At 67.0% G+C, this 230686-nt stretch carries 215 protein-coding genes, 3 tRNA genes and 1 pseudogene (2 of these 219 only partly in view); 79 read left to right on the top strand and 140 right to left on the bottom strand.

The genetic code is table 11. The features are described 5' to 3' along the window. The 5 genes from ppk2 to ACOGI4_RS05115 form a co-directional block, all read right to left on the bottom strand. On the bottom strand, positions 1–318 hold the start of the coding sequence (ppk2, locus tag ACOGI4_RS05135) for a polyphosphate kinase 2 (protein ID WP_419843092.1). Its footprint begins 453 nt before the window's first position; 318 of the gene's 771 nt are visible here — the first part of the coding sequence; its start codon is at positions 316–318; the stop codon falls past the left edge of the window. A 286-nt stretch (positions 319–604) separates the two neighbouring features. Then, a complete protein-coding gene (locus ACOGI4_RS05130; protein WP_419842852.1) occupies positions 605–811 on the bottom strand; it encodes a hypothetical protein in 207 nt (68 codons plus the stop codon). 91 nt (positions 812–902) lie between these two features. Further along, on the bottom strand, positions 903–1391 hold the full coding sequence (locus ACOGI4_RS05125; RefSeq protein WP_419842851.1) for a SixA phosphatase family protein: 489 nt from the start codon (positions 1389–1391) through the stop codon (positions 903–905). A 65-nt stretch (positions 1392–1456) separates the two neighbouring features. Next, the gene (locus ACOGI4_RS05120; RefSeq protein ID WP_419842850.1) at positions 1457–2758 is read right to left on the bottom strand and encodes an inositol-3-phosphate synthase; all 1302 of its coding nucleotides are present in this window, start codon (positions 2756–2758) and stop codon (positions 1457–1459) included. A 71-nt stretch (positions 2759–2829) separates the two neighbouring features. Then, positions 2830–4098 (bottom strand): cytochrome P450, encoded by a 1269-nt coding sequence (locus tag ACOGI4_RS05115; protein ID WP_419842849.1) that lies wholly within the window; start codon positions 4096–4098, stop codon positions 2830–2832. An 86-nt stretch (positions 4099–4184) separates the two neighbouring features. Here ACOGI4_RS05115 and ACOGI4_RS05110 point away from each other — a divergent pair, with 86 nt between their 5' ends. Then, on the top strand, positions 4185–4937 hold the full coding sequence (locus tag ACOGI4_RS05110; protein ID WP_419842848.1) for a recombinase family protein: 753 nt from the start codon (positions 4185–4187) through the stop codon (positions 4935–4937). 569 nt (positions 4938–5506) lie between these two features. Here ACOGI4_RS05110 and ACOGI4_RS05105 read toward each other — a convergent pair. From ACOGI4_RS05105 to ACOGI4_RS05090, 4 genes are read right to left on the bottom strand one after another with little or no spacing between them, the layout of a single operon-like run. Then, positions 5507–5821: a hypothetical protein gene (locus tag ACOGI4_RS05105; RefSeq protein WP_419842847.1), complete on the bottom strand. Its 315-nt coding sequence runs from the start codon at positions 5819–5821 to the stop codon at positions 5507–5509. 57 nt (positions 5822–5878) lie between these two features. Further along, positions 5879–6136 (bottom strand): hypothetical protein, encoded by a 258-nt coding sequence (locus ACOGI4_RS05100; RefSeq protein ID WP_419842846.1) that lies wholly within the window; start codon positions 6134–6136, stop codon positions 5879–5881. Next, positions 6133–6375, bottom strand: a complete 243-nt coding sequence (locus ACOGI4_RS05095) for a hypothetical protein (RefSeq protein ID WP_419842845.1) — start codon at positions 6373–6375, stop codon at positions 6133–6135. Before ACOGI4_RS05095 ends, ACOGI4_RS05100 begins: the two co-directional genes overlap by 4 nt. 10 nt (positions 6376–6385) lie before the next feature. Then, on the bottom strand, positions 6386–6787 hold the full coding sequence (locus ACOGI4_RS05090) for a hypothetical protein (protein WP_419842844.1): 402 nt from the start codon (positions 6785–6787) through the stop codon (positions 6386–6388). Between the two features lie 635 nt (positions 6788–7422). Here ACOGI4_RS05090 and ACOGI4_RS05085 point away from each other — a divergent pair. Next, the gene (locus ACOGI4_RS05085) at positions 7423–8685 is read left to right on the top strand and encodes an ATP-binding protein (RefSeq protein ID WP_419842843.1); all 1263 of its coding nucleotides are present in this window, start codon (positions 7423–7425) and stop codon (positions 8683–8685) included. A gap of 461 nt (positions 8686–9146) precedes the next feature. On the opposite strand, the gene ACOGI4_RS05080 is transcribed toward ACOGI4_RS05085, so the two are convergent. Together ACOGI4_RS05080 and ACOGI4_RS05075 are read right to left on the bottom strand one after the other, a co-directional pair. Beyond that, positions 9147–9350: a hypothetical protein gene (locus ACOGI4_RS05080; RefSeq protein WP_419842842.1), complete on the bottom strand. Its 204-nt coding sequence runs from the start codon at positions 9348–9350 to the stop codon at positions 9147–9149. 500 nt (positions 9351–9850) lie between these two features. Then, entirely contained in the window at positions 9851–10246 is a 396-nt protein-coding gene (locus ACOGI4_RS05075; protein WP_419842841.1) for a hypothetical protein, read from the bottom strand. A gap of 141 nt (positions 10247–10387) precedes the next feature. Here ACOGI4_RS05075 and ACOGI4_RS05070 point away from each other — a divergent pair, with 141 nt between their 5' ends. Next, entirely contained in the window at positions 10388–10513 is a 126-nt protein-coding gene (locus ACOGI4_RS05070) for a hypothetical protein (RefSeq protein WP_419842840.1), read from the top strand. Positions 10514–11112: 599 nt separating this feature from the next. After that, positions 11113–11688 carry a hypothetical protein gene (locus tag ACOGI4_RS05065; RefSeq protein WP_419842839.1) on the top strand — a complete coding sequence of 192 codons (576 nt, stop codon included), beginning with the start codon at positions 11113–11115 and terminating at the stop codon, positions 11686–11688. Between the two features lie 282 nt (positions 11689–11970). Here the strand turns inward: ACOGI4_RS05065 and ACOGI4_RS05060 are convergent. Beyond that, positions 11971–12056 (bottom strand) — tRNA-Leu (locus tag ACOGI4_RS05060). 101 nt (positions 12057–12157) lie between these two features. Continuing rightward, complete coding sequence (locus ACOGI4_RS05055; protein WP_419842838.1) at positions 12158–12322, bottom strand: hypothetical protein; 165 nt, start codon at positions 12320–12322, stop codon at positions 12158–12160. Positions 12323–12773: 451 nt separating this feature from the next. Here ACOGI4_RS05055 and ACOGI4_RS05050 point away from each other — a divergent pair, with 451 nt between their 5' ends. After that, a complete protein-coding gene (locus ACOGI4_RS05050; RefSeq protein ID WP_419842837.1) occupies positions 12774–13811 on the top strand; it encodes a hypothetical protein in 1038 nt (345 codons plus the stop codon). Here ACOGI4_RS05050 and ACOGI4_RS05045 read toward each other — a convergent pair. The 11 genes from ACOGI4_RS05045 to ACOGI4_RS04995 form a co-directional block, all read right to left on the bottom strand. Further along, positions 13781–14431, bottom strand: coding sequence for a GNAT family N-acetyltransferase (locus ACOGI4_RS05045; RefSeq protein ID WP_419842836.1), 651 nt, complete (start codon positions 14429–14431; stop codon positions 13781–13783). The genes ACOGI4_RS05050 and ACOGI4_RS05045 overlap by 31 nt on opposite strands. A 31-nt stretch (positions 14432–14462) precedes the next feature. After that, positions 14463–15992 carry a DUF501 domain-containing protein gene (locus ACOGI4_RS05040; protein WP_419842835.1) on the bottom strand — a complete coding sequence of 510 codons (1530 nt, stop codon included), beginning with the start codon at positions 15990–15992 and terminating at the stop codon, positions 14463–14465. 30 nt (positions 15993–16022) lie between these two features. Then, a complete protein-coding gene (locus ACOGI4_RS05035) occupies positions 16023–16772 on the bottom strand; it encodes an SRPBCC family protein (RefSeq protein WP_419842834.1) in 750 nt (249 codons plus the stop codon). Next, entirely contained in the window at positions 16763–17329 is a 567-nt protein-coding gene (locus tag ACOGI4_RS05030) for a nucleotidyltransferase family protein (RefSeq protein ID WP_419842833.1), read from the bottom strand. The genes ACOGI4_RS05035 and ACOGI4_RS05030 overlap by 10 nt, the downstream gene beginning before the upstream one ends. Positions 17330–17343: 14 nt before the next feature. After that, entirely contained in the window at positions 17344–18510 is a 1167-nt protein-coding gene (locus tag ACOGI4_RS05025; RefSeq protein ID WP_419842832.1) for an acyl-CoA dehydrogenase family protein, read from the bottom strand. Positions 18511–18548: 38 nt separating this feature from the next. Beyond that, positions 18549–19430 (bottom strand): XdhC family protein, encoded by an 882-nt coding sequence (locus ACOGI4_RS05020; RefSeq protein WP_419842831.1) that lies wholly within the window; start codon positions 19428–19430, stop codon positions 18549–18551. Continuing rightward, positions 19427–19744: an XdhC family protein gene (locus tag ACOGI4_RS05015; protein ID WP_419842830.1), complete on the bottom strand. Its 318-nt coding sequence runs from the start codon at positions 19742–19744 to the stop codon at positions 19427–19429. The genes ACOGI4_RS05020 and ACOGI4_RS05015 overlap by 4 nt, the downstream gene beginning before the upstream one ends. Positions 19745–19805: 61 nt before the next feature. Beyond that, entirely contained in the window at positions 19806–21026 is a 1221-nt protein-coding gene (locus ACOGI4_RS05010; RefSeq protein ID WP_419842829.1) for a vWA domain-containing protein, read from the bottom strand. After that, positions 21013–21918, bottom strand: a complete 906-nt coding sequence (locus tag ACOGI4_RS05005) for an AAA family ATPase (protein ID WP_419842828.1) — start codon at positions 21916–21918, stop codon at positions 21013–21015. Before ACOGI4_RS05005 ends, ACOGI4_RS05010 begins: the two co-directional genes overlap by 14 nt. A gap of 73 nt (positions 21919–21991) precedes the next feature. Continuing rightward, a complete protein-coding gene (locus tag ACOGI4_RS05000) occupies positions 21992–23026 on the bottom strand; it encodes an aldo/keto reductase (protein ID WP_419842827.1) in 1035 nt (344 codons plus the stop codon). Between the two features lie 48 nt (positions 23027–23074). After that, entirely contained in the window at positions 23075–24097 is a 1023-nt protein-coding gene (locus ACOGI4_RS04995) for a fatty acid desaturase (RefSeq protein ID WP_419842826.1), read from the bottom strand. A gap of 91 nt (positions 24098–24188) precedes the next feature. Between ACOGI4_RS04995 and ACOGI4_RS04990 the strand changes: the two genes are divergently transcribed. The 4 genes from ACOGI4_RS04990 (at position 24189) to ACOGI4_RS04975 (ending at position 27932) form a co-directional block, all read left to right on the top strand. After that, a complete protein-coding gene (locus ACOGI4_RS04990) occupies positions 24189–24932 on the top strand; it encodes an SDR family oxidoreductase (RefSeq protein ID WP_419842825.1) in 744 nt (247 codons plus the stop codon). Between the two features lie 221 nt (positions 24933–25153). Next, the gene (locus ACOGI4_RS04985) at positions 25154–25948 is read left to right on the top strand and encodes a fibronectin type III domain-containing protein (protein WP_419842824.1); all 795 of its coding nucleotides are present in this window, start codon (positions 25154–25156) and stop codon (positions 25946–25948) included. 200 nt (positions 25949–26148) lie between these two features. Then, complete coding sequence (locus ACOGI4_RS04980) at positions 26149–26424, top strand: helix-turn-helix domain-containing protein (protein ID WP_419842823.1); 276 nt, start codon at positions 26149–26151, stop codon at positions 26422–26424. 5 nt (positions 26425–26429) lie between these two features. Beyond that, positions 26430–27932 carry a HipA domain-containing protein gene (locus ACOGI4_RS04975; protein ID WP_419842822.1) on the top strand — a complete coding sequence of 501 codons (1503 nt, stop codon included), beginning with the start codon at positions 26430–26432 and terminating at the stop codon, positions 27930–27932. Here ACOGI4_RS04975 and ACOGI4_RS04970 read toward each other — a convergent pair. The 6 genes from ACOGI4_RS04970 to ACOGI4_RS04945 form a co-directional block, all read right to left on the bottom strand. Then, the gene (locus ACOGI4_RS04970) at positions 27909–28736 is read right to left on the bottom strand and encodes an FAD binding domain-containing protein (RefSeq protein WP_419842821.1); all 828 of its coding nucleotides are present in this window, start codon (positions 28734–28736) and stop codon (positions 27909–27911) included. The two genes, ACOGI4_RS04975 and ACOGI4_RS04970, sit on opposite strands and share 24 nt — an antisense overlap. A gap of 13 nt (positions 28737–28749) precedes the next feature. Continuing rightward, complete coding sequence (locus ACOGI4_RS04965) at positions 28750–29220, bottom strand: (2Fe-2S)-binding protein (protein ID WP_419842820.1); 471 nt, start codon at positions 29218–29220, stop codon at positions 28750–28752. A gap of 256 nt (positions 29221–29476) precedes the next feature. Continuing rightward, the gene (locus ACOGI4_RS04960) at positions 29477–29881 is read right to left on the bottom strand and encodes a septum formation initiator family protein (RefSeq protein ID WP_419842819.1); all 405 of its coding nucleotides are present in this window, start codon (positions 29879–29881) and stop codon (positions 29477–29479) included. A gap of 60 nt (positions 29882–29941) precedes the next feature. Beyond that, the gene (gene eno / locus ACOGI4_RS04955) at positions 29942–31240 is read right to left on the bottom strand and encodes a phosphopyruvate hydratase (RefSeq protein WP_419842818.1); all 1299 of its coding nucleotides are present in this window, start codon (positions 31238–31240) and stop codon (positions 29942–29944) included. 168 nt (positions 31241–31408) lie between these two features. Beyond that, positions 31409–31993: a MazG nucleotide pyrophosphohydrolase domain-containing protein gene (locus ACOGI4_RS04950; RefSeq protein ID WP_419842817.1), complete on the bottom strand. Its 585-nt coding sequence runs from the start codon at positions 31991–31993 to the stop codon at positions 31409–31411. Between the two features lie 128 nt (positions 31994–32121). Beyond that, positions 32122–33171, bottom strand: a complete 1050-nt coding sequence (locus ACOGI4_RS04945) for a hypothetical protein (protein ID WP_419842816.1) — start codon at positions 33169–33171, stop codon at positions 32122–32124. Positions 33172–33509: 338 nt separating this feature from the next. Here ACOGI4_RS04945 and ACOGI4_RS04940 point away from each other — a divergent pair, with 338 nt between their 5' ends. Continuing rightward, a complete protein-coding gene (locus tag ACOGI4_RS04940) occupies positions 33510–34682 on the top strand; it encodes a hypothetical protein (RefSeq protein ID WP_419842815.1) in 1173 nt (390 codons plus the stop codon). A 1333-nt stretch (positions 34683–36015) separates the two neighbouring features. Here the strand turns inward: ACOGI4_RS04940 and ACOGI4_RS04935 are convergent. The 9 genes from ACOGI4_RS04935 to ACOGI4_RS04895 all read right to left on the bottom strand — a co-directional run bounded on the left by ACOGI4_RS04935 (position 36016) and on the right by ACOGI4_RS04895 (position 45770). Then, positions 36016–37314 (bottom strand): ATP-binding protein, encoded by a 1299-nt coding sequence (locus ACOGI4_RS04935; protein WP_419842814.1) that lies wholly within the window; start codon positions 37312–37314, stop codon positions 36016–36018. 684 nt (positions 37315–37998) lie between these two features. Further along, positions 37999–38412, bottom strand: coding sequence for a hypothetical protein (locus ACOGI4_RS04930; RefSeq protein WP_419842813.1), 414 nt, complete (start codon positions 38410–38412; stop codon positions 37999–38001). Beyond that, positions 38345–38809: a nucleotidyltransferase family protein gene (locus ACOGI4_RS04925; RefSeq protein ID WP_419842812.1), complete on the bottom strand. Its 465-nt coding sequence runs from the start codon at positions 38807–38809 to the stop codon at positions 38345–38347. Before ACOGI4_RS04925 ends, ACOGI4_RS04930 begins: the two co-directional genes overlap by 68 nt. 37 nt (positions 38810–38846) lie before the next feature. Then, on the bottom strand, positions 38847–42467 hold the full coding sequence (mfd, locus tag ACOGI4_RS04920; protein WP_419842811.1) for a transcription-repair coupling factor: 3621 nt from the start codon (positions 42465–42467) through the stop codon (positions 38847–38849). Continuing rightward, on the bottom strand, positions 42451–43083 hold the full coding sequence (gene pth, locus ACOGI4_RS04915; RefSeq protein WP_419842810.1) for an aminoacyl-tRNA hydrolase: 633 nt from the start codon (positions 43081–43083) through the stop codon (positions 42451–42453). The genes mfd and pth overlap by 17 nt, the downstream gene beginning before the upstream one ends. Continuing rightward, a complete protein-coding gene (locus tag ACOGI4_RS04910; protein ID WP_419842809.1) occupies positions 43080–43712 on the bottom strand; it encodes a 50S ribosomal protein L25 in 633 nt (210 codons plus the stop codon). The genes pth and ACOGI4_RS04910 overlap by 4 nt, the downstream gene beginning before the upstream one ends. A gap of 94 nt (positions 43713–43806) precedes the next feature. Beyond that, positions 43807–44790, bottom strand: coding sequence for a ribose-phosphate diphosphokinase (locus ACOGI4_RS04905; protein WP_419842808.1), 984 nt, complete (start codon positions 44788–44790; stop codon positions 43807–43809). A 51-nt stretch (positions 44791–44841) separates the two neighbouring features. After that, entirely contained in the window at positions 44842–45654 is an 813-nt protein-coding gene (locus ACOGI4_RS04900) for an NTP transferase domain-containing protein (RefSeq protein ID WP_419842807.1), read from the bottom strand. 44 nt (positions 45655–45698) lie between these two features. Beyond that, positions 45699–45770: transfer RNA gene (locus ACOGI4_RS04895), tRNA-Gln, on the bottom strand. A 131-nt stretch (positions 45771–45901) separates the two neighbouring features. Here ACOGI4_RS04895 and ACOGI4_RS04890 point away from each other — a divergent pair. Next, a complete protein-coding gene (locus tag ACOGI4_RS04890) occupies positions 45902–45997 on the top strand; it encodes a 30S ribosomal protein bS22 (protein ID WP_323671112.1) in 96 nt (31 codons plus the stop codon). An 85-nt stretch (positions 45998–46082) separates the two neighbouring features. On the opposite strand, the gene ACOGI4_RS04885 is transcribed toward ACOGI4_RS04890, so the two are convergent. The 7 genes from ACOGI4_RS04885 to ychF form a co-directional block, all read right to left on the bottom strand. Next, positions 46083–47021 (bottom strand): 4-(cytidine 5'-diphospho)-2-C-methyl-D-erythritol kinase, encoded by a 939-nt coding sequence (locus ACOGI4_RS04885; protein ID WP_419842806.1) that lies wholly within the window; start codon positions 47019–47021, stop codon positions 46083–46085. Continuing rightward, positions 47018–47932, bottom strand: a complete 915-nt coding sequence (rsmA, locus tag ACOGI4_RS04880; RefSeq protein WP_419842805.1) for a 16S rRNA (adenine(1518)-N(6)/adenine(1519)-N(6))-dimethyltransferase RsmA — start codon at positions 47930–47932, stop codon at positions 47018–47020. Before rsmA ends, ACOGI4_RS04885 begins: the two co-directional genes overlap by 4 nt. Further along, complete coding sequence (locus tag ACOGI4_RS04875) at positions 47929–48708, bottom strand: TatD family hydrolase (protein WP_419842804.1); 780 nt, start codon at positions 48706–48708, stop codon at positions 47929–47931. Before ACOGI4_RS04875 ends, rsmA begins: the two co-directional genes overlap by 4 nt. A 10-nt stretch (positions 48709–48718) precedes the next feature. After that, entirely contained in the window at positions 48719–50218 is a 1500-nt protein-coding gene (locus ACOGI4_RS04870) for a class I tRNA ligase family protein (RefSeq protein ID WP_419842803.1), read from the bottom strand. Positions 50219–50279: 61 nt separating this feature from the next. Further along, positions 50280–51152, bottom strand: coding sequence for a 16S rRNA (cytidine(1402)-2'-O)-methyltransferase (rsmI, locus tag ACOGI4_RS04865; RefSeq protein ID WP_419842802.1), 873 nt, complete (start codon positions 51150–51152; stop codon positions 50280–50282). A gap of 42 nt (positions 51153–51194) precedes the next feature. Continuing rightward, positions 51195–51530, bottom strand: coding sequence for a DUF192 domain-containing protein (locus tag ACOGI4_RS04860; RefSeq protein WP_419842801.1), 336 nt, complete (start codon positions 51528–51530; stop codon positions 51195–51197). A gap of 2 nt (positions 51531–51532) precedes the next feature. Beyond that, positions 51533–52642, bottom strand: a complete 1110-nt coding sequence (gene ychF / locus ACOGI4_RS04855) for a redox-regulated ATPase YchF (RefSeq protein ID WP_419842800.1) — start codon at positions 52640–52642, stop codon at positions 51533–51535. A 113-nt stretch (positions 52643–52755) separates the two neighbouring features. Between ychF and ACOGI4_RS04850 the strand changes: the two genes are divergently transcribed. Both ACOGI4_RS04850 and ACOGI4_RS04845 read left to right on the top strand, forming a co-directional pair. Then, positions 52756–53895, top strand: coding sequence for a CaiB/BaiF CoA transferase family protein (locus tag ACOGI4_RS04850; RefSeq protein ID WP_419842799.1), 1140 nt, complete (start codon positions 52756–52758; stop codon positions 53893–53895). Positions 53896–54023: 128 nt separating this feature from the next. Beyond that, positions 54024–54110: a 50S ribosomal protein bL37 gene (locus ACOGI4_RS04845; protein WP_416246623.1), complete on the top strand. Its 87-nt coding sequence runs from the start codon at positions 54024–54026 to the stop codon at positions 54108–54110. A gap of 66 nt (positions 54111–54176) precedes the next feature. Here the strand turns inward: ACOGI4_RS04845 and ACOGI4_RS04840 are convergent, their stop codons facing one another. From ACOGI4_RS04840 to ACOGI4_RS04830, 3 genes are read right to left on the bottom strand one after another with little or no spacing between them, the layout of a single operon-like run. Continuing rightward, positions 54177–55040, bottom strand: coding sequence for a DUF459 domain-containing protein (locus ACOGI4_RS04840; RefSeq protein WP_419842798.1), 864 nt, complete (start codon positions 55038–55040; stop codon positions 54177–54179). Between the two features lie 38 nt (positions 55041–55078). Beyond that, positions 55079–56344 (bottom strand): DUF459 domain-containing protein, encoded by a 1266-nt coding sequence (locus ACOGI4_RS04835; protein WP_419842797.1) that lies wholly within the window; start codon positions 56342–56344, stop codon positions 55079–55081. A gap of 3 nt (positions 56345–56347) precedes the next feature. Next, complete coding sequence (locus ACOGI4_RS04830; RefSeq protein WP_419842796.1) at positions 56348–57799, bottom strand: MBOAT family O-acyltransferase; 1452 nt, start codon at positions 57797–57799, stop codon at positions 56348–56350. 84 nt (positions 57800–57883) lie between these two features. Here ACOGI4_RS04830 and ACOGI4_RS04825 point away from each other — a divergent pair, with 84 nt between their 5' ends. Next, a complete protein-coding gene (locus ACOGI4_RS04825) occupies positions 57884–59638 on the top strand; it encodes a phospho-sugar mutase (RefSeq protein ID WP_419842795.1) in 1755 nt (584 codons plus the stop codon). A 141-nt stretch (positions 59639–59779) separates the two neighbouring features. On the opposite strand, the gene ACOGI4_RS04820 is transcribed toward ACOGI4_RS04825, so the two are convergent. From ACOGI4_RS04820 to guaB, 5 genes are all read right to left on the bottom strand, one after another. Next, on the bottom strand, positions 59780–60385 hold the full coding sequence (locus tag ACOGI4_RS04820; protein ID WP_419842794.1) for a hypothetical protein: 606 nt from the start codon (positions 60383–60385) through the stop codon (positions 59780–59782). 742 nt (positions 60386–61127) lie between these two features. Continuing rightward, entirely contained in the window at positions 61128–62468 is a 1341-nt protein-coding gene (locus tag ACOGI4_RS04815; protein WP_419842793.1) for a hypothetical protein, read from the bottom strand. A gap of 280 nt (positions 62469–62748) precedes the next feature. Beyond that, the gene (locus tag ACOGI4_RS04810; RefSeq protein WP_419842792.1) at positions 62749–64821 is read right to left on the bottom strand and encodes a putative glycoside hydrolase; all 2073 of its coding nucleotides are present in this window, start codon (positions 64819–64821) and stop codon (positions 62749–62751) included. 72 nt (positions 64822–64893) lie between these two features. After that, complete coding sequence (queF, locus tag ACOGI4_RS04805; RefSeq protein ID WP_419842791.1) at positions 64894–65262, bottom strand: preQ(1) synthase; 369 nt, start codon at positions 65260–65262, stop codon at positions 64894–64896. Between the two features lie 115 nt (positions 65263–65377). Beyond that, positions 65378–66466: an IMP dehydrogenase gene (guaB, locus tag ACOGI4_RS04800; RefSeq protein WP_419842790.1), complete on the bottom strand. Its 1089-nt coding sequence runs from the start codon at positions 66464–66466 to the stop codon at positions 65378–65380. A gap of 28 nt (positions 66467–66494) precedes the next feature. Between guaB and ACOGI4_RS04795 the strand changes: the two genes are divergently transcribed. Together ACOGI4_RS04795 and ACOGI4_RS04790 are read left to right on the top strand one after the other, a co-directional pair. Next, positions 66495–67352, top strand: a complete 858-nt coding sequence (locus ACOGI4_RS04795) for a YceI family protein (RefSeq protein WP_419842789.1) — start codon at positions 66495–66497, stop codon at positions 67350–67352. Between the two features lie 75 nt (positions 67353–67427). Continuing rightward, a complete protein-coding gene (locus ACOGI4_RS04790) occupies positions 67428–68306 on the top strand; it encodes a haloalkane dehalogenase (protein ID WP_419842788.1) in 879 nt (292 codons plus the stop codon). 24 nt (positions 68307–68330) lie between these two features. On the opposite strand, the gene ACOGI4_RS04785 is transcribed toward ACOGI4_RS04790, so the two are convergent. Beyond that, a complete protein-coding gene (locus ACOGI4_RS04785; protein WP_419842787.1) occupies positions 68331–69563 on the bottom strand; it encodes an LLM class flavin-dependent oxidoreductase in 1233 nt (410 codons plus the stop codon). A 322-nt stretch (positions 69564–69885) separates the two neighbouring features. On the opposite strand from ACOGI4_RS04785, the gene ACOGI4_RS04780 reads away from it, so the two are divergent. Both ACOGI4_RS04780 and ACOGI4_RS04775 read left to right on the top strand, forming a co-directional pair. Continuing rightward, positions 69886–70599, top strand: coding sequence for a pyridoxamine 5'-phosphate oxidase family protein (locus tag ACOGI4_RS04780; protein ID WP_419842786.1), 714 nt, complete (start codon positions 69886–69888; stop codon positions 70597–70599). A 240-nt stretch (positions 70600–70839) separates the two neighbouring features. Next, the gene (locus ACOGI4_RS04775; RefSeq protein ID WP_419842785.1) at positions 70840–71430 is read left to right on the top strand and encodes a hypothetical protein; all 591 of its coding nucleotides are present in this window, start codon (positions 70840–70842) and stop codon (positions 71428–71430) included. Between the two features lie 55 nt (positions 71431–71485). Here the strand turns inward: ACOGI4_RS04775 and ACOGI4_RS04770 are convergent, their stop codons facing one another. The 7 genes from ACOGI4_RS04770 to ACOGI4_RS04740 form a co-directional block, all read right to left on the bottom strand. Then, a complete protein-coding gene (locus ACOGI4_RS04770) occupies positions 71486–71674 on the bottom strand; it encodes a hypothetical protein (protein WP_419842784.1) in 189 nt (62 codons plus the stop codon). Between the two features lie 233 nt (positions 71675–71907). After that, complete coding sequence (locus tag ACOGI4_RS04765; RefSeq protein ID WP_419842783.1) at positions 71908–72729, bottom strand: hypothetical protein; 822 nt, start codon at positions 72727–72729, stop codon at positions 71908–71910. Beyond that, on the bottom strand, positions 72698–73114 hold the full coding sequence (locus ACOGI4_RS04760) for a PIN domain-containing protein (protein ID WP_419842782.1): 417 nt from the start codon (positions 73112–73114) through the stop codon (positions 72698–72700). The genes ACOGI4_RS04765 and ACOGI4_RS04760 overlap by 32 nt, the downstream gene beginning before the upstream one ends. A 6-nt stretch (positions 73115–73120) precedes the next feature. Beyond that, positions 73121–73924 (bottom strand): hypothetical protein, encoded by an 804-nt coding sequence (locus ACOGI4_RS04755; RefSeq protein ID WP_419842781.1) that lies wholly within the window; start codon positions 73922–73924, stop codon positions 73121–73123. 610 nt (positions 73925–74534) lie between these two features. Then, positions 74535–75347 (bottom strand): hypothetical protein, encoded by an 813-nt coding sequence (locus ACOGI4_RS04750; RefSeq protein WP_419842780.1) that lies wholly within the window; start codon positions 75345–75347, stop codon positions 74535–74537. A 166-nt stretch (positions 75348–75513) separates the two neighbouring features. After that, on the bottom strand, positions 75514–75714 hold the full coding sequence (locus ACOGI4_RS04745) for a hypothetical protein (protein WP_419842779.1): 201 nt from the start codon (positions 75712–75714) through the stop codon (positions 75514–75516). 210 nt (positions 75715–75924) lie between these two features. Beyond that, the gene (locus ACOGI4_RS04740; RefSeq protein WP_419842778.1) at positions 75925–76545 is read right to left on the bottom strand and encodes a type ISP restriction/modification enzyme; all 621 of its coding nucleotides are present in this window, start codon (positions 76543–76545) and stop codon (positions 75925–75927) included. Position 76546: 1 nt separating this feature from the next. On the opposite strand from ACOGI4_RS04740, the gene ACOGI4_RS04735 reads away from it, so the two are divergent. Then, positions 76547–77440 carry a restriction endonuclease gene (locus ACOGI4_RS04735; RefSeq protein WP_419842777.1) on the top strand — a complete coding sequence of 298 codons (894 nt, stop codon included), beginning with the start codon at positions 76547–76549 and terminating at the stop codon, positions 77438–77440. A 218-nt stretch (positions 77441–77658) separates the two neighbouring features. On the opposite strand, the gene ACOGI4_RS04730 is transcribed toward ACOGI4_RS04735, so the two are convergent. Next, positions 77659–77925: a hypothetical protein gene (locus ACOGI4_RS04730; RefSeq protein WP_419842776.1), complete on the bottom strand. Its 267-nt coding sequence runs from the start codon at positions 77923–77925 to the stop codon at positions 77659–77661. Positions 77926–77956: 31 nt separating this feature from the next. Beyond that, a complete protein-coding gene (locus tag ACOGI4_RS04725) occupies positions 77957–79324 on the bottom strand; it encodes a TolB family protein (protein ID WP_419842775.1) in 1368 nt (455 codons plus the stop codon). Positions 79325–79418: 94 nt separating this feature from the next. Here ACOGI4_RS04725 and ACOGI4_RS04720 point away from each other — a divergent pair, with 94 nt between their 5' ends. Beyond that, positions 79419–80237, top strand: coding sequence for a gamma-glutamyl-gamma-aminobutyrate hydrolase family protein (locus tag ACOGI4_RS04720; RefSeq protein ID WP_419843091.1), 819 nt, complete (start codon positions 79419–79421; stop codon positions 80235–80237). A 13-nt stretch (positions 80238–80250) separates the two neighbouring features. Here the strand turns inward: ACOGI4_RS04720 and ACOGI4_RS04715 are convergent, their stop codons facing one another. Continuing rightward, complete coding sequence (locus ACOGI4_RS04715; protein ID WP_419843090.1) at positions 80251–80973, bottom strand: response regulator; 723 nt, start codon at positions 80971–80973, stop codon at positions 80251–80253. Between the two features lie 8 nt (positions 80974–80981). Beyond that, the gene (locus ACOGI4_RS04710) at positions 80982–82157 is read right to left on the bottom strand and encodes a PspC domain-containing protein (protein WP_419842774.1); all 1176 of its coding nucleotides are present in this window, start codon (positions 82155–82157) and stop codon (positions 80982–80984) included. 139 nt (positions 82158–82296) lie between these two features. On the opposite strand from ACOGI4_RS04710, the gene ACOGI4_RS04705 reads away from it, so the two are divergent. The 3 genes from ACOGI4_RS04705 to ACOGI4_RS04695 all read left to right on the top strand — a co-directional run bounded on the left by ACOGI4_RS04705 (position 82297) and on the right by ACOGI4_RS04695 (position 86045). Next, entirely contained in the window at positions 82297–83904 is a 1608-nt protein-coding gene (locus ACOGI4_RS04705; protein WP_419842773.1) for a PspC domain-containing protein, read from the top strand. After that, entirely contained in the window at positions 83901–84161 is a 261-nt protein-coding gene (locus ACOGI4_RS04700) for a hypothetical protein (protein WP_419842772.1), read from the top strand. Before ACOGI4_RS04705 ends, ACOGI4_RS04700 begins: the two co-directional genes overlap by 4 nt. An 84-nt stretch (positions 84162–84245) precedes the next feature. Next, entirely contained in the window at positions 84246–86045 is a 1800-nt protein-coding gene (locus tag ACOGI4_RS04695) for a flavin-containing monooxygenase (protein WP_419842771.1), read from the top strand. On the opposite strand, the gene ACOGI4_RS04690 is transcribed toward ACOGI4_RS04695, so the two are convergent. Then, positions 85943–87169: an MFS transporter gene (locus ACOGI4_RS04690; protein WP_419842770.1), complete on the bottom strand. Its 1227-nt coding sequence runs from the start codon at positions 87167–87169 to the stop codon at positions 85943–85945. The genes ACOGI4_RS04695 and ACOGI4_RS04690 overlap by 103 nt on opposite strands. 412 nt (positions 87170–87581) lie before the next feature. On the opposite strand from ACOGI4_RS04690, the gene ACOGI4_RS04685 reads away from it, so the two are divergent. The 3 genes from ACOGI4_RS04685 (at position 87582) to ACOGI4_RS04675 (ending at position 92592) form a co-directional block, all read left to right on the top strand. Next, positions 87582–88274, top strand: a complete 693-nt coding sequence (locus ACOGI4_RS04685; protein ID WP_419842769.1) for an ABC transporter ATP-binding protein — start codon at positions 87582–87584, stop codon at positions 88272–88274. A gap of 13 nt (positions 88275–88287) precedes the next feature. Beyond that, the gene (locus ACOGI4_RS04680) at positions 88288–89649 is read left to right on the top strand and encodes an ABC transporter substrate-binding protein (RefSeq protein WP_419842768.1); all 1362 of its coding nucleotides are present in this window, start codon (positions 88288–88290) and stop codon (positions 89647–89649) included. A 72-nt stretch (positions 89650–89721) separates the two neighbouring features. Next, positions 89722–92592 (top strand): ABC transporter permease subunit, encoded by a 2871-nt coding sequence (locus ACOGI4_RS04675; protein ID WP_419842767.1) that lies wholly within the window; start codon positions 89722–89724, stop codon positions 92590–92592. Positions 92593–92605: 13 nt separating this feature from the next. Here the strand turns inward: ACOGI4_RS04675 and ACOGI4_RS04670 are convergent, their stop codons facing one another. Further along, positions 92606–95053, bottom strand: a complete 2448-nt coding sequence (locus tag ACOGI4_RS04670; protein ID WP_419842766.1) for a xanthine dehydrogenase family protein molybdopterin-binding subunit — start codon at positions 95051–95053, stop codon at positions 92606–92608. Between the two features lie 99 nt (positions 95054–95152). Between ACOGI4_RS04670 and ACOGI4_RS04665 the strand changes: the two genes are divergently transcribed. The 3 genes from ACOGI4_RS04665 (at position 95153) to bfr (ending at position 96811) form a co-directional block, all read left to right on the top strand. Next, positions 95153–95845 (top strand): metal-dependent transcriptional regulator, encoded by a 693-nt coding sequence (locus tag ACOGI4_RS04665; RefSeq protein ID WP_419842765.1) that lies wholly within the window; start codon positions 95153–95155, stop codon positions 95843–95845. A 185-nt stretch (positions 95846–96030) separates the two neighbouring features. Further along, entirely contained in the window at positions 96031–96306 is a 276-nt protein-coding gene (locus ACOGI4_RS04660; RefSeq protein WP_419842764.1) for a (2Fe-2S)-binding protein, read from the top strand. Positions 96307–96334: 28 nt separating this feature from the next. Beyond that, positions 96335–96811 carry a bacterioferritin gene (gene bfr / locus ACOGI4_RS04655; RefSeq protein WP_419842763.1) on the top strand — a complete coding sequence of 159 codons (477 nt, stop codon included), beginning with the start codon at positions 96335–96337 and terminating at the stop codon, positions 96809–96811. 66 nt (positions 96812–96877) lie between these two features. Here bfr and ACOGI4_RS04650 read toward each other — a convergent pair whose 3' ends face one another. Further along, positions 96878–98224: a DUF3179 domain-containing protein gene (locus tag ACOGI4_RS04650; RefSeq protein ID WP_419842762.1), complete on the bottom strand. Its 1347-nt coding sequence runs from the start codon at positions 98222–98224 to the stop codon at positions 96878–96880. A 47-nt stretch (positions 98225–98271) separates the two neighbouring features. Then, on the bottom strand, positions 98272–100212 hold the full coding sequence (locus ACOGI4_RS04645; RefSeq protein ID WP_419842761.1) for a hypothetical protein: 1941 nt from the start codon (positions 100210–100212) through the stop codon (positions 98272–98274). A gap of 29 nt (positions 100213–100241) precedes the next feature. Here ACOGI4_RS04645 and ACOGI4_RS04640 point away from each other — a divergent pair, with 29 nt between their 5' ends. After that, on the top strand, positions 100242–102161 hold the full coding sequence (locus tag ACOGI4_RS04640) for a flavin-containing monooxygenase (protein ID WP_419842760.1): 1920 nt from the start codon (positions 100242–100244) through the stop codon (positions 102159–102161). A 20-nt stretch (positions 102162–102181) separates the two neighbouring features. Here ACOGI4_RS04640 and ACOGI4_RS04635 read toward each other — a convergent pair whose 3' ends face one another. The 3 genes from ACOGI4_RS04635 to ACOGI4_RS04625 all read right to left on the bottom strand — a co-directional run bounded on the left by ACOGI4_RS04635 (position 102182) and on the right by ACOGI4_RS04625 (position 104568). Beyond that, the gene (locus ACOGI4_RS04635) at positions 102182–102982 is read right to left on the bottom strand and encodes an SRPBCC family protein (RefSeq protein ID WP_419842759.1); all 801 of its coding nucleotides are present in this window, start codon (positions 102980–102982) and stop codon (positions 102182–102184) included. 100 nt (positions 102983–103082) lie between these two features. Next, the gene (locus ACOGI4_RS04630) at positions 103083–103415 is read right to left on the bottom strand and encodes a hypothetical protein (RefSeq protein ID WP_419842758.1); all 333 of its coding nucleotides are present in this window, start codon (positions 103413–103415) and stop codon (positions 103083–103085) included. 91 nt (positions 103416–103506) lie between these two features. After that, complete coding sequence (locus tag ACOGI4_RS04625) at positions 103507–104568, bottom strand: hypothetical protein (protein WP_419842757.1); 1062 nt, start codon at positions 104566–104568, stop codon at positions 103507–103509. A 241-nt stretch (positions 104569–104809) separates the two neighbouring features. On the opposite strand from ACOGI4_RS04625, the gene ACOGI4_RS04620 reads away from it, so the two are divergent. From ACOGI4_RS04620 to ACOGI4_RS04610, 3 genes are all read left to right on the top strand, one after another. After that, positions 104810–106039: a serpin family protein gene (locus ACOGI4_RS04620; RefSeq protein ID WP_419842756.1), complete on the top strand. Its 1230-nt coding sequence runs from the start codon at positions 104810–104812 to the stop codon at positions 106037–106039. A gap of 113 nt (positions 106040–106152) precedes the next feature. Continuing rightward, positions 106153–106485, top strand: a complete 333-nt coding sequence (locus ACOGI4_RS04615; protein WP_419842755.1) for a putative quinol monooxygenase — start codon at positions 106153–106155, stop codon at positions 106483–106485. Then, positions 106482–107384, top strand: a complete 903-nt coding sequence (locus ACOGI4_RS04610) for an SH3 domain-containing protein (protein WP_419842754.1) — start codon at positions 106482–106484, stop codon at positions 107382–107384. The genes ACOGI4_RS04615 and ACOGI4_RS04610 overlap by 4 nt, the downstream gene beginning before the upstream one ends. A gap of 3 nt (positions 107385–107387) precedes the next feature. On the opposite strand, the gene ACOGI4_RS04605 is transcribed toward ACOGI4_RS04610, so the two are convergent. Further along, positions 107388–108152, bottom strand: coding sequence for a nucleotidyl transferase AbiEii/AbiGii toxin family protein (locus ACOGI4_RS04605; protein WP_419842753.1), 765 nt, complete (start codon positions 108150–108152; stop codon positions 107388–107390). Further along, the gene (locus tag ACOGI4_RS04600) at positions 108142–109185 is read right to left on the bottom strand and encodes a hypothetical protein (RefSeq protein WP_419842752.1); all 1044 of its coding nucleotides are present in this window, start codon (positions 109183–109185) and stop codon (positions 108142–108144) included. Before ACOGI4_RS04600 ends, ACOGI4_RS04605 begins: the two co-directional genes overlap by 11 nt. 331 nt (positions 109186–109516) lie before the next feature. Here ACOGI4_RS04600 and ACOGI4_RS04595 point away from each other — a divergent pair, with 331 nt between their 5' ends. After that, complete coding sequence (locus ACOGI4_RS04595) at positions 109517–110113, top strand: NADPH-dependent FMN reductase (protein ID WP_419843089.1); 597 nt, start codon at positions 109517–109519, stop codon at positions 110111–110113. Between the two features lie 34 nt (positions 110114–110147). Here ACOGI4_RS04595 and ACOGI4_RS04590 read toward each other — a convergent pair whose 3' ends face one another. The 4 genes from ACOGI4_RS04590 to ACOGI4_RS04575 form a co-directional block, all read right to left on the bottom strand. After that, positions 110148–110825 carry a helix-turn-helix domain-containing protein gene (locus tag ACOGI4_RS04590; RefSeq protein WP_419842751.1) on the bottom strand — a complete coding sequence of 226 codons (678 nt, stop codon included), beginning with the start codon at positions 110823–110825 and terminating at the stop codon, positions 110148–110150. 51 nt (positions 110826–110876) lie between these two features. Beyond that, positions 110877–112424 carry a GmrSD restriction endonuclease domain-containing protein gene (locus ACOGI4_RS04585; protein ID WP_419842750.1) on the bottom strand — a complete coding sequence of 516 codons (1548 nt, stop codon included), beginning with the start codon at positions 112422–112424 and terminating at the stop codon, positions 110877–110879. Positions 112425–112443: 19 nt separating this feature from the next. Continuing rightward, positions 112444–112520 (bottom strand) — tRNA-Met (locus ACOGI4_RS04580). A gap of 82 nt (positions 112521–112602) precedes the next feature. After that, positions 112603–115668 (bottom strand): UPF0182 family protein, encoded by a 3066-nt coding sequence (locus ACOGI4_RS04575; RefSeq protein WP_419842749.1) that lies wholly within the window; start codon positions 115666–115668, stop codon positions 112603–112605. Positions 115669–115767: 99 nt separating this feature from the next. Here ACOGI4_RS04575 and purN point away from each other — a divergent pair, with 99 nt between their 5' ends. The 3 genes from purN to ACOGI4_RS04560 all read left to right on the top strand — a co-directional run bounded on the left by purN (position 115768) and on the right by ACOGI4_RS04560 (position 119900). Beyond that, on the top strand, positions 115768–116373 hold the full coding sequence (gene purN, locus ACOGI4_RS04570) for a phosphoribosylglycinamide formyltransferase (protein ID WP_419842748.1): 606 nt from the start codon (positions 115768–115770) through the stop codon (positions 116371–116373). Positions 116374–116444: 71 nt separating this feature from the next. Further along, entirely contained in the window at positions 116445–118025 is a 1581-nt protein-coding gene (gene purH / locus ACOGI4_RS04565; protein WP_419843088.1) for a bifunctional phosphoribosylaminoimidazolecarboxamide formyltransferase/IMP cyclohydrolase, read from the top strand. Between the two features lie 57 nt (positions 118026–118082). Beyond that, positions 118083–119900, top strand: coding sequence for a D-alanyl-D-alanine carboxypeptidase (locus tag ACOGI4_RS04560; protein WP_419842747.1), 1818 nt, complete (start codon positions 118083–118085; stop codon positions 119898–119900). Between the two features lie 13 nt (positions 119901–119913). On the opposite strand, the gene ACOGI4_RS04555 is transcribed toward ACOGI4_RS04560, so the two are convergent. The 3 genes from ACOGI4_RS04555 to ACOGI4_RS04545 all read right to left on the bottom strand — a co-directional run bounded on the left by ACOGI4_RS04555 (position 119914) and on the right by ACOGI4_RS04545 (position 123167). Then, positions 119914–120918 carry a malate dehydrogenase gene (locus tag ACOGI4_RS04555; RefSeq protein ID WP_419842746.1) on the bottom strand — a complete coding sequence of 335 codons (1005 nt, stop codon included), beginning with the start codon at positions 120916–120918 and terminating at the stop codon, positions 119914–119916. A gap of 150 nt (positions 120919–121068) precedes the next feature. Beyond that, positions 121069–121914: a bifunctional 5,10-methylenetetrahydrofolate dehydrogenase/5,10-methenyltetrahydrofolate cyclohydrolase gene (locus ACOGI4_RS04550; protein WP_419842745.1), complete on the bottom strand. Its 846-nt coding sequence runs from the start codon at positions 121912–121914 to the stop codon at positions 121069–121071. Continuing rightward, positions 121911–123167, bottom strand: coding sequence for a geranylgeranyl reductase family protein (locus ACOGI4_RS04545; protein WP_419842744.1), 1257 nt, complete (start codon positions 123165–123167; stop codon positions 121911–121913). The genes ACOGI4_RS04550 and ACOGI4_RS04545 overlap by 4 nt, the downstream gene beginning before the upstream one ends. 77 nt (positions 123168–123244) lie before the next feature. On the opposite strand from ACOGI4_RS04545, the gene ACOGI4_RS04540 reads away from it, so the two are divergent. Continuing rightward, on the top strand, positions 123245–124912 hold the full coding sequence (locus tag ACOGI4_RS04540) for an aromatic ring-hydroxylating oxygenase subunit alpha (RefSeq protein WP_419842743.1): 1668 nt from the start codon (positions 123245–123247) through the stop codon (positions 124910–124912). Here ACOGI4_RS04540 and ACOGI4_RS04535 read toward each other — a convergent pair. Continuing rightward, entirely contained in the window at positions 124804–125358 is a 555-nt protein-coding gene (locus ACOGI4_RS04535) for a VOC family protein (protein WP_419843087.1), read from the bottom strand. The genes ACOGI4_RS04540 and ACOGI4_RS04535 overlap by 109 nt on opposite strands. A 46-nt stretch (positions 125359–125404) precedes the next feature. On the opposite strand from ACOGI4_RS04535, the gene ACOGI4_RS04530 reads away from it, so the two are divergent. The 6 genes from ACOGI4_RS04530 to ACOGI4_RS04505 all read left to right on the top strand — a co-directional run bounded on the left by ACOGI4_RS04530 (position 125405) and on the right by ACOGI4_RS04505 (position 130569). Beyond that, a complete protein-coding gene (locus tag ACOGI4_RS04530; RefSeq protein ID WP_419842742.1) occupies positions 125405–126232 on the top strand; it encodes a glucose 1-dehydrogenase in 828 nt (275 codons plus the stop codon). 37 nt (positions 126233–126269) lie between these two features. Beyond that, entirely contained in the window at positions 126270–126617 is a 348-nt protein-coding gene (locus ACOGI4_RS04525) for a putative quinol monooxygenase (RefSeq protein ID WP_419842741.1), read from the top strand. Positions 126618–126635: 18 nt separating this feature from the next. After that, positions 126636–127487, top strand: a complete 852-nt coding sequence (locus tag ACOGI4_RS04520) for an SDR family NAD(P)-dependent oxidoreductase (RefSeq protein WP_419842740.1) — start codon at positions 126636–126638, stop codon at positions 127485–127487. A 152-nt stretch (positions 127488–127639) separates the two neighbouring features. After that, a complete protein-coding gene (locus tag ACOGI4_RS04515) occupies positions 127640–129076 on the top strand; it encodes an aromatic ring-hydroxylating oxygenase subunit alpha (protein WP_419842739.1) in 1437 nt (478 codons plus the stop codon). A gap of 1 nt (position 129077) precedes the next feature. Further along, positions 129078–129314, top strand: a complete 237-nt coding sequence (locus ACOGI4_RS04510) for a hypothetical protein (protein ID WP_419842738.1) — start codon at positions 129078–129080, stop codon at positions 129312–129314. Between the two features lie 34 nt (positions 129315–129348). Continuing rightward, positions 129349–130569 (top strand): aromatic ring-hydroxylating oxygenase subunit alpha, encoded by a 1221-nt coding sequence (locus tag ACOGI4_RS04505; protein WP_419842737.1) that lies wholly within the window; start codon positions 129349–129351, stop codon positions 130567–130569. Between the two features lie 86 nt (positions 130570–130655). On the opposite strand, the gene ACOGI4_RS04500 is transcribed toward ACOGI4_RS04505, so the two are convergent. After that, the gene (locus tag ACOGI4_RS04500) at positions 130656–131741 is read right to left on the bottom strand and encodes an LLM class flavin-dependent oxidoreductase (protein WP_419842736.1); all 1086 of its coding nucleotides are present in this window, start codon (positions 131739–131741) and stop codon (positions 130656–130658) included. Positions 131742–131753: 12 nt separating this feature from the next. Continuing rightward, positions 131754–132284: a pyridoxamine 5'-phosphate oxidase family protein gene (locus ACOGI4_RS04495; protein WP_419842735.1), complete on the bottom strand. Its 531-nt coding sequence runs from the start codon at positions 132282–132284 to the stop codon at positions 131754–131756. Positions 132285–132345: 61 nt separating this feature from the next. On the opposite strand from ACOGI4_RS04495, the gene ACOGI4_RS04490 reads away from it, so the two are divergent. The 6 genes from ACOGI4_RS04490 to ACOGI4_RS04465 all read left to right on the top strand — a co-directional run bounded on the left by ACOGI4_RS04490 (position 132346) and on the right by ACOGI4_RS04465 (position 140306). Beyond that, positions 132346–133017 (top strand): nitroreductase family protein, encoded by a 672-nt coding sequence (locus tag ACOGI4_RS04490; RefSeq protein ID WP_419842734.1) that lies wholly within the window; start codon positions 132346–132348, stop codon positions 133015–133017. Between the two features lie 114 nt (positions 133018–133131). Then, the gene (locus ACOGI4_RS04485) at positions 133132–134742 is read left to right on the top strand and encodes a hypothetical protein (RefSeq protein ID WP_419842733.1); all 1611 of its coding nucleotides are present in this window, start codon (positions 133132–133134) and stop codon (positions 134740–134742) included. Positions 134743–134909: 167 nt separating this feature from the next. Then, positions 134910–137330 (top strand): ABC transporter permease, encoded by a 2421-nt coding sequence (locus ACOGI4_RS04480; RefSeq protein ID WP_419842732.1) that lies wholly within the window; start codon positions 134910–134912, stop codon positions 137328–137330. Then, the gene (locus tag ACOGI4_RS04475; RefSeq protein ID WP_419842731.1) at positions 137327–138121 is read left to right on the top strand and encodes an ABC transporter ATP-binding protein; all 795 of its coding nucleotides are present in this window, start codon (positions 137327–137329) and stop codon (positions 138119–138121) included. Before ACOGI4_RS04480 ends, ACOGI4_RS04475 begins: the two co-directional genes overlap by 4 nt. Next, positions 138118–138951 carry an ABC transporter ATP-binding protein gene (locus tag ACOGI4_RS04470; protein WP_419842730.1) on the top strand — a complete coding sequence of 278 codons (834 nt, stop codon included), beginning with the start codon at positions 138118–138120 and terminating at the stop codon, positions 138949–138951. The genes ACOGI4_RS04475 and ACOGI4_RS04470 overlap by 4 nt, the downstream gene beginning before the upstream one ends. A gap of 89 nt (positions 138952–139040) precedes the next feature. Continuing rightward, on the top strand, positions 139041–140306 hold the full coding sequence (locus ACOGI4_RS04465; RefSeq protein WP_419842729.1) for an aromatic ring-hydroxylating oxygenase subunit alpha: 1266 nt from the start codon (positions 139041–139043) through the stop codon (positions 140304–140306). Here the strand turns inward: ACOGI4_RS04465 and ACOGI4_RS04460 are convergent. Both ACOGI4_RS04460 and ACOGI4_RS04455 read right to left on the bottom strand, forming a co-directional pair. Continuing rightward, the gene (locus ACOGI4_RS04460; RefSeq protein ID WP_419842728.1) at positions 140303–141319 is read right to left on the bottom strand and encodes a hypothetical protein; all 1017 of its coding nucleotides are present in this window, start codon (positions 141317–141319) and stop codon (positions 140303–140305) included. The two genes, ACOGI4_RS04465 and ACOGI4_RS04460, sit on opposite strands and share 4 nt — an antisense overlap. A 342-nt stretch (positions 141320–141661) precedes the next feature. Beyond that, entirely contained in the window at positions 141662–143461 is a 1800-nt protein-coding gene (locus ACOGI4_RS04455; RefSeq protein ID WP_419842727.1) for an FAD-dependent oxidoreductase, read from the bottom strand. Positions 143462–143608: 147 nt separating this feature from the next. On the opposite strand from ACOGI4_RS04455, the gene ACOGI4_RS04450 reads away from it, so the two are divergent. Further along, the gene (locus ACOGI4_RS04450) at positions 143609–144394 is read left to right on the top strand and encodes an SDR family NAD(P)-dependent oxidoreductase (protein WP_419842726.1); all 786 of its coding nucleotides are present in this window, start codon (positions 143609–143611) and stop codon (positions 144392–144394) included. After that, the gene (locus tag ACOGI4_RS04445) at positions 144391–144900 is read left to right on the top strand and encodes a nuclear transport factor 2 family protein (RefSeq protein ID WP_419842725.1); all 510 of its coding nucleotides are present in this window, start codon (positions 144391–144393) and stop codon (positions 144898–144900) included. The genes ACOGI4_RS04450 and ACOGI4_RS04445 overlap by 4 nt, the downstream gene beginning before the upstream one ends. A 64-nt stretch (positions 144901–144964) precedes the next feature. Here ACOGI4_RS04445 and ACOGI4_RS04440 read toward each other — a convergent pair whose 3' ends face one another. Then, the gene (locus tag ACOGI4_RS04440) at positions 144965–146389 is read right to left on the bottom strand and encodes an aromatic ring-hydroxylating oxygenase subunit alpha (protein ID WP_419842724.1); all 1425 of its coding nucleotides are present in this window, start codon (positions 146387–146389) and stop codon (positions 144965–144967) included. Positions 146390–146428: 39 nt separating this feature from the next. Between ACOGI4_RS04440 and ACOGI4_RS04435 the strand changes: the two genes are divergently transcribed. Together ACOGI4_RS04435 and ACOGI4_RS04430 are read left to right on the top strand one after the other, a co-directional pair. After that, positions 146429–147280: a sugar phosphate isomerase/epimerase family protein gene (locus ACOGI4_RS04435; protein ID WP_419842723.1), complete on the top strand. Its 852-nt coding sequence runs from the start codon at positions 146429–146431 to the stop codon at positions 147278–147280. 151 nt (positions 147281–147431) lie between these two features. Continuing rightward, positions 147432–148511 (top strand): phosphotransferase, encoded by a 1080-nt coding sequence (locus tag ACOGI4_RS04430; protein ID WP_419842722.1) that lies wholly within the window; start codon positions 147432–147434, stop codon positions 148509–148511. Positions 148512–149039: 528 nt separating this feature from the next. Here ACOGI4_RS04430 and ACOGI4_RS04425 read toward each other — a convergent pair. After that, on the bottom strand, positions 149040–151778 hold the full coding sequence (locus ACOGI4_RS04425; RefSeq protein ID WP_419842721.1) for a fibronectin type III domain-containing protein: 2739 nt from the start codon (positions 151776–151778) through the stop codon (positions 149040–149042). A 1-nt stretch (position 151779) separates the two neighbouring features. On the opposite strand from ACOGI4_RS04425, the gene ACOGI4_RS04420 reads away from it, so the two are divergent. Next, positions 151780–151983, top strand: a complete 204-nt coding sequence (locus ACOGI4_RS04420; protein WP_419842720.1) for a hypothetical protein — start codon at positions 151780–151782, stop codon at positions 151981–151983. Between the two features lie 528 nt (positions 151984–152511). Here ACOGI4_RS04420 and ACOGI4_RS04415 read toward each other — a convergent pair. After that, positions 152512–154620, bottom strand: coding sequence for a hypothetical protein (locus ACOGI4_RS04415; protein WP_419842719.1), 2109 nt, complete (start codon positions 154618–154620; stop codon positions 152512–152514). Here ACOGI4_RS04415 and ACOGI4_RS04410 point away from each other — a divergent pair. Further along, entirely contained in the window at positions 154607–155071 is a 465-nt protein-coding gene (locus tag ACOGI4_RS04410; protein ID WP_419841905.1) for a hypothetical protein, read from the top strand. The two genes, ACOGI4_RS04415 and ACOGI4_RS04410, sit on opposite strands and share 14 nt — an antisense overlap. Before the next feature lie 386 nt (positions 155072–155457). On the opposite strand, the gene ACOGI4_RS04405 is transcribed toward ACOGI4_RS04410, so the two are convergent. Beyond that, on the bottom strand, positions 155458–156327 hold the full coding sequence (locus tag ACOGI4_RS04405; protein ID WP_419842718.1) for an SDR family NAD(P)-dependent oxidoreductase: 870 nt from the start codon (positions 156325–156327) through the stop codon (positions 155458–155460). 36 nt (positions 156328–156363) lie between these two features. After that, on the bottom strand, positions 156364–157143 hold the full coding sequence (locus ACOGI4_RS04400) for an SDR family NAD(P)-dependent oxidoreductase (RefSeq protein ID WP_419842717.1): 780 nt from the start codon (positions 157141–157143) through the stop codon (positions 156364–156366). A 152-nt stretch (positions 157144–157295) separates the two neighbouring features. On the opposite strand from ACOGI4_RS04400, the gene ACOGI4_RS04395 reads away from it, so the two are divergent. Together ACOGI4_RS04395 and ACOGI4_RS04390 are read left to right on the top strand one after the other, a co-directional pair. Beyond that, positions 157296–158093 carry an SDR family NAD(P)-dependent oxidoreductase gene (locus ACOGI4_RS04395; protein ID WP_419842716.1) on the top strand — a complete coding sequence of 266 codons (798 nt, stop codon included), beginning with the start codon at positions 157296–157298 and terminating at the stop codon, positions 158091–158093. After that, positions 158090–158635, top strand: coding sequence for a nuclear transport factor 2 family protein (locus ACOGI4_RS04390; RefSeq protein ID WP_419842715.1), 546 nt, complete (start codon positions 158090–158092; stop codon positions 158633–158635). The genes ACOGI4_RS04395 and ACOGI4_RS04390 overlap by 4 nt, the downstream gene beginning before the upstream one ends. Positions 158636–158685: 50 nt before the next feature. Here ACOGI4_RS04390 and ACOGI4_RS04385 read toward each other — a convergent pair whose 3' ends face one another. Next, positions 158686–159609: an enoyl-CoA hydratase gene (locus tag ACOGI4_RS04385; protein ID WP_419842714.1), complete on the bottom strand. Its 924-nt coding sequence runs from the start codon at positions 159607–159609 to the stop codon at positions 158686–158688. Positions 159610–159664: 55 nt separating this feature from the next. Here ACOGI4_RS04385 and ACOGI4_RS04380 point away from each other — a divergent pair, with 55 nt between their 5' ends. From ACOGI4_RS04380 to ACOGI4_RS04365, 4 genes are all read left to right on the top strand, one after another. After that, positions 159665–159952, top strand: coding sequence for a DUF1330 domain-containing protein (locus ACOGI4_RS04380; RefSeq protein ID WP_419842713.1), 288 nt, complete (start codon positions 159665–159667; stop codon positions 159950–159952). Positions 159953–159979: 27 nt separating this feature from the next. Then, positions 159980–161257, top strand: coding sequence for an acyl-CoA dehydrogenase family protein (locus tag ACOGI4_RS04375; protein ID WP_419842712.1), 1278 nt, complete (start codon positions 159980–159982; stop codon positions 161255–161257). Between the two features lie 98 nt (positions 161258–161355). Further along, a complete protein-coding gene (locus tag ACOGI4_RS04370; RefSeq protein WP_419842711.1) occupies positions 161356–162111 on the top strand; it encodes an SDR family NAD(P)-dependent oxidoreductase in 756 nt (251 codons plus the stop codon). Continuing rightward, on the top strand, positions 162108–162914 hold the full coding sequence (locus ACOGI4_RS04365; RefSeq protein WP_419842710.1) for a ThuA domain-containing protein: 807 nt from the start codon (positions 162108–162110) through the stop codon (positions 162912–162914). The genes ACOGI4_RS04370 and ACOGI4_RS04365 overlap by 4 nt, the downstream gene beginning before the upstream one ends. Positions 162915–162991: 77 nt before the next feature. On the opposite strand, the gene ACOGI4_RS04360 is transcribed toward ACOGI4_RS04365, so the two are convergent. From ACOGI4_RS04360 to ACOGI4_RS04335, 6 genes are all read right to left on the bottom strand, one after another. Next, complete coding sequence (locus ACOGI4_RS04360) at positions 162992–164317, bottom strand: cytochrome P450 (protein ID WP_419842709.1); 1326 nt, start codon at positions 164315–164317, stop codon at positions 162992–162994. Between the two features lie 36 nt (positions 164318–164353). Continuing rightward, positions 164354–165325, bottom strand: a complete 972-nt coding sequence (locus ACOGI4_RS04355; RefSeq protein ID WP_419842708.1) for a TIGR03621 family F420-dependent LLM class oxidoreductase — start codon at positions 165323–165325, stop codon at positions 164354–164356. Then, a complete protein-coding gene (locus tag ACOGI4_RS04350; RefSeq protein ID WP_419842707.1) occupies positions 165322–167067 on the bottom strand; it encodes a PEP-utilizing enzyme in 1746 nt (581 codons plus the stop codon). The genes ACOGI4_RS04355 and ACOGI4_RS04350 overlap by 4 nt, the downstream gene beginning before the upstream one ends. Before the next feature lie 150 nt (positions 167068–167217). Next, on the bottom strand, positions 167218–167640 hold the full coding sequence (locus tag ACOGI4_RS04345; RefSeq protein WP_419842706.1) for a Rieske (2Fe-2S) protein: 423 nt from the start codon (positions 167638–167640) through the stop codon (positions 167218–167220). Further along, positions 167637–168974: an aromatic ring-hydroxylating oxygenase subunit alpha gene (locus tag ACOGI4_RS04340; protein ID WP_419842705.1), complete on the bottom strand. Its 1338-nt coding sequence runs from the start codon at positions 168972–168974 to the stop codon at positions 167637–167639. The genes ACOGI4_RS04345 and ACOGI4_RS04340 overlap by 4 nt, the downstream gene beginning before the upstream one ends. 138 nt (positions 168975–169112) lie before the next feature. Next, positions 169113–170675, bottom strand: coding sequence for an AMP-binding protein (locus ACOGI4_RS04335; RefSeq protein WP_419842704.1), 1563 nt, complete (start codon positions 170673–170675; stop codon positions 169113–169115). Positions 170676–170739: 64 nt separating this feature from the next. On the opposite strand from ACOGI4_RS04335, the gene ACOGI4_RS04330 reads away from it, so the two are divergent. The 3 genes from ACOGI4_RS04330 to ACOGI4_RS04320 are packed head-to-tail and all read left to right on the top strand — an operon-like array spanning position 170740 to position 171839. After that, positions 170740–170925, top strand: a complete 186-nt coding sequence (locus ACOGI4_RS04330) for a hypothetical protein (protein WP_419842703.1) — start codon at positions 170740–170742, stop codon at positions 170923–170925. A 36-nt stretch (positions 170926–170961) separates the two neighbouring features. Beyond that, positions 170962–171246, top strand: a complete 285-nt coding sequence (locus ACOGI4_RS04325) for a carboxymuconolactone decarboxylase family protein (RefSeq protein ID WP_419842702.1) — start codon at positions 170962–170964, stop codon at positions 171244–171246. Next, the gene (locus tag ACOGI4_RS04320; protein WP_419842701.1) at positions 171243–171839 is read left to right on the top strand and encodes a hypothetical protein; all 597 of its coding nucleotides are present in this window, start codon (positions 171243–171245) and stop codon (positions 171837–171839) included. Before ACOGI4_RS04325 ends, ACOGI4_RS04320 begins: the two co-directional genes overlap by 4 nt. Positions 171840–171871: 32 nt before the next feature. Here ACOGI4_RS04320 and ACOGI4_RS04315 read toward each other — a convergent pair whose 3' ends face one another. Beyond that, positions 171872–172360, bottom strand: a complete 489-nt coding sequence (locus tag ACOGI4_RS04315) for a nuclear transport factor 2 family protein (RefSeq protein ID WP_419842700.1) — start codon at positions 172358–172360, stop codon at positions 171872–171874. Between the two features lie 74 nt (positions 172361–172434). Here ACOGI4_RS04315 and ACOGI4_RS04310 point away from each other — a divergent pair, with 74 nt between their 5' ends. From ACOGI4_RS04310 to ACOGI4_RS04300, 3 genes are all read left to right on the top strand, one after another. After that, positions 172435–173583, top strand: a complete 1149-nt coding sequence (locus ACOGI4_RS04310; RefSeq protein ID WP_419842699.1) for an oxidoreductase family protein — start codon at positions 172435–172437, stop codon at positions 173581–173583. Next, positions 173580–174668 carry a phosphotransferase gene (locus ACOGI4_RS04305; protein ID WP_419842698.1) on the top strand — a complete coding sequence of 363 codons (1089 nt, stop codon included), beginning with the start codon at positions 173580–173582 and terminating at the stop codon, positions 174666–174668. Before ACOGI4_RS04310 ends, ACOGI4_RS04305 begins: the two co-directional genes overlap by 4 nt. A gap of 83 nt (positions 174669–174751) precedes the next feature. Continuing rightward, positions 174752–176071, top strand: a complete 1320-nt coding sequence (locus tag ACOGI4_RS04300; RefSeq protein WP_419842697.1) for a cytochrome P450 — start codon at positions 174752–174754, stop codon at positions 176069–176071. On the opposite strand, the gene ACOGI4_RS04295 is transcribed toward ACOGI4_RS04300, so the two are convergent. Continuing rightward, positions 176031–177074, bottom strand: a complete 1044-nt coding sequence (locus tag ACOGI4_RS04295) for a lysylphosphatidylglycerol synthase domain-containing protein (RefSeq protein WP_419842696.1) — start codon at positions 177072–177074, stop codon at positions 176031–176033. The two genes, ACOGI4_RS04300 and ACOGI4_RS04295, sit on opposite strands and share 41 nt — an antisense overlap. Before the next feature lie 14 nt (positions 177075–177088). On the opposite strand from ACOGI4_RS04295, the gene ACOGI4_RS04290 reads away from it, so the two are divergent. Next, positions 177089–178615: a glycosyltransferase gene (locus ACOGI4_RS04290; protein ID WP_419842695.1), complete on the top strand. Its 1527-nt coding sequence runs from the start codon at positions 177089–177091 to the stop codon at positions 178613–178615. Between the two features lie 30 nt (positions 178616–178645). On the opposite strand, the gene sucD is transcribed toward ACOGI4_RS04290, so the two are convergent. From sucD to ACOGI4_RS04265, 5 genes are all read right to left on the bottom strand, one after another. Next, on the bottom strand, positions 178646–179530 hold the full coding sequence (sucD, locus tag ACOGI4_RS04285; protein WP_419842694.1) for a succinate--CoA ligase subunit alpha: 885 nt from the start codon (positions 179528–179530) through the stop codon (positions 178646–178648). 1 nt (position 179531) lies between these two features. After that, the gene (gene sucC, locus ACOGI4_RS04280) at positions 179532–180689 is read right to left on the bottom strand and encodes an ADP-forming succinate--CoA ligase subunit beta (RefSeq protein ID WP_419842693.1); all 1158 of its coding nucleotides are present in this window, start codon (positions 180687–180689) and stop codon (positions 179532–179534) included. Between the two features lie 10 nt (positions 180690–180699). After that, positions 180700–183060 (bottom strand): ATP-dependent helicase, encoded by a 2361-nt coding sequence (locus tag ACOGI4_RS04275; RefSeq protein ID WP_419842692.1) that lies wholly within the window; start codon positions 183058–183060, stop codon positions 180700–180702. Positions 183061–183172: 112 nt separating this feature from the next. Next, the gene (locus tag ACOGI4_RS04270) at positions 183173–184594 is read right to left on the bottom strand and encodes a bifunctional ornithine acetyltransferase/N-acetylglutamate synthase (RefSeq protein ID WP_419842691.1); all 1422 of its coding nucleotides are present in this window, start codon (positions 184592–184594) and stop codon (positions 183173–183175) included. Positions 184595–184836: 242 nt separating this feature from the next. Continuing rightward, the gene (locus ACOGI4_RS04265; RefSeq protein WP_419842690.1) at positions 184837–185511 is read right to left on the bottom strand and encodes a DUF433 domain-containing protein; all 675 of its coding nucleotides are present in this window, start codon (positions 185509–185511) and stop codon (positions 184837–184839) included. Between the two features lie 404 nt (positions 185512–185915). Between ACOGI4_RS04265 and ACOGI4_RS04260 the strand changes: the two genes are divergently transcribed. Further along, entirely contained in the window at positions 185916–187901 is a 1986-nt protein-coding gene (locus tag ACOGI4_RS04260; RefSeq protein ID WP_419842689.1) for a hypothetical protein, read from the top strand. Between the two features lie 120 nt (positions 187902–188021). Here ACOGI4_RS04260 and ACOGI4_RS04255 read toward each other — a convergent pair whose 3' ends face one another. From ACOGI4_RS04255 to ACOGI4_RS04245, 3 genes are all read right to left on the bottom strand, one after another. Further along, positions 188022–188699 carry a hypothetical protein gene (locus tag ACOGI4_RS04255; protein ID WP_419842688.1) on the bottom strand — a complete coding sequence of 226 codons (678 nt, stop codon included), beginning with the start codon at positions 188697–188699 and terminating at the stop codon, positions 188022–188024. A 205-nt stretch (positions 188700–188904) separates the two neighbouring features. Then, positions 188905–189363 (bottom strand): hypothetical protein, encoded by a 459-nt coding sequence (locus ACOGI4_RS04250; protein WP_419842687.1) that lies wholly within the window; start codon positions 189361–189363, stop codon positions 188905–188907. A 127-nt stretch (positions 189364–189490) separates the two neighbouring features. Continuing rightward, a complete protein-coding gene (locus tag ACOGI4_RS04245; protein ID WP_419842686.1) occupies positions 189491–190780 on the bottom strand; it encodes an ATP-binding protein in 1290 nt (429 codons plus the stop codon). A 224-nt stretch (positions 190781–191004) separates the two neighbouring features. On the opposite strand from ACOGI4_RS04245, the gene ACOGI4_RS04240 reads away from it, so the two are divergent. Then, positions 191005–191241: a hypothetical protein gene (locus ACOGI4_RS04240; RefSeq protein ID WP_419842685.1), complete on the top strand. Its 237-nt coding sequence runs from the start codon at positions 191005–191007 to the stop codon at positions 191239–191241. Between the two features lie 190 nt (positions 191242–191431). After that, the gene (locus ACOGI4_RS04235; protein ID WP_419842684.1) at positions 191432–191623 is read left to right on the top strand and encodes a hypothetical protein; all 192 of its coding nucleotides are present in this window, start codon (positions 191432–191434) and stop codon (positions 191621–191623) included. Between the two features lie 15 nt (positions 191624–191638). Here ACOGI4_RS04235 and ACOGI4_RS04230 read toward each other — a convergent pair whose 3' ends face one another. Together ACOGI4_RS04230 and ACOGI4_RS04225 are read right to left on the bottom strand one after the other, a co-directional pair. Beyond that, positions 191639–192211: a nucleotidyl transferase gene (locus tag ACOGI4_RS04230; RefSeq protein WP_419842683.1), complete on the bottom strand. Its 573-nt coding sequence runs from the start codon at positions 192209–192211 to the stop codon at positions 191639–191641. Between the two features lie 116 nt (positions 192212–192327). Continuing rightward, positions 192328–192828, bottom strand: a complete 501-nt coding sequence (locus ACOGI4_RS04225; protein WP_419842682.1) for a hypothetical protein — start codon at positions 192826–192828, stop codon at positions 192328–192330. A gap of 189 nt (positions 192829–193017) precedes the next feature. Here ACOGI4_RS04225 and ACOGI4_RS04220 point away from each other — a divergent pair, with 189 nt between their 5' ends. Then, the gene (locus ACOGI4_RS04220) at positions 193018–193260 is read left to right on the top strand and encodes an AbrB/MazE/SpoVT family DNA-binding domain-containing protein (protein ID WP_419842681.1); all 243 of its coding nucleotides are present in this window, start codon (positions 193018–193020) and stop codon (positions 193258–193260) included. Beyond that, entirely contained in the window at positions 193257–193652 is a 396-nt protein-coding gene (locus ACOGI4_RS04215) for a PIN domain-containing protein (RefSeq protein WP_419842680.1), read from the top strand. The genes ACOGI4_RS04220 and ACOGI4_RS04215 overlap by 4 nt, the downstream gene beginning before the upstream one ends. Before the next feature lie 44 nt (positions 193653–193696). On the opposite strand, the gene guaA is transcribed toward ACOGI4_RS04215, so the two are convergent. The 11 genes from guaA to ACOGI4_RS04160 form a co-directional block, all read right to left on the bottom strand. After that, positions 193697–195268, bottom strand: coding sequence for a glutamine-hydrolyzing GMP synthase (gene guaA / locus ACOGI4_RS04210; RefSeq protein ID WP_419842679.1), 1572 nt, complete (start codon positions 195266–195268; stop codon positions 193697–193699). A 199-nt stretch (positions 195269–195467) separates the two neighbouring features. Beyond that, on the bottom strand, positions 195468–197120 hold the full coding sequence (gene groL, locus ACOGI4_RS04205) for a chaperonin GroEL (protein ID WP_419842678.1): 1653 nt from the start codon (positions 197118–197120) through the stop codon (positions 195468–195470). A gap of 54 nt (positions 197121–197174) precedes the next feature. After that, positions 197175–197465, bottom strand: a complete 291-nt coding sequence (gene groES, locus ACOGI4_RS04200; RefSeq protein WP_419842677.1) for a co-chaperone GroES — start codon at positions 197463–197465, stop codon at positions 197175–197177. A 222-nt stretch (positions 197466–197687) separates the two neighbouring features. Beyond that, complete coding sequence (gene tsaD / locus ACOGI4_RS04195) at positions 197688–198695, bottom strand: tRNA (adenosine(37)-N6)-threonylcarbamoyltransferase complex transferase subunit TsaD (protein WP_419842676.1); 1008 nt, start codon at positions 198693–198695, stop codon at positions 197688–197690. After that, positions 198692–199303 carry a ribosomal protein S18-alanine N-acetyltransferase gene (gene rimI / locus ACOGI4_RS04190; protein ID WP_419842675.1) on the bottom strand — a complete coding sequence of 204 codons (612 nt, stop codon included), beginning with the start codon at positions 199301–199303 and terminating at the stop codon, positions 198692–198694. The genes tsaD and rimI overlap by 4 nt, the downstream gene beginning before the upstream one ends. Next, entirely contained in the window at positions 199300–200031 is a 732-nt protein-coding gene (gene tsaB / locus ACOGI4_RS04185; protein WP_419842674.1) for a tRNA (adenosine(37)-N6)-threonylcarbamoyltransferase complex dimerization subunit type 1 TsaB, read from the bottom strand. The genes rimI and tsaB overlap by 4 nt, the downstream gene beginning before the upstream one ends. Further along, positions 199992–200495, bottom strand: coding sequence for a tRNA (adenosine(37)-N6)-threonylcarbamoyltransferase complex ATPase subunit type 1 TsaE (tsaE, locus tag ACOGI4_RS04180; RefSeq protein WP_419842673.1), 504 nt, complete (start codon positions 200493–200495; stop codon positions 199992–199994). Before tsaE ends, tsaB begins: the two co-directional genes overlap by 40 nt. A gap of 12 nt (positions 200496–200507) precedes the next feature. Beyond that, the gene (alr, locus tag ACOGI4_RS04175; protein WP_419842672.1) at positions 200508–201809 is read right to left on the bottom strand and encodes an alanine racemase; all 1302 of its coding nucleotides are present in this window, start codon (positions 201807–201809) and stop codon (positions 200508–200510) included. After that, positions 201806–203269: an NAD(P)H-hydrate dehydratase gene (locus tag ACOGI4_RS04170; protein WP_419842671.1), complete on the bottom strand. Its 1464-nt coding sequence runs from the start codon at positions 203267–203269 to the stop codon at positions 201806–201808. The genes alr and ACOGI4_RS04170 overlap by 4 nt, the downstream gene beginning before the upstream one ends. Continuing rightward, positions 203266–203634, bottom strand: coding sequence for a holo-ACP synthase (locus tag ACOGI4_RS04165; protein WP_419842670.1), 369 nt, complete (start codon positions 203632–203634; stop codon positions 203266–203268). The genes ACOGI4_RS04170 and ACOGI4_RS04165 overlap by 4 nt, the downstream gene beginning before the upstream one ends. Continuing rightward, on the bottom strand, positions 203631–207437 hold the full coding sequence (locus tag ACOGI4_RS04160; RefSeq protein WP_419842669.1) for an SIS domain-containing protein: 3807 nt from the start codon (positions 207435–207437) through the stop codon (positions 203631–203633). Before ACOGI4_RS04160 ends, ACOGI4_RS04165 begins: the two co-directional genes overlap by 4 nt. A 220-nt stretch (positions 207438–207657) precedes the next feature. Between ACOGI4_RS04160 and ACOGI4_RS04155 the strand changes: the two genes are divergently transcribed. After that, positions 207658–208581 (top strand): catechol 2,3-dioxygenase, encoded by a 924-nt coding sequence (locus ACOGI4_RS04155; protein ID WP_419842668.1) that lies wholly within the window; start codon positions 207658–207660, stop codon positions 208579–208581. On the opposite strand, the gene ACOGI4_RS04150 is transcribed toward ACOGI4_RS04155, so the two are convergent. The 4 genes from ACOGI4_RS04150 to ACOGI4_RS04135 form a co-directional block, all read right to left on the bottom strand. After that, the gene (locus ACOGI4_RS04150) at positions 208578–210032 is read right to left on the bottom strand and encodes a phosphoglucosamine mutase (protein WP_419842667.1); all 1455 of its coding nucleotides are present in this window, start codon (positions 210030–210032) and stop codon (positions 208578–208580) included. The two genes, ACOGI4_RS04155 and ACOGI4_RS04150, sit on opposite strands and share 4 nt — an antisense overlap. Positions 210033–210088: 56 nt before the next feature. After that, on the bottom strand, positions 210089–210481 hold the full coding sequence (gene rpsI / locus ACOGI4_RS04145) for a 30S ribosomal protein S9 (RefSeq protein WP_419842666.1): 393 nt from the start codon (positions 210479–210481) through the stop codon (positions 210089–210091). A gap of 92 nt (positions 210482–210573) precedes the next feature. Continuing rightward, entirely contained in the window at positions 210574–211020 is a 447-nt protein-coding gene (rplM, locus tag ACOGI4_RS04140; RefSeq protein ID WP_419843086.1) for a 50S ribosomal protein L13, read from the bottom strand. A gap of 121 nt (positions 211021–211141) precedes the next feature. Then, positions 211142–212863, bottom strand: a complete 1722-nt coding sequence (locus ACOGI4_RS04135) for an N-acyl-D-amino-acid deacylase family protein (RefSeq protein WP_419842665.1) — start codon at positions 212861–212863, stop codon at positions 211142–211144. A gap of 105 nt (positions 212864–212968) precedes the next feature. Between ACOGI4_RS04135 and truA the strand changes: the two genes are divergently transcribed. After that, positions 212969–213904 (top strand): tRNA pseudouridine(38-40) synthase TruA, encoded by a 936-nt coding sequence (gene truA, locus ACOGI4_RS04130; RefSeq protein WP_419842664.1) that lies wholly within the window; start codon positions 212969–212971, stop codon positions 213902–213904. A gap of 248 nt (positions 213905–214152) precedes the next feature. Beyond that, on the top strand, positions 214153–214611 hold the full coding sequence (locus ACOGI4_RS04125; protein WP_419842663.1) for a mobile mystery protein A: 459 nt from the start codon (positions 214153–214155) through the stop codon (positions 214609–214611). Between the two features lie 268 nt (positions 214612–214879). On the opposite strand, the gene ACOGI4_RS04120 is transcribed toward ACOGI4_RS04125, so the two are convergent. The 5 genes from ACOGI4_RS04120 to ACOGI4_RS04100 all read right to left on the bottom strand — a co-directional run bounded on the left by ACOGI4_RS04120 (position 214880) and on the right by ACOGI4_RS04100 (position 223661). Beyond that, on the bottom strand, positions 214880–217711 hold the full coding sequence (locus tag ACOGI4_RS04120) for a cell wall-binding repeat-containing protein (protein WP_419842662.1): 2832 nt from the start codon (positions 217709–217711) through the stop codon (positions 214880–214882). Positions 217712–217816: 105 nt separating this feature from the next. Next, a complete protein-coding gene (locus ACOGI4_RS04115; RefSeq protein WP_419842661.1) occupies positions 217817–219325 on the bottom strand; it encodes a fibronectin type III domain-containing protein in 1509 nt (502 codons plus the stop codon). A gap of 491 nt (positions 219326–219816) precedes the next feature. After that, complete coding sequence (locus ACOGI4_RS04110; protein ID WP_419842660.1) at positions 219817–220218, bottom strand: type II toxin-antitoxin system VapC family toxin; 402 nt, start codon at positions 220216–220218, stop codon at positions 219817–219819. Then, positions 220215–220448 carry a FitA-like ribbon-helix-helix domain-containing protein gene (locus ACOGI4_RS04105; protein WP_419842659.1) on the bottom strand — a complete coding sequence of 78 codons (234 nt, stop codon included), beginning with the start codon at positions 220446–220448 and terminating at the stop codon, positions 220215–220217. The genes ACOGI4_RS04110 and ACOGI4_RS04105 overlap by 4 nt, the downstream gene beginning before the upstream one ends. 123 nt (positions 220449–220571) lie before the next feature. Beyond that, on the bottom strand, positions 220572–223661 hold the full coding sequence (locus tag ACOGI4_RS04100) for an insulinase family protein (protein WP_419842658.1): 3090 nt from the start codon (positions 223659–223661) through the stop codon (positions 220572–220574). Between the two features lie 172 nt (positions 223662–223833). Here ACOGI4_RS04100 and ACOGI4_RS04095 point away from each other — a divergent pair, with 172 nt between their 5' ends. Together ACOGI4_RS04095 and ACOGI4_RS04090 are read left to right on the top strand one after the other, a co-directional pair. Next, positions 223834–224532: a superoxide dismutase gene (locus tag ACOGI4_RS04095; RefSeq protein WP_419842657.1), complete on the top strand. Its 699-nt coding sequence runs from the start codon at positions 223834–223836 to the stop codon at positions 224530–224532. Continuing rightward, positions 224525–225466 carry an acyl-ACP desaturase gene (locus ACOGI4_RS04090; protein ID WP_419842656.1) on the top strand — a complete coding sequence of 314 codons (942 nt, stop codon included), beginning with the start codon at positions 224525–224527 and terminating at the stop codon, positions 225464–225466. Before ACOGI4_RS04095 ends, ACOGI4_RS04090 begins: the two co-directional genes overlap by 8 nt. Before the next feature lie 84 nt (positions 225467–225550). Here ACOGI4_RS04090 and rplQ read toward each other — a convergent pair. The 9 genes and pseudogenes from rplQ to rplO form a co-directional block, all read right to left on the bottom strand. Further along, positions 225551–225901: pseudogene (rplQ, locus tag ACOGI4_RS04085) on the bottom strand (50S ribosomal protein L17); the annotation flags it as partial. Between the two features lie 2 nt (positions 225902–225903). Beyond that, positions 225904–226929: a DNA-directed RNA polymerase subunit alpha gene (locus ACOGI4_RS04080; protein ID WP_419842655.1), complete on the bottom strand. Its 1026-nt coding sequence runs from the start codon at positions 226927–226929 to the stop codon at positions 225904–225906. 68 nt (positions 226930–226997) lie between these two features. Next, positions 226998–227615 (bottom strand): 30S ribosomal protein S4, encoded by a 618-nt coding sequence (gene rpsD, locus ACOGI4_RS04075; RefSeq protein ID WP_419842654.1) that lies wholly within the window; start codon positions 227613–227615, stop codon positions 226998–227000. A gap of 1 nt (position 227616) precedes the next feature. Further along, entirely contained in the window at positions 227617–228006 is a 390-nt protein-coding gene (rpsK, locus tag ACOGI4_RS04070) for a 30S ribosomal protein S11 (RefSeq protein WP_419842653.1), read from the bottom strand. Next, a complete protein-coding gene (gene rpsM, locus ACOGI4_RS04065) occupies positions 228003–228380 on the bottom strand; it encodes a 30S ribosomal protein S13 (RefSeq protein ID WP_419842652.1) in 378 nt (125 codons plus the stop codon). Before rpsM ends, rpsK begins: the two co-directional genes overlap by 4 nt. An 18-nt stretch (positions 228381–228398) precedes the next feature. Beyond that, the gene (gene rpmJ / locus ACOGI4_RS04060) at positions 228399–228512 is read right to left on the bottom strand and encodes a 50S ribosomal protein L36 (RefSeq protein ID WP_419842651.1); all 114 of its coding nucleotides are present in this window, start codon (positions 228510–228512) and stop codon (positions 228399–228401) included. 52 nt (positions 228513–228564) lie between these two features. Beyond that, positions 228565–229134, bottom strand: a complete 570-nt coding sequence (locus tag ACOGI4_RS04055) for an adenylate kinase (RefSeq protein ID WP_419842650.1) — start codon at positions 229132–229134, stop codon at positions 228565–228567. Further along, positions 229134–230462 carry a preprotein translocase subunit SecY gene (gene secY / locus ACOGI4_RS04050; protein WP_419842649.1) on the bottom strand — a complete coding sequence of 443 codons (1329 nt, stop codon included), beginning with the start codon at positions 230460–230462 and terminating at the stop codon, positions 229134–229136. Before secY ends, ACOGI4_RS04055 begins: the two co-directional genes overlap by 1 nt. Positions 230463–230472: 10 nt before the next feature. Continuing rightward, positions 230473–230686, bottom strand: partial view of a 50S ribosomal protein L15 gene (rplO, locus tag ACOGI4_RS04045; RefSeq protein WP_419842648.1) — the final stretch only. The gene runs 278 nt beyond the window's last position; the window shows 214 of its 492 coding nt (coding positions 279–492); its start codon lies off the right edge, out of view — the gene reads right to left on this strand; its stop codon occupies positions 230473–230475.

Here is a 230686-nt window from a genome sequence, read left to right as displayed (position 1 = left end):
CACCGGCTCAACCAGGCCGCGGTTGTACCAGCTGCGATCGAAGAGCACCATCTCGCCCGCCGCGGGCAGCTCTTCGACGTAGCGCTGAAACCACCACTGCGTCTTCTCCCGGTCGCTCGGCTTGTTCAGAGCCACGACGCGCACGACGCGCGGGTTCAGACGTTCGGTGATGCGCTTGATCGTGCTGCCTTTGCCGGCCGCATCTCGCCCCTCGAAGATGACGACGACTTTGAGGCCCTTGTGCCGAATCCAGCGCTGGAGGCGAGCCAGTTCTTGCTGCAAGAGCTTGAGCTCTCGCTCATACTCGCTGCGTTTGATGCGGCTGTGACGCTTGAGGCCGAGTTTCGGCGCTTCGCCGGACGCGCTGTGAGCGTTGCGCGCGCCGGTGCCCGCACCATTGCGCGGATAGGGCTCGAACCTCGAGACGTCAACTCCGCGTGATACCGGCAAATCCACGCTCGCTCACATTACCCGAAACAGCACCCGAAGAGTCCTGTCGGCAGAGCCGACCGCTTCCGGGTGGCGCCGGCTGATCGATGTCCGGTGCGGGCAGTGGGGCCGGTGCGGGCAGTGACCACGCTTCTGCGCGGCGCAGTGCGATCCATCAGCGTGGCGTACACCATCCCGAAGACCACCGTGAGGGCGCCCGCCCCACCGTGATGAGCGCCGGGTACTCCCTCAAGAACGCAGCGGCCCACACGATGCCCGCAACAGTCTCGACGGGAGCGAACAGCGCCACCTCTCCGGGGGGCGCGTACTTGGGAGCGTTGGAGTAGGCCAGCCGGCCGAGCGGATTGCAGACCAGCCCCATCGGCGACTCGGGCCTAGGGCGCGGGCAATCCTCACACGCAACCGTGGCTGCCGATGTTCACGGTTGGCTGGTGTTCACGGTTGGCTGATCGTCACACCGGATCCGGCGGACGGAATCCGAGGCTGCGGGGGGATCGGTACACGCCGTGGCTGATGGCGCCGGCGGCGATGTGGAGTTCCCATATCGATGCCTTCTTGCAGCGCGCCGGGTTCACGTCGATCCCGCGGCCGGCGAGCTGTCTCAGCACTCCAGGGATCACGTCTCCGTGACTGCACAACACGCTGTCGCCCGCTTCGGCGCACATGCGCTGCACCAAGGCGTCTGCTCGTCGTGCGGCGGCGCCTTCTGCCAGCTCCGCGCACACCTCGACATCGAGCGCGAGCCGCGCTGCGAGCGGTTGGACCGTCTGGACGCAGCGAGTGCTGGGGCTGGAGAGCACACGCCGGATCGGTGCCGCGGCGAGCGCCTCCGCGATGGCGTCTGCTTGGGCGCGGCCCGTTGCGTCGAGCGTTCGGAGGGTGTCGTCGCCCTGCCACCGGCGGCGGTCGCCGGCAGAAGCGTGACGTATGAGGTACAGCACGCCGGCAACGCTAGGCGAGCCCAGACAGGACAGATTGGCGGACGCGGCCTGTTCGACGGCGGCGGTCAGCCTGCTTCGGAGTGAGTGACCGGCGCCTCGCCCATCCACTCCCGCAAGGTGTTCTTCAGCTTCGTCTGCTGGATGAACAGGTCGTGTTCGGGACCGGCCGGGTCCGCGGACTGAGGCGCCTTCAGGTAGAACGACAGCCACTCCTGCACGCCGCCTTGGCCGGCGCGCTGGGCCAAGTCCAAGAACAGCGCCAAATCCAGCACGACGGGCGCCGCCAGTATGGAATCGCGGCACAGGAAGTCGATCTTGATCTGCATCGGGTAGCCCAGCCAGCCGAAGATGTCGATGTTGTCCCAGCCCTCCTTGTTGTCGCCGCGTGGCGGGTAGTAGTTGATGCGCACGACGTGGTCGATCTCGCTGTAGAGGTCTGGGTAGGTCTCGGGCTGCAAGATGGTGTCGAGCACGCCCAGCTTGGAGGTCTCCTTGGTCTTGAAGTTCTCGGGATCGTCGAGGACTTCGCCGTCGCGGTTGCCCAGGATGTTCGTGGAGTACCAGCCGCGCAGACCCAGCATCCGCGCCTTGAGGCCGGGTGCCACCAGCGTCTTCATCAGCGTCTGGCCCGTCTTGAAGTCCTTGCCGGCGATGGGCACGCAGCGACGCTGCGCCAGTTCGGTCAGGGCAGGGGTGTCGACGGTCAGGTTCGGAGCGCCGTTGGCGAACGGCACGTCGCTCATCAGCGCTGCGTAGGCGTACAGCTGGCTCGGGGAGATGTGCTCGTCGTCCGCAGCGAGCCCCGCTTCGAACGCCTCGATGCTGGCATGCACTGCGGCGGGCTCTTGGTAGGCCTCGGTCGAGCCGCACCACACCATCACCAGCCGGTCGCACTCGTTCTCGGCGCGGAACCGTTCGATGTCGTCCATCAGGGCTTGGGCCGCGTCCAGCTTGCCCATCGGCGGCTTGATGCGAGTGCCTTCGAGCCGACTGACCCAGCGAGGGTCGAACACGGCGTCCATGGCCACGATGCCCTCCAGCTCACGCGAGATCGCGCCGAGGTCTCCGGCTTCGAGCACCCCGGCGGTGCGGGCGCCTTCGAGCGCGTTGGGGGTGATCGGGTCCCACCCGCCGAAAGCGAGGTCGTCGAGCGAGGCGAGCGGGACGAAGTCGCGGATGAGGGGATTGCGGCCGTCAGTGCGCCCGCCCAACCGGACATGAGCCATCTGGCTCACCGAGCCGATCGGCACTGCCAAGCCTGTTCGTGCGGCGATCACACCGGCGATGAACGTGGTTGCCACCGCACCCATGCCGGGCGTCAGCACGCCGAGCCGGCCTGTTGCGGGCGCGATCTTGGGCCGTGTCATGGCGGCAACCCTATGGCGCCGTCAGCCGGTGACCGCCGCCGGGCGGTGCCAATCCGACGGCTTGGCGCCGGTCAAGCGGCCAGCGGCATCGTCGGCGTGAACTCGGCGTCGAGGTGCTTCACGCCGTGGATGAATGCCGCCTGCAGCGTGTCGGGCTCGGAGACGGCGACGATGTCGGGCAGACGATGGAACAGCTCGCGGTACATCACGGTCATCTCGCGACGCGCCAAGTGCGCCCCCAGGCAGTAGTGCGGGCCGGGGCTGCCGAAGCCGTACTGCGGGTTCGGGTTTCGCAGCACGTCGAACGCGAACGGATCGTCGAATACTGCCGGGTCGCGGTTGGCGGCCACGTAGAACATCGCAACCTTGTCCCCTTCGGCCATCTCGCGGCCCTCGAAGACGAAATCGCGGGTCAAGGTGCGGCGCATGTAGCCAACCGGGCTGGACAGCCGCACGATCTCCTCGACAGCAGTTGGCGCGACGCCTTCGAAGTCGGCGGCCCAGATGGCCCGCTGATCCGGGTGGTCGGTGAGGTACTTGAGGCCCCAGGAGATGGCGTTGCGGGTGGTCTCGTTTCCGGCCACCACCAGCAGCACGAAGAAGCTGGCCAAGTCGGACTCGCTGAGCTGATCGTCGGGCAGCGCGGCGTTGACGAGCACGCTGGTGAGATCGGTGCCGTCGCCGCCGCGCTTGGCTTGGGCAACTTCCTTCATCAGCGCAGCGAGCTGGGCGCCGGCGGCGAGCAGCGCTGACAACAGATTCTCTCCTTCGGGCTGATACTCCGGATCGGAGATGCCCAAGATGACGTTCGTGGCATCGAACACGCCTTGGTACTCCGAACGCGGAATACCCATCAGGTCGCAGACGATCCGCAGCGGCAGCGCCGCGGCAACCTCGGTCACGAAGTCGCAGCTGCCCTGCTCGCACACCGAATCCACGATCTCCGCTGCCGCCGCCTGCACGCTGCCGTCGAGGTCGGCAAGCATCTTGGGTGTGAAGCCCTTGGCGACGATGCGGCGCAGCCGAGCGTGGCGCGGGTCGTCCATGGCAATCATCGAACTGAAGAACTCTGTGAACTCGGGCGGCGCATCCAGCACGGTGATGCCCGCTGCGGAACTGAACACTTCGGTATTGCGGGAGATACCGGCAACGTCAGCGTGCCGTGTGACGCACCAGTAGCCGGGCGCTACGGGGACGAGGTCGTCGTAGTGGGGTTCTTCGAACCAGTCCAGCGGGGCTTCTGCGTGGTAGCGGGCGATGACGGCATCGATGTCAGCGGCGGGCTGCTTCCAGAACCACGCCTCCATCATGTTGGGCAGGTCGGTGTTCCATTCGCGCATGGCAGCACGCTAGCGCAGGGGCAAGTGTCGCTCGTCACCGCCGATGCGCGTCTGGCGCACGTTCTGCGGGCGCTCATGCTCGGAGCATGCGATACCAAACGAACAACGTCACGACTACGACCTCTGCGGCCTCAGTCCCGCGAGTGATCTCCTACGCCCGCGTCTCCACCAGCACCCAAGCGGAGACCGGTCTGGGCGTCGAGGCACAGCATCAAGCAGTGCAAGCTGAGGCGGAACGGCGCGGTTGGAGCATCGTGGAGCGCTACTCCGACAACGCCGTGTCGGGCTCGTTGGCGCCGCATCGCCGCCCGCGCCTGTCTGCGGCGCTGGAACAGCTGCGCAAGGGAGGGGCCGACAAGCTCGCGTCAGCGCGACTCGACCGGCTCATCCGCTCCAGCCGCGACCTGCAAGACCTGTTGGACATCGCAGACCGCGACGACTGGGAACTCATCTCACTCGACGTGCCTTCGGGCGCACCGGGACCCGTTGGCGTGCTCACACGCTCGGTGCTCGGCGCGGTCAGCGAGTTCGAGCGCGCGCTGGTCAGCGAACGCACTGCAGCGGCGCTGGCGGTGGCCAAGAGCCGCGGACAACGACTCGGACGGCCCAGCCGCCATTCCCCAGATGCCAAGCGTCTCGCCACAGCCATGCACGCTGCCGGCGCGAGCTTCACCGAGATTGCCAACGCACTCGCTGAAGCAGGGCTGCCCACGGCCACCGGCAAGCGAGTCTGGCAGGTCTCCAGCGTCAAGTCACTGTTGTGTACAGTCGAACTCGACGAAGAGGCCAAAGCCAACGCCGAACGCTACGCCGCAGACCATCAAAGCTGCCGCGGCTGAGACCTGCGCGGCCTCAGCCGCAGAGGCGCCGCGTCTCCGCTTCGGCGAGAATCATCGCCACCCGCGCGTCGAAGACGTCCCCGTCGGTGTGATCCTCGCCCGCAGCATGCGCCGCCTCGTGAGCCTCCACACTCGTGCCGTACGCCCGCTCAGCAGCCGCCTGCTGCACCGCCGCGTTCGCACAAGCAGCCGACGGACCAGACGCAGAACACGCTACGAGCATCGCCGACGAAGACAGCATCACTAACGCCACAAGTTGCGCTCCGAAATGTGTCGATCCGCCTTTCACTTACGTGACGATCTGACGACAAGCCTAACCCTCGGTGCCTTCTTGAGCGGATACCTCTCGCGCCCGCGGAACTGCCACCACCATCCAATACCGCCGGCAACAGCAATCAACGCAACGCTCAAGATAACTGCAACAGTAAATCCGAACCACGAGAATAAAGCAGAAGACAATCCCCCACCAATACCGCCAGCCGCAATGACCGTCAAGGCTTCGCGACCGCTTCGCGCTCCGAACCTAGGATTATTGTCGAAACCTAGATCCTGATTCACGCCCATTTCAACTAACGACTCCGCGGCAGATTGCCCAACGTGCTTCCGGCAGCACCACACGCCATGCCAACAGCCATCGCGGTTGCTGGACCTCCAGCCGCGAACCCTAAGGCAGCACAACCCGCGCCGAGAGCGATTCCCATGTGCAGCGAACGGTACCAGTGTGAGTGTTCGATGTTGACGCAGGTGGTGTGGGTGTAGGTGGCGGTCTTGCCGCCGAAGGTGACGTATCTGGTCTCGTCGTAGCAGTGCTGCTGCGTGTGAGCGTCGGCAGCAGCGACGCCGAGTGCGTCGAGCACGCCGGGCAGCGTAGCTCGTGCGGGCATCGCGACGGCCAGCGCTGTGGCACGCGGCAGTGCTACTGAGTCTGGAACCAACCAGGCTCAGCCGCAGTGCCGCCGCGTCTCGGCCTCCGCGAGGATCATCGTCACACGAGCGTCGAAAATGTCTTCGTCGGTGTGATCCTCGCCCGCAGCATGCGCGGCCTCATGAGCCTCCACACTGGTGCCGTACGCCCGCTCAGCAGCAGCCTGCCGCACGGCAGCGTTCGCGCACGCCGCCGACGGCTCAACAGCAGAACACCCCGCTATAGCCAACGCCGAAGTGAGCAGCGCAGCGACAGCGGAAACGACGTGATTCACTCTTCGCGGTCAGCAGACGGGCGCAGCGGGAACCGATTACGCCCCCGACGCTTCCACCACGACCACACAGCGAGGCCGAGCACAAATTGTGCCGCCAAGAGGACGAGGTAAAGCGAACGCGAATAGCCCAGCAGTCCGTAGGACAACATGGTAGCCATCATCGTTACTGCCACGCTCAAGTTCCACGTCAGCACTTCCCGTTTGCTCCGGTACGACTTAGTGTTATAGACGTACTGCATGACCAACACTCTACGGCCCGGGCAGGATTGCAAATGTCGCACCGCATGCTAAGGCAGCAGCAGCGGCACCCGCACCTGCTGTAGCGCCGCCGACTGCGACGCTGAAGGTGCCGCACAAGGTTGTTGTAGCGCCCCAGTGCACTGCTCGCGCCCACCATGAGGAGTGGTTGTGGGCGATGTTGACGCAGGTGGTGTGGGTGTAGGTGGCGGTCTTGCCGCCGAAGGTGACGTATCTGGTTTCGTCGTAGCAGTGCTGCTGTGTGTGCGCGTCGGCAGCAGTGACGCCGAGGGCGTCGAGCACGCCGGGCAGCGTAGCTCGTGCAGGCATCGCGACAGCCAGCGCTGTGGCGAGCAGCAGCGCCGCGAGCGCGGCGGCCGCGGCTCGCAGCGGCAAGGGTGCGGTGAGGGTCATCGGTGGCTCCTTCCAAACAGGTGCGGAAAACGTTCCTTTTCCGACCTGCCCGAACTCGCCGCGTCGAACGCGCGGCCCGCGACCGCCGCGCGTGACGCGGCACGCGCGGCTCGTGAGCCGCGAAACCCCAGCAGCCATGCGGGTCCGCGGCCCGAGGACGGGTAGCCGCCTGTGCGGCGCGGCGTGCTCGGCCGGCGCGGGTTGCAATGCCCTCGCAGAGCTGGTAGGAATACCAAGGTTTTCCGACCTGCCCGCGCGGCCCTCGTCCTCACCGAGACGAATGCGCGTGGCTGAGCAGCCCAGCTTCTGAGTTCGCCGCCGCGGTCGAACGAGAATCGCTGACGGTCGCGCGGCCCAAGCGCTGCTGTCTCAGTCGGTGCCCGGGGTGGGACTCAAACCCGCACGCTCCCACAGGAGCCGACTGGGTTCAGGCCCTCTGCGCCTGCCGCTTCCGCCACCCGGCACAGCCGGCACAGCCGTCTCGCGCCAGCGGTGCCGTTGCGCCTGGTTGCAGCTTCGCCACGCTCCGCATGGGGTGGGCTCCAGCCGAGTTCCCAGCACTGTTGTCGATGACCGGCACTCGATAGTGTCAAATTTGTGTAGTAGGCGGTGTTGATCGTCGGTAGTCTGCCGGCGTGGCCGAGTACTTGGCGCGTCTCGTGGACCCGCTCATTGCTGAGCTTCTCGAGGAGCTTCCGGCCTTGGCGCTGGTCGGCCCGCGGGCTTCGGGGAAGACCACCACCGCCGCGCGATATGCCCGCACCACCTTGCGGCTGGATCGTCGGGCGGAGGCACTTGCAGTCGAGGCTGACCCCGACGCTGCACTCGAAGGCCTGGCCGAGCCCATCCTGCTCGACGAGTGGCAAGAAGTGCCCCATGTGCTGGGTGCCGTCAAGCGGGCTTGCGATGCCGAACCTAGGCCGGGACGGTTCATCCTGACAGGATCGATCCGAGCAGAGACCGAAACGCAGACATGGCCAGGCACCGGCCGCATCACTCGGGTCCTGGTCGGCCCGATGACTATCGGCGAACAGTTCGGCGTTCGCGAAGTGCCGCTCGTTGACCGCATCGCCCGCGGGGAATTGGGCGAGGGCGTGACTCGGGCCGCGATACAAGCCGAAGTTCCTAACTTGCGCGACTACCTCACGATGGCCCTGCGGGGCGGGTTCCCTCAAGCAGCGCTGACACTGCAGGAACATGCCCGACGACGCTGGCTCGACACCTATGTCGAAGAGATCGTGACCCGCGACTCACAGACTGCCGGCGGAAGTCACGACAAGGCGAGGTTGGCTCGCTTCTTCGAGGCCTACTCTCTGAACTCGGCCGGTGTCGTCGACGACACCACCCTCTGCGACGCTGCGGGCATCAACCGGCGCACCGCACTGCGCTACATCGACCTGCTCAGCCGACTCCACATCGTCGACGAGCTGCCTGCGTGGACGTCGAACCGTCTCAAACGACTGTCGCTCGCCCGCAAGCGGTTCCTGGCCGACCCGGCCCTGCTGGCATCGGTGACCGGCACCACCGACCGCACAGCCATGCGCGACGGCGACCTGCTGGGCCGCCTGCTCGAAACGCTGGCAGTAGCGCAGCTGCGGGCCCAAGCAGCGGTCAGCGAGCATCGCTGCCGTCTCTACCACCTCCGACAGCACCACGGCCGCCATGAGATAGATGTCGTCGCGGAACTCGACTCACGACACGTGATCGCCATCGAAATCAAGGCCACCGCGGCACCGTCCGCTCACGATGCACGCCACCTCGCCTGGCTGCGCGACCACATCGGCGACCGACTTCTCGCGGGCATCGTGCTCCACGCCGGACCCTCAGCATTCCCGCTCAGCGACCGCCTCTGGGCACTCCCACTCTACTCCCTCTGGACCGACACTACAGCAGACTGACCTATCACCGCAGCAAAGAAGCCCAGCGCTCGGCACAGTACACCTCCGCGCCGACAGCGGCGAAAGCGCGGCTGAACTTCCTTTACCGATGCTACCCCGCTTCAAGCCGCAGACGCCGCCAACTGCGTCCTAGAAGAGTGACGCGCCGGATGAAGCGCCGACCACAAACGCGAGCAGACGCCCCGCTTAGTCGAGCCCAGGAGGTGCGCCTCCAAGTCTTGCTGCGAACGCTCCAACACTAGGGCGCAGACCAAACAATCTCGTCAAGGCCCACTTCGCAGGCCACCGCCCGATCTACCCAACAGTCGCTCGAAAGAGCGGCCCGAGAGCCTCGGCAGCGGCGCTGTCAATCGTCAGCGTGACGACAAGGGCAACAGCGATTGTTCGTCCCATGCACGCGCCAAGCACGGGGCCTAGGTCCGGGTTATTTCTCTACGAGCGCGCCTCCGCTTGCCCCACGCCTAGGCGATGATCAAGACTGAGACAATCGCTGCCGGTGTGCTGAACGTCCACCACGGCCAACCGGTGAATCGCTCCGTGAGGTTCGTCGCGACGACCGCCAACACAAAAGCTGGTGTGAAAAGCCGAATATTGACTTTCGGCTGCCGCGTCGCCTGCGTCTTGTCGCCGGTGCACACAGTATGAGAATGGTTCGCCGCACTCATTGATACAGTCTCCTCAGCCGTCGTCTGCCGGCGAGCAGCCGCAGCACGCCGATGCACCGGTCCCCCGCCGTGCTGCGCCCGAGAGCCTACCTCGTGACACCGGAAATGCGAACGAATGGGCAATCGTGTCTGCTAGCAGCATGCGGGTTCTCCCCGAGGCGGAGGTTGCGGGACTCTTGGCACCGTCGTCGTGGGAACTGTGGCCGTTTCAGGCAGCGTCGTAGCCGTGCCTGCTGTCAGTTGGCTTGGATTCGGCGGGACGCTAGTGGTCGTCGTTGTGCCGCTGACCTTCTCAAGCCAGAGCATCGGCTTCACGACATGCTCTTGGTACTGATCCCACAGCCAATCGCAAGGGTGTCTAATGGAGACCTCAGCGACGAATGCACTCAGCCAATTCTAAGCTTTGCCCTATGTCTTGCCGAATATTGCCGTTCACTAGCCGCGCATGTCGTTCGCCGATAGACGAACGCAGCGCGCCAAATAGCATCCACTCATATCCTTTATGCTGCCTCATTTTTTTCGCAATCTTTGTGGCGATATCGATGTATCCGATGCACATAGATAGAACCGAAAACAAGTAGCAATGTGCAGGCAAATGCTATAGAGCCTGCAGTCTCGCCGAGAATCCGTCCCATCAGCCAAGTCGGTCCACCGAGGATCAACAGCACACCGCCAACAACGATAACTGTTTCACGCAACGCCGCGGCCCGATCCCGCTGGAGGGCAACATAAATGCCAAAGACCAAGAACAACAGCACCAGGTGCGCTGTCCCTCCGATCAGGCGTTGCGGCACACGGAAGGCGATCAACAAGAAGCCTGCAACGATCCCGATACGACGGAGCGACTTGCGGGTGACGCGGTTACGCATGGCATCAGCGTAGCTGGCTGCGCTCATTGATGTTTCCTTCTCAACTGTCTTCTGCCGGTGAGCAACCGCAGCGCGTCGGTGCTCTGGTTAATCCGCCATGCTTCGCCTGAGAGCCGACATCGTGGCATCCAGCTTTTCGATTGACGAGCAGTCGCTTCCGCTAGCAGCATGAGGGTTTTCCCGGAGGTGGAGGTTGCGTGCCGCGAGGTGCTGTCGCAGGCGGCACTGCGGGCGTTGCAGGCAGAGTCGTGGCTGTGCCTGCTGTCGGTCGGCCAGGCTGCGGCGGGGCGCTAGTGGTCGTCGTTGTGCCGCTGACCTTCTCAGGCAGGAGCGCCTGGCTCAAGGTGAATTCTTGGAGCTTGTCCCAAAGTGCATCGCAGGGACGATGGAAGGCATAGGCCGAGCTGAGCGCACTTAACCAGTTGCTAGCCCTATTCCCTGCTCTACTAGCGAACTTCAGTATACGGTTCGCTATCGCTATTCCAGCACCACCGGCACCAATCGTGCAGAGGATGTCCCCTATTCCCGACCACACAAGCTCGGTGCCGCGGTTGAGAATCTTATGGCTGGTTTCGAACTCGCAGTTCGGCGGTGTCCCAGTGTAGCCATTCGGGCATCTCGGGGGGTCTGCTTGGTGGCAGACACCGGTGTGGTCGTGGGAGTGCTGTCCCGCGGGGCAGTGGTCAGTCCAGCCGTAATGGGACATCTCTGCGTTCGGGACCATCTTGTTGAGCCTATGGCACTGCTGCGAGCCGTGCACGTGTTCGTGCTGCCCCTGGCGGCAGTGCGACGTGGCCGCATGGTGGCAGCTTGAGACGCGGTGACTGCGCACCACCAAGGCGTGGCGGTGCTGTCCTGCTAGGCACCGCGGCACGCAGTCGCCGCCGACGAACGTGCCGCTGGCACAGTGGCTCGCGTTCGCAGCCGTCGTCACCGGCGCAGCCGTGGTCGTGGTGCTCGTGACTGCTGGGCGTGTGGTGGTTGGCCTTGGCCTGGCCGTGGTGGGTGCTGTTGTGGTGGTTGTGGCTCGTCTGGGCTTGGCGGTGGTGGTCGGCCTAGGCCTGGCCGTGGTGGGTGCTGTTGTGGTGGTTGTGGCTCGTCTGGGCTTGGCGGTGGTGGTGGGCGCGGCGGTCGTGGTGGTCGAATGGCTCGGCAGCAACGACAGATACGACCGCCGGTCGGTACGCGGCTTGTGGGTGTGGGGCACGCGGTGGTCCCAGCACTGGTTGCCTGCGAAGGGGTCGAACATGCAGCGACGCTCGGTCTTGGTGTGGGCTGCGGACGCGGGCGGGTCCACGAACACCAGCAGCGGCAACATCAGCACCGCCGCGGCGATCGCGGCGACGAGTTTCTTGGGCACGGGGACGGTTGCGCTCACGGCGGTTCCTTCGGCTGGTCGGAATACGTTCCTTTTCCGACCAGCCGAAACCCGCCGCGCCGAACGCGCGGCCCGCGACCGCCGCGCGTGACGCGGCACGCGCGGCTCGTGAGCCGCGAAACCCCAGCAGCCATGCGGGTTCACGGTCCGAGGACGGGTAGCCGCCTGTGCGGCGCGGCGTGCTCGGCCGGCGCGGGTTGCAATGCCCTCGCAGAGCTGGTAGGAATACCAAGGTTTTCCGACCTGCCCGCGCGGCCCTCGTCCTCACCGAGACGAATGCGCGTGGCTGAGCAGCCCAGCTTCTGTGCGCACCGCCGCGATCGAACGAGAATCGCTGACGGTCGCGCTGCCCAAGCACTGCTGTGTCGGTCGGTGCCCGGGGCGGGACTCGAACCCGCACGCTCCCACAAGAGCCGAGGGGTTTAAGCCCTCTGCGTCTGCCACTTCCGCCACCCGGGCCAGCCGGCACAGCCATCTCGCGCCAGCGGCACCATCATGGCCGCTGGCTCGCAGTCCGCACCACACCTCCCGCAAGCGATGGACGGTCAAGCGCTGAGCGCTCAGGCAGCCGCATCCATCCCGAACGGCACGTCAGCGCCGGTTGCGGCGCGCCACAGCGCGTCTCGCGCTGTGCTCGCAGCGCACGCGTCGAGATCGTTGCAGGCGAGGACTCCTTCGATGGCATCCGCCACCACCGCCCCGAAGGGTCTGTCGTGAACCCGCACGGCAACCACACAGTCACCGCGCGGCGAGCGCTGAATCGATCGATTCAGCCGGCTCGAGCGCGGCGGACTCTGAAAGCTCGGCACGCTCAGGCCCAGCTCGTGAGCAGCCACTGCGAGCGCCCGCGCGGTCTGCACAAACCGGCCCGACGCGTCCGCACCGCGACCGTCAATGCCGAAACGGCCAGCAGCGGTGCTGAGCCCACTCGGTCTCACGCCGGCTGGTGTAGTGCCGTACGGGCTCCCGGCGGCGGTGCCGGCGCGAGCCGAGCCAGGGGACGGTCGAGCGGAGCGGGCGTGCGAGCGGCTGCGGGTTGGCGAAGCGTCGACCAGCCGAAGCGACGCGGGCGGATGGGTGCGAGGTGTGGATGACATGGGCCCAGCATCGCGAGGGGGTGTGACACGCAGCGGCGGCTTGCGACGACCCCGCGCACAGCAGCCACAATGGACGTCCATGACGAACGCGGCATCGGAATTGCTTCCTGCGCAGCTGGCCACGCTCGACGTCATACGCGTGCCAGTCGAACTCCGTCCGGCCTACGCGCACAGCTTCGCGACAGACTTGCGCATCGAGATCGAAGCTGCACTTGCTGAGCACGCTGAGGCAGCCCGCGAGATCGACAGCCGCGGGATGTGGGTGTCCAAACGCACGCTGGCAGGCGTCTTCGGGTGCGAAGCTCGATTTCTCGCCGACGAGCGCACACCGTTCGAGTGGTCCGTGCCCACCGCCCGCGGCACCGTGCTGCACAAGGCAGTCGAACTCTGCGCCTACGCGCCCTCCAGGCGAGAAGGTCGTCCGATGGCCCCCGATGAAGCGGTAGACGCAGCACGCCGTAATCTTGCTTGCGAAGACGGCCTCGGCGACTTCCTCGCTGCCGCATCGGACAGCGAGTGCGCCGAGCTGAAGTCCAACTGCGTTGCGTTGCTCACGCGCTTCAGCGAGACGTTCCCGCCGATGCTGCGAGCTTGGCGCCCGGCCGTCGAAGTCCGAGCCCGCCAACGGCTGTGCGGCGGTGCCATCGTGCTGTCCGGCAAGTACGACCTCACGCTCGGATCGCCCACGCCGCTGGCCGGACACAACATGGCCGGCGGCGGCTCGGCAGGCGGCGCAGTGCCCACGGCTGCAGAGATCGAGCCAGAGGGCCGCGTTCGTGCCGGCAAGGTCATCATCGACCTGAAGACCGGTGCGCGAGCGGGCACAGACCCCGAGGACCTGCGCTTCTATGCGCTGATCGAAACGCTGACGGTCGGCGTGCCGCCGCTGGGCATTGGGTCGTTCTACGTGGCCGAAGGACGCATCGAGCACGAGGCCGTCACCGTCGACGTGCTGCACGGCGCGGTGCGCCGCACAGTGGACGGCATCGGCCGACTCATCGCCCTGCGGGCCGGCAAGCACGAGCCGCAGCGGCACCCAGGGCCGCCGTGTCGCTGGTGCCCGATCTCCGCCGACTGCGAGCCGGGTCAGCGGTGGCTGTCAGAACTCGACCGCTGAGCCGTGCGCCTGCCACCTTCTCTGCTGCCGACCGGCTGGACGCGTGCAGCCATCTCGTCTCGGCGGGCGTGCCACTCCTCGACGGTCAGCCCGAAGCGGATGTGGTCCTCCCAGTCACCGTCGATCTGGATGTAACCCTGCGCAATGCCCTCCGAGCGCAAGCCCAGCTTCTCCGCCACCCGCAGGCTCGCCGCGTTGCGAGGCATGATCGACACCTGCACCCGGTGCAAGCCCGCTCGCTCGAACGCGAAGCCGAACACCGCCAGCAGCCCTTCGGCGATGAGGCCGCGTCCGGCCAAGCGCTCGTCGATCCAGTAGCCCACATGGGCGCTTTGGAAGGCGCCGCGCGCGACATGGGAAATGTTGATCTCGCCGCAGAATCGACCCTCGTGCCACAGCCCGAAGTCGAACGCGGTGCCCAGCGAGCGCTCGCGTTCACGAACGCGACAGCGAGTAGCGAACGCCTGGAGCTCACTGGAGGGGTCAGGCACGTTCTCCAGCGGGCGGGGCTCCCACTTGGCCAGCCAGTCACGACACCGCTGCCGCACCTCGGCCCATTCGGCGAAGTCCGACGTCGTGAGCGGACGCAGCTCGAGCCGCTTCGTGCGCAGCCGACTCATGCCACGCACCGTAGTGGTACGTCGGCGTCGCTCACCGAACGGCATGAGGATCAGCGTCGATGTGCGAGCCCGCAGCGCCAGGCTCAACGACGGCCGCCCCGACCGGCTCGACGACGGCCGCTCCGGCTGGTTCAACGACCGAAGCCGGCTGCGCTCGGCGCAGTTCGGCAGCGATGCCGTCGAGGAGGTCTCGCTCGCGCACCAAGCACTCGTCGATGTCCCAGTGACGCATGACCGCCACCAGAATGCAGCAGCCTCCGACGATCACGGGGGCACGGTCCGGATGCAGGCCCGGATTGTGGACACGGTCAGCGAGGCGCTCGGTTGCCAACGTTCGGAAGACGTCCTCAGCGGCGGCTCTGGTGAGCACGAAGCCGTCGATGACCGCCGGATCGTACGGTTCGAGACCGATCTCCACCGCGGCCACCGTCGTCGCCGTGCCGGCCACGCCCACGAGACGCGCCGTCGAAACCCCCCGAACGATCAGCGGGTGCTCACGTTCGAGGTCGTCAAGGTGCAGCCGCGCAACCGAGATCGCGGAGCTCAGCTCCTCGGGCCGAGGGGGATCAGAGGCCAAGAAGCGCTCGGTCCAGCGCACCGAGCCCATGTCCAGCGAGGCAACCGCCTCCGGCACCGCGCCGGCACGCGGCGAGCCGTAGGCGAACTCGGTGGAGCCCCCGCCGATGTCGAGCACCATCGCGCCGCCGGGCGCCGAGTCCGCCAAGCCGGCGGTAGCACCGGCGAAGCCGTAGGCGGCCTCGCTCTCGCCGTCGAGCAGTTCGACCTCGACGCCGAGCGCGTCGCTTGCCTTGCGCAGGAAGTCGGCGCCGTTCGGCGCATCACGCGCAGCGCTGGTGGCCACAGCTCGTATCGCCGTCGGGTGATGGTCGTCGATGACCTCTCGGTACTCGGCAAGCGCCCCGACGACGCGGCCGATGGCGTCGTCGTGCAGGCGACCGCCGGAATCGACGCCCCGTCCGAGACCGGTCACGCGCTGGCGCCGAAGTTCCAGCCCGTCGCCGTCGTCGATGAGCAGCCGGGTCGTGTTGGTGCCGCAGTCCACGACGGCAACCGTGCGACGGCGCTCGGGATGATCGACGCCGAGACGCGACATCACCCAGTCGCCGACAGGGTCGTCACCGCCGGCCAACCGATACGCCAGGTGAGCATGCAGGCATTTCACACCACGCGCAGTCCCCCCGACACCGCCCGACGGGCGCGGGCCACGGTGATCTGCGGGCACCAGCGAGTCCCGTTCGGCGGCGTATCGGCCGTGCGCCGCAGCCAGCGCCTCCGCATCGACAGCCGCCTCCGCGGCCCGCACACCCCCACGGCCTTCCAGCTGGGACACCCGCCGGCCCAAGTCGGCGTCGACCAGCCAGTAGCGGGTCGGCATAGGCCGTCCGTCGTCCAGCAGCGGGCTGTTCGCGATGACCACCGGTCGTCCGTCGTCGTGTGCCACCACCACGTCGAACGCGCACTGAGGCGGCCGGCCCAGCAAGTCCGCCACCGCCGCGCACTGAGCGGACGTCACGGTTGCGGCGGCGGCGCGAACCAGCAACTCGCGCTGCGGGACTGCGGCGGGCAGGCGTCAGCCTTGGCGGCGCTTGCGCCGACGGCGGCGGCGGCGGTTGAGCAGGAAGAGCGCCACCACTGCCAGCGGTGCCAAGACACGTTTCAGCACCGGCCGGCCTGCCGCGCCGAGCAAGTCGACCGGCTCTGGCTCGGCCATCTCGATCTGGCGCGGACCCGACGCGGCGGGCGCTTTCGCAGTGCTCTGCGAAGCCGCACCATCGGGCGAAGCGTCGGCGTCTGCAGTGCCGTCGCCGGCAGCATCCGATGACGCGGCATCAGCAGCTGCTTGGTCGTCTTGGCCCGCTTCCTCGGTTTGATCGCCGACCTCGGCCAGCTTGCGCTCCAGCGATTCCACGAACTGGCCGATCAGCTTCTCGGTGACGTCGCCCATCACACCGCGGCCGAACTGTGCCACCTTGCCGGTGACCTTCAGGTCGGTCGTGATCTTCACGACGGTGCCGTCGCCGTCGGGCGTCATCTCCGCAGTCACCGCAGCCGACGCATTGCCCGCGCCGCGCGAATCGCGGCCGGTGGCTTCGAGCACAATGCGGCGAGCCGCTTCGTCGAGCTCGACGAACTTCGCTGAACCCTTGTACTGGGCAGTGATCGGCCCGACCTTGACCTTGACACCGCCGGTGAACTCGTCGCCGTCGATCTCGGTGAGCTGCGCGCCCGGCATGCAGGGCGCGATGAACTCGATATCGGTGAGCGTGCGCCATGCTCGCTCCACCGGCAGTCCGACCCGGAATTCGCTCTTCAACTCCATCGGCGCAGATCCTCCATGGTGTCGATGTCATCGGGCAGTCCTTGGCAGGCTAGCGGCAGCACGATTTCTGGCAGCCGGCGAATGAGCGCTCGTGCGCCCTCGTCGCCGCGCCACGGCAGCAACGGCCAGACCTCCTTGGCCAAGCGAACGGGGTTGCCTCGCCGTCCGTGGTAGGCCGCGACCGTGATGGGTCCCGCACCGGCGGCCACGGCCCGCCAAGCCGATGAGGCCACGAACGGCTGGTCGGCGAGCCCTACAACGATGGCATCATGGCCCTGGCGCGCCGCCCAGAAAGCAGCACATCGCACCGACGACGCGATGCCGCAGCGCCAGCGCTCGTTGACGAGCTCGACTATGTCGACCCGCCGCGCCGCAAGCGTCCCGGAGACGTCCGCCGCGCCTCTGACCACCGCCGTCTCGTCCAGCGCCGCCTCGACCAGCGAACTCAGCGCACGGTCGAACACGGTACGACCGTCGAGCTCGGCGAGCAGCTTGTGCGAGGGACCGCTGAACCGGGTGCCCGCTCCCGCTGCCAGCAGCACGCCTGCGGTGGACACCGGCCGCCGACCCGCTAGTAGGAGCGCGGCAGGCCGAGCACCTTGGAGGACACGAAGTTCAGCACCATCTCCTGGCTGACGGGAGCAATCTTCATCAGCCGCGCTTCGCGCCAGTAGCGCTCCACGTGGTACTCCTTGGCGTAGCCGAAGCCGCCGTGAGTCTGCATGGCGCGGTCGGCGCATTCGAACGCCGCCTCCGACGCCAGGTACTTGGCCAGATTGGCCTGCTCGCCGCAGCTGAGGCCGTGGTCGTAGCGCCACGACGCGTCGCGAACCACCAGCTCGGCGGCATGCAAGCGAGCGTGACTGTCCGCCAACGGGAATGCGATGCCTTGGTTCTGGCCGATCGGGCGACCGAAGATCACCCGGTCCTTGGCGTACTGCGCGGCGCGGCGCAGCGCGACCCGCCCGATGCCCAGCGCCTCGGCGGCGATCAGGATCCGCTCGGGGTTGAGGCCGTCGAGGATGTAGCGGAAGCCTTCGCCCTCCTCGCCCACCCGTCGGTCCACCGGCACGCGCAGTCCGTCGTAGCGAACCTCGCAGGAGACCACGGCGTTGCGGCCCACCTTCGGGATCGGGGTGATGTCGACGGCCGGGTCCTGCAGGTCGACCAGCAGCAGGGTCATGCCCTGGGTGGGGCCGTCGCACAGTTCCTTGGGGGTGGTGCGCACCAGCAACAGGCACACGTCGCAGTAGGGCGCCTTGGTGGTCCACACCTTGGCGCCGGTGATCACGTACTCGTCGCCGTCTCGCTCGGCTCGGGTGCGGATCGACGTGGTGTCGGTGCCGGCATCGGGCTCGGTCACGCCGAAGGCAGCGTGTATGGCGCCGTCAGCCACACCCGGCAGGATCTCTTTGGCGAGCGCCTCAGAGCCGTACTTGCGCACCGGTTCCATGCCGAAGATCGACAGGTGCAGGGCCGAGCAGCCGTTCATGGCCGCGCCGCTGGCAGCGACCTCCTCCAGCACGATGGATGCCTCGGTGATGCCTTGGCCGCCGCCGCCGTACTCCTCCGGGATGGCGATGCCGACCCAGCCTCCTTCGGCCATGGCGTGGTAGAAGTCCCAAGGAAACTCGTGCTTGTCGTCACGGTCGCGCCAGTAGTCGTCAGGGAAGTCTGCGCAGACCCGACGCACGCCTTCGCGGATCGCCTCGTGGTCCTCGTTGGGCGTGAAGTTCATCACGGCCAAGCTACCTGAGCAGGCCGACGAGCCAGTCGCTAGTGGATGCGACCCTGGCCGTCCTTCAGGCGGGGCGCTTGGCGGCCGGTGCGGGAGGCGATGATCTCCGCGACGATGGAAACTGCTGTCTCCTCCGGTGTGCGGCCGCCGATGTCGAGGCCGATGGGCGCCATGACGCGTTCGAGCTGCTCATCGGAGACTCCCGCTTCGCGAAGCCGTTCGGTGCGGCGTTGGTGGGTGGTGCGCGAACCCATCGCGCCCAGGTAGCCCACCCGAGTCGGCAGGGCGCCGACGATGGCGGGCACATCGAACTTGTGGTCGTGGGTCAGCACGCACACGGCATCGCGAGGCCCAAGCTCCTCACCGATGCGGTCGAGCAGGCGGTTCGGCCAGTCCACCACCACGTCGTCGGCCATCGGGAAGCGGCGTCTGGTAGCGAACACCTCCCGAGCGTCGCAGACCGTCACTCGATAGCCGAGCAGTTTGGCTTGGGAGGCGAGCGCACGGGTGAAGTCCACGGCCCCGAAGATGACCATGTGCGGACGGCGGGCATGGCACTCCACGAACACGCTGAGATCGGTCTGGCGCGCTTCGCCGTGCGGGCCGTAGTGACGCACCTCGCTGATGCCTGCGTCGAGCATCCCGAGCGCGTCGCGCGCCACGACTCGGTCGAGGTCTGCATCGCCTAGGCTGCCGAGCGGCGGAGCGTCGAGCCGCACGAGCAGCTTGGCGCCCAGTGCAGCGGCGCCCTCGATGATCGTTGCCAGTGCCACAGGTTCCTCAGCCCTGATGGCATCCCGAAACGCCTCGTAGATGTCGGTGCCGCCGCCTGAGCCCGGCCGGCCGCGCACAGCGTTCGTGGAGTCAGCACCCGTCGGTTCCGGCTGCAGGGGCGCCGGCTGCGTCGACTCGGGACTCACCAGTCGAGCTCCTCCACGAACAGGTGGATGGTGCCCCCGCAGGTGAGCCCGACGGCGAAGGCCTCGTCGTCGCTGTAGCCAAAGGTGGTGATGCCCGCTGCGCGCCTGCCGCCCAGCAGCTCCAGCGCTTCGCCCACGACGGCCCCCTCCACGCAGCCGCCCGACACCGACCCGGCCACCTCTCCTGCTTCGTTCACCGCCATTGCGGCGCCAGGGTCACGCGGCCCGGAGCCCTCGATGTCCACCACTCGGGCAAGGGCCACTCGCTGGCCGGCGGTCCTCCAGCGGTCGATGTCGTCCAGGATCTCGTCCATTCGGCCAGTCTCGCCTCCTCAGTGGGCGGCGCGTCGGCTGCGGCGCTGCGGCGGCACCGGGTCAGGCCGCAATCGCCGCGGCAAGGTGCTCCAGGGAGTCGAACGAGTGACCCTCGACGAATTCGTCGACATGGGGCAACGCCGCCGCCATGCCGCGCGCCAACGGCGCATAGCCGGGCGTGTGCTTCAGCGGATTGACCCAGACCAGCCGATGCGTCACCAAGTGCAGCCTCGCCATCTGTTCGGACAGCTCGTCCGGGGCACCGCGGTCCCAGCCGTCGGAGCAGATCACCACGATGGCGCCACGCGCGTAGCCCCGTACGCCCCAGCGGTCGTTGAACTCGTGCAGCGTGGCGCCCAGACGGGTGCCGCCCGACCAGTCGGCAACCGCATCGCCGGCGGCGCTCAGGCCGGCGTCGGGATCGCGCGACGACAGCTCGCGCGTGACCCGGGTGAGTCGCGTCCCGATAGCGAACGCCTCCACCCGGGTGCGACCCACCACGGCTGCGTGAGCGAAGCGCACCAGCGCCCGCGCGTAGGGCGCCATGGAACCGGAGACGTCCAGCAGCAGCACCAGCCGGCGCGGCTTGCGGTCGTCGGTCAAGAACTCCCGGCGGACTGCTTCGCCGCCGGTGCGCAGCGCGCGGCGAATGGTGCGGCGCAGGTCCGGCCGGCGCGAGGCGTGCTTCGCCCGCACGGCTCGGCGCGAGCGGCGGGTCACGGCCCCGAAGCGCATCTCGCCCATCAAGGCATGCAGCTCGGACAGCTCGCCGTCGGTGCAGTCAGCAAAGTCCTTGTGGCGCAGCGTCTCGACGTCGCTGTAGCGGACACGCAGCGTCTGGCCGGCGTCAGGTTCCTCGCTGTGACTCGGCAGCGGCACACCGCCGTCGTCGGTGTCGGTCGCCAGCGTCACCGAGATCGGCGGCAGCTCCACGACGATGCCGCTGCGCGCCTGTCCCTCCCAGAAGACGGCGAACGCACGGTCGTAGACGTCGATGTCGGCAGGGCTGCCGACCAGCGTCGTGCGGCCCGCCCAGTAGACGCTGTCGCGCTCGCCGGCGCCGAGCACGCGCAGCGCTTCGGTGAATGCCATCACCCGGCGAATGGTGACCACCACGCCGGCACCCCTCAGTACGTGCGAGAAGGCCGAGGCCAAGCGCTCGGGCTCGTTGATGCGCCCATCGAAGCGCGAGACATCTGCTGCGGCGCGAGCCTGGCCGTTCAGGTCCGCGCCGGCGGCGCCCACGGCGTGCTCGGGTCCCTGGCGCTCAGGCGTCGGCAACGGCGGCCATGATCATCTCCATGCCCACGGAGGTGACGCGCTGGTGATCCTCGCGGTACTTCAGCACCGTGCCCAGCGTGGCCTCGAGCATGGGCGCGTCGAGCTCAGCAGCACCCAGACGCCCCAGCGCGGTGGCCCAGTCGATGGTCTCGGCCACACCTGGCGGCTTGTAGAGCCGCATCTCGCGCATGACCGACACCGCCGATGCCACTTGGCGTGCGAGCGCGCCGTCCACGTCGGGCAGCTTGAGCTTGACGATCTCGACCTCTCGATCCACCGACGGGTGAGCGACCCAGTGGTACAGGCAGCGGCGCTTCAGCGCGTCGTGTACGTCGCGGGTCCGATTGGACGTGATTACCACCAGCGGCGGCTGCGCAGCCGTGATGGTTCCCAGCTCGGGCACGGTGACGGTGAAGTCGGAGAGCACTTCGAGCAAGAAAGCCTCGAACTCGTCGTCTGCGCGATCCACCTCGTCGATCAACAGCACCGCCGGCGTGGCGTCGTCGTGGTCGATGGCCGCCAGCAGGGGGCGGCGGATCAAGAAGCGCTCCGAGTACAGCTCGTCTTCGATGGCCTCAGGCGCCGCGGCGGCACGTCCCGCAACCTCTGCGGTGCGCAGATGCAGGAGCTGGCGCGTGTAGTCCCACTCGTAGAGCGCTTGGGCGGCGTCGATGCCCTCGTAGCACTGCAAACGGATGAACTCCCCACCGGTCCAGGCCGCCAGCACCTTGGCCAGCTCGGTCTTGCCGACGCCCGCGTCGCCCTCCAGAAAGAGCGGTCTTCCCATCGTGACCGAGAGGAACACGACCACCGAGAGCCCCTCGTCGGGCAGGTAGCCATGCTCGGTCAACGCCGCCGCGACATCAGCGGGGGCATGCGGCTGGGTGAACACCGGGTCGAAGGCTACGGCGTGAGCTGTGCCGCCGAACCGCTGTGGCGCCGCAGCAGCTCAGCGGCGTCTCAGCTCAGCTGGCGCCGAGCGAGAGCAGGTTCTCCACGGGCCGGTAGAGCGCTTCGAGGTAGGCGTTGTCGTCCGCGCTGAGCTCGATGGTGGTGGCCTCGACGAGCTGATCGAGCTGGCTGATCTTCGAGACGCCGACGACGGGCGCGGTGATCTCGGGCTTGTTGATCAGCCACGCCAGCGCCACCTGTGCCGGGCGCACCCCCAGCCGATCGGCGACTTCGGCCACCCGTTCTGCGATGTCGAAGTCCCGTTCGCCTCGATAGAGGCTCTCGGTGCGGGCACGGTCCTGTCCTGTGGAGCGGCTGGTGGTGCCGGCGTCGAGGCTGCCTCGGTAGGCGCCTGTCAGAATGCCCCGCGCCAGCGGCGACCACGGCGTGAGTGCAACACCGGTGGCGACGCAGTACGGATTCATCTCCCGCTCTTCTTCGCGGTAGATCAGGTTGTAGTGGTTCTGCATCGAGACAAACTTCGTCCAGCCGCGCATCTCCGAAGTGAGCTGCAGCTCGGCGAACTGCCAGGCGAACATCGACGAGCCGCCCAGGTACAGCGCCTTGCCGGCCTTGACGACGTCGTGAAGTGCCTCCAGCGACTCCTCGATGGGCGCCGGATTACTGGCGGGGATGCCGTGCGGATGGCGGTGGATGATCAGCTGGTCCACGTAGTCGACGCCGAGCCGACGCAGCGAGTTGTCGACGCCTTCAATGATGTGCTTGCGGCTCAGGCCGCATTCGTTGGGGCCGCGGCCCATCGGCATGGAGACCTTCGTGGTCAGCACGTACTGCTCGCGGGGCAGCAGTTCGCGCAGCAGCCGGCCGACCACCTCTTCGGATGCGCCAAGTCCGTAGATGTCGGCACAGTCGAAGTAGTACAGACCACGCTCGATGGCCGCCTCGAAGATGGGTCGAGCCTGGTCGATGTCCAGCGTCCAGTCGCCCTGGTGACCTCGGCCCGGGATGCCGAAGTTCATCGTGCCCAAGCACAGCTCAGAGACCTGCAGGCCGCAGTTCGACCCCAGCGGCGTCGATTTCAGGCGCACGGTTGCCTCCTCAGGCTCGCAACAGCGGCAGTTCGCGGCGGCGACAGGTCACGCCGTCGCGGGCTGTGCGGCGGCCTCCGGCGCTGGCGATGCCAGGGCGCGCCACAGCGAGCGGTAGTTCGGCCAGCGTGCATCGACGTCTGCGTAACCGTCCTCTTCCAACGCACGCTGCAAGCGCGGCAGGTTGCGCGCCGGTATGCCCGAATCGACATGGTGGGCCAAGTGGTAGCCCACGTGGTACGGCGCGAAGAGCACCCGCGCCGGCCAGCTCTGGCGGATGTGGTGCGTGGTGTTGCGGCGGTCCGCGGTGCGGGTCATCCCGCCGTGCTCGGCGATGGCTCGCAGGCGGTTGATGACCTGGTACCACGTACACCAGGGAAGCAGCCACGTCAGCAGGTACAGCCAAGGGTGGCCAGCCAACCAGTACAGCCCGAACACCAGCGCTTGGCCGGCGAAGAACCGCAGGCTGAGCGCCAGGTAGCTGGGCTTCACGAGCCCGGTGAAGCGGGGCTTGACGATGCGCCAAGCCGATACGCCCACGAGGTCACGCGCCAGCTTGCGACGCAGCGACCTCGGAGTGATCGGGTAGAGCGCATACAGCAGGAGGTCGGGCTCCTTGGGGCCGAACTCGTCCCGATGGTGATGCGCGTGTCCTCTGCGGTAGTGGTGCGAGCCGGTCCCCAGCGGCAGCCAGCCCAGCAGGTTGATGCCGACGAGGTCGTTCAGCCGGCGGTTCGAGAACAGCAGCCGGTGCGCTGCTTCGTGATGCAGGACGAACATCCGCAGCTGCAATGTGCCGATGATCGGCACGGCGACGACAACGGCCAGCGGATGGCCAGCGACGATGACGGCGCCGACGACTGCCACGGCGGCCGCCAGCGTCGCCAGCACCTCGACGGCGTTGACGGCGTTGGGGACGCGACGCAGTTGCGCCCGGAACTCCGGCTTGGGCCGACCGTCGGGGCGCAGGCGCTCCGATCCCTCGAACGGCGCCAAGTCCGGTCGCGTCATGCCGCCGGTCAGCTGAGCCACGAACTCATCGTGCGTCGGTCGGGCAGCCGTCACGCTCACGCTTCGATCATACTTGTGCGCGTAGTAGGCAGTCTTGGGATTGACCGCCCATCGATTGCTCAACCATGTTCACCGAACTGGGAGAACCACCATGGACCTCGGCATTGCAGGACGCACAGCAGCAGTAGCTGCCGGCTCAGCGGGCCTAGGGCTCGGATCGGCCAAGGCGCTCGCTGCCGAGGGCGCCCGGGTGGCCATCTGCGGCCGCGACCCCGAGCGTCTGGCAGCCGCCGCCGGGCAGATCGACGGTGAAGTGCTGCTGATCGACGTGGATCTCGGCCACCCCGAAAGCGGACGCAGCTTCGCGGAACAGGCAATCGCGGGGCTGGGCTCGGTGGACATCTTGGTCACCAATGCCGGCGGTCCGCCCCCGGGCACGTTCGAGAACACCGAGATCGACGCCTACCAATCGGCGTTCGACATGAACTGCAAGACCATGATCGAGATGTGCCGGGTTGCCGTTCCCCCTATGCGGGAACGGGGCTGGGGCCGGGTGTGCGCCATTACCAGCGTCGGCGTGAAGCAGCCCATCGGGTTTCTGCTCGCGAGCTCGGTGGCGCGGGCCGGGCTGACCAGCTTCCTCAAGATCACCGCGCGCGAGGTAGCGGCCGACGGAGTGACGGTGAACTCCGCTCAGCCCGGCACCCACTGGACCGACCGGGTGGCCAAGATGATGGACCGGCCCGATGCCGGCAAGAGCAATCCGATGGGCGTGTGCGGCGACGCAGACGACTTCGGCGCCGCGGTCGCGTTCTTGTGCAGCGAGCAGGCCAAGTTCATCACCGGCACCGGATTGCTCATCGACGGAGGTCAAGCCGCCGGCCTGCTCGACTGAGCGAAATCGTAACTTGAAACGCGTGCAACAGCGCGCTAGAAGTGGCTCAGGAGGTAGCCGCCGCGCCTCTCAGCGCGCTGAGCGACAGGACCATGACACCAACAACACGCCCGCCGGGGCTTAGCACACCCCCCCCCCCCGATTCTGACGGAACGCTGATGACTCGGCGGCGCGACACCAGCCGAGCGCAGCGCCGTCGCTGGAGATTTGCTCTGGCAACGATGGCATTGCTGGCACCGCTTGCTGCGCTGGTAGCTCAGCCCGCGCAGGCCGAGACCGGCACCAATGCGCTGTCTGTGCCTGACCGGCCCCAGAACCTCCGGAGCGAGCCGGCAGTGAACTCGGTGATCCTGTCCTGGGATGACCCAGGCGACGAGTCCATCACGAAGTATCAGCTGCTGCAGCGGCGGCACGGGAAGCGCTGGGGCACCTGGACGGACATTCCGGGCTCCGATGCCGGCACGACGACCTACACGGTCGTGCTTCCCCCCACCAAGACGCCGCGCGGGAAGGCAGACCACCGCGGCTACGACTTCCGCATTCGTGCCGTGAACGCAGCGGGAACGAGCCGCAGATCGAAGGCTGTGGCCGATCTGCCTCTCAGGGGACCTTCGGTGGTCGCGCAGCCCCAACCGAGGCAACAGCTGACGACCTCGACCACGACGACGACCACCTCGACCACGGTGGCGCCCTCGCGGCCTCGTCCGCCGAAGAACGTCCGTGTCGAGACCGCCGGAGACACCGTGGTGTTGTACTGGGACAACCCTCGCGACAGCTCCATCACCGAGTACAAGATGCGGCAACGACGCACGGGCCGTCGCTGGGGACCGTGGACCACGATCAGCGTCGTCGATCACGACATCTCCACCGTCAAGCACACGGTCACCGGGTACACCATCAGATACACGCCGCGAGGTGAGATCGACCGCAGGTGGCATCAGATCGAGCTGCGAGCGGTCAACAGCGCCGGCTTGGGCCCGGTCGCGTTCACGTTCGCCCCGCCGCGAGTGAACTAGTCAGCACCGAACTAGTCAGCACCGAACTCGTCAACACCGAAGGAGTCAGCACCGAATCGCCCGGCCCTTCGGCTGGGCGGGGACAGCAGGTGCTCGCATGTCGGCGCGGCCCAGTCAATGTTGCGCAGATAGTACATTTGCACTGATGTACTGCATTCGATACATCCAAGCCGATGTATCGAATGCAGTACATTGACGTCGTGAGTCGTCACGACACGGACGATCGGCCTCCGGCGAGGATGTCCTACCACCGGCTTCGAACCCCGCATCTGATCGGCGCGGCGATTCGGAACGCGCGACGCGATGCCGGCATGACGCAAGCGGAGCTGGCCCAACTGTCACGCGTGAACAGGACGTCCATTGCTCTGATCGAGAACGGCCAGCGAAACGTGAGCTGCACGACGCTGCAGCGACTCCTGGACCCGCTCGGCTACGACATCTCCATCCACCACCGCGAGCGCGACGCTGCAAGATGAGCGGCGTGCCGCTCCATGCCGATCTCGACGTCTACCTGCACGGGCAGCATGCGGGAACGATCGTCACCGGCGACAACGCGCCGACACTGCGCTACGCATACAGCTATCTGTCAAGCCGCACCAACGCAGGCCCACTGTCGCTGTCGATGCCTCTGAGCGTCGATTCGATGCCGGCCGAGGCGTGGCTTGACGGCCTGCTACCCGACAATGTGTCTGTGCGGCGCCGGTGGGCGCACAGACAGCGGGTGCGCAGCAGCTCCCCTTCGTCGTTGCTGTCCACGCCCATCGGCCTCGACTGCGCCGGCGCAGTGCAGTTCACCCCAGCGGGCACGCCATTGCCGGCGGACAGGCACAGCGGGGTCGATTGGGTATCGGAGACCGAGATGGCCGAATGGGTGGCGCGGGTGCGGGCGGACTGGAATGACTGGGACGGGCCTCGCGGTATCGGACAGTTCAGCTTGGCCGGCGCGCAGGCAAAATGCGCTGTGCGTCTCGACGACGGACGGTGCGGCGTACCGTTCGGCGCAGCGCCCACCTCGCACATTCTCAAGCCTGGCATCGACAGATTCCCCGGCGCAGACTTGGCGGAGCATCTGAGTCTTGAGGCGGCGCGGTTTCTCGGGTTGGACGCAAGCAGCAGCCAGGTGATCCTCTTCGGCGGCCTGCGAGTGCTGGCGGTGCGGCGCTGGGATCGCGTCGCTGCAGGAGATGGCTTGCGCAGGCTGCACCAAGAGGACTTGTGCCAGTCGCTCGGCATCGTACCCGAACTGAAATATCAGGTCCTCGGCGGCCCGTCACCGGCCGCAATCGCTCAGCACCTACGCGCACATGCGCTAGATCCCCTCGGCGACGTGCAGCACTTCGCAGACGCGGTCGTGTACAACTGGATCATCGGCGCGCCCGACGCGCACGCCAAGAACTTCGCCATGATCCTCGACGGGCATCATGCAAGGCTCGCTCCGCTGTACGACGTGATCTCGTTCATTCCGTTCTCTCCGCACCCCATCGAAGACACGCGCATGGCCATGAGCGTCGACGGTGAATCCACGTTCGGCGATGCTGACTGCCCCGACTACTGGGATGGGTTCGCTCAGTCCGTAGGGCTGCCGTCCGGTCGCCTGCTGGAACGAATCGGCGACATGACCCACCGCGTGCCTGCCGCCATGCAAGCAGCCGCCAAAGGACTATCTGCTGAGGACGCGGGCCGTCGCATCGTCGCGAGCCTGGTCCGTGGCGTCTCCGACCGCTGCGAGAACCTCGCTGGTCGGTTCCCGGACACGACAGCCACACGGAGCGCGTCGCTCGCGTCGGGAACCTGGGCGGCCGTCAGCGCCGGCCGTGCCGTCCTCTGCGAGCAGCCCACAAAAGGCGGAACATGCCGCCGCAGACTTCTCAGCGGCCCATGCCCGCTGCATCCTGACAGTCCCGGCAGCCAAGCCGTCCTCGCGCGGCGAATAGCGCCGGGCGGTGCGGTGGCGGTGTGCTCAGTCGATGCCGGCGGCTGCTAGTGCTCGGCGGGTGAGGACGCGAGCGAGGTGGTTGCGGTAGTCCGGGCCGGCGTTCAGATCGGTGGGTGCGTCCGTGCCTTCGGCCGCCTGCTCGGCGGCTTCAGCAGCCGAGGCCCCGCCTGCCAGTGCCGCTTCTACCGCCCCGGCACGCAGCGGCACCGAGCCCATGTTCACCAGCGATACGTTCGTTGCGCCGTTGACCGTCACCGCAGCGACGCCGACGATCGCCCAGTCCTGGGCTCGCCGGTTGAACTTCTGGTAGTTCCAGCCGGCACCTGGCGCCTTGGGCACCCGGATCTCGGTGAGCATCTCGTCGTCCGCCAGAGCGGACTCGAAGTAGCCGGTGAAGAACTCGCCCGCAGGTATCTCACGGCTGCCGCCCGGACCTTGCGCAACGAGCGTGCCGCCCAGCGCCAGCACCGCCGCAGGCAGATCGGACGCTGGGTCGGAGTGCGCCAGCGAGCCGCCGATGGTGCCGCGGTGGCGCACTTGAGGGTCGCCCACCTCGCCGGCCACATGCGCCAGCAGCGGGCACTGCGCCGCCAGCAGGTCGCTGGTCTCCAGCGCACGGTGGCGAGTGAGCGCGCCCACGGCGATGTGGTCGCCGCCGTCTTGGATGTAGCTGAGGTCGTTGACGCGGCCGATGTCGATGAGCACGCTCGGCACCGCCAAGCGGAGCTTCATCATCGGCAGCAAGGAGTGTCCGCCCGCCAACAGCTTGGCGTCGTCGCCGTGCTCGCCGAGCAGCGCAATGGCCTCATCGGCCGAGCCGGCCCGTACGTAGTCGAATGCTGCAGGAATCACCGCTGCGCTCCTTTCAGGCCGTGGTCTCGCCGGCGGCGCAGGCCAGCACCGACTTGACGATGTTGTGGTAACCCGTGCAGCGGCACAGGTTCCCTTCCAGTCCGAGGCGGACTTCCCGCTCGGTGGGGTCGGGGTTCTCCTCCAGCAGCGATACCGCCGCCATGACCATGCCCGGAGTGCAGTAGCCGCATTGCAGGCCATGGTTCTGTCGGAAGGCCTCCTGCATCGGATGCAGTTCTTCCTCTGACGGAGCGAGGCCTTCGATGGTCAGAATCTCCTCGCCGTCGGCTTGGACCGCCAGCATCGTGCACGACTTCACGGACTCGCCGTTGACATGCACGGTGCATGCCCCGCACGACGAGGTATCGCAGCCGATGTTCGTGCCGGTCAGCCGCAGGTCGTCCCGCAGCCAGTACACGAGCAGCGTACGCGGCTCGACATCGCCGCGGCGAGTCTCGCCGTTCACTGTGACACTGATCTCCACGTTGACCTCTCCCGTCTCGTCGGATCTCGTCGGCGTTGCCGGCCGAGCGATCTGTCAGCCGGCCCGAATGCCGAGCATATTGTTTCTGGCCGTCAGACCGCAGGGTCGTCTGCCAAGGTCGTCCGCTCTGCCCCGAGCCTGAGCGGCCACCATCATGCACCATCTGAGCAGCGCTCGCGGTCACATGAGCACCCGGGCGGCAGCGACACGTGGGCTGCGGCCGTGCGTGCGTCGCTGCTGCAACGGTTCAGCCGCATCAGTCGAGGAGCAGATGCGCCAAGCCCGGCAGCGGCCAAGCTGCCGGCAACGTGACGACATCAGCGGGATCCACGTTCAGGCGAAACAGCATGTCGCCCTCACGCACCAGCGAGAGCTGCTCGCGCGCAATGCGCTCGACCACCACCGGATCCTTGGCCTCGGCTACTTGTGCGGCCAGATCGGACGTCTCGGCTTGCAATCGTGCGAGCGTCTCAGTTGCATGGTCAATGTTGTGCCGCTGCGCGGCCAGCGACTGCCAGGGGATCAACAACGCCGACAGCACGCCGACCGAGCCCACCACGACCACCGTGCCCACCAGCACCGTTACACGCCGAGAACGGCGTTGGCGAGGCGCCTGCGGTGTCGGCTTCGTGGGCTGGGCGGCAGCAGGCTGAGCAGTCACGAGCGACGACGCTGTGCGGAGCAGACGCAGTTTCCGCTCATGTGCTGACGCGACACGTTCTCATGCACCGCGGCCGGCGAGGGAACTGCCGCCCCGGTATGCGGCCTGCTCGCCCAGCGCTTCCTCGATGCGCAACAGCCGGTTGTACTTGGCCACCCGATCCGATCGCGCCGGCGCGCCGGTCTTGATCTGTCCGCAGTTGGTGGCCACCGCCACGTCGGCGATGGTGGCGTCTTCGGTCTCGCCGGATCGGTGCGACAGCACCGCCGTGTAGCCGGATCGCGTCGCCAGCTCGACAGCCTCGAAGGTCTCGGTCAGCGTGCCGATCTGATTGGCCTTCACCAGGACGCTGTTGGCGACTCCGGCTGCGATGCCACGCTCGAGCCGCTCGACGTTCGTGACGAACAGGTCGTCGCCCACCAGCTGTACATCGGCGCCCACGCGTTCGCCCAGCACCGACCAGCCGCTCCAGTCATCTTCGGCCATGCCGTCCTCGACCGAGCAGATCGGGTAACGCGCACAGAGGTCGGCAAGGTACGCCGCAAACTCGGCAGCATCGAGGCTGCGGCCTTCGCCCGCCAACGTGTACACGCCGTCGGCGTAGAACTCGGTGGAGGCCACGTCGAGCGCCATAGCGATGTCGGTGCCCGGTTCGAATCCGGCTTGGCTGATCGCTTCGGTCAGCAGCACGAGCGCCGCCTCGTTGGAGTCGAGATCGGGAGCGAACCCGCCTTCGTCGCCGACGGCGGTCGACAGCCCACGGGAGCGCAGCACGCCGCGCAATACGTGGTAGGTCTCGACGCCCCAGCGCAGGGCCTCGGAGTAGGAGGCTGCGCCGACCGGGACGATCATGAATTCCTGCAGGTCGATGTTGTTGTCGGCGTGCTCGCCGCCGTTGATGACGTTCATCATCGGGGTCGGCAGCACATGCGCGTTGGCACCGCCGAGCTGGCGATACAGCGGCTGCCCCAACGTGGCTGCGGCCGCGTGCGCAGTTGCCAGCGAAGCAGCCAGCACCGCGTTGGCGCCCAGACGGGACTTGTTCATGGTCGCGTCCAGATCGATGAGCGTTCGGTCGACCAGCCGCTGATCCACCGCGTCGAGGCCGAGGATCGCATCGGCGATCTCGCCGTTCACGTGCCCCACCGCGACAGCAACGCCCTTGCCCCCGTAGCGGACGCCGCCGTCTCGCAGTTCGACCGCCTCGAACTGTCCCGTCGAGGCACCGGAGGGCACCATGGCACGGCCCACTGCGCCAGCAGTGGTGTGTACTTCGGCCTCAGTGGTGGGGTTGCCGCGCGAGTCCAGGACTTCCCGACCGATGACTCGCGCGATCCGAGTACCGGCACATGCTGTCACGCAACACGAGAGTACAGAACCAACACGATCGCCCAGCGAGCGGGTCGGATCAGGGTCGCTCGCGCCTTCGGCCGTCAGCACTCCTTCAGTTCTGGGACGCATCAGCCGGTTCGGGACTGCAACGGCTCGTGCTGGGGGCTCGCTTGTGAGCGCGGCCTGTCTGCTAGCTCACCCGGAGGGCGACGCGGTTTGGCTGTCGCGCGCTTCGCGAGCTGCGATGCGGTGTGAGCGGGCTTCGCGCTCTGCGGCCTTGATCTCCTCCCATTGCACCGAGAGTTCCGCATCGGTCGGCACCGGAGCGCTCGGATCGCGACGGAACACATGCGGGTGGCGGCGCACCATCTTGGCCTCGACGGTCTCGAGCACCTCGACCAGCGTGAACGTGCCCGCTTGCTCGCCGATGGCGGCATTCATCAACACCTGCAGCAGCACGTCGCCGAGCTCCTCCACGAGATCCTCGGTGGCGGTGGCTGCGACGGTCTGGTTCGGCTCGCTGGACAGCGCGTCGTGGGCTGCCTGCAGTGCTTCGGCCAGTTCGGCAGCCTCGTCGAGCGCGTAAGGCGCCAGAGAGGCGTGCGTCTGGACACGGTCCCACGGGCATTCCCGTCGCAGCGTCGCGATCACCCGGTGCAGCGAGACCAATCTGCGGCCCAGTTCGTGCTGTCCTAGCTCAGACTGGCCTAGCTCAGACTGCCCTAGCTCGGCCGGCTCGGTGGCTGGCCCGGCTACATCGACTGCCTGCTCAGCAGCCACTACGAGCCCGTTCCGACAACTGCCGCACTAGCTGAGTGGGCTTTGGCGAACCTGAGCGCAGCGGTGCATGCCACGACGACCCGTGCTCTCACATCCGTTGCACCGCCGTCGATGGCCCAGCAAGCCGGTCACGGCATCGGCGGCAAGGTCACCGACTGGTTGTCAACGCTCCATGCGCCCAGCGCCGGCGCAATGTCCACGGTGTAGGCGGTGACCTCTTCGCCCAGCAGACGGTTGGCAAACGGTCCGATGCTGGCTAGGTCGGTCGCATCGGTGTCCAGCGAGTCCACGCGCCCCACGACCCACTGCGGGCCCACTGTCGTTTCCAGCAACAGCGGCTTGGACAGCTCACCGGGCGCCACATCCAGCAACGTCACGGCCAGCTCGCTCGGGCCGAGCAGTTCGAAGAGCAGTCCGCAGCCGACAGTGCCTCCTGCCTCGGCGAAGTCGGGCACGTTGACCTCATCGGCTACTTCTGCAAAGGACTCGCCAGCCCGGATGCGTTCGACTGCTGCCACGGCGTCGGCCTCGGAATCCACCACCAGCACGCTCACGCAATGCGGCGTGGCCAGCCGTTCGAGCTGCGGTTCTTGTTCGAGGGCACGCTGCTGCGCGAACGCTTCGAAGTCGCCGGTGAGGTGCGCCCTCACCTGCGCATCGATCTCGGCCTCGGTGCCGCTGAAGTCGACGGGAAAGCCGAATGCGTCGATGACGAGACCAGCGAGGCGCAGCCGAATCATCGAGGTCAACCGCGACACGAACTCTTCGATCGTGGGTGCCAGCGGGTCTTCCATCTGGGTGATGGGCCACTCCGCGATATTGTCGCGCACCTCACCGACGAGCACCTGCTCGCGGCCGATGCTTGCCGCCATAGCGCTGCGGTCGTCGAACAGCTCCTTGTACGCGTTCTGCCGCGCAGCACGCTGCGCCTCGATCGCCTCGCGTTCTGCTTCGAGCTGGGCCTGCTGCGCCGCGGCCTCGGCCTCCGCTGCGGCTTGGTCGATCGCCGCCTCAACTGCGCTTCGAGACACAACGCCGTCGCCGTCTGCGTCGAGCGCATCGACCACGGCGGGGTCCAAGCTCGTGTCGACCGTGACGCTGCTGCCGGCTGCGGTGCATGCAGCGGCCGACAGCGCCACCGATGCCAGCACCGACAGCCACGCTGCTCGGCGCGTCACGTAAGTTCTCCAAGCTCGCATCTGGGCACGCATCTGGCAGGTTAGCTGTAGTGTCGGCTGCATCCCGGGAAATGAGGCGTTCCGCGGTTCCCGTGGTCGTGCTGGCGGCGGTGCTGCTGTTCGCAGCAGGGTGCAGCAGCCCGAGCGGCGGCGGCGGGTCGGTTGTGTCCGGCGACAGTGCTGATGGCGACAGTGCTGTTGTTGTTGACGTGTCTATGCCCGCGGAGACACAGCCGGCGGCTGTGACCACGACGAGCGGGGCGCCGGTGACAACCACGACCGCGGCTGTGCCAGTGCCGGCAGTTACAGCCACGACCGCGGCCGTGTCGGAGACGACTGTGCCTGCCGCGGGCCCGCAGCCGGTCGCTGCCGATGCCTCAAGCGACGCTGGCGGTCCGTTCGTCGGTGAGATGTGGGTTGACGGCGACGGGAACTACTGCTTGCTTGTGCTGATGCATCCCGACGGGGTCACCAAGAGCTGTGACCGTTGGCACCATGAAGCCGAGGGCTGGGAGCTGGCGATCGAGGGCGACGACCCGCCTTGGTGGGAATACACCAATCCGCAGGCGTACGTTCTCGCCGCGCGGCCTGCGCTCAACGCCCGCTGCACACGTCAGCTGGCCACTGACACGGGGGTCAGCGTGTGCCTGAGGGGGGGTCTCGCAGGGGCCAAGCCTGTGCCGCTGCCTGCGGATCTGGAAGCTCCTTGGCTGGTGCTCATGCCGCGGCCCAGCCCTACAGCCGAGTGCATCTTATGGCATGTAACTGCAGACGAGGAGCCTGTCGACCGTGACGACGTCTGCGAAGCGTGGATCGAGCCCACGCCCCGTCCGGTGCCGCGTCCCAGCGAGAACGCGGAGTGCCTTGCGTGGGAAGCCACGGATGGCAAGAATACTCCGGCAAATGATGACATCTGTGTCGACTGGTATGATCCGCCGCCTACTACAACGCCGCCGCGGCGTCGGACACTGCCCGCGGACCCGGTCAGCGACCCGTCCACACTCGTGGACACGGCCACCATCGAAGCCTGCCAAGCGGTGTCCGTCGTGTTCTACGCCGACCCCGACAACAACAACCGGCTCGCATGCATCCCCGCCGGAGCATGCCTCACCGAATACCAGACCATGACCAAATGGTGGGAACGGCTCCAGAGTCACCGGGTGATCGACGTGGTGTTCCCTTCAGGATTCTATCCATCCAAGAACACCCCCTATAATGGTCCGGACTCGATTCGCTCTGTCGGCAGGGACGCGTGGCGTGAGTTCTCTCATTTCGTGCGGCAGGCGCATTTTGCAGGTGAGCTTGCTGTCGCGGCAGGCTGCGACAACGTGCTGGCGCCGTGGATGAATGAGCAGGTCAGGATTCACGTCGACCACCTAGAAAAGGAGGTGTACAGCAGTCTGGACAGTTGGGCGGAGAGGCACGGCTTCTACTGTGCGGGCTTATGGCTTGCGATCGCTCAACGCGAACCGGAGAAGGCGGACATAGCCTGCGAGGGTGCTCCGGCATAGCAGTGGGATTACGTGCTGCCTGAATGGAACCTGCCGTACATCCTCGGCTAGCCGTCCGCTACACAGCCGTCACATTGCGGGACACGGGAGCGTGCCGATTGTCCCGGGCGTGCTGACGCGACTACACCGACAGGCGTAGCGACAGGACGCACCTGCCCGGCCCTCTCGCGGCCGATTGGCACTTGAGGGCACCCGTTGCGGCAGATTTTGGGTCGCCTGCGCCGGCCGGTCGCCATGCTTCTCCGCCATGACCCCTCCCCCCGCTGTTCTGGGACGTTCCGGTGAGCGGCGACGATCCCCGCCGCCGCCGCTACGGTGGCTGTGTCGCGTTGTGCGTGCTCGCGTTGCTTGGCGGACTGCTGCCGCTGGTGGCTGTGACACGGTCCGCCGAAGCGCATCAGGGGAAAAGAGTGTGGGTGGACACATCGTATACGAGGACGTACTACGAATGCGTAGAGGTGCCTGGGCGGACGGTGACGGTGCCGCTGTCGCCGCCGGTCCGTTACTGCAAGCAATTGGTAGGCGAACCCGGGATGCAGGTGTGCGTGGGGGGGGGTGGGGCTGGAAGACGACGAGAAAGTGGATTCCGGCGTCTAGGGACAAGGTCGAGAGGACCGAAACGGTGAAAGACGGCCGTTGGGATTACGTGCCCCACACTCATGCGACTACGACTACGGCCCCGCCGACGACACAGTCCTATCCGCCGCCGGATTATTCGTCACGCAGAACTACGCCCAGCACCACGCCGACGGAGCGGCGGCGGACGTCTACTAGGAGCGCGACTACGACGACGCAGTACTATTCGCCGCCGGTGCCAGGGCGGTATTGCTGGGACGGCTCGTACACGACCAGCGGATGTCCACCGAAACGCTCGACAACAACAACAACAACAACGACGACTACAACGCCTCCCCGAAGCAACAGCCATTACGATGACGACGGCACCTACCAGGGTGTGAAACACAAGGTGCTCGGTTATACGCCGTGTGGTTCTACGACGGCGACGACAGGTTCGTCGAGGGACACGTGTGCGCGGTTGTCGTCGACTGCGCCTAAAGATTGTCCTGCGGGTACGAGTCGGGTACAGCTGACGACCGGCAACTGGGGGTGCGGCAACCGGGGGGACAAGTTGTGCAAGACCGGCGGACGGGACCCCGTGACGAAGAAATGCAAGGGACATGAGATCACTATCCCGACGGCGTGTCAGGGCGGCAGCAGCAGCGGACAGGGCAGCTACAGTGCGCCGTGGCATCCGGTCATGGCAGGCCGCTGACGATCCAAAGGCTGCACCACTGCGCGCCGGAGGCATCCCCGCCCGACGCATCCTTAGCTGTCAGCGTGAGCGGTGCCGACCTGCATGCCCTCGCGGAAGCAGGCAATAGGCGCGTGCTCGAGGCATCCATTCGTTGCATGCAGCCGGTCGGTTTGGTGTTCTGCCACTGTGTGTTGTGCCGGTGACATCATATCGTCCGCGCTGTCTGTTCAGAAGACGCATGCTCTCTTCGTTGATGATGTCACCGAAGTGGATGGTGTCGTCATCGCCTACCTCGATACAGCCGAAGTTGGCGAGATGCGTTTCTATGCGTGCAAGCGTTCGAGGGTCTTCCGCCATGACCCGCGCAATATTGTTCGCGTGAGTGCCGTTGCCCGCTGCTGCGAGTGCCTCCATGTAGCGTTGTTCTGAATCGCTGAGCTCGTGCCACGCGGAGACTGCCACTTTGCGGTGTACGGTAAGCTGTGCCTCTTCAATTGCGATCGCGGCTGCCCGTGCGTCGATAGTGTGCACCGGCGCGTTCGACACGCGCCACGCGTAGTCGCCTATCACTTGCATACGGTAGGGTAATCTGCCTACCGCATCTTTCATCATGCGCAGCGCCTCGCTCTCAATCGTACCGCCGGCGTCCGTGATCGCGCTAGCAAAGAAGCGGGCTGCATCGATGGCTGTGATGGGCGGCATTTCTTCAGTGTTGCATCGTTGAAAGAAGGTGATTCTCGTGTCTTCCATCAAGGTGTGCTTCATTCGTGCTAAGCCTGCACCGACGAATGCCAAGTGCCGGTGCTCGTCTTTGATGATGTGCTGGAAATCGGCGGCAAGTCGTCTTGCTTCTTCGCGTTCGCAATTGTGCAGCTCGTCGATCGCAAGCAACACTGACGAATCGTGCGCCTCTGCTTCTATCGCTAGAGCAGTCAGTTGTCGCCGCAGACTCCACTCGGGATCCAGGTTCTGCACCAGTGTGCGCTGCCATTCCAAGCCAGGAATGTTGATCCTCGCTTTCGTCTGCTTCTGTGCTTTGGTCGAGACTTCCATCTGCTCGTGCGTGTCACGTGCCCATTCTATGGCCTCGCTGATGCGTCTGCGGATTCCTGCCGTGGTCGCATCAAGAGAAATGACTATCCAACCCTCCGCTGCAAGAGTGTTCTTGATCTCATTGAGCAGCACTGTCTTCCCCGAGCCACGTGGCCCTAGTAGCAAAGTAGTGCAGTGCCTGTCGGCAGGTCCGAGACGAAGCCCGCCAAGTAATCGCTGACAGAGTTCGTCCCTGCCCACAAGCGTGTGCGGAGCTTGCCCGAAATCAGGAGTGAACAGGTTGGGCGGCGGCACGCGACGTGAGGGCACGACTTCGCCGAGCATCCCCGCAGCCTACCGCGTCGCGCACAATCTGCGGCACTAGCGCACAACTTGCAGCACTAGCGCACAATCTGCAACACAACCAGGCTGCCGTCGTCGCTGCACTGTCCGCGACCGTGAGTGCGCGAGCCCGCCGTCGCCGCGTGTCCACGGACATCCGGTCGGGGCGGGGGGAGCCGGCGGGGGTTGGGTGCTTCGGCGGTGTTGCGGGTGCTGTTGTGCCCCGACCGGTCGGGTGGGTGCGCGGTTCGCGGGCCGGACGGCGGGTCGTGCACGGTGTTTCGTTGCCTGGTCTGTTCTGCGGCTGGCGTGCGGCGGCGTGTTGCGCTGCGCGATATGCGAGGGGGGCCGATGATGACTGTGCGGTTGTCTGATTCGGATGCGCGGTCTGTGAAGCTGACATGTGCTGCGACCCCCCCCCCCCGTCGGCGGCGGTGTCTGAGGTGTCTGAGCAGGCTTGGAGCCGCGTTGGGGGCAGCGGCGCTGGCGGCTGCGGTCTCGCCAGGGTTCGTGCCGGGTCCCGCAGCAGCGCAGTCCGGTGACGCGTACACCGCCGGCGCGCAGGCGTGGGCGGCCTCAAGCGCACACTGATTGCATCGACCCGCCGTTCACGTTTTCGGCGAAGACAGTCTGAAGTTCGGTGCGGACACTACGGCTACCGTAGGCGTGTGGCGAGCGACTGGCAGATCAGCCGGTTGAGGCCGCTGTGCCGTCCCAGAGGTCTCGCAGGCTTCTGTTCTCTTGAACGCGCTGAACTCTGCGAGCTAGGCGGGCCACAACACGGTCCGGGTCTCCGTACTCGGGGTAGGTGCGCTCAAACTCCCTGATGACCAGGGCAGCGAAATCCACGGCGGCATCAACATAACGCTCTGCGAGTTCGCAAAGCTCAGTGTTCGTGAGATTCAGCTCATCTAGGACGTCCTCATAGTGGGCGGCCTCGCGCCATCCTTTCACACCCCGCAGCAAGTCCCTAGGTATCGACTGCGCCAATTCCCAGCGTTCCGGGGTCATGGACGTTCGGAGTTCAGCCGGATCATGGGATTTGCGGGGCCGCACGCCGCCCATCAGCACCAGCGCCTTGAGCCCCAACTCGATGCTCATGGCCGCGTGGCCGCACAGCGCCTGATGCCGCCCGCGCCTTGTCCCAGTCCACGTCTCCCGCCGGCAGATCGACCAGAGCAACCACATCCGAAGAAACGTGACGCTCAAAAGAGTTCGAGACCCGCTCACAGCGAAGCCGCCACTCCGCGCGATCCGTGACCCGCAAGTCCACAGCACAGCCCGCCACCGCCTCCGCGACGTCCAGCAGCTCCAGCCGCAAGTCCCGCCGCGTCCGGTAATCGCCCAGATCGTCGAAGACCGCCACCAAGTCGATGTCACTGCCCTCGCACGCCTCGCCGCGAGCAAGCGAACCGAACAACAGCACCTGCCCAACCCCATGCCCCTCGGCAAGTCGCTCAGCAGCACGGCGAGCGTCAGCAAGCGTCGGAACAGTCACACCGTCACCCTAGAACCAACACCGCTGCCTGGCCCAATCACACCTCGGAGCTGGCTATGTCGGTCGTGGTGGGGTTGTCGGCGGCCGGCGGGCGCAGCTGCTGGCAGAAGGCGAACAGGTGCCCGACTGTTTCGGGCCTCAGCACTCGCACCGACAGCTGCACCTCTTCGGCGTCCGGCTTGTAGCGCGCCGCAGTGAACGGCGTGCCGGCGCAGATTCGGCGCATGCGAAGCTCCTCGCTCGCGGTCAGCAACAGCGGGCCCAAGCGCACCCGGCCGCCGTCGCGGCCTGAGGCGAAGCCCACACTGCGCATCCCGAGCCTGTGGCACTCGACGCGCAGCAGCGCGATGTGCAGCAGCGTCCGGGCTGCGTCCGGAATCGGGCCGTACCGGTCGGCCCACTCGGCCTCGATGTCGGCCACCTCGACCAGCGTGGTCACCGCGCCCAGCCGGCGATATGCCTCAAGTCGCCCCGCAGCATCGGCCACATAGTCGTCTGGCAAGTGCGCGACGAGCGGCAGATCGACCACGATCTCCGGCGGCTGCTCGGGCGTCTCGCCGCTGAGAGCAGCCACGGCCTCGCTCACCAGCTCGCAGTACAAGTCGTAGCCGACGGCCGCGATGTGGCCGGACTGCACGCCGCTCAGCAGGTTGCCGGCACCGCGCAGCTGCAGGTCGCGCATCGCGATCCGATACCCCGAGCCCAGCTCGGTGGACTCGCCGATGGTGCGCAGACGCTCGTAGGCCTCCTCGGACAGCGAACGCGTCTCGGGGTGGAACAAGTACGCATACGCACGCTGCCCAGACCGCCCCACACGCCCGCGGATCTGGTGCAGCTGCCCGAGCCCGAGCAGATCGGCGCGGTCCACGACCAGCGTGTTGACGCTGGGCATGTCGATGCCCGACTCGATGATGGTGGTACACACCAACACGTCGTAGGCACCGTCCCAGAAGTCGATCACCACCTGCTCGAGGGTGCCCTCGTCCATCTGACCGTGCGCCACCGCAATGCGCGCCTCGGGCACCAGTGCTGCCAGCTCGCCCGCCACGACGTCGATGTCGGCCACGCGGTTGTGGACGAAGAACACCTGGCCTTCGCGCAACAGTTCCCGCCGGATGGCCTCGCTGACAGCGCGCTCGTCATAGGGTCCGACATGGGTGAGGATGGGCTGGCGCTCGGCTGGAGGCGTCTGCAGCAGCGACAGGTTCCGGATGCCGGTGAGGGCCATCTCCAGCGTGCGAGGAATCGGCGTCGCCGTCAGCGTCAGCACGTCCACCTCGGCGCGCAGGTGCTTGATCGCCTCCTTGTGGCTCACGCCGAAGCGCTGCTCCTCGTCGATCACGAGCAGTCCCAGGCTCTTGAACTCCACATCGCCCGAAAGCAGCCGGTGCGTGCCGATGACCACGTCGACCGTGCCGTCGGCGATGCCGGCCAGCACTGCTCGCTGCTCGCCAGGTGTGAGGAACCGGCTGAGCATCTCGACGCGCACCGGATGGTCCGCGTAGCGCTCGGCGAACGTCTGGTGATGCTGGCGAGCCAGCAGCGTGGTCGGCACCAGCACCGCAGCCTGCTTGCCGGCGCTCACCGCGCAGAACGCAGCCCGCACCGCCACCTCGGTCTTGCCGAAGCCGACATCGCCGCACACCAGCCGATCCATCGGCACCGAGTCGGCCATGTCGGCCAGCACCTCGTCGATGGTGCGGCGCTGGTCGGGAGTCGGGACGTAGTCGAAGCTCTCGGCCAGCTCAGCCATGCCCATGCCGTCGGGGTCGAACGCGTTGCCCGTCGTGGTGATGCGCCGCTGGTACAGCACCACCAGCTCCTGGGCGATCTCTGCGACCGCTGCGCGCACCTTGGCCTTCTGACGCTGGAAGTCGCTGCCGCCCATGCGGCTGAGTCGGGGCGTCTCACCGCCGATGTAGGGACGGATGAGCTCGATCTGCTCAGTGGGCAAATAGAGCCGGTCCGTCCCGCGGAACTCCAGCTCGAGGTAGTCGCGCTCGTCGCCGCCGAACGCCCGCCGGGTCAAGCCCGCGAAGCGAGCGATGCCGTGGTGGTGATGGACCACGAAGTCCCCGACGCTCAGATCCTCGAACGACGGTGCCACCCCGGCCCTGCGGCGGGCGGCTCGATGCGTCCGACGACGACCGGTGAGCTCCGCCTCAGGCAACACTGCGACGCCCGCGGCCGGGGCGATGAAGCCGCCGTCGAGCGGCGCCACGACGACGTGGCCGCCCGGTGTCGGGTCCCAGGCCGTGCCTGCTCGATGCAGCCGCAGTGGAACCTCCTCCGCGCCCAGCGTCTCGCGGAGCCGGGCAGCCGAACCGTCCCCTTCTGCTGCCACCACCACGATGGGCCGCTCCGCTGTGCCCTTCGGTCCCGCCGATCCGACGATCAGACGTCGCAGGTGCCCGACCAGACGCCCGGGATCGCCCGCAGCGGACACCCATGACTCGGTCTCGATCTGAGGTCCAGGTGTGCCGTCTGCGGCCGGTGCCGAGGTGGAATCGACGGACCACACCGCCGCGGGGCAGCGCGACAGCAGTCGGTCGAATGACACATGCAGCCGCGGGAACGCAGCCTCGGCACCAGGTTCGCCGGCGCTGGCCGAGGATGCGCCGGCCGGGGCGCCTGCGCTGCGCACGCCCCACGTCTGGGCGAGCGAGCGGGTGAGGTCGTCGGTCTCCGCGGTGATGTCGGCGGCTCGGTCCGCCAGCCTCCCGGGTTCGCACAGCAGCACCAGTGCGTCTGGGCCGAGCAGGTCCGGCAGCACGATCTCCTCGCAGGCCAGCCACGGCAACCAGGACTCCATCCCGTCGAACAGCTCCCCCCGGCTGAGACGCTCCATGTGCTCGGCGCACCACGGCTCGCGCGTCGCCAGCGCCGCCGCCCGCTCGCGCATCGCAGCGTCGGGGCGCATCTCGCGAGCCGGGTAGAGCTGCGTCTGGTCGAGTTCGCCCACCGAACGCTGATCGGCCACCGAGAACTGGGTCAGCCGATCCACCGCATCGCCCCACAAGTCGATGCGCACCGGCGCGTCGGCCGTCGGGCAGAACGCGTCCACGATCCCGCCGCGCACTGCGAACTCGCCGCGGTGCTCCACCTGATGCTCCCGCCGGTAGCCCCACGCCACCAGTTGCGACGCCAGTTCGCTCAGATCGCAGCGCTCCCCTCGCGACACGCGGATCACCGAGGCCTCTTGGGCGCAGGCATCGGGGCTGATTCGCTGCATCAACGCCCTGATCGGCGCAACGATCACCTCAGGCAGGTCGGCGGCGAGTGCATCGTCGTCGGTCGGTGACTTCAGCGCCTCCAGCACTGCCAGCCGGCGCCCCATCGTCTCTGTCGCCGGACTGACACGCTCGAACGGCAGCGTCTCCCAGGCCGCGAACAACGCCACACGCTGCGCGCCCAGCCAGACGGCCACGTCCTGCGCGTAGCGCTCCGCCTCCTGAGCCGTCGCGGTAACCACCACCACCGGAGTTCTCGAACCCAGCGTCGCCAAGCCGGCGATGACGAACGGACGGGCGCTTTGCGCGACGGCGACGGTGCTGGATGCCCGGCCCAGCATCGACACGAAGCCGCGGTCCCTGCCGAGACGCTCGGCGAGGACCCGCAGCGGTGTCGCGCTGACGTCCGCCTCAGCGCCGACGGGCATTGGTGACGTTCATGGCCGCCTCGATGCCGTTGCTCACCAGCACCTCCAGCCCCGCCATTGCGGCCTGCATCGCCTGGTCGATCGATGGCGACTCGGTGCGCGACGGCTGTTGCAGCACCCACTTCTTGCCTGCTTCGGGCTGCGGCGGCTTGCCGATGCCGATGCGCACACGCAGGAAGTCACGGGTGCCGAGCTGTCCGGCAATCGATGCCAGTCCGTTGTGACCGGCAATCCCCCCGCCGGCCTTGATGCGCGCCTGACCGGGCGCCAAGTCCAGCTCGTCGTGGACGACCACCAGCCGAGACGGCTCTGCGATGCCATGGCGCTTGACCAGCACACCCACGGCACGCCCGCTCTCGTTCATGTACGTGGTCGGGCATGCGAGTGCAATGCGCCGCTCGCCGACTGCGGCTCGGGCGACACGGGCATGCTCACGGCGCTGCACGGACCATTCGCAATCCAGTGCTGCTGCCCAGCGTTCCACCGTTTGCGCGCCCACGTTGTGACGGGTGCCGCCATAGCGCTCAGCGGGATTGCCCAAGCCCACCACCAGCCAGTCAGCGCTGGTTCCTCGCCGAGCTGCGGCCCGGCGGAACACCGACACCGGGTCGGTCAATCCTCGTCGGCGGCACCGGCCTCGTCGGCGCTGACCGGCTGACCTGCGGCGTCGAGCTGTTCTGCTGCGACTGCGGCGCGTGTTCGCTGCGCGATGGCTACCAGCGTGTCGCCGTCGAGCAAGCTCTCCATGCCGTCGGGCAGCGCGAGATCGCTCACGCGGATCGGGTTCTCCAGCGAGAGCGACTCCACGTTCACGTCGAGTGCCGGTGGGATCACGCCGGCCGGCGACTCGACATGCAGCGACATCAGCTGCTGTTGCACCACGGCGCCTTCGCGGCCGGCCAGTGCAGCGTCGCCGACGAGTCGGATCGGCACGTCCACCTCGAGGGTCTCGTCGAGCGAGATGAGCAGGAAGTCCACGTGGGTGACTCGGTTGGCAATCGAGTCGCGCTGCATGTCCTTCACGATGGTGAGATGGTCGTGTCCGTCGAGCTCGAGCGTGATGATCGCGTTCGGCCCCGCTGCGTTCAACGCAGCTCTGAACCTCAAGCGGTCCAGCGTGATCGACACTGGATCACTGCGGTGGCCGTACATGACCGCTGGGATCTTGTCTTGGGCTCGCAGTCGTCGCGACGCACCCGTGCCGGTGGCATGACGGGTCTCGGCGATGAGCTTCAGCTGTTCCATGCTGACCCTTTCGAGCCGGCCTCGTGTCGACGAAGACAGGCGCTGGTCTGGCGGCGCCGACGCAGGGGGGTCGTCAGCGACGCCGAAGCCTACGTCAGAACAAGTTCTGCCCGTCGAAGATCTCCGACACCGACGCATCCTCGAACACCGATTCGAGCGCATCGGCGAACACACCTGCAACGCTCAGCACCACCAGCTTGTCGAACTGCTGGTGATGGGGGATGGGCACCGTGTTGGTGACGATGACCTGGCTCAGCGAGGAGTTCTTCAGGCGGTCCACAGCGGGTTCGGAGAACACGCCGTGCGTGCTCGCACACATCACGTCGGCAGCGCCGTTGGCCGCCAGTATCTCGGTGGCCGAGCAGATGGTCCCGGCAGTGTCGATCATGTCGTCGATGATCACGCATGTGCGGCCCGCGACATCGCCCATGATGCCGAGCGCCTCCGATTCGTTGGTGCTGGCGGTCGCGCGGCGCTTGTAGATCGACGCGACGTCGCAGCCCAGCCGCGTCGCGTAGCGCTCAGCCACCTTCACCCGACCGGTGTCGGGCGACACGATCACCGAGTCCTGGCCGATGACGCCGGACAAGTAGTCGATGAGCACCGGTGCGGCGGTCAGATGATCCACCGGACCGTTGAAGAACCCTTGGATCTGACCGCTGTGGAGGTCGAGCGACACGAGGCGCTCGGCCCCCGCCACCTTCAGCAGATCCGCCAGCAAGCGAGCCGTGATCGGCTCCCGACCCGCCGCTTTGCGATCCTGGCGGGCGTACCCGTACAGCGGTGCCACTGCGGTGATGCGCTTGGCCGAAGCGCGGCGGGCGGCGTCCACCATGATGAGCTGCTCCATGATCGCATCGTTGGTGCTCATGGTCTCGCACGCGGCATGGCTCTGGATGATGAACACGTCACCGCCGCGGATCGACTCGGCGAACTTGCACTTGATCTCGCCGTTGGCGAAGTCGATGAGGCCAGGGTCGCCGAGCTCCACGCCCAGCTGCTCGGCAATCTCGGTGGCCAGCTCAAGGTTGGCGCGGCCGCTGAACAGGTGCATGCGCTTCTTGGTGACCAGCTCCATGGCGTGCTCCCTTCGCCGCAGTGGCCTTGTCGCCGCGCCCCGCAGCCGCGCTCACACGAGGCGCAGTTCGCTCGGCGACTGCCTGTGGCGGCAGGTTAGGACTGTGCGTGCGGCCAGTGCTGCCTCACATGCTGCAAGCTGGTCGGCGTCGTTCGCTCCCAGGGCCTCGGCCGGGTCGGCTGCAGCCACCGCCGCAATCTTCTCGCCGCGGTGCGCCAACATGCCGATCGCCTCGGTGAGGTAGTGCTCCGCTTGCGCATTCGCCGGGCTGAGCGCCCGCAGCGCTCGACGCAGCGGCTCAAGACCGAAGCAGTACACGCCGGCGTTCACTTCCCGGATGCGCCGCTGGCTCGGCGAAGCGTCGCGTTGCTCGACGATCCTGATCGGCCCGTCGGTACGCACGATGCGGCCGTAGCCGGCCGGGTCGGCCAGCTGTGCGGTGAGCACGCTGGCTGCCGCGTCGCAGCGGCGGCGTTGCGTGACGACCTGACGGAGCGTCTCGGGTCGCAGCAGCGGCGCATCGCCGGGCAACACCAGCACGTCGTCGATCTGCGAATGCTGCCGCTGCTGCGTCAGCGCCGCCAGTCCGACCCGTGCGGCGTCGCCGGTGCCGCGTTGCGCGTGCTGCGTGGCGAACACCAGCCGCTCGGGCCGGGGCGCGCCGGCTCGCACCGCGTCGCTGACCTGCGCGGCACCGTGCCCGACCACAATCACGACCGGATCGGCCTCCACACCGGCCAGTGCGTCGAGCACCCGCAGGACCATGGCGCGGCCGGCAACCGGGTGAAGCGGCTTGGGCAGGTCGCCGCCCATGCGTGTGCCAGCGCCGGCCGCCAGCACGACCGCGGCACAGTCGGCGGTCATCGAGCGTGCAGGGCCGGTGGCGGCTCGGCGCACCCAGGCATGCGTTCGGGGAGGAGGGTTCGAACCTCCATTGTCGGGACCAAAACCCGATGTCCTGCCAATTGAACGATCCCCGATCGCGCGCGGTGCCCAGATGGCCTGCTGTGCGGTCGAGGGTAGCGACCGACCTCAGCGCGAGCGTGTCGCGTGCTCGTGGCGCCGCTTGGTCGTGGCACTGGGCCCGCCACTCGCTAGCGTGCGGTGCTTCATGGGATCGCTGGTGAAGAAGCGCCGCAAGCGGATGCGCAAGAAGAAGCACCGCAAGATGCTGCGCCGCACCCGCTACCAGCGTCGCAACCGCTGACGCCTGCGCTGGTCTGGTTCCGCCGGCGCCAATCCCGCTGCGCTGTGCCAGTTCTGCATCAGGCGGGTCCTGCATCGGGCGAGTCCTACATCGGGCGGAGGGCCTGCGCCGCCACGACGCGGACGCCGTCGGGCGCGCGCACCCGCTCGCTGCCTCCGAACGGCGCTGCGCCGGACGGTGCGGTGACGAACCAAGTGCTGCCGCTGCCTGCTAGCTGCGCCGGCTGCCCCGTTGCGCGAGCCAGCTCGTCCCGCCACTGAGCAAGCTCCGGGTAGAGCGAAGTCGCCGCTGACTCGAGGTCGTTGTTGGCGCCTGCGGGTCCGCCGAGCGCGTCCCAGCGGCTGTAGACCGCCGCAGTGTCGCAGGCAATCGGCGGCATCCACAGCACGAAACGCTGCGCCCGGAACGGGAGCGGGTCGACGACCTCGCCGATGCCGCTGACGCGGGCGCGCCCGCCGACGAGGCAGAACGCCACGTCCGCGCCGAGTGTCGCTGCCATCTGCGGCGTGACAAGCGTGCGCGGCTCTCGTTGGCCCCGCCGTCGGCGCGTCGTGCCAGCTGCCGCAGTGCTGGCCATCTCGCCCGCAGTGAGCCGATTCGCCCAGCGCAGCACCGCAGCGGCATCGGCCGACCCGCCGCCGAGACCGGCACCCGGAGGGATGCGCTTGCGCACCACCACATGGGCGGTCCGGCCGGCCAGCTCGAGCGCGCGCATCACCAGATTCGAGTGATCGCTGGGGATGTCCCATGAGGCGGCACCGGTGTCGGCACCGTCGACAGCCGTCGCTTCGGGAATCACTTCGACGGACGCGACCGCGCTGGGATGCACGACGAGTTCGTCGCACAGGTCGAGCGTCACCATCTCGGCGTCGACGAAGTGGTAGCCGTCTGATCGAACGCCGGTGATCCGCAGCGTCAGCGTGAGCTTCGCCGGCGCCAGCAGGCGCACTGCGCCCGCTGGTGCCGCTGCACTTGATGCCGGCCGACTCGATGCGCCCGCTGACACGCCCTCGCAGCGCGTCATGTCCGGTGCTGCGACCCAGACGCCGACACCGCTGCACCCAGCGAGACACTGGCCAGACGCACCCAGTCCGCGAGGCCGAGACGCTCGGGGCGTTCGGTCGGATCCACTCCCGCACTCACCAGCGCGGCGTCGGCGTTGTCGAACACGGTGCGCAAGGTGCGGCGCAGCATCTGGCGACGACGCGCGAACGCCACAGTCACCAGCCGGCCGACCTCGGCACGCAGCGCGCAGTCCATCGCCGGTGTGCGCCGCGTGATCCGCACCAGCGCTGATTCCACCTCGGGTCGAGGGAAGAAGACTGTGGACGGCACCGCTCCGGCCAGCTCGGCGTCGGCGTGTGCGGCCACCCGCACCGAGACGGCGCCGAATGCGCCGCTGCCGGGCGCTGCCGCCAGTCGCTCGGCCGCCTCCCGCTGGCACATCACCAGCAGGGCCGCAACTGCCGGCACCTCGTCGAGCACGGCGAGCACCAGCGACGTGGCGATGTTGTAGGGCAGATTGGCGACGAGGTGCCAGCCCGTGCCCGGCAGCAGGGCGTTCCAGTCCAGATGCCGAGCGTCGGCATGGACGATGCGCACGCGACCGTTCGTGTCGTTGCCCCGCTCGCTGCGCGTCCCACTCTCAGGCGGCGCGCAAGCGTCCACCGTCTCGCGCAGCAGCGGCACCAGGCGGCCGTCGGTCTCCACAGCGACGACCTGCGCGCCGCTGCAGGCCAGCGCGATGGTCAACGAACCCAGGCCGGCGCCGATCTCCACCACTCGGTCGCCCGGACCGATGCCCGAGAGTCGCGCGATGCGACGCACGGTGTTGGGATCCACCACGAAGTGCTGGCCCAAGCTGCGACGCGGCGCTGTGCCTGCTCGATCCAACAGCTCCTTGACCGCAGGCAGGGTCAGCAGCCCGCCGGTCATGGCCCGCCAGGCTCACCCAGCCCGAAGACCCGCACAGCGTTGGCCGTGGTCTCGGCAGCGACTTGGGCTGCGGGGACTCCACGCGCCGCCGCTACTGCCTCGCCCACGTAACGCACCCAGCTCGGCCGGTTCTGCTTGCCCCGCATCGGCACCGGCGCCAAGTACGGCGCATCGGTTTCGACGAGGTAGCTGTCGGCGGGAACGAACGCTGCGGCTTCACGGACCTCGGCCGCGTTGCGGAACGACACGATGCCGCTGAACGACAGCAAGGCACCCCGTTCGAGTGCGGCGCGCGCCTCGCCGGTTCCGCCGGTGAAGCAGTGAAACACCGTGCGCTCGGGCACACCCTCGGCGTCGAGCACGTCGAACGTGTCCTCCCAAGCGTCCCGACTGTGGATCACCAACGCCAGCTCGTGACGGTGGGCCATCGCGATCTGGGCAGCGAACGCCTCGCGCTGGCTCGTCCGGTCAGCGTGCTCGTAGAAGTAGTCCAGCCCGCACTCGCCGATCGCCGCAGGCCGCTGGTCGGCCGCGATCAGCTGCTCCAGCGCTGGAAGCGCCTCCGGCCCGTCAGCTGCCTCATGGGGGTGCAGCCCGACAGTGGCGACCACGCCGTGCAGCGTTCGAGCCCGTTCCAGCGCAGCCATGCTGCGTTCGAGGTCGGTGCCGATGTCCACCATCCACGCCACGCCGTCTCGGCTTGCCTCGGCCACAAGCTCATCGCCGCGGTCCCACAGATGACAGTGGCTGTCTACCCAGACCTCCGGCGCACTCACGGCAGCAAGCTCATCGTACGCGGGGGTACAGCGGCTCGCCGGTCGTCACCGGCAGACCGCCCGGATAGCCCCCCCAAGCCGCCGCAGCGGGCAGGCGCTGATCGGCCGGCGAGCCCTCCAGGCCGATGCGCCGCCATACCTCCTCGCAGCCCCGAGGCGTCGCCACTGATGCCAGCACCGCCACGATGCGCAGCGCCTCCAGCGCGTCGCCCAGCACTGCATCCACCTGCGGACCCGGCTCGGCCTTCCACGGCTCGGCGGCTTCGAGCATGGCATTGGTCTCGCGGATGATGCGCCACGTGGCGTCGAGCGCCTCCGACGGCGCCAGCCGCTCCCAGGCGTCGGCGGTCTCGGCGAAGCACGCGGCCACCGCTTCGGCCAGTGGGCTGTCAGAGCACGGTGCCGGCCCGATGCCGTCGCACTTGCGGCCCACCACGGTAGCCACCCTGCTCATCAGGTTGCCCAGGTTGTTCGCCAAGTCGGCGTTGTAGCGGGCGACCATGCCCTCATAGGAGAAGTCCCCGTCCGGGCCGAAGGGCTGGTCGTGCAGGAAATGGTGCCGCACCCCGTCGCTGCCGAACTCGTCCACGAGGTCGCCCGGAGCGATCTGGTTGAGCGACGACTTCGCCATCTTCTCCCCGCCGACGAGCAGGAAGCCGTGTACGTGTACTCGGCGGGGCGGCAACACGCCGCCGCTCATCAGCATCGCCGGCCAGTACACGCAGTGGAACCGCAGGATGTCCTTGCCGATCAGATGCACGCCCGGCCAGCGGTGGGCGAAGCGCGCGTCGTCGCTGGCGTACCCGGCGGCGGTGATGTAGTTGGTGAGCGCATCGAACCAGACGTAGGTGACGTGGCGCGGATCCCAGGGGATCGGGATGCCCCAGTCCAGCGACGTCCGGCTGATGGAGAAGTCCTGCAGACCGCTGCGGATGAACCCCAGCGCCTCATTGCGCTTGGTGGCGGGGACGACGAAGTCGGGGTGGGCTTCGTACCAGTCCAGCAGCGGCTGCTCGTAGCGGCTGAGCGAGAAGAAGTAGTTCTCCTCGGTGACGTGCTCCACGGGCCGCCGGTGGATGCGGCAGTTGCCTTCGTCGAGGTCGTCTTCGGTGAAGTACGCCTCGCAGCTCACGCAGTACAGGCCCTTGTAGGTCTGCAGGGTGATGTCGCCGTTGTCGTAGCAGGCCTGCAGCAGCTCGCTGACCGCATGGTGATGGCGCGCTTCGCTGGTGCGGATGAAGTCGTCATGGGAGATGTCGAGCTGCCGCCAAGCCTGCTCGAAGCGCACCACGGTCCGGTCGGCCCACTCGATGGGAGCGCAGCCGTGCTCCTCGGCGGCGCGCTGCACTTTCAGGCCGTGCTCGTCGGTGCCGGTCAGGAACATCACGTCGTCGCCGCACAGACGCTTCCAACGAGCGATCGCGTCTGCGGTGATCGTGGTGTAGGCGTGCCCGATGTGCGGCGCGTCGTTGACGTAGTAGATCGGCGTCGTGACGTAGAAGGAGGCCACACCCGCAGGCTATTGAGCGCCGGCGAAAGCCTCAGTGCAGCGTTCGGCTGCGGAGATGCGCTCAACTGCGGGTGCGGGAGGGCTTGAGTTTGGTGGCTTGCGGGTAGACGCGGTTGCGGCTGACGTCTAGGCGCTGGGCAACTGCAGCCGCAGCGTCGCGAGCGCTCGCGCCTGCGGCGAACTCTGCGTGCAGCTCGGCGTCGATCTGCGCGTCGGTCGGCGGGGCGGGCGGTGCCGGGCCCACGACCAGCACGATCTCGCCCCGCGTCGGCACTGCGTACCGTTCGGCCAGACTGCCGAGCGTGCCGCGTACGACTTCCTCGTGCAGCTTGGTGAGTTCGCGCACCACCACAGCCGGCCGGCCGTCACCGCAGGCATCGCACAACTCGGCCAAGGTCGCGCCGAGCCGATGCGGCGACTCCAGCAGCACCGTGGTGTGCGACGCAGCGGCAATGGCCGCCACTCGTGCGGTTCGAGCCTCGCCGCTGCGTGGCATGAAGCCCTCCATGAGCCAGCGATCGGTCGGAAGACCCGACACGGCCAGCGCCGCGACAGGTGCCGACGGACCAGGCACCACGCTGACACCGATGCCTGCTGCTGCTGCGGCAGCGACGAGTCGCCGCCCCGGATCAGACACGGCGGGCATGCCCGCGTCGGTGACGTAGGCAGCGGACTCCCCGGCCTGCAGACGATCCACGACAGCTTGGCAGGCGGCGGCCTCGTTGTGCCCATGCACAGCCAGCAGCTGCCCGGCGTCGATGCCTAGGCGTTGCAGCAGCAGGCCAGTGCGCCGGGTGTCCTCGCAGGCCACAAACGAGACCTCGGCCAGCACTCGCAGAGCACGGGGAGCGATGTCGGCCAGATTGCCGATAGGGGTAGCGATCAGCCACAGCCCCGGCTTGCGCGGTGCCGCTCCAGAGTCGGTCACGGCCACCGGCGGTCACAGAGTGCGGCGAGGGCCGCAGTCATGGACCATTCATGCGTCGAGCCGAACGTCCAGCACGTTGCCCACTGCCACTCCCCATCGCTCGAACGCGCCCGACCGCGCCTCGATGACCGAGCGGGCACTCCAGCGGGGCAGCCCGACTCGTCCGCGCGGCATCGTGACGATGTCGATGACGCAGCGGTGCGCATCCAGGTACGCCACATCGATCTCGAAGCGCATGCCGACGGTATGCACCCATCGGCACTGCTCGATCAGCAGCGCGCCCTCCACATCGCTGCGGCCCAGCAGGCCGCGACGACGTTCGGGTCGGGCACGAGCAATCTCCAGACTGGCTACCACTCGGTCGCCGCGTGCCAGCCAAGCCATGGCTACACGTTGAAGCGGAATTCCACGACGTCGCCGTCGCGCATCGGATAGTCCTTGCCCTCGACGCGCAGGCGCCCGGCCTCACGCGCTGCCGGCCACGAACCCAGCTCCACCAGCGCAGCCCAGTCGATGACCTCGGCCCTGATGAAGCCGCGCTCGAAATCGGTGTGGACGCGGCCCGCGCACTGTGGTGCCCGCCAGCCTGCACGGAAGGTCCAGGCACGCGACTCCTTCTCCCCAGTGGTGAGAAAGGTGCGCAGGCCCAGCAAGCCGTGCGCAGCGGTGACGAAGCGCTCCAGAGCGCCGGCGCCCAAGCCGAGCCCCTCCAAGAGCTCGGCGCGCTCCGCCGCGTCCAGCTGCGCTGCTTCGGCTTCTAGCTGAACGCACACCGGCAGCACCGTCGCACCGGGCAGCTCGGCGGCGATGGGAGCAGCCAGCTCCTCAGCCGCCTCCATCTGATCCTCGCCCAGATTCAGCACCGCCATGACCGGCTTGTCGGTCAGCAAGAAGTGGCCCCGCAGCGCAGTGCGGTGCGGATGTACCTCGGCGCCCTCGGGCGTGACGGCCCGCGGCCAAGCCCGAAACAGCGGCGTGCCGGCTTCGAGATGCGCCAACGCCTCCTCCAGCGCGGCTGTTTCGGCAGCCAGTTCCGCGTTGGACGGCTGGCTGCGCGACGCCTTGCGCCGGCGGGCGATGCGGGACTCCACCGAATCCAGGTCCGCCAACGTCAGCTCGGTCTCGACGATGCGCAGATGCTCGAGCGGGTCAGCGGGACCGGGCACGTCCGGATCCGCGAAGGCACGCAGGACGAACACGATCGCATCCACCTCACGAATCCCCGCCAGGAACCGGTTGCCGAGGCCCTCCCCTTTGCTGGCACCCTCGACCAGCCCGCCGATGTCGATGAACTCGGTGATCGTCGGCACCACCTTGCGGCTCTCGCTCATCGCTGCGAGCGCATCGAGCCGAGCGTCGGGCACCCGCGCCACGCCGACATTGGGATCCGTGGTCGCGAATGCGTAGGGAGCAGCCAGCGCTCCGCCGCCCGCGAGCGCGTTGAACAGCGACGACTTCCCCGCATTGGGCAACCCCACGAACCCAAAGCGCTCCATCGCGGGGCGAGGCTAATGAGCGGCGCCGCTGTGCCCCTGCTCACTGGGCCCGCTTGGGCGCTGCGGCGCTGCGCGTGCAAGACTGCCGGGGCACGACCGTCCAGGAGGAAGCTATGGGACCGCTGCAAGGAATCAAGGTGATCGAGCTGGCCGGCATCGGCCCAGGGCCCTTTTGCGCCATGCTGCTCGCCGACCTCGGCGCGGACGTTATCCGCATCGACCGGATCACGCCCGAAGACCTCGGCATCGACCGTGGCCGCCGGTTCAACGTGCTCAACCGTGGACGGCGCTCGGTGGCAGTGGACTTGAAGTCGCCGGACGGCGTCGAAGCCGTCCTGAAGCTGGTGGAACAGGCCGACGCGCTGATCGAAGGGTTCCGCCCGGGCGTGACCGAGCGGCTGGGCCTGGGACCCGAGGAGTGCTTCGCCCGCAACCCCCGGCTGGTCTACGGGCGCATGACCGGCTGGGGCCAGCACGGCCCCTTGGCCTACGCAGCCGGCCACGACATCAACTACATCGCGCTCACCGGTGCGCTGCATGCCATCGGGCCTGCGCAGGCCCCGAGCCCTCCCCTCAACCTGGTGGGCGACTTCGGCGGCGGCGGCGCGTACCTGGCCTTTGGCCTGTGCGCCGCGCTGCTCGAAGCGCGCGGCTCTGGGCAGGGGCAAGTGGTGGATGCCGCCATGACTGAGGGCGCCGCGTCGCTGATGGCTGCCATCTACGGCATCCACGGCTCGGGCGGCTGGGCAGACGAACGGGAGTCCAACTTCCTCGACGGCGGCGCCTACTACTACGGCGTGTACGAGACCGCCGACGGCAAGTTCGTCTCGGTCGGCGCCATCGAAGGCAAGTTCCATGAGGAGCTGCTGGAGCTCACCGGCTTGACCGACGCCCCCACCGTCGAGCGCAACGACCGAAGTGCCTGGTCTGACAAGCGGTCTCGCCTCGCTGAAGTCATCAAGACCAAGACCCGCGACGAGTGGGACGACATCATGGCCGGCTCCGATGTCTGCTATGCGCCGGTGCTGGACCTGTCCGAGGCGCCGCACCACCCGCACAACACCGCCCGCGAGAGCTTCGTGGAGGTGGACGGCGTGATGCAGCCGGCGCCGGCGCCTCGCTTCAGCCGCACGCCGGGCGCTGTCGCGCGACCGCCTGCATCACCGGGCGAGCACACCGATCAAGTGCTGGCCGACTGGGGTTTCGACACCGAAGACATCGACAAGCTCCGTGCGGTGGGCGCCGTGGGCTGAGTCGGCCCCCGAGTGCGGGCGTCAAGCGCTGCCCGGTCGCCGCTGCCGGGGCCTGTGCCGCAGCGGTCGGGGTCGCGCCACCATGTGGGTAGGGCGATGGGGCGGCACGGCGATAGCGTTGGGTGCCTATGTCGAAGCGGACCAACAAGCGCAAGCTCCGTGCGCGCCGCAGCAAGGCCAACCACGGCAAGCGCCCCAACTGCGGCCGCGGCTGACGCGCTGAGTTCCCTTGAGCTGGCCGTTGGGGGGCGGCCGTTCGGAGCGTGCCGCTCGGGGCAAGCTCAGCCGCTTCGGCGGTAGATCTCGGCCAGGATCGGCTCGGTCAGCAGGCGTCCTCCGTACAGCGTGTAGTGAACACCGTCGGATGTGCGGATCGCACGGTCGCCGTGTTCAGGCCCGAGGTGTTGTGCGTAGTTCCCGTCGACGGCCATCGTCGCGAACGTGTCCCAGAAGACCGTCCCGGCAATGTCGGCTGTCGCGGCGACAGCGAGAGGATTGACGATGCCCGGCAGGTCGGCGAGATAGTCAGTTCCGAGCGGCGGCAGGCCGACCCACACCACCAGCCGACCGGGTCTCGCTGCAGCAGCGACGATCTCTCGCACACGCCGTTGGTACCGATGCGACCATGCCTCGCTGCCCACCGGGTCGGGATGCTCTCGGAACCGCTGCTTGTCGTTCGCCCCCATCGCCAACACGATCACGTCGTACGGTCCTTCGGCCACCTCGTCGGCCATGTGACCGATCCAGTCGAAGTACCACTCCGTCACGACACCGCTGGAGACGACGATCTCCTCGGTGAATCGGAATCGCTCGTCGTCTCCGACGAGCTGCCGGAAGCCGTACACCGGACCGCCCGACATCGAATCGCCTCCGGCCCAGATCCTCAGCGGTCGCTGCGCTGTCGGCTCTGGCAGCAGTGATCGCCGGTCGGCTCGGGAGAACCAGTAGTAGACGGCATCGGTGCCCAGCTGAGAGGCGGCCAACGGGTCCGGCCAGCGCAGCACCGAATCTGCCCACGGGTCGTGCGCGGTGCTGTCCTGGCCGGCGGTCTCGGAGGCATCGCTGGGCTCGGCGTCGGTCTGCGCGCCGACAGTGCCACCAATGAGCATCGGTGCCAGTGCGCAGGCGAGTGCTGTCGAAATCAACCGGAGCGCACGGCGCAGGCCACGCACGACGCTCCGGATCACGAGGACGCGCCCGACTCCAGATCGACGAGGCGGCCGAGCTCGTCCAGCAGCACCTCCGACAGCCAATGCCCGCCGACCGTGCTGAGATGGACGCCGTCGGAGAGCCGCACGTCCGCGAGCTGCCCGTCCGCGTCGGCCACGTAGCGGCTGAACCCGCCGTCCGGCCCTCGAAACAGATCACGCGTGTCCACGTACAGCACACGGTCGCGCTTGGCGGCTTCGGATGCGAAGACCTCGTTGACCCGCTGCATGCGCGAGTCGTACTCGGCGTCTTCCATGATCGGCTGGCCCACCCAGATCAAGATGCGCTCCGGGTCGGTGGTCACCAAGTCCATCACGTGGCCCACCCGCGCCGAATACTCCTGCACCCACGCGTCGGAGAATCGGCGGGCGATCTGACCGTCCACCACGACGGCCTGGGCGTCGTTGCCGCCGAACATCAGCACCACCGCATCAGGATCTTCGACCGCCATGGCCTCAGTGATGCGGGTCGGCCAGTCGTAGAAGTCCGGCCGGCTCAGGCCGCTGGAGAGCTGATGCTCCGATGCGGCCTCGATGACGCCGGTGTCGTCGGCGAGACCCACCAGGACATGGCCGAAGAACTGCACCATGGAGTCCCCCATGATGAGCAGCGTGAGCGGATCGGCGGGCGTGGGGAACCACGGCACCGTCGTGGTGGGCGGTGCCGGTTCGTCAACAGCGTCGGAACTGACCGGCGCGTCCCCGCCCGAGCCCATCGTTGCGGACGGCTCGCTCCGTCCAGTCGATCCGGTCGCATCCGTTCCGGCACCCGGCGGGGCATCCGCAGACCCATCGGCGCCCGTTCCAGCGGCCCCGTCAGCGGCCGAGTCCGCTTCGGGCACGACTGTCCTGCCGGGACCTGCCGTGCCGTCCGCTCCCTGAGCACTGCGAGACGCGTCAATCACCGCAGTGCCGCCGGACGGGTCACCCGGGTCGGGCTTGTCGCGGCCCAGCGCTTCGTCGCCCCACAGCCGCGGCAAGTGGACGCCGACCGCGCTGGCGGCGCCCTCGACCGGCGACCAGACCGCCACCGAGACATCGCGTTCCCAGCCGAACGGCTTCTGCTGGGCCTCGCGCAGCAGCTGCTGCGAATTGAGCACGATCGCCACAGCCAGCCCGAGCAGTCCTGCCAGCAAGGCCTTGCCAGCAGGCATGCCGTTGCGGCGGTCGGCCGCGGCCAAAGCCGGCGGGGCGCTGCCCTCTGGGGCCGAAGGACCTGACACGACGCGCGACGCCGACATCGATCAGAACTGGAAGTAGATGAACGGGGCGACGCCAGTCGGCCCGAGCAGGTCGATCGCCACCAAGCAGACACCCACGACGGCGCCCTGCGCCGCCCAGCCGAGGCCGGCGAAGGCTTCCCGCAACTGGTCGAACCAGTCATCGGGCGCGAACTGGAAGGCCAGCGCGCCGAACGTCACCGCGATCACCAACGGCGATGCCACACCGGCGTAGCCGTCGAAGCTCACCATCGCGCCCAACATCTCAACCGCAGCAGACAGCGATGCAGAACGGAAGAACACCCACGCCAGGCACACCACGTGGAAGGTGACGAGCCAGCGCACCATGTCGCCGAGGTGCGCCGGCAACACCCGGCCGGCGCCGCTGCGCCGACGCTGCTCGCGCACGAGCCGCTCCACCGCCAGCACCACGCCGTGGATTCCGCCCCAGATCACGAAGTTCCAGGTGCTGCCGTGCCACAGCCCGCCAAGCAGCATCACGATCATCAGGTTGCGATAGGTCGCGACTCGGCCCGATCTGTTGCCCCCCAGCGGCACGTACAGGTAGTCGCGCAGCCAGCGTGACAGGGTCATGTGCCAACGCCGCCAGAAATCCTGCAGCGTGAGCGCCCGATAGGGATTGTTGAAGTTCTGCGGGAAGCGGAATCCGAGCAGCAGCGCGACGCCGATGGCGATGTCGGTGTAGCCGGAGAAGTCCGCATAGATCTGGACGGCATAGGCGTACACCCCCAGCACCACCTCAGGGCCGCTGTGAGCGCTGGGGTCGGCGAACACGCCGTCCACGATCTCGCCCGCCAAGAAGCTGGAGACCACGACCTTCTTGAACAGCCCGCTCAGGATCAGCCCGAACGCCTCCGCCGCGGGCACGTAGCGGGGGTCTGGCTGCGCTGCGAGCTGTGGCGCCATCTCCGACGCCCGCACGATCGGACCCGCCACGAGCTGCGGGAAGAACGACAGGTACACAGCGAAGTCCAGCGGCGCCATTTCGCGGACGTTGCCCCGGCCGATGTCGATGATGTAGCTCATCGCCTGGAACGTGTAGAAGGAGATGCCGACGGGGAGCGTGTACTCCAGCACCGGCAAGGCGTTCGAGATGCCGAAGCGCTCAAGCAGGTTGGACATCTCGACGGCGAAGAAGTCCCAGTACTTGAACACGCCCAGAATGCACAGATTGGCCGTCACGCCGACACTCACCCAGCGGCGCGCTGCAACCCAACGCCCAGCCGGTGCCGTCTCCGACACCCGCAGCGCGGCTGCGGCGAAGTGGCCGACGATCCAGTTGACGGCGACGGTGGTGAGCAGCAGGAAGACGAAACGCCAGCTCCACCAGCCGTAGAACACGATGCTGGCGGCCAGCATCAGCGGCTTCCACAGCGCCGGATGCGGCCGCGTGAGCCAGTTCACCACGAAGACGACGACGAAGAACGCTCCGAAGACGAACGTCGGGAACAACATGGCGCGCCGAACATACTTGCGCGCTACGCATTTCGACGGACACCGATGCACTCTTCCCGCGGCCGTGAGCACAGGCAGCCCGACATGACCACATCGCACGCAACCATCGATGCTTGGCTGGCCGCCGACCCCGACCCGCAGACGCGAACCCAGATCGAGGCCAACCGTCGCAGCGCCGATTGGGTGGACGCGCATTTCGGCAGCGTCATGCGATTCGGCACGGCCGGCATGCGGGCGGCCAGCGGGCCAGGACCGGCGCGCATGAATCGCGTGATGGCCCGAGTGGCCGCCCGCGCTGTCGGCGCAGAGCTGATTGCCGGCCGACTGGGCGACCGTGGTGCCGTCGTCGGGTTCGACGCACGGCCCGGTGCTGTCGAGATGGCGTTCGACGCCGCTTGCCTGCTGGCCGCGATGGGCATCCCCACAGCGGTCATCGACGGGCCTGCTCCCACACCGCTGCTGGCCCGTCAGCTGGTGGCCCGCCAAGCTGGCGCAGGCCTCATGTTCACCGCCAGCCACAACCCCCGAGGCGACACCGGCCTCAAGGTGTACTGGGCCGACGGCACCCAGATCCGCCCGCCGCTGGATCGGCGCATCGAGGAACGCATGGACCTCGCCGCGCTCCCCAGCCACGGCAGCCTCGCAGCCCGACACGAGCTGGAACTGCTCGAGCTGCGGTCGGTGATCGCGGAGTATGTCGCAGCGGTGGTGCGCCGCCCCGAATTCGATGCCGACGGCCGGCTGGCCGATCCGGTCGGCGCGCCTGCGGTCGTCTACTCCGCCCTGTGCGGCGTCGGTTCGCAGACGCTGGGCCATGCGTTCGCCGCTGCCGGTCTGCCGCCTCCTGCGTATGTCGAACACCAGCGCCATCCCGACGGCTCGTTTCCGGGCCTGCCGTTCCCGAATCCCGAGGAGCCGGGCACGCTCGACGACGCCATTGCGCTGGCATCGCAATCCGGAACCGATGTGATCTTGGCCAACGATCCCGACGCGGACCGTCTGGCAGCAGCAGTTCGGGATCGCGACGGAGCGTGGCGCCAGCTCAGCGGCGACGAGCTGGGCACGCTGCTGTGCGACTGGATGATTTCGCTGACGGCCGATCGGCGCCCCGAGCGGCCGCTGATCTCCGCCTCGTCGGTGGTCTCGGGCCGGATGGTGCAGGCCCTGTGTGCCGCCCGCGGCGTCGCCCACCACCGGACGCTCACCGGCTTCAAGTGGATCATGGAACCTCTGCTGACGCACCCGGAGGCGCAATGGGTGTTCGGCTACGAGGAAGCGCTCGGCTATTCGGTCACCGATGCCGTGCGAGACAAGGACGGCATCGCCGCAGCTGTGGAGTTCACGCGCATGATCGGCGCGTTGGCATCCCGCGGCGTTTCACCGCTCGAACGGCTCGACGAACTGGCGGCCGAGGTCGGCGTCTGGGTCACCTCAGCCGCCTCCGTGCGCGCCGACGCTCAAGCGATGCACGCGGCGCTGTCGCGGCTGCGGTCGCGCCCGCCCGCCGTCCTGGCGGGCCGGCCCGTTGTGACGTGGGTGGACTGGCTTCACGCCGACGCTGCGGCCCGGACGGATCTGATCGAATACGAACTCGCTGCCGGCACCGAGAGCGAGCCTTCCGAGACGCGTGGCGCGTCGGTGCGAGTCTGCGTCCGGCCGAGCGGCACCGAGCCGAAGGCGAAGATCTACCTTGAGGCCTCCATGCCCTCACCCAGCGACATTCGCACCCAACGCGGTCACCTTCGGGGCCTACTCGATGCGGTCTCGGCCGATCTTCTTGCGCTGCTCGACTTGAGCAAGACAGACGAGGCGTCGGCCGATCTCGCACACGGGTTGTAGCTGGCTTGTCGTGTCCGGGCACCCCAATGTGGTGCCACACAGCGGCTGTGTCTGCCGATGGCCGCGCCGCGGCGGTCAGCCTGTCCGAGCAGAACAATCTGATCAAAGCCGTAAACGGTGGCCGTGGCGCTTGGGCGGCGGTCAGTTGTGGCCGCTCTTCCATCCCGCGACGACCGCGAACGGCACGTCGATGAGGTCCTGCAGCTCCTCTGCGATCCTGGCCAACAGCTCGTCTTCTGCGGGCCGTCCGTCGCTGAACGGATCGCGGCCCAGCAGCGCCCACGCATCGTCACGGGCAACCCAGCGCTCGTCCACCTCGACCGCAAGCAGATTCAAACGGTGATCGACCCGCACCCCCGCCACGGCATCCGACAACGCAAACCGATGCTCGTCACCCTCGACAGCATCACGCGGCAAGAACACCCCAAAGCCGTCCGCGAACCGAGCCCGCGCCGCTGCCAGCGCCGCGTAACTCGCCGACGCACCGAACCGAATCTCCACATCGTCATGCCCGGCAGCAACCGCCTCAGCGCCGGCACTCGGCGGACCATCACCCGTCAACCACAACCACGCAACAAACGAATCACCCTGTATTGCCTCCGTGTCTCTGCCCCACCACTGCCCCGGAACGGCGTGGTCAATACCCCATCCGGCAGTCCGGTGCAGTTCAGCTGCATGCAGTTCCGCCAGCAACGCCTCCATCTCCGGCAGACGTGCCAGCCGCCGCCGTGCTTCGGGCCGGGACACTTCATGAGTCCGCGCGTAGTACGCAACACTGCAAGAGACATAATGACGTTCAGTGCATAGTTCAGGCGCGCTCACATACAGTATGGTGTGATTACCGCAAGCCGCGCTGCGGGGGTTGTACCCGGGTGTATCCGCATCGCCGACGATGATTTCGTCGCCTGACGCAAATGCTCTGCCGGTACCGCTTCGATCTTGGAGCCAGAACTCGTTCTCGGTCGAATCGTACTGCACCATGCCGCGCGGCAGTGACAGCACCCACCGCCGGTAAACGTTGGGATAGTAGGGACTGTTGCGTCCGCGATCCAAGTACACGCATCTTCCCACAATTTGCAGAGTGCCAAACGTTTCGCCTCGGTAGATTTCGCCGAACTCATCTTGAGTGTCCCAGTCTACATTGTACATCTCATGGAATTCCGCAAGCGGAAATTGCCGACTCTCGGGGAATACAATTTGTCGGGACCGTTCAGGCGGGGAGACGGTAGAGGCCAGAGAAGTACTTGACGCAGAGACTGCTGGAATCAGGGTGCCGCTTGCGATGTCCGTCGCATCCGGGCTCTCGGCTGGCGCGGAGGCGGCGTCATCGATGGCAGCCTGATCGTCGGAACACGCAACTGTTGCCAGCAGTAGTACCGACGCAGCGACATATGCAAGTGCAACAAGCCGTGTCCTATGCCTACCTTTGGATGCCAGCCGCCTTCTTGAAGTCAACGCAACAGCCTCTCGACCAGCTGTCGGTTTGCGGCTATCTAGTCAACACCGAAACATTGAGCTGATATTCGACTTGTCTGATCGGGCTGAAGAAGACCCAAGTACTGAGGACGCTGCACCCGTTCTTCGCACGATTACCCATATAGATACCGTAGGCTGCGCTGTAACTGTATACTGGTCCGCCGCTATCGCCTTTGCATCCTTTCATAAGGCGTCCAGAGGCGCGCACGAATACGGGCTGACACGCTCGATTATTGCCATCGCACCCGCCTTCTGGAATGTGTGGACGGAACTTGACATTGTCGATCTGTCCGCAGCTGATACCTGACATATTGCCGGAATGACATACGTAATCGTCAATCATCCCAAGACGCAGTGGTCCGATACTGCGAACGCTACAGGTATCTTGTGTAGCAAAATTGTTTGTGCATACGAATCTATTGGTGGCCGTATGGCCCCCACTACGAGGAAGAGAATAGAATGCGGCGTCCATTCCGGCATTTCGCTGATACACTCGACGTGTCAGCGTGACACCTTGGCTGGTCATCGTAGTACCGAGACAATGCCCGGCGGTGATGATGCCGTAAGTCCTGCTGCGGCCATGGTATGCGCCAAAACCGGAAGTGCAACTTCTAGTACGTCTCTCGCCGTCGATAGTCACAGGATGGCTGGTCAACCGTCCACCTTCGAGCGCCGCTTGCGGTGCAGGCAGCTCAGCCAATGTGACCTTGTACGGTACGGAGATGTGGGGTGCTAGGAGTCTGTCGATTGCGGACAATGCCACTTGGTTCTGGTCGTTCTCGCCGGTGTTGCCGGTCGGCCCGACCGGCCCGGACGCTTCCAGGCCGCCGGGAACATCTTGAGGCCGCACCCTCGAGCGGTCGATGCCGATCTCGAGTGCGTTGGCCCGCAAGTCCACCCCCGTATGAGCAACCAGATCGGGCAGACTCACCGACGAGCCCCCCGCAGCGCCGGTGCCGGCGACCGCGCCCACGCTCTCGCCGAAGCCGAACCTGTCCTGCGCAGCAGCGAGCGCCGCGAACGTCACCGCGGCACCGAAACGGATCTCCACATCGTCGTGCTCAGCGGCCGCGGCGACCGCAGCCGCGCCAGCCGGCTCGCCGCCGGTGAGCCACACCCACGCACCAAACGGCCCCCGATGATCGATGCCCCACCCCGCAAGACGAGCGCTCTCAGCGGCTCGCAGCCCTTCGGTGACCCGCTGCAGCTCAGGTATGCGCTCAAGACGCCGCTGCGCTTCGGCATGGGTGACCGAATAATCCGACGCGTACGCAGCCACCACCGGATGGACCGCCGCGTCCGCGGCGGTGCCGCCGGCTTGCGCGCTGGCAGGCACAACCGCGCCGAGCGACACGACAAGCGCAAGCACCGCGGCCCCGAGCCTTGGGCCGGCCCGAGGCTTCCCCCGCACCTCGCCAGCACGGCCACCAGTGCGCCGCTGCCGATGACATCCCATGACCCATCTCCCTCCGAGCCGACACCAGACTCAGGCGAGACGACCCGCCACGAGCCTTCGCTGCCACCATCACTACCACACCATCCGCCACCAGAAACGTCACCCCAGAAAGGAACACCGACCGGCGCGAGCGGACAAGCACAGGCACTTGACCGCGCAGCCGGAGGCGAACCGGCCGTCAGCGGTAGGAGACGGGGATGCCGTCGGTGGTGTAGGTGACTTGGGGGTCCCACAGCAGCCAGTCGGTGATGCCGAGGTCGGCGGCAGCGTCGATCTGGGCGCGCACCTCGGCGGGGCCGTAGGACACTCGCATCGTGAAGTCCTGCAGCCACGGCACCACCGCGGTGTTGGTGCCGGCGAGCACACGCTGGAACTCGGCCAGCGAGGCCTTGGTGATGTCGTAGGGCTGGGCCTCCGGGTGGACTACGCCGTACTCGCCGCGTCCCCAGTGCGACGGATACACCATCGGCGCCACGTAGTCCACGTGATCGGACATGGCACCGATGTCCTGGGCCACCCACTCGCCGCGGTCTGCCGCGATGCCGAATACCGAGACGCCGTGGAACACCTGCGCCTCGCGCAGCAGAGAACCGGCTTCGGCAAGAAAGCTCACGATGACCGGCGACGGGTCGCCCCCGTCCCAGCCGGGAATCCGCAAGTCGCCGAGGTTGCCTTCGGGGCGACGCATGTAGTCCCACAAGATGTCGTCGATGCCGGCGGCGGCCGCCTCCGCCGCGAGGTCGAGGTTGTACTGCCGCACGACGGGATGGTTGAAGTTGGCGAAGCCGCCGTACTTGGACAGCGGCCGTCCGTTCGGGTCCTGGAGCACCCAGTCCATCTCGCCGTTCGCGGCGGCGTAGCGGGCCAGCGTCGGGTCGCGGAACGCGACGATCCGCCCGATGACCCGCACGCCCAGCTCGTGCAGCTCGTCGATGGCGTCCCGCAGCTCGTACAGCTCCCGCGACGCGCCGATCCGGCGAGCCAACGGGACGTCGCTGCGGTGGCCGATGCGGCCGTCCTCGTCCTTGAGATCGAGTTGGACGGCATTGATGCGACCCTGCTCGATGAGCTCCAGCACCGACGAGCGCAGCCCGTCGTGGTCCCATGCTGCAGCAGTGACGTGGACGCCTGTGGTGTGCGGGTAGCCGATGGGCACGATGACGTCGAACGTGGTGCTGTTGCCGGCGGCGTCGGTCGCGACGACTGGCACCGGACCGCTGGGCGGTACCGGCAGCGTCAGGCTGAACGAACCCGTCGTGGTGTCGAGCCGCTGGTCGGCAATCTGCAGCGAAACGCCGGGCTCCACGGCGCCAGCCAGCACCACCGGCGCCCCCAGCGTCACCGGGTCGAAGACCCGGGGCAGCTCCACGGTCGGCGGCGTCCCGTCGACGGTGAAGGTCACTGCGGCGGTCGCCGTGCCGAAGAAGCGTCGCTCGACGTCCAGCGTGACGGTGTGGGTGCCTTCGGTGAGCTCAGGCACCGGCCACACGATCTGGTTGTCGTAGCGCTGCACGCCGCTCACCGGACTGCCGTCGAGCAGCATCTGCGCGGACGCGGCGTCGCCGCCGTCCACGGTGAACTCCAAGACGGCTTCGGACAGTTGAGCGGGCTGCAGCATTGCGCCGTCACCGATGCCCGAGACCGTGATGTTCGTGACCCGCAGCGCACTCAGCGCCACAACGCCCACACCGATGGTGGCTGCTGCGAGCAGGGTCGCCAACACGGCTCGGCCGCGGCGATGCTGTTTCGGCGGCGGCCCCGCAATGCCCAACACGGCGCGTTCGGCCACCCGCCGAGCCCGTCGGCTCAGGCCGTCGGCATAGAGCGGCGTCTCGGTTTTCGGCGACCTCCACGGGAAGCCCCAGCCCTGCGCCGGATCTGCCGGCGAAGCTGTCGAGCGTGAGGCCGCGTGAGCTTCCGGCGGACCTGTCGAGTTCCACGCCACGGGGTCTTCAGTCAGACCGGTTGAGCTTGACGCCACGGAGGCTTCGGCGGCGGCGTCGAGGTCGTTGCCGATCAGCGACGGCCCGACTTCGTGGCCGTGCGGCGTGAGCGACCAGCGGCTGCCGCGCAGCCCCGGCACCGGAGCTGCTTGGGTCACGATGCCGGATCGCTGCAGCGTGCCCAGCGACATCTGCACCGCTTGGCTGTCCAGCGCGACGGCAGCGCCGAGGTCGCCGGTCTCGGCCATGCCGCCTCGGATGAGCAGCTCACGCAGAACACGCCTGTCGGCGGTCGCCAACCATGGCATTCGCTCAAGTGTATTGAACCGGTCGCCGGGGTCTCCTGCGGCTCAGCCGCTTCCGGCCACAGCCGACCCTGGTCAGTCGAGCGATGCCTGCGCGGGGTGGCGGGCCGTCACCGTCGTGGTGATGCCGCCCCGGACCAGCCAGCGTGTTTGCACCATGGCCTGCTTCGGTGCGATAGCGGCGACCAGATCGTCGAGAATGCGATTGGTGACGGCCTCGTGATGCACCGGCTCGTCTCGGAAGTTCCACAGGTAGAGCTTGAGCGACTTCAGTTCCACGATGTGGCGGTTCGGCAGGTAGGCGATCTCGACCGTGGCGAAGTCCGGCTGTCGCGTCACGGGGCAGACGCAGGTCAGCTCGGGCGTCGTACAGCGAACCTCGTAGTCCCGCTCCGGGTAGGGGTCGTCGAGCGCGATCAGCTCGGACGAAGGTTCGCTTGCCATGTCGCTCCTCCTCGACTCGATGGTCCTTGACGGGTTGTCCTCGACGGGCGCTTGCAGCAAGCAGCAGTCATTGCACGCGGCTGTTGACGCGAGCGGTAGCTGATGCGGGCGGCAGTCAATGCGACAGGGTGGCGTGCGGCGTGTTCTCCGCCAACCCCAGCGGCGTCACGGCGACGAACTCGGCGTGCTCAGCGAATTCGGCGAGATTGCGTGCATTTGTGTAACTCATGGCGCTGCGCAAGCCGGCCATGAGCTCGCCAATCAGCTTGCCTGCCTCTCCCCGATAGGGCACGGTGCCCTCCACGCCCTCGGGGGCCCGCTGCTCGAGGTACTCGTCGTCGACCACGGCGCCGTGACGCTGCGCCCGCGCCTCGATGGCTTCGAAGCTGGCCATGCCCCGGATGCGCTTGCGCAGGCCGTGCGGACCTTGCTCCACCTCACCGGGACTCTCCTTGGTGCCGGCCAGCATGCTGCCGATCATCACCGACGCTGCGCCCAACGCCAGAGCCTTGGCGATGTCGCCCGACGTCCTGATGCCCCCGTCAGCGATGACCGGCACGTCGTGTCCGGCCTCGGCCAGTCCGCTGACCACGTTGTCGATGGCTGCCAGCTGCGGCACGCCGACTCCGGCCACGAGTCGGGTGGTACACGCGCCGCCCGGCCCGACACCCACCTTGATCGCGTCGGCACCCGCTTCGGCCAGGTCGACTGCTCCGTGGGCGGTAGCCACGTTGCCCGCGATCACATCGATGTCCGCAAAGCGATCCTTCAGACGGCGCAGCCCGTCGATGGCATGATCGGCGTGGCCGTGAGCGATGTCGAGCACCAGCACTCGGGCGCCGGCACGCCACAGCGCTTCGGCCCGGTCCTCCATGTCGTGGTCGGTTCCCACTGCCGCACCCGCAATCACCGAGCCGTCGTCGGCGAAGTCGACGTGGGCAATGTGTGAGATCTGATCTGCCTGCGCTTCGATCGGCATGAAGCGGTGGACGATGCCTGCGCCGCCGAGGCGCCCCATGGCGATCGCCATCTCCTGCTCGCAGACCGTGTCCATGTTGGCGGCGACGACCGGCAGCTCCAGCGTGATGTTGCGCGACAGACGGGTGCGCACCGAGACGTCGCCGCGGCTGCGGATCGTGGAGCGCTGCGGCACGATCAGCACGTCGTCGAAGGTCAGCCCGGTGCTCAGGTCGCGCAGCTTCATCAGCGCCTCCAAGATACCTTCGAACATTGTGAGCCCACGGCGGCGAAAGCTCTTGACGGTTGCCGTGCTGCTGGCGATTATTGCGGCCGCGACGGCGGTGGGCATCTGGAGAATGCTCGGCTCGGCGCCCGAAGAGGTCAGCCTGCAAGATGCGGTCGCCGACGCACGGCAGGCGCAAGACCAGCAGACGCAAGACGAAGCCGGCGCCGCGGTTTCGATCTCGGCTGACCAGGCCGATCACACTTCGGCCGACCAGACCTCGGCTGACCAGGCTGGCCAACTGACGGACTCCGACGATGATGGCCCCACCGCCGTCGACGACCTCGACAACCTCGACGGCGTCTGGAGCGTCGATGCGCAGACCGGATCGTTCACGCTCGAAGACGCCAGCGGCTCGTTCGCCGGCTTCCGTGTCCGGGAGGAGTTGGCCGGCATCGGCGCATTCACCGCTGTGGGGCGCACGGGCGACGTGGGCGGCTCGATGGAGATCGTGGACGAGACCGTGACCCCGGTGGAGGTCGAGGTGGATCTCACCACGCTGCGAACCGACGACACCCGTCGCGACGGCGCTGTGCAACGAGCACTGGGCACCTCGCGGCATCCGACAGCCACGTTCACCCTCACAGAGGCGCTGGACATCGACGGTGCCGCTGGCGGGGGCGCGCTGATCACGCTCTCAGCGCCGGGCGACCTGACGGTGAACGGCATCACTCAGCCCGTGGCGGCGGACATCGAGGCGCAGCTGGTGGGCGAGGTGATTGCGGTGGTCGGCTCGGTGGAGGTTCGGTTCGCAGACTTCGACGTGACCGTTCCGCAGGTGCCGATTGTTCTGTCCGCCGAAGATCACGGCATCATGGAGTTCCAGTTGCTGTTCGTGCGCCGCTAGGCGCGCGAACCGACAAGCACAGCGCGCGCCGTTAGGCGTGCTCGGGGCATGATTCAGCGAACGAAAGGGCACCCCATGACGACCTATTCGGCCGAACCCCTGTCGAAGTCCTACGCCACCGTCAACGGCAAGCAGATGGCGTACCACGATTCCGGCTCAGGCGATCCCGTCGTGTTCCTGCACGGCAACCCGACCTCGTCGTACCTGTGGCGCAACATCGTGCCTCACGTGCGGCCCCATGCCCGGGTCGTCGTGCCGGACCTGATCGGCCAGGGCGACTCCGACAAGCTGGACGACACCGGGCCGGGGTCGTACCGGTTCGTGGAGCACCGCGAGTACCTCGACGGCCTGCTGAACCAGCTCGACTTGGGCGACAGCGTCACGTTCGTGATTCACGACTGGGGTTCGGCGCTCGGCTTCGACTGGGCCAACCGGCACCGCGGCCGGGTGGCTGGCTTGGCCTACATGGAGGCCATCGTGAGGCCGATGACGTGGGAGGAGTGGCCCGAGGCAGCTGCCGGCATCTTCAAGGGCTTCCGCTCGCCTGCCGGTGAGGAGATGGTGATCACCAAGAACCTGTTCGTGGAGGCAGTGCTGCCGGGCTCGATTCTGCGCAAGCTGAGCGATGAGGAGATGAACGAGTACCGGCGGCCGTTCGTCGAGCCGGAGCACCGGCGGCCCACGCTGAGCTGGCCACGCGAGATCCCCATCGAGGGCGAGCCGGCCGACGTCACCCAGATCGTGACCGACTACGGCGCATGGCTGTCCGGCTCGGAGGTGCCCAAGCTGCTGATCAACGCCGAGCCGGGGGCGATCTTGAACGGCCCGCAGCTGGAGTTCTGCCGCACGTGGCCGAATCAGACCGAAGTCACGGTCCAGGGCAACCACTTCTGCCAGGAGGACAGCCCCGACGAGATCGGCCAGGCCATCGCCGACTGGCTGGCGAACCGCTGACGCGGCAGCCCCCTTTTGGCCCCTTCAGCTGAGTCCGACGGCTTGGCGGGCTCGGGCCTCGCGCTGCTTGCGCTCGATCGTCTCGCGCTTGGCAACCGGCGTTTGGTTCGTGATGACTTGGTAGAGGTCGGTGTCGATGTCGTCGAGCGCGATGTCGCCGGCGAGCACTGCTGACTTCCAGTCCTGGTGCTGTGCGTCGCGCTCGTGGAACTCGCCCATGACCTCGACGGCGAACAGCTCAAGGCTGGAGCAGATGTCGGCATGGGTGTTCTTGCCGGCTTGGTTCAGCAGGATGATCTGGTCGACGTGGGCGTCCTCGTACATCGCCAGCTTGCGGCGGATGGTGTCAGGCGAGCCGACGAGGCCGACGTTGTTGCTGGCCTTGCGGCCTTTCGGAGACTTCCGCCACTCTTGGTACTCGTCCCACAGGTTGACCGAGCCCGGCTCTACCGGTCCGTGTGAGTTGTAGAAGACCAGCGAGAACTGGAAGAACGTCCAGCCTTCGGCTTTGGCCTGGGCCTGCTCGTCGGTCTCGGCGCACATGAACGGGCTGACCACCGCCACGGCCGGATTGGTCTGGTAGTCGCAGAGCAGGTCGAGGTGGTGGAGGTAGTTGTTGTAGTAGGCGTTGACCCACGCTCGGGCGGCGTCGGCGGACACGAACGAGAAGCCGAGGGCACCCATGCCGCGCTGGGCTGCCATGACGATGGTGTCGAGCTGGCTGCACGCTACCCACAGCGGCGGGTGCGGTTTCTGGTACGGCTTGGGCACGACGTTGCGGGCCGGGAACGTGAAGACGTCGCCGTCGTAGCTGTGGTTCACCTGCTGGAACATCGGCATGAGGCAGCGCACGGCGTCCTCCCAGACCACGCGCTTGTCGCGGAAGCGGCGATCGAACGGGTGCAGTTCGGTGACCGAGGAGCCTTCGCCGATGCCCAGCTCCACCCGGCCCCCGCTCACGAGGTCGAGCGTGGAGACTCGCTCGGCGACGCGGGCCGGGTGGTTGGTGGGCAGCTGCACGATGCCGTGACCGAGCCGGATGTTGCTGGTGCGCTGGCTGGCGGCGGCCAGGAAGACCTCGGGTGCCGAGCTGTGGCTGTACTCCTCCAGGAAGTGGTGCTCGACTTCCCACGCGTAGTCGTAGCCGAGCTTGTCTGCCAGTTCGATCTGGTCGAGCGCCTGCTGGAACAAGACGTACTCGGAGTCGTGGTTCCACGGTCTGGGCAGTTGGAGCTCGTAGAAGATTCCGAATTTCATGGCATGTCCCTTGACTGCCCGGCGGCTTGCTCAGGCGGCGGCCATCCTAGGTTGGCGGGTGTTGGCGGGCATGGGCCGGCCGAAACGAGAGGTGTGCGGACTCTGCGGCTCGCAGCCATGTGATGGACAGCGAGGCTCACGTCCGTCGAAGACATCGGCGATGGCCGGACGCACAGCCGTGTGCGAAGCAGCCGGGCGACTACTCCGCCTTACACCGTCGTTGTACTGTTGCTGGTCCGTTGCACTGTTGCTGGTCGGCGCGCAGTCGCATTCGGGACGGGTGGCCTGCTGGACTGGCCGGGCCAGGCAATACGGTGCGTGTGTGAGCGAATCGCATGATGCAGACAGTTCTGCGGGCCGGCCCAGCGCGCAGGCGGGGCAGGCGCCGTCGCCGCGCACCCGGTTGCGGCGCATGGCCGAGCAGGGGCGCTACGACCGCGCTGAAGTGGCGGCAATCCTGGATGCCGGGCTGATCGCACATGTCGGCGTCGAGACGCCGGAGGGGCCGTTGGTGCTGCCGATGGCCTACGGCCGTGACGGCGAGAGCTTGTACCTGCACGGTGCGCTCGCGAATCACCTGCTGAACTCCGGCGAGGGTGCCGAGGTCTGCGTGACGGTGACACACCTCGACGGCCTGGTGATGGCGCGCACGCCGTTCCACAACTCGATGAACTATCGCTGCGTGGTGGTGCGGGGGCGTGCCCGGCGGGTGACCGACGCTGCGGCCAAGCTGCGCGCGCTGCGGCTGGTGACCGACCACATCGTCGCGAACTGGGACACTGCTCGACCGCCGACCGAGGCCGACATCCGAGCGACGCTGGTGCTGGAGCTGCCGCTGGCCGAGGCATCGGCGAAGGTGCGCGGCGGCGACCCGGTCGACGAGGCCGAGGACATGGCGGGCGACTGGTGGGCCGGCGTTGTGCCGCTGACGACTCGCTTCGAGGTGCCGAAGCCGTCCGCCGACCTGCGCGAGGGCATCCCGACACCCGCCGCCGTCGCCAGCCTCGCGCACCGCACCCCCGACACCCGCCGCTGACACCTGGGCAAGCGTGCCGCGCCGGACGCTTTGCGCTCGTAAATTGTCGCCCGCACCGAGGCTATGTTCGCTGCTCGCCAGTCTCAGACCAGCTGTTGCTCGGAACCAGACCGCGCGGCACATGCGGCGTTGGTTGCGCCGGATATTGACGGAGCTATGTGCGGTGCGTTCGGCAGTTTCGTCTTATGTCGAACCGAGCAGCATCGATTGCTCGGTGAACCGTAGCGGTAAAGTAGATGGGTGATTGAGACGCTCTGGGGATCGATCACGTCGGTGGGCTTCGATTCGGGCCATCGGTTCGTGATCGGTGACTGGCAACGCAGCCCTGTCGGGCCGTTCGCCGACATCATGTGGGCGCTGCCGGACGGCCGTCGCGTGCTGCTCGCAGAGACCAACGCAGCGGAGTATGTCGTCTCGGTGTACCCGTTCGAGGAGGTCCGGCACCAGTCAGTGGCCGCCGAACGGCATAGCCGACGCTATGTGGTGCGCTCGGGAGGCCTCATCTTGGACATGAACCTCGGGGTTGGGGCGCTGCGGCTGCCACCGCGTCCTCGCCAGATCACGGCCACCGTCGAGAACTGGTGTGCCCACAAGCTGCTCAACGTGCATACCCATGGCACAAGCCCCACCGGAGTGACTGAGTGGTATCGAACCAGCAGCGCCCGTAGAGTTGTCGCGGCCTCGGCGAGCCTCGAAGGCAACGATCTCGGCACACTCGCCCCGCTCCGCCGGCCGCTCGATTTCGGCTTCACCGACCCACCCCGCACGCCATCACACGTTCGCCTCCGAGTAGACCTCCGGCGGCCAACCCACGAGGCTCGCAACGGTTAGCGCAAGACGTCCTTTACATGTGAGCGCCAGCTTACCTCGTTGGGAGGAGTGCGAATCATGCAGCGATGACCGCGAAGCCCTCGCTGGCCGCAGCCTCAGCGAGACGTTGATCCAAGCAGACGAAAGGTATGCGGACGCCGAGCCGATGCTGAAGATGCAACACGGCACCCAGCTGGCCTGCGTCCGCCGCCCGAATCACATGCCTCCGCAGCAGCGCTATTGCGTACGTCCGAACCTCACTCACCGCAAGAATATCATACCACTTTGCATCCATTTCGCATAGCTGCCGTCTCATCACAAGTCGTTGATCCTGTGACAGGTTCCGCTCACGAGCACGCCGCTCAACCGCACTCATGATCTCGACACGCGACCATGCCCAAGCAGCGGTCACGTCGTCTTCACGTAGCCACGTCCGTGCATCTTGAGTAGCTGATTCGGCAACGAAGAGAGGAACGAGAGCAGAAGTGTCCCAATACCTCACACACGTTCCTCTCGTTCCGCATCAAGCGCATCCATGAGGCTGAAGGGGAGTTGCAGGGGAGGTGTATCGAGTAGCGCACGAGAATCGCCCGTCCCGCCTCGAAGCTCGCCAGACTCGATGAGGCGGCGAAAGCTCTCGTCATCAGGGTTGACTGCCTCATCCCGTAAGTTTAGCGCCACCGTCAACGGGGTCTCCGCCTCTTGCTCCGCGAGTTCGCGGACAGACTGCATTCCCCAACGATCCAACGCTGGTAAATCGAGTGTCGGTTGATCTGATTGTGAGACCTCGATGTAGTCGACATCGACAATCGCTGAAGTGCGTTCGTTGTAGGTGATGCGCCCCCGCAGGTGCGTCTCCTCGCGCAGTGCTTGCTTGATCGACCCGGCGTATGCTTCGCCGAACCTCACTTCAATGGCAGCACCGTCGGAAGCTCGCAGACGTGCTGTTTGCTTCTCGAAGTCTGCTGCGTACAGTACACCAAACCGTTCCGCAATCTCCCCAGAGCTTGCGAGTCTTTGCATCATCTGCTCTATCCGGGTGCGGGCCGTATCGTCGAGTACCGCAGGCGATTTGGCCAAAGCTGGCGCGCTTACAGTCAATGCTCGATTGCGGCCGCCGATGTCCAGACACTTTGCAAGTCGATGCCAGGCTGTGGCGGTATCTGCATAACCTGTTTCGGTGCCGTCCAGCACCTCAAGAGCTGTCCGAGCCGCAGTGTCGACCAGCGACTCATCTTCGAGTTCAAGCGCATCTGCTTCCCCGATCGCGTCGTTCTGCCCAAGCTCGTTAGCCCCCGCTATCAAGGTTAGGATGCTCAATACCGAACTGGAAGCGTTCACTCATCGGCTGGAAGTGACGCAAGTTGTTTGTCGCGACCGACAGTCTGTGTACCGAGGCCGTTGCAGCTATCCATATGTCGCCCTCATCGACTTGATCACGATGTCTGGCCTTGATATCACCGAATTGGCGTGCAATCTCAAAAGTACCGGGCAGAATCACATACCTGTTGAGTGTATCTGTCAGGCGTTGAAGTCTCGATTCGCCCCAGTTCGCTTGTGCTGCGCCGGAGTACGCTTCTCCCACTGTCGCAAAGGAAATGGCCAGCAGGCGATCCTCTACAATCTTCTTGAATCGCTCTGCCTCCTGAGTTCCTCGCATCAGATACGAAAAGACATCGGTGTCGACGCGCAGTGTTTGAACCACCGAGCGCTACAGACCGAGAGCGTCCATGAATGCCGTTGCTTCCTCATCAGAGATAGTGTCGTCCCGCAGCTCGTCGATATTCTTCACGGGTGAAACATGCTGTTCCTCCGCGAGTTCATGCACGGATTTTGTTGTCCAGAAGTCTGGTACCTGCAATTTGGGTGCCAACTGTTCCACATCCAGTATCTCAACGAGTTCGACAGATGCTATCGCTGATGTGTGCTCGTTGTAGGTGATGTGACCACGCAGACGGGCCTTTTTGCGTAGCGCTGCCTTGATCGATCCGGCGTGTTCTTCACCGAATTTCACGTTGATGTCATCGCCGTCGGCAGTTCGCAGATGTGCCGAGTGCTTCTCGAAATTGGCTGCGCACAGAACACCGACCCGTTCACCTGTCTCTTCATGCACTGTGAATTGTCGAATCGACTCAGCCATTCGGGTTCGGGCCGCCTCGTCGAGCACCGCGGCCGGTGTTGCCAGCGAGGGCACACTCACCGTCAGCGTGTCATTGCGCCCGCCGATGTCGAGCCTCTTCGCGAGCTGGTGCCACGCCGCGGCGGTATCGCCATAGCCAGTCTCGGTGCCGTCCAGCACTTCAAGGGCAGTCCGTGCCGCGGCATCAGCAAGCGATGCATCCTCAAGCTCCAGGGCATCCGATGCTCCCACGAGAGCAGGCGTCCGCAATTCGACGGTGATGCTGCCCGCAGAGACGCCGCACAGCTGCAGTCGCATGGCCGCAGCGATGCCTTCAGGGAGCCTGCCCGCCGATCTGGTCGGCCGTCCAGCCAGTGCCGCAGCGGTGCGGCGCATGACGTCGTCGGCTCCGAGGATGAGACGCGCAAGGTCAACGGCATCCGCCTTCCCGAGGTGCGCGTGCTCCCCCGACAACCGCAGGACCAGTCGCGTCCCGGCCTTCTCGTCGCCGTGCCCACGAGCCATGGCTCAACGTTACGACATGCCACCACAGCGCGCCAGCAGATAAACGGCGTGCGGTGCATGCCCACCCGCACGGCCTGCGGAGACAGCGTGCGTGCGGTCCGGTCGGCACCCACCGTTGGGCGCTGCCATGCGCTAGCGCCAGAACGACAAATTGCGGTTCAGCCGCTGCGGGCGATGGACACAGTGTGGGTGGTGCCTACACGCGCATATCGCAAGTGCCGCGCAGGGCTTCTATGATGTACACCAGCACGTCCTCAACTAGCGGGCCTCGGGGGGCAGGCCCGCTTGAATGGCAGGCCCGGCCGTGTGAAGGGGATGCCTTGAGGCTCCAAGGCGAACTCGCCGCCGTTTCGGCCAGCTTCGACGGCGACAACTTGTGCGCACATGGCTCAGTCCCTTGACCGCTGGGGTTCGGCTTAACCGATCCATTCCGCACGCGAACATACGCTCGCTCACGAATCCATCTCCACCGGTCCTTCTGCTAGGCCACTAAGTCTCTTATACGGGGAACCGGATACCATCCATCACGATTCAATCGCAATACGATGGGGCTCGCAAAATTCACAGCAAGCCATACTACGTCGATCTCGTCAGGCAGTGCCGGAAGAGCATTCGGTAGCTCACCGCGCTTATGGCAAACTTCGATGTCAACTCTGGGCCGTGTCGCAGAGTCGATCCAAATGAACAGATGACGTTCGTTTGCTGATGAAGCGTGTCCGAGCTTTCTCCGGTTGTCTGAACGTACCCATGCGTGCCGCCGAACGGCCTCAGCGGCCGTGGTTACACCGAACGAAGTGAGCTCGTTCCAAGTGTCAAGCACAATGTACCCGCGCTCTGCCTCTGCCGGATAAGGTCTACAGTTGAGTACACCGAGTCGTGCCAAAGTTCTGTCAATTTCATTGGTCGCTATCTCCGGTTGACGTAGCGCGGTAAAGCCAAGACCTGCGTCCGAAATACCTTGGGTCTCAAGCTGCCGGAGTAGGTTGGGCAGCTGCTTGTACATCTCACCAACTCGCGCTGACTCTACTATGTCAGCGAACCAATCTTGTCGCAGCATCGGAAAATCCCAATCCCGCTTGTCGATTTCACCTCGTTGCTGCTCCCGCTCGGAATCGACATGCTGAGTCACTTCAAGTGCGATCGCCCTGTTGTTGGACACGCTGATGTCAAAGTCATGTTTGGACGTGCCATCGTTGTGATCGTGCCTATAGGCGGTACCGCCTTCCAACTGAGATACCAGTCGGGCACCAGCCACCTCCGGATCCCAGGCGTTCAAGTAGTCTAGATCTTGCATCGACCATAGATTAGCGAACGCCGTACACCAAGCTGGGAATGCTCAGGAAGGCTCTGCGTTGGCCGTAGGCCTAGACGCAGCGAAAAGGGAACTGTGCGTGGAATTGCGAAACACCACCCGTTCGTCACGTCGCGCGCGCCGTCGCGACGCTGTTGTTGTGCGCGTCCTAGCGAACCATTAGCCGCTCCGAAGCTAGGTCAAGTTCTTCGCGCACTCGCCAGCGGCGCTCGTCTGGCTTGATGTTCGCGTAGCGACGCGCCACCCGTTCTGCGGCCCTTTCGCGTGCGCGTCGTGCCCGGGCCACACGTTCGGCGAGGGTCGGCTCGTCGCTGCGTTCCACGGGCGTGATCGGCAAGGTCGTAGACATGCAAGCTCCTCCTCAAGCTGGCGCGCATGCAAGAACGATGCGGCGGCTCCTGAAATCAACGCTAGGCGATCGATGTGACAGGCCAGAGCCGCGTCTCGTGGCACACCTTGGGCACGACCACGGCAACTGCTCAGAACCGCCGGGCGGCGTGCGCGTCCCCGGGCGCTAGGGCTGTGGGCTGCCACAGCAACTCGGGTTCGCCGAGGGCGGTCAGGGCTTGGGGGGCTTGCGTTGGGCTTCGGTGGGCTTGGGGAGATCGGCGGCCGGGATGAGCGGGCCGTTGACGATGCGGTCGAGGAGGTCGGCAGCACGCGGCGTGACCTCGACAGTGTGCTCGAGGATGGACAGCACGAGCAGCAGCTCGGCGGATTGGGTCCAGCGGTGGGGGCGGATGTTGTCGAGCTCGCTGCACTTGCGGCCCTTCCGGTTCTTCATTCGGTAGCCCAACCACGAGCGCAGGACGCGCAGGCCGGACACCTCGAAATCCCAGACCGCGGGGCTGACCAGCGCAAAGATGCCGGTGGCGACGGTCAACTGCTCGGCGTCGGGGTCGTAGCGGCAGTCCTTCAACGACTCGGGCATGGCGGTGACGGGTGCCACCTCTTTGGCGCTGCCCGCCGGCAGCCGCGCCCCTGGTGTCGGAGCGAAGCGCTCGCCCGACGTATGCCACCACAGCAGATCACGCCCGAGGTCAACCGCTTCGGAGAACAGCGCTACGTCGGCAGTGATGGGGATGCGCACCGGTCCAGCGGCCTCCGCGAGCTGCGCGCCATAACGCTCGCTGAACGCCGCTGTACCTAAGCGTCCGGTGCGCGGCTGATACGCTAGCACTATGAGCAAATCACAACTGCCAACGTACGTTGACTTCATGCTGCCAGTGCTGACAGCGCTCAAGCAATCGGGCGGCTCGGGTAGGCGGGGAGAGATCATCGACACTGTGACCGAGAGCGAAGGTCTGAGTAGCGAACAGCGCGAACTCGAATACGATCAGACAAGGGCACCGATTGTTGCCGATCGGATAGGCTGGGCATTGAGCTACCTGAAAAAGATCGGCGCCGTCGAGAATTCGAGACGTGGTGTCTGGTCCATGACCAATTTGGGCCGAGATATCGATTCTCGAATGGAGATTGACGAAAAACTCAAGCAATTGAGTGCAAATCGACCAAACAATCACGCGCCGGACTTCGTACAAAATAGTCCTCAACCAGAACTAGAATCGACCGACAATAGCGGGCTTGATTCTGCTGATGACGAAACGGACAATAGCTCATGGCAGGAGACCCTGCTAGGACATTTGCGTCAAATGCGGCCAGCAGCATTCGAGCGACTGACCCAACGACTGCTTCGCGAGGCTGGGTTCAACGACGTCGAAGTCTTGGGTCGAAGTGGTGATGGCGGATTAGACGGCGTAGGAATTTACCGCGTATCGCTCGTATCCTTCACCGTTTTTTTTCAATGCAAGCGATACAGCGGTTCTGTCGGTGCCAGCGCCATCCGCGACTTCAGAGGAGCCATGGCCGGTCGTGGGGAACAGGGCCTCTTGGTGACCACCGGTAACTTTACGACTGACGCGAGAAAAGAAGCGGGCCGGGACGGCGCTCAACCGATCCAACTGATTGACGGCGAAGATTTCTGCGATTTGCTCAAAGAGCATAGTCTCGGCGTCATAACTCACACGCGGGAGATTGAAGAAATCGAATTCGAATTCTTCAGTCAGTTTGATTGAGCATCAATCACGATCTCTGATTCCACGTCAATTGCCAGCAGCAAGGGTAACGTATCGGTTGCTAGAGTGTGTGGATTCTACGTGCGGTTCGAAGTCATCTACCATAGCGGTCAAGGGCCACGAGCGGCCGATATTTCTATAAGCCACTAACGACGGAACCGTCCGGCGAGGATCGACAGCGCGAGATGATCGTCGACGACCGGCACGACTGTCGGGGCTTAGCGCGCCGCGTCTGCGAGGTATGCATTCACTGGGTCGATGCTGAGCAGCGGATCTTTGTCGAACAAGCGGCTGGCTGCCTCGGCGTAGCCGTCGGCCAGTGCTGCGAAGGCAGCGCGAATCTCGGCGTCGATCCCGACAGGTCGCGCCGCTGCTTCGTCGATGATGCTCTGCAGGGCCGCGCTGCGAGTCGTTCCGGCCATCTCAGCGCGAGCATCGAGAAACGCAGTCTGCTCGGCGGTCAGATACACATTGGTTCGGTGCATACACCGGATTGTACATCGTGCCGTTCGCCACTTAGGGCGGCTGGGGGGTGGGGATGCGGTATGCCCAATGGCTGCCGCTGGAATCGGTGTGGTGGAACAGCAAGTATTCGCCGGATTCGCTCCAGCGGAGCGTCGGCGGATTGGACGGCTTGGTGGTCTCGGGCTGACCGGAGACAGCGACCGTCTGCTCGGCTGCGCTCAGATCATGCGGCCAGCTCACGACGATCGTTGTCCCGTCTGCCGACCATTCGCTGAACGCCGCCACTGCGGTGCCGTCAGGCGACCACACAGCTGCGCCATTGGTCACGTTGTCGACCAGCGTGGTCTGCGAGACATCATCGAGGCGTAACAGTGCCAGAGCGCCGCCTGCCCGATGCGCAATCGACTCGCCGTCGGGTGACCACGACGGCCACGACTCATGCTCGCCGCCGACGGCGAAGGTCTGCTCGGCACCGGTCGCCACGGTGATCACCACCAAGTACTGGTCGAACAGGTAGCCGCCAGATCGAACTGACTCTTGAACTTTTTCGGAGGTGCGATCAGCCCCGAAGCCGCCTTCATCGCCGAGATTCGGATCCTCAACTTGTTCTGCCGCGACAGCGACCCGCGTTCGGCGCGAGAAGGCGATGCGGGTGCCGTCGGGCGACCACGACGGCGCTTGATCCAACACGGCACCGGAGGTGATCCGATCCAATCCGAGCGCATTCGGTCGCACGATGTAGATGTGGCTCGCTCGCTCGCCGTCGACGATGGCTGCCTGCACGAAGGCGATCCACTCACCGTCGGGCGACCACGCGGGCGCGCTCAAGCCGCGCTGAGCCGAGAAGAACGGGGCGTCACCGGTACCGTCGCCGTCGGCAACCCACAGCGTGCGCCCCACTCGGAACACCATGCGGCGGCAGTCCGGCGACCACGCCAGATGGTCGATGCCGTCGGGCTTCGTGCTCGCGAAACGCAGCGGGAGCTGAACCCTGCGAGCCGGAAGCACGCCCCGGCAGACGTCAGCAGGCCGGCCGAGCTGGGCCGCCAGCGCGGACGCGTCAGACGGCGCCGGCGACGAGAGACGCGGCTCCACCCCCGAGACGGGATGGTCCGGTTCGCCGAACGCCTGTGACCGTTGCGAGCCCGCCGAACCGTCACGCTGCGCCTGCTCGCCGACCGCAGCAGGTGCCGGCGGAAGCGAAGCGGCGTCGCCCGCTGTATCCCCGACCGATGCGGATTCGACTGCGCTCGGCGCTGCTGGGCTTGGCGGAACCGGCGGTCGCGCAAGGTCGGCATCGTCGGTGGTTCGGAGCTGAACGAGCCACAGACCGACCGCCGCCGCAACGACCAGGACGGCGACAGCGGCAGCCGCGGCCAGGCGCCGCAGTCGAGACCGGCCACTCGGGTTACGCCGCATACGCCGCACGGAAGCCTCAGACGGCTTCGGCGCAACCCCCGACGGAGACTCGCTCTCGATCACGCGACAGTACATCTAGGGTGGCGCAGTGCCCATGCCGCTCATCGGACTGTCGGGGCGGCGACGATCCGGCGACCGCATCGCAGGCTTCCCGCCGGTGTTCGTCAATGTCCAAGTGGACGTGTACATCGCTCACTATGCCCAAGCGGTTCACGCAGCAGGCGCCGTGGCCGTACACCTGCCGCTCGACGCCGACCCTGCCGACATCGTGCCGCGCCTCGACGGCGTCCTGCTGAGCGGCGGCGAGGACGTCGCGGCCAGTCTCTACGCGGACCGCCTGCAGAGCGCTGCCTACAGCGGCGACGACGTGTTCGCCGAAACTGCCGACAGGGCGCCCGCCGGCCGCGCCGCCATCAACGGCAACCCCGTCAACAGCAACACCGGCAGCAGCAACGCCGGCACCGACAGTGGCGGCAGCGCCATTCCGCTGCGCGACGCCTTCGAAATCGCGCTGCTCGACGCCGCTATCTCCAACGACTTGCCGGTGCTGGGCATCTGCCGCGGCCCACAGCTCATCAACATCGCTGCCGGCGGCACTCTGCACCAGCACTTGCCCGAGCACGCGTTCACCGACGGCCCGCCTGATGCGACCCCGCACACCGTCACCACCACGCCGGGCAGCCGGCTGCGCCAGCTGTACGGCCCCGAACTGGCGGTGAACTCGCTGCACCACCAAGCGGTCGATCAGCTCGGGGACGGCTATCTCGCCACGGCCCATTCGCCTGACGGGATCATCGAGGGCATCGAACACGAGGCGCTGCCGATTCTGGCGGTGCAGTGGCACCCCGAACTCATGGCCGATGCGCGCGCCGACCCCTGCTTTCGCTGGCTGGCCGACCACGCCCGACGCTGACCGGCGCAAGCGCCTACCAGATGCGTCGGGCAGCGGCCCAGCGGCTGAGCTGGTGGCGGTTGGTCAACTGCAGCTTGCGAAGCACCGCCGAGGCATGCGACTCAACAGTCTTGACCGAGATGCCGAGCTGATAGGCGATCTCCTTGTACAGGTAGCCGCGCGCCAGGTGACGCATCACCTCTCGCTCGCGGGCCGTCAGCCGATGCAGGTCCTCAGCGCCGTCAGCATCGACGGGGTCGCGTGCGTCGCTCGCCGAACCGGCGGAGCCGTCAGCGGCATCGGCGGCGAACGCATCGAGCACGAAGCCGGCCAAGCGCGGCGAGAACACGGCGTCGCCGGCGCGGACGCGAGCGATGGCGGCGGCTAGGTCTGCTCCCGAGATCGACTTGGTGACGTAGCCGCGCGCACCGGCGCGCACAGCGCCGATCACATCCTGCGCAGCGTCGGACACCGACAACGCCAAGAATCGGGTGCTCACCCCCGCGTCGGCGACGGCTTCGATGACCTCGCAGCCCGAACCCGACGGCAGGTGAACGTCCAACAGCACCACATCGGGCCGGTAGCGCTCGATTGCCGCGACAGCGTCCGCGACATCTCCGGCGTCGGCAACCACCTCGACTGCCTCGCCGAGCTCAGCCCGCACACCGCTGCGAAACAGATGATGGTCATCGACGATGACCACGCGACAGCGTCCGTCGGTCACACCGGCGACCGTACTTGCCGAGCGCGAGCGCAACGCCACGCTCACGACCTGCCCACGGCCAGATGCACCTCGGTACCGACACCCGCAGCAGTGGAGATGTCGCAGGTGCCGCCGACCCGTGCAAGGCGTCCTTCGATCGAGTCCTTGATGCCGCGGCAGTCGCCGTTGACAGCATCCCGGTCGAAGCCGACGCCGCGGTCGCGCACGTAGGCCTCCACCCGACTGTGGGCTGCCTCCACGTACACGTCCACACGGGAGCATTCCGACCAGCGGGCCGCGTTGGTCATCGCCTCGCCGGCAGCAGCCACGAGCGCCTCGCACGCAGCATCCATCGGCGCATTGCCCACCGTCACCACCTCGATCACCACGCCGTAGCGGTCTTCGGCGCTGACCGCCAGGCGCTCGACGGCTTCACGCACCGTGTCGTGGGGCGACGGCACCCGCTCGCCGTAGAGCCAGCGGCGCAGCTCGCGCTCTTGTCGGCGAGCCAACGCCGACATCGCTGCCGCGTCGTCGGAACGCTGCATGAGCGCCAGCGTCTGCAACACCGAGTCGTGGAGATGCGCTGCGGTCTCAGCACGCTCGTCGGCCAGCAGCCGGCGCAGGCGCTCCTCCCTGCGCTCGCGCACCAGCACCGACACCCACGGCCCGACGATGAGCGCCACGCCTCCGACAGCCAAGCCGGCCGACAGCACGCCGTCGCGCACCGCAGACAGCGACAGACGTGTCGCTGCGAGCAGCCCGATGCCCAGCGTCAGCATCACCATGCCCGCGGCGATCCTCAGCACCGAAAACCGCGGCCGCGACGACCTGGCAGAGCCGGAGTCGGGGGCGGTGCGCCACACCACCACACCCACGCCCACGCCCACCAGCAGCAGCGGCCACAGCACATCTTCGGTGAAGGCGAGATTCCCGGAGCGCGCCAGCACGACGGCACCCGCAAGCATCAGCACGAGTCCTGCGGCTTGGCGCAGCGCCGGCGGTCGGCCACGTCGGTGGGGCAGTCGGCGGCGCGGAGCGTCTGTGCGCGCCGCAGGCAGGATCAGCCACGCCAGCAGGTACAGCGGCGGGCCGATCCATACCACGGTCAGCACCGCGAACGCGGCCCTGACGACGGCGACATCGATTCCCATCTTCGCGGCGAGACCGCCGCAGACACCGGCGATGACGCGTGCGTCTCGGGGCCGATGCGGCAAGCGGTCGAGGCGCCAGCCCATACGGCGATGATGTCACAGCGCTTCGCACACACCACTGCGGCAGAGCCCTGAGTGCGCGGACATCACTGAGGGACGCATCAGGGACATCACCCACGGCAACCGGTGGAAGCCGCGCCGACTCGTCTTGCATCATGGCGTTGTGGCCGACGACGAGCACGCTGACGTTCCCACCAGCGAGAACGCAGGTCCGAGTCTGAGCAACGACGCCGACCGGCCTCACGATGCGTCAGACGATGCACCTGACAGCGCGCAACGTGCTGAGGGCTCGCATGACGAATCGAGCGATGTCGCGGGCGCAGACACTGAGCCCGCAGACGATGCGCCAGCCGACAACGAACCGGCAGACAAGACAGCAGCGCAGGGCGACAGCCGGCCAGAGGCCGACGGCTCGGTCGATGCAGGTGCGGGGGTCTCCGAGCGCAGCGAACCTCGACTCAGGCGCAGTGACGACAACCGGGTGCTTGGCGGCGTGGCCGGCGGACTGGCAGAACGGCTCGGTCTCGCGCCGGCAGCAGTGCGCATCGGCTGGGTCGCGGCGGCCGCAGCACTGCTGCTGTTCGTCGGCTTCGGCGCCGGGCTCGGCGGCGGCGAGGTTGTCGCCTACGTCTTCGGCTGGCTCGTGCTCTATGCGATTGCTTGGCTGGCGCTGCCCAGCCCCGACGGGCCGAGCATCCTCGCAGCCAGGCTGTCCGGGCTGTCCACAAGGAGACCGTCCGGCGAGGCCCCAAAGCACCCGAGCGGCCGCACAAGTAGCGATCGCGGTCGTCCACGCTGGCGCGTCGCGGTCGCAGTGGTTCTCATCGGTCTGGGCATCGTCGTCGTTGTCCAACGCGGCGAAGACCTGTTCGACGGGCTGGCAGACGGACTGGACCGCGGGCCTCTGGGGTTCCCGGTCGTGGGGCTCCTGTTGCTGGCGCTGGGCGCGGCGCTGGTGCTGTGGCCGTACCGGCGCACGCGATCGGCGACCGCTCCCACGACATCGCCAGACCCCGCCGATGCCGGTCGCACACCGGCGGCCGCAGCCCGGCCTCTGCGCGCCGACCGCGTCCGCAGGCGGCGCGGTGCCTCGGCAGTGGGTGCTGTCAGCCTGGCATTGCTGGTGGTCTACGCCGGAGTCATCGCCGTCCTGCACAGCACCGGTGCGCTGGACGCGCATATCGCGCCGACGTTGGCGGGCGCCTTGGGCATCGTGGGCATCGGCCTCGTCGCGTCTGCGTTTACAGTGCCGGCACGAACGCTGTTGGCCGTCGGCGCGCTGCTGGCCTCAGGTCTGTTGCTGACCGCCGGCAGCCGGGCCTCGTGGGGCTCCGGCTTCGGCGAGGATCACGTGTTCGTGAGCGGCTTCGGCGCCGACGAGACGGAGATACGCCACGGCATCGGCAATCTCACCGTCGACTTCACCGCCTTCATGCAACGCAGCGGCGTCCACGATTACGAGATCGACCTCGCGGTCGGCGAACTCATCGTGCTGGTTCCCGATCGGCTCCACTCGATGCTGGACATCAACGTCGGCACCGGCTGGGTGATGCTGTCGCACCTTCGCGACGGCCGGCTGCGACTGACGAGGAACATCGGAGACACGGGAGGTATCGGGGTGAGCCGGGAACTGGGATTCCCTGCCCATCCGGACGCGGAGGCGAGGGTGCAGCTGGACATCGATGTCGGCGTCGGCACCGTGGAGATCATCAGCATCCCTGACAACCAAGCGCAGTGGCGCCACGAGAGGATTGGAGCGCTTGACCGATGACCCGCACGACTCCCCGCCGTTTCGATCTGCTGTCTCTGGCCGCTGGTCTCGTCTTCGTGGCCGCCTCGCTGGCCGTCGCGGCGGAACGTCTCCAGACCGGCGTCGGCATCGGTACCACCGTGGGCAGCGCGCTGGTGGTCGTCGGCATCGCGTGGTCGGTTGCGGCAATCTTGCGCGCACGCCGAGATCGGTCCCGAGATCGGACCCTGGGCGCGGCCGCGTCGCCATCGACCTCGGACACGTCGTCGGAGAGCTGACGCACGTCGCGCGTCACCGCCTCGGGACGCCATGAAGTCGCTGCACTACTGTTGGCTGACGACAAGTCGACAAAGCAGGAGCCCATGGCAGGTACTTCAGCCGCTGCGTCCACTGGCACGACGAACGGCATGCCCGTGCCCGACGCGCCAGACCGTCTCGCATGTGACCGAGCCGACGCGGACCAGCCCGACTACGAGGTCATCATCATCGGGGCCGGTGTGGGGGGCATCTACCAGATGTACCGACTGGCCGAGCGCGGCGTCCGTGCCACGGTGCTCGAGATGGGCAGCGATCTCGGCGGCACGTGGTTCTGGAACCGCTACCCGGGCTGCCGGTTCGATTCGGAGAGCTACACCTACGGGTACTCGTTCTCCGAGGAGCTGCTCGGCGAGTGGCACTGGAAGGAGCGGTTCTCGCCGCAGCCGGAGAATCTTCGCTACCTGAACCACGTCGCGGACAAGTTCGACTTGCGCAAGCACATGCAGTTCGACTGCACGGTGGAGTCGGCGCACTTCGACGACACTGCCGGCATCTGGCGGCTGCACCTCGGCGACGGCCGCGACCTGAGCTGCCGCTTCTTGCTCACTGCCCTCGGCCTGCTGTCCGCGCCGACCTATCCCCGCATCGACGGGGTCAACGCCGACGGCACCGACGTGTTCGAAGGGCCGTCGTTCCACACCTACCACTGGCCTGCCGAGCCGGTCGAGCTGGCCGGCAAGCGGGTGGCGGTCATCGGCACCGGCGCGACCGGCGTGCAGGCCATCGCCGCCATCGGCGAGCAGGCCCAGCATCTGACCGTCTTCCAGCGACGCCCCAACTGGTGCGCGCCGCTGCACAACAGCGAGATCTCCGACGAGGAGATGGCCGGCATCCGCGCCCGCTACGACCAAATCTTCGACAAGTGCGCGCGTACCCCGGGCGGCTTCGAGCACGAGCCGGACCGCCGCGGCTTCTGGAACGTGCCAGCCGACGAACGTCGCGCCATGTGGGAGAAGCTGTACGGAGAGCCGGGATTCGGCATCTGGATGGCCAACTTCCGCGAGATCTTCTTCGACGAGGAAGCCAATGCCGAGCTGTCAGCGTTCATCGCCGACAAGATCAGGGAGCGGGTACACGACCCGATCGTGGCCGAGAAGCTGATACCCACCGACCACGGCTTCGGCGTGCAGCGCGTCCCACTCGAAACGAACTACTACGAAACCTACAACCGGCCGAACGTGGACTTGGTGGACTTGACCCAGACGCCCATCACCCGGATCACCCCGACTGGCATCCAGACCAGCGAGCGGCACTACGAGTTCGACCTCATCGTGTACGCCACCGGCTTCGATGCCATCACCGGCGCCTTCGACCGCATCGACATTCGCGGCTCGGGCGGCTTGGCGCTGCGCGACAAATGGCGCGACGGGCCGGTCACCTATATCGGGCTGATGGTCAACGGCTTCCCGAACCTGCTGACCATCGCCGGTCCGCAGAGCGGCTCAGCTTCCAGCAACTACCCGCGGGGCATCGAGATGGCCGTCGACTGGGCAACGGGCCTGCTCGACTTCGTCGCCGAGCGCGGCTACACCCGCTTCGAGGCCGACGCGGATGCCGAGCGGGAATGGACCGACCACGTCATCGAGATGTACGCAATGGTGCTGATGCGCAAGGCGCAGGGATGGTTCACCGGCTACAACTCCAACGTCGACGGACACGAGAAGGGCACCATCCGCTACCTCGTGTACAACGGCGGCGCACCCAAGTACCGGCGCCGAATCGACGAGATCGCCGACCGCGACTACGAGGGCGTGTCGTTCGCGACCGAGCGCACGACCGTGTCGAGGCCGCTGGCTGCCACGGTGCCGAGGGCCAGCACGCCCACCGCGGCCGAAGCCAAGTAGGCGGCGGTGGGGCTGAAGGCGAACACCGGCAGCCACACCACCGAGCCCACGGCGTGACCCGCGAAGCGATGCGACAAAGTGAACGACAGGGCGCCCGCTCGATTCTGCGGCGCGGCGACCGAGGCGAGCGACTGCAGGCTGACCACGACCATCTGAGCGGCGGCACCCGCCAAGCACCACACGACAGCCAGCATCCAAGCCGAACGGGCGGCCGGCAGCATCACCACCAGTGCTGAGCTGGCTGCGACTGCTGCAGCGGCGGCGTTGCGTCCGCCCCAGCGGTCCAGCACGACGCCCCACATCGGCGCAGCTGCCATGCCTGCGGCTGCACCGCCGAGCAGCAGCAAGCCGGCGCCGAGGCCGCTCAGCCCGATGACGTCGCGGCTGCTCAAGCCCACCAGCACCACGACGCCTACCGGCCCGAACGCGCTCAGCAGCGTCGTGGCCGCCAACAACAGCATCGGGCGGCGGAGCAAGGACCGCAGCTGTCGCACGGCGCCCTGCGTGCGATCCGGTGCCGAAGCGCCGACCGAGGTGCCGCCAGGTGCTCCGCCTGAAGCGCCGGAACGGGCGTCAGCGATGCTGGGCAGCAGCGCAGCGATGACGGCGCCGATCACTGCCGTCGCCACGAATCCGAGCCGCCAGTTCACATCCGCGCTGAGGCCTCCCAGCAGCGGGGCGCCAAGCTGCCCGAGCGCTTGCCCGGCTGAGTAGCGGCCCACGATCCGGCCGATGCCAGAGGCAGGCGCCGCGTCGGTCAGCGTCGCCAGCAGCAGCGGCGTGATGAAGGCGTTCAGTGCCCCTTGGGCGACACGTGCCGACAGAAACACCGCGTACGAGGGCGCGAGGGCGCAACCCGCAGTCGCCGCCGCATAGAGCGCGATGGCCAAGCGGAGGACTCGCGAGCGGCCCCAGCGATCGCCCAGCGTGCCGGAGACCAGCAGGAATCCCGAGAACGGCAAGAGGTAGCACCACAGGGCCCACCCGAGCTGCGCTGTGGTCACCCCGTAGGTGCTGCGCAGCTCCGGGAACATCGGCAGGAGCACGAAGGTGCCGAGCGGCCCCATCAGACCGCCGAGGTAGAGCAGCGCTCGGCGCCACTCCCGCTGCACCTTCGCCGTCACCGCACTAGAAGATGCTGAATCGCACGGGCGATCCTTCCGGTCGGGCGGACCAGTCGGGGTGAAGCGGACGGAGTCAAGGGGTGAGCCGGTGAGGAGAGCCGGCGCGGTGGAATCAGGCGGCGTGCAGCTCGCATGCCGAGAACGTCCTCAAGGCGGCGGCCGCTCATTGTGGCAGACGGTGCGATGCGCGGCTGCGCTGTGACAGCGGTGCAGCGACTCAGGGTCGGTGAGTCAGCGAGCCAGTGAGTCAGTGAGTCAGATAGTGCGAACGAAACTGTTGCCGACGCCTACCGTGGTGCAGACTCCGAGGTCTGCACATGAGCGCGTTCAGGTGAACAGGGCACGGGCTGCCGCTAACGCTGCTGCCGCTGGCCCGGCTGGCACAGGCCCGGCGCTGGAGTTGCGGAATCTGATGGCCGGCTGGAGCGGCGTTCCCGCCGTACGCGACCTCTCCCTGCACGTCGACCACGGCGAAGTGGTGGCGCTGCTGGGTCCCAACGGCGCCGGCAAGACGACGACGCTGATGACGATTGCCGGAGTCCTGCGGCCCATCGACGGCGAGATCGACGTGCTCGGCCGCCCGTTGGCCGGCGCGAGCCCGCACGACGTGGCACGCCGAGGCGTGGCACTGCTGCCGGAAGACCGTGGGATCTTCCACCAGCTCAGCGTTGCGGAGAACCTGCGCCTGCACCGCCACAGAGCCAGCACGGTGACCGAGTCCGACATCGTCGGCTGGTTCCCGACCCTCGGACCGCTCCTGCGCCGCCGCACCGGCCTGCTCTCCGGCGGCGAACAGCAGATGCTGGCTCTGGGCTGCCGGCTCATTGCCGATCCGCAGCTCCTCATGGTGGACGAGCTGAGCTTGGGACTGGCGCCGATCGTGGTGGAGCGCCTGTTGCCGGTGGTTCGCCACATTGCAGACGAGTCGGGCGCGGCGGTGCTGCTAGTGGAACAGCATGTGCCTGCCGCACTCGCCATCGCCGACCGTGTCTACGTGCTCAACGGCGGCACGCTGTTGCTGGCGGGCACGGTACAGGAATTGGCGCGCCGGCCCGAGACGCTCGCGGCCAGCTATCTGCGTGAGCGCGTCGGCGACCACGGCTAGCGTCGGGCATTCGATGAGACTCACGACGTGGGGCGCAGCGAGATTCGGCGCTGGACGGCGACGGGCGCTGCTCGTGGCATTCGCCGCATGCTGCCTGGCCGCGGCGGCGTGCGGCAGCGGCGACGAGCCGGCGGCCGGCGGCCGCAGCAGCGACGACCCGGTCGCTGCCTCACCTGTCACCTCCGGCGACGGCGACGGAACTGCCCCGGATCCAGCGACCGGCAACGGAGCCAGCCAGGCAGCAATCGACCGGACCGGCGAGGTCATCAAGATCGGCTACGTCAACAACGAGGGGGGCAACATCTCGCTGCCAGAGCTGCGCATCGGCGGCGAAGTGGCCATCAATGCCATCAATGCGGCCGGCGGCATCCACGGCGCAAAGATCGAGCCGGTGTTCTGCTTCTCCGACAGCACGCCTGACGGCGCCGTCAACTGCGCCATCAAGCTCATCGAAGAAGATGTCGTCTTGGCCTACATGGGCATCGAGATGGCCTCGGAGGCTGCGCTCGGATTGTGGCTCGACGCCGGCATTCCCTATGTCTCGTCTCACTCGTGGGGGCCCACCGAGCGCAACAGCCCCGGCGCATTCCTGCTCCACGCAGCGAGCGGCGCCTTCGCGGTCGGGCCGGCCAAGACGTTCTCAGAACTCGGTATCGATCACGTCGCAGTGATCGTGCAAGACACCCCCACGGGACTGGACTTCATGGACCAAGTGATCGCACGGGTCCTCCAGCACTACGGCATCGAGATGACACGCGTCGTGGTGGACGCCGCCGCGCCCGACTGGACTGCTGCGGTCGCAGCAGCGCAGTCCGCCGGCGTCGGAGGCATGATGAGCCATCTCGACGAGTTCGGCTGCATCGGCATGGTCGGCGCGGCTGCCGCGAGCGGCTTCGACAAGCCGATCTTCGCCGGATCGTGCACCCTGTACATCGATCTGCTGGGGTCTGCCGCGGTCGGCACCTACACCCAAGGCGATCAGTGGACACCCTTCCTGGCCGACTTCGCGCCGCCGGAGATACAACAGCGGCTCGCGGCGTACGCGCAGGAGATGACCGCAGCCCGTCACGAGCGGCACGTGAACGGCTTCGCGGTGGCGCCCTACGGAGCGTGGCGCGAAATCGCGTTCATCCTGGAGACGATCACTGGGCCCATCACTGCTGCTTCGGTGAGCGAAGCCTTCGCTACCGCCGGCGAGACCCCTGGCTGGTTCGGCCCCAGCCTGCGCTGCGGTCAAGCGCCATGGCCCCCGGAGTCCTCGCACTGCATGTCGCACATCATGGTCTGGCAGGTCGTCGAGCACGAAGACGGCACGCTGGGCCGCATCGTGATCGGCGACGGACTCTTCGACGCGTACCAGCTCAGCGGCCTGTAACCGCATGGCTGTTCACCCAACTGCGAGCGTTCGCAGATGAGTGAACGGGCGATCTGAGCCGTACCCGCCCCAGTGGACCACTACCTCCTGTTCGCCATCGTCGGCTTGGGCTTCGGCTGCGTCTACGCAGCGCTGTCGCTCGGCGTCGTCATCACCTACCGGGGCACCGGCATCATCAACTTCGCCACCGGAGCGATGGCGATGTGGGGTGCCTACGTCTACGACGAACTCAGGCGCACGGGAGACTTGGTGCTGCCCATCGTCCTCGTTCGCCACCGGGTGGGGCTCGGAGGCGCAGCGGGCAGCGTGCCGTTCGCGTTGGCGATGGTGCTGGCGGTGCTGTCGTGCAGCCTCGTCGGACTCATCGTGCACTTCGGGGTGTTCCGTCCGCTTCGACGAGCCCCGATCCTGGCCCGCGTGGTGGCGTCGGTGGGCGTGCTGCTGGCGATCCAAGCCCTGATCGTGATGCACTTCACGAACGCTGCTCGTGTCGTCGCGCCGATACTGCCGAACGAGTCGGTCAGCTTCGGGGGCACCAGCTTCTCACGTGATCGGCTGTGGCTCACCGCCGTCGTGCTCGCGACCACGGTGGCTGCGGGCGCCTGGTTCCGCTACACCCGCCTCGGGCTGGCGACGCGGGCGTCCACCGAGAACGAGCAGGCGATCAGCTTGGCTCGCTACTCGCCGCAGCAGCTGGCCGGCGCCACCTGGGTGCTGTCGAGCACCGTGGCCGGGTTCCTCGTCATCTTGACTTCGCCCATCGTCACGCTGAATCCGCTGACCTACGTGCTCGCGATCGTGCCGGCGCTGGCCGCGGCGGTCATCGGACGACTGCGGTCCATCGCAGTCACCGTCGCGGCAGCCTTCGGATTGGGCATCTTCCAGTCGATCGTCGTCTACCAGACCAGCAGCCCATGGTGGCCGGACTGGGCCATCACCGGCATCTCCCATGCGCTGCCGTTCGGCGTCATCGTGATCGCGCTGTACGGCTTGGGCAACACGCTGCCCGCGCGCGGCGCGGTGGAGACCGACCCCTTGCCCGAGGTCACTCGGCCGCCGATGCGCCCGAGCGTGGTCGCCGCGTTCGTCGCGGCGGCCGGCGTGCTGATGGTCGTAGCCCAAGGCAGCTACCGCATCGGCATCATCACCAGCATGACCATGACCGTGGTCATGCTGTCGCTGGTGGTGCTCACCGGCCTGGTCGGCCAGATCTCACTGGCGCAGGCCGCCATTGCCGGTGCCGCGGGCTTCGCGCTCAGCAAGCTGGGCGACGCGCTCGACGTGCCGTTTCCCTTCTCGCTGCTGGCGGCGACGCTGGCCGCCACCGGCTTCGGCGTGGTGGTGGGCATACCGGCGCTGCGGATCCGCGGGGCGCAACTGGCGGTGGTCACGCTGTCGGGCGCTGTCGCGCTGGAGGAGTTCGTGTTCCGCAACCCGTCCATCTCCGGCCTGTTCGGCAGCCCCATCTCCGATCCGACGCTGCTCGGCTGGAATCTCGGCATCCGCGACGGCCGCAATCTCGCCCGGCTGGAGTTCGGATTTCTCGTGCTTGCGGTCGTGGCCGCCTGCACGGTGGCGGTCGGAAACCTGGCTCGCAGCGCCACCGGTCGGCGGTTCTTGGCGATTCGCTCGAATGAGCGAGCCAGCGCGTCAATCGGCATCTCGGTCACGGGAACCAAACTGCTGGCATTCGCTGTCGCGTCGTTCTTGGCCGGTCTCGGCGGCTCGCTGATCGGCTACAGCCGAGGTCAGCTCTCGGCGGACAGCTTTGCCGTGCTGATAGGCCTGAGCTACTTGGCCTTGGCCTACCTGTGCGGCATCACCAGCGTTGCCGGCGCCATCGTCGCCGGACTGTTCGCGCCGCTGGGCATCGTCTACATCGCCGTCGACCGCATCGCCCCGCTCGGGCGGTGGTATCAGTTCGTGGCAGGAGTTGCACTGGTGCTCACGGCGATCTTCTTCTCCGAAGGCATCGCCGGCGCGTACCGACAGAACCTGCACCGGCTCAAAGCCTGGCGGGCTGCTCGACAAGCGGTGGCATCGGCTCGCGGACACAGCGATGCTCAAGCAGCGTCGTCGCAGGACTCCAGAGCATCTGACGACACAATGCCGGGCAGCACCATTCCGGGCAGCACCATTCGAGCCGGCTCGGGCTACGTGCGCAAAGCACGACCCGCCAGCTTCGAAAACGCTCCCGTCGTGCTCGACGTGGCTGATCTCACCGTGCGATTCGGCGCGCTGAAGGCCCTCGACGGCGCGTCGCTGCAGATCCGAGAAGGTCAGATCGTCGGCTTGATCGGACCGAACGGCGGCGGCAAGACGACGTTGGTCGATGCGCTGACGGGCTTCGTTCCCTCACGAGGGCACGTCACGCTCTGCGGCATGCCGCTCGCCCGCGAATCGCCTCACGAGCGCGCCCGGCTCGGCTTGACGCGCACCTGGCAGTCGCTCGAACTGTTCAACGACCTGACCGTCAGCGAGAACGTGCGGGTTGCGGCGGAACACTCGTCGTTCGCCTCGGTGCTCGCCGATTTCGTGGCCCCGACACGGTCGGCGCCGCTCCCGCAGGTGGATGCGGCGATGGAACTCGTCGGCTTGTCTGCCGACACGGACGCCAAGCCTTCGAGCCTGCCGCTCGGAAGCCAGAAGCTGGTCGGATTCGCTCGTGCACTGGCGCCCGGGCCGCGGGTGCTGCTCGCCGACGAGCCTGCTGCGGGGCTGACCACTGCGGAGAGCGTCGGTTTGGGGGTGCGATTGCTGGATGTGGCATCGGAAGGCGTGGCGATCCTGCTCATCGATCACGACATGGGTCTCGTGCTCGAGGTGTGCGACTACATCTATGTGCTGAATTTCGGGCAGGTCATCGCGCAGGGCACGCCGGCGCAGATCCGTGTCGACGACGCCGTGGTACATGCTTACCTCGGCGCAGGTGCCCACACCTGAGCCCGGCCGCGTTTCATCGCCGCTGTCGGCGCGCGGCTGCGAGCGCCGCATGTACGCGAGCAGGGCTGAGCGGCAATTCGTCGATGGTGATGCCCAGCGGTGCGAGCGCATCGCAGACGGCATTGGCGATGGCGGCATAGGGTCCGAGCGTGCCGCCCTCGCCGGCGCCGCGCACCTGGTTCAGATTGTGAGCCGGATCGGTGATGTGGCCGAGCTCGATGGACGGCATCCGGTCCGCCGTGATGGCCAAGTAGTCCACGAAGCTGCCGGCCAACAGCTGCCCGTCGGCGTCGTAGACGAAGTGCTCGTGCAGCGCACCGCCCACGCCCTGCGCGATGGCGCCGTGCATCTGGCCCTCCACGACCATCGGATTGATCATGCGACCGGTGTCCTCCACGCACACGATCCGCTGCAGCTCCACATCGCCGGTCTCGAGGTCCACGGCCACCACCGCCGCCTGCGCGCCTGCTGCGAACGTGCCGGTCATCGGGTCGTAGAAACGCATCGCCTCCAAGCCAGGCTCGAGGCCGGGCGGGAGGCGGTGAGGCTCGAAGTAGGCCACGTGCGCGACATCGGCGAGCGTGACGCCGACGGACGGCGCGTCCTGAGTGTGGACCAGTCCGCAGTCGATGCTCAGCCACTCGGGTTCGGCTTCGAGCAGATGTGCAGCGACGACGAGCACCTTGGTCCGCACCGCGCGAGCCGCCAGCGTCGCCGCGCCCGAGCCGATGACGCCTTGGCGGCTCGCGAACGCTCCCATCCCGAACGACAGACGATCGGTGTCACCCAGCTCGACGGTCACCTGCTCGACACCGACGCCAAGCTCGGCTGCCACGACCTGCGCCATGGTGGTTTCCAAGCCCTGGCCCTGTGATGTCACGCCCAGTGCCGCGGTGATCGCGCCCGATGGATCGATGCGTACCTGCGCCGATTCGTGACCGGTGCGAAACGGCAGCCTCGGACCTGCCGAGGCCTTCTGGCCGAGACCGGTCAGCTCGTTGTAGCACGCGAAGCCGATCCCGCAGGCTCGCTGGGCCTTCGCGGTGCCCCGGTCTTTGTGCTCGGCGGCTTTGTGCTGTGCGGCCCTGTGCTCTGCGGCCTGGTGCTGTGCGGCCCGGAAGCCGGCGTAGTCGATGAGCTCGACGGCACCCTCAAGGCAGTCGAGATAGGTGCGCGAGTCGTGTACCAGGCGCGTGGCAGCCGTGTAGGGCACGTCGGCAGGCGCCACCAGGTTGTGACGACGCAGGTCGACGGGATCGATGCCGAGCTCGTTGGCTGCATCGTCGAGCAGGCGTTCCATCACGAACACGGTCGCCGGCCGGGCGACGCCGCGGTACGGGCCGGTCGGCGTGGTGTTGGTGGCCACCCCCAGCACCTTGCAGCGATAGTGGGAGAGCTTGTAGGGGCCGGTCAGCAGGCCGCCGGCCATCAGCGTCTCGATGCCCGCCGTCCACGGAGGCGCGCTGTACGCGCCGACGTTGGCGTGAAGGACCGCGTCGAGCGCTGTCATCGTGCCGTCGGCGGCGAAGCCTGCGCGCACGGTGTAGTGATGATCGCGGGCGTGCAGTGCCGTGGTCATGTGCTCCGAGCGGCTCTCGACCCAGCCCACCGGCAGCCCCAGCCGTTGCGCCAGCCGGCTGACCGCAGCATCTTCGGGGTACAGCGCCGCCTTGATGCCGAAGCCGCCGCCGACGTCGCCGACGACCATGCGCACTGCGCTGTCCGGCACGCCCAGCGCCTGCGCCAGCGCATTGCGGTGCAGGTACGGCACCTGCGAAGTGGCGTGCAGCGTCAGCCGGGATCGGTGGTGCTCCCAGACTGCGACGACGCCTCGGCCCTCGATGGGAGTCGCGCCGTGCCGATTGGTGCGATAGCAGCGTTCCACCACCACATCCGACGCAGCCAGTGCCGCATCCACGTCACCGGCGTCGAACGTGCGCGTGACGATGAGATTGTCGGGAGCGACGTCGTGTACCGGCGGTGTGGGGTCCGCGGCAGCTGCGACTGCGTCGACATGCGGCGGCAGGTCGCGGTAGGTCACCTCCACCAGCTCGGCAGCGTCGGCGGCCTGCGCGGCGGTGGAAGCAACGACGGCAGCGACTGCCTCGCCTTGGTAGCGAACCTTGTCGGCTGCGAGCACTGGCTGAGGAGTGCTCACGTGATTCGGCAGCGCCGATGAGGCCACCAGCGCCAATCCGACGAAGTCCGGGTCCGCACCGGTAGCGACATCGACGACGCCGGGGGCCGCTCGAGCGCCGGAGACGTCGACCGAGACGATCTGCGCATGAGCGACGGGACTGCGCACGAAGGCGACGGCGAGCTGCCCGTCGTAGCGGATGTTCGCGATGTAGCGACCGCGGCCGCGCAGCAGCCGGTCGTCTTCGCTTCGCAGAATCGGCTCGCCGAACGGGCTGCCCGTCGTGGGCAAGTGGTCGTCGGGGCGAAGTGGCTCGTTCGTCATGTTCCGGCTCCCGCCGCTGCCCATTCTTGCCACGCAACGTGCTCGGCCCGACACGGCGACGGCTCAGCCAGGTGACACGCCGCGGGTAGTGTGACAGCTATGTCCTACAAGCCGGTGGAGTACCACCCAGCGTTCGAGGAGTACTCCGAGACGGTGTACGAACTGGCCGAGGACGGCGTGGAGGTCATCCAAGCTCGCATCGCCGAGCGTCTCGACGTCTCGCGCCCCGCCGTGTCGGAGATGATCCGGCGCATGCGGCGCGAGGGCTTGGTCAAGGTCGACGACGACGCGCACATCAGCCTGACGCACGAGGGTGAGCAGATCGCGACGACCGTCGTGCGCCGCCACCGGCTGGCGGAGCGGTTCCTGACCGACATCCTCAAGCTGAGCTGGGCCGACGCCCACCATGAAGCGGGCCGCTGGGAGCATGTGATATCGCCCGTGGTGGAACAAGCGATGATGAAGGTTCTGCACGATCCGAATACCTGTCCCCACGGCAATCCCATCCCCGGCACGGATTACGAGGCCCCCCGAGACGTGACGCCGCTGGCTCAGATCGATGCCGGCTGCGCATTCACGGTGCAGCGCATTCCCGAGGAGCTCGAGTTTGAGCCGGGCCAGCTGGAGTTCTTGGAGAAGTCCGGTCTGATGCCTGGACGTGTCGGCACGATGATGTCCGTGTCGCCCGACGGCACGGCCACGGTGGGGATGAGCGAAGGCGCCATAGGCGTCAGCGCCTACACCGCGGAGCGGATCCTCGTCACCTCAGCCGGCGGGACCCCGGCGACATGAGGCCGCGAAGCAGCGCCTGCCTCGACTGAGCGCGCCGGCACTCGCCCGAAGCAGAGGCGCACCGAGGCCGTCTCGTTCCGCCACAACCGAGCGGTGTCTCATGCGAACCCGGCGCGACAGATCGCTGCGACCAGATGACGATGCGTGCAGCGGGACGTGTGCCATTGCTGTTAGCAGTGCCTAACATGGGCCATCAAGAGTTCGTGTGCCATTTGGGCACGTGGGCCGATGCAGCGTCGGGGGTCGTGTCGTCCATGATCGTCTGCCAGTGTCTTGCGACGAACGAGGCCGCCATCAGGGAAATCCACGCGCTCGGCGGCACGACAGTCAGCGACGTGTACCAGCACTGCGGCGCCGGCTCGGACTGCGCCGGCTGCGTCGCGACCATCCAAGCAGTGCTCGACCAGTGCGCGCTCGCGACCCTCGAAGACGAGCACCCGCGCGCCCGCGTTCGCGTGTAGCCCCGCATTCGCGTCTAGCGTGGAGTTCATGCAGGGATCGCCCGAGGTCATCGAATTTCTGAACGAGGCACTGACGGCCGAGCTGACGGCCATCAATCAGTACTTCGCTGCGTCGAAGATCGCGGACAACTGGGGATACGGGCGCTTGGCCTCCCAGTATCGCGAGGAGTCGATGGAGGAGATGCGCGACGCCGAGCGTCTGATCGAACGCATCTTGCTGCTGGATGCGTTGCCCAATATGCAGCGGCTGGGCAGGGTGATGATCGGCGAGACGGTGCCCGAACAGCTCGCTCTCGACCGTCAGCTCGAAGAGCAGGCCATCGAGCGGTACCGAACGGGCGTGCGGCTGTGCCTGGACCATGGCGATGGCGGTACACGCGACTTGCTGGAGCAACTGCTGGTCGGCGAGGAAGAGCATCTCGACTGGATCGAGACCCAGCAGAGCCTCATCGAGGACATCGGCGTCGAGCGCTACCTGCAGTCTCAGATCGGCGACGGCGACTGAACCGCGCGCCGGCGGTCGGACTCAGCTCCTCGGACTCACATCCAGCGCCGGCGACGCCGCCGAGACTCACGGCGCGCCGACGATCTCGATGTCGCCGTCGAATGCGGCCGCTGCGAACCAGAACGTGTCCAGATGCTCGATGGGCGTCAGCTGTGTCCCCGCGAGCGGCCCGCTGAGGGAGCGTCCGAGCAGCGACCAGCCGGACCCAGTCTGATCGTCGACGAATGCTCCGAGCCCCGCCGAGCTCGAGGCATCTGCCGCTCGCGTGAACGTGAGCCGTCGGCCGCCCACTGTCGGGTCATACACCCCGGTGGCGCCGATATCGCGGCCCAGCGCCACCTGTGGACTGTCGATGGGCGAGGCTGTGCCCGGCTGGTGAAAGGCAACAACCTCGATGTCGCCCAGCTCGACCGTCACTACGGCTCGGGCCGCCAACGTCTCGTGGACGACGGCAGCAGCTTGGCCGCCGTGACGGATGACCAGGACCCGAGCCTGCGGCGCCAAACGCGGATCGGGAGTGCCGCTGAACAAGAACGGACTGCCGTCTGGCCGGTCGTACCCGGGATAGGGGTTGGTTCCGTATGACCGCTGAACGCCGGCAGGACGCGTCATCACCAAGCCGTCGGGATAGTCGGCGAGGAACGTCTCGAACGCCACAGTGGCCACTGGGATCAGCTCAAGCTGGGCACCGGTCAACACACCAGCGATCGCCTGCCCGGTGTAGTGCGACCACAGGCTCTCGGTTTGGCGGTCGTACATCACGAGAGCGGAGTTGTAGAGCCGGCCTGAGGTGCCGAAGTCGAAGATGCGATTCCCGAGTTGCCGGTAGTAGCCGATGGCCGTGTTGCACAGCGGGCAGTAGGTGACGGTCACCGGCTCGCCACCGACCGTGTCGTTGACAATCTCGTGCCACAGCAATATCTGTACCGGGTAGGCACGGGCGTCGTCGGCGAGGGTCATCGTGACGACTGCCTCTTGGGGCTCGAGGAATTCGACATCGCCCGCTCGCTCGAACTGCGGTGCGTCGATGGAAGGAATGCCGTCGGGCGGCGGTCCGCCGGACCGGACCTCACGTGGGGACACCAGCGGCTCGGGTAACAGCGGCGCGGTCATGCCGTCGCGCAGGGCCGAGACCGTGTCCTCTCGCGGGCCACCGAGAATGTGGACGACCCTCGACGGTGCCGGCGCATCGTTCTGCGTGGCAGGTGCGGTCGCTTCCTCCGTGGCAGCCGGCTCGCCTGCCGCGGCCGTGGTCGCCGCAGCGTCCGCGTTGGCCAACGCGGCACCCGTGGTCGCCGACACGAGGTCAACGGCCCTTTCCTCGGTGGAGTCCGAGCGAGACCGATCGTCGGCCGAGGAGGCATCAGCACATGCCGACGCGAAGTGTGCCACTGCTGCAACCAGCAATGCCAACGATGTGAGCTTGCCGCCAGCCACTCGCCGCGATGTCCGCAATGTGCTCAGCTCAATCCAGCACTTGCTGTATCGAGCACCGCCGATGCCGGCTCAGTGCTCGCAGCGCCATCGCCCAACGCTAGTTGGACGCTGGTGGGCTCATGCAGCGCGGCGCTCCTCGCGTTCGACGCGCCGAGGCAGGTGCGCTCGGGCAGCTGCCACAGCGACCACGACGCGGCCGGTTCGTCGATGAGGCGCCGGGCATTCGTGCAGCGCCCGGCGAGACTGTCGTGGGCGATCACCAGCTCCGAGCAGGCGCGAGCACCGGCGCGCAGTCGCACCCGCTCGTGGCGGATCTGCGGCACCTCCAGCCGATAGAGCCACAGTGCGTAGTCGGGCACCGAGGTTTCATCGTGGGCGAGACATGACAGACCGTCGGCAGCCACTGCTTCAGACACGATCGCCGCAGCAGTGACCTGGCCGCGCGCCACCGCGCCGATGTCAGCGAGACCGCGATGGTTCGAGACCGTGGCGACTGCGCTCACAGCCAACACGGCCGCCACCAACGTGCCGAGCACCAGCCCGCCCCCAGCCGACTGGCCACGGCTGCGCGACACTGTTGCAGCAAGAACGATGCCGCCCACCGCAACGCACAGGGCCGCGATCGCCACAGCCCCCAATCGCCCGCCCAGCCACGACCACCACGGACTGAACGACAGCGTCATGATGCGACGCGCCGGGGCGTCATAGCCAGCCGAAACACCGACGATCACGACGCACGCGAGCACCGCCGTCGCGGTGCTGGCGCTCAGCACGGATGCCGGGCGGCAGCTTCGGCGCCAAGTTCCCAACCACGCCAGCGCCGTGGCAGAAAGCGGGACCGCCCACGGATCGACGTAGCGACCGTAGAGCAGTGCGTCAGCCCGATTGCTTCCGGTCAGCGTCCAGCCGCCGAGCAGCACAACGGCGAGCGCGCCCAGCGACAAGCACAGCAGCACAGCGGTGAGCGGATCATCGCTGCGTGGGGCGCGGCCGCCGCACGCCTCGGGGCACCCGTGTGCGGGCAGCTGCAGCTTGGCCCCGTCGCGTCCGCGCCGGCGGCGGGCCAAGCGCACCGCCACGCTCGTGCCCGCTGCCAAGCCGATCAACCCGAGCCCGACGGTGCCTCCGGCCAGCGCCAGGAGCTGGCCGGCAATGGTCGCAATCGGCTCGAGTCCCCGGTCCAACTGCGCCGCTTCGCCCACGCGCTGCGTCGGCCACGTGCCGGTGAACGTCAGGGCCACGGCCGCTGCTCCGCCGCCGACGAGCAGGCCCGCTCCAAGGGCCGTGCGTTCCCGTCGGCCGATCCGACACAGCAGCGCGGTCAGCACGATGGCGACCAACAGGGCCACCATGCGGGCGTGCAGCGCCACCGACAAGGCCGCGATCAGACCGGCTCGTGCCCAAGCGCGTACGCCTGCATCGGTGTCCGCAGCCTTCGCGGCGGTGGCTGCAGCGAGCGCGGTCGCCACCACTGCCAGCGCGAGCAAGGTCTCGGGCCACGCAATGCGTGACGCGCTCGACAGCGATGGATGGATTGCTGCCAGGAGTCCTGCGACCGCGGCCACCCATCGGCGCGATGACACCACCAGCGCCAGCCGGCCCGCTGTCACCGCCGCGGCGGCAGCAGCGAACCCGTTGACGGCCAAGGCGAGGTGATGCACCGATTCGCCGCTGAGGCCTCCCGGCAGGATCGACGCACCCGCCACCAAGGGCGCTATCAGCAGCCCGTAGCCCGGCTGGAACGGAACGTCTCGCAACGCGAGCCCGTCGCCGCCCACCCATTGGGCGATGCCGAGGTAGGCAGGAATGTCGGGCACTGCCACCGGTCCTCCCGCCGCCATCGCGGTGTGCAGGTGAGCGACGAGCACGACGACCGTCCCGGCCGAGGCCCACAGCGCGGTCCGTCGCGTGCCTGCACGCGAGCCATCGTGGCCGGACGCGTCCCGGTACCGCCCGCCTAGCATCGAACGCGGCGTCCACGGAGGTCACAGGCATGACACAGAACCGGCCGGCAGCGGATTCGAGCATTCGCCCGGCGATCAGCGTAGACCCGGCAACAGGCCGCAAGGTGTTCAACACGCGAGCAGCCAAGGCCTCCGCAAAGATCACCGGCAAGGGCTACTCGGTCAACGCCGACGGTCATCTCAAGGAGCTGCCCCCTCCGCCGCCAGGCGCCGTGTTCAACGCGCAGGAGCAGGCCAGGTACCGGGAGTTCTCCGAAGCCCGCCGAGGCGCAGCGGACTATATGGCCATGGACGGCGAGTTCGAGCACTACCTCCAAGACGTGTACTCGGCGCCGCCGATCGAGCGGGCGGCGCTGGACGACGAGTGCGAAGTGCTGGTCATCGGCGCAGGGTTCGCCGGGCTGCTGCTGTGGCACAAGTTGCAGGCAGCGGGCTTCGCCGACGTGCGATTCTGCGAGAAGGGCGGCGACGTCGGCGGAACCTGGTACTGGAACCGCTATCCCGGCATCGCGTGCGACGTGGAGTCCTACAGCTATCTGCCGCTGCTTGAGGAGATGGAGTACATCCCGTCGATGAAGTTCGCCTCGGGCTTCGAGATTCTCGAGTACTGCCAGGCAATGGCCGCCAAGTTCGGCTTCTATGACCGCTGTCTGTTCCACACCACCGTGGAAGCCACGGTCTGGGATGAGCAGACCGGCCGCTGGACCGTCCGCACCGACCGCGGCGACGCCATGAGGGCCCGCTACGTCATCTTGGCCAACGGCATTCTCACCAGCCCCAAGCTGGCCCGCATCCACGGCATGGCCGCCTTCGAAGGCGAGTCGTTCCACACGTCGCGCTGGGACTACAACGTGGACCTCGAAGGCAAGCGGGTGGGCATCATCGGCACCGGTGCCACAGCGGTGCAGGTCATCCCCGAGATCGCCAAGGTGGTGGGCGAGCTGTATGTGTTCCAGCGCACGCCGTCGTCGATCGACGTGCGCGACCAGCGGGCGACCGATCCCGCAGAGGTCGCCGAATGGGCGAAGGCGCCTGGCTGGGCGCGGGCGCGGCGCAAGCGCTTCGCCCGCATCTCCTCGGGCCGCACGGCGATCAAGGCCAACGACGACTACCTCGCAGGCCGCGTCGACGACTTCAAGGAGCGCAAGGAGCACACTCGCAAGCTCCCGCCCGAGGAGCTGGTGCAACGCCAGCTCAACACGAACTTCCGCATCATGGAGCAGATCCGCGCACGCGTGGACGCGATCGTGGAGGACGGCGCGACGGCTCAGGCGCTGAAGCCGTACTACCCGTACGGCTGCAAGCGGCCCACGTTCCATGACGAGTACCTGCCGACGTTCAACCTGGACCACGTACACCTCGTGGACACCGCGCCGATGGGCGTGCAGGAGATCAACGAGCGCGGGGTGGTACACGACGGCGTCGAGTACCCGCTCGACGTGCTGATCTACGCCACCGGCTTCCAGTGGATGGCGACCTCGACGTTCAACATGGTCACGGGCAGAGCGGGAGTGACGCTGAGCGAGAAGTGGCAGCGCCACGGCACGCGGACGTTTCTGGGCTTGCACAGTCGGGGGTTCCCGAACCTGTTCATCGTGTCCGGTCCACAAGGAGGCGGTGGCAGCTTCAATTTCACCGACGCCATCGACACGCACGGCGACTACATCGTCTGGATGCTGACCGAGATGCGCGACAAGGCGTGGAACGTCGTGGACGTCACCGAAGAGGCAGAAGCCGGCTACGCAGAGCACTGCCGGCTGGCAGACATCGCCACCGCCCCGCTGCGCGACTGCCTGTCGTACTACAACGGCCACGGCGAGGCCGAACCCGGCAGCTTGGCGTACTACGGCGGCGGCAACTGGCACAAATGGCGGCTCGCCGCGCAGGAATCGCTCGACCCGTACCTGTTCGAGTTCACCCCAGAACGAACCGCCCAGCTCGCCGGCTGACCAACACGCTGTCGGTTGGGTCAGCCAGGAGCGGCTGCGGCCTGCGGGGCGCGGCTGTCGAGCCACGCCCGCCAACGGGGGTCGTCACGCTCAGCGGCTGCCGCACCCTCGGGTCCGTAGAGGTAGAGCCAGACCGAGACCATGGCCGTGTCGCCGTTCAGCTCCGAAGTCAGGAACCCGGTGCCGGCTGCGGGGGTGTCCAACAGCAAGGCGATGCGACGAGGGCCGGTGTCGACGACCGAGCCGCCCAGCTTCGTTTCGTCGTCTGCGACGGCGTCGAACCGCTCGCCGACGCTTGGCATCTGCTCGATCCCCAGCCCTTCGGCCAGCACTTTCCAGCCCTGCTCAGCCGTGACCGGCCACATGACCATGGCGAGGACCGACGTGGCCGTCTGACCCGCAAAGTGCTCAAGGTGGAGCTGCAGATTGGACATGAACAGCTTCCAGCCGTCCACCATGGCGTCGTACTGCGGGTCTGCGTCTCCGAAACCGCTGTTGCGCAGCCGCACGGCACAGGTGTGGTCATTGCGGGGTTCGACGGTCCACTCGAAGGTCAACCCTTCGACGGCCTCGCCGCCGTCGAAGACGACCCGACGCGGCGGTTCCCACACGGCGACACGGCCTTCGATCTGCATCTCCGGCTCAGGTCCGAACGACGCCGTCGCAGCGCCCCCGGTGCGCTCCTCCACAGTGTGGGGCACGTACCAAGCAGAAATCCCCGGGCCTGTGGCGACCGCGCGCCAGACCGTGTCCACATCGCCGGTCACCTCGACCGACAGATCGATCACCGGTCCTGAAGCTGTCAAGCCTTCATCTGCCATGGGTTCAGTCTGCCTCATGCGCGTGAAGCGCCGCGGCGGCCTACGAACACCGACCGCGTCATGGGCAACCGCATCGTCCGCGTCTACGCCTCGCCGTGATTCAGTCGCCGCCGACCGAAATGCGAATGCTGCCGGCGGGGTGCAATGAGCAGTAGCCGGCGAACGCCGCCGCCTCGCCGAACGTGCGCTCGAACGTCTCGCCCGGTTCCACCTCGAAAGGGCCGATGGTGTGCTTCACCGAGTCACGATTCACGATGACCAATGCGTCGCGCATCCGGAACTCCAGCTCCTCGGGAATGATCTCGACATCCTCCCCGGACGCCAGACGTTCGGCGGTGCCGTGGGGGATGTCGATGACGTGGGTCTGCGCGCTCGGCTGCTCCACGAGGCGCGACACCGCTACGGGGACGGCCGCGATCAGCAATCCTCCCACGAGGTACAGCAACAGGGTCCGCTGATTCGGCCAGCCCCGGTCGCGTCGGCTACCCTCCGTCCCCGCGACTGGCATGGCAACAAGCTCTTCGCTACGAACGTCCCTGCGTCGAACCCTCGCCGGAGTCCTCGCCGCCAACAGCGCCCATCACATCGCCGATGTCGCCGACGATGGCGTCCTGCGGGGGTGCTTCGATGACCATGCCGGTGTCGTAGTCGTGGAAGTCCACCGTGACCGCAGCGCCGAGCAAGCCCGCCAACTCTTCCGGTTCAGCCCCTGGCTCATCAGCGCTGAGGCTCTCGAGGAAGTCTCCCAGCAGGGCACCCATGTCGAAGCTGACACGCCGCAGCAGATGGTCAGCGTCAACCCACAGGTCGTACACGAGTTCCTCGGGGAAGATGTCCTCGTCGAAGACGTCCACGCCGTCGCCGGAATCGTTCCCGTCGAACAAGCCCTCCGACGCCGCGGCCAGGTCCAGCGTGCCGCGCAGGTGGGTCGTCGCTTCGCCGTCGATGTCGGCTTGGCCGACCAACTCAGCGCTGACCATGTGCTGGATGAGCCACGAATGGTCAGTGGGCGACAGGCACGTCCCGTCATCGGGTGCCGCGCCGGGACGTGTCGACGGACATACAGCGCCCAGCTCTGCGGCACTGTTCGCGTCGGCCGTGAACCAGCCCGCCGGCATGGTCTCGCGGACGAAGCTAGGCGCTCCTTCGGGCACCACGAACTGCGCGTAGACGTTGCCGTCGACGAACCGGGTCTCGACGCCCAGCCCGCTGACGCCAGCGCTCATCGCCTCGTTGAAGCTCCACGCCAACGACAGGTTGCCGTCGGCATCAGCCTCGAACTGCACGACGATGTCCCCCATCGCGCCGACACTCGTCTGCATGCTGCCGCGCACGGCGCGGCTGCTGCTCTTCTCCAGAGCAGCGACCAGGAATGTGAGCGGTGCCTCGGCCGGACCGGCCCCAGTGCTCGTCACTGCAGTTGTGGGGGCCGTCGTGACCGACGTCTGGGCCGCTGCGGCCGGAGTCGTGTCCCCGGCATCGACGGTGGTGCCCGCCGTCGTCCCGCCGCCGCAAGCAGCAGCGGCGAGGGCAATGGCTGCCAACCCGGCTGCCGCTCTCAACCAGCCAGTCTTTCGGGTCGACATGTCGTCATCTCCTCGTCTTCAGGTCGGGACCGCAACCCGCCGCGGGCTTGGCGCCCGACGCTCTTGAGCTCGCGATCGGTTCCATTGCTCAGTGTCTCACACGTCTCGGGCGTCCAAGGGTCAGGAGCGTGAGAAATCTGGAAGGCGCGATGGCCGCGGTCACGCCTGCCATCGCAGCAACGTTCAATGCGGCCACGTACCCGCGTCAGCACCACACCGTCGATGTAGCACAATGTCTGGAGTGAGTCTCGGGTCGACCCTGCGAATCGCGGCCATCGGTGGCTTGGCTGTTGCTGCGGCGGCCTGCGGCGATTCGTCCAGGGTTCTCGCTGCCATCGAGCCTGTCGCTGATCGACTGCCTGCGGCGACCGACGCTCCGACGGCGGCGTGGGTCGCGGGGGTCAACGCCGCCGGCTGGAACTTCCATCGTCACCTGCAGGGCAACGCCGTGTCCAGCCCGCTGAGCATCGGCATGGCCTTCAGCCTCGCCAGAGCCGGCGCTTCGGCCGACACCGCCGAGACGCTGGACCAGATCTTCGGATTCCCCGAGCACGCCAGCCACAGCGCCGCCAACGCCGTCGACCTTGCTCTGGGCGAAGCTTCGGCTGCGTCCAACACGGTGGAGGTTGCCAGCCGCCTCTTCCCGGATCACGAGTTCGCCCCGCTGCCTGAGTTCCTGAACACGGCCGCCCTGCACTACGGCGCAACGCTGCAGCCCGTCGACACCGCAGACGGCGAGACGGCCGCCGCTGCCGTGAACGACTGGGTGTCCGAACGCACTCGTGATCTCATTCCGGCGATGGTGGACGCAGCGACGATCCAAGGCCAGCAGCTGACCTTGGTGAACACGGTGTATCTCCAAGCCGACTGGCAGGAACCGTTCTTGGCCGATCTCACCAACGACGGCGAGTTCACCACGGATGCCGGGCAGACGGTGACCGTGCCGTTCATGCGCGATCACGAGCCCCTCGATCGCCGCTACGTCGTGACGGACAACGCCGATGCCGTCGAATTGCCCTACGCAGGCGGCGAGCTGGCGATGTGGCTCGTCGTCCCTCACGAGCGGGACGGCTTGGAGGCCGTCGAGGAGGCGTTGGACGCTGCCGCCGTGGCCGGATTGTCCGACGTCGCACAACACGGCAGCGTGCAGCTCACCATGCCCAAGTGGACCCAAGAACTGCCTGCTGCGGACATCTTCTCGTGGCTGTGTCCCTTGGGGCTGTGCCCTGGCGCGGGTTTCGACGGTATCGCCCCGGGCATCTTCATCACCTCTGCGGTACACGGGGCGAAGGTGGTCGTCGACGAGGCGGGCACCGAAGCGGCTGCGGCCACAGGGATGACATTCGACGAATCTGCACCTCCACCGCCTTCGTTGACGGTCGTTGCCGATCGGCCGTTCCTGTGGGCAATCGTTCACCGCGAGATGCGCGCCGTCATCTTCGTCGGCCGTCTCGTCAACCCTGCTGCGTGACTCCTCGTCCGCAGCGGGACGACTTCGGGGTCACGGCATATCGCGACGACACGTGGTAGGCATGGCACAGCGGCGAGGCCGCAACATCACCAGCACCAACGGGAGCGGCGGCCATGGGCAAGGCAGCGATGATCGGCAGCTTCGACTGCCAAGACGGCAAGGCCGAGGAGATGGAGGCCGTCTTGGCCTCGATGGTGGAGGCTGCCAAGCAGGAACCGGGTGTCGAGATCTACTCGTACCACCGTGGTGACGGAAACACGTTCTGGTTCTTCGCCCTCATGGCCGATGCCGAGTCGATGCAGGGCCACGGTCAAACAGCGGCCATGCAGCAGGCGATGGATGCGTTCAGGCCGCTCATGGCTTCGCCGCCGCAGATGCAGATGACCACGCCGATCGCTGCGATCGGACTCGATCTCAAAGACAGCCGAACTCAAGGACAGCAATGACCGGTTCGACCGATTTTCCCGAAGCCCACGAGACGGAGCGCCCGCCTTCGCAGGGCATGATCGCCATGAAGGATCGGCTGCCGCTGGGCGTGGCATTGCTGGCGCTGGTTGTCGCAATTGCGGCGCTGGTCGTCGCGGTCGGGGACACCGACGACAGCGGCGCCCAGGCCGCTGCCAGTTCGACGACCTCGGTGCCGGCAGTGACGATGCCGGACGCGCTGCCCACCACCACGATTGGCACCGTGCAGACGCTGCCGCCGGCCACGACGGTCGTGCTGCCGGTGGTGACGGCCACCACAGCGGCAGCGGCGGGCGAAGGCGCCGACAACGACGGCGCAGATGCGCCGGCACCGGAGCCGCAGTTGGTGCTGGCAGTCGTCGGCATCGGCTACGACAGCACGCTCAACGTACGCGAGGAGCCGGGCGGCCAGATCGTGGCCAAGCTCAACTCGGAAGCGACAGGCATTGTCCCAACTGGCACGGTGCAGGAGCTGTCGGACGTGGCGTGGCACGAGGTGCATGCCGCCGGAGTGCTGGGCTGGGTCAGCGGCGAGTACGTGACACCGTTGGGCGCCACGGTGGACACGACGACCGAGGTTGTGGCGCGGCTCGGCTCGACACCTACTGCAGCGAACCTGGCGGCGCTCGGGCGGACCGTGGCGGGCGCGATGGCATCTGCGGAACCCGAGTCGCGTGTGCGGATCTCCGGCGAGCCCACGGTCGACGACGTCAGCGAGGTCACCGTGGACGTCGTGGGTCAGCCTGACGACTCGATTCGCGGTTACCGCCTGCACGTGTTCGCCACCCGCAGCGCTGGAGGGTTCACGCTCCGCAACGTCGAGGCCACGCTGATGTGCTACACCGAGCGCGGCGTCAGCGCCCAAGGCCTCTGCAACTAGCAGTTACCTGAGAAGGCGTCCGAGATCGGCGGCCAGCGCGAGATCGTCTTCTGTGAGTGCGTCAGCGTCGGGCGAGCGCGCTAACCGACGGAGCCGTGCGAAGGTGTAGCGCAAGTCCAGGTCCGGCGAGAACCAACTGACGAGTGTGGCACCGACATACTGGCGCAAGTCGTCACCGCCGCTCGACATCGCGCGGCACACGGCATCGAAGTCGCATACCTGAACGAGCCGAACAAGATCGTGGATGTCGGAACCGACCTTCGCTGGGCTGTTGCTTCGCGCTCGTCGCGGGATAGCCACCGTCTTCAGCGCAATGAGCGCGGCGGCGGTCGCTATCGGCACAGTCGCCCTAGCGGCTGTCTCTCCTCCTTCGACGACTTGCAGCACCATTGACTCGGCGGTCGCCGACGCCATGCGCCGAGCGAGCGCGAACGCCCGGCTGCTCGAATCTGTCGGCAGCGGCATATCCGCAGTATCAGCCATCACGTCGACCGAAATTGTCGTGCCATCTTGGTCAAGCCGCAGCTTGGCAGCATCCACACGGTCAGCACCGGACTGAAGGACGAGGACTTCGACGAGCGACATCTGCTCCCGACTCACCATGTCGATGTCGTTGGTCATGCGATGCACATGGTTGATCCGAACGTTCACGGCGAAACCTCCGACAACAGCCCATTTGGGTTCTGCCGGGAAGCGCGCCAGCGCAGCAACAAATGATCGGATGCGGTTGCGACGGTCGCCTACGAGAACGACAGGATCACCAGACACGCGCGACCTGCTCGGGCAGCCACTGCTCCAGCACTTCACGGCCGCGGGCACGATCTTGGGCAATGTCGAGGGCGACCACGATGTGGTTGGCGACTGGCCAACATTCCCCTGTGGTCAACGAATGGTCATCACGCCGAAGACAGGCGAGCCGAATCGGTGTCACAGCGACGGAACATGCGCGGTAGCTCGGATCGCTGACCTCGCCAAGCACCGAGCGTGCTGCGCGGAACTCTGACTCCGTGGGTACGTAGAAGTCTGGAGGATGGTCGCCTCGTGCGACGATTGGCATACCCCACGAAACTGCAGCGAGCGTATTCGTGAGAGCCCAACCCGTCGTCTCGTCCGGCTGGTCCAAGCCAAGCTGGAGCCTCTCCGCGCCGTGAGCGCTTGGGTCCGGCAGCGCAGCCAGTGAGATGGGTTTGCTCCTCCACTCTCCCACCAGCTCCCAAAATAGCTCTGGGACTAACGCCTCACCCTTGGCGGTCAGTAGACCATCGTCTCGCAAGTCCGCCATGGCACCGGATACTGCGCTCGGGGCTCGGTGGATGTAGCGGGCGATCTCGCGTACGCCGTGACGCTGATGCGGTGTCAGCAAGCAAGCGACAGCCACTTCCTTGGAGACCTGGCTCCTGAGCGAGGCACCTGCACTCAATGCTCCCGGCAGCGCCGGTGCCACCTTCGCATCAATCACGATGGGCGGGTCAACAATTCGCAGGTGCCCGCGACGGTCGAAGAAGTTGACCCGAGCATCGCTCAAAGATCGCTTAGCTTCGGCCGCGATCCGGTCCGCGACGCAGATCAGCGGCACCCGCCGCGTTTCGGCCTGTCGACGCAGCCCGTCCTGCGCAGCTGTGATCACCGGCTTTACCTCGACATCGAATCGGCGACCCGCAATGTCGAGCACAGCATCACCGTCTCCGCAAACGGGAGTTGTCCGCGGGGCGAGCGCGGCGGGAATTGCCAGATCTGACAGCGCGGCGATCAGATCATCGATGGCATCCCGCTCGATCTCACCGCTGGTCCGTCTGGGCACGACACAAGACTAGCAGTGTTCTGTATTCTTGTATACATGAACACAGAACAGCATAGGCCACAAGCCTCACACGGTCGTGGACGCCAGCATCAGCAACGCGCCCATGCGGGCGCCCCAGTCCAGCGGCCATCGGATCGGTGTCCCCGATGCCAAGCACCGCCCTGTGAGACCGGACATGTCGGCGCAGCGGTTGCTCGCAAGTTCGCACCTACGATGCACCACGCACCTGCGGGTTTGCCATGCTGAACGATGCGGCCGGCCCGACTCGCGTGCTCTCGGTTGCGTCCGAATTGACTTCTCACTGGTGCTGCTGCGAAACGAGGCTCGCGAGATGAAGCTCTTGGCGTTTGCTGCTTCCAACAGCAGCGAGTCCATCAACCGACAGCTCGTCGGCTACGCCGTCCGCCTGATCGCCGGGGGGCACATCGAGGGCCTGTCGAGTGGTGCAGTAGAGACCAGCACGCTCGACCTGAACGACTTCGAGATGCCGATCTACAGCATCGACCGGCAGAACGCCGATGGGATTCCGCAGCAAGCCCACGACTTCTACCGCCTGATCGGCTCGGCGGACGCGTTGTTGATCTCGTTCGCCGAGCACAACGGCTCGTACACCGCCGCCTACAAGAACGTCTTCGACTGGGCGTCGAGAATCGACATGCGCGTGTACCAAGGCCGCCCGATCGTGATGCTGTCGACGTCGCCGGGCAGCGGCGGAGGCGGCTTCGTGCTGCGGGCCGCCGGTGAGCTCGCGAGGTATTTCGGCAGCCAGGTGCTGGCCAGCCTGGCCATCCCCAAGTTCGGCGAGAATTTCGACACCAGCAGCGGGTTCGTGCGCAACTCCGACCTCGACGCGCAGCTGCGAACGGCCCTCGCATCGTTGTCCGAAGTCGCGACCGACGACCGCCGCGAGGCCACTGCCAGAACGTAGCTCACGCTGTTGCCGAGGCGGAACTCGGCGGACCTCAGCCCCAGTGGTCCGACTGGTAGTCGAGCAGGTCGTCGCCGTGCAACTGCTTCGTCGCATTGCCGATTCGGACCCAGAACTCAGTGTGCAGCTGCCCGCCCTCGTGCGGCTTCGAGAATACGGGCTTGCCTGATGCTGCGACCGATACCAAGCAGACATCGACATCTGCGAACTGATCGAAGCTGATGCGAACGACACCGACCGTCTGGATCGACAGTCTGTCGTCGAGCAGTTGGCGCAGGACGAGTTCGTAGCCGTCGCAGTTCGCTCTGCCGCCCAGCGTCTGCATGTAATCATCGAGACCGAGCACATTGGCTTCGTCGTCCACGCCGATGAGCAGCGTCCCGCCCTCGGCGTTGAGAAATCCGCACACGCTCTTGGCGATGACGTGCTCCATCTTCTTGTCGGCCTTGCCGGCGTGCTTGTTCCAACGGGCAGTCGACTTGTACTCGACGGTCTGCGACTCACCGACGGCAAGCAAGTCTGCGAGCGTCGATGATGGTTCCGGAACGGCCTTGTCGTCCCAAAGGCGCTCGAACCCGTCGCGCACGACCTGAGCGATGAGGTCCCGGCGGCGCTCGAGGAAGGTGGCGTAGTCAAGCTGCTCCCACTCCACCGGAAGCGCGTGCCAGCGCACTTGGCGTGCAAGCCGCTCGGGATCCAGCTGATGCGACATGACTCCCCAGTACTCACGCGGGCCGTCATCGCGAATAGCGGCATTCTCGGATCAGTCGAGGAATGCCATATTCGCAATCGCGTTGACTTGCCGTGTTCCCGCGATCCCCTCGGACTTGAGGTGTGCCTTGGGAAAGAGGTGATGGCGCTCGATCGAACGAGGCGCCGTACTCTGAGCATCCAGAAAATCACGTATCCTCAGGTCGCTGAACAGCAGCTCGGCATCGAGCAAGTTGAGAGCTGCCCAATATGCAAACAGGGCCGGTGAGCGCGATGACGACGTGTCGAGGCGGTTCGGAAGCGATATATCCCAATAATCACGCGTGAAGTTGGAGCGCACGATACGGTCAAGCTCGGCACAGAACCCTTCAGCATCGCCCACAGTCAAGGCGGCGATTCGGCTCAAATCCGCCTCGATCTGAGTTTCATTCGAACCCGTGTAACGGCCCGTGGTGTGAGCCATGAAGAACCAGCGGGCAATCACGCTGCGCAGCGTCCTGTGGTCGAGTCCGAAATCGCGCTTCCCGATCAGCCAGATGATGTAGGTGTAGATGAGCGCATTCTTCGAGGCAATCAGCCGTCGGCTGCGGAACCCTGCGTGTGTCAGACACTTGAGGTACTCGTGCCAGTTCGTCAGATCAATGACTTCATCCTGGGCACGGCGCAGTTTTTCGAACTGCGCTGTCCGCCGCTCGGCTGAGACATCGCCTGTTTCCAGTTCTTTGCCCCGCAGGATGCTGTAGACGTGCTGCAGACGCCCACGGCGGAACGCCAGACCGACCGCAGCACGGAGGAGTTGATCTGGGCTCGGATCGATGAATGCGTTTCTCGGTGAGGGTCCCTTCACCTTCGGATCGACGGCATCACGACAGAACTGCTCTAGCTGGCGACGGCCTTTCTCCCAGTGGACCGACAGCAGCGTGAGGATGAAGTCAGCTTGGTTGAGTTTTACTCCCTCGGAGTTGATGCGGACGAAGATGTCGGCAACCTGCTCCTCGTCCGCGGCAGCGTTGAGCTCAATCACCTGAAACCGGAAGTTCTGGAGGTCGTAGACGCGGTCGATGCGGTCTTCGAGTTCGTCTTCCTCCTCCTCGGTCAGTTCGACGCTGCGTCCTTCGGCCAGTCGCGCAAAGAACTTGCGTACCGTCGGACGGTAGCCATGGTCCCAGAGCGCAGTGATATCCGGAATGAACTCAGGATCTCGTTCGATTGCGGCATCGGTCACCTCAAAGGTCTCATCGACAGGACGGAACGAGATCCGGATCCTCATCTCGTCGAAGGACTTGGTGAGGACAGACCTGCCGGTCAGCACCGCGTAGAGCGACGTGAGGCGCTGCTGGCCGTCCACGATGAGCAGCTTCGCCACCTTGTCGTTGTCGCCACCGCCGACCTGACGTGTACCGACATCGGTGCCGGTCTCCCAGAACATCAGCGTGCCGACCGGGTACCCGCGGTAGAGCGAGTCGAAGAGATCACGCGTCTGCGCCGCCGACCAGACGAACGGTCGCTGAATGTCGGGCAGTGCGATGTTGCCGTGCTTGATGTCCTCCACCAAGTGGGTCAGGGAGTACCCAGTGTCGCGGTAGAGCGTCGGAGTCATGTTGCGGCCCAAGCTCTGGTGGTGGCGGGGGCAGGATTTGAACCTGCGACCTTCGGGTTATGAGCCCGACGAGCTACCAGACTGCTCCACCCCGCGGCGTATGACACCACTCTAGCAGCAGCGCGCCCGCTTCCGCAAGCGCCGGCGAGGTCGGCTCAGCCGGTGTTGCGTAGCCGGCTCAGCCGGTGGCGGCCTGCTCGAGGATGCGAGCGGCTCTGGCGATCAGACGCTCCGCCTCCTCGACGGCCTGCTGGTAGGCAGCCAAATCCTTGTTGCTCAAGGCGGCATCGGCCCGGCCGAACGCGGCGACGGCCTGTTCGAGCAGGTCGCTGGCCGAGCCGGTCTCCGGCGTGGGTGCCGGTTCGTCGCCTGGCCCGTCGTCCGGCTCGTCTTGCGGAGCGCCAGTACTCGGCGTGGCGCCGGCGTCAGTGTCGGCGGTGTCAGGCGCCGCGCCGCTCGGACGTATCGTGCCGTTGCCGAGGTCGATGTCTGCCGCGCCGATGGCCTTCTCCAGCGCCCCCTCGAACGTCTCAGAGATCACCACCTGCGACCCGATGCCGGCGATCACCAGCTGCAGCTCAGGCACCGCAGTGGCCCCCGTCGCCGCAATGAACAGCGGCCGCACGTACAGCAGCGAGTTCTCCACGGGGATGAGCAGCAGGTTGCCGGGCCGCACCACCGAGCCGTTCTGGTTCAGCAGCGTGAGACGTTCGGAGATCTCCTCCTCGGTCTGAATGTTCGAATTGAACAGCGCCGGGCCGTCGATCGGCTGGTCGGACCGGATCTCGAAGACCTCGATCTGCCCGTAGCGGTCCGGATCATTGTGGACCACCATGAAGCCCTCGAGGTTCTTGCGCGAATCGTCCTCGGAGAAGGGCACGAACGGTCGGAAGCTCACGAACGACGGCGAGTCGTCGCCAGGCAGTCGGAACAGCAGGTACTGCGGCGCAATGCGGGCCTCGGCGGTGGAGATCACCTGACCAGTGGTTTCGTCACGCACCACATCGACAGTCGTCTGGCCGATGGAGTCGCCCGGGTCCTGCGCCACCGCCCAGGCACCCGCGGCGTCGTAGAACTCCGACGGGTCGCTCAGGCGGTACCGGCCCCAAGCTTCGGTCTGCACCCGGAACAGGTCTTCGGGATAGCGGAAGTGCTCCCGCAGCTCATCCGGGGGCGGGCTAGAGGCGAACAGCGCCGGGAACTGCTTGGCATACGACTGCACGATCGGATCGTCGTCGTCCACGACGTAGAAGGTGACCGTGCCGTCGTGCGCGTCCACCACGGCCTTCACCGAGTTGCGGACGTAGTTGTGCGGCTGGCGCAGATCGCTGTCCACTGTTGCAGCGCGGGAACTGGTCCGCTGCGCGTACGGGAACTGCGTGGTGGTCGTGTAGGCGTCGAGCACCCACTTGACCTTGCCGTCGATCACCACCGGGTACGGATCGTTGTCGTACGACAGGAACGGGGCCAGCAGCTCGACCCGCTTGGTGATGTCGCGGTTGAACAGAATCCGGCTCTCGCCTTGGATCTCTCCCGATACCAGCAGGTTTGGCTCGGCGAAGCGCACCGCGAACGCCAAACGCCGGAACAACCCTCCGATGCCCACGCCGTCAGCGCCGTCGTAGCGGGTCGTCTCGGTGCGGTCGTCGTCGTCTTGGAAATCCACCTCGTCGCGCCTGGCGCCGACGATGGCGTAACCGCCCAAGTCCTCGCCGACGTACAGCCCCGGCTCCTCGAGCTCAAGTTCCTCCGCGCCCGGCGCCGCCACCCCCGGAATGTCCCCCAGCACGTAGGCGGGTCGGCCATTGGCGTCGACCCCGTTCGCCGGCGCCGCGGCTACGCCATAGCCGTGGGTGTACGCGACATGCTCGGTCTCCCACGTGTCGGTCGGCAACTCGGTTGGGCGCAGCTCGCGGGCGGCCAGCACGATCTGGGTGACCTTGCCGTCGATCTCGTAGCGATCCACGTCGATGTCGCGGAAGTCGTAGAAGCTCTTGATCCCTTGGGTCTGCTGGAACGTGTCCTGCATGATTGCTGGGTCCAGCAGCCGCACGTTGCGCACCGTGTCGAAGTTGTTCTCGATGTCCGCGGCGGTCAGCTCCGGCTCGTAGTTGAACTCACGCGGCGACACGTCGTCGAGGCCGAGCGCGATCCGGGTCATCTCGATGTTGCGCTCGATGTAGGGCGCTTCCCGGGTGGACTCCGCTGGCTCCACCTGAAAGCGCTGGACGATGGCGGGGTACGCCGCTCCGGCCAGCCCGGCGATCACCATCCACAGCGCCACTGCGATCACCGGGTAGGTGAAGCCGCGCCGCCAGATGTTCACGATCAGCAGCAGGAAGCTGAACAAGCTGATGACGATGAGCAGCCGCAGCACCGGCAGCTGGGCGTTCACGTCGGTGAAGGTGGCGCCGTCCACGAAGCCGCGCGTGGACAGCGTCAGCTCGAACTGGTCGTAGTAGTAGCCGACGGCCTTGATGAGCGCCAGCAGCCCCAACAGCAAGGACAGGTGAGCCTTCACGTACGGCAGCACGCGGGGGCCCGTACGTGGCTGCGCCCGAATCGCGCCGTTCAGGTAGTGCCAGATCGCGGTGAAGATGAACGTGACCAGCACGGCGGCGAAAGCCCAGCCAACCAAGAAGTTGATGAAGGGCAGGCGGAAGACGTAGAAGCCGACATCGCGGCCGAACTGCGGGTCAGCGAGACCGAAGTCGGTGGCGTTGATGAAGAACAGCCACGACTCCCACTGGCCCGAGACGCCCGACCCGACCATGAAGGCCAAGATCAACGCCACGCCGAGACGGATGAGCGCGCGGCTGCGGCGGGACAGCTGGCGCCAACGCGAAGCGACGTCCTCAAGCGGCTCCGCGGAAGCCGCTCGTGCGGCCAGACGCTCGGCAATGAACAGGTTCACCCACGCCAGGACGAAGAAAATCGCGGTGAACAGCAAGCCGAGGCCGATCTTGGCCCACAGCACCTTCCACCAGACCGAGGCGTAGCCCAGACTGTCGAACCAGAGAAAATCGGTCCAGAAGCCGGCGAGCCCGCGGAACGACAGCAGCAGGACGATGCCGGCCGCAATGACGATGCCGACGATGAGGCGGAATCGGGTCAGCCCGCGCGGACGACGCGGCGTGCGGCGGGCGCCGCCGGCATTCTGCGGTCCGCCCGAGGGCGGTCCAGTCGGGGGGCGACCGCCTGGCCGGCCAGACGACGGAGGCGGCATGTCCTCGGGCGGGCGCATACGGCGGCAAGGCTACCGTGGAGCGGGAGCACCTCGGGCCATGGGTTGCTCAGACAGCACGCCGCGGCACCGACGCACCAGCCGCGTAGCTTCGGAGCGGTGCGCTTGGCGGTGCTGGTCTCCGGAACCGGCTCGATCCTCGAAGCAATGCTGGATGCGGGGCTGCCGGTGCAGGTAGTCGGCGCGGACCGACCGTGTCGGGGCCTGCGCATTGCCGAAGCTGCGGGGCTCGACACGGTGCTGCTGGCGAGAAGCCAGTGGACGGGCGCCCCAGATGCCGACGGGCGGACGTCCAATCAGGGGTTCGAGCGAGAGGGTTACAGCCGCGAGCTTGCGGCGGCGCTGCACGGGCGCGGCGCGGACGTGGTGGCGATGGCCGGATTCGGCACGGTGCTGGACAGCTCGTTCTTCGCTTGGGACGGCGGCCGATACCGGGAACGGGTGCTGAACACCCACCCGTCGCTGTTGCCCGCGTTCCCTGGCTGGCACGCCGTGCGCGATGCACTCGCCGCCGGCGCGGACGAGTCCGGCTGCACGGTACACCTCGCCATTCCGGAGGTGGACGCCGGGCCGATTCTGGCCCAGCGAGCGGTGCCGGTGCGCCACGGCGACGACGTGACGACGCTGCACGAGCGCATCAAGGCCGCGGAACGCGAGCTCTACCCGGCGACGATCGCTGCATTTGTGAACGACCTGAATTTCTGAACGATCCGAACGACTTGGGAGCTGTTCGAGCACAATGCAGCCGATGAACGGTGCCACATGAGGGCGTGGATATGCGAGCGTTGATCTCCGTGTGGGACAAGACCGGAGTAGTGGACTTGGCCGAGCGGCTGTCCGGCCTCGGCTGGGAGATCGTGTCCAGCGGGGGCACAGCCGCGGCACTGGCCGATGCGGGAGTGCCGGTGCTGGCGGTGGAACACGTCACCGGCAGTCCGGAGATGCTGGACGGCCGAGTGAAGACGCTGCACCCCCGCATCCACGGCGGCATCCTGGCGGACCGCTCCAAGCCCGGCCACGCTGCAGCGCTGACCGAGCACGGCATCACGGCCATCGATCTGGTGGTGTGCAACCTGTACCCGTTCCGGTCCGATCCGAGTGTCGAGCTGATCGACATCGGCGGCCCGGCGATGGTGCGCGCCGCGGCGAAGAACCACGGCGACAGCGACGGCGGTGTCGGCGTGGTGGTGGACCCGTCCGACTACACGCTGGTGCTCGACGAGCTGACCTCGAACGGCGCGTTGAGCTGTGCGACGCGACGAACGCTGGCACGGACCGCGTTCGCCCATACCGCTGCATACGACGCCGCTATCGTGCAGTGGCTGGACGAACCGCAGGACGCGCCGCAGACCGACACCAGTGCGATCAGCTCCAGCGCAAACAGCGCTGGTTCGCCGACGCCCCTGCCGCCGACGGTTCATCTGGCGCTCGAGCGCGTCGATGCGTGCCGCTACGGGGAGAACCCTCACCAGCAGGGCGCCCGCTATCGGCCCGTGGGGGCGCCGGTCTGGTGGGATCACGCCTACCAGCACAGCGGGCTGGCGCTCAGCTACCTCAACTTCTTCGATGCCGACGCCGCGTGGCGGATCGCACACGACCTCGGCGATGCCGAAGGCGCAGCGGCGGTGGTGATCGTGAAGCACGCCAACCCCTGCGGTGCTGCCGCCGGGGGCGACTTGGCCGACGTGTACCAGCGGGCCTACGACTGCGACACCCGCTCGGCATTCGGCGGGATCGTTGCCTTCAACAGGATCGTCGATCTGGAAACGGTCGAGTGCATCGAAGCTGCCGCGCAGGCCGACGTGATCCTGGCGCCGGGTTACGAGGACGGCGTGGCGGAGCGCATCGCGGCGCGGCGGCGAAACACTCGGGTGCTGGAAGCGCCGCGGCCTGATGCAGCCGGTCTCTCGCTGCGGCAGATGAACGGCGGCTGGCTGGTGCAGTCGCCGCACACGTTCGCTTCGCCCCCCGAGGGTTGGCGTGTGGTGACCCGCCGGACGCCGACCGAGAGCGAGCTGGCCGACGCTCGCTTCGCATGGCGGGTCTGCGGGCACGTCACGTCCAATGCGATCGTGCTGGCGCGCGACCGCACGGCGTGGGGCATCGGCGCCGGTCAGCAGAACCGTGTCGAATCGGGCCGGCTCGCGATGGCGAAGGCTGACGGCAGGGCTGCGGGCGGCGCGTGTGCGAGCGACGCGTTCTACCCGTTCCCTGACGGCGTCGAGGCCGCTGCCGAAGCGGGGGTCGCGGTGGTGGTGCAGCCCGGCGGCGCCCAGCGAGACGACGACGTGATCGACCGTGCCGACGAGCTGGGCCTGGCCATGCTGTTCACCGGCGAGCGGCAGTTCAGGCACTAGCGCCCCGTGGAGCCGGCAGCCCGAGTGCACACGAGACGACCGCGCGGGAGGCTGGTGGTGACACGACGGCTGGGCGCGGCGGCGGCCGCGGTGCTGGCCTTCGCGGGTCTGGCGGCATCGTGGGTGCCGAGCGCCGGCGCGCAGGCGTCGGCCTCGGCCACCTTGCCACCGCCCGAAGTGCTGGGCGACTGCACCGACGCATTGCCGGTGATCGTCGCCTCGGACGCGGACGCACAGTCCGACATCTACTCGGCGGTCACGCTGGCAGGCGTGCTCGACGACGACAGCTGCATCGTGCTGGCCGGGGGCCGCGACGAACCGTTCCCGAAGGACCAGCTCAGCAGGCTCGCTGCGGCGGCGGCCGGCGGCTACGTGGTCGGCGGCACGGCAGCCGTGCCGGAGGCCAAGCTGGCGGGCCGCGAGGTGACCCGCGTCTTCGGCGCAGACCGCTGGGAAACGGCGACCGCAGTGGGCGCGGTGGCGACGGCGCTCGCAACCGGCACCGAGCCCGCGAAGCCCGACGCCGGCAGCGGCGGCGAAGAGTCCAAGGACCCGGCGCCCAAGGACCCTGTGCCCGAGTGGCAGCGGCGGCTGGCCGACGAGTTCTCCGCAGCCCTGCGGTCCCGCTCGGCGCCCGAGGACATGTGCATGTCGCTGCATCGCAACGGCACGCCCGTCTTCGAGCATGAACCGGACACGCGGCTGCTGCCGGCATCGCTCGTCAAGCTCGCCACCGCCACAGCGGCGCTGAGCGAGCTGGGCGCCGACACCACGTTCACCACGCGAGTGGTGGCCGATGCCGACGCGCTCGCTGCAGTCAGCAACGGCGTGCTGCGCGGCGACCTCTACCTGATCGGCGCCGGCGACCCGGTGCTGGCCACTCCCGGCTACATGAAGCGCCTCTCCGATGCACGCCCCTACACCGACGTGACCGAGCTGGCCGACAGCGTCATGGCCGCACTGCGCGCTCGCGGCATCACGGTCATCGACGGCGCAATCGTCGGGGACGGGTCCTGGTTTGGCGACGGCGAGCAGGACTACGCCTCGCAGCGCCCGCGCGGCGCGACGCGGGACACACCGGCAGTGTGGAAGCAGTCCTACCTGTCAGAGAATCTGGTGGGCATCTTGTCGGGCTTGATCATCAACGACGGCTACTCGGCCTACAGCAGCGACCGGCGGCGCCACACCCGCAGCAGCGATGCCGCCCAGGCAGCCGCTTCGGACTTCGACGACCTGCTCGAAGCTCGCGGCATGGTCATCCGGCGCCGGCCACGTTCGGGCAGCGCTCCGGCGACAGACGAGTCGACGGCGATGGGCAGCATCACCTCGCCGACCGTGTCGAAGATGCTCGTGCGAATCCTGCGCTTCTCGGAGAACACCACCGCGGAGATGCTGCTGAAGCAGATCGGGCGGCGCCACGGCGATGCTTCGCGGGCAGCGTCGGCCGCTGCCGTGACCGCCGCGATCAGCGAGCTGCTGGGGCCGACGGCCGATGACGTCACGATCGTGGACGGCTCGGGGCTGTCGGTCCACAATCGAATGAGCTGCGCAGCCGCCGTGCGGCTGCTGGCCGCGGCGGGCAGCGGCTCTCGCTTCGTCACCTCGATGTCGATCGCTGGTCAAACCCTGACACTGCGGACCTGCGGGCCGCGGCCCACGCGCGGGCGCAGTGCCGCCAACACCGTGTACGCCAAGAGCGGTCAACTGAACGACAGCACGGCGCTGGCCGGCGTCAGCACGGCGACCAACGGCGACGTGCTGACCTTCGCCATGATCGCCAATGCTCCGCAGATCATCCGCCTCGGCAGCTGCAACACGCTGCGTCAGCGCACGCTGGACGCCGTCGGCAGGTTCGATTACGGGCCGTCCGGCTGACGCGCCGGCGCGCTCAGCCCAGCAGTCCCATGGCGGCAACCGTGTCGCGCTCCTCGACCAGCTCCGCCCACGAGGCCTCGATGCGGGAGCGGCTGAACTGGTCGAGTTCCAAGCCGGTCACGACGTGGTACTGGCCGTGGGAGACCGTGACCGGGTACGAGGTGACGATGCCGTCGGGCGCGCCGTAGTCGCCCGTGGACGGTATGCCCATCGAGACCCAGTCGCCCCCCGGCGTGTCGCAAGCCCAGTCCCGCAGGTGATCCACCGCCGCCGAGGCAGCCGACGCGGCCGAGGAGGCGCCTCGTGCCTCGATGATGGCGGCGCCGCGCCGCTGCACCGTCGGGATGAAGTCGTCTTCCAGCCACGCTTGGTCGTCCACCAACGCGGCCGCGTGGTGGCCGCCCACCTCGGCACGGAAGATGTCCGGATACTGCGTCGCGGAGTGGTTCCCCCAGATCGTCATGCGGGTGATGTCGTTCACCGACACGCCGGCTTTGCGAGCCAGCTGCGCAATGGCCCGATTGTGGTCGAGGCGCGTCATGGCCGTGAATTGCCCGTCAGCGATGTTGGGCGCGTTGCGCATGGCGATCAAGCAGTTGGTGTTGGCCGGGTTGCCGACCACCAGCACCCGCACCGAGGGCTTGGCACCGCGGCTGATCGCCTGGCCTTGAGCGGTGAAGATGCCGCCGTTGATCTCGAGCAGGTCGCTGCGCTCCATGCCCGCCTTGCGCGGCATCGAGCCCACGAGCAGCGCATAGTCGGCGCCTTCGAAGGCTTCGTCGGGGTCTGAGGTTCCCAAGCGCGAAGCCAACAGCGGGAAGGCACAGTCGTCGAGCTCCATCATCACGCCGTCCAGTGCGCTCAGCGCCGGCGGAATCTCCAGCAAGCGCAGCTCGACCGGCTGGTCCGGGCCGAGCATGTCGCCCGAGGCGATGCGGAACAGCAGGCTGTAGCCGATCTGGCCTGCGGCGCCGGTGACCGCCACACGGACTGGCGGCTCGTGGGTTGAATCGTTCACAGCGTCCTCCCTGTTGCTTTGGCGTCTCTCGGACTCAAGGTTCAGTTTTCTCGTTGGGTCAAGGACTCTTTGGCTCAAGACTTGTCGGTCAAGGCTTCGGGCTGCTCGTGGGTTCGGTGTCGTGTGCGTGCAGGCAGCCGTGCAACCGTCTCAGTCGACGCCGGCGGCGGCGTCGACGGTGTTGGCCAGCAGCATGGCGCGCGTCATTGGGCCGACCCCGCCGAGTCGGGGTGTCACCCAGCCGGCCACGTCGCCCACCGATGGGTCCACGTCGGACAGAATTCTGCGGCCGTCACGCGTGATGCCTGCACCGACGACTGCTGCGCCCGGCTTGACCATGTCCGCGGTGATGAGGCCCGGCATGCCGGCTGCCGCGATGAGGATGTCGGCCTGGCGGGTGTAGGTGGCAAGATCGCCGACGCCGGTATGCACGACGGTGACCGCTGCATTGGCGCCCGGCCGCTTCAGCGCCATCAGCAGCGCCATCGGCCTGCCGATGGTGAGTCCTCGGCCCACCACCACCACGTGACGTCCCTCGGTCGGCACCCCGTAGTGCTCCAGCATCGCCTGGATGCCGCGGGGCGTGCATGGCAGCGGGCCGTCGGCGCCCATCACGAGCCTGCCGAGGTTCACCGGGTGCAGCCCGTCCGCGTCCTTCGCGGGAGCGACAGCCACCAGCGCCGCTGCCTCGTCGAGCCGGCGCGGCAGCGGCAGCTGCACGATGTAGGCGTGAACGGCCGGATCGTGGTTGAAGCGCTCGATGACCGTTTCGAGTTCGGCTTGGGTGGTGCCCGCCGGCAGCGCCTGGTGGACCGAGGCAATGCCCACCTCGGCGCAGTCGCGGATCTTGGCCCCCACATAGCTGTGCGACGCAGGGTCGTCGCCTACCAGGATCGTGCCCAGCCCGGGTGTCAGCCCGTCTCGGACGATCCGGTCGCGCAGTTCGTCCTTGATCCGCTCGGCCAGCGCGCTCCCGTCCAGCTGCACTGCGGTCACGGGCGGTCACCGTAGCGGGCACGGCCCAGACGGGCTGTGCGCCGCTCGTGCAGGCGTCTCAACGCGGGCGACGCAGCGGCCAGCACACGGTCGGCAACGGCGAGCACGCGGCCCGCGGCGCCGGGTGTGCGGTTGTCGATGAGATTGCCCATCACCTGCAGCGTGAGGCGCGCAATGGCATCGGTGCCGACTGCCACGCGCAGGCCGGCTCGCAGGATGCGCGGGTGGCCGATGAGGTAGGAGAACCTGCGGCCGGTGCGCAGGAAGGCATCGAATCGCTCGCCCACGATGCGGTCGTAGGCGGCCGCAGCCGTGGACGGGTCTGCCGCGAACAGGTCCGCAGTCAAGATGCCGGACTCGAGGCCGTAGTCGATGCCCTCGCCGTTCATCGGATTGATCAGCCCTGCAGCATCGCCGATGGCCACCCAGCCCGGACCGTGCCGCTTCGTGACGCTCATCGGCAGACGCCAAGCGCGAGGGCGCTCCAAGTAGGGGCCGAGTTGCCAAGGATCCGCCACCAGATCCCGATAGCTGTCGCAGAGCCGGTTCAAGTTGAGCTTGGCGAAGCCCTTCATGGTGCTGAGCGCGCCCACGCCGATGTTGACGGTGCCGTCGCCGGCGGGGAACAGCCAGCCGTAACCGGGAACAGCCGTGCCCTCGGCATCGCTCAAGGTGAGACAGGCCTCCAGGTACTCCTCGCTGTGGCGGGGCGTTTCGGCGTAGGCGCGGATGGCCAGGCCGAACGGCTCGTCGGGGTCGCGCAGCGCGCCGAGCATGCGTGCTGCTCGGCCTTGGGCACCGGCTGCGAGGACGATGAGATCGGCCGTCCAGCGCTCGCCTGCTGCGGTGACCCCGACCGCTGCGCCGCCTTCGAGGATCGGCAACGCCTCGGTGCAATAGCGCAGCTCTGCCCCCGCAGCAGCTGCCCCGTCGCACAGCGCGCTGTCGAGCCGGCGTCGCGGCCACACCGCCCCGTAGGGTCCGAATTGCCCGTTCGCCGGCCAGTCCAGTTGGCGTGTGCGCTTCCCGGCGACCATCCGCAGCCCTGCGATGCGGTGAGCGTCGCCGAGCGAGACGCCCAGCTCGTCGAGCGCGGCGATCGCACGCGGGGTCAAGCCGTCGCCGCACACTTTGTCGCGGCCCGGCGGCGCCTTCTCGAACACCGTCACTGCGATGCCGGCGCGGGCAGCCCGCAGGGCAGCCGCTGCACCCGCAGGTCCGGCCCCGATCACGATCATGTCCCGATGCGGCACCCGAGCAGCCTGCCGATTCAGGCACCGTTTGGCTCACCAGCCGTTCGCTACTCTGCGTCCATGACCGAGACCGTGACATGACCGAGACGCTCACGGGCAGCGACCGCTCCGCAGGCATCAGCTATGAGCAGCTCTTCGACGAGGACACTCATCCTGTGTCCGATGCGTTGCGACGAGAGGGCGAGCGGCAACCGGGCAACACGCGGGTGCCTGCTCGGCTGTACTACGCGCAAGACGTACACGACCTCGAAGTCGAGCGGCTGTGGAGCCGCGTGTGGCAGCTCGCCTGCGGTGAGGAGGAGATTCCTGAGGTCGGCGACTACCACGTCTACGACATCGCGCACCTGTCGTTCCTGATCGTGCGCGTAGCGCCCGACGAGATCAAGGCGTACCGCAATGCCTGCCTGCACCGCGGCCGCAAGCTGCGGGAGACCGGCGGGCGGGGCGCGGCCAGCCTGCGCTGCGCATTCCACGGCTGGTGCTGGAACCTGAGCGGCACGCTGCGTGAGATTCCGTGCCAGTGGGACTTCCCCGACGTGAACCCGGCCGACTACGGATTGCCCGAAGCCCAGGTCGACACCTGGCACGGCTTCGTGTTCGTCAACCCGGACCGCGACGCTCCGCCGCTGGCCGAGTTCTTGGGCGACCTCGCCGAGCACTTCGAGTTCGTGCCCTTCGAGCGCCGATACAAGGCCGTCCACGTCAGCAAGCTCATGCCGATGAACTGGAAGACCTGCCAAGAGGCGTTCATGGAGAGCTACCACGTGGTGGCGACGCACCCGACGCTCATGGAGACGCTCGGCGACGCCAACAGCCGATACGACGCGTTCGGCAACTACAGCCGGGCGATGTCGGCCCACGGGGTTGCGAGCCCGCACCTCAGCGGCATGCCGACCTACGAGCGACTCGAAGACGGCAGGCAGTTCGCGCGGTGGCGACATCCGATGAGCGGGCACGTCTACGAGCGCATCGGCGATGCCCAGGTGGCGGTCACGGATCTCGACGGCAACCTCAGCACCTTCGACGACGATGGCAACCATCTCGACGGCCCGCAGACCCAAGCAGACCCGCATCTGTGCAAGTGGGTAGGCGGCCCCCTGCTGCCGGGCATGGAGGAGGTGCCGCTGATGCTGCCGGATGCACCCCCGGGGGTGACCAATCTGCGTGGATGGATTGCGGACCAGAAGCGGGAGCAGGTGCGCGCCGAGATGGGCGACACGCTCGACGTAGACGCCATCAGCGACGCGGAGATGATCGACGCCATCTTCTATTCGGTGTTCCCGAACTGGTCGCCGTGGGGTTGCTTCAATCCGATCATGTACAGGTTCAGGCCGAACGGCGACAACCCCCAAGAGTGCATCTTCGAGGTCATGCTCTTCCCGCTGGCGCCACCCGACGACGCCGACCGGCCTCCGCCGGCAAAGGTCCACCACCTCGGGCTCGACGACGACTGGACGCTGGCGCCCCAGCTCGGCCCGCTCGCCAAGATCTTCCAGCAGGACTCGCTGAACCTGCCGTTGGTGCAAGCGGGTCTACGAGCCCAAGAGCAGCAGGAGGTGATCTTCGCCTCGTACCAGGAGACCAAGATCCGGCACTTCTACCGACGCTACTTCGAGTGGATGGGCCCGGGGCTCGATCAGTCGCGTTCGCTGCCGAGCCGTCCGCCTGACCACCACGACGCGAAGCGAGACTCGATCGCCGACCAGACCAGCTCGATCACCGGACCGCTCGGGGGCACCACGTAGGTGAATGCCCCGTAGCCGTCATCTGGCGGCGCCGCTGCCGCCGCGACCTGCCAGCCGGCCCGCAGACAACGCTCGGTTTCGGTTCGCACGTCGTCGACCCACACGCCCACGTGATGGACACCCGGATCCTCAGCGCCGTCCCAGATCGTGCCCGACTCGCCCTGCAGCAATTCGAGATGCTGCGGCCCGTCGCACGAGTAGGTGAAGACCAGTTCGACGGCGTGCAGCCCTCGCTGGGGAGTCCACACCTGCTGCGCCGGGTTGCGCTGCACCGAAGCCCAGCTCACGCCCAGCGTGTCGCCCATCTGCGCCATCGCAGCGTCCACGTCGGCCACTCGCATGCCGGTGTGGAAGAGCCGCTGGTAGTCGATCATCGCACGCACCTCCCTGCTGCGGCCATACTCGCGCAGGCAGTGCTCGCGCGAGCGACGCTCACGCCAGCCCATGCTCACGCAACCCCACGCTCACGCCAGCACAGAAAGGACTTCCCGCATGGGACGACTCGACGGCAAGGTGGCGGTGATCACCGGCGGCGCCAGCGGCCTCGGCGAAGGCACGGTGCGGCGCTTCGTGGAAGAAGGCGCCCGCGTCGTGGTGGCAGACATCCAAGAGGCAGCCGCACGCGAGCTGGTCTCCTCGCTGGGAGACGCAACGAGATTTCAACGCACCGATGTCACCCAAGAAGCCGACGTCGAAGCGGCGGTGGGGGCCGCAGTCAGGGAATTCGGGCGGTTGGACTGCATGTTCAACAACGCCGGCATCGTGGGTGCGGTCGGCTCGATCACTCAGACCTCGGCCGAGGCGTGGGATGAGTCGCTGTCCATCTTGCTGCGGGGCGTGTTCTTGGGGTGCAAGCATGCGGCTCGGGTGATGATCGACCAAGGCTCGGGCGCCATCATCTCCACCTCGTCGGTCGCCGGCGTCGTGGGGGGTCTCGGCCCCCACGCCTACACCGCAGCCAAGCACGGCGTCATCGGGCTCACCAAGTCCGTCGCCAACGAGCTTGCACAGCACGGTGTGCGAGCCAACGCCATCGCCCCTGGCAGCATCGTCACCGCCATGACCGCTTCGGTCATCAGCGGAGATCACACCGACACCGACACCGCGCAGCAGCACATCTCCGGAGGCTCGCCGCTGGGCTTCGGCGGCATGCCGATCGACATCGCCAACGCTGCGCTGTACCTCGCGAGCGACGAGGCTCGCTACCTCAGCGGGCACTGCTTGGTGGTCGACGCGGGGTTCACCGCAGCCGGTGCGGTGCCCAATCGCTTTCACCGCGGCGACGGCTCGGTCATCGGCGAGGCTGGACGGCGCGGGTGAAGCGGGCGCCATCGGGAACGACCAGCCAGGAGCACGAATGATCATCATCGCCGGAGAGATCGACTTCGACACCGCCGCCAATCGCGACCGCGCCGTCGCGCTCAGCGGGCCGCTGCAGCACGCGACACGCCGCGAGGAGGCCGGCTGTTGGGCCTACTGCTTCTCGGCCGACCCGTGCATCGACACCCGCATGCTGGTCTATGAGCTGTGGGCCGACGAGGCGTCGCTGGCCGACCACTTCGAGCACCAGAACTACTTCAACATGCGAGCCGCGTTGGGCGACTGCGGCATCGTCGCGGCCAACAACAAGAAGTACCGTTGCGATCTGTCCGAGCCGGTCTACGACGACACCCGCACACCCAGGGCGGACTTCTTCACCGCGTGAGCTCGCCATGAGCGCAGCATGAGCGGCGAACCCGCAGCGGCACGCGGCGGCACCGACGCGGGGGCGCAGGCAGCGGGCATTGCGCGGCGATTCCGCATGGACGGCCGTGTCGCGGTCGTCACCGGCGCGGGCCAAGGCATCGGACGCTCGATTGCCGTCGCGCTGGCGGAGCACGGCTGCGACGTGGTCGTCAATGCGCGCCGGATCGGTGACCTCGAGGCCACCGCCGCCGCGATCGGGGCGCACGGTCGGCGGGCGCACATCGTGCAAGGCGACATTCGCGACTTCTCCGCGACGCTGGCCGATCGCTCCGTCGCGGCATTCGACAAGATCGACGTGTGGGTCAACAACGTGGGCGGCTCCGACGAGAAGACGGTGCGCGCGCTGGCGGACACCCCCGACGACGTGTTCCGCTCGCAGCTGGAGCTGAATCTGACCACCGCCTTTCAGGGCTGCAAAGCGGCAGCCGCCGCGATGGGGAGAGCCGGCGGCGCGATAGTCAACATCTCGTCGGGCGCGGGCACTCGGGGCTCGCCGATGACCGGCCCCTACGCCGCCGCCAAGGCAGCGATGAACAACCTCACCCAGACGCTGGCGCTCGAGCTGGCACCGCGCATCCGCGTGAACGCAGTCGCGCCCGGACCGATCGCCACAGAGGCATTCCACCAGGTGCTCGGGGTGTCGGATCGACTGGACGAGCTGACCGCGAGCATCCCGCTCGGCCGCATGGGCGAGCCTGAGGACGTCGCGGCAGCAGTGGTGTACCTCGCATCGGACGCGGCCGCGTGGGTCACCGGCCAGCTGCTGGCGGTGAGCGGCGGACGCACACAGCGCACCACGGCGTACCGGCCGGCGCCGCCCGCAACCTGAACGCGCTGCAGACCGTCGGCTCACGATGGGCAACATCACAGCGCGATTGCGGCAAGACTGGGCTGCACCGACCACCTGAGACCCGCCTGACACAGACCACCTGAGACCCGCCTGACACCGACCACGCCAGCCAACCGAGGAGCCACACTGACATGTCCGTCGCACCCAGCCGGCCAAGCGCCTGGGGCGAGGCGAGATCGCCTGGCCTCAGCTACCAGCAGCTGCTCGACGCCGACACGCACGACGTGCCCGACGTCCTGCGCCTCGATCATCCTCGCTATCTCGGCAGCGAGGACATCGATGCCAGCCGCTACACCAGCCGAGCCTGGCACGAGGCCGAAGTGGAGCACGTCTGGCAGAAAGTCTGGCAGTACGCCTGCCGCACCGACGAGATCCCCGAAGTAGGGGACTACTACATCTACGAGATCGTGCGCGACTCCTACATCGTCATGCGCACAGAGGACGGCATCAGGGCGTACGTCAACGCCTGCCTGCACCGAGGGCGACGGCTCAAGGACTTCAACGGCCGCTGCAGCGAGATCCGGTGCGCCTTCCACGGATTTGCGTGGACGCTGAACGGCGACCTGCAGGACATCCCCGGCGAGTGGGACTTTCCCCATGTGGACCGCGACAGCTTCACACTGCCCGAAGCCCACGTCGGCGTCTGGGCGGGGTTCGTTTTCATCAACCCAGACCCCGACAACACCGAGTCGCTGGAGGAATTCCTCGGCGACATCGTCGAGCAGTTCGAGGTCTGGGACTTGGAGCGGCGCTACAAGCAGGCTCACGTGGCCAAGGTGATCCACGCGAACTGGAAGATCGCGCAAGAGGCGTTCTGCGAGGCGTACCACGTGAACGCCACGCACCCGCAGATCATGCCCTACCTCGGCGACACCAACTCTCAAGTGGACATCTGGGACAACTTCGCCCGGGTGATCACGCCGGGCGGGACGCCGAGCCCGCTGCTGGACACCGAGCCGACAGCCGAGCAGATGATGCGGTCCATGCTCGACGTGCGCCACGACCAAGAGCTGCCGATTCCGCTCGACGAGACCGCCACGATGCGCTCGGTGGCGGCGGAGGCCAGCCGCGCCCGCTGGCGGCCCATCGCCGGCGCGGACTGGGTCGATGCCATGTCGGACGCAGAGATGATGGACAGCATCGACTACACGGTGTTCCCCAACTTCCACCCGTGGGGAGCCTTCAACCGCATCGTGTACCGCTTCAGGCCCAACGGCGACGACCATCGCTCCTCGATCATGGAGTGCATCTTCTTGGCGCCCTACCAAGGCGACAAGCCGCCGCCGTGTGACGTCCATTGGCTGGAAGAGTTCGAGACGTTCACCGATGCGCCCGAGCTGGGCATGCTCGGCAAGGTTTTCAATCAGGACCTGTTCAACATGGCCAAGCTGCAGATCGGGCTCGAGACCACCCGCAAGCCCGGCATCACGCTGGGCAACTACCAGGAGAGCAAAGTGCGATGGCTGCACCACCGGCTGGGCGAGTGGGTCGAACGCGGCCGCGAGCAGGCAGTACACATCGCGGCAGGCACTGCCGGTGCAGCCGCCGCAGCACGAGGGGGCCGCTGAGATGCCCGCCGGCCTCTACCACCCCTTCAGCGGTGCGCTGTACGAACGTCAGCATGAGGGCGAAGCCGGCGACGTCGTGGTGACCGACGGCGAGCTCCAAGGGGTCTTCAGCAGCGAAGGCCAGTGGATCAGCGGTTCTCTGCGTGAGTGCGATCCGCAGATGTGCAACTGGATCGCCGGCCCGCAGGTCGCCAATCATCGGGTGAGCGAAGCGGCCGAATCTGCGCAGGATCGCTGAGCGCGCCACGAACATGGATCGCTAGGAGCATCAGATGAGCAGCGCAACGTTGGTCGAACTCACCCGTCGCACCCTGCAGCACGCCCGCGCAGGCACCGTGCCGCTGGCCGCCGACATCGGACGGGTGCCGGCGGCGAACTACTACGACCCGGATCGGTGGCAGCTGGAGATGGACCGCGTCTTCAAGCGCACCCCCTTAGTGCTGGGTTTCGCCTGCGAACTCGCCGAGCCCCGCAGCTTCAAGGCGATGGAGGTTGCAGGCGTCCCGGTCCTGCTGTCACGCGGCGCCGACGGGCAGATGCGCTCGTTCGTGAACATGTGCAGCCACCGCGGCTCCATCGTCGTACCGGAGGGCACGGGCACCGCCCGCAGATTCACCTGCCCCTACCACGCGTGGAGCTACGACAACGAGGGCCGGCTGGTCGGGATCCTGGACCGCGACGAGTTCGGCAGCCTGGAGGTGGACTGCCACGGCCTCACGCCGCTGCCGGTGGCCGAGCGCGCCGGCATCGTCTTCGGCGCCTTGACGCCCGACGCGCCCTTCGACATCGACACCTACCTCTGCGGCTACGACGCCATGCTGGAGCATCACGAGTTCGCGAGCTGCGTCTACGTCGGCAGCCAGACGGTGGACGGCCCCAACTGGAAGGTGGCCTACGACGGCTATCTGGACTTCTACCACCTGCCGATCCTGCACCGCGACACGTTCGGGCCCGACTACTCCAACAAGGCCATCTACGACGCATGGGGGCCCCACCAACGGGTGACCTCGCCCGACCACCGGATCTTGGTGCTCGACGGTCTCGACGCCGACGACTGGCCCGCCGACGTGCTGACCGCCGGGGTGTGGACGATCTTCCCCCACACCTCCGTCGCCGGGTTCAAGGTGGGTGCCGAAGGCGTTCCCGGCGGCGGCCGGATGTACATGGTCTCCACGCTCTTCCCGGGCGACTCTCCGGACACCTCGCGCACGATCCAGCACTTCTTGGCAGCCTTCGAGCCTTCTGAGCAGCTCACGGAACTGATCGAAGCCCAGCAGGCGTTCTTGCTGCGCGTGGTGCGTGACGAGGACTACTACACCGGCAACCGCATCCAGCGCGCGGTGAAGACCGGCGCCAAGACGGAGTTCTTGTTCGGCCGCAACGAAGCCGGCGGCCAACGGTTCCACGGCTGGGTGGACCGCCTCGTGGCCGCCGAGACCTCCGAGGACTTCGCCAACCTGTTCGTCGGCGCGGAAGTGGCGTTTCAGCGCTAGCCGGTGCCGGTTCGTCCGGCTTGCTCAAGTTGCCGGCCCAGTTGGCCAGTACAGTCAGCCGGCCCGGCTAGCCGGCACAGCGCGGATCAGAGTTCTCGCAGCACCGACATCAGCTCCGGGAACTCGGCCCCGCGAGCCATGATCTCCTCCATCCCGCCGACCACGCCGGTGAGGTTGGCGAGCACCGCGTGTTCGAGGCCGGCTTGGGCGTAGCCCTCGAGCTGCGATCCGATCTCGGTTGCATTGCCCACGAAGAGCACCTGCTGCACCATCTCGAAGGGAATGGTGGGCGCGAGGTCGCGCAGGTCGTCCGCATCGAGGTCGTGGATGATGACGTCGATGAAGCCTTTGGAGTCGTTGCCCAGCGGATGGACCAGTCCGTTGGCCTCCCACATCGACCCCATTGCGAAGAGTCCGAAGAGCTTGCCCAGCGGCTCGGCCTCGAACATCTCTGCTGCGCGCTCGGCGCTGTGCGCGAACAGGCAGAACGGCAGCATGGCCGCCTCCGGGGTCGGTCGCCCGGCCGCTTCGGCGTGTTCGCGGATGACCTGCAGCTTCTGGCCGTACTCCGCAGGCGACATCCACCACGCCGGTATCCAGCCGTCGGCGTAGCGGCCGGTCAGCCCGAGCATGCGCGGACCGTGCCCGGCAACCCACACCGCCGGCTTGCCCCGACCAGGCGCCTCCAGCGGCAGCCCGATCCGGCCCGGGCCATCGGGCATCACCCCATGGTCGAGCAGGCTGCGCAGCTCGATCAGGCATTCCTCCAGCAGGGCCACCGGCCGCTCGAAGGGGTAGCCGAACGGTGTCAGGCTCTCTGCCTCTCCCGAGCCGATGCCCAAGATGAAGCCGCCGGGGATCAGGTCGTTCAGCGACAGGGCTGTGCGCGCGAGGTCGATCGCCCGCCGGCGCGTCGAGTCCGTGACCGAGATGCCGTAGGGCTTGTCGGTCATGGCGCCGATCTTGACGCCGTAGACGAACGGGTCGTAGAATGCATCGGGATCCGACGCCAGCGCCGACAGCGGTATCTCGCTCCACAGACCCGGATGGAACACGCCCAAGAGGTGGTCGGGCGCCCAGTAGGAGTCGGCACCCATCTGCTCGTAGAGCGGCAGCATCTGCTCGGTGCTGGCAAACGGATACTGAGCAGGAAGCGTGATGCCGACCTTCATGCTGGCCGCTCCTCAGCTGCTGCGAGCCGACAGCCAGCGGGCTGTGGCCTTGGACATCTTGGACCCGTCGTAGCCGATGCGCTGCGTCGGCGCCACTTCGAGGATCACCCGGCGAGGCGAGTCCAGGAACGACACGAACGCGGCCTGGCCCGCTTCGTCGTCCGGTCGAAGCGCCGCGGCCAGCGCTGGGTAGAACCACGCCTTGGTCTCGTCATCGTCGCGCACCGTGCAGGTGCCCTTCCAGGTGATCGCCTTGTTGCGCGGCATGGGCGAGCCGGTGCTGGTGACCACGATGCACACCCTCGGGTCTCGTCGCACCGCGCTGATGCGTGCTCGCTGGCTCGACGCCGTCAGCCAGAAGCGTCCGTCCCGCCAGACGTAGGACATGATGACTCCGACCGGCCAGCCCTCGCGGTTGGCCCAGATGAACGTGCATTCGTTGTGCGCCAGGAGCAGCTGCTCTTCCACCTCGGCGTCGAGGTCGTACGCGGTGACGTCCTCGTAGTTCTCCTCGGGGTGGACCTCCGACGACTGCTCGGCCATGACGTGACTCCGTTCGACTGCTGCGACAACCTATACTGCTCCCCCCGCTACCTTGCCGCACATGGACGTTTACGAAGCCATCTACACGACCCGGGCCATGCGCCGACTGTCGCCGGAGCCCTTTGACACTGCGCTGCTGCCGAAGCTGTTCGACGCGGCCGTGCGAGGCCCCAGCGGCGGCAACGAGCAGCGGTTCCGTTTCATGACCGTCGCCGAGCCCAGCACGAAAGCAGAGATCCAGCGCATCTACCGAGAATGCCTCGACGAGCTGAACGCGACGCGCTACGCACACGTCCAGCAGCAGGTGGCCTCCGGCGACCGAAGCGACCCCGCCGTGGCGCAGGCGGTCCGCATCGACAGCTCTGCGCAGTGGTTCGCGGACAACCTGCACCACGCGCCCGTGCTGGTCTTCGTGTTCGGCACGCCTGGCGGCGAGACCACGACGTTCCCGTGCCTGTGGAACCTGTGCCTGGCTGCGCGTGCCGAAGGCCTGGGCACTGCGGTGACGACGCTGCTCAAGCTGCGCCAGGAACGGGTCGAGCAACTGCTTGGCGTGCCCACGCAGGAACGCTGGGAGATGCACGGCATGGTCCCGCTCGGCACCCCGCTCGGCCGCTGGGGCGTGGCGCAGCGCAAGCCGGCGCACCTGTCGGTGTTCAGCGAGCGATGGGGCGAGCCGGTGGACTGGACCGTCGACGAACCGCTGTGGCCGTCCGCTAGCCAAGATCGCTGATAGCCAGGATCGCTGAACGGCGACCGGCGAGCGGCGCGGGCCGCTGCTTCGCCGGGACACTCAACCGCGGCTCATCGTCTAGTGTCGCGTCACGAAATCCGGGAGGAGACACACATGAGAACGTCAACGACGGCGAAGCTGCTTGCGCTGCTGTTCGCCTTCACGCTCATCGCTGCGGCTTGCGGCAGTGACGACGGGGACTCCGACAGCTCTGCCACGACTCCAGATGCCTCCGAAGGCACCAGCGGCGACGACGGCAGCGACGGCGACGGCGGCGCCATGGGCGACAGCGACTCAGACGGCGGCAGCGACGTGGCCGTGGGTTCCCAAGAGCCCGACGACGACGGCAACGGCATGTCGGACGGCGATGGCGACCCGGCCATGTCCGACGGCGACATGCCGGACATGCTCGCTGACAACACTGTGTTCGGCAACGGCGCCGAGGAATGGGAGCGTGCGGTCCGCCACGGGGAAGCCAGCCCGCTCGCAGCGACCGGCGAACCGATCACGATGTTCATGGTGAATCTGGAAGGCTCGCCGGGCGGGTCGTTCCCGGAGGTGCGCGAGGGACTCCAGATCGGCATCGCGTACATCAACTCCACGCTCGGCGGCGTCGGGGCCGACCTCGAGAACGGGGTGCCCGGCCGGCCGCTGGCGCTGGAAGCCTGCCCGCACGCGATCGACCCAGCGGAGGCGCAAGCCTGCGCCACCGAGTCGGTTGCGGCTGATCCCGACATCATCGTCAAGGGCATCGACTTCTTCAGTCCGATTTTCTGGCCCGTGTGGGCAGGTCAGTACCCGGTCATGGACACGCTGCCGATCTTTGTGGCGGACTTCGTCGCCGACGGATCGCTGGCCATGAGCGGCGCATGCGTGTCGGCGTTCCCCGGGGCAGCCCAAGCCATGGTCGAAGCCGGCCACGATCGCATCGCCGTCATCTACTCCGACAACGCACCGGGCCAAGAATGCTGGGCGGACACCCAGGAGCGCTTCTACAAGTACTACGAGCAGACCCAAGGCGTCGAGTACCGCGGCTTCCCAGAGGCGCCGGGGGACCCCTCCGACAACGACGCCATCGTGCAGGAAGTGCTGAACTTCCTGGAGGGCAGCAACGGCGCGGTGCATTTCGGCATCGCCGCGGCCGACTGCGCCGAGTACAACGACTCCCTCGACGCCGCCGGCAACCCCCACCAAGTGTGGCCGTCAGGCAGCTGTGTGGACGATGCCGTCACCGGCGCCGCTTCGGCGACCGGCAAGCACTTCGGCTTCGAAGGGCCTCCCGCTCCCGACAACGCGTCGCTGCTGGCGCAGTTCCACCCGTTCTGGCAGTGGGAGGTCAACCACCGCGAAGCCGTCCTGGTCGCGGGCGATCCGGAGTCGCCGTTGTCCACCTTCATGCGGCTGGGATTCAACACCGCAGTGATGGCGTATCAGGTTGTCGGCGACTTCATGGCAGCCGGCGGCGACCCCAGCGATCACCAAGCGCTCAAGGCGTTCATGGGCGCGCTGGACAACCAGCACCGCGTTGCGGGAACCCCGCTGGACTGCGCCAACAAGGTGCCCGAGTGGGGTGCCATCTGTGCATTCCACTTCACGAGCTTCACTTGGAACGGCGAGGAGTTCGTGGCCAACGAGTTCCTCGGTCACGATCCCGCCGACCCCAAGACGTGGATCAACGTCCGCGACCTGCTCGCCACGGTTGCCACCGAGGTGCCACGCGGCTGACGGTGTCAACCAGCACAGTGCGCACTGCCCGACCCACTGCCCGCGCCGCCGTGCGCGATCGCGGACAAGTGGTCGGGCGGTGCGCATCTGGGCAGGCCGGGCGCGCACCGGAGGGGACGGGCTGATCTTGGGGGGAATCTCTTGCGTGACGACGTGAGCGCACCACGATGAGCGACCTGCTGGTCGCCATCCTGATCGGCATCGGAGCGGGCGGTCTCTACGCCATGCTCGGCTCGGGGATCGTGGCTGCCTTCAAGGGCTCCGGCGTGATCAACTTCGCTCACGGCGCCGTGGCGATGTACGCGGCGTACACGTGGTCCGAGCTGCGCCAGAGCGGGGACATCTACCTGCCGTGGTTCGATCCGCTGCCCACCCACTGGCTGAACCTGCCCGTGCGGATCAACGTCCGCGACACCGGGTTCGAAGAAGCAGGCGTGTTCTGGGACCAAGCAGTTCCCATCTTCCTGGGCATGGTCATGGCGGGCCTGCTCGGCGTGATGCTGCACTACTTGGTGTTCCGACCGCTGCGCAACTCGCCGGCGCTGGCCAAAGTCATCGGCTCGGTCGGGGCGATGCTGTGGTTCCAGTCCATTGCGCAGCTGCACTTCGGCAGCGCGCTGCGCACCCAGCAAGGGTTCCTGCCGACCGGCTCCATCGACAACTTCCTCGGGCTGGGCGCCAGCATCGGCGTGGACCGTGTGTGGGTGCTCGGCGCAGCGCTGATCATGGGCGGCGGCGTGGCGCTGATCTACCGTCACACGCACTTCGGCCTGGCGACCCGGGCTGCGGACGAGAACGAGAAGGGCGCCACGCTGCTCGGGTACTCACCGCAGCGCTTGGCTCTGCTGAACTGGCTGCTCGCGTCGCTCATGGCCGGCGCCGCCGGTCTGCTGTATGTCGGCATCGCCACGCTCACGCCGTCCAACTATTCGCTGTTCGTCATCCCCGCGCTGGTAGCGGCGCTGCTGGGCAACCTGAAGTCGGTGTGGCTGGCCACCTTGGGCGGCATCGGCTTGGGCATGGTCCAGTCGGGTTTCGTGAACATCGCCAATCGGGACTGGTGGCCCGAACTGCTGCGCGCTGAAGCCGTGCGGCAGATCATCCCGCTGGCGGTTGTGGTGCTGTACCTGTATCTGCGAGGCGACAAGGTGCCCGAACGCGGCACCGTCGGCGTCAAGGGCCAGCCCCGCGCACCCAAGACACGCAACCCGCTGGTCACTGCGGCGTTCCCGCTGATGCTGGCGCTGCTCGGCGTCTGGCTGTTCAGCGGGCCGTGGGAGGTGGCGTTCACCACGTCGCTGGTGGCCATACCGGTGATGCTGTCGCTGGTGGTGCTGACCGGCTACCTCGGCCAGATCAGCTTGGCGCAGACGGCTCTGGGCGGCGTGGCCGCCTACATGACGGTGCGCTTGGTGTCCGACGGCACCAAGGAAACGGAGTTCCAGTTCGTGACCGTCGACGGGCCCGGTCTGCCGCACGAGATCGGCATGGTGCTCGGCGTGCTCATCGCCGTGGCGGCGGGCCTGCTCATCGCGCTGCCCGCCTTGCGCATTCGCGGCGTGCAGCTGGCAGTGGTCACCATCACCGCCGTGGTCGCGATCCGGGAATTCGTGCTGAAGAACGAGTTCTTGTCGGGCGAGGGCGCGAAGTCGAACAATCCGGTACCCCGGCCGAGCATGTTCGGTGCCGATGTCGGCGTGCAGGATCCAGCGACGTTCAGTCCCGACCGCTGGCAGTTCGCCGTGTTCGCTGTCGTGTTGGTCCTGCTGTGCGCTGTTGCCGTGACGAACCTGCGTCGAGGCGGCACCGGCAGGCGGTTTTTGGCCATTCGCTCCAACGAGCGTGCCGCTGCGGCTGCCGGCATCGACGTGGCCCGCAACAAGCTGCTGGGATTCGGCATCGCGGCCGCGCTGGCCGGCGTCGGCGGTGTGCTGACCGCTTACAAACTGTCGTCGATCTCCTTTGAGAACTACAACGTCTTCGTCGGCATCGCGGTGGTGGCCTTCGCCTACCTAGGCGGCATCTCGATGGCGTCGGGCGCCGTGTACGGCTCGCTGATCGCCGCCGGGGGCATTCTGGCCTACACCCTCAGCCATCACTTCCCGGATGTCACCAAGGACTACATCACCGCCGTCGGCGCCCTCGGGCTGATCCTCAACGCGATCATCACGAACGGCGAGGGCATTGCGATGCTGAACCTGCAGGTCAACCAAGTCCTGCGCAACTTCATACGCTACGCCCACTGGGCCCACTGGCGTCGCCTGCTGGTTCGGCTCGCGCCCACGGTGGCGATCAGCCTCGTGTTGGGATGGCTGGTTTGGACACGCCAAGCGCACTTCAACGGCTGGATGCTGGTGCTGGCGGTGTGGATCGGCTTGAACGTGCGCGCGCTGGTGCAGGCCATCGTTCGGATCGCCACCGGCACCGGCGGGATGTTCTACGTGCCTGCGCCCGATTCGCCCGCTTGGGGTCCCGTGGCCGCCGAAGAGCGCGGCACCGGCAGCGCAGGCAGCACCGAGGTCAGTGTGGCCTCCGGCAACGATGATTCGGGAAATGCCGCGGACAGTGCAGGAGACGTGCAGCGGTGAGCTTGCTCGAGACCCGCGACCTCACCGTCACCTTCGGCGGGCTGCATGCCAACGATGCTGTGAGCATCAGCGTGGAGACCGGCGGCTTCGTGGGACTCATCGGGCCGAACGGCGCCGGCAAGACCACGTTCATCGACGCGATCACCGGTTTCGTCCCCACGTCGGCCGGCAGCGCGCTCCTCGACGGGGCGGATCTACTGACCATGAAACCGCACGAGCGTGCCCAGGCTGGGCTGTCTCGCACGTTCCAGTCGCTAGAGCTCTTCGACGATCTCAGCGTCGAGGACAACCTGTTGGTCGCGGCCGAACGGCCCCGCTGGCACAGCTTCTTGGGCGATCTCGTCCGGCCGTCGCGCACGACCGGCGTCGAACCGCAGGTGGACTGGGCGCTGGAGGTGCTCGGCTTGGGCGAACACCGCGCTGCCAGCCCTGGCGACCTGTCGCACGGGCAGCGCAAGCTGGTGGGCGTCGCCCGAGCGCTGACGTCCCAACCCAAGCTGGTACTGCTCGACGAGCCCGCCGCAGGACTCGACACTGCCGAAAGCCAGGTGCTGGGCAGCCAGCTGCGCTCCTTTCTCGACCACGACATCACGGTCTTTTTGATCGACCACGACATGGGGCTGGTACTGAACGTGTGCGACTTCATCTACGTGCTCGACTTCGGCAAGATCATCGCTGCCGGCACGCCCGAAGAGATCAGATCCCACCCTGATGTGGTGCGGGCGTACTTGGGCGAGTCGGCCAGCGCGCTGCAAGAGGCCGGCGCCAAAGACGCACGGCAAGCCCAGTGAGCAGCAGCACGCAGCAGCGGTCCCTGTGGAAGCGTCGCTCGCGGCGAGGAGCTGCGGCAGCGCTGAACGGCGATTCGACCGACGCCGATGCCGGTTCGGCGTCCGCGGATGCAGGCATTGCCATCTCGGGCCTGCACGCGGGCTACGGAGGCGTCGCGGTGGTGCGCGATCTGGACCTGTCGGTTCGTCCAGGCGAGGTGGTGGCGCTGCTGGGACCCAATGGCGCGGGCAAGACGACCACGCTGCTGACCGTCTCGGGCTTGATCAAGCCGCTCGCCGGACAGGTGCGGATCGACGGCATCGCCGTGGACACCAAGTACCCGCATCGAAACGCACGACTCGGCGTGGCTCACGTGGCCGAAGACCGTTCGCTCTTCTTCGATCTGACCACCGAGGAGAACCTGCGGCTGGGTCTGCGCGAGTCCGACAACGAGTCCGAAGACCTCGATCACGCCTTGGACATGCTGCCGGCGCTGCGCGGACTGCTGGATCGCCGGGCCGGACTGCTGTCCGGCGGGGAACAGCAGATGCTGGCCATGGCGCGGGCGCTGGCGGGACGCCCGCGACTGCTGCTGGTGGACGAGATGAGCCTCGGGCTGGCGCCGGTCATCGTCGAACGGCTGCTGCCGTTGGTGCGCGATGTAGCCGAGTCCACCGGGGCCGGTGTGCTGATCGTGGAGCAGCACATTCACATGGCGCTGGAGGTCGTGGACCGAGCGTATGTGATGAACCGCGGCAGCATCGTCATGGAAGGCACGGCTGACGAGCTGAAGCAGCATCAAGAACTGCTGGCGGCGAGCTATCTCGGCGGGGACGAGCTGGACGCGTGACGAACTCGGCGTGCAGGTCCGGCAGGTCGAGCCGCACGCAGCCACGTCGGGCTGCCCTGCATCGTCGAGCTCGTTAGGGTCGAACACGGATGGACGCCGCGCTGATCGACCGCATCAGGTCCGACATGGCTTATGAGTTCGGGCGTGTCGGCCCGCCCGACGGCTTTCCTGCGTTCGACGACATTCCCGTGGCTCGGCACACCTCCGACGAGTTCGCGCAGCTCGAGAACGCGCACCTGTGGCCCCGCACGTGGGTCATCGCCGGGCGCGCCGAAGACGTTGCTGCGCCGGGCGACTACTTCGTGTTCGCGGACTTGGGCGTTCCGCTGCTGGTGGTACGCGGCACCGATGGCCGGATCCGCTGCTTCTACAACACGTGCCAGCATCGGGGAGCACCAGTGGTACGTGAGGCACGCGGCAGCTCACGCAGGCTGCGGTGCCAGTACCACTCCTGGACGTACGAGATCGACGGCGGCACGCTGGTCTCGCTGCCCGACGAGCGCGACTTCGTCGGCTTGGACCGGTCGGTTCGCTGCCTGCCGCAGGTGAGCTGCGAAACGTTCGCAGGTTTCGTCTTCGTCAATCGCGACCCGGCCGCACAGCCCTTGGCGGACTGGATCGGCCCCATCGCGGAGATCTTCGAGCCCTTCGACTGCGAGCAGCTGCGAGAGATCTACCGCCGCAGCGTGGTCGTGCCGTGCAACTGGAAGGTCACTGCCGAGGCGTTCTTGGAAGTCTACCACTTTCGGCACATCCACTCTCGCAATGGCGTGTCGGTGCTGGACAACCGAGGGGCGGCGATGGGGCTGTACCCGAACGGCCACAGCCGCATGATCACGCCCTACTCCAAGCAGAACTGTCAGCGGGTGGGCATGGATTCGTGGGATGACTGGAAGCTGCTGGACCAAGGCCCGTTCGCGACAGCCCCCCGTGTGCCGGCGATCGTCGACTGCACCAGCACGGCCATCAGCCTGTTTCCGAACATCATCATCCCGCTCGGGCGGATCGGCTTTCCGGTGCTGCTGTTCTGGCCGATGGACAAGCGATCCACCCGCCTCGACTGGATCTACTACGCCCCCACTGCCGGCGGTCGCCACGACTGGGGCGACGGCGAACTGCCGCAGCACTGGCAAGAGCAGCGCGCCGGATTCGACCAGATCATGGACGAGGACATGATGAACATGACGCCCATGCAGGAATCGATGGAGTCACCGGCCCTGCGCGGCATTCCCCTCAACTACCAAGAACGGCGCATCTGGCACCTGCATGAGCAGCTCGACAGAGTCATCGGGCCAGAGCGCATCCCCTCGGCCATGCGCGTGCCGCAACTGCTCCACGACTTCATCGAACGCTAGTCGTATTCTTCAGCCACCATCTGTCCTCGAACGACGGCGAACGGAACCTCAATGAGTGGCCGCAGCTCCTGCTCGAGCTTGGCAAAGAGTTCGGCATCATCTGGAGGGAAGCCTTTTCCAGTGTGAACGCCGAGCAGCGCCCACGCATCTGTACGTGCCATCCGGGTCGGGTCCACGACAATGCTGAGTCGGTTGGCACGGTGATCGACCCATGTCTTGGCCAGCATTTCGGCCAATTCCCATCGGCGCTGTCCACCGTCGGCAGCCTCAAGAAGCAGAGAGACTCCACGGCCGTTGTCGAACGCCTCATACGCGGCGATAAGCGCAGCGTGGGTCACGGCGGCACCGGTGCGAATCTCCACATCGTGGTGTTGTGCAGCGAGCGCAGCGGCGGCAGGGTTTGGCGGTTCTTGGCCGGTCAACCATAGCCAAGCGACGAACGGCTCGTCCGGCCGCGGGAGCACACCTGTACCTGCCACTGACCTGTCCACAAAATACCAATCAAGAGCGTCAATATCCCAGCCAGCAGTTCGCGTAGACTCTAATGTTCGCAAGCTAGCAAGCACCATCTCCATCTCTGGGACACGGTCGAGACGTCGCTGTGCTTCTGACGGCAGCACACCATAAGCCATGGAATATGCAGCGACAGTGCAACGGTAGTGATGGCGGTCAATACAGCGCTCGATGCCACGTACTGCCCGTATGGGATAGTCTCCACATTCGGTGCTGCGGATGCTGCCACCGTCTGCGTCGTCGATGATGACTTCGTCTTCGTGTCCGAACGGACCTTGAACGTGCATGCGCTGATGCAGCCAAAGCTCGTCGCTTGTCTCGTCGTATTGGGTAAGACCCTTCGGCAAACTCAGCACGAAGCGCACCATGAAGTCTGAGTCGCTTTGCAGATCACGCCCCTGGTCGAGATACGCACATCGACCATCTATGCGCAACGTTCCTTCAATCTCAAACTCTATCGAAGCTGTTTCGCCCGAAACTGACCATTGCGGCTCATACATCTCATGGAAGTCTGCCCACGGTAATGGCAGGACATTCGCTGGACGTGGGCCCCAAACGCTCCCCGAAGTAGCAGTGGCTGCCGCTGTTGGAGTCGGCCGCGTATCGGTATGCGTCGGCAACAATATCGGCACCGATTGCGTCGGTTCTGCACTCGAATTGTCGCTAGCTGGATCAGTTGTGTTCTCGCCGATTGTGCAGGCAGCTACCATGAGCAGGACCACCATAGGCCACCAACGGAACTGTATCTTCATGAGCATCTTAGCGATGTGTCGTGCCGGGGTTTGTCCGCAGGGTGCTGGTGGGTTGAGCCTCTTGTGCGTGCGTGGCGACTGTCTTGGAATTCACGGCGCTGCGGCGACGGTGCGTGCGGCATCGCGGCCCGCGATGAAGCCGGTGGTGATGGCGGGGCCGAGCGTGCCGCCGGCGCCTCCGTAGGCCATCCCGGTGGGTGCCGCCATCGCGTTGCCCGCTGCGTACAGACCGTCGATGACACCGCCGGCACTCGCCAGCACGCGACACCTCGTGTCGGTCTTGGGACCGCCGTTGGTGCCCAGCGCACCGAGCTCGATCTCCACGGCGTAGTACGGCGGCTCGTCGAGCGGCCCGAGCGTCGCACCGACGCCAGCGATGCGCCGATCGCCGTTGAAGGTGTCGTACGCGCTGTCACCGCGGCCGAACTCCGTGTCGCTTCCGGTTGCTGTGTCGGTGTTGAAGCGCGCCACCGTGGCCTCCAGCGAGCGAGCCGGGACGCCGATCTTCCCGGCGAGTTCGTCGAGCGTGTCGGCGCGTGCCATCCAGCTCGGCGCCTCCGACCCGGGCGGTGCTCCTGCGACGTCGTAGCTCAGCTTGTGTCGGTGATCGAACACGAGCCAGCACGGAAGATTCGGGTAGCAGAAGCCGGCGGCGTCGAAGGTGTGGAACGCGCCGCCCATAGCGTTGTAGTTGCCGGCCTCATTGGTGAATCGCTTGCCGAGCGCATTCACCATGATCGATCCAGGACGGGTTCGCTCCAGCAGGATCAGCCGCACCCGAGGATGCCCGAAGCTGTGCTCGCCGGGCACCCGCACCACCGGCACCCACCAAGCGCTGGACATGTTGTCCAGCCGCGCGCCGGCCCACATGGCCATGCTCAGCCCGTCGCCCGTGTTGGTCGGCGCACCCGCAGGCGCCGTCATCGGGCCTCGCAAGAAGGCTGCGGTGAGCTCAGGATTCCATTCGAAACCGCCGGTTGCGATGATCGCCGCTCCGGCTCGGATCACACGCCCGTCGACCAGCTCAATGCCACGCACACGCGCTCCCGAATCGGGCCCGTGAGCGCCGCTGCCGCCGGGGTCCGCAGAGTGATCCTGCGTGATCAGGCGGCGGGCCGGTGCTCGCAGCAACGGCGCAATTCCTCGGTCCAGCACGCCGCGCAACAGCGCCCCTACCAGCGCCAGCCCCATACCGTGCTCACCGCGTCGCGCCCGCTCAGCAAGCACCTCAGCAGGCGGCAGTTCGGTCGCACCGCCCAGCGGCGTCTCGGTGAGCATGATCGGATGGGCGCCGCGGTCGTTACGCACGCATGCCGCCCAGTCGCCGAGCTCGTCGAAGCTGAACAGCGCGTTGTCGACTGAGCGCCCGCCGCCCGGCAGACCCCCGGGATGCTCGGGGTGATAGTCGGGGTAGCCGCGGATCAGGTGGAACCCGCACGGGGTGTGCTCGTCGAGGTAGCGCAGCGCCTCGGGCCCGGTGTCCACCAAGGTGGCGACCATGTCGGAGTCGATGCGCCCCAACGAGAGCGCTTGGAGATACGCGAGTGCTTGGCTGCGGCTGTCGGCTATGCCTGCCTCGGCCTGCAAGTGATTCACCGGCATCCAGATGATCCCGCCGCTCATCGCCGTGGTGCCGCCGACGAGATCCGACTTCTCGACCAGCGCGACCGAGGCGCCGCCGTCTGCCGCGGCGATAGCGGCAACCAGTCCAGCGGCACCGCCGCCCATGACCACCACATCGACAGCCTTCGCCTCAATGTCGGTCGGGGCGTACTCGCTGCGGTCTCGGGATGCGGTGTGGTGTGACCCTGTGTGGCCTGGCCCTGCGTGATCTGGCATAGAGCCGCGTCCCTCGTCCGGCACCCGACCGTCAGCCAAGGCGCTGCGCATGCCGTTCAGGTTCGCGCAGCTCGCACGCACCGTGCAGCGACTGAGGTGACCGGAAGCGGGGCTCGCTCACGCGACGTCATGTCAGCGGCTTGCTGCATGCGCTGCATCTGCGGGGCATCTCGCTGACGCGGCATCTAAGGTCGCAACGTGAACGAGAATCGAATTGAGGCCCGACCGCTTGAAGCGCTGATAGATCTGCGTGGCAAGCGAGCGCTGGTCACCGGAGGGGGCAAAGGCATCGGGCGGGCCATCGCATCCAGGTTCCTCGAAGCCGGTGCTGCGGTGACCATCGCTGACGCCGACCCCGACGCCGCATCGACGGCCGCGGAGGTTGGTGCAGCCTTCGCACGCTGCGACATCACCCAGCCCGGCGACCTCGCCGAGGCGTTGTCGGCTGCGGCTGCCGGCACAGGCACCGACGCCATCGACGTGCTCGTGAACAACGCCGGCATCTTCCCGACCACCGGTTCGATGCTCGACGCCACCGACGAGTTCGTCGCTCGAATGCTCGAGGTCAACGTGCGGGCTCAGTTCAGCGCTGCGCGCGAAGCCGCCAAGCGGATGCCCAACGGCGGGTGCATCATCAACATGGCGTCCATTGCTGCGCTCGGCGGCGGGGCGCACATCTCCGCCTACAGCGCCTCAAAGGCAGCGGTAGTCGCGCTGACGCGTGCTTTCGCGAACGAACTCGGACCGAAGGGCATCCGAGTGAACGCGATTGCCCCGGGCGTCATCGACACACCGGGCGTGCGCGCCGAGACTCCCGCGTTGCTCGCCAGCGGCTTGGACATCGAAACGGTGATCGCGGCCAATCCGCTGCGGACTGCCGGCCACCCCGACCACATCGCTCGCGTTGCGGTGTTTCTGGCCAGCGAGCTGGCCTGCTTCGTGAACGGGCATGTGCTCGTCGTCGACGGCGGGTCGCGAGCGTGACGCCCTCTGCGCACAGCGACAACATGGAGGCGGCCCGACACCAGATCCACGATGCGCTGCTGACCTACTGCCGCGGCATCGACCGGCTGCGTCCGGAGCTCATCTGCGCTGCGTTCCATCCCGGCGCCACACTGCACGACTACGGCCCGACGCCGCTGCGCATCGAGCAGTTCGCCGAATCCGCGCCAGCTTCCCTCGAAGCCAAGTTCGTGGCGACCCAGCACCGGCTGAGCAACACGGCCATCGAATTCGACGCGGACGCGACCGGCGCCACGGTCGAGAGTTACGTGCTGGCGTTCCACTGGGAAGACACTTCAGAGGGAGCGAGGCTGCACACCTTCAACGGCCGCTACATCGATCGCTTCGCACAACGTGACGGTCACTGGAAGATCGCTCAGCGCCACCTGCGTGTGGACGGGACCAGCGTCGAGCGCATCTACGCCACGATGGGCGAGCGCTGGGTTCGCAGCGGACGTGGCAGCAGCGCCGACCCGCTGTGGGCCTGAGCGGCCGAGCCCCAGTCGCAGCGCCCAGCCTGAGAGCTACAGCTCAAGGGCTACAGGAGAACGGCTACGGCTTCGCAGCGGATTCGCCGGCGGCGATGCACTCACGCACGCGCCGCTGCAGATGCCGCACCCGCGACTCCTGATAGTTGCCGAGCGTCTGACCGGCCTTGGCACTGGCCTTGAATCCCCGCGTCTGTGCCGCCAAGTTCGCGGTGTCCTGGTCGTACACCCGCCCGAGTCCGCCGAGGCCGCTCGCGAGCGTGTAGCTGTCGTCCACCTCTAATTCCACCACCTGCGGCGGCGGGGGCGCATCGCCGTTCGCGGGCCGCGGTCGCATCATCAACAGCTCGAAGCTGCAGACATCGACATCGTCGGGGTCCGGCAGGAAGCGGTACACCATCGGCAGCGACAAGCCCGGGAAGAAGAACGCATTGGGAAACAAGAAGTACTCGATGCTGTCGAGCGTGACCGACTGGCTCAAGCCCGAGAAATCGTGCCCGTACTGAGCGCCCATGGTGTCCTTGGTGAGCTGCGCGTAGAAATCACGCGCTCGTAGTCCCGCGGGAAGCTCCAACGGTTCCATGCCGTGGCGAATGTTGCGGGTCAGGTGGTCCAGCATCTGCTGCTCGGTCCGCGGGACCGGTCGCTCGGGTCCGTCCATGCCGATGGTGTGGATGAAGCGAGACACGTTGGGCTCGAAGACGTCGTACTGCGCAGTCACCTCGTCGCCGGGCCGGCCCGTGGCGTGGGTTTCGCGCACGTGGTACGCCTCGATGAACGCCTCCGCGGCGGCCTTCCAGTTGCACGGCAGACGCTTGCGCACATGCGTCTCGATGTAGCGCTGATCGAGATCCCATTCACCGCATATCTCAGCGAAGTGCCGAGGGAGCACACCGAGGTACTGCTCCAGCGGCATCACGTCCGGGTCGAAGCTCACGAACACGAAGCCGCCCCACACGCCCACCGGAATCTCCGCCAATCGGTGGCTCTCAGCGCTGACATGGGGAAAGTCCCAGCGGGAAGGCACGTCGATCAGCTCGCCTTCCAGCGACCAGGTCCAGCCGTGGAACGGGCACGTGAGCTGCTGCGCGAATCCGCACGAACCGGCCGGACGCAGCTGCGTGCCACGGTGCATGCAGGAGTTGACGTAGGCCTTGATCTCGCCGTGACCGGCCCGGACCACGAGTGCCGAGTACGGCCCCACGTCGTAGACGCAGTAGTCGCCAGGTTCGGGAAGGTGGTCGAGATGGCAGGCCCATTGCCACACCTTCCCCCACACATGGCTGATTTCCTGCTCGGCATGGCGCGCGCTGAGGTACGGCTCGAAGGGGAGGTCCTCGTCGCCCTCGAACGACGGCGACTCGGTCAGCAGCGGTTCCGGCGGCCGAATGGGGTCAGCCAGAAGCTGCTCTCGCAGCGTCAAGCCTGGACCACGAGCGGTCGCGGCTGAGTTGGCGGGCAGCGCCGAGCCGGCCAGATGCTCACCCATGGGCGCGACAGTACCCGCGCTGCGCGCAAGACTCGCTCGATGAGCGACAACGCACGCAGTCTCGGCCCGAACGACCTCGTCTGGGATCACTTCAGCCGTCCCCGCTTCGACGACGTGCCGGCACGCATACGCGCCGCCGCAGACGCCGGCTTCGCGGCAGTCGGGCTGTACCTCGGCGCTTGGGAACGACTGCGAGCCGACGCCGCAGAGGTGCAGCGAATCGAGCGAGCGCTGGCGGAGACCGGGCTGGTGATCGCCAACATCGAGGTGGTACGGGGCTGGGCCAGCCCGCACCGTGCCGACACGGCATGCACCCGCCAAGAAGCCCTCGCGTACGAGATCGCCGATCGCTTCGGATGCCGCTACCTGCAGGCCATCGGCAGCTACAGCGGCGCCATCGCCCAAGCGGCGGAGGGGTTCGCAGCGCTGTGCGACCGGGCCGCCGACCATGGACTGCTCGTCGGGCTGGAGTGGGTTCCCTCGCTCACCAACATCCCCACCGCAGCCGTGGCCCGCGAGATCGTCAGCGAAGCCGATCACCCCAGCGGCGGCTACTGCTTCGACAGCTGGCACCTCACCCGCTCCACGAACGACCTCGACGACCTGCGCTGCTTGAACGGCAGCAAGATCTTCGCGACGCAGTTCAACGACGGTCCGGTGGCGCCCGCGCATCCCGACTACCTCCACGACTGCCTGACGAATCGGGTCCCGCCAGGACACGGAGAGTTCGCACTCGTCGAGATGGTCCGCGTCCTCGATGAGCTGGGCTCGACCGCGCCGATCGGTCTCGAAGTGTGCTCAGCGCAGCTGTGGGCGGACGATGTCGCCTTTGCAGCGCAGGCAGCCGCGGACGGGATGCGCGCCGTCTTGCGCCAAGCCCGCCGAAGGTGAACTTGGGGCGACTGCAGTGACGGTGTTACGCGCTCGGTGCAGCATCCCGGCCAGCGTCTAGTTTCGAGCGAAGCTGCTGTCGGTGGGGTACCGACACGAGCAGTGACAGCGTGTGCGCGATAGGCGACGACGTGGCGCAGGGAAGGACACCATGACACTGCCGATGACACCGACAGACATCACCGCCGAATGGCTGAATGACGCCGTTGGCGGGAGCAACAGCGCCGTCACCGCCGGTCGTTCCATCGTGGACGTCGCCGTCACCGACATCGGCGACGGCACGGGCATCTTCGGCGAGATCGCACGCCTGTCGCTCACGCTCGAAGACGGCTCGTCCACCTCCTTGGTGGCCAAGATGCCGTGTACGGAGCCCGCCAACCTCCATGTCGCGCAGATGCTCGGCATCTACGAACGCGAGATGCACATGTTCGAACAGGTGCTGGACCGTTCGCCGATGCACGCACCCGCGTGCCGGCTGGTGGAGCGCGGCCCCGACGGTCAGTTCGTGCTGCTGCTCGACGACATGAGCACGAACTGGACTGTCGGCGACCAGATCGTCGGCGCGACCATCCCCCAAGCAGAGCAGGTCGTCGATGCGCTGGCCGAGTTCCATGTCCACTGGTGGGAGAGCCCTGAGCTGGACCGCATGGAGTGGCTGCCGAAGCCGAACGCGCCGCAGTACACCGCAGTGGTGCCCGGTCTCTACCGGGCGGGCTTGGAGGGGCTGCAGTCGGACTGGGCCGACAAGGTGCCCCCGCAGTCCGTCGACGTGGCCTTGGCGCTCGCGCCCCGCTTCGAGGACATCCACGAACGAACCGCCGGCGGCCCCACCACCCTCATCCACACCGACACGAGGCTGGACAACATCTTCTTCGCCGCCGACGGCAGCGGCAAGGTGGCCTTCATCGACTTCCAGCTGGCGCTCGCGGGACGCGGCGTCGCCGACATCGCCTACATGGTCGGCACCAGCGTGCCGCACGCTGACGCCGCGCAGCATTGGGAGGCGCTGCTGCGCCGGTGGCACGGGCGCATCGTCGACCAAGGCATCGACTACGCCTTCGACGACGCGCTCACGGCATACCGAGAAGCGGCGCTCTACTACCTGTCAGGTGCGATGGCACTCATCGGCACCTTCGACACCGGCAACGAGCGCGGTGCGGCTTGGGCCGAGGCGTACACGACGCGCATGTTCAACCACGTCGTGGATATCGACGCTGTCAGCGTGCTGTAGCCGCCGCTGTCTGTCGGCTGTGTCTTGTCCGGGTGGAGTGTGGGCAGGGGCCTGCGTGCTCAAACAGCTGCGACGCCATTGCTGAACGCTGAGGGTGACTGGCTGCGAGCGCGACTGTCGGCTGTGTCTTGTCCGGGCGGGGTGTGGGCAGGGGCCTCCGTGCTCAAACAGCTGCGACGCATCTGCTGGGCGCGCGGGTGGGTGGCGTCGCAGAACTGCGCGCGGAGGCCCCTGCCCACACCCCGCCCTCGTTGGTGAGACCGCTCGCCCCGAACGACGGGCGCCGGTCGGTCGTACACCGTTCCCCTGCCCACGCTCCGCCCTCGCCGGTGGGACCGCTCGCCCCGAACTACGGGTGTCGCACGGTCCCCCGGCGGTTTGCCTGGCCGCGTTCCGCCCTGGTTGGTGAGATCGTTCGCCGCCCGCCAGATGCAGGCTCGCGGTGACCGCACCAGCCTGTCGAGCTGTCCAACAGCCGGCTGCCGGCCGGCGCGGGGCGCGCTCGGCCGGCGCGGCGGGCGACTGCGGCTATGAGGCTTTGGTCCACCAGTGGGTGCGGCGGATGGGGGACCAGCGGTTGCAGGCCTCGGAGTAGGCCACGACGCTTGCCCGCAGCCGATACCCCGCCCCTGCTGCGTGGCCGGTGAGCGTCACGGTGCGTGTCAGGGTGGGACTGTTGGACTCGAAGGTGCCTGCGGTGACGCGTTCGCCGGTGGTCATGTTCACCACCTCATAGGCGTAGCGGACGCGTCTGGCGAAGTGCGGCTCCCCCGGGCGGGTGTACGCGCAGCGCGTGTCGCGTCGCGTGTCGCTGATCGCAGCCGGCTTGGCCCAGGTGACAGTCACACGGTCGCGTCTGGACGTGTCCACGCTCAGGTCCCGCACCGGCGTCGGCGCCGCCAACGGACGCTTGGGCACCGCAGGCGGGTCGCCTGTGGCGGTCACAGCGAACGTGCGGGCGGCGGGCGGGGAGAAGCTCCAGCACGCTGCGCTGTAGGCGTGCACCTCCACCGTGTACCCGACGCCGGGCGTCAGTCCGGTGACCAGCCAGCTCGTGACGCCTGAGAGCACCAGCGACTCCGCCGCCACACGCCCCTTGCTGTCGCGTATGCGCACCAGATACCCCGACGCCCCGCAAGCGCCGCCTGCGGGCGCAGACCACGACACCAACAGCACGCCGCCCCCCGACACAGTGCGCACCCCCGACGGCGCCCACGGCCTCCCCGACACCGACACACCACCAGAACCACCGCCGCCCGAGCCTCCGCCCGAACCGCCGCCCGAGCCGGAGCCGCCGCCGCCAGAACCGCCTCCGCCTCCGGAGGGGACCCTCGGCGCCGCCGTCGTAGCAGTCGCAGCAGTCGTCGTCGTAGCACCAGCCGTCGTGGTCGTCGCAGCAGTGGTGGTCGTTGTCGTGGCAGCAGTAGTCGTGGTGGTGGTGGTTGTTGTGGCGCCGACGGTGTGGGTGGCCCAGTCCGACCACGGTCCCCACCCGTTGGTGTTGCGGGCCTGGATGCGCACCCGCCACCTGCCGTTGCCGATCGCCCCGACCGGGCCCCACGCCGCGGACGTCGTGGAAGCACCCGAGCTGGTGATGTTCACCTGCCCCGACCGCGACCCCGCCGGGGTCTCCCACTGGCGACGGTACAAATTGATCGTCGCATCGTTCGGGTTCGTCCACGTCATGTCGAACAGATTCGACCCCGCACGCCGCGAGAACGACAGCCCCGTCGGCTTCGCCGGCACCCCCGCCGCAACCGTCGTCGACACAGAAGTCGTGGACGTCGAGGTGGACGTGCTGCTGGTGGCGGACGTGGTGGTGGTGGCGGTCTCGCCCTCGCCTATGCGGGCGCTCACCCAGTCCGACGCGGCGCCCTCGCCGTTCGCGTTGAGGGCCTGCACACGCGCCCTCCAGGTCCCGTCGCCGATGCCCCCGCTCGGAGTGAACGCCACCGTAGTCGTCTCCGCGTCCGAGCCCGACACCGTCAACCACCCCAACTCCGTCCCGTCCGGTTTCCGATACCTGTACCGCCAGCTCGTGATCGACGAATCACCCGGATCGGACCACGACAGATCGAACGTGTTCGTCCCCGCACGCCGCTCCAACGTCACCCCCGACGGCTTCGGCGGCAACCGATCCGACGAACCCCCGCCCGAGGAGCCCTCGTCGTCGTCCACGATCACGAACGCCGCCCACCCCAGCACCGCCCCAACGTCCTCGTCCTGATACGCGGGACGCAGGTACACCGACTCGTGCCTGTCCTCGTCGACCTCGTCGCCCAGCACACCCAACACCAACGAACCCTGCGTCTCCCCCCGGGCGATGCTGATCGTGTCCCCGTTCGGCCAGCAGTAATCCGCACCCGACGACGGCGAACTGCACGACGTCGACGAATCGTAATTCGAGTTCACCGTCGCCGTCTGACCCGACACCGCCCTCACCCTCACCGACCGGCCCCCCACCGGCGCAGCCTCAGGCAACGTCACCGACAACGTCACATTCTTCGTCCCCGAATCGCCCTCCGTCACCAACACCGGACTCGCACGCGCCACGATCACATTGCCCGCCGTCCCCGGCGCGTCGCTGAACGGCTCGGTCTCCTCGCCGTTCCCCGCATCGTTCACCGCCCGAATCTTCACCCAACTCGCCGCAGACGCAGGCGCCAAAAACGTCACCGTCGACGCACCAGAATTCGGAATGTCCACCCACGCCGTCGAATCCCTCGCAGCCTGACGAGTGTTCGTCGCAGTCGGCAACACCACGTACTGATACTTCGAAATCGACGAATCACCAGGATCCACCCACAACAACCGCAACCCACCCACACCCCGCACAACCACAAAACCCACCGGCACCTCCGGCACCGGCGAATTCGCACCATCATCATCAACAATCAACAAACGAACTGTTCCTTGGAGAGAGCCCGGGGCGCTGGCCCGGATGACCCGGTACTCAGTCGCAGACTCCTGGGTCGTGTCCCCGATCACACCGAACACCAACGTGCCCGCGCTCTCCCCCTGCCCGATCGTGATCGTCTTCCCGTTCGGGAAACAGATGTCAGCCGTCGCAGGGTTCGGCGCAGAACACGACGTCGACGCGTAATTCAGATTCCACGTCGCCGACGCCGTCCCCGAACCCGTGATGCCCGACAGCGTCACCACCAGGCCGCCCTGCGGCGCCGCCTCAGGCAACGACACCGCCAGCGACACATTGGTCACGTCCGCGTTGCCCTCAGTCACCGTCGACGGCTGCACCGAGAGACTCATCGTGTTCGCCGACGTGCGCGGCGTCGCCACCCTGACATCAGACGCCACACTGTTGCCGCTCGCGTTCACCGCCCGAATCTTCACATACCGCGTGCTGCTCAACGCCAACCTCGGCGACGCCGTCGACCCCGCACCCGAGCCCGGAATGTCGGTCCAGCTCGTCGAAGTCTCCGCCTCAGCGAAGCTCGACCCCGTGGCGTACTGATACTTGATGATCGACGAATCCCCCGGATCATGCCAAAACAGCCCGATCCCGCCCTGCATACCATAAGCGACCAAACCCACAGGCTGCGCAGGCGCCGTGCCTTGACCCCCGACACCCGACGGCACCAACACCACACCCGCAGCCAACAGCACTACCCCAACCAGCCCCCAAACCGAACTGCGCCAACGGCCCGCCAACGCGCGCGGCCGCTCAGCCACGCACCCCCCCCCCCGCAGGAACAGCTCACACGACCGTCACAACTCATCGATACCATTCCCATTCCGACGGCCACCAGCCGACTCACTCACCCGGCTCACTCTACACACCGAACCGAACAAGCCGAGCCTACATTCCGCCTGCCGACCGACACACCGCTACACGTCCCAGACCTCGTCCAAGGCACCTAGGACGGCATCGTGCCGCCGTCCACCGGGAACATGCAGCCGGTCATGTTGCGTGCCGTATCGGAGGCGAGGTGTACCGCTACGGCTGCTGCGGGTCAGTCGGCGAAACAGCCGCGGCCGGCGCCTATGGGGCTTTGGTCCACCAGAAGACGCGGCGTATCGCGGACCAGCGTTTGCAGGTCTCCGAATAGGCCACGACGCTGACACGCAGCCGATACCCCGCGCCCGCTGCGTGACCGGTGAGCGTCACGGTGCGTGTGAGGGTGGGGCCGGCGGACTCGAAGGTGCCCGCGCCGACGCGTTCGCCGGTGGTCACATTGTGGACCTCATAGGCGTAGCGGACGGTCTTCACCCAGTGCGGCACACCCGGACGGGTGTACGCGCAACGCACATCGCGCTGCACGTCCGGCGTGGCAGCCGGTTTCGTCCAGGTGACCGTCACCCGACCCGGCTTGCCGGTGTCCACTTTCAGTTCCTGCACCGGCATCGGGCTCATCAACGGACGCCTCGGCGGAACCGGCGGCCTGCCCGCCGCGGTGACCGTGAACGTGCGCGTCACCGCAGGCGAGAAGCTCCAGCACACAGCGCTGTACGCCAGCACTTCTGCGGTGTAGCTCACGCCGGGGGTGAGGCCGGTCACCAGCCAGCTCGTGGTGCCCGACAGCACCAGCGACTCCGCCACCACACGCCCCACACCCGACCCGCCGCCACGAGACCGTTCGCGGATTCGCACCAGAAAGCCCGACGCCTCACAAGCACCGCCGCCCGGCACCGACCACGACACCAGCAGCACACCGCCGCCGGACTCGACGCGCACACCTGACGGCTGCCACGGCCTCCCAGACACCGCCACACCACCAGAACCACCCGAACCGCCAGAGCCGCCCCCACCGCCGCCCCCGCCTGAACCGCCCGCGCCGCCGGAGCCTCCTCCCGACGAAGACCGCGGCGCCGTCGTCGTCGTGCTGGTCGTCGCGGCAGTCGTCGTAGTCATAGTGGTCGTCGGTGCCGTCGTCGTAGTCGGCGATGTCGTGGTCGTCGTCGTAGTGGTGGTCGTCGGTGCCGTCGTCGTAGTCGTGGTCGTCGGTGCCGTCGTCGTAGTCGTGGTGGTTGTTGTGGTCGTCGTGGTGGTGGTCGTGGTGGTGGTGGTCGTAGTCGTAGTGGTGGTCGTGGTGGTTGTTGTGGTGGTGGTGGGGACGGTGAACGACGCCCACGACGACACCGGCCCCAGCCCGCTCGCGTTACGCGCCCGAATCTGCAACCTCCACTTGCCCGCAGTGATCCCCGACGGCGGACTGAACGCCAACGACGTCGTCGAACTGCCCGAACCCGGCACATTCCTCCACGAGGACTTCGTCCCCGCAGGAGTCCCCCACCTGTACGCCCACCGAGTGATCGACGCATTGTTCGGATTCGTCCACGACGCATCGAACGTGTTCGTGCTGCCACGCCGACTGAACGACAACCCCGTCGGCTTCGCAGGCACCGGCACCGTCGTCGTCGTCGTAGTCGGCGGTGTCGTGGTCGTAGTCGTAGTGGTCGTCGTCGTGGTGGTCGTGGTGGTGGTGGTCGTCGGCGGCGGTGCCGTAGTCGTCGTGGTCGTAGTCGGCGGTGCCGTAGTCGTCGTGGTCGTAGTCGTCGTAGTGGTCGTGGTGGTGGTGGTCGTTGTGGTTGTTGTCGTCGTAGTGGTGGTCGTGGTCGGCGATGTAGTCGTGGTGGTCGTCGTCGACGGTGCCGTGGTAGTGGTACTCGTTGTGGTGGCGGGTGTGCCCACCGTGGTCTCCGCCCAGTCCGACCACGGCCCCCACCCATCCGTCCCGGGCGTGGCCGGGTACCGCGCCCGGATCCGGCAACGCCACTTGCCGTCGAACACCCCCGACCGACTCCACGCGAACGAAGTGCTCCCAGAATTCGAACCCGCTAAATTGGCCGCCGGATCCGACGACCCGTCAGGACGCCCGATCTGCACCCCGTAATAGCGGATGCCCGAAGAATCGGTCGGCTTCGTCCAGAACAGATCAAAAGTCGACCGCGGTGTCGCACGATGCGAACACCGCAACCCCGTCGGCTTCCTCGCCGGCACCGTAGTAGTCGTAGTAGTAGTAGTCGGCGCATTGTCGCCGTCGTCGTCGGTAACGAGCAGGCGGGCATAGCCGCGCACATTGCCCGGCGTCGCATCCGCCCGCAAGATCAGATACTCCGTCGCGGCCTCCTGCACCGTGTCGGCCCTCACCTTGAACACCATCGACCCCGTCGTGTTGCCCTGCGCGATCGGGAACGACACCCCGTTCGGCCAGCACACATCAGCAGACGCCGGCGACGGCGCACTGCACGACGTCGAACCCGAAGTGTTCGTGTTCCACGTCACCTTGTCGCCGCCCCCCTCCACACGGCTCAACGTCACCGTCGCGCCACCCGACGGCGCCGCAGCCGGCAACGTCACCGAAACCGTCACATCAACCGTCCCCGAATCGCCCTCCGCCACCGTCGCAGGCGCCACCGACACCGTCAGCACCGATGTGGGCACCACCGTCGCACGAACATTAGTCGCCGCGCCCCCCACCGAACTGAACGCCCGGATCTTCATGCGCACCGTCCCCGACAGCCCCGACAGCGCCGCCGACGTCGACGACCCGTCCGTGTTAGGCAAGTCCAACCAGTTGTCCGAACCCGTCGCATACTGATACTTCGTAATGCTGCTGTCCCCAGGATCATCCCAAAACAACTGCACCCCACCCAACACACCAACCATCACAAACCCCGTCGGCGCCGCAGGCCCCGACGAACCCTGACCCCCCACCGACGACGGCACCAACACCACCCCAGCCGCCAACAGCACTACCCCAACCAACCCCCAAACCGAACTGCGCCAACCGCCGGCACCAGCGCGCAGCCCATCAGCCACGCAACAACCCCCCCCCCCCTCCCCAGGACGGCACCCAAAACGTGCAACGCGACTACGGCCAAGCATCAACGCCACTCCTCAAGCATCCAGCGCATCGCTATGGTACAGCAGACGCAGACGACGAACTCACACAATCTCCAGAGCACGAGCACCTTGACTGCACACCTAGTACGGCATCGTGCCACCGTCCACCGGAAACATGCAGCCGGTCATGTTGCGGGCCGCATCCGAAGCGAGATGCACCGCTACGTCTGCCACCTCTTCGACGGTGTTGAGACGCTTGATGGCCGACTCCTGCGCGAACGCCTCCAGCAACGCCTCGTAGCTTCCGAGGCCCATCGCTTCGGCGCTGGCCGGGCCGGTGGCACGCACGATGTCGGTCTCGATCAGCCCAGGCAAGATGGCATTGACCGTGATTCCCAGCGTGCCCACCTCGGCCGCAGCGGATTTCACGAGGCCGTTGACCGCATGCTTGGTGGCGGCGTAGCCGCCGATGCCGGGCTTGCCCAGCTTGCCCTCCACCGACGACGTCACGATCACCCGCCCGGACTGACGTGGCACCATGTGCTGCAGGGCTCGGCGCATGCCCCAGAACACTTGGTTCAGGTTCCAGTCCACTTCGAGGCGCCATTCCTCGTCGGTCATCTGGAAGATCGGTGCGGTCTCGCGCACGCCGCCGCTGTTGAGGCAACAGATGTCGAGCTGCCCGAACGTCTCGACTGCGAAATCGACCAGTCCCTCCACGGTCTCCTGACGAGCGGCGTCCCCGGCGAAGAACGCCACATCGGCCTCAGAGACGCCGAGCGAGTCGCACATCTCCTCGACGGCGCGTCGTCCTTTGTCACCGTCGCGTCCGTTGACCACTACCCGAGCGCCATGAGCCAAGAACGCCTCGGCCATGCCGCGCCCGATGCTGCGTGTGCCGCCGGTGATGCACGCCACGCGTCCCGCCAGCTTGGACGTGCCGCTCGATGCGGCCCCGCCAGCGGCGCCGACTTCATCGGTACCTACAGAGTCTGAGCCGTCAGCCTGCATGTCCTTGGCCTCCTTCGGCGCGCCTGTCGGTACTGCCTAGTACGGCGCCGTGCCGCCGTCGATGGAGATCAGCGAACCGCTGATCCCGCCTCCCGCGCTCGATGCCAGCAGCACGCACACCTCGGCGACGTCGCCGACCTCGTTCAGCCGCTTGATCGCGGACTCCTGCGCGAACTGCTCGAGCAGCTGCTCGTAGGTGAGACCCATGGCCTCGGCGGCCGGCGGCCCCTCAGCGGCCATGATGTCTGTCTCGATGGCGCCGGGGCACACCGCATTCACGGTGATGCCGAGCGGACCCACTTCCTGCGCTGCCGACTTCACCAAGCCATTGATGGCGTGCTTCGCGGCGACGTAGATGGAGATGCCGGGCTTGCCCACCTTGCCCTCCACCGACGACATGGCGATGATGCGGCCGCTGCCGCGGGGGATCATGTGGCCGAGCGCTGTTCGCATGGTCCAGAACGTGTGCCAGAAGTTCCACTCCAGCGAATCGGCCATGGCCTCGTCGGTGAGCTCTGCGACGGGGGCGTGCCCGCTGGCGCCGCCGGCGTTGGCGAACAGAATGTCGATCTTGCCGAAGCGCTCGACGGTGCCGTCGACGATGGCTTCGCAATCTGCTCGCTGCTTCACGTCGCCCGCAATGAAATGGACCCGGTCGCCGGCACCCATCTCTTCCAGCGCCCGCGCACCCTTGTGGGGGTCGCGGCCGTTGATCACCACGCTCGCACCCTCGCGCACGAACGCCTCGGCGGTCGCGCGCCCGATGCCGCGCGTGCCTCCGGTGATGCAGGCGACCATTCCGGTGAGTTCTGCCATCTGCCCCCGCCAGTTCGATACCCGAGTGATCGATACCCGAGTGAAGGACCGTCACCTCGATGTTCGGCCGATTGGATGCTCGGCCGATTGTAGGTCCGCCCAAACAACGCCGGTGAGCCGCCCGCCTACGCTGTGCGCCCTACGCTGTGCGGGTGCAAGCATCCATCGGCTCGCTGCTGAACCTCGACGGCAGAGTGGCACTGGTCACCGGCGGGGCGACCGGCATCGGCGAAGGCATCGCCCGCACACTGAGCGCTGCCGGGGCATCGGTGACGATCGGCGACATCGACGAAGCCGGTGCGTCACGCATCGCCCGCGAGATCGACGGCGAAGCTGTGCGGCTCGACGTCACCGACGCCGCGCAAGCCGCTGAGGCAGTGCGCAGCTTGGACGGTCTCGACCTGCTGGTGAACAACGCCGGCACCTATCGCGAGGCGGGCAGCATCTTGGACCAGTCCGTCGAGAGCTGGCAGCGCTCCATCGACGTCAACCTCGCCGGACTGTTTCACTGCTCCAAGCCGGCGGCCGAGTCCATGGTGGACGGCGGCCGGGCCGGCACCATCGTCGTCATCGCATCGGTGGACGGCGTGCTGCCCTGCCTGGGGACCGGCTACGACTCCGCCAAAGCTGCCGCAATCCAGTTCACACGAAGTCTCGCCGTGGACCTCGCACCGCACGGTATCCGAGTGAACGCCGTCAGTCCGGGACACGTTCCGGTGCCGACGCTCGCCAAGATGCGCTCCGGCGAGCTTCCGCCGCTGTGGCCGCAGAACCCGTCGCCGAGCGGTCTCATGGGCCCGCTGATGGCCCAGCGCTCATCGAACATCCCGCTCGGGCGGTCGGCCGAAGTCAGGGAGATCGCTCATGCCGTGCTGTTCTTGTCGAGCGCGGCCTCCAGCTACGTCACCGGCCAGAACCTCGCCGTCGACGGAGGATGGACGCTCATATGACCGACACGCTCCCGAGCGCGGTGCGGCCCGGTTCTGGTCCCGCGGTGAGCGACCCGTTCCCGCCCCAGCATCTGGGCAGTGACGACCGTGCGGAGATCGTCCAGCTCACCATCGACTACTGCTGGGCCTTGGACACTCGTGACTGGGAGGTGCTGCGCAGGGTGTTCACACCCGACGCAGTGACGGACCTCGGCATGGGCGGACAACGCGGCGTGGAGGAGATCATCGCACGTGTGTCAGGCGCGCTGAACCCGCTCGACGACAGCCAGCATCTCGTGGGCAACCATCAGATCGTCATCGACGGCGACACGGCGCGAGGCCGCTGCTACCTGCGCGCGCAGCACGTTCGGGAAGTCGACGGCGGCGGCTCAGTGTTCGAGATCGGCGGCCGCTACGAGGACGGCTACGTTCGCACTTCAGAGGGCTGGCGCATCTGTCGCCGCACCATCATTCCCATGTGGCGCGACGGCAACGTCGAGGTGGTGCTGGCGTCGGGGCGAGCAGGCGCCAGCCGAGGTGCCGAGGGCCGCGACGCGAGCTGAGTCTGCGCCCAGAGAAGGCTGGACGCGGGAGGCTGGGCGAGGAGGCCGCGTCAGCGACCGGCTGCGGCGTCGGCTCGTATGACGGCTGCCCCGGCGGGATCCACCAGCATCCCGTGTACCCACTGGTTGTGCGCGTGGCCGACGTGCTGCAGGCCGAATGCCTGCTGCAACGCCTGCGGGAAGCCCATGGCATCCACGGACTGGTTCACCGACATCTTGGCCAGCTTCAGCCCCATGCTCGGCCGCGACGCGATGCGAACGGCGAGCTCCAGCGTTGCCTGGGCAAGTTCGTCGCGAGGCACCACGCGGTTCACCATCCCGACGTCTCGCGCCTCGGCAGCAGACATTGACTCGCCAGTGAACAGCAGCTCCTTGGCGCGGCGCGCGCCCAGCTCGAAGGCATGCGCGAAGTACTCGACGCCGTTGACGCCGAACGCCACCACCGGGTCGGAGAAGGTGGCGTCTTCGCTGGCCACCACGAGATCGCACGGCCACACCAGCATCAGCCCGCCGGCGATCACCTTGCCCTGCACTTGGGCGATAGTCGGCTTGGGGATGTCACGCCATCGTGCGCACATGCCCGTGTAGATCTCCTGCTCGGTGGACATCCAGCCCTCAGCGCCTGGCTTGGCGAATCCTGCGACCGGCCCGACGGTGTCGAAGCCGTCCATCGACGACCGGTCACGCAGGTCATGCCCGGACGAGAAGTGCTTGCCGTGCGCGCCGAGAATGATCACCTTGACCTCGTCGTCTGCTGCGGCAGCGTCGAACGCGGCGGTGAGCTCGTAGAGCATCTGCTTGTCCTGCGCGTTGGCTGCCTCTGGACGATTCAGCATGATGCGAGCTACACCCGAGGCCGGCGACTCGCAGACGATCCGCTGGTAGCCGTTCGTGGATGCGGGGGCGGTCTGGGTGGGCTCTGCCTCGGTGGGGTCGTTGCTCTGATCGTTGCTTTGGGGTGGCCGGTCGCTCATGGGCGTACGGTAGTCACTCCCCGCGAAGTTCCGCTGCGGCTGCTAGACCGTTCGCATGCCTGCATATCTCATTGCGAATTACGATGTCGTGGATCCCGACCGGTACAAGGAGTACCAACGTGGCGCGGCACCCATCATGGCCGGAGGCGGGAAGCTGCTCGTGCTCGATCCCGCTTCGGTCGTCAAGGAAGGCGATGCCGGGGCGCAGACGGTCGTCATCGAGTACCCGAGCCTGGAAGCAGCTCGGGCGGCCTATGAGTCAGACGACTACCAAGCCGTCGTGGGCATCCGGCTGGCCGCGACCACGAACGGCCGCGCCGTGCTCGCCGACGGCATCGGCTGAGGTCGTTAGACACGACGACCAGATGCGATGACCAAGCTCACCGTCGAGGAGTTTGCGGCCCGAGCCGCAGACTGGCTGCGCCAGAACGCCGAGCCGAGGCCTGCCGCCGATGCGTCGGGCGGCCACGCTGAGAGCACCGCGCAGGCCAACGGCCAGTTCAGCGTGTCGGTGTTCCACGATCTGAGCTTCGCTGAGGAAGCCGACCTGCTCGAGCGGCTGCGCAGCTGGAATCAGTGCAAGGCCACGCAGGGCTACCACGCCGTAGCGTGGCCAGCCGCCTTCGGCGGACTCGGATTGAGTTCACGCCACGCTCGGGCGTACAGCCGTCTCGAGCGCGAGTACCAAGTGCCCGACAGTCACGAGCTGTTCAGCGTGACCGTGGGCCTCATGGCACCCACCGTGCGCGCGTTCGGCACACCTGAGCAGCAGGAGCAGTTCATCGGCAGCCTGCTGCGGACCGACCTGTATTGCTGCCAGCTGTTCTCCGAGCCCGGTGCCGGCTCCGACTTGGCGTCGCTGGGCTGCCGCGCCGTCCGCGACGGCGACGAGTGGATGGTCAACGGACAGAAGGTGTGGAGTTCGGGCGCGCAGTTCGCCGACTACGGGCTGCTCATCGCGCGCACGGACCCCGACCAGCCCAAGCACAAGGGGATGACGGCCTTCCTGCTGCCGCTCGATCGTGCCGGAGTGACGGTGCGGCCCATCAAGCAGATGAGCGGCGGAACCTCGTTCAACGAAGTGTTCTTCGACGATGTCCGCCTCGCCGACGATCTGAGGGTCGGCGCTGTCGGCGAAGGCTGGAAGGTGGCGCTGACCACGCTGGGCTTCGAGCGCGATCATTCCGCGACCGGCAGCTCAGGCGGCGGGCGGCGCCCCGGAGGGTCGTGGCGGCAGGTGCGCTCGACGGCCGAAGCCTTGGACGTCACCAGCAATCCGGTGGTGCGCGACGCGATGATGCGCCTCTACGTGCAGCTGCAGTCCGAGATCCACTTGAACCGCCGCGCTGCCGACTTGGCCCGGGGCGGCACTCCCGGACCGGAGGGCTCGCTCGGCAAGCTGAAGTGGACCGAAGGGATGCGGCTCATGGCCGACACGGTGTCGGCGATCTTGGGTCCGCGGCTCGTGGCCGACACGGGCGAGCGGGGAACCTACGCGTGGGGCGAGCACGTCCTGGGCGCCCCCGGCTACCGCATCGCCGGCGGCTCCGACGAGGTGCAGCGCAACATCATCGGCGAACGGGTGCTCGGCCTGCCCCCCGAGCCACGGGTGGACCGCAACATCGCGTGGAAGGACGTTCCGCGTTGAGCTACGCCCCGCTGAGTTAGGGGCACAGCGATTCAGCAGTCGCACACCGCCTGCGGCGAATCACGAACAACGAGCCCACGAAGAACAGGAGACAGGCCATGGATCTCGGACTGAACGGCAAGAGGGCGCTGGTGACCGGCGCCACCAAGGGCATTGGGCGGGCTGTGGCGGAGACGCTGCTGGCCGAGGGCGCATCGGTTGCGATCTGTGCCCGCGACGCTGACGGCGTCGCTGCCGCGGTAACCGAGCTGTCCGGCAGCGGGACGGTCTGCGGCAGCGCCGTCGACGCGGGCGAGCTCGACAGCCTCACTGCGTGGGTGAACAGCTCCGCCGAACAGCTGGGCGGCATCGACGTGTACGTACACAACACGTCCGCCAAGCCGCAACGCAAGCTGGAGGACTGGATCAACAACTTCCGCGTCGATCTCACCGCATTGGTGGGCGGGGTGGCCGCCGCGCAGGAAGCCTTGGCCGACGGCGGCGGATCGCTCATCAGCATCGGCACCACGGCAGTGGCTGAGCACTTCGCGACGGGTTCGAGCAGTTACTCGGCGTTCAAGGCAGCGGTCACCAACTGGACGCTGGGCCAGGCGCAGGTGCTCGGCGCCCAAGGCATCCGCTGCAACGTCGTGCAGCCCGGCCCCATCTTCATCGAGGGTGGCGACTGGCACCGCATCCAGGAGCACATGGGCGACTTCTTCGCCGCCACGCAGAAGTCCCACCCGGGCGGCGACTTGGGCTCCGCGCAGGACGTCGCCAACGCCGTGGTGTTCTTGGCGTCGGACGCCGCGAAGCACATCAACGGCGCGAACCTCACCGTGGACGGCGGCTTCACCAAGCGGGTCAACTATTGAGCGACAGCGACGAAGCCCGAGACAGCGCGCAGAGCGAGCCGCCTGCTCGCGTTGACGCGCATCTCGTGGCAGGCGGCAAGTACCACGACATCGATTTCGCGCGCGCCGAACTGCTGGGGCTGCTGGCGGAGCATCCGCATGTGCGAGTAACCGTCTGGCCCGATTACGAGGCCGCCGAGGCCATCTGTCGCGGCGCGTTCCTGGTCAGCTACACCTGCGACGTGCGTCCCTCGCGGCCGGCGCAGGAAGCGATCTCCGACTGGGTGCGCGGCGGCGGGCGCTGGGTTGCCCTGCACGGCACGAATGCAGCGCTGGACCTCGGCCGGCCGAACGGCGTGGAGTCGCCGCGAGTGTTTCCCGTGTGGGCGCGCACGCTCGGGAGCCAGTTCGTTGCGCATCCGCCCATCCAGCCGTACTCGGTCGAGGCCGCCGACCCGGCCCACTGGCTGGTTGCCGGCATCGAGGCCTTCGAGACCGACGACGAGCTGTACCTGATGGAATACCACGGCCGTGCCGACCTGCACCCGCTGCTGCACACGCACTGGTCTGGCCAGGCACGCGGCTTCGCGGAGTTCGACTGGGCCGACACCGAATCGGCACATTTGGTCCAGTACCTGCGTCCGCTCGGGCAGGGCGCAGTGCTGTACAACACGCTCGGCCACTGCCGAGGGCACTGGGACATGGCGCCGGTGCTGGCGTACTACCCGACCGTCGAGCGGTGTTCGTGGACGAAACCGCAGTACTACGAGCTGCTGCGACGTGCGATCCGCTGGGCGCTCCGCGAGGAACCCGCGGACGGCTGAGCCCGCTGCACCAGTCGCTGTACCAGTCTTCGGGGCCCACGTCGAACTGGCCCGAAGCGAGCCGGCCCGGAGTCGAGTCAGGCGCCGGTCAGCCGGAGGTCGAGACGCTTCAGGCCGCGCAGCATGAAGCTGGGGTGGTACTCGTAGGTATTGGCGACGTCAAGCTCGAACGAGGACAGACGGCGGCTCAGCTCCTCGAGGGCCACTCTGCCTTCGAGCCGTGACAACGCAGCCCCGACGCAGAAGTGAATGCCGCGTCCGAATGCCAGATGGCTCGAAGCGCCGGCACGCTCGGGGCAGAACGACTGCGGATCGTCGAACACCTGCGGATCGCGGTTGGCAGCGGAGTACATCACCACCACACGAGCACCGGCCGGAATCTCGACCCCGGCCACCGTGGTGTCCTTGCGCACCACCCGGAACATGCCCTGAGTCGGCGTCGAGAGGCGCAACGCCTCTTCCACCACCGCACGCGCCCGTGCGGCGTCGTCTTGCAACGCCTGCCACTGCGCTGGATGCTCGCCCAGCAAGCGCATCGTCTCGGTCAGCAGCTTCGTCGTGGTCTCGTTGCCGGCGACGAGCAGCTGCTGGATGATGCTGAGCATCTCCGCCATGTTCAGCGGTGCGTCCGACACCTCGCTGTCCTCGATGCCGTCCTGGTCCCGGTCGATCCGGGCATGGAGCAGCTTGGTCAACAGATCGTCCTGCGGCGACGTCTCGCGCAACTCGAGTTGGCGCGCGAAGTACTTCTGGTACTCGATCACGTCGCGCTCAGCCTCAAGACGCTCCTCGATGGAGATGTTGGTGCCGATTCCGGCGATGGACGCGTCACTCCAACGCTTGAAGTCGGCGAGCCGGTCATCGGGCACGTTCAGTGCCTTCGCGATCACCGTGACCGGCAGCGGCACGGCGAACGCCTCCACGAAATCGATCGAGCTGCCGTCGGATGTCGCGGCCAGCATCGCCTCGATCAGTCCGACGGTGATGTCGCGGATCGTCGGCTCCAGGTCTGCAATGACCTTCGGCGTGAACGCCTTGCTGATGAGCCGCCGAAAGCGGGTGTGCGCCGGCGGGTCGGCGGTCAGCATGGTCCGCACACGCGGGTAGCCGCCTTCGCTGCGGTACAGCTGCGCCATGCGCTCGGCCAGTTCGCTGCTGATGTAGCCGCTGGTGTCGAACTCCGAGGAGAACGTGTCGGTGTCGCGCACCACCTCCACGATGTCCTCGTAGCGGGTGATCAGGTAGAGCGGGGCGTCTCCCATGGCGGTCTCGAAGACGGGTGCCTCGTGTTGCATCTTGGCGTAGTAGGCGTGCGGGCACTGCTGGATCGCCGGGTCGAACAGCCCGAAATCGGCCAGTTCGACGGAGTCGGCAGTGCGCGGATCACCAGCCAGACTGCTCACGGAGGTGGTCGTTGCGGCCATGTGCGTACCTTCCCCTCAGGTGCCCGACAGTGCAGCTACCACCGGGGCGAATGCCTGCATGTTCGCGCCGCCGACGGTCACGTAGCTGATGCCGTACTCGTCGCGGCGCCGCTGCAGCGTCTCGCAGATCTCATCGACCGAGCCGATGAGCGCATGCGGATGGTGCGCCAGCACCTCGGGCGTCATGCCCAGCGCCTTCGACATCGCATCCAGCGTCGCCTTGGTGGCGTCGGTCACCGTCGTGAAGTAGGCGCCGATCTCGATCTCCAGGTCGTCGAAGCGTTCCCCGGCGCCATCGCGCACCCAGCCGATCTTCGCCGCAGTGCCCGACGCAGTGCCGGACCCGATGCCGTGCGCGCCGATCTTGCCTGCGGAGTTGTCGAAGTTGATCGAGACGATGTCGGCCAGTGCCCCCGCTGTCCGCAACACCCGCGGCGATCCGCCGCCGATCATGACCCTGGGTCCGCCCGGCTGCGGCGAGGCGGGCACGGCGGCCATGTCGTGAACCTGCACGTGCTCGCCGTCGAAGTCGAGCTCCTCGCCGGCGAAGAACGCCCGCGCCAGCTGCACGTGCTCGACCATGCGCTCGATTCGGATGCCGGGGCGCTCCATCGGCACGCCCATCGCCTTGTACTCGCTGGTGACCCAGCCTGCGCCGAATCCGGGTTCCAGTCGGCCGTCGGACAGCAGGTCGACGGTGGCCAGCGACTTGGCCAGCACCACTGGCTGGTGGTAGTCCACGCACATGACCCGCGCCCCGATGAGCAAGCGTTCGGTCACCGCCGCGGCGGTGGCCATCGCGGGCAGCGCCGCCAGATTCTGGGGCGGGTGGCTCGCGGCGGTCATCGCCGCTCCCGGACCGAGGTAGTGGTCGGCCAGATGCAGACAGCTGTAGCCGAGATCCTCCGCCGAACGAGCCACGTCCTTCCACTCGGCGGCGCTGTCGGCGCTGAACGCTTGCACGCCGAAGCGGAATGGCCGGCTCACTGGGGCAGCTCCACGACGGTGACTCGGCCGTTGTTGCCGTCCACCTCGACTACCGCGCCGTCGGGGATGATCTTCGTGGCGCCCTCAACCGAGACCACACACGGCAGCCCCAGTTCGCGGCTCACGATGATGGCGTGGCTGATCTGGCCGCCCACGTTCACCACCGCTGCACCTGCGGTCATGAACAGCGGCGTCCATCCCGGATCGGTGCTCGGCGCCACCATCACGTCGCCCGGGTCGAGTGCGCCCGGATCGCCAGGATCGGTGATCACCCGTGCTCGTCCCGTGTAGACGCCCGGGCTGCCGGCCAGACCCGTGAGCACGTCGCCCTCGCCGGCCGCTGTCGCGGTGGTCTGATCCTTGCGGGGCCATTCGCTCAGCGGAGGCACCTGCGCGTCGGCGATGATGAACGGCGGTTCGAGGTCGGCCAGCTGCCGCCACTGCGCGTCGCGCTCGGCGAGTGTGTCAGCGAACGACGCCGGGTCGGCCACGAAGTCGTCCAGCTCGGCGGAGAGCAGCATGAAGACGTGGAACGGATCGCCGATGTTGCCAGCTGCGGTGTGGCGGCGGCCCAGCTCCCGGAACACCATCCGGCCCTCGTGCACCGTCTTGATGATGTTCGTCTTGGTGCGCTCGCGGTAGACCATGAAGTTCGCCGCAACCAGCGCTGCCTCGAACTGGCCGGTCAGCTCCTCGTTGCCGATCTCGCTCAGCTTGGCACGAACTTCGGCGGTGAGCGCTTCGCGTTCAGCGGTGCGCGCTTGCGCGCGCCGATGCGGTGACTCGTCGTCGTCTTGGAGGCGGATCCGATCCAGCATCGCCAGCACCAATGCGGGCTTAGTCTCCCACGTCTCGGCACTGATCTCCCACTCGTTCGGCCCGCGGCTGCCGAACTCGACCAAGAAGGCATCGAAGTCGGCCACGAAATCCTGCGCTGGCGCGTCGTGCGAGGACCGCAGCCGCTGCTCGAGGCCGTCTAGGCCCGCATCGAAGAGCGCCGTCAGCGTCGTCGAGCCGCGGATGGCCCGTCCCAGCTCCCACAGCGAGAGGCTGGGAGCTGCCGAGTCCACGTCGCCGAGTCCGGCAACCAGGCGCATCGGGATTGTGGTATCGCCGATTGCCTCGCCTACCACGCCGAAGATCCCCGGCGCGATGCCCGACGAGGACGACGACATGTAGTGCTGGTCGAAGCCCCACACCAGGTCCGGCAGTGTGGAGCGAGCGCGTTCGAGCAGTTGTGCATCGCTCAGCGCAGTGAGGTCGGGGCGCTCGCGGCGCACCTGGTTCACATGGTCGCAGTCTGCCATCAGCTCTGGCCATTGCGTGCGGGACATGATCCAGCCGATGTGCGCCATGATCCCGTCGGTCAGATGCGGCTTGGCGTCGTCGGGATGCTCCTCATAGGGCGGCACGTCGGGATGGTCGCCGAAGAACGCCGTGTCGAGCTGCTCCACCGTCACGATCGGATTGCGGACGCCCTGCATCCGGATGTTCGCCAGATTGTTGTAGAAGTAGCCGCCGAAGAAGCCGAAGACCTCCGGCAGGACCGGGTCGTACTCATGGGGCTCGTACAGGCCGGTGCGGCAGGAGCCCTGCGCTGCACCGTGGATGATGCCCTCGTCCCACGTGAACTTCTGGCACAAGGGCGTCACGGGCGAGGGCATGACCTCCCCCGCGTTGGCACGCGTGTAGTGCGGCCAACGCCTGCTGGGCTCGTAGTCGGTGATCCACCGGTCCCGCATGTGTGCTTGCCCTCCTCACGCGCTGCACGCCCGCTCTGCACGCCGCCCGGCTCGCAGCGATGCATGGACGCAACGCCAGACGACACTAGTGCGAACAGCGCGGCAGCGACGCGGCGGCCGGGCTGATCGGCCGATTGGCTGATGAGCGAGTCAGCGAGTCCGGAGCCGAGCACCCACCTCGGCGGCACCGCCGTCGTCGGCCAGACGCGGGGTCAGGTCCACCATCGCGCCGTCGGCGGTCTCGCTGATCGCGTGGGTCGCCACGTCCTCCCACGCCGGAGGGCCCTGCACGCTGCCGTCTCGCACGTCGAAGCCGGCGCCGTGCAGCGGGCACACCAGCACCGGGCCCCTCAGGCGGCCGCTGCTCAGCGGCGTGTCGGCGTGGCTGCACTTGTCGACCAGCGCGCGCAGCTGCCCGTCCACCCGGCACACCACCACGCCGTGGGTGCCGAGTTCGGGGAACGACGTCATCTGGCCGTCGCGCAGGTCGCCTAGGTCGCCGAGGTTGACACAGGCTGCGCCGTCGGCTGAGGCTGCGGCTGTCTCTGTCTGGCCGCCTGCGGCATCGCTCACAGCGGCCCCATGGCGAGGTAGCGGTCGATGTTGTCGTGGAAGAAGCGGATGCGGCGCTCCTGGGCGGGCATGTAGTCGCCGCGGTAGCCGCGCGAGCGCAGGCCCTGCTGCTGAGTCGTCCAGATCGCCACGTCCTGATCGATGCCCGGGCCGCACGAGACTTCGCCCACCTTGCCGATCTGATGCTTTACCTGGTGGTCGACCGACACCCAGTCGCGCATCGAGTTCGAGTAGTACTCCTTCGCGCCACGCGGAAACAGCGTCAGGTACCACATGTCGAAGACGCACTTCTGCGGATCGGTCGGATGCGGCGTGCCGCGCAGCCAGATGCAGCCGTCGGGCTTCATGGAGAAGCTGAGATTGGGGAACACCGTGTAGTGGTAATGGTCGGTGAGCTGCTCGTCTGAGTAGGAGGAGAAGTCGTAGCCCTTGGCGGTGCCCAGCTCGCGTTTGCGCTGCTGCAGGGCGGTGCGCAGGCCGCTCACGTCGGAGGTGAACGGCGACGGGTCCAGCTCCCAGAACTCCATGTCAGCCTTGAGGCTCTGGAGCGTGCGCTCGGTGCGGCCCTGATAGTGCGGGCCGGGCCCGCCGCCGGGCATCAGCATCCTGGCGTGGCCGTTGGGGTACATGTCGAACTGGCAGCCGCTGTGGTGCTCGTTCATGGAGTGCAGCGTCTGCGGGTGAACGAAGGGCAGGTGGTAGCTCTCGTTGAAGTTGTCCTGCACGCACTTCCAGTTCCAGTCCCCGATGACGGTGACCCAGTGGGTGCGCTTCATGTCCTCCATGCGGTACGCGTCGAGGTGGTCGGCGACCGGGTGCAGCCACGAGCGCAGGTCGTCGCACGCCTGGTCCATGTTGAACCAGATGAAGCCGGCCCAGGTGTCGCAGGGAATCTCGACCAGATTCCGATTGCCGCACGGGCTGCCCTGGGGAAAGTCGTCTTCGTCGTGGACCCAGCGCAGCACTCCGGTGGTGTCGAAGCGCCAGCCGTGATAGGCGCACTGAAACTCGCCGGTTGCCAGCGTGCCGACGTCGCTGCTGACCAGTCGGTTGCCGCGGTGCTGGCAGACGTTGAAGAACGCGCGGATGCGGCCGTCGTCGCCCCGCACGCACAGCACCGAGTCGCGGCCGACCTCATAGGTGACGTAATCGCCCGCCTCGGGCACCTGGTCCACGCGCCCGGCCACCTGCCAGACCCGAGGCCACAGGGCATCCCATTCTGCTTGCGCGACGTCGGCCGAGAAGTAACGCTCACCGGTGATGGGGCGAGCGCTCATCTCCGGTTCCGGCGCCTTGGCGCGGCTGATTCCTCTGATCTCGATGACATCGCTCACGACTGCTGCCTTTCTCCGCCGGTGCCAGTGTGCGGGCCGAGTCATACCGAGCTGGTTCGGCGCTGACTCGGCGTGCCGCATACGGCACGCGCTGTGGCACCTGCTGGGTCCACAGTAACGCGCGGTCGCGTGCCGCGATCAGGGCGCAGGCTGGTCGGGCAGTGCCAGTTCGCCTGCGAGATACGCCTCACGCAAGCGGCGCTTGTTGAGCTTGCCCATGGTGCTGCGACCCAGGTCTGCGACCAGCTCGTAGCTGCGCGGACACTTCATCGGGGTCAGACGCGTCGCCAGCCACGCTGCGACCTCTTCGGCGTCGAACCCGCCGACTGCGCCGTCTCGGGGCACGATGAGCGCTCGAAGCTCTTCGCCCATCTCCGGGTGCGGCACGCCGATGCACGCCACGTCGGCAATCGCCGGGTGATCCACCAAGTGCTGCTCCGCCTCGGCCGGGTAGAGGTTCGCGCCGCCGCTGACCACCATGTCGCTGAAGCGGTCGGTGACATAGACGTAACCGTCGTCGTCGATGCGGCCGATCTCGCCGAGCGTGAACAGGCCGGGCTCGGGGTTGGACGCAGCGGTCTTGGCGGGATCGTTCGGATAGACGATCCCTCGGCCGCTGGCGTCACGGAAGTACAGACGGCCTTCGGTGTTCGGTGCCAGCTCGTTGCCCGCCTCGTCGAGCACGAGCGCGGAGAACGGCGCTATCGGTCGGCCCACGGATCCCCGGTGCGCCAGCCACTCCTCGCTGGTGATCGAGCACACCGTGCCCACTTCGGTTGCGCCGTACGCGTCGGTGAACACCGGGCCCCACCAGTCGATCATCGCCTGCTTGACCTCCACGGGACAGCTCGCCCCGGTGTGCGCCACCAGCCGCATGGAGCTGACGTCGTAGCGGTCCTTGACCTCGGGTGGCAGCCCCAGCAGCCGCACGAAATGCGTGGGGACCATCACTGAGCTGCCCGTGCGGTAGCGATCGACGGCCGCCAAGGTGGCCTCGGCGTCGAATCGGCCGAGAATGACCGACGGGGTTCCCGTGGCCAGCAGGCGCATTCCCGACAGCGGTCCGGTGTGGTACATCGGCCCCACCACCAGGTGCGTGCCGGATCCGGCGAAGCGTCCGGCTGCGAGCGCCGCCAGGTGCTCGCTCATGTTGGTACCGCCGGCGAACATGGTGGGCGGCAGCTCGGTTCCCTTGGGGGTGCCAGTGGTGCCTGAGGTGTACAGCAGGTTCGCCAGTGGAGTGATGTCGTCGGGCGGATCGGCATCGTCAGCGTCGGCGAGCCAATCTGTCCACGGCACGATGTCACGCCGCAGCGCGTCGCAGTCCCAGCCGACAACTTGGCTGACGCCCGCCGTGCGTGCTGCGGCCAGGCCGCGTTCAGCAGTTGCCGGGCCGACGAACAACACCTCGGTCTGCGAGTCGGCGAGCACGTAGGCAGCCTCGGCGGCGTTGAGGTGAAAGTTGACCGGCACCGAGGAGCATCCGGCCAGCAGGCCGCCCAAGTGGGCGAGTGCTACCTCGGCAGCGTTCTCCGCAAACACGGCAATGCGCCGACGCGGGCCCAGCGCAGTTGCGAGCAACGCCTGCGCGCAACGGTTCAAGGCGAGATCGACCTGTCCCCACGTCATCTCGCCGTTGGGATCGACCAGAGCGAACCCGGTCGGGTCCATCGCAGCGGCCGCTTTGGCAAAGGCAGGCATAGGGCGCAGCTCGGCAGGCTAGTTTCACGGGGCTGGCGCGTCTCACGCAGAAGGAGGCCGAGCGATGGCACGCATCGAGGTACCGCCCGGCACGGGCAAAGAAGCATCCCGCCTGTGGAACATCGCACCGCATCTGGGCGAAGGGCTCCACGCCATGAGTGCCGCGGTGTACGAGCAGTGCAGCTTGCCGATTCGCGAGCGCGAGGCGATGCGCATGAGAATTGCGCAGCTCAACCGATGCCACGTCTGACTGAACACTCGGGCTGCATCGGCGATGCAGCAAGGCATGGACGACGAACTCTACGGCGCCGTCGACCGCTACAGCGAGATCGACGAATTCTCCGAGCGTGAGAAGCTCGCCATCGAGTTCGGCGAGCGATTCGCGCTGGACCACACCTCGATCGACGACGAGTTCTGGGCACGGCTGAGCGAGCGCTTCTCAGAGCGAGAACTGCTGGAGCTCACGGTCACGGCCGGGTTCTGCACCGGCATCGGACGCGCACTCCAAGTGCTGGACGTGGCCGTCGACTTCGACGTGCTGTGGAGCCGCGAACCGGCACACGCCCCGTGAGCCGGCCGGCAGCCGCCCTTGGCGGTGAGGACGACGGCGTCCGGCGTGAACCCGGCGGCGACAGCCAAGACAGCTACGTCGACAGCTACGAGGACGTCTCGGTGTTCAGCCTGTCCGACGAGCGCGAGCAGCAGTTGCTCTCCGCTCAGACGGAATGCACGTTCATGTGGACGAACAGCGCCGGCGAGCCGGTCGGCGTCATCATGAACTTCGTAATGCGCGACGGCCGCTTCTGGGTCACCTGCACCCGCCGGCGCAAGCGGGTGCCGGCGGTGATCGCCCGGCCGCGTGTCGCCCTCGCGATCTCTAGCCGCGGCACCGACATCGGCATCAGCCAGACCGTCACCTACAAGGGCACGGCCGCAGTGCGGGACGACGACGCTGCCAAGGCTTGGTTCTATCCGGCGCTGGCAGCACGGGTGCGGCCCGGCGACGACGCTGCGCAAGCGGCGTTCTGCAAGCACCTCGACACCGACGGGAGGGTGATCATCGAGATCGAGCCCGACCTGCGCATCGGCTTCGACGCAGAGCAGATGTTCAAGAACTCCCCGGCCGGACGGACTGCATCGTTCGTGCAGACTCCCGGCGACTGACGGGCCAGCGCCGAGCCTGCTTGCGCCGTCGTTCAGTCCCCTGAGCCAGCCTCGCCGGAGGGGGCCTCGCCGGACTGGGTCTTGGCGAACTGGGCGTTCAGGAACTGGCCAGAGAGGTCCTGCGGGCCGCCGTAGTGAACGGTGAGCTCGCGGCTGGCGAATCTCCAGCCGTCGTCAGTGAGGACGTAGGCATCGTCGTAGTGGGCGAGCAACTTGCCCTTCTCGCCGCCGACCCGCTCGAAGTGCTCGGCGATGTACCAGCGCCCGGTTCCGGTGCCGGTCTCGGCGTCCAGCTCGTAGGTGCCGTTCAACACCGTCTGCACCACGGCGGAGAACCTGCTCATGGCACCGTGCCAGAACTCGACGATGGCGTCTCGTCCGACCAGTCGACGGCCCTGGCCGAGATCCCAGTGCGCGTCGAGGGCCCACGTCGACCCCCACTGCACGCCGTCGTGATGCACCACGGCGTCGGCATAGAGATGGACCAATGCGGCAATCGGATCTCGGCTCGGCGCAGACATATGCTCACCTTAGGCGGGCACTGGCTCGGCGAGCACTGGCGGCCGCGGCTGAGATTGCGGCTTAGATTTCAGGCATGGACGTCAGCATTCCTGCCTGCACCGCAGATGTCAGCGCCGAGTGGCTGACCGCAGTCCTGCGCGACAGCGGCACCATCGGTGCGCAGACCTCGGTGACCAGCATCGCCTGCGAGCCATCGGCAATCGGCGTGGGGTTCATGGGCGAAGTCGGCCGAGTCGAGGTCCGCTACGCGAATGCGACCGGCGGCGAGCCGGCGTCGGTGGTAGTGAAGTTCCCGACGGCAAACCCCGAGGTCGCCGCCATGATGCGTCCCACACGCGTCTATGAGCGGGAACACCGCTTCTACGCGGAGCTGGCGCACCTCACACCGCTGCGGACGCCCCGCACCTACCACATCACCTGCGAGACCTCACCGGACCCCGACGAGGACGAGCGCTACCTGCTGGTCCTCGAGGATCTCAGCTCGATGACCTTGGGCGATCAGCTCGCAGGGCTGAGTGCGGAGCAGACGGCCAGCGCGCTGACCGGGCTGGGCGCGCACCATGCACGGTTCTGGAACGGCGCTGGACTCGAAGCGGCGAGCTTCGTTCCCGACATCGACGGTCCGCTGAATCTGATCGGCCAATCGATCTACGCCGCATCGCTGCCCGGCTTCCTCTCGCTGTTCGACGACGCACTCGAACCCGAGACGCGCAAACTGGCACGGGACTACGAGGCGAATCACCCGCAGCTGCTGAGGCGGCTGGGCGCCATGCCACGAACCTTGGTCCACTTCGACTACCGAGCCGACAACCTGTTCTTCGACGACGCTGCCGCTGATGTGACCGCGGGAGGCGTAGGCGAAGTGGCCGCCATTGACTTCCAAGCAATCAGCGCCGGCGGAGGCGCTGCCGATGTCGGCTACCTGCTGAGCCAGAATCTGGAGTCCAGCACGCGCCGCCTCCACGAAATCGAACTCTTGCACTGCTACCACGATGCACTCGCGGCCGGCGGCGTGCGCGACTATCCCTTCGAGCAGCTCCTCGACGACTACCGGGTCGGGCTGATCTACGGATGGGTGATTCCGGTGTTCGCCACCGGCACCCTCGACTCCTCAAGCGAACGGGCCATGGCGCTGTGGACCGCCGCCATCGAGCGGGTCACCGACGCCGTCTTCCAGCACGGCGCGCACGAGTTGCTCACCGAGCGAAAGGACACCAGTTGATACCGGAACACACCTCTGACATCACGGTTGACTGGCTCAACGAGCGGCTGGCCGACGTACCAGGCATCGGCACCGTCGTCGGTCTCGAACGAGAGCCGCTGGGGGTCGGCGTGGGGATCCTGGGAGAGCTGTCCAGGCTGAAGCTCAGCTACGCCGCCGGTCACGACGGTCCTTCGACGCTCATTGCCAAGTGCCAGTCGGCGTTCGAGGAGAACATCGCGTTCGCGCAGGCCATGGGCTTCTACGTGCGCGAGATCAACTTCTACAACCAGATCGCTCCGGATATCGCGTTGCGCGTGCCGCACTGCTACGCCGCGGACATGGCGCCGGGCGGCATCCCGTTCGTGCTGCTCCTCGAAGAGATCGTGGGCGCCCGCATGATCGACCAGCTGGCCGGCGCCAGCCGAGCGGACTGCACGAGCGTGGTCGCGTGCGTGTCCAGCCTGCACAGCCGCTTCTGGGAATCCGAGGAGCTGTACGCGCTGGACTGGCTGCCCCCGATGAACAACGACCTCTACAAGGGCGCCGCTGCGATACAGACCGCGCTGTGGGACGGCTTCACGGCGCGCTGGGGCAGCCGGCTGCCTCGCACGGCACTGGACAGCATCGAGCGGGTCACCGGCTGCTACGGCGAGTTGCTGGACTGGTGGGCCGACCAAGGCAACGCCACCTTCACCCACACCGACTGCCGTGCCGACAACTACCTGTTCGGCGGATCGGCCGGGACCGACGTCACCACCGTGCTGGACTTTCAGCTCAGCACCCGCCATGTCGGCGTGTGGGACATCGCCAACTTCATGGCGGCGTCGGTGACCACGGCGAATCGGCGCGCGTGGGAGCACGACGTGGTGCACGAGTACCACGCAGCGCTGCTGGCCAAGGGCGTCAGCGACGAGTACACGTTCGAGCGGTGCTGGCGCGAGTATCGCTACTGCCTGTTGCAGCAGGCTTGGGCCATCACGGTCGCAGCGGACCTGGAGCCGGCCAACGAACGCGGCCGTGCATTGCTGGACGCCATGACGATCCGACCGTTTCAGGCCGTGGAAGACCTCCGAGCCTGGGAGAACCTCGACGAGCTGGCCTGAGTGCTGCCTGGGCGCAGCGGTCGGCGCGAGCTGCGAAGATGGCGAGGCCGCGCAGTACTCGAACGGCGAGGGGGCACACCGACATGAGCAGCGTTTCGACCACAGCTTCGCACGACGAGCCCGGCACCGCTGACGCCCCGCAGATCGGCAGCTTCCTCGACCCAGCCATCCAAGACGACCCCTTCGACACGTATGCACTGATGCACGAGCGGTGCCCCGTGCATCGCCTGCCGGAGAACGACCTGTACATGGTGACGCGCTACGACGACGCGAAGTCGGTGCTGACCGATCCGCAGACGTTCTCCAACGATCCGACCGGCACCGCGCGGCGCAACAGCTCGGCCAGCCGCGCGGCAGCCCAAGTGTTCGCTGAGCGCGGCTGGGTGCGCGCCAAGACGCTGCAGCGGACCGATCCGCCCAACCACACCCACTACCGGCGCCTGCTGAGCCGCGCGTTCACCGCGAAGCGCATGGAATCGCTGGTGCCTCGCATCGAGCAGCTCTGCCACGAGCTCATCGACGGCTTCGCCGACACCGGCGCGTGCGAGTTCGTGAGCGACTTCGCATTGCCGCTGCCGGGCATCATCATCTGCGAGCAGCTAGGCCTCGACGCGTCGGAGTACCCGACGTTCAAACGCTGGGCGGACGCGATGCTGGCAACCGCGCAGAAGGTGCTGACCCCGGCCGAGGCCGTCGAATACACCGAGACCGAACTGGAGGCGCAGCACCATCTCGCACGGGAATTCGCGGCGCGACGCGCCGTTCCGGCGGACGACATCATCTCGTGGCTCGTCCATGCCCACCTCGACGATGACGCCGCTTCGATCAACTCGACAGCCATCGACGAGCCGCTGACCGACGAAGAGCTACAGGACCTGCTGCACCAGCTGGTCACCGGCGGCTTCGAGACGACGACGGCCGCGTTGGGCACCGGACTGTGGCTGCTCATCCGTCACCCCGACCAGATGGCCAAGCTGCGTGCAGACCGGTCGCTGCTCAACAACTTCATAGACGAGAGCCTGCGATTCGACAGCCCTGTCGCCGGTCTGTGGCGTACCGCCACCTGCCCGACATCCGTGGCCGGAAGCGAGATTCCGCAGGGTGCCGCGGTGATGGTTCGCTACGCGGCGGCCAACCGCGACGCTGCCAAGTTCGCGGATCCGGATGTGTTCGACATCGAACGCCCCAATGCCAAGGACCACATTGCGTTCGGCTGGGGCAACCACTTCTGCGTCGGGGCATGGCTGGCGCGTGCCGAGCTGCGCTGTGCGTTCACCGCTCTGTTGGATCGGCTGGACGGCATCGAGCTAGCGCGCCCGCTCGACGACCTGCCCCACGAGTTCAGCTTCATGCTCCGACCGCTCAAGGAGCTGCCGATCCGGTTTCGTGCGACTGGTGCCTGAAGCTGTCCGGCGCGTGGATTCGTTGCCGGCATGCCATCACGCTTGCCGGCAGCAGCACCAGTTCGTGGGCGAACTCCAGCACCCGCAGCGCAACGGCGAACGCGGCGGCTTCGCCGACGCCGAAGCGCTCGGCTAACAGCGCCGCGACCACGACCTCGCGCACGCCCAGCCCCGCTGGCGTGATGCCGACCATGCCCGCAACGATGCCCGCCGCCACAGCACCGGCGACCAGCCAGACGTCGTCGGCGCCGACGGCCAGCAGCGCCGCTGCCAGCAGCACTGCGGCCATGAGCCGCTGCGCAACTGCGCACCCATCGACGACGGCGGCTCGCCAGACGGCTGCGGGTGACGCCGTGAGCGTGACCGAGCGGAGGCGTTCGCTCAGCCGGCGGCGGAGCGGCAGCCGGCGCGCCGAGCGCTCGATGTGCTGCCACCAGCGCCCGGCGCCCGCCAGCGTCCACGGCAGCGTCACCAGCCCGACTGCGGCACCCACGCCGATCACGGCACGCGCCGGCCAGCCACCCGCGCTGCCTAGCCAGTCGCTGGGCGCCCAGAGCGCAGCGCACAAGCCGGCCCAGCCGGCGAGAGTGGCCGTCTCGACCACGACAGAGGCGGCGGCGGCGGCTCGGCGCACCCCGAACGGCGCAGCCAACGCGGCTCTGGCAGCGAGCGGCACCAGACCGGTGGGCAAGTAGCGGGTGGCCTGCGACAGCATCCAGACGCGCACGGCGGGCCGACGCGCAAGCGGCGTGCCGTAGCCGCCGATGAGTTCGCGCCACGCCAGCGCCAAGCACACCGTGGCGGTCGTCGAGACGACCACTGCGGCCACGAGCGCGCCCGCGTCGACATCGAGGCTGATACTGCGCAGGTCGTCCCAGCTGCGCACGGCCAGCCAGACGATCATGGCGGCCGTCGCGAGACCCAACGCCCAGCGCACGGCTCTGCCTGCCGCGCGGCACGCGAAGCCGGCGCCGCTCGCCTGCGCTGCCGGGTCGAACGGCATGGACTCGGGGCGGCTTGATCGATCCGTTTGCCCCGTGGTGGTCACGAACGTCGGCGTCCGACCGGCACCTCGCTCAGCGCCTCGCCCAGCACCTTGGCGAGGGTACCGAAGGTTGCGAGACTGGGCGGGTGCGTGCCGTGCTGGTTGCCCCAGGGTTTCCGACCTCGCTGCGCGATCACCACAAGCCGTTCCTAGCGGATCACGCGAGGGCGCTGGCGGGGGCCGGCGCGCGGGTGACGGTGGTGTGCCCTGCTCATCCCGATGCTCCCCGCCGTCATGTCGTCGGCGGCATCGAGGTGCGCAGGGTCCGGTTTGGGCCCGCCGCCGTAGAGGCTCGGGTCGCCCGTGGCGAGAGCTACCGGGCGCTCTCGGGCATGGCCAAGCTGTGGGTCGTCCCAATGATCGTCGGACTGTTCGTCGCCGCAGCGCGCCAGGCACGCCGTGGCCCAGGTCGTCCGATCGGCTCATCCCAGCCGGCAGATGAACCCGGCGGCGGCGACAACCACGGTGCCGCCGTCAGCGCGAAGGCTGCGTCTGGCGGTACGGCGATTCACGGGCACTGGTGGTTTCCGTGCGGCCTCGTAGCCGCAGCGGCAGCTCGTGCGGCGGGGCGGCGCGTATCGGGCATCGTGCATCTGCACGGTTCGGATGCGGCCGTCACCGACAACGTCGTCCGTCGCTGGCTGGCGCGCCGGGTGCTGCGCCGGGCGGACGCGATCGCGGCAGTGTCGCAGGAGCTGCGCGACTGGTCAGCATCGCTGGTGCTTGGCCGCCGCATCCTGCGGGTGCCGCCACACACGGTCTCGCCGGCGCCTCACCGCAAGCCGCTGCTTCGCGTCGTGTCCATGCCGGTGGCGGTCGAGCGATTCGGGCCGGCCACGCCGGTCCCGGTGTCGGGTCCGGTCGTGGCCGTGGGGCGTCTCATGGCCGAAAAAGGCTTCGACGTGGTCATCGGGGCGGTGGCGCTCATCGATCCGAGTGTGCGGCCACAAGTCGTCATCGTCGGCGCCGGCCCCGATCGCGCCGTGCTCGAAGCGCTGGCGCTGCGGCGAGGCGTGAACGTGCAGTTCACCGGCGCTGTGGCACCGGGCGAGGTCGCCCAGTGGTACCGGCGGGCGCGCGTCGTGTGCGTGCCGAGCCGGCGCGAGGGCTTCGGCATGGTGGCAGCAGAAGCGGTCGCGGCAGGGCGTCCCGTGGTGGCGACTGCCGTGGGTGCCGCTGCGCAGTTCGTCACCGATGGCGTCAACGGCTTTCTGGTGCCGCCCGACGACGCAGTCGCACTCTCGCACGCGCTCGCCGAAGCGCTGCGGCCAGGCAGTCTTCAGTCGCTCACGACCGGGTCGAGCGAACCCAGGAAGCTCAAGACCGGCCCAGACGGGACTGCGCCCGACAACGCAGCCAACGCAGGCGACACAGACAGGGCAGCCGACACAGACAGGGCAGCCGAGGCCACAGCCGCGTCGGTGCTGGGCGCGTTCGGCCCGCAAGCTCACGCTGCGGCGCTGCTGGAGCTGTACGGCGAACTCGATCAGCGCAGGTGAGCAGCAGCCGGCAGCTCCAGCACCGAACTTCTACAGCGCGGCGACGATCTCCGCCATGAGCTCGCCGGCTTCGGTGGGGTTCAAGCCCACCTGCACGCCGGCATCGCGCAGCGCGTCCATCTTGGCTTCAGCGGTCCCCTTGCCTCCTGAGACAATGGCACCCGCGTGGCCCATCTTCTTGCCCGCAGGCGCGGTCACGCCGGCGATGTAGCCGGACACCGGCTTGGTCATGCGGTGCTTGATGAACTCCGCAGCTTCTTCTTCTGCGGTGCCGCCGATCTCGCCGATCATCATCACCGCTTTGGTGGAAGGGTCGGCTTCGAAGGCTTCGAGGCAGTCGATGAAGGAGGTGCCCGGCACGGGGTCGCCGCCGATGCCCACGCACGTGGTGACGCCGATGTCGTTTTGCTGCAGCTCATACAGCGCCTGGTAGGTCAGCGTGCCCGACCGGCTGACGATGCCCACCGGGCCGCCTGGCTTGGCGATGTGCCCGGCCGTGATGCCGATGTTGCACTCGCCGGGCGTGATGATGCCTGGGCAGTTCGGGCCCAGCAGCCTCACCTTGGGATAGTCGCGCTTGAGCGCGTTGAAGAAACGTGCCTCGTCGTGCGCGGGCACGCCTTCGGTGATGCACACGATGAAGCTGATGCCCGCCGCTGCCGCGTCCATCACGGCATCCGCTACACCCGGCGCCGGGATGAAGATGCACGAAGCATCGGCGCCGGTCGCGGCCACTGCCTCGGTGCAGTCCGCGAACACCGGCACGCCTTCCACGTCGCTGCCGGCCTTGCGGGGATTGGTGCCCGCCACCACGTTGGTGCCGTAGTCGCGGTTCAGCATGCCGTAGTAGCGGCCCTGCGAGCCGGTGAGGCCTTGGTAGACGACCTTGGTGTCCTCGTCGACGAAGATGCTCACGTCACGCTCCCGTCACGGCCGCTGCGGCCATCGCCACGGCTCGACGTGCCGCATCGAGCATGGTCGGTTCCATCACCAGCTGCTCATTGAGGTGCGGCGCGAGCAGCTCGCGCCCTTGCGCGGCATTCGTGCCGTCGAGGCGCAGCACGATCGGCGCTTCGATGTCCACGGTGTCGAGCGCCCCGATAATGCCCTTGGCCACTTCCTCGCCGCGGGTGATGCCGCCGAAGATGTTGATGAAGATGACCCGCACGTCGGGATCGTTGTTGATGACTTCGAGCGCGTCGGCCATGACCTGTGCGTTGGCGCCACCGCCGATGTCCAGGAAGTTGGCCGGCTTGCCGCCCACCTGGTTGACCACGTCCACGGTGCTCATGGCCAGTCCGGCACCGTTGGCGATGACGCCGACGCTGCCGGCCAAGCCCACGTACTGCAAACCCTTGGCGTGCGCGGCTTGTTCGCGTTCGTCGCGCGGCTGGGTGGCGTCGTACTGCTCGAAGTCGGGGTGCCGGAACACGGCATTCGCGTCCAGCGTGACCTTGGCGTCGAGCACATGCACTCGGCCCTCAGGCGTCAATATGAGCGGGTTGATTTCCACTAGGTCGGCATCGCCTTCGACGTAGGCCGTGTACAGCTTGAGCATCACGTCGACGGCCTGGTCGGTGGCCGTCGGGTTGAGGTTGGCGCCTGTCACCCATGCTCGGGCCGCTTCTTCGGTGAGTCCTTCGGCTGGGTCCACCAGCACCTTGCTGATCGCGCCCGGGTTCTCGGCCGCCACGGTCTCGATCTCAACGCCGCCCTCGGCCGACAGCATCCCGAGATGCTGCTTCGCCGAGCGGTCCAGCGTGAAGCTGGCGTAGTACTCCTCGGAGATGTCCGACGCCTTCTCGATCCACAGTCGAGCCACGACGTGTCCGTTGATGTCGAGCCCCAGGATGTTGGCGGCGTGGGCGCGGACGTCGTCGATGGCGCCGGCGAACTTGACGCCGCCGGCCTTGCCGCGCCCGCCGGTGTGTACCTGCGCCTTGACCATCACCGGGGTCCCGAGCCGCTGCGCGGCGGCGACCGCTTCGTCCACGCTGAAGGCAACCTCGCCGGCTGATACCGGCAGTCCGTAGCCCTTGAAGAACTGCTTGCCCTGATGCTCGAAGAGATCCACGGCGGGGAGCCTAGGAGCGTGCGGGGCGGAGTTTGGCGTAGCTGGCGACGAGCTTCTTGGGACCGACGCCGGAGAAGTGGACGGTGACTTCCCAGTCGTCGCCGTCGGGGCGCAGGTCCAGCACCACGCCGGCCCCGAACCTGTCGTGCAGCACGTCGTCTCCGATGCCGTAGGCGAACTCGACTGACGGGCTTGGCTGCGGCTCGGACCGTGCGGCGACCCGGCTGCGTGCCTTCTCACGACGCGCCTCACGACGCTTGGCTGCGCTGCCCTCGTGGCGTGCAGCATCGCTGCGCTGCGAGCGACGGGCGGCTGGCTCGGCGTCGTCGAGCTGGCTGTACTCGCTGGGCCGGCCTGCGCCGCGATTGGCACCCCATTCGCTGGTGGCAGGCCGCCAAGCGCCGGCGAAGCGCGGTGCATGGTCGCTGCGGTCGTCGATCAGCTCGGGCGAAATCTCCTCGATGAACCGGCTGGTCGGGTGGTAGTTGGTCTGGCCGTGCAGCATTCGCCCCCAAACGTGCGTCAGGTACAGCTGCTTGCGGGCTCGGGTGATGCCGACGTAGGCCAGCCGGCGCTCCTCTTCCATCTCGTCCGGCTCGGTCATGGAGCGGTAGTGCGGGAAAACGCCGTCCTCCAAGCCGGTGATGAACACCACGTCGAACTCGAGCCCCTTGGCTGCGTGCAGCGTCATCAGCGAGACCTGCTGTGCGTCGGTCATCTCGTCCACGTCGCTGACGAGCGACACCTGCTCGAGGAACTCATCGCAGGACTCGAACGCTTCGGCTGCGCCGATCAGGTCGTGCAGGTTCTCCAGCCGCCCTTCGGCTTCGATGCCGGAGGTGTCGCGCAGGTCGGCCAGGTAGCCAGAGGTCTCCAGCGCCTCGGTGAGCACCGCGGCGGGGCCTTCGGGCACACACGCGCGAGCCCTGCTCATCAGCTCGCGGAACTTCAGCAGGCCACCGCGGGCGGTGCCCCGCAGGAGCAGCGTCTCGACACGTTCGATCACCTCGGTCAACGACGTGCCGCCCCTCGCTGCCGCTTCGTCGAGCTTGGCGAGGCTGCGGTCGCCGATGCCTCGGGCGGGTTCGTTCACGATGCGCTTGAGCGACACCTCGTCAGCCGGGTTGACCGCGACGCGCAGGAACGCCAGCGCGTCCTTGATCTCCTTGCGGTCGTAGAAGCGCGTGCCGCCGATGACCTGATACGGCACGTCGTGGGCGACCAGCTCTTCCTCGATGGCGCGAGACTGCGCGTTGGAGCGATAGAAGACTGCTGCATCGCTCCAGCCGATGGCGCCGTCTCGCTGCATGCGCCGCAGCTCCGAGCAGACGTAGCGTGCCTCGTCCTGCGCGCTTTCGGCTCGGAAGCGGATCGGCTTGGCACCGCCGCGTCGATCGGTCCACAGGTTCTTGGGCGGCCGTCCGCGGTTGTTGCGGATTACCGAGTTGGCGGCATCCAGGATCGATTGGCTGGAGCGGTAGTTCTGGTCGAGCACGTAGGTCGAGCCGTCGGGGAAGGTGGCGCCGAATTCCAAGATGTTGGTGATGTCGGCGCCGCGGAAGGCGTAGATGGACTGGTCGGAGTCGCCCACGACGAAGACGTTGCGCGCCAGCCCGCTGAGCAGTCCGATCAGGCGCACTTGCGCCAAGTTCGTGTCCTGGTACTCATCGACCAGGATGTGCGCGAACCGCTGCCGGTAGTGCTCGGCGACATCCGGGTTGGTGCGCAGCAGTTCCACGCCGAGCATCAGCAGGTCGTCGAAGTCCATGGCGCCGGCGCGTCGCAGTCGCTTCTGGTACTCCGAGTAGATGCGCGCAACGGTCTTGCTGAACGGGCTGCCGTTGTCGGGCGGCTCGGCCAGCTCTGCTGCGCCGGCCGGCGTGGTGAGCTGGTTCTTCAGCGCAGAGATGGCCGCGTGGACAGCACGGTCGCTGTAGCGCTTGGGGTCCAGGTCGAGGTCTCGCACCACGTAACGGGTGAGCCGTCGCGAGTCGGCTTGGTCGTAGATGCTGAAGCTGGCCGGATAGCCGAGCGCCTCCGCGTGGCGCCGCAGGATGCGAGCGCAGGCACTGTGGAACGTGGAGATCCACATCTGCTGGGCCACCGGGCCCACCAGGCTGCCGATGCGCTCGCGCATCTCCCCTGCCGCCTTGTTGGTGAACGTGATGGCCAAGACATCGAAGGGGCTGATGTGGCGGTGTTCGAGCAGGAAGGCGATGCGATGGCTCAGCACACGGGTCTTGCCCGATCCGGCGCCGGCAACCACCAACGCCGGGCCGTCGCCATGGCACACCGCAGACCGCTGGCCCGCGTTGAGCGGTGCCAGAACCGGATCGTCGAGCGGTGCCGGCGGGTTCGAGTTTGTGGGCATGGCACGTGCGAGCCGCTGGCTCTCAGTCGGTGCGGCCGGCTCGGCGGACTGCATTGCTGGCATCGGAATTGCTGACATCGGACGGCTGCCGTGCTCACTCATGCACACCGGCTCACGTCGTGTAGTCGGCGTTGATGCGCACGTACTGGTCGGTGAGGTCGCAGCCGTACGCCGTGAACGAACCGCCGGCTGCCGGTTGCCGCACGCCCAAATCCACGTCGATCAGCACTTCGTCGCACGCCAGATACGCCTCGAGCTCGGCGAGCGCTGCCGGAGTCGCCGGCGCGGGGTACACGTCCTGGGGGCCGAAGCGAATGGTGACGCGCGTTGGGTCGATGTCGGTCTCGTCGCTGCACTTGCCGATGGCCATGGCAACCCGGCCCCAGTTCGGGTCGCGGCCGTGTACGGCGGTCTTCACCAGCGGTGAGTTCACGATGGCCTTGGCGACACGCTTGGCCTGCGCTTGGTCGCGCGCACCGCTCACGGTCACCACGATCAGCGTCTCTGCGCCTTCGCCGTCGGCTGCGAGCTGACGAGTCAGGTCCAGGCACACGTGGCCCAGCGCGGCCTCCAGCGCAGTCTCGTCCACTGGGCCTGCGGCGCCGTTGGCCAGCATCACCACCATGTCGCTGGTGGACGTGTCGGTGTCCACGCTGAGCGCGTTGAAGGTGACGTCGCAGACCCGCCGCAGCATGGCGTCGAGACTGTCTGGCGCCACTTCAGCGTCCGTGGCGATCACCGAGATCATCGTGGCCATGTCTGGCTCGATCATTCCGGACCCCTTGGCGATGCCGACCACCGTTGATGTGCCCGTCTTTGCTGTGTTCGTCTTTGCTGTGCCCTTGACGATGCCGTCGGCGGCAGTGACGCACGCTCTGGAGGTCTTGGGGAAGGTGTCGGTGGTCATCATTGCTCTCGCGGCTGCGACCGCGTCGCGTGTGGCAAACGTCGGCGCAGACGGCGATGCGACGGCACCCGTTTCGGGTCCCGCGGCAGTGACCGCGTCGGGGGCTTCGGCGGTGCCGCAGGTCGGGCCAGTGTCGGTGCAGGAATCAGTGCGGGCGCTACGGGCAGACACGGTGCCGGCAGCAAGCCGGTCGAAGTAGTCGTCAACCGCGCCGGCGGGGTAGGGCACGCCGATCACGCCGGTGGAGCCCACGAGCACCTGGCCGGCCCCGCACCCAACCAGCGCAGCGACCCGCTGTGCCAAGTTCGCCGCGTCTCGCTCGCCCTGCTCGCCCGTGGCCACGTTGGCGTTCTTGGACACCACCACGACCGCCTGGGCGCGCCCGTCGGCGACGTTGGCACGGCTGAGCTTCACGCTGGCGCCGGCGAAGAGGCTCTTGGTGAACACTCCCGCCGCTGCAGCCACGCGGTCGGAGGCGAGGATCATCACATCCTCGTTGTCGTCCTTCATGCCGACGTTGCCGACATGACAAGCGAAGCCACCGGGCAGCTCAGTGTCCGCCGACGACGGCTGTTCCGCCGAGCCAGCCGCTGTGCGGGCGCTTGCTGCACCCATGGCTGAAGTCATGGTCAATCCTCGTCGAACGCCTGCCCCAGCAACGCTGCGGCACCTCAGCCAAGGTAGTTGCGACCCGACCCGTCCCCTCAGCCTTTGCCGCCCCCGATGCCCACATCGGCACAGACGCCAGCAACCGCAGCGCCTACGCCAGCGGCTGCACTCTGTTCAACGGGCTCGCGGTTCAACGGGCTCGCGCCCGGTTCAACTGGTTGGCGCCTCAACTGGCCGGCGCTCGCCATGGCCGTGATTGCTCAAGCGACGAGCGAGCATCTCACCGCATCGTCGACGGCGACGTCGCTCAAGCTCCATATCCGCTTGATGTCCTCGCGCGGCTCGCCTGTCGCGAGCGCTTCAGCGACTGCGGAGACTCGCAGCCGGCGCCCCCGAATCGTCGGCTCCCCGAATCCGTATTCGGGATCGAGCACCACATTCGAGGTGCCGAGTAAGCGAAGGCGGCGTACCTCGTCGTGGTCGTACTCGGCATCCTGCTGGAAGCGTTGCACCTCCATCGACGGCATCACGTTCTGGCCCGTGCGCACCACGAAGCGCAGTGACGGGCTCAACGCCGTCTCTTCCTGAACGCGCAGCACGATGTCGCGCCCGTCGTCGCTGAGAAACGGCTGTGCAGCAGCGAGCGGATACTCCGTCCCGAATTCTCGCCGCAGCGCCATGATCGCGGGACGCATCCGGGCGATCGACACTCCTCGACTGCGGTACTCGCTGATCAGGCGCGCCTCGACGAACTCGCCCCAGGTCACCGTGTCCGAACCTGTGCTCGCGTGGCGCACCAGCGGCTCGTACCGCCGCTTCTGTCGCTGGTAGCCGTCGATCCACCGCCGCGCCGTGCCAGTCCCGAGACTCAGCAAGCGGTCGACTTGGCTCATGACGTACACCTCACGGTGCAGCAGTGACGTGACGCTGCCCATTGTCGCTCCCTCGTGTCAGTGCTCCACCTCAGCATGCCACGAACCCTGCCGGGCCCTCCAGTCTGCGGCGCTGTTGCTCTTGGTTGTGATGTCGTGTGTGGTTGTTGGCGTGTGCTGCGGGTGTGCGGTTTGTGGCGGTGTGGCCCCGGTGGGGCGGCCTCGCCAGCTAGAGCACGCTTCTCCGGGTCCACGCTGGTGCTTCGGCACCTCCGGTCCTGCTCCGCTTGGCTGAGCGCGCCTCCGGCCGAAGTGGAAGGGTGAGCGCGACACAGCGAGCACGTTCGGTCCTGCTGCGCTCTGTGAGCGCTCCGATGCGCGGGCGTCGTTCAGGTCGCCCGGCAGGTTGCCGGAATTTGTACGCGCAAATGTTTGCTATCTGTGCCGGATGACTGTATAGTGAACTGATGTTCGGCGATGTGGTCCGTGAGCTTGCTGCTGTGGGCGGCGACCCGTCCGGCGGCGATGGCTGTGACGGCGGACTGCACGGCTCGGGCGGCGACGCGGCGGGCAGCGCAGCGTCGGTGTGGGCCGCTGCGGCTGTTTCGGGGTGGCCTGCCGAAGCGCAGGTGTGGACTGGCGGCCCGTTCGGTCGCTCAGATCACCGCACCGGCTCGGCCGGCGGTGCTCACAACGCGTCGTCGGGCCCGCCAGGGAGTTCGCGTCCGGATTCGCCGTTCGGCTCGCCAACGAATGCGCAGTCGGGTTCGCCGGTGGTTGCGCCTGCTGGTGCTGCGTCGGGTTCGAGCGTGTCTGGTGGGCGTGTCGGGTCGTTCCAGGGAGCACCGGCTGTTGCCGGCTCGGGCGTGCAGGATGGGTGTGTCGGGGCGTTCCAGGGAGCGCGGAGAGCATCGGCTGTTGCCGGCTCGGGCGTGCGGGATGGGCGTGTCGGGTCGTTGCGGCGGACCGCTGACGGCCCCATGGCACCCGGCGTGGCGCCGGTGCTGCGCGGCCGGCGGCCGCCCAGCGTCGCGTCGGCCGGCACCGATGCTGCTGACGGCGCCGGCGGCGCCGATGCGTTCGGGTGCGACATCGATCTGGGGACGCTGGGCCACAGCGAGCTGAAAGAGCTGGTGATCACATTGGCCGCGGAGCGTGCCCGTGCAGAAGGCCGGTATCTGGCGGCGGTGGGCGAGCTGGCAGCGCGCAGCGGAGCGCAGTGCGCCGCCCACATCTTGCGCGACCAGACACGGCTGAACTGCGCCCAGGCCCGATCAGAAGCACACCTCGGTGAACGCCTGGTCGCACACGGGTTCACCGAAACGCTCGACGCGATGCAAACCGGCGACATCGGCGTGTCGCATGCCAAAGTGATCGCACGCGAAGCCCCCAAGCCGCATCGGCGCAGCGAAGCCGACTTCCTGGAACTGTGCCGCACCTATCCGTCCGATCTCATCGCCCGCCACCCTTTCGCATACCAGAGCCGGCAAGTCGAAGCAGACCTCGCCGCTGAGGCCGCAGCCACCGGACTCAGCCCGCTGGACGCGGAACTCGCGTTGCAGCGGACTCAGCGCAGCGGCTCCATGCGCCGGGGCGACGACGGCATGTGGCACCTGCGCGCCACACTCGACGGCCTCACCGGGCGACACGTCAACATCGCACTCCAAGCAGCCGTCCGCACTGCCCGCCACAACACCAACAGCACCGGCAACGGCAGCGGCCACGATTCCGCCGGCGGCAGCGCTAGCAGCGACAGCGGTGCCGACACCGAGGGCACGAACAGCAGCGGCGATGCCGGTGCGGGGCCGACTCGTGGTCAGCTCACCGCTGACGCCATTGCGGACCTGATCGCCGGCACACCCCCGAAACGGCGGGCCGGCACCAGCCTGATCATCATCGCCGACTACGACCTCGTGAACGACCGGCTGAGCAGGCCACGCCTCGACGACGGCACCCCCCTGTCAGCACGCATGCTCGCCGAGCACGCCCTCGACGCCAAAGTGCTCCCCGCAGTGTTCAACGCCGACTGGACCCAGCTCGCCCTCGGACGCACCCGACACGCCAACGACGCGCAACGGCTCGTGCTCGCCGCACGCGACGGCGGCTGCATCGCCTGCGACGCCGCCAGCGAACACACCCAGCCCCACCACATCACCCACCACCAGCACGGCGGCCTCACCGAGGTCTCCAACCTCGCCTCCCTGTGCGAACCCTGCCACCACAACCACCACACCCAAAACCGCACCATCACCACCCCGCCCGACAACAAACCCCGACTCCACCCACCCGCACCCGACCATCCACAACACAACCAGCAGCAGCAGGCCAAACCACGAGCACCGGCCACGACCCCCAGCAGCCCCACCACACCGGCACCGTGCTCACCCGCAACCGACACACCCACACCCCACAACAGCCAACCAGCGACACCAGCCGAAGCCCGCGGCCCCTAACCCCCACCAGCGGTCCGGCTACCACAGACAGCGCACATGACGCTGCCCACGACCTAGCTCCGCCGGCTGGCCGAGCCGCGTAGGGCGTGTGACGGTGCGACAACCGCCGCCGGGCAACGGTTAGGCCGGTTCAAGCTCTGGCATGGCTCGCTTGAGGAACTCATCGAACAGCGGGACGGTGAAGGCCGTGTCGCCGTGCGCTGGGCTGAACACCATGCCTTTTGCAATGAGCTGAGACCTCCGAGGTGCCACTGAAGTGACGCGAACCCCCAAGGCGCTCGCAATGTCGCCGGAGCGGTGCGGGCCTGGGCCGAGACTGGCCATTGCGCGCAGGTACTGTCGTTCCTTCGGTGTGAGCCGGTCGAACCGCACGCGAAAGAAGTCCCTGTCGAGCCTCGCCATCACCGTCGCGGTAGTCGCTCGCACGTCGTCGAGGGTTATCGGTGTCGCCGGTGCTGCGTTCCACGCGTGATGCCCCCACTCTTGGATGAAGTACGGGTACCCGCGCGACGCTTCGACGATTGCCTCGGCTGCTTCGCCGCTGAACTCGACACCTTGCTCAGCAGCGGGCATCATCAGCGCCGCACGGGCATCGTCGCTGCTCAGCACGTCGATGTCGGGAAACGTGAAGAGGCGCTCGGTGTAGGTCCGCGCTCCAACTGCGAGGCCCCGCAGCTGCGGCAAGCCGGTCGCGACCAGCAACACCGGGAGGTCGAGTTGCGTCGTTCGATGGATGGCACCGATGACCGCACCCATCTCTTGCTCAGCGAGATACTGGGCCTCGTCGATGGCGAGCACGATGCCGGTCCTGCAATCGGCAGCGGATGTGTCAATGAGCGACTATATTGACACAGCTTACCACAGTTTATGCGAGTAACCGTGAGTTATGCGAGTTACGGTATATTGGCATAACTTCTGTTGATCTCTGGTCGCGTGGTTGCAGCGGCGCGGCAGGACCGTGGCCGGCGAGGCGATTGCGGCGCGGCTGCGGTGCCGGCCTTGGCTACCAGCCGGCGTCGATGGTGGTGGTCATCTCGGCGCCGGTGTTGGTGATGACCTTGACGGCGATGTTGCGGCCCGGGTCTGGCGGTGCGAACGGCTGCGAGGTGGTGGAGCAGACGTTCTCGAGTGCGTGCTCGTCTCGTTCCCGCTTGGGGATCTTGGCGATCAGCTTCTTGATGTCGCTGCCCTTGGGGAACCCGTTGGGGAAGTAGATGCGGCGCGCTCGGAACGACAGCCCGTCGTGGTTGGTGTCGAGCATCCAGCACTGGACGTCTTCGGTGCCCAGGCCGCTGACCCGGTTCGCCGCGGGGTCGTAGGTGTCGCAGCCCAGCAGCTCGACCGTGACCCGACCGTCGGTGATTGTGCGCAGCACCACATCGGGTTCGGCGAGCATCACGAACGAGCCGCTGTCGCCGCTGCTCTTGCGTGTCTCGGGCAGACGCAGGTCGCGGCTCGCCACGATGCGATGCACACGCACGGGCCCGACGGCGGGAGGGATCCCTGCCTCAAAGTCGTAGCCGACGATGACGATGTTCTCGCAGGGAGTCGTTCTACACCTAGCTACCCAGCCACGAGCCTTTGCGCGCTCAGTGAGAGCGGTGAGCTCCGCTATGGCCGTGCAGGAGAACGCAGGCGGCTTTCGCTCGCGGCATCCAGGCACCGCATTTCTGCTGGTTGGCCCCATTGGCCACTCCGCTGCCGTCTGGGTCGTCCCGCTCCTCTGCCAAGATACGTTCCATGCTTGCTGAGTTCAGGACGTGACCGAACCGCACCAGTCCGTCAGCATCACGCAGTACACAGCCGTAGTTGACAAGACGCATTCCCAAATGTGCAATTCTGCCCTGTACAGGCGGCATGTTTTGGGCCACGAACCCCTGTGGTGCTGTGCCGCCCAGTTCTGCCAGTGTGATCAGATATTCCTGCTCGTTATGGCTGAGCTCATACCACGCTGGCAGAGCCACATTTTGATAGAAGGTCTCTTCGGCTGCCTCCACAGATCGCTTAGCAGCAGCGACATCAACTGGGCGTGTCGGAGCACCAGAGAAACGCCAAGCATAATCGCCGACCAACTGCATCTTATAGGGCAGCGCATCTGCGGCAGATGCCACCATAATATCCAGTGCATCCTCCTCTATCGATCCGCCAGCATCTTGCATGATGGTTGTGTAGAAACCAGCGACATCAGCAGCAGCTATAGGCGGCAATTCGACGCGGTGGCAGCGATGGAAGAACGTCATCTTGTTGTCAGCCAAAAGCGTGTGCTTCAGACGCGACAGACCAGCTCCGACCAACGCCAGAGGCAGCCGCTCTCCTTTGGTGACATGCTGCACGTCCAGCGCGAGCCTTCGCATTTCTTGGCGACGAACGCCATGCACTTCGTCCACAATCAGCAATACAGCGGAGTTATTTTCGGCCGCTTTCTCTGCCAAAATACTCAACTGAAGTCGCATGTCCTGGTTCATGGGTGTCTGACGTACTGCCTGTCGCTGCCACTCAAACGACAGGAGTTTGAATTTCATGGTTGTGCGTCGCTCGGTCGGTCCGGGGGCCTCGGCGTAAGCCAGCCTGTCCGGCTGCTGGACCTGACGAATGTAGGTATCCAGCCGATTCTGAAGACCGGGAGTGCCAGCATCGAGCGGCAGCACGATCCAACCGGTTGATGCCGTCGCGTCACGCAGATGGTGCAGCAGAGCCGTCTTGCCAGCCCCTCGCGGGCCGAGCAGCAGTGTCGTGAAGCGCTTGTCGAGCGGGCCGGCGGTCAGCCCTTCGCTGAGATCGGCAACGATGGCATCGCGGCCGGCGAGCGCATGTGGCGCCTGGCCGAAGTCCGGGGTGAAGAGATTCGGGGGCGGCACTCGCGGCGGCTGGATGCTCATCCCCGTCCAGTGTACGGCAGTCGGTACAACAGCGTGCCACTAGTGCAATAGCGTGCCACTAGCGCTGCGCGCTACCCCAGCGTCACGACGGCTGCTGCATCGTCCAGGCCGGTCAGCGACAGCAGGACTGCGAAATCGGCTTCTGGCCCTGGCCGCGCGGCGTGCTTCGGCGGGCGCTGTCACGACCGCTAAGCGCGGTGCTACCGATGCGCTACCATTGGAGCGTGGCGGCGACACGCACGACGACTATTCGGCTGAGCGACGAGGACCGGGCGCTGCTGGCTCAGCTCGCAGTTGACTACGGCGACCAATCACGGGTAATCCGACACGGAATCCGGCTGCTTGCACAGGAGCAACGCCGCCGCCAAGCGCTGGCACAGCTGGTCGACGAATGGGAAGCCGTGGCAGGGCCGGTAGACGAGGCCGAAGTCTCGGCGATGACCGAACGCTATTTCTCTTAGTGATCCTCGACGCGGGCGTCCTAGTTGCGCTTGACCGCGCTCAGAAATCCGCTCACACATTCTTCGCCGCGGCCCTCCGCAACAACGTTACGCTGCACACTACCGCTCCGATCGTGGCTCAAGTCTGGCGCAGCGGCCGAACGCAAGTACTGCTCGCACGAATGTTGGGGCCGATGGCCGACACCCGTTCGTGACGGATGACATCAAGCCCGTGGGTGCTGCGCTTGCGGCCTCACGCACGAGCGATGTGGTCGATGCCCACCTCGTCGTCGTCGCTGCCCGATTTGGGCTCGACATCATCACTGGTGACTTTGGCGACATCACGGCGTTGACGAGCAGTGCTTTCCGCGACACTGTCTCGGTGAAGCGATGGGGAGATTGAACGCCCTATTGCGTCCTATGTGCGGCTGACATCATCAGGCGGTTCGCAGGCAAGACCGGAAGTGCCCGCAGCGGTGAGGCAGTGTTCGATCCATCGGATCTGTCGGGGGCTCAGCGGTGCGCCGGGGATGACACGCTCGGCCAGCTCGATGACGGCTGCTGCATCGTCCAAGCCGGTCAGCGACAGCAGGACTGCGAAATCGGCTTCGTCGACACGCCTCGCCGAACGCGCCTTCATCGCGAGCATCTGCTCTGGCGACGCGGCGCACACCGTCAGGTTCGCATGCTCGAACACCACACGTCCACACCGACCTGCCGGCGGCGGCATGTACGCGGTGGCCTGCTCCTTCAGCCACGACGCCGGCCAGCCTCGCTCGGCGGCGATGGCGTGCGCTGCGGTTGTCACCTCGTCCCATCCGGCTTCGATGGCTGCGTCGACATCACGCGTGAGTCGGTTCTCGTCGTAGGCGAGCGCCATGGCTGCGCCTCCTGCGATGTACAGGCGCGCATGCACAGACTGCTTGTGCAGGCGCTCGGCAAGATCGCTGAACGCCTCGCGCAGGCCGGTTGCGTTGAGCGTGTCCATCATCGCGGCCCGTTGGCGTGCTGCTGATGTCCGAGCGTCGATACTTGGGTGGTGGACTGCTGAGTCGGAGCCGTGAACTGGTTGCCCCCGCTGGCGCGGCGTCGGCGCGGTTGCACGGCTCAGACCACTAGGAGTTCGTCGCGTGGCAGCCAGATGCCGTGCAGCTCGAAGGCGCCTGGAGTGGTGACGATCGAACGCACCAAGTCCCAGTCCGGGCAGCCGCAGGGATGCCAGAACGTCCGCAGGTGACGCTCGGGCTGCATCACCCACGGCGGCGGCACCAGCCCGTCCTCGCTGCAACGATGCTCCACATACGCAGCCAGAAACGCATCCCATCGTTGGTCGAACGGCGCCGGTTCGGTCTCCACCAGGCTCAGACGCTGCGCGAGGTCGGTCTCTTCCCAGACCATGCCGAAGTCGTGAGCCACGATCCGCAGCCGCCAGTGGTCATCTTCATTGCGCAGCGTCGGCACGTACCGCCAGAGCGCGTTCGGCGGCCCAGAGCGCACCTCGATCTCTGCGGTTGCGAGGCCGGTGCCCGCTCCGACGCTGTTCGGGCCGCGCGTGCCAGCGATATCAGAACCCGGAGGTTGGCTGGCTGCCTCGGCTCGCGTCGCCATGCAACAGCACGCTACCGCTCCTGCTCAACTCAGGTTGCTACGAACCGGCCGCCCGCGTGTCCACGCCACCGGACATACCGACATGGGCATGGGCGTGGTCGGCGCGCCAACGGTCAACCGCTCCGCAATTGAGGAACTTGACTGGCTATAGTCAAGGCAGATCGACAGATCGCAGGGAAACTCGCGGAAATGTCCAAAATGCTCGAATCGACCATTACCTCCAAGGGCCAAACGACGTTGCCGCGCCGAGTGCGAGACTGCCTATCGCTGAAGCCGGGCGACAAGGTGCGCTACATCATCGAAGGAGACAGCGTCCGCGTGGTGCCGGTGCGACCGCTCAGCCGACTGTTCGGTGCCTTGCAGTACGACGGCCCGCCAGTGACGCTAGACGAGATGGACGACGCAATCGCCGATGGCGCTACATCGCGGTGACCGCAATCGACACGAACGTGCTCGTTCGCTTCCTGGTGAACGACGACCCGGAGCAGGCAGCTGCCGCACGAGATGTGCTTGCTCGGGCTACTCCTGCACAACCAGTGTTCGTCTGCCGTGAGGTCGTGGCAGAAACCGTCTGGGTCCTCGAGCGGGCATATCGACTCAGCCGATCCCGCATCGCAGACATCTTGATGGATCTCGTAGCTGCAGAAGAAGTCGCCGTGGAGACGGCCGACGACGTTGCCCAAGCAGTAGGTGCATATCGGCGCGGAAGCGCAGGCTTCGCAGACCTAATGATTCTCGCTGCTAGCCAACGCGTCGGTGCGCAGCCGCTGCTCACGCTCGACCGTCAACTGGCTGCGTTGCCAGGCGCAGCGTTAGTCGCCTAGCAAGGCGATGTGCCGAAACTTCGACTGTCTGATATCTCGCCCTCCTACTCCCATTCGATGGTGCCGGGGGGTTTGGAGGTGATGTCGTAGACGACTCGGTTGACGCCGGGGACTTCGTTGACGATCCGGGAGGAGATCGTCTCCAGCAGATCGTGGGGCAGGCGGGCCCAGTCAGCGGTCATCGCATCCTCGCTGGTGACAGCGCGCACGATGATCGGACGGGCGTAGGTGCGCTCGTCGCCCATCACGCCGACGCTGCGGATGTCGGCCAACACGGCGAACGCCTGCCACACTTCGGCGTCGAGGCCAGCCTGGGCAATCGACTCACGCACGACGACGTCGGCCGCACGCACGGTCGCGACGGCCTCGGGTGTGACCTCGCCCACGATGCGCACAGCCAAGCCCGGTCCAGGGAACGGCTGGCGCCGCACGATCTCAGGCGGCAGGCCCAGCTCGGCACCGACAGCACGCACCTCGTCCTTGAACAGGCTGCGCAGCGGCTCCACCAGCTCAAGAGTCATGTCGGCGGGCAAGCCGCCCACGTTGTGGTGGCTCTTGATCTTCGCTGCGGTCGACGAACCCGACTCAATCACATCGGGATACAACGTGCCCTGCACCAAGAAACGCGCGTCGGTGATGCCGCCCGCGGCCCGCTCGAAGATGCGCACGAACTTCTCGCCGATGATCTTGCGCTTGTCCTCGGGCTCGGTCACACCGGCCAACGCTTCGAAGAACTCTGCCGCAGTCCGCTCATGAATCAGCTCGATGCCCTGCGTACGACGGAAGGTGTCGGTCACCTGTTCTCCCTCGCCGGCACGCATCAGGCCCGTGTCCACGAACACGCAGGTGAGCTGACTGCCGATGGCGCGCTGGGTGAGCGCCGCCGCCACGGCACTGTCCACACCGCCCGACAGCCCGCAGATGGCGCGCGCCGAGCCGACTTGCGCACGGATCGCTTCGACGCTCTCGGCGATGACGTTGGCCATCGTCCACTCGGCGTCGATCTCGCAGATGTCGTGAAGAAACCGCTCCAGCAGGGCTTGGCCGCCCGAGGTGTGCGCCACTTCGGGGTGGTACTGCACCCCGAAGAAGCGGCGCTGCGGGTCTTCGATAACCGCAGCGGGGCTGTGCGCCGTGGACGCCGTCACCGCGAAGCCCGCGGGAGGCGCCGTGACGGCGTCGAAGTGGGACATCCACACCGGCACGGGTTCCGGCGGCGCCGAGCCGGCCAGCAGCTGCGACGGCGCGTCGGTCCGTGTGAGCAGCGTGCGCCCGTACTCGCCTTGGCCGCTGCGCCCGACCTGGCCGCCCAAGTCCCGCGCCAGCAGCTGCGAGCCGTAGCAGATGCCCAGGATCGGCACGCCCAGTTCGTAGACGCCGGGGTCGATGCCCGGGGCACCATCCACATGCACCGAAGCCGGGCCGCCGCTGAAGACGATCGCCGCGGGTGCCCGCTCAGCCAGCTCAGCTGCGGTGACGTTGTGGGCGACGATTTCTGAGTAAACGTGCGCCTCGCGCACCCGCCGAGCAATCAGCTGCGCGTACTGCGCGCCGAAGTCCACCACCAAGACCGTCGGGTGGGCGGCCGCACCGGGCGCCGGCGTGTGTGTGGGCATACGACCGATCCGATGGTCTGTCGTTAGCGCTCCAGGCGGCCGTCGGCGTAACGGTCACCAGCGGACGCATCTACCGGCACATGACGACGGTTGACCTGCGCTGCGAAGACAACGATGGACCGGCGTGAACGCCGGTCCATCGCAGCAACTGCCTGTATTGCGTTCTTTTTCTCGCGTTGGTGGAAAAAACGCTGGGCAGCTACATCATCCCCGGCATGCCGCCCATGCCGCCACCGCCCATGGCAGCAGCAGCCGCAGCGGCGGCCGCTGGGTCAGGGTCTTCGGGCTTGTCGGTCACCAATGCCTCGGTGGTCAGCATCAGTGCCGTGATGGACGCTGCGTTCTGCAGTGCCGCGCGGGTCACCTTCGCCGGATCGATCACGCCGGCCGCTACCAAGTTCTCGGACTTGCCAGTGGCAGCGTTGAAGCCGATCTCGCCGTCTGCCGCCTCGACCTGCTGCACGATGACGGCACCTTCGTAGCCGGCGTTCTGTGCAATCTGGCGGGTGGGACCCTCCAGCGCACGATGCACCATGCGAGCACCGGTGGCTTCGTCGCCGTCGAGGTCCAGCGCTGCGACCGCGGCACGGGCCCGCAGCAGCGCAGTGCCGCCGCCGGGCACGATGCCCTCTTCGATGGCAGCGCGCGTCGCTGACACGGCGTCCTCGATGCGGTGCTTCTTCTCCTTCAGCTCGACCTCGGTGGCCGCGCCGACTTGGATCACCGCCACACCGCCGGCCAGCTTCGCCAGCCGCTCCTGCAGCTTCTCGCGGTCCCAGTCGGAATCGGTCTCGTCGATCTCGCGCTTGATCTGCACCACGCGCCCCTCGACGTCGCCGGAATCGCCGCCGCCGTCCACGATGGTGGTCTCGTCCTTGGTGATGATCACCTTGCGAGCCGTGCCCAGCAGGTCGACGGTGGTGTTCTCCAGCTTCAGGCCGACCTCCTCGGAGATGACCTGGCCGCCGGTCAGAATCGCCATGTCGGCCAGCATCGCCTTGCGGCGCTCGCCGAAGCCAGGCGCCTTCACCGCCGCCGAAGAGAACGTGCCGCGGATCTTGTTGACCACGAGCGTGGCCAGCGCCTCGCCCTCCACGTCCTCGGCGATGATCACGAGCCCCTTGCCGGACTGCATGACCTTCTCGAGCACCGGCACCAGCTCGGCGACAGCGCTGATCTTGCCGTTCACGAACAGCAGGTAGGCATCGTCGAAGACGGCCTCTTGGCGGTCCGGGTCGGTGACGAAGTAGGGCGACAAGAAGCCCTTGTCGAACTGCATGCCCTCGGTGAATTCGAGGTCCACGCCGAACGTGTTGGACTCCTCCACCGAGATGACGCCATCCTTGCCGACCTTGTCGAACGCCTCCGCAAGCGTCTCGCCGATAGTCGAATCGGCCGATGAGATGCCGGCCACGCTGGCGATCTTGTCCTTGTCGTCGGAAACGTCGGTGGACATCTCGCCGATCGCGTCGACAGCAGCGGCGACCGCAGCCTCGATGCCCCGCTTCAGCTCCATCGGGTTCGCCCCGGCAGCTACGTTGCGCAGGCCCTCGCGCACCATGCCCTGAGCGAGCACGGTTGCGGTCGTGGTGCCGTCACCGGCGACGTCGTTGGTCTTGGTGGCCACTTCCTTGACCAGCTGGGCGCCCATGTTCTCGAATGGGTCCTCCAGCTCGATCTCGCGGGCGATGCTCACGCCGTCGTTGGTTATCGTCGGCGCCCCGAATGATTTCTCGAGCACGACGTTGCGGCCGTTGGGCCCCAAGGTCACCTTGACCGCATCGGCCAGCTTGTTCACGCCAGCTTCGAGGCCGCGCCGGGCCTCCTCGCTGAACTTCAGGATCTTGGGCATGTGTTGGTTCTCCTTGTCGTCAGTCGTGGACTGGTCGTCGTCGCGGCAGCGCTGCTAGGCGACGATGGCAAGCACGTCGCGGGCGCTCAGGATCAGCAGATCCTCGCCTGCCACGGTGATCTCGGTGCCGCCGTACTTGCTGTAGACGACGGTGTCGCCGATGCTGACGTCCATCTGGATGATCTCGCCGGACTGGTCGGAGCGCTTGCCGGGGCCCACGGCAAGGACCTCACCCTGCTGCGGCTTCTCCTTGGCGGTGTCGGGGATGACCAAGCCGCTGGCGGTGGTCTCCTCGGCGTCGCTGGGACGCACGACGATGCGGTCTTCGAGTGGCTTCAGGTTCATGGTCGGATGTACCTCCGTGGCGCTGTGGCCTGTGTGTCGTGCCCGTGTAAGGGCTGTGTTGTTGCCCTGGGCTGGTGTGTTCCGTGAGGCAACCCGACTGGCGGGCCGCATCATGGGTGTGCCCGGCGTCAGTTAGCACTCTCACCGGGCGAGTGCTAACGATACGAGGACGGCTGCGCAGCCGCAACCTCTTCTGCGGACCAGATCGCGACCCGCGAGCTCCTATTCCAGAAAGGCAATGCGCAAACTGGGATCGGCGCCGCTGTCGAGCGCCGTGGGCCCGTCGCTGGCAAGCCGGTACCAGGCAGTGGCAGCGATCATGGCAGCGTTGTCGGTACACATTGCCCGGCTGGGCAAGTACGCGTTGATGCCGTCTTCCACGCAGATGTCGAGCGTGCGCTCGCGCAGTGCGCTGTTGGCCGCCACACCGCCAGCCAGGCAGATACCGGCTGCCTTGGTCTCGCGCGCCGCTCTGCGGGCCTTGTGGGTGAGCACGTCGGTCACGCAGGCTTGGAACGAGGCTGCGACATCGGCGGTGGCGACCAGCGGATGGGCTCGAACCCAGTTGATCACGGCCGTCTTGATGCCAGAGAACGAGAAGTCGTAGCCGTCGTCGAGCATGGCTCTGGTGAGCGGCACCGCAGTCGGGTCGCCTTCGGACGCCAAGCGGTCGATGGCGGGGCCGCCCGGGTAGCCGAGCCCCAGGTAACGCGCCACCTTGTCGAAGGCTTCCCCGGCCGCGTCATCGCGTGTGGCGCCCAGCAGGCGGTAGCGGCCGTGCCCCTCGAAGGAGATGAGCATGGTGTGCCCGCCGGAGACCAGCAGCGTCACGAGCGGGAACTGCACCTCGGCGTCGTGTTCGTCCAGCAGTGCCGCGTACAGGTGGGCTTCGTGATGGTTGATGCCGAGGTAGGGCACATCCCACACCAGTGCCAGCGCCTTGGCTGCGGCCACTCCCACGAGCAGACTGCCCACCAGGCCCGGTCCGCAGGTCGCCGCCACCACGTCGATGTCGCGGTCGGCTGCACCGGCTTCCACCAGCGCCTCGGCCACCACCGGGGTGATGAGCGTCTCGTGGGCACGACCCGCGATCTCGGGCACCACGCCTCCGTAGCGGGCATGGAGTTCGACCTGGCTGCTGACGATGTTGGAGCGCACCTTGCGGCCGTCGTCCACGACGGCGGCGGCCGTCTCGTCGCATGAGGTCTCGATGCCCAAGATGGTCGTCATGACTGGGGCTGCATGGCGGCACCGGAGGCCACCCCGGAGTCGAGGTCGAGAGCTGCGGCGATGCCCTCCAAGCGTTCGGCGTGGCCTAGGCCGTTGATGTCGTGGCACCACATCACCAACGCATCTTCGCGGCCCGTGGGCCCGTCGCGGTAGTAGTGCTTGCGGGTGCCCACCGGTGCGTAGCCGAACCAGCGGTAGAGGCGCTGCGCCGCAGCGTTGGAGGCGCGCACCTCCAGCGTCAGCGCTTCCAGCCCGTCCACGCGGCGAGCCTCGCGGTGCAGCTCCAGCATCAGCTGCGCGCCGATGCGGCGGCCCTGAAACTCCGGGTGGACGGCCACCGAGGTGATGTGTCCTTCGTCCGCCACGATCATGAAGCCGCCGTAACCCACGACGCGGGTCGCACGGCCGTCCCGTGCGGCATGACAGGCCACGCGGTACACCCGCTCTGCGCCACGGCGCAGCTCGGCGAGATACAGCGCCGTCGACCATCGCCGCGGGTACACCAGCCGGTCGATGGCGCGAACGTCCCGCACGTGCGCTCGGGTCATCGGGCAGATGTGCAGCGGCAGGGCCACGCCGCTCTCGCGGCCGGCGACCGATCGCCTCACGACCGCTCCCGCTGCTGCCAGTTGATGCGGGCGTCCGGGGCGCGCAGGTACACCGGCCCCACCTCCGACGGGCTGACGAACTCCTCGCGCAGTGCCCGGGCGTGCGCCAGCTCCACCAGCGCGCCGGCATTGGGATACCGCAGGCCCTCTCGGCCGATCTCCGCGCCGCCGACGTCGCCGAGCACGTCTGCGTAGCGCTCAGCGCCGTCACCGACGATCAGCGTCTCTTGGGCGAGCGCCATCAGCTGCGCTGCGACGTCGGCGGGCTGGCCGACCGCCGCCGGACTCATCAGCTGAATGCCCCCGGGCGCCCGCCGATAGGTGGCGTAGAAGATCTCGCCCCTTCGGGCATCGACGGTCGCAACGATGAGACGCTCGCTGAACCGTGCCGGGAACGCGGTGAGGTCCAGGCTGGACACGCCGATCATGGGGACTCGACAGGCGTGGGCGATGGACTTCGCGGTCGCCAGGCCCACCCGCAGACCGGTGAACAGACCGGGGCCCACGTCGACCGCCACGAGGCCGATCTGCGACAGCTGCAGCTGCGCCTGCTCGCACAGAAACTTGATGGCGGGGACGAGCGTCTCGGCATGCCGTCGGTCGCGGGTCGAGTGGAACGAAGCGATGATGCCCTCGTGCCCGCCGATGGCCACGCCGACCTGTGGCGTCGCGGTCTCGATGCCCAGCACTAGCACGGCAGCATCGGCGCGCTGTCGGCGAAGTGCCACGCGTCGGCCAGCGCGTGAGCCCGGGCGCGCCAGCTCAGACCCACCGCATCGGCCTCGAAGATGCGCACGTCTGGCGCTTCGGCGGGATCGGCGAGCCGGATGCGCACCCGCAGGAAGTCGCGTGGCAGCTCGTCGAGCACCACCTCGCCCCATTCGATGCACACGACGCCGTCGTCGTCGAGCAGTTCGGGCAGGTCGAGGTCCAGCACCTCGCCGAGATTCTCCAGCCGGTACACGTCGAGATGATGCAGACGCAGGCGGCCCTCATAGCGCTGCGCCAAGGTGAAGGTGGGGCTGGTGACCGGCTCGGTCACGCCGAGCGCCGCCGCCAGCCCCTGCGTGAACACCGTCTTGCCCGCGCCGAGATCGCCGCACAGCAGGAGCACGTCACCGGGGCGCAGCAGCGGCGCGAGAGCCGCCGCGGCTGCCCGAGTCCCATCGGTGCTGGTGGTGCGAAACCGCATGACGTGGTCTGTCTAGCGCGAAGCGTCGGCGCGGCGGTAGACGCGGGGTACCCGCTGCGAGATGCCGGTGAGCACCTCATAGGGGCTGCGGCCCGACCAGGCGGCCAGATCGGTGACCGTGACGGACTGGTCGCCTTGACGACCCACCAGGGTCACGCGGTCGCCGTTGTGTGCGCTGGCGTCGCCGATGTCCACCATGGCTTGATCCATGCACACATTGCCTACGACGGGGTGCGGCACGCCGTCGATCAGCACATGCGCCGACGCTGTCGCTCGACCGGGTGTGGGGCTCTCATCGGTCGCAACGCCGGGGGGTGTTGGCCGCTGCTGCCCGGACCGGTCACCGAGAGCGCGTGCGTATCCATCCGCGTACCCCACCGGCAAGGTGACCACTCGCGTCTGGTGCTCTGCGGTCCAGGAGCTGCCGTAGCCGACGGATGCTCCAGGCAGCAGGACCTTGAAGTACACCACTTCGCTGTGCCAGCTCAGCACCGGCTCGGTCGCCACGGCCGCCGCGATCTCCGGCGTGGTGGCAACCCCGTACAGCAAGATGCCCGGGCGGACGAGGTCGAGGTGGGCCTCGGGCAGGCGAGCTGTCGCAGCCGACGCTGCCATATGCCGGACCGGTGTCGGCAGCGAACGGCGTTCGTAGAAGCTCAGGGCCTCGTTGAAGCGGTCGATCTGCCGGCGTGCATCGGCCAGATCAGCACGATCGGCGTTGGCGAAGTGGCTGAACACGCCCTCCACGCGAACCGAGCTGCAGCGCAGCGATGCAGCGAACAGCCCGTCTGCGCTGTCGGGGCGGACGCCGATGCGGCCCATGCCGGTGTCGAGCTTGAGGTGTGCGCGGGCAGTGGTGCTTGCAGCCGCAGCTGCTTCGTCGATCTGGTGCAGCTTGTCGATGGACGGCACCGTGAAGATGAGTCGATGGCTGAGGAACAATGGGATCTGGCGTTCGACGGCACCGCCCAGAACGTGGATGTCGATAGTCACTCCGGCGCTGCGCAACGCCAGCGCTTCCTCGACGTAGGCGACCGCCACGCATGACACCCCTGCTGCCTGCAATGCGCGCCCGACCTGCGCTATGCCGTGGCCGTATGCATTGGCCTTGACCACCGGCATGACCTGCGCGCCGTCGCAGTGCCGACGGATGGCAGCCAGATTGCGCTCCAGCGCGGCCAGGTCGATCTCGCACCACGTCGGACGCAGCTGTGAAGTGTCGGTTTCGTGCGGCTGCGGCGTTACGACTTCGCCGTCTCGTTGCGCCGCGGGCCTGCTGGACTCGACGACTTGGCCTGCGGAAGCGGTCGTCACGTCACCTTCGCTGCCGCAGCGGCAGCGAGTTCTGCTCGCACCTGCCCGAGCCGCTCTACTTGGCGCATCGCCGTGAGCGGCGACTGCGCGAAGGCGCTGCTGTCGTCGCCGAAGGTGGCCGTGCGTCCGTGCCAGTGCGCCGCGGCGGCGGAGCGGGCCGGCACGAGGTCGGGAGAGGTCGCGCCTCCTGCCAACACCGCTGCCAGCACGCCTGCAAGCACGTCGCCCGAGCCAGCGGTTGCCAATCGAGGAGTCCCCGAAGTGACCGCCAGAACGCCGGCCGACCGTGCAGGTGTTGATGCAGCCTGGGTGGATTGGGGCGCGGCTACGAGCGTCGTCGGTCCCTTCAGCAGAACCACAGCGCCCAGGCCGCTGGCAGCTTGACGCACCGTCTCGAATCGGTCGGCGGCCGGCGGCTTGCCCGTGAGCTTGGCGAACTCGCCGTCATGGGGAGTCAGCACGGTCGGCGCTGTCCGCACGCTCAGGCACTCGGGGCAGTCCGCCAACGCGCTGAGTGCGTCGGCGTCGATGACCAGCGGCACCGGGCACTCGGCAATGAAGCGAGCCATCTGCGACGACGCCGAGGGATCAGCGCCGATGCCCGGTCCGATGACGGCGGCGCCGAAGCGTTCGATGCCGCTCAGCGCCGGCCCCGACCAGTCTCCCGCCGGCAGGTCGCGGGCGACTGCCTCTGCGGGGCGGGCGACCTCGGCTGCACGCAGTCCCGGCGAGCTGATAACCACCATGCCGCCGCCCGCCTGCTGGGCCGCCGCGCACACGAGATGCCCGGCGCCACGCATCTGCGGCGAGCCGGCGATGACGCGCACCGCCCGTCGCCACTTGTGGGCCGTCGGTTCGGCGACGGGAAGCACAGCGCGGGCGTCGGCGTCAGTGACGAGCCACGACGTCGCTGTACCCGTGTCGAGTCCGATCGGTGCGAGCTGCACATCGCCTGCGAGTGCGGCGCCGGGGTGCAACAGCAGACCCGGCTTGAGCGCCCCGAAGGTCACTGTCGCGGCGGCGGGCCAGCACCCGTGGTCGAAGCCGGTCACCGCATCCACGCCGGAGGGAAGGTCGACTGCCAGCACCGCCGCTGCCGGCGGACGGACTGCTCCCCACGCTCCCCGCAGGCCCGTGCCGTAGGCCGCGTCGATGACGAGGTCCCACGTCGCCGCCGCGGGCGTCGGCGTGTCGGCCAAGACGAGGTCAAGCGCCTCGGACGGCGTCGCGACGCGGCAGCGGGCACCCCAACGGGTCAGCACGTCGGCCGCAACACGTCCGTCCGCCCCGTTGTTGCCTGTGCCGGCGGCCACGAGCACCCGCCGGCCGTAGGTGCCGCCCATCATCTGACGCGCGGCGATGGCAACTGCTGCGCCGGCACGACCGACCAGCACCTCGACACTCTCGGGCGCCGTCGCGTCGATGGCTGCCATCTCGGTCGGCGTGACAATCGGAATCACTGCGCCAGCACCATCGCGGCAGCCACGCCGTCGGTATGAGTCAGCGTCACCTGCCAAGCCGACAGGCCTGCCGCGGTCGCCCGCTGCGCCGCCAGGCCCCGAAGCACCAGTTCCGGGCGACCGTTGGGCTGGCGGGCCACTTCGATGTCGCGGAAGCGGCAGGCGCCCAGACCGACGCCCAGCACCTTCATCACCGCCTCCTTCGCAGCGAATCTCGCTGCGAGGCGGGTGTCGGGATCGGCTGTCCCCAAGGCGTAGGAGAGCTCTGCGGGGGTGAACAAGCGCGAGCGCATGGCGCTGCGCCGCTCGAGCACGCGCGCGAACCGCCGGACGTCGACGATGTCGAGCCCGACCGAAGCAGTCACGCGTCCGCCGTCTTTGCGACTGCGTCTCGGTCGCCGGATTCGCTGGTCACCACAGCTGTCGCTGCGGCGCTGATTGCGCCAGATGCTGCATCGTGGCCGAGGTCGTCGGCAAGGTGGCGGCCGAGCCAGTGCTCTGCGAGCACATAGACCGGTCGGGTCAGCAGGTCGAACACGTCGAGCCTGCCGAGCAGGTCGTCGCGGAACCAGGGGAGCGTCTCGGTCACTGCGTCGGCGAGCGCCCCGTAGCGGCCGCGGTAGCCCGTCAGCACGGAGCGCATCGCCGGCGCCGCAAGCCGGTCGACGAAGTGGCAGTGCAGCAGCGTCAGCCCGGTGGTCGTCCCGTCCTTCGTCTCGGGAATGTGAATCACCGTGCGGCTGTCGCTGCCGCGCGCCACAGTGACCTCGCGTTCGTAGGAGGCACGGTGCTTGCTGCCGCGCAGCTGCGGGCTGGAGACCGTGCGCGACTCGACGCCACGCGCCGTGCCGCCCCGGTCGGTCAGCCAGATCGTGACCTGCGGGTTGCTGGCCGATACCGGCTCGCCTTCGATGCGGTACCGCGACCAGCCGGTGACCTCGGCCACGGCCGGGTCGAGTGCAGCCAGGCTGCGCAGCGCCGAGTAGGACAGGCGGTCTCTGGGCGCGCCAGCTTCGAGGGCTGCCGCCACGAGCATCGAGTCCAGCAGCGTCTCGTCGGCGCGCGAGATGCCGACGGTGACCGTCTTGGCTTGGTGCTTGATGGTGTCCACGGGGCGTGTGAGCTCGTCTATGGCGACGTTCAGCGCATCGGTGAAGTCGTCGACCACCACAGAGGGCAGCCCCACCTTGCCCATGTCGGCCTGGTACGTCTCCAGCGGCGCCCGTCCGAGGGCATAGCGGAGCACCGCGACGAGGCTCGACGCTGTGCCGGCCCGCAAGTGCCCGTCGTAGCAGCCCGCGCGCACGCCGTCGGCGAAACGGTTCGCCAGGGGATGCAAGCGCTGCGCCAGTACGTCCAGCAGGTCGGCGTTGCGTTCGTCTGCTGCGGCGAGCAGCGATTCGGTGCCGGCACGCATCTCTCGCAGCGGCTCTGCCAGTGCGTCGATGGCGAGCGCTGCCTCGTAGGCGTACAGGTGGCCGGCGGCGGTGGCCAGCACGAAGTCCACGGCTGGATGCACGGCGGGAACCTCGAGCAGCTCCGCGGCGGCCTCGAAGCGTCCGGTGCCTGCCGAGGCCACCACGATCGGCGTGGCTCGGTGCGCCCGGTAGATCGCGACCTCCTTTGCGGCATCGTCGGCGACCGATCCGGTGAGGCCCGCCGCGCACACCCAGATGAGCGGTTCGCACGAGAGGTCAATGTGCTTCTTGTCTTCGGTGCCGTCTTCGGCGACAGCGTGGTAGCAGAGCTCTGACAGCTTGATGCGGACTTCGCGCGACGCAATCCGGTTCGCGCCATTGCCCACCACGGCCCAGTGGCGGGGCGCGCCGACATGGCGGCAAGCGATCTGCGCAATCTCTTGGTGCAAGCCGAGCACGTCGGCGAGCGCGGCGGGCAACGTGACCAGCGCAGCGAGCAGCTCGCCGGCCGCACTCGCCGTCTCGGCATCGTCGGGGCGAATGTCGGCCGCAACGGCTGCGGCGAGCAGCGCGCACGCTGCCACCTGCGCGTAGAATGCCTTGGTGGAGGCCACGGACATCTCTACGTCGCGGCCGTCGGAGGTGTAGAGCACCCCGTCGGCCCGGTCGGTCAGGTCGCTGCCACGGCGGTTGACGATGGCGACAACTGCGGCACCGCGAGCACGCGCCAGATCGACGGTGCGGTTGGTGTCGGTGGTGGTACCGGACTGGCTCACGGCCACGACGAGCGTGTCGCTCAGATCGCCCCGCAAGCCGAAACCGCTGAACTCCGTTGCCAGCGCTGCGGTCACCTCGATGCTGCGCAGCGCTCGCGACGGCGCCAAGAGCGTGTCCACGAAATGCGGCAGGGACGCCCCCGCGGCCGCTGCGGTGCCTTGACCGATGACGACGATGCGGCGCAGCGATCCGTCTCGCAGCCTGGACCGAACCCCAGCAGGCAGGGCATCGGGCCCCAGCCGAGCACGCCGCAGTCCGTCGGCAGTCTCGACGCGGCCGCGCAGCGTGGCTTGCAATGAGCGCGGCGCCTCGCTGATCTCCTTGAGCAGGAAGTGCGGGTAGTCGCCTCGGTCGATGTCGCGGGTGGTGACCTCCGCCGCGACGATGTCGTGGGGCGCGAGCGGCAGCGGTGTGCCGTCGTAGGAGCAGCGCTGCAACGCCGCAAACGCTGCCGCCGGGTCGGCCATGGTGTCGGTCGCTTCCGGCCGGCCGCTTGCTGGTGCCGTCGGCGCGCCGACCAGCATGATCTGGCCGCGGCTTCCTACCGGATTCGTCGGATCCGACGGGCTGTCGCCGTCGAGGCGGACGTAGCGGCGGCACTGCTCCACCAAGCCGTAGGGCTCGCTGGCCACCACGTAGGCGGAGTCCGCCGCGCCCACGTAGAGGGCCTGCCCGCTGCCGCGCAGCGCGAGCGCCAGCGTGTCCGGCATCTCGCTGACGTGCGCCGCGATGGCCACCGACCCTTCGAAGCCTGCCACCGCATCGCCGAAGGCCCGCCGCAGTCGCTCGAGACCGGCCGCAGCTCGCTCGTGCTTTGTACGTGCGGCAAGCGTCTGGCGCAGCATTGCGGGGATGACCTGCGCGTCGGTGGTGATCTCGGGCGCAATCTGGAGGCGTCGGTGGGCGATCACGTCGGCGTAGTTGTCCACGTCGCCGTTGAGCACTGCGGCAATGTGACCAGTGTGGTCGCCTTCGTGGGATGCGCTGGCAGCTCGTGCGGGCGACGCTGCTGTGCGCGCGCCGAGCGGGTGCGTGTTGGGCAGCGAGACGATGCCGACGCTGGCCCATCGGGTGTGCCCCAGCACGACGGTCCGTACGCCCTCGCCGCACAGTGCCCGGCGCAGCAGGCTGTCGCTGCGAATCTGTGATCTCAGCGCGGCAGTGTTGTCGCCGAGTTCTCCGATTTCCGAGGCGGTCTTGTAGACGAATGCCAGCCCGTCGGGGGTATCTCGCACGGCACCGGCACCGAAGAGCGGGTCATTGAGCCGTCCGCTCGATGCGCCGCCGGCACGGCCCTCACGGTCGCTGAGGCGGGCCCCGCACACGAAGACCTGCAGTCCGGCCGAATCCCGTCCTCGCACCTCCAGCCGGTCGAGCGCTGACAGCGCCACCTGCATCGACCAGAGTCCGCCCACCGCAGCCTGCGGAGGTGTGCCGCCCCACAGCTCGACCACCTCGCGGGCGGTGCGCAGACGGTCGTGACGCACCGCGAAGACATGGTCCTTCACCTCGCTCAAGACAGCATTGAGGCGCTCGACACTGAAGCGCTCGGTGCGGGCCCCCTGATCTTCGGCGGCGGCACCGCTAGCTGTGGCATCACCGGCGAGCGAGGCCACAGAATCGTCCGCACCAAGTGCGGTATCGACAGCGTCACCGGCCATGACGTCGACGGCACGTTCCAGCTCGCCAATGTGCGCGTCGATGGTCTCCAGCGCAGCCTCGATGTCCAAGATGCACTTCGCGTCGTCGACCAGCAGTCGCACACCGGGCAACGACCTCAACGCCTCGTCAGCGGCGTGCAGCACCGCGGCGGCGGCTTCGAGCTGTCCCACCAGCGTCGCCCGGTCACCGCGCGTGCCCGGCTGGCTCTCGGCCGCTGCAGCGGCGAGCAAGTCCGAAGCGTCGCGCAGCAACGGGACGATCTCGGCTGCTTCCAGCGCCGCTCGGTCGTCGCGGCGGGTGACGACAGCCACAATCCCGCACACATCAGCGAGGGTACCGAGCACCCGACGAGCCATCCGTCGGGCGCAACGCCAGCGGAGTGGCCGGATTGGTGGCCGCGTGATGAGATCTACGTCGGCCTGCGCGGGTGCGGCGCGCTCGGCTGCAGCGGCGCGGGAGGCGACAGCGTGCTTAGATGTAGCTAGCCGCGCACGCGCGGCGCACAACACAGCACTCACAAGGGGGGTCGCTATGGCGATCAGGGGAGTCATGCGAGCTGGGTACGTCCAGATTCGCTGCACCGACGTGGAGGGATCCATCGTCCACTATCGGGACCGAGTCGGTCTGTCGGTGGTCGGCACCGGCGACGACGGGCGCGTGTACCTCAAGGCATACGACGAGTTCGACCATCACAGCGTCATCCTGCGGCCGGCCGACCAGCCGGGCATGGACTTCATGGGCTTCAAGGTGCGCAACGACGCGGATCTCAGCGAGCTGACCGACCGGCTGTACGCGCACGACGTGGACGTCGAACATCTTGAGCCGGGATCACAGCCCGGCCTCGGCCGAGTGGTCAGCTTCCGCATTCCGGCCGGGCACACGATCCACCTGTACGCCGACATGGCCATTGCCGACAAGACGCCGCCGACGCACAACCCCGACGTGTGGGACGAGGAGCCCCGCGGCATGCGCGCCACCCGGATGGACCACTGCCTGCTGTACGGCCCGAACATCGCGGAGACCGTCGAGCTGTTCACCCAAGTGCTGGACTTCGAAGTCTCCGAGGTGGTCAAGGCGCCCGACGGTTCCTACATCGCACCGTTCCTCACCTGCGCAAACAAGGCCCACGACGTTGCGTTCGTCGCAGCCGAGAAGCCCGGCATCTTCCACCACGTGTCGTTCTACTTGGAGAGCTGGAACGATGTCGCCCATGCCGGCGACGTGATGAGCCGTTACGACATCCCCGTCGACATCGGGCCGACCCGTCACGGCATCACCCGCGGCCAGACGATCTACTTCTGGGATCCGTCGGGCAACCGCAACGAGGTGTTCTCCGGCGGCTACATCCACTACCCGGACGTCCCGCAGCGGACGTGGGATGCCGAGCAGCTCGGCAAGGGCGTGTTCTACGTGGATCGTCGGCTCAACGAGGCGTTCTTGGACGTCTACACCTAGACCGGCACCCGGCGTGCCGCGGCTTGGTCGCCGGCAACCACCGCGACGAGCCGATCCGCGAGAGCGTGCGCCTCGCGCTCGGTCGGCGCCTCGACCATGACGCGGATGACCGGCTCGGTGCCGCTGGCGCGCACCAGCACACGAGCCCCAGAACCGGCTTGACCGGCGCCAGCCTGACCAGCGCCGGCTCGGGCAGCGATGTCTTCGATTGCCTGGCGGGCTGCGTCGTCGAGTGACGTTGGCGCCGCAGGCACGCTGCGCAGCACCTGCGGCGCGGACTGCATCGCGCCCGACGCCAGCTCGGCGCTCGTCTGCGGCGCATCGCCGGTGGACCGCCGCGCCACGAGGTCGGCCAAGTGGACGGCGCTGCGCAGTCCGTCGCCGGTGGTGGCTTCGTGCCGGAACACGATGTGGCCTGACTGCTCGCCGCCGAGGCAGTAGTGGCCCGCATCCAGCGCTTCAAGCACCGCGCGGTCACCGACCGCCGCTTCGACCACGGCGATACCGGCCTCGGTCATGGCCCGGCGCAGCCCCAGATTGGACATCACCGTCACCACGAGCGTGCTGCCGGCTAGCAGGCCGCGCGCGGCCAGATCGGCCGCGAACAGTGCCATCTGGCGGTCGCCGTCGATGAGCTGTCCGTCGCTGTCCACAGCGATCAGCCGGTCGCCGTCGCCGTCGAATGCCAAGCCCAGGTCTGCGCCGGCTTCGAGCACTGCCGCCTGCGCAGCGCCAGGGCTTACCGAGCCGCAGCCGTCGTTGATGTTGCGGCCGTCGGGCTCGCAGAACTTCGCGGTGACCCGCGCCCCCAGCCGTCGCAGGATCGCCGGCGCCAGCGACGCCCACGCACCGTTCGCGCCGTCCACCACCACGTGTACACCGGCGAGCGTGCGACCGCCGATGGCATCGCGCAGAGATGCCGCATAGGCATCCTCCACACGGGTCCGCGTGCTCGTAGACGCCGCGTCGACAAGCACGTTGTCGCGTGTTGCGCCGCGATGCGCGCGCCGTGTCACGTCCGCTGCGGCCGGTCGGTCGCCGTGGGTCAGCCCCAAGCCGTCGAAGCACCTCGCGACCGAACGCTGCTGCTCGTCGCTGAGCTTCGCGCCTCCGCCAGCGAACAGCTTGACGCCGTTGTCGCGCCACGGGTTGTGCGAAGCGGAGACCATGGCGCCGGCTGCTCCGAAGTGCTGAGCGGCAAAGGCCACTACCGGAGTCGGCACGATGCCGAGGCTGGTGACCTCCGCGCCGGTCGCGCGCAAGCCGGCAATGAGCGCACGTTCGAGCACGAAGCCCGAAGCTCGGGTGTCGCGGCCGACCACCCAGCGCGCCGGGTGCCTGCCCGCGAACAGCGCCGTGTTCGCAGCGCGCCCGATGGCATGGGCCACGACTTCGTCGAGTACGTCGAATGCCTGTGCTCGAACGCCGTCGGTGCCGAAGGCGGGTCCCACGCCGACCTGAGCGCTCGCCGCGTCTCGACTGGCAGGACTGCCTTGGGCGCACCGCGTCAGCGCTTCGAGTACTGCGGTGCCTTTCGGGCCTTCTTGAGGCCGTACTTCTTGGATTCCTTCTTGCGGTCGTCGCGGTAGAGCAAGCCTGCGGATTTCAGCGTCGGCCGCACCTGCGGGTCGAGCACCAGCAGCGAGCGGGCGATGCCCAAGCGCAGGGCACCAGCCTGACCCGCCACGCCACCGCCTCCGACGGTTGCGCTGATGTCGTAGCTCGCTGCGACCTCGGTGAGCCGCAGCGGCGCCGTGATCTCCATGCGATGCACTGCAGAGGTGAAGTACTCCTCGAACGGGCGGCCATTCACCGAGATGGTGCCGCTGCCAGGCAGCAGCCGAACCCGAGCGACGGCGTGCTTGCGGCGGCCAGTGGTCTGCGTCAGCGGAACGGGCACGGAATCGGTGTCCTTCTGGTCAGGTGTAGCAAGTGTGTCGAGCGTCAGATGTACGGAGTCAGGTCCGGTGCGGGGAAGACGGCAAGCGGCCCTCAGCGAGCCTGCGCGTGGGGCAGCTGGAGCGTCTGGGGCTGCTGGGCTGCATGGGGATGATGAGGTCCGGCGTACACCTTCAGCTTGCGCAGCTGGGCTCGGCCCAGCCGGGTGTGCGGCAGCATGCCTCGGACGGTGCGGCGCACAGCCTCGGCAGGCCGGCGGGCCAGCAGGTCGCCGTAGGACTCGCTGCGCAGGCCGCCGGGGTAGCCGGAGTGACGATGCACCATCTTGTTGGCGGCCTTGTCGCCGGTGAGCACCACCTTGTCGGCATTCACCACCACGACGTGGTCGCCGCCGTCGATGTACGGGGCGAAGGTGGGCTTGTGCTTGCCGCGCAGGATCTTGGCGACCTCGGTGGCCATGCGGCCGAGCACCAAGCCCTCGGCGTCCACCACGTACCACTCGCGCTCGATCTGCGATGCCTTGGGGGCGTAGGTGCGCACGCTGGGCTCCCGATGCGGTGGTGTCACTTCGTCGTCAGCATCGAGGCGGCACAGCACAGCGGCACGCAGCATCAGCCTGACGGACGGCCCGCAGAGGGTATCGGGTAGCGGTCCGGCCGCCTCAGCCCGCCGCCGTCACCGGCACCGTGTCACGGCCGGCCCGCAGCAGCGCACCCGGGCGTGCGTCGGTGAACTCGCCGTCGCTGACAGCCACTTCCCCGTTGACCAGCACCGTGTGAATGCCGTCGGCCTCGCCGTACAGCCGCCAGGTGCCGCCGGGCAGGTCTTCGCGCACCTCGATCGGCCGCGGTGCGATCTCCTCGGGGTCGAACACCACGACATCGGCGTGCCAGCCCTCGGCCAATCGGCCCCGGCCGTCGAGTCCGTACAGTCGAGCCGGCACATCGGTCAGCTTGTGGACAGCTGCTTCCAGCTCGAGCATCTGGCGGTCGCGGGCGGCGGCCACCAAGTAGGTCGAGTAGTTGAACGTCGCCAAGAAGTCCAAGTGAGCACCTGCGTCCGACGCGCCGATCACGCAGCGGTCGTCATTCCACAGCTCCTGGCGCAGTGCCCAGCTGTCGTCGTCGTCTCCGGCTGCACGCGGGTACAGGCCGGTCTTGAGGTCGTCGGCCACCACGAGGTCGCACAGCGCATCCCACGGCGAGACTCCCTGCTCGTCGGCGATGTCTCCGATCGTGCGACCCTCCAAGTGCGTCAGTTCAGGCTTGGTGACCTCGCCCACCGTGAGCCGCTCCCAGCGGGCCACGCCCCGGAACGCGCTCGGCTGCTGCGCGAGTTCGTTCAGCTCGGCACGGCGGCGCGGGTCGGCCAGCAGCGCCAGCTTGTCGGCCGGCGCGAGCGCCATCGGCTCGGCCCAGCCGTGCAGCGTGTCGAGCAGGAAGCCGCTCTCGAAGCACAGGCGGCTGACCGCCGGCATCGGGGCCGTCAGGGCCACCACGCGTCCGCCTTGGCGCGCCGCGTAGTCACTGGCCTCCAGCTTCTGGGCGATGACGTCTCTGTGGCGTCCGTTGGCGAAGATCACGTTCCAGTTCAGCGGGCGGTCCGCCGCGGTGGACATGTCGGCGAGCAGCTGGTACACGTCGGTGTCGAAGTGCTCGATGGTGGGGATGAACTCGAGCGCCACGGCCGGGGTCGTTCGCAGCACCGAGCACAGCTCGATCAGCTCAGCGGGCGTGGCGTGGCGCGAGGGAACGGCCTCGCCCGCGGCGTCGTTGTGGGTCTTGGCCCACGATGAGCTGAAGCCCAGCCCGCCGGCGGCAATGGAGTCGGCCAGCATCCGCTTCATGGAATCCAGTTCGTCGGGCGTGGCCTCGTGGCCGACGGAGCGTTCGCCCATCACCACACGGCGCAACGCACTGTGACCGACGAGGAACCCGGCGTTGGGCATCAACGTGCCCTCGATGGCGTCGAGGTACTCGCCGAAGCTGCGCCAGTCCCACGGCACGCCCTGCTGCAGCGACGCGAGCGGCATGCCTTCGACTCGGGCGAGCATTCGCATCAGGTAGTCGCCGTGGTCGGGTTCCAGCGGGGCAATCGTGAAGCCGCAGTTGCCGCCGATCACGGTGGTGACGCCGTGCAGCGGCGACGGCGACAGCGTGGTATCCCAGAAGACCTGCGCGTCGAAGTGCGTGTGGATGTCGACGAAGCCAGGAGCGACCACCAACCCGGAGGCGTCAATGGTGCGCTGCGCTGCGCCGGCGGCCCGCACCGCTTCGTCGCCCACGGCCACGATGCGCCCGTCGCTGATGCCGATGTCTCCCTGGGCACGAGGCGCCCCGGTGCCGTCGATGATGGTGCCGCCTGCAATCCTGGTGTCGAGCACGTGACCTGTCCCCCTCGCCAGTGGCCTCGCGGCCCAGTCGCTGCGAGGCTGTAGCTCAAGCTAGCGTGCTGGCGGGGTAGGGGGCCAGTGAAGTAGGGGCGTCTGGTGTCACCGCGCGACGAATCTGCACTGCACGCAGCCTCTGCGGCGTGCCGGACGGTGCGCTTGGATGTTCGCTATCGCGGCACGGCCTTCCGCGGCTTTGCAGCCAACGCGGGCGTGCGCACGGTCGCCGGCGAGTTGAGCGCTGCGCTGGAGCAGGTCTTGGGCGAGTCGCCCGCGCTGACGGTGGCCGGCCGCACCGATGCCGGTGTGCACGCGACCGGCCAAGTGGTGTCGTTCCGACTCAGCGGCGAAGCACTGCGCCGTGCGACCCGCGCTGAGCGCAGAAGCAACCCGAATACAGACGGCGATGCCCATGATGCGCCTGATGCTGCAACGTCGTGCTCAGCCGAGCGATGCGCCGTCCGGGCCGGCGAGCTCGGCGGGCGCTGCAGGCTGGACCGGCTGGCCGGCTCGCTGAATCGCCTGCTGCAGCCCGAGATCGCGGTGACCACAGCGTCATTCGTCGATGACGGTTTCGATGCTCGCCGCTCGGCAGTCGCCCGCGCCTATGAGTACCGCGTCCGCAACGCCACGCATCCCGATCCCCGCTACTGCGATCTGGAATGGCACATCGCCGCGCCGCTGGACCTCGGCCAGATGAACGCCGCTGCAGCCTGCTTCGTGGGCGAGCACGACTTCACCTCGTTCTGCCGCCGGCCCAAGGGTTGCCTGGACGCGTCGCTGGTGCGCAACGTGACGCGCGCCATCTGGACCGCGCAAGGCGCGCGTCTACTGTTCGAGATCGAGGCCAACGCGTTCTGCCACCAGATGGTGCGAGCAATCGTGGGCCAGTGCGTGGCAGCAGGGCGCGGCACCAGCGCTGCCAGCGACGTGCCAGCCGTTCTGACGGCCCGCAACCGAAACGCGGCGGCACCCATCGCGCCACCCCACGGGCTCACCCTGGTCGCCGTCCGCTACCCCGATACCACCCCATGAGACCGCGGACCTCGTCAGTCGCGGTCGCAGCCGCAGTCGCAGCATGCGCCCGCATCAGGTGTCTTCGGCCCTACTCAAGCCTGTGACCTGTCGACAGCTTCAGCAGGCCCGCCGAGTTTGCCAGCGCGCGGACGCAGATGCCAGATGTGATATATCTATTGCAGTTCATGGTCGAAAAACCTATGCATATATAGTGCACATGGTGTGTGGCATGCACGACACGCTGCCGATCTGAGTAAGGACTTGCCATGCGGAACCAACGAGCAATCGCCAGGCGGCGCTTGGATGAGCGTCTCGCGCGGGTTGTCGACATCACGCGCCCGGCAAAAGGCTGGATTCGAGCACTGCGCGATGCTCTCGGCATGACCAGCGCGGATCTTGCGCAGCGCATGGGGGTGAGTCCTCAGCGCGTGTACGCAATCGAACGCAGCGAGCAGCACATGACCCTCAAGCTCAGCACCCTCGAGCGCATCGCCCACGCAATGGACTGCGATCTCGTATATGCGCTCGTTCCACGCACCAGCCTCGAGAACTGCGTCACCACGCAAGCCGGACGGCGCGCAGCCGAACATCTGCGCAGTGTCGCGCACCACGCCCGATTAGAGGATCAGGTGCCCACCGAACGCGACCTCGCTCAGCAGATTGAGGAACTCGCCAGCGACCTGGTCGAACGAAAAGGGCTGTGGACCGAAGACCGCAGCCGTTGAGCGAGCCGCGCCCTCCTCGCGGCCACGACGGCCGCACTCCGCTGTCGGAAGAAGATCGCCAAGGTTTGCTGCTCAGCCACATCGTCACCCGTGACGACCTGAACGACGCCGGTGATCGCGTCGCTCGGGCGCTCATCAACCGCAGTCCTGGGCAAACACGCTCCTCGGCGAGCAGCTGTGTCTCTGCTGTGGTCGATCTCATGCCTCCGCGCCGATCTCATTAGCCACTCGTGTCAGTTGAAATGCCATTTGCCAGCGTCGATCAAGGTCACGGCCACACAATGACATTCGAAGCATGCCCACCAACCGTTACCCACACACGAGTACCCGGGAATCCAAAATAACATTCTCTGTTGGCTCTGACGCCGCTGACGAGGACTGCCGAGCGTGAATTCCACGCCTCCCGTCGCAGTCCGTACCGAGGATCTGCCTCATTCCAGCAAAGCAACAAGTGCGGCCCAGGGCCGATGACGCTCTCGTCGATCGACACGTGCAGCCAGCGACAGGCCGCAACTGAACAGCCATCTTCACCCCGGGCGCTGTCACCCACAGATAACGTGATGGGAGAACGGTTCGTCGGAGTCGTTGTAGCAGTCGTCGTTCGGCTGGAAGCAAACGAAAGCCGATTCGACTGTACACCTTCCACCACAACGTATACGGCGCCATTGCTGCCCGAATAATAGCAACTCTTCGTCGGGTCAAGACTGCGCCATTCAAACGGACCGAAGGTACGACGGCCCACGATCCAGCATTCGGTTGTATACGGTGCTGATCCCCAATCACCGATAAAATCGTAGTCAAGGTATCTGCATCGGTTCCCCGAACAGCCGGGCCGGTCATTCGCATACTGACCCCAAGAAATCCTCACTTCACGTTGCCGGGCGGTTCGTGACGGCGTGGTTGTGGTACTGGCTGTGGTAGTTGTAGTACTGGTTGTGGTAGTTGTAGTACTGGTAGTCGTGGTGGTAGTGCTAGGCGGCGACGTCGTCCTATCGTCGTCATCATTTCTCGTTCCCTCGCCGAAATTCCGACATTGATTGTCATTGATCCATTCCGCCCATCCCTGACGCACCCGGTTATGGCATGCTACGTAGGCTCGCGGAGATTCTGGAATGTTTGAACCGAAGCCGAGTATTGCACCCCTAGCGGGGTGGCTCATGAGACCCCTGAGATCGTCGTTTCCCCGTCTTTGGGGCAGTTCGCATCCATATTTCGCGGGTGAACCAAAAGGGTGACACCAAGAATACAATGCGTGACCCAACTCGTGCGCCACGGTATAGAAGAATCTATCGTAACGGGTGTACGGTGTTCGAGAAGGGTACCGCTCTGGGATTGCTGTCACCGACCATCTATGCTTCAAGGAGGCGTATCCCCAAGTCCGACTGACTCCGACATCTGCAAGAATCAGTGTTGGCGACTGCTCCGAATAATATCGCGTCAGAGTAGATTCACCGGAGCGGCGAAATGCCTCTGACCTACATGGATCAGGATAACGTTGTTCCTCTACCCCGTCGGAGATATTGTGGGCGTCATCATTGCCTTTCTCTATCCACTTATCTAACGATTGCCGACTCCATTCAAACGGTGCGTCATCGAAATCGCGTGTAGGCAACAATATTCTGCCGGCCACAAATTCTATTCTAGATTTGTTGCCACTCTGAACACGATAGAATTCTGCGACCGTCTGCAGCTGAGATATATAACTGCTCAACGACGTTTGATTCAGATGTTGCGAAGCGGACGAACCACAGAGATCGACTGAAACGGTGACGGCGCCGGAGCTGGTTACGAGAGGCGGAGGCGAGAAGTCGGCGCCGGTTGCAAGTAGAGCTGGGGCCCCGGGATCAATATTGCCGTACCATTCGATATTGCTACGATAGATGTCGAGAGATAGGTCCGGCACGGCGGCGTCACCGCCGAAGATCGATAGCTTGTTTGTACCGTGGGCCCGACGCACAGAATCAAGGAAGGAAGCCGTGACTGACGGCATGCCATGGCGGTCCACGAGGGCGAGCGGTGCACACAGTCGACTGAGCAAGGGTCCTGCGCTGAGCGAATCGAAAGGAACATCCCCGCGCGCCACGCCGACAGCTGCACCGCCGAAGCAGCCTCCCCTGGCATGTTTCGCCATAAACTGCGCCATCTTGACTGCGGTGTCATATCGGTCCGAACCCGCTATTCGACTTACGGTGATTCCACGTTTGCGAATTGCGTCCTCGACTCTTTGTGATATCGCTGCCGATCCCCCGACGAGTATCGCATGGTCTATTCCTGCTGTGTCGACATAGTCGTGCAGGTACCATCCGTCAGTCAACATATCACGCCAAACGAATAGGATTGGAAGATTCGCATGGGCAGCCAGTGGCGCAGACGCCAATGCATCCGCGTACGCCCGAGATTCCGCCGCCGTCACGATAACGGTCTTGCCCAATTGACCCAGTGAACCCGGCGGCCCGGCATATTCTGCAGCATCCATTGCACTATCGCTACTGAATTGTCCTGCGATGTGCAACACCTCGAAGCCAGCCAATTCTAATGCCGAGAACAGCGGCAAATTCTGGTTAAGGCAGCATTCTGGCATAATGCGTGCGTCCGGGCTTGCTTCATACACAACGAGTACTTTGGATACGCCGACGCGCCGCATAAATTCCAAGGCATCCGCCCGAAGCCCCGTCGGAGGCGTAAGCAACATCGCGGTGCTCAGGCGGCCAGCTAGCGAGGAAGCTACAATGCCTTCTCTCCAATGATATTGCCTGTGTCCCCAAGTCATGACGATCGAGTTGAGGCGACCGCCGGCGTCAGCGGCGACGGCTTCCGCTATAGCCAAGGAAGTGCTGTATCGATCTGCACCGGCATAGCGCTTCCATGAGATCGTCGAAGATCCGACAGAATGATCGCCATTAGATGACGAAACTGGTGTCGCAGGCAACAAGACGATTCCGCCCGCCGCTAGCAACAGGCAGAGCGCAACTGCAGCGACACGTCGGTGAAGCCGATGCGCCACAATCGATGACAAAATTTGTCTGCGCCATTCGAATACTGTCTGATTCGGCGAATTTGCGCTAGAATCACGCGCGCCAGGGTTACGCGGTCGATGCATCTTGGTCCTCTAAACTAGGTAGTGTTTCAGCAAATTTTGGTATGCACGAGATCGGCTTCCTCCAACAGGAAGTCATGGCAAGCCTCATTGAAGTCATGGCAAGCCTCATTTCGGAAGCAGCCGGAGCGCGTCCGCAGCAAGCCGGGCTGACGACGCGCCGACGTCACGGTAATCGTCCTGAGTTGTGGTATCGTAAACTCTCACTTTGACGTGACCGTTGAGATCCCAAGTTCCGAGATCGCCCCATCTTCCAGCCGTGCGCGCCTGATCGAGCCATCGAGAGCGAATGTATTTGTTGTCCACAAAGATGTCGTACCGCACGTGTGCAGTGGCCCAATGCGCCGGAACCCACGCCTGAAGCTGGCACTCTCCGGTTACCGAACCAAAGTCCCACTCTGCCCAATTGTCGAATTCGGCAGCGCTACTATTGCCGACGGCGAGGGTAAAGCGGAAGCCGTTCCGACCATGACCAGATTGGCTGGCCCAAGCTGGCGGCTCGAACCAAGTGTATCCTCCGAGACGATCCCCGAGAGCCGGCTCATCATCGACAACCGTTGGACACCGCGGAGCCCGCGGATTCACCTTCCATGATGGAGACAAAAAGCTATAATGCCCTTGCAGCCAAGCCTGAGCGTCAGCACTATACCAGGCACTAGTATCGCTACTATAGGCACCACCCTTGCCAATTGCTTGGACAGCAACTTCATACGTAGTAGCATTGTCTAGTCCGAAAATCGTTGCCGCAAAATTACCTTGGTCAGAGGCGACATTTGCTCTGGCGGCAGCTCGCGCTTGCGCGTAGCTCACGGTCGTAATGCAATAGTTATTGGTTACCCAGCGCCAACGAATTTCTTGCCTTGTGCGCTGCGTGCCCGTTCGCGTGCATGATATGCGAAATCCGGTAATATTCGAGTTATCGACAGCATTTGGCTGCCACCATACTACAGTGAAGCCGCCGCTTCTGGGCAACACTTGCTGGATAGCTGGCGGCAGAGGACGATTCAGTCTTGGCAACGGACAATCTGCAGATGGGCTAATCCACCCCGAGATGATTTTATGATGACATACAACATGGGCATTTTGTCTCAGATCCACCTTTCCACCCTTACGGCAGTAGGACATGAGGCCTTCCATTGAATGACTGTCGTCAAGTTCGGGCTCATAATCCCAAGGATGACTCCAATGGAAGTATGCATGACCTATCTCATGAGCAACGATCGTTAAGAAATGCTGCTCAGCAGAATACCATTTTGATGGTCGAAACTGATCCCAAAAATTCCCGTTGTTGCAATTGCCTGCCCGAAACCGGTCTTGAGTGACCATTACGATGCGACGACGGCCATCGTTCATTTGCGCAATGCCGCCGCCGCCGTCCTCCCAGAACCACCGAAACCGTTCAGATACGGGTATATCCATGAGAAGAATGTAGTCTCGGTCGACCTTCATGTCGTTGACTAATGCGCTTTCACAGGTTCCGAATCGGCCCTTGTTTTCGAACACCAAGTCGTAAAGGTTCTCATCCTTCAATTGTTCGGAAGGAACTGCGAATGCGGTTCCCTCGACAAACCGCAGGTCGACTTTGCCATTGCTCTGTTCGCGATAGAATCTGGCCACATCCCGCTGCATCTTGCTGACAGATTTTTTGAGTTCCGTCTGACTAGCTCCGTGACTGCCTGCGCGACCGCAGGAATACACAGAGATGCTGATGTGCTGAACTGCGTTGTCAGCTTGCTCGCCGGGCGCCGGCACAGCACCATGATGAACGTTGCCGACGGTGGAGCTTCGGTCGTCGGGTCCTGCTGTAGGCGCGTCGAACGCAGCGCCTGCCGGACTGTCAGGCTCTAAGGGGGGGGGGGGGGACGGCTTGTGCCGCTGCCGAAGCAAGGCCGAGGTGCACAACCGTGGCCAACGCCATGACAGCCATCGAGGCACGCGTGAAGGAACCGCGCGGTGGGGTTCCAACCGTTGGCGTGAGCATCGCGGCTGATGGTAGCAGGCTTGAGATGCACGCGCCTGTTTCGCCGGTGGGGGTGGCAAGCGGGCCGCGCCGAGACACGCTGAGCGCAGCGAGGGGAGCTGCGCGTCCAGCGGCCAGTCTGTCAGCCTCAGGCGACCCGGAGATGCTGAACGGCGATTCCCAAGGCTGGCGCGCGAGCGAGGCGGCCGTCGGTGGTGAGCAGTGGAGCGCCGTGAGCGTCGGCCGCCGCCACGTAGAAGGAATCGTACGCGCTGACGCTTTCTCGAAACCGCCATGCACGACGCGCCAGCCCGCTGGCGGGAATGCGCTGAAGCGGCATTCGCACCAGATCGTCAACCGCCATAGTCGCCCGTTCCAGCGACAGGCGGTCTTGAAGCACGGCTCGCCGAAGCACGGAGAGGACTTCGGGATCGACGAGATCAGGGGCTGCCAGCTCAGCGTCGGAGATCGTGTCGGCCAGCGCCAGCCCGAGTGGTGTACGCAGCAGATACTCCACCGCGGCCGACGCATCGAGCACATAGCGCGTCACTGGCGTTCAGCATCTCGCAGCACTCGCTCCTCGCTGAGCAGGCCGGCCGCGTCCGTGCCGAGGTCGGTCTCGGGCCGCTGCGCCAATCTCTTGCGCCACTCGTGTCTGTCGAGCTCCTGCTCGATGGCCTCGATCACTGTGGCGCTCATCGAACGGTTGCGTTCTCGGGCGTGCCGCCGGAGTCGTTCGTGCAGATGTTCAGGCATGTTCTTGACCTGCAGGTTCGGCATAGGCGTACCATAGCATGAAGATAGCCTCTATTCGGCATGATCGCTGCACCACGATGGCATGCCATGCGGATGAAGTCCTGCGCTGGGCCTGCTCGGCACCGCTTGCCGGACCGGCACGGCGGGCTACTGGGCGGTGCGGAAGACTTCGATGCGATCGTCGAGATCGAACAGCAGCGCGATGAACCGCTGCACATCGGCCGCGGTGACGTCCTCCAGCGCGGCACGGCGCTGGGCAGGGGTCGCCACGTCTGCGTCATCGAGGTGATGTCGGTGCAGAAGCGATTCGATGATCTCCGAGTTGGACTCCAGCACGTAGTCGTCTCGCACAACGGCGATGGCCTGTGCGAGATCGCGCCCAGTGGGACCCTCGGCGATCAGCTCCGTCAAGATCTCGATCACCCGCGCGTGACCCGCCTCGAGACCTTCTGAAGCTCCCGTGGAGGTGATGCGGCCCTCCCAGCTGCCGAGCTCATGGCTCGGCGTCACGGAGGCATAGACCGAGTAGGCGTCGCCGAGCTCTTCGCGCACCCGCACGGTAAGCAGATCGTTGATCACGGCCTGAGCGACATCACCAACGACTGCCGACGCAGTGTCCACCCGCGCCGTCGCGCCGAACACGACGTCAAAGCCCGCAGCACCCGCATCGGCGTCCACCGGAACGGTGATGCGCTGCACACCAGCGGGGAAGTCCGGACGGCGGACCGCAAACGTGTCCGGCGGTCCCGCCGGTAGCGTGCCGATGTAGCGCGCTGCAAGGTCGGCCACAGCGGCGCGGCCCACGTCGCCGACCACCACCACCACCAGATCGTCCACGTCGCCCAGCCGCTCTCGGTACAGGCTCAGCAGTGAGTCTGCCGTGGTGGCATCGATCTGCGGTTGCGTGGCAATGAACTGATACCACGGGCTGCCTTGGTAGCGCGCGGACAGCAGCGCCAGCTCCGAGATCCACTGGGGAACGGCCTCCGCGTTGGCAAGCCGGTTGGTCATGGCCTGGACCTGCTCGCCAACAGCCACCTCGGTAACCCTTGGCTGGGTGACGTACTGATGCATCAAGGCGAACAACACCTCAAGATCATCGGCGCCGGACTGGCCCGAGAAGCCCTCTGAGAGCTCGGCGATGAACGGGGCGACCCGAGCCGCGGTCGAGGCTAGGTATTCGTCGAGCTGGGTCGGCGAGATGTCCCCGACCCCGCTGGCAGCCACTGCTGCGGCCGCATGGCGCACCAGCGCCGAGTCGCCGACGGACAGCGTCGACCAGCCGCCCAGGCTCTCTGCGACCACGTTCACCACACCCGCTGCAATCTCAGACGGCACGAACACCACACGAGCGCCGTTGGGGAACCGCCACTCGTAGGCATCGTCGAACAGGTCCACCGCGGCCTCGCCTGCAGGCGCTACCGGTGCGGGTCGCTCCATCAGGCTCGCTACCGCCGCCTCCGCTTCCGGCGGTGCCAGCGGCACCGCGGCGTCGACCGCTTCGAGCAGCTCCTGCGCAGTGGGCACCTCCGACGGCGCCGACCCGATCGACACCAACAGCGGCGGGGCCCGATCGAGCACCCAGCGCAGATGCGCCGTCAGCTCCTCCACCGAGTACGACTCCAGCAGAGCGGTCTGTCGCTCGACTCGGTCAGCGATCGACGAGATGTCGGCACCGCTCAGGAAGTATCCGGCGTATCCGGCAGCGAGCTCCTTGTCCTGAAGCGTCTCGGCCGTGTCGAGCTGGAGCTGCAGCGACGTCCGCAGCGAATCGACGGCCTGCTCCAGCTCGTCGCTCGTGAAGCCGAAATGCGCCGCGCCCCCGATCACCGACAAGTAATCGGTCGTGGCCTGAATCAAATCCGGCCCTTGGTAGTTCGTGCCGTACAGGCGCAATCCTCGGGCCGCCGCGAACGCCGCAAAGTGAGGCTCGGTGGCCTGCGCCATGAGGCCTGCCCGGAACGCAGCGTCCAGTCGAATGTCGGCCATCAGCGCGATCAGGTCTTCCATGATCCGCAGCCGCTCGCCGCCCACGGTGTCCTCCGGCCATGCAGGCAGCTGCCAGTCCAGCGAGACGTACTTGCCGCCGTGATCGGGATGGGTGACCACCGCGGCGAGTGGTTCGTCTACGAACTGCACCGTGAACGTGCTCCGGTCCGGCTGCGGAGGTGCCGACGGCGTGCGCGCTTCGAGGTCGGAGAAGTGCTCGGCCACGAGTGCTTCCATCTGGAACACGTCCAGATCGCCAACCACTACGAGGGCCATGTTGTCGGGCCGGTACCACGTGTCGTAGAAGGCCCGCAGGTCTTCGGCGCTCAGCGTCGAATTGGACGCCTCGCTGCCACCGACGAGCATGCCCTCGTACACCGTTCCTCGGTAGTAGATCTCATTCAAGAAATTGGAGATGCGACCGTCCGCTGACTCGTCCCGCAGCCGGTACTCGTCGAGGACGATGCCGCGTTCGTCCTCCACGTCTGCAGGCAGGATCGTCGCTGCCGACGCCCACTGCGACAGCACGGTGAACGCAGTGTCGAGCACCTCGGGATCGTCCAGCACGAACTCGAGGGTGTAGACGGTCTCATCCGCGCTCGTATACGCATTCAAATCGGGGCCGAAGTCGGTGCCCAAGTCACGCAGTGCTTGATCCAGCTCGTTCTTGGAGAAGCGCTCGGTGCCGTTGAACAGCATGTGCTCCAAGAAGTGGGCTGTGCCTTCCTTCCCCGGCGGATCCAAGACGGCACCGGCATTGACGACCAGATGCATGACCATCGACTCGCCCGGCGAGTCGTTCGAGCGCAGGTACACGGAAAGACCGTTTGCCAGCTGGCCGAGCAGGACCTCCGGGTCGATCGGCAGCGGTGTGTCGTCGAGGTCGGTCGGGTCGTAGTCGTTGAATGCACCCAGATCGGCCCGGGCGCCGGGTTGCACAGGTTCGTCTGCGCCTTCTGGTTCGCCGTTGCCTCCCGGTTCGTCGCCGCCGTCCGGCGCAGACTCGTCAGCGACTTGGGATGTGGCGGTTGTCTCGGTCGTCGCGGGACCATCGGCGGCAGAGGTTGTGGAGGTGGCGGCAGCACCGAGGGCGCCATCTGGCTGATCAGCGCCGAGGCCTGCGTCTGGGCCGTCGGGCGCACATGCTGTCGCCAGCACCACGAACGCGAACAGCGCGGCTGCGAGCCGGTGCCGGCGAGACTTGCCGGCCAGCGTTGCGTCAGCGCCGCAGATTCCCACTAACCGCACGTGCCTCACGGTACCTGTCCATACGGCCGGCGCCACGTCGCGGCGGCGAATTCGTGATGGCTGAGGCGCGACGGGGAAGATGCACCAACCAATGGCATACTTCCCCGCAGGCGAGCAGCCTCGGGCCGCCGCCCTGCCGACCTTCCGCAGCCGACGACCGCTTGGCGCTTGCATGACCATTCAGCTTCCAGAACTCCCGTACGCGCCTGATGCGCTTGCGCCGCACATCAGCGAGCGCACGATCGGCTACCACTACGGCAAGCACCACGCGGCGTACGTCAAGACGGTGAACGACCTCACGGCCGGCACGCCCGAGGGCGACCTCTCGCTGGAGGCGCTGGTGCGGTCGCTCACCCCCGACGCCGGCAACGCCAAGCTGTTCAACGCCGCTGCACAGGCGTGGAATCACGAGTTCTACTGGCGCTCGATGTCGCCCGACGGTGGCGGCGAGCCGGACGGCGATCTGGCCACCGCGCTGGCGGCCAGCTTCGGCAGCGTCGACGAATTTCGGCGTCGGTTTGCGTCCGAAGCGATGGGCAACTTCGCCTCGGGCTGGGGCTGGCTGGTGTACGACAGCCCGCCGTCGGACGCTGCAGCGTCCGACACCGCGGCCTCCACGAGGCAACGTGGCGCTCTGCGCATCGTGCAGACCGATGACGCCGACACGCCGTTGGCGGGCACCAGCTCGGCGGGCGCCACAGCAGCGCGGACGGTGCCGCTGCTGGTGGTCGACGTGTGGGAGCACGCCTACTACCTCGACTACCAGAACGCGCGCGCCGCGTACCTGGACGCATTCGTCGAGCACCTGATCTGCTGGGAATTCGCCTCGGCCAACTACGCAGCGGCTCGGCGCGCCGTCACTCGTGCCTGAGGCAGCGGCGGCCCAAGCCCGAACGCTCGCCGAGCTTGATCCGACGGTCGAACGGCTGCTGGCACGACATCTCCGCCAGACCAAGGAGTGGCATCCCCATGCGCTGGTGCCGTGGAGCCGCGGCAAGGACTTCGCACCCGACTACGAATGGTCGCCGGAGGAGGCGAACCTCAGTCCCGAAGCCCGCAGCGCGCTCTTCGTGAACGTGCTCACCGAGGAGAACTTGCCGTATTACTTCCGTGACAGCGAGCGCCTGTTCGGCCGCGAGGGCGCGTGGGGTGAGTGGGTCCGGCGCTGGACGGCAGAGGAAGGGCGACACGGCCGGGTCATCTACGACTACCTGTCGGTCACCCGCGCGCTCGACCCGGTGGCGCTGGAACGGGCACGCATGGCCCAAGTGCAGTGCGGCCGAGTGCCTCAGCCGCCGAGCCTGCTCGAAGGGCTCGCCTACGTGACGCTTCAGGAACTGGCCACCCGCATCGCCCACTTCAACACGGGGCGTCACATCGGCGATCCTGCCGGCAAGGCCATCATGCGCCGGGTCGCATTCGACGAGAACCTGCATTTCCTGTTCTACCGGGACGTGATGAGCGCAGCCGTCGAGATCGACCCCTCTAGCGCCGTGGTCGCCATTGCCAATCAGGTCAAGGGCTTCGCGATGCCCGGAGCGGGCATCACCGACTTCGACGCTCACTCCCGCATCATCGCCGAAGCCGGGATCTACGACCTGGCGATACACCACGACCAGATACTGCGCCCAGTCGTCATGCGCGACTGGAACCTTCCAGGACTGACGGAGCTCTCCGGAATCGCCGAGGCGGCGCGGGACCGGCTCGTGCAGATGATCGAACGCATCGGTCGCGTCGGACAGCGGCTGGCCGAGCGTTACGCCGAAGCGCGCAGCTCGCTGAACCGCGACGCAGCGCTGGCGTAGCGGCGCAGCGCTTCGACGACGCAGACCTGCATCTGGGCCGGCTTGTCTGCGCCGGCTGGGCTGGCTTGTCTGCGCCCGCTTCTAGACCAGTTCGATGAGCGCCATGGGGGCGTTGTCGCCCCGGCGGGGACCGAGCTTCAAGATTCGCGTGTAGCCGCCCGGCCTGCCCTCATAACGCGGGCCTATTTCGTCGATGAGCTTGTGAGCCATCTCCTGGTCGCCGTTGAGACTGGCAATGATCTGGCGGTGTCGCGCCAGTCCGCCCTTGCGAGCCTTGGTGATCAGCTTCTCCGCGTAGGGCCTCAGCGCCTTCGCTTTGGCCTCGGTGGTCTCGATGGCTTCCGCCGCGAACAACGACGCAGCCAAGTTGGCGAGCATGGAGCGCTGGTGGCCGGCGCTGCCGCCGAGGCGTCGTCCCTTCGTAGGGGCAGGCATGGTCAGCTGACCGCTGCGGGCTGGGCGGGCTCGGCGTGGGCGGTTTCGGCTTGGTCCGGCTCGGCAGGCGACGACGGGCTCATGCCTCGCAGGGCCAAGCCCCGCTCGTCAAGCTTCTCGATCACCTCGTCGAGGGACTTCTGACCGAAATTCGGAACCGTCATGAGCTCGTCCACCGTCTGGTCGAGCAGCTCGCCGATGGTGTTGAACTGCGCCCGCTTGAGACAGTTGCGAGCGCGCTCAGACAGTCCGAGGTCCTCGATGGGCCGCTCCAGCTCGTTGGTTCGGCCGGCGCCCGCTGCCACGTCGGCGATGTGCAAGCCGGCAGTCTCCGGCGACAGCTCCGCGATCATGAGCATCAGCCGGCACAGCGTGTCGCCAGCGGAAGCCAACGCCTCGCGCGGACTCATCGCGCCGTCAGTCTCGATGTCGAGCACCAGCCGGTCGAAATCGGTGGACTGCTCCACGCGCACCGGCTCGACTTCCACCGCCACGCGCCGCACCGGACTGAACAGCGCGTCGATGGGCATCACACCGATGGTGCTGGAGGCGCGGTCGCTCTCGGGTGCCGCATAGCCCCAACCGCGCTCGACCGTGAGGTCCATCGCCAGCCGGGCGTCTTCGCCCAACGTCGCGACGTGCAAGTCCGGCGTGAGGCACTCCACGTCGATGCCCCAGTCCACATGCCCTGCCAGCACCGGGCCTGCGCCGCGCTCGTCCATGCGCACCTCCACCGGCACGTCGCTGTGGCTGCGCAGCACCACGTCCTTGAGATTCAAGATGATGTCGGTGACGTCTTCGAGGACGCCGGCGATGGTGGTGAACTCGTGCAGGGCGTCGTCGAAGCGCACCTGGGTGATGGCTGCTCCGGGAATCGACGACAGCAGCGTGCGGCGCAGGGAGTTGCCCAGCGTGTGGCCGAATCCGGGTTCGAGCGGGCCGATGGCGAAGCGCTGCCGATTGCCTTCCGGCTCGCCGAGGACGTCGATCGTGGGTCGATGCATGACCAAGGTGTCGGAGAGTGACACATTCACCCCTTCGTGGGCTGCAGATGTGGACAGAACTGTTCGACTGTTCGGTGCGGCATGCCCCGCCGCTACTTGCTGTACAGCTCGACGATGAGCTGCTCGCGCACGGGGATCTCGATCTGTGATCGGACGGGCAGCTCCAGCACGGTGACCCGCTGGGCGCCGTCGCCCGCCTCCAGCCAAGCCGGCGGCGTGCGGTCCAGCACGTCCAGATTCCAGCGAATCGTGACGATCTCGCGGGATTTCGCCCGCAGCTCCACCACGTCGCCCTTGCGCGCCCGGAAGCTGGGGATGTTCACCCGTCGTCCGTTGACGTCGATGTGGCCATGGCCCACGAATTGCCGGGCCTGGGGACGAGTCGCCGCCCAGCCTGCCCGGTAGACGATGTTGTCGAGCCGCAGCTCGAGCAGTCGCAGCAGGTTCTCGCCCGTCACCCCGCGCTGACGCGCAGCATCTTCGTAGATGTTGCGGAACTGCCGCTCAGTGATCCCGTAGGTGAAGCGGCACTTCTGCTTCTCTTGCAGCTGCAGCAAGAACTCTGAGTTCTGGGCACGGCGCCGGCCGCGGCCGTGCTCGCCGGGCGGGTAGGGGCGCCTGTCGAGCGCCTTCGTCTCGCCCTCGGTCCCCCAGATGTTGGTGTTGAGACGCCGTGAGACGCGTGCTTTGGGACCCGTGTAACGAGACATCTCACACTCTCCGGCGCTTCGGAGGACGGCAGCCGTTGTGCGGCACCGGCGTCATGTCGCGAATGCCCTTGATCTCGATGCCGGAATTCTGAATGGAGCGGATGGCGGTCTCGCGGCCGGAGCCAGGGCCCTTCACCTGCACATGCACGCGGCGCACTCCATGCTCCATGGCACGCTCAGAAGCCTGCTCAGCCGCCTGTTGTGCAGCGAACGGCGTGGACTTGCGCGAGCCCTTGAAGCCGGCGTTCCCCGCCGATGCCCACGACACCACGTTGCCCTGCAAGTCCGTAAAGGTGATGATCGTGTTGTTGAACGAACTCTTGATGTGCGCCACGCCGTCGCCCACGTTCTTGCGTTCCTTGCGCCGTCCGCGCCGAGACTGCTGGTTCACTTGCGCACCTTCTTCTTGCCTGCCACGGTCTTGCGCGGACCCTTGCGCGTGCGCGCATTGGTGTGCGTGCGCTGGCCGCGTACCGGCAGGCCGCGCCGGTGGCGAACGCCTTGGTAGCAGCCGATCTCGATCTTGCGCTTGACGTCTTGGGCGACGTCGCGTCGCAGGTCGCCCTCGACGGTGAGATTGGCGTCGATGTGGTTGCGGATCCGAGCTACCTCGGCATCGGTCAGGTCGCGCACGCGGGTACGTCCGGCGATGTTCAGGTCGTCGCAGACCTGCTGGCTCGCCGAACGGCCGACGCCGTAGATGTAGGTGAGCGCGACCTCAACGCGCTTCTCGCGCGGCAGGTCGACGCCGGCGATACGGGCCATCGATGCAGAACTCCTGTCTCAGCCTTGCCGCTGCTTGTGCCGCGGATTCGAACAGATCACTCGTATGCGACCGTGGCGGCGGATGACGCGGCACTTGTCGCAGAATTTCTTGACGCTCGGACGGACTTTCATCAGGCAGCCTGCGATCTAGACGAACGAGCGAGTATAGGGGCCAACACGAAGGTCACCGCGCCCCCTCGGCCGCTTCGAGCGCAGCCACGATGCGGCGGTGTACCTCCGCAGGGGTGCCGAGGCCGTCCACGGTCACCAGCACTCCCTGGTCGGCGAACACTTTCCGCAGAGGCGCCGTTTCGGCCTCGTACAGCTCCAGCCTCCGCGCAATCGCCTCTGGCGTGTCGTCGGCGCGGCCGCGCTCGGACATCCGCTGGGTCACCGCGTCGTCGGGCACGTCCAAGTCGATCACGCAGTCCACGGTCTGAGGGGCGAGCAACGCAAAGAGGCCGTCTGCTTGGGCTTCAGTGCGAGGGAACCCGTCGAGCAGGAACCCCGCAGCGGCGTCGGGCTCGTTGAGCCGCTGCGCCACGATGCCCAGGATCAGCTCGTCGCTGACCAAGTCGCCTGCGTCCATGACCTCCTTGGCCTGCCTGCCCAGCTCGGTGCCCGCCGCCATCGCAGCGCGCAGCATGTCGCCGGTGGAGACATGGGCAACTCCGTAGCGCTCCACCAACAGCTCGCACTGGGTGCCCTTGCCGGCACCCTGCTTGCCCAGGATGACCAGCCGTCGTGTGCCCATCAGGCCAGGAACCCTTCGTAGTTGCGCATCAGCAGCTGACTGTCGACCTGCTTCATGGTCTCCAGCGCCACACCGGCCGCAATCAGAATCGACACGCCGCCGAAGCCGATTGCTGCGCCTGCACCGCCGGTGCCCAAGGCATCCAAGTCGCTGGTCAGCGACAGCAGCACACTGGGCAGCAACGCTACGGCTGCGATGAACAGCGACCCAGGCAGCGTGATGCGGTTCAGCACTCTGGACAAGTAGCGCTCGGTCTGCGGGCCGGGTCGGATGCCGGGAATGAAGCCGCCCTGTTTGCGAATGTTGTCCGCTTGGCGCACCGGGTCGAACGTGATCGCTGTGTAGAAGTACGCAAAGCCCACGATCAACCCGCCGAAGAACAAGATGTAGGCGATGTTGTCGGGCTGGGTGAGGTAGTCGTCGACGGTGGTCTGCAGCCAGCCCCAGTTCGCAATGTTGGACAGCAACACCGGCAGGAACAGCACCGAACTCGCGAAGATGACCGGGATGACGCCGGACTGGTTGACCTTCAGCGGGATGTAGGTGTTCTGCCCGCCGTAGAGCCTCCTGCCCACCTGCCGGCGGGAGAACTGCACCGGGATGCGCCGCTGACCCTGCTCGATGAAGATGATCGCCACCATCATCCCGGTTGCCACGACAATTGCTGCCGCCAGGTACACGGTGCCCTGCACCGCGAGCAGACGGGCCCCGTCGAAGGGAATGGTCGACACGACCGAGGCGAAGATCAGCAGCGACATGCCGTTGCCGACGCCTCGCTGGCTGATCAGCTCGCCCATCCACATGAGCAGTGCCGTGCCGGCGGTCAGCGACAAGATCACCAGCGCCACCCGGTTGAACGTGAAGTCCGGAATGACGATGACGCCGGCGGTGTTGCCCAGCGCCGTGCCCTGACCGCGGCCGAAGATGAACGTGATGCCCGTGGCCTGCACGAACGCGATGCCCAGCGTCAGGTAGCGGGTGTACTGGGTGAGCTTGCGCTGTCCCACCGCTCCTTGTTGCTGGAGCTGCTCGAAACGCGGGATCGCGACGGTGAGAATCTGAATGATGATCGACGCCGTGATGTAGGGCATGATCCCCAGCGCAAAGATGGCGAAGTTGGTGAGTGCGCCGCCTGAGAAGAGGTTCAGCAGTGCGAGCACGCCGCCGGTGGAGCTGGCTTGTTCGCGCAACGAGACGATGGCGTCGAAGTCGATGCCCGGCACCGGGACCTGCGAACCCAGCCTGTACGCCGCGATGATGAACAGCGTGAACAGGATCTTCCGGCGCAGGTCTGCTATGCGGAAGATGTTGCGCATGTGGCCGAGCACGAGGGACCTCTCAGCGATTGGTGTGCTGGTTGCCCTGGGCGGGCGGGCGGGGGCCGCCGAAGGTGGGCGGCAGGATGTCCACGCTGCCGCCGGCCTCCTCGATGGCCGCGCGGGCCGAGCCAGAGACTGCGTGAGCCTTCACGGCGATCGGCCTGCCGAGGTTGCCGCGACCCAGGATCTTGACCATGGCGCCCTTGGACACCAAGCCTCGGGCTCGCAGTTCG

The sequence above is a fragment of the Candidatus Poriferisodalis sp. genome (assembly GCF_965205175.1).
Lineage (GTDB): Bacteria > Actinomycetota > Acidimicrobiia > Acidimicrobiales > Poriferisodalaceae > Poriferisodalis.
Note: the sequence above shows the minus strand (reverse complement) of the source record. Positions and strands in the feature narration are given on the sequence as shown.

Coding starts and splice junctions, on each gene's coding strand:
- ACOGI4_RS04735 (WP_419842777.1), top strand. CDS start 76,547: ATGAGCAAATCACAACTGCCAACGTACGTTGACTTCATGCTGCCAGTG.
- ACOGI4_RS04390 (WP_419842715.1), top strand. CDS start 158,090: ATGACCGACACGCTCCCGAGCGCGGTGCGGCCCGGTTCTGGTCCCGCG.
- guaB (WP_419842790.1), bottom strand. CDS start 66,466: ATGAAGCTGCGCGACCTGAGCACCGGGCTGACCTTCGACGACGTGCTG.
- ACOGI4_RS04700 (WP_419842772.1), top strand. CDS start 83,901: ATGACCCGCACGACTCCCCGCCGTTTCGATCTGCTGTCTCTGGCCGCT.
- ACOGI4_RS04575 (WP_419842749.1), bottom strand. CDS start 115,668: ATGCGCCCGCCCGAGGACATGCCGCCTCCGTCGTCTGGCCGGCCAGGC.
- rpsM (WP_419842652.1), bottom strand. CDS start 228,380: ATGGCCCGTATCGCCGGCGTCGACCTGCCGCGCGAGAAGCGCGTTGAG.
- ACOGI4_RS04485 (WP_419842733.1), top strand. CDS start 133,132: ATGAGAACGTCAACGACGGCGAAGCTGCTTGCGCTGCTGTTCGCCTTC.
- ACOGI4_RS04505 (WP_419842737.1), top strand. CDS start 129,349: ATGAGCAGCGCAACGTTGGTCGAACTCACCCGTCGCACCCTGCAGCAC.
- ACOGI4_RS04310 (WP_419842699.1), top strand. CDS start 172,435: ATGGACGTCAGCATTCCTGCCTGCACCGCAGATGTCAGCGCCGAGTGG.
- ACOGI4_RS04910 (WP_419842809.1), bottom strand. CDS start 43,712: ATGGAACAGCTGAAGCTCATCGCCGAGACCCGTCATGCCACCGGCACG.
- ACOGI4_RS04810 (WP_419842792.1), bottom strand. CDS start 64,821: ATGCCATGGTTGGCGACCGCCGACAGGCGTGTTCTGCGTGAGCTGCTC.
- ACOGI4_RS04935 (WP_419842814.1), bottom strand. CDS start 37,314: ATGCTCGGCGAAGTCGTGCCCTCACGTCGCGTGCCGCCGCCCAACCTG.
- ACOGI4_RS04125 (WP_419842663.1), top strand. CDS start 214,153: ATGCGGAACCAACGAGCAATCGCCAGGCGGCGCTTGGATGAGCGTCTC.
- ACOGI4_RS04785 (WP_419842787.1), bottom strand. CDS start 69,563: ATGAAATTCGGAATCTTCTACGAGCTCCAACTGCCCAGACCGTGGAAC.
- ACOGI4_RS04380 (WP_419842713.1), top strand. CDS start 159,665: ATGCCTGCATATCTCATTGCGAATTACGATGTCGTGGATCCCGACCGG.
- ACOGI4_RS04330 (WP_419842703.1), top strand. CDS start 170,740: ATGGCACGCATCGAGGTACCGCCCGGCACGGGCAAAGAAGCATCCCGC.
- ACOGI4_RS04905 (WP_419842808.1), bottom strand. CDS start 44,790: ATGGAGCTGGTCACCAAGAAGCGCATGCACCTGTTCAGCGGCCGCGCC.
- ACOGI4_RS04335 (WP_419842704.1), bottom strand. CDS start 170,675: ATGCCTGCCTTTGCCAAAGCGGCCGCTGCGATGGACCCGACCGGGTTC.
- ACOGI4_RS04730 (WP_419842776.1), bottom strand. CDS start 77,925: ATGCACCGAACCAATGTGTATCTGACCGCCGAGCAGACTGCGTTTCTC.
- rpsD (WP_419842654.1), bottom strand. CDS start 227,615: ATGTCTCGTTACACGGGTCCCAAAGCACGCGTCTCACGGCGTCTCAAC.
- ACOGI4_RS04510 (WP_419842738.1), top strand. CDS start 129,078: ATGCCCGCCGGCCTCTACCACCCCTTCAGCGGTGCGCTGTACGAACGT.
- ACOGI4_RS04635 (WP_419842759.1), bottom strand. CDS start 102,982: ATGGCAGATGAAGGCTTGACAGCTTCAGGACCGGTGATCGATCTGTCG.
- ACOGI4_RS04720 (WP_419843091.1), top strand. CDS start 79,419: ATGCCGCTCATCGGACTGTCGGGGCGGCGACGATCCGGCGACCGCATC.
- ACOGI4_RS04835 (WP_419842797.1), bottom strand. CDS start 56,344: ATGTCGGCGTCGCGCGTCGTGTCAGGTCCTTCGGCCCCAGAGGGCAGC.
- ACOGI4_RS04885 (WP_419842806.1), bottom strand. CDS start 47,021: ATGACGCGCTGCGAGGGCGTGTCAGCGGGCGCATCGAGTCGGCCGGCA.
- ACOGI4_RS05110 (WP_419842848.1), top strand. CDS start 4,185: ATGCGATACCAAACGAACAACGTCACGACTACGACCTCTGCGGCCTCA.
- ychF (WP_419842800.1), bottom strand. CDS start 52,642: ATGGAGCGCTTTGGGTTCGTGGGGTTGCCCAATGCGGGGAAGTCGTCG.
- ACOGI4_RS04610 (WP_419842754.1), top strand. CDS start 106,482: ATGACCGGTTCGACCGATTTTCCCGAAGCCCACGAGACGGAGCGCCCG.
- ACOGI4_RS04725 (WP_419842775.1), bottom strand. CDS start 79,324: ATGCGGCGTAACCCGAGTGGCCGGTCTCGACTGCGGCGCCTGGCCGCG.
- ACOGI4_RS05080 (WP_419842842.1), bottom strand. CDS start 9,350: ATGAGTGCGGCGAACCATTCTCATACTGTGTGCACCGGCGACAAGACG.
- ACOGI4_RS04325 (WP_419842702.1), top strand. CDS start 170,962: ATGGACGACGAACTCTACGGCGCCGTCGACCGCTACAGCGAGATCGAC.
- ACOGI4_RS04680 (WP_419842768.1), top strand. CDS start 88,288: ATGAGACTCACGACGTGGGGCGCAGCGAGATTCGGCGCTGGACGGCGA.
- ACOGI4_RS04465 (WP_419842729.1), top strand. CDS start 139,041: ATGGACGCCGCGCTGATCGACCGCATCAGGTCCGACATGGCTTATGAG.
- ACOGI4_RS04710 (WP_419842774.1), bottom strand. CDS start 82,157: ATGGGCTGGCGCCTCGACCGCTTGCCGCATCGGCCCCGAGACGCACGC.
- ACOGI4_RS04830 (WP_419842796.1), bottom strand. CDS start 57,799: ATGTTGTTCCCGACGTTCGTCTTCGGAGCGTTCTTCGTCGTCGTCTTC.
- ACOGI4_RS04315 (WP_419842700.1), bottom strand. CDS start 172,360: ATGTCTGCGCCGAGCCGAGATCCGATTGCCGCATTGGTCCATCTCTAT.
- ACOGI4_RS04525 (WP_419842741.1), top strand. CDS start 126,270: ATGATCATCATCGCCGGAGAGATCGACTTCGACACCGCCGCCAATCGC.
- ACOGI4_RS04985 (WP_419842824.1), top strand. CDS start 25,154: ATGGCATTGCTGGCACCGCTTGCTGCGCTGGTAGCTCAGCCCGCGCAG.
- ACOGI4_RS04750 (WP_419842780.1), bottom strand. CDS start 75,347: ATGCAAGATCTAGACTACTTGAACGCCTGGGATCCGGAGGTGGCTGGT.
- ACOGI4_RS04405 (WP_419842718.1), bottom strand. CDS start 156,327: ATGCAGGCTGACGGCTCAGACTCTGTAGGTACCGATGAAGTCGGCGCC.
- ACOGI4_RS04490 (WP_419842734.1), top strand. CDS start 132,346: ATGGACGTTTACGAAGCCATCTACACGACCCGGGCCATGCGCCGACTG.
- ACOGI4_RS05095 (WP_419842845.1), bottom strand. CDS start 6,375: ATGCAGTACGTCTATAACACTAAGTCGTACCGGAGCAAACGGGAAGTG.
- ACOGI4_RS05070 (WP_419842840.1), top strand. CDS start 10,388: ATGAGGGTTTTCCCGGAGGTGGAGGTTGCGTGCCGCGAGGTGCTGTCG.
- ACOGI4_RS04375 (WP_419842712.1), top strand. CDS start 159,980: ATGACCAAGCTCACCGTCGAGGAGTTTGCGGCCCGAGCCGCAGACTGG.
- ACOGI4_RS05075 (WP_419842841.1), bottom strand. CDS start 10,246: ATGAGCGCAGCCAGCTACGCTGATGCCATGCGTAACCGCGTCACCCGC.
- ACOGI4_RS04890 (WP_323671112.1), top strand. CDS start 45,902: ATGGGATCGCTGGTGAAGAAGCGCCGCAAGCGGATGCGCAAGAAGAAG.
- ACOGI4_RS04430 (WP_419842722.1), top strand. CDS start 147,432: ATGACACTGCCGATGACACCGACAGACATCACCGCCGAATGGCTGAAT.
- groES (WP_419842677.1), bottom strand. CDS start 197,465: ATGAACCTGAAGCCACTCGAAGACCGCATCGTCGTGCGTCCCAGCGAC.
- ACOGI4_RS04120 (WP_419842662.1), bottom strand. CDS start 217,711: ATGCATCGACCGCGTAACCCTGGCGCGCGTGATTCTAGCGCAAATTCG.
- ACOGI4_RS04860 (WP_419842801.1), bottom strand. CDS start 51,530: ATGGCTTGGCTGGCACGCGGCGACCGAGTGGTAGCCAGTCTGGAGATT.
- ACOGI4_RS04260 (WP_419842689.1), top strand. CDS start 185,916: ATGTTCGGCGATGTGGTCCGTGAGCTTGCTGCTGTGGGCGGCGACCCG.
- ACOGI4_RS04535 (WP_419843087.1), bottom strand. CDS start 125,358: ATGGGCTGGCGTGAGCGTCGCTCGCGCGAGCACTGCCTGCGCGAGTAT.
- mfd (WP_419842811.1), bottom strand. CDS start 42,467: ATGCCCGTCGGCGCTGAGGCGGACGTCAGCGCGACACCGCTGCGGGTC.
- ACOGI4_RS04625 (WP_419842757.1), bottom strand. CDS start 104,568: ATGTCGACCCGAAAGACTGGCTGGTTGAGAGCGGCAGCCGGGTTGGCA.
- ACOGI4_RS04755 (WP_419842781.1), bottom strand. CDS start 73,924: ATGCGCCGCACCGCTGCGGCACTGGCTGGACGGCCGACCAGATCGGCG.
- ACOGI4_RS04900 (WP_419842807.1), bottom strand. CDS start 45,654: ATGACCGCCGACTGTGCCGCGGTCGTGCTGGCGGCCGGCGCTGGCACA.
- ACOGI4_RS04530 (WP_419842742.1), top strand. CDS start 125,405: ATGGGACGACTCGACGGCAAGGTGGCGGTGATCACCGGCGGCGCCAGC.
- ACOGI4_RS04460 (WP_419842728.1), bottom strand. CDS start 141,319: ATGTATGAGCCGCAATGGTCAGTTTCGGGCGAAACAGCTTCGATAGAG.
- ACOGI4_RS04515 (WP_419842739.1), top strand. CDS start 127,640: ATGTCCGTCGCACCCAGCCGGCCAAGCGCCTGGGGCGAGGCGAGATCG.
- ACOGI4_RS04825 (WP_419842795.1), top strand. CDS start 57,884: ATGACCACATCGCACGCAACCATCGATGCTTGGCTGGCCGCCGACCCC.
- ACOGI4_RS04270 (WP_419842691.1), bottom strand. CDS start 184,594: ATGACTTCAGCCATGGGTGCAGCAAGCGCCCGCACAGCGGCTGGCTCG.
- ACOGI4_RS04850 (WP_419842799.1), top strand. CDS start 52,756: ATGGGACCGCTGCAAGGAATCAAGGTGATCGAGCTGGCCGGCATCGGC.
- ACOGI4_RS04665 (WP_419842765.1), top strand. CDS start 95,153: ATGTCCTACAAGCCGGTGGAGTACCACCCAGCGTTCGAGGAGTACTCC.
- rpmJ (WP_419842651.1), bottom strand. CDS start 228,512: ATGAAAGTCCGTCCGAGCGTCAAGAAATTCTGCGACAAGTGCCGCGTC.
- ACOGI4_RS04660 (WP_419842764.1), top strand. CDS start 96,031: ATGGGCCATCAAGAGTTCGTGTGCCATTTGGGCACGTGGGCCGATGCA.
- ACOGI4_RS04615 (WP_419842755.1), top strand. CDS start 106,153: ATGGGCAAGGCAGCGATGATCGGCAGCTTCGACTGCCAAGACGGCAAG.
- ACOGI4_RS04350 (WP_419842707.1), bottom strand. CDS start 167,067: ATGCGGGACCGGTGGATCACCGACTACGAGCCCAGCAGGCGTTGGCCG.
- ACOGI4_RS04275 (WP_419842692.1), bottom strand. CDS start 183,060: ATGCCCACAAACTCGAACCCGCCGGCACCGCTCGACGATCCGGTTCTG.
- ACOGI4_RS04540 (WP_419842743.1), top strand. CDS start 123,245: ATGACCGAGACGCTCACGGGCAGCGACCGCTCCGCAGGCATCAGCTAT.
- ACOGI4_RS04990 (WP_419842825.1), top strand. CDS start 24,189: ATGGACCTCGGCATTGCAGGACGCACAGCAGCAGTAGCTGCCGGCTCA.
- ACOGI4_RS04455 (WP_419842727.1), bottom strand. CDS start 143,461: ATGCGCAGCGCCTTGGCTGACGGTCGGGTGCCGGACGAGGGACGCGGC.
- ACOGI4_RS04400 (WP_419842717.1), bottom strand. CDS start 157,143: ATGGCAGAACTCACCGGAATGGTCGCCTGCATCACCGGAGGCACGCGC.
- ACOGI4_RS04245 (WP_419842686.1), bottom strand. CDS start 190,780: ATGAGCATCCAGCCGCCGCGAGTGCCGCCCCCGAATCTCTTCACCCCG.
- tsaD (WP_419842676.1), bottom strand. CDS start 198,695: ATGACGACCATCTTGGGCATCGAGACCTCATGCGACGAGACGGCCGCC.
- ACOGI4_RS04595 (WP_419843089.1), top strand. CDS start 109,517: ATGAAGCTCTTGGCGTTTGCTGCTTCCAACAGCAGCGAGTCCATCAAC.
- ACOGI4_RS04585 (WP_419842750.1), bottom strand. CDS start 112,424: ATGACTCCGACGCTCTACCGCGACACTGGGTACTCCCTGACCCACTTG.
- ACOGI4_RS05045 (WP_419842836.1), bottom strand. CDS start 14,431: ATGAGTCGGCTGCGCACGAAGCGGCTCGAGCTGCGTCCGCTCACGACG.
- queF (WP_419842791.1), bottom strand. CDS start 65,262: ATGGCAAGCGAACCTTCGTCCGAGCTGATCGCGCTCGACGACCCCTAC.
- ACOGI4_RS04055 (WP_419842650.1), bottom strand. CDS start 229,134: ATGGGCACACGACGGCTGGTCATCCTGGGCAAGCAGGGTGCCGGCAAG.
- ACOGI4_RS04265 (WP_419842690.1), bottom strand. CDS start 185,511: ATGGGCAGCGTCACGTCACTGCTGCACCGTGAGGTGTACGTCATGAGC.
- ACOGI4_RS05025 (WP_419842832.1), bottom strand. CDS start 18,510: ATGAACTTCACGCCCAACGAGGACCACGAGGCGATCCGCGAAGGCGTG.
- ACOGI4_RS04295 (WP_419842696.1), bottom strand. CDS start 177,074: ATGCCGTTCGACCCGGCAGCGCAGGCGAGCGGCGCCGGCTTCGCGTGC.
- guaA (WP_419842679.1), bottom strand. CDS start 195,268: ATGCCCACACACACGCCGGCGCCCGGTGCGGCCGCCCACCCGACGGTC.
- ACOGI4_RS05105 (WP_419842847.1), bottom strand. CDS start 5,821: ATGCCCGCACGAGCTACGCTGCCCGGCGTGCTCGACGCACTCGGCGTC.
- ACOGI4_RS04590 (WP_419842751.1), bottom strand. CDS start 110,825: ATGTCGCATCAGCTGGATCCCGAGCGGCTTGCACGCCAAGTGCGCTGG.
- ACOGI4_RS04225 (WP_419842682.1), bottom strand. CDS start 192,828: ATGGCGACGCGAGCCGAGGCAGCCAGCCAACCTCCGGGTTCTGATATC.
- ACOGI4_RS05015 (WP_419842830.1), bottom strand. CDS start 19,744: ATGGACGAGATCCTGGACGACATCGACCGCTGGAGGACCGCCGGCCAG.
- groL (WP_419842678.1), bottom strand. CDS start 197,120: ATGCCCAAGATCCTGAAGTTCAGCGAGGAGGCCCGGCGCGGCCTCGAA.
- ACOGI4_RS05120 (WP_419842850.1), bottom strand. CDS start 2,758: ATGACACGGCCCAAGATCGCGCCCGCAACAGGCCGGCTCGGCGTGCTG.
- ACOGI4_RS04745 (WP_419842779.1), bottom strand. CDS start 75,714: ATGTCTACGACCTTGCCGATCACGCCCGTGGAACGCAGCGACGAGCCG.
- purH (WP_419843088.1), top strand. CDS start 116,445: ATGCGAGCGTTGATCTCCGTGTGGGACAAGACCGGAGTAGTGGACTTG.
- ACOGI4_RS04500 (WP_419842736.1), bottom strand. CDS start 131,741: ATGAAGGTCGGCATCACGCTTCCTGCTCAGTATCCGTTTGCCAGCACC.
- ACOGI4_RS04220 (WP_419842681.1), top strand. CDS start 193,018: ATGTCCAAAATGCTCGAATCGACCATTACCTCCAAGGGCCAAACGACG.
- ACOGI4_RS04300 (WP_419842697.1), top strand. CDS start 174,752: ATGAGCAGCGTTTCGACCACAGCTTCGCACGACGAGCCCGGCACCGCT.
- ACOGI4_RS05090 (WP_419842844.1), bottom strand. CDS start 6,787: ATGACCCTCACCGCACCCTTGCCGCTGCGAGCCGCGGCCGCCGCGCTC.
- ACOGI4_RS04790 (WP_419842788.1), top strand. CDS start 67,428: ATGACGACCTATTCGGCCGAACCCCTGTCGAAGTCCTACGCCACCGTC.
- rsmA (WP_419842805.1), bottom strand. CDS start 47,932: ATGACCGGCGGGCTGCTGACCCTGCCTGCGGTCAAGGAGCTGTTGGAT.
- ACOGI4_RS04480 (WP_419842732.1), top strand. CDS start 134,910: ATGAGCGACCTGCTGGTCGCCATCCTGATCGGCATCGGAGCGGGCGGT.
- ACOGI4_RS04695 (WP_419842771.1), top strand. CDS start 84,246: ATGGCAGGTACTTCAGCCGCTGCGTCCACTGGCACGACGAACGGCATG.
- ACOGI4_RS04370 (WP_419842711.1), top strand. CDS start 161,356: ATGGATCTCGGACTGAACGGCAAGAGGGCGCTGGTGACCGGCGCCACC.
- ACOGI4_RS04095 (WP_419842657.1), top strand. CDS start 223,834: ATGACCATTCAGCTTCCAGAACTCCCGTACGCGCCTGATGCGCTTGCG.
- tsaE (WP_419842673.1), bottom strand. CDS start 200,495: ATGCGGTTTCGCACCACCAGCACCGATGGGACTCGGGCAGCCGCGGCG.
- ACOGI4_RS04645 (WP_419842761.1), bottom strand. CDS start 100,212: ATGCTAGGCGGGCGGTACCGGGACGCGTCCGGCCACGATGGCTCGCGT.
- ACOGI4_RS05050 (WP_419842837.1), top strand. CDS start 12,774: ATGACGAACGCGGCATCGGAATTGCTTCCTGCGCAGCTGGCCACGCTC.
- ACOGI4_RS04495 (WP_419842735.1), bottom strand. CDS start 132,284: ATGGCCGAGCAGTCGTCGGAGGTCCACCCCGAGGAGAACTACGAGGAC.
- ACOGI4_RS04385 (WP_419842714.1), bottom strand. CDS start 159,609: ATGAGCGACCGGCCACCCCAAAGCAACGATCAGAGCAACGACCCCACC.
- ACOGI4_RS04670 (WP_419842766.1), bottom strand. CDS start 95,053: ATGACGAACGAGCCACTTCGCCCCGACGACCACTTGCCCACGACGGGC.
- ACOGI4_RS04155 (WP_419842668.1), top strand. CDS start 207,658: ATGGCGATCAGGGGAGTCATGCGAGCTGGGTACGTCCAGATTCGCTGC.
- ACOGI4_RS04930 (WP_419842813.1), bottom strand. CDS start 38,412: ATGAGCATCGAGTTGGGGCTCAAGGCGCTGGTGCTGATGGGCGGCGTG.
- ACOGI4_RS05130 (WP_419842852.1), bottom strand. CDS start 811: ATGGGGCTGGTCTGCAATCCGCTCGGCCGGCTGGCCTACTCCAACGCT.
- ACOGI4_RS05035 (WP_419842834.1), bottom strand. CDS start 16,772: ATGGAGTTGAAGAGCGAATTCCGGGTCGGACTGCCGGTGGAGCGAGCA.
- ACOGI4_RS04640 (WP_419842760.1), top strand. CDS start 100,242: ATGACACAGAACCGGCCGGCAGCGGATTCGAGCATTCGCCCGGCGATC.
- ACOGI4_RS04230 (WP_419842683.1), bottom strand. CDS start 192,211: ATGATGGACACGCTCAACGCAACCGGCCTGCGCGAGGCGTTCAGCGAT.
- ACOGI4_RS04105 (WP_419842659.1), bottom strand. CDS start 220,448: ATGCCGAACCTGCAGGTCAAGAACATGCCTGAACATCTGCACGAACGA.
- bfr (WP_419842763.1), top strand. CDS start 96,335: ATGCAGGGATCGCCCGAGGTCATCGAATTTCTGAACGAGGCACTGACG.
- ACOGI4_RS05115 (WP_419842849.1), bottom strand. CDS start 4,098: ATGCGCGAATGGAACACCGACCTGCCCAACATGATGGAGGCGTGGTTC.
- ACOGI4_RS04685 (WP_419842769.1), top strand. CDS start 87,582: ATGGCCGGCTGGAGCGGCGTTCCCGCCGTACGCGACCTCTCCCTGCAC.
- ACOGI4_RS04425 (WP_419842721.1), bottom strand. CDS start 151,778: ATGAGTCTCTCGGTGCAGCCGTCGACGGTGACTGAGGGCAACGCGGAC.
- ACOGI4_RS04435 (WP_419842723.1), top strand. CDS start 146,429: ATGAGCGACAACGCACGCAGTCTCGGCCCGAACGACCTCGTCTGGGAT.
- ACOGI4_RS04440 (WP_419842724.1), bottom strand. CDS start 146,389: ATGGGTGAGCATCTGGCCGGCTCGGCGCTGCCCGCCAACTCAGCCGCG.
- ACOGI4_RS04520 (WP_419842740.1), top strand. CDS start 126,636: ATGAGCGGCGAACCCGCAGCGGCACGCGGCGGCACCGACGCGGGGGCG.
- ACOGI4_RS04845 (WP_416246623.1), top strand. CDS start 54,024: ATGTCGAAGCGGACCAACAAGCGCAAGCTCCGTGCGCGCCGCAGCAAG.